Source organism: Mesorhizobium sp. USDA 3734 (assembly GCF_056279665.1).
The window spans coordinates 6,693,005-6,914,706 of sequence record NZ_JBWCCW010000001.1; the positions used below are offsets into that span (position 1 = coordinate 6,693,005).

The 221,702-nt window shown below is 63.7% G+C and carries 219 protein-coding genes, 2 tRNA genes and 3 pseudogenes (2 of these 224 running past the window's edge); 105 read left to right on the forward strand and 119 right to left on the reverse strand.

The window, feature by feature from the left end; all coding sequences use genetic code 11:
- Together ACZ89F_RS31980 and ACZ89F_RS31985 are read right to left on the reverse strand one after the other, a co-directional pair.
- A protein-coding gene (locus ACZ89F_RS31980; protein ID WP_476096147.1) for a pyridoxal phosphate-dependent decarboxylase family protein crosses the window boundary here: on the reverse strand, positions 1–308 show its 5' end (the start). Its footprint begins 1,180 nt before the window's first position; only the first 308 of its 1,488 coding nucleotides appear in the window; its start codon is at positions 306–308; its stop codon lies off the left edge, out of view.
- Positions 309–320: 12 nt separating this feature from the next.
- A complete protein-coding gene (locus ACZ89F_RS31985) occupies positions 321–1,409 on the reverse strand; it encodes a PLP-dependent cysteine synthase family protein (RefSeq protein WP_476096148.1) in 1,089 nt (362 codons plus the stop codon).
- 220 nt (positions 1,410–1,629) lie between these two features.
- Here ACZ89F_RS31985 and ACZ89F_RS31990 point away from each other — a divergent pair, with 220 nt between their 5' ends.
- The 3 genes from ACZ89F_RS31990 to ACZ89F_RS32000 all read left to right on the forward strand — a co-directional run bounded on the left by ACZ89F_RS31990 (position 1,630) and on the right by ACZ89F_RS32000 (position 4,220).
- The gene (locus ACZ89F_RS31990; protein WP_476096149.1) at positions 1,630–3,651 is read left to right on the forward strand and encodes a BTAD domain-containing putative transcriptional regulator; all 2,022 of its coding nucleotides are present in this window, start codon (positions 1,630–1,632) and stop codon (positions 3,649–3,651) included.
- 117 nt (positions 3,652–3,768) lie between these two features.
- A complete protein-coding gene (locus ACZ89F_RS31995; RefSeq protein WP_164548818.1) occupies positions 3,769–3,948 on the forward strand; it encodes a hypothetical protein in 180 nt (59 codons plus the stop codon).
- Between the two features lie 98 nt (positions 3,949–4,046).
- On the forward strand, positions 4,047–4,220 hold the full coding sequence (locus ACZ89F_RS32000; protein WP_476096150.1) for a hypothetical protein: 174 nt from the start codon (positions 4,047–4,049) through the stop codon (positions 4,218–4,220).
- A 94-nt stretch (positions 4,221–4,314) separates the two neighbouring features.
- Here ACZ89F_RS32000 and ACZ89F_RS32005 read toward each other — a convergent pair whose 3' ends face one another.
- The 14 genes from ACZ89F_RS32005 to ACZ89F_RS32070 all read right to left on the reverse strand — a co-directional run bounded on the left by ACZ89F_RS32005 (position 4,315) and on the right by ACZ89F_RS32070 (position 18,819).
- Positions 4,315–4,857, reverse strand: a complete 543-nt coding sequence (locus ACZ89F_RS32005) for a cytochrome b (RefSeq protein ID WP_476096151.1) — start codon at positions 4,855–4,857, stop codon at positions 4,315–4,317.
- 199 nt (positions 4,858–5,056) lie between these two features.
- The gene (locus tag ACZ89F_RS32010; RefSeq protein WP_476096152.1) at positions 5,057–5,365 is read right to left on the reverse strand and encodes a UBP-type zinc finger domain-containing protein; all 309 of its coding nucleotides are present in this window, start codon (positions 5,363–5,365) and stop codon (positions 5,057–5,059) included.
- Positions 5,362–7,041 carry an FAD-dependent oxidoreductase gene (locus ACZ89F_RS32015; protein ID WP_476096153.1) on the reverse strand — a complete coding sequence of 560 codons (1,680 nt, stop codon included), beginning with the start codon at positions 7,039–7,041 and terminating at the stop codon, positions 5,362–5,364. The genes ACZ89F_RS32010 and ACZ89F_RS32015 overlap by 4 nt, the downstream gene beginning before the upstream one ends.
- Positions 7,042–7,234: 193 nt before the next feature.
- Positions 7,235–8,380, reverse strand: a complete 1,146-nt coding sequence (locus tag ACZ89F_RS32020; protein WP_476097444.1) for a DUF1501 domain-containing protein — start codon at positions 8,378–8,380, stop codon at positions 7,235–7,237.
- A 44-nt stretch (positions 8,381–8,424) separates the two neighbouring features.
- Positions 8,425–9,786 (reverse strand): DUF1800 domain-containing protein, encoded by a 1,362-nt coding sequence (locus ACZ89F_RS32025; protein ID WP_476096154.1) that lies wholly within the window; start codon positions 9,784–9,786, stop codon positions 8,425–8,427.
- Positions 9,787–10,106: 320 nt separating this feature from the next.
- Positions 10,107–10,191: transfer RNA gene (locus tag ACZ89F_RS32030), tRNA-Leu, on the reverse strand.
- 85 nt (positions 10,192–10,276) lie between these two features.
- On the reverse strand, positions 10,277–10,897 hold the full coding sequence (locus ACZ89F_RS32035) for a 2,3-bisphosphoglycerate-dependent phosphoglycerate mutase (protein WP_476096155.1): 621 nt from the start codon (positions 10,895–10,897) through the stop codon (positions 10,277–10,279).
- Between the two features lie 33 nt (positions 10,898–10,930).
- The gene (dapB, locus tag ACZ89F_RS32040) at positions 10,931–11,773 is read right to left on the reverse strand and encodes a 4-hydroxy-tetrahydrodipicolinate reductase (protein WP_476096156.1); all 843 of its coding nucleotides are present in this window, start codon (positions 11,771–11,773) and stop codon (positions 10,931–10,933) included.
- On the reverse strand, positions 11,770–13,641 hold the full coding sequence (locus tag ACZ89F_RS32045) for an ABC transporter ATP-binding protein (RefSeq protein WP_476096157.1): 1,872 nt from the start codon (positions 13,639–13,641) through the stop codon (positions 11,770–11,772). The genes dapB and ACZ89F_RS32045 overlap by 4 nt, the downstream gene beginning before the upstream one ends.
- 78 nt (positions 13,642–13,719) lie before the next feature.
- The gene (locus tag ACZ89F_RS32050) at positions 13,720–14,766 is read right to left on the reverse strand and encodes a glucokinase (RefSeq protein ID WP_476096158.1); all 1,047 of its coding nucleotides are present in this window, start codon (positions 14,764–14,766) and stop codon (positions 13,720–13,722) included.
- 184 nt (positions 14,767–14,950) lie between these two features.
- Positions 14,951–16,039: a penicillin-insensitive murein endopeptidase gene (gene mepA / locus ACZ89F_RS32055; protein ID WP_476096159.1), complete on the reverse strand. Its 1,089-nt coding sequence runs from the start codon at positions 16,037–16,039 to the stop codon at positions 14,951–14,953.
- Positions 16,040–16,095: 56 nt separating this feature from the next.
- Positions 16,096–16,995, reverse strand: a complete 900-nt coding sequence (locus tag ACZ89F_RS32060; RefSeq protein WP_476096160.1) for an SDR family oxidoreductase — start codon at positions 16,993–16,995, stop codon at positions 16,096–16,098.
- A complete protein-coding gene (gene queG / locus ACZ89F_RS32065) occupies positions 16,992–18,146 on the reverse strand; it encodes a tRNA epoxyqueuosine(34) reductase QueG (RefSeq protein ID WP_476096161.1) in 1,155 nt (384 codons plus the stop codon). Before queG ends, ACZ89F_RS32060 begins: the two co-directional genes overlap by 4 nt.
- Entirely contained in the window at positions 18,127–18,819 is a 693-nt protein-coding gene (locus ACZ89F_RS32070) for a glutathione S-transferase family protein (RefSeq protein WP_111545347.1), read from the reverse strand. Before ACZ89F_RS32070 ends, queG begins: the two co-directional genes overlap by 20 nt.
- Before the next feature lie 160 nt (positions 18,820–18,979).
- Here ACZ89F_RS32070 and ACZ89F_RS32075 point away from each other — a divergent pair, with 160 nt between their 5' ends.
- Positions 18,980–19,786: an undecaprenyl-diphosphate phosphatase gene (locus ACZ89F_RS32075; protein WP_476096162.1), complete on the forward strand. Its 807-nt coding sequence runs from the start codon at positions 18,980–18,982 to the stop codon at positions 19,784–19,786.
- Positions 19,787–20,012: 226 nt separating this feature from the next.
- On the opposite strand, the gene ACZ89F_RS32080 is transcribed toward ACZ89F_RS32075, so the two are convergent.
- Positions 20,013–20,390: a YraN family protein gene (locus ACZ89F_RS32080; protein WP_476096163.1), complete on the reverse strand. Its 378-nt coding sequence runs from the start codon at positions 20,388–20,390 to the stop codon at positions 20,013–20,015.
- Positions 20,383–21,294, reverse strand: a complete 912-nt coding sequence (gene rsmI, locus ACZ89F_RS32085; protein ID WP_476096164.1) for a 16S rRNA (cytidine(1402)-2'-O)-methyltransferase — start codon at positions 21,292–21,294, stop codon at positions 20,383–20,385. The genes ACZ89F_RS32080 and rsmI overlap by 8 nt, the downstream gene beginning before the upstream one ends.
- 147 nt (positions 21,295–21,441) lie before the next feature.
- On the opposite strand from rsmI, the gene ACZ89F_RS32090 reads away from it, so the two are divergent.
- Positions 21,442–21,621, forward strand: coding sequence for a hypothetical protein (locus ACZ89F_RS32090; protein WP_476096165.1), 180 nt, complete (start codon positions 21,442–21,444; stop codon positions 21,619–21,621).
- 73 nt (positions 21,622–21,694) lie between these two features.
- Here the strand turns inward: ACZ89F_RS32090 and ACZ89F_RS32095 are convergent, their stop codons facing one another.
- The 5 genes from ACZ89F_RS32095 to rph all read right to left on the reverse strand — a co-directional run bounded on the left by ACZ89F_RS32095 (position 21,695) and on the right by rph (position 25,479).
- Entirely contained in the window at positions 21,695–22,132 is a 438-nt protein-coding gene (locus tag ACZ89F_RS32095) for an EamA family transporter (protein ID WP_476096166.1), read from the reverse strand.
- 402 nt (positions 22,133–22,534) lie between these two features.
- Positions 22,535–23,698 carry a radical SAM family heme chaperone HemW gene (hemW, locus tag ACZ89F_RS32100; RefSeq protein WP_476096167.1) on the reverse strand — a complete coding sequence of 388 codons (1,164 nt, stop codon included), beginning with the start codon at positions 23,696–23,698 and terminating at the stop codon, positions 22,535–22,537.
- Positions 23,695–24,342, reverse strand: a complete 648-nt coding sequence (rdgB, locus tag ACZ89F_RS32105; RefSeq protein ID WP_476096168.1) for an RdgB/HAM1 family non-canonical purine NTP pyrophosphatase — start codon at positions 24,340–24,342, stop codon at positions 23,695–23,697. The genes hemW and rdgB overlap by 4 nt, the downstream gene beginning before the upstream one ends.
- Positions 24,342–24,752: a VOC family protein gene (locus ACZ89F_RS32110; protein WP_476096169.1), complete on the reverse strand. Its 411-nt coding sequence runs from the start codon at positions 24,750–24,752 to the stop codon at positions 24,342–24,344. Before ACZ89F_RS32110 ends, rdgB begins: the two co-directional genes overlap by 1 nt.
- Before the next feature lie 10 nt (positions 24,753–24,762).
- Complete coding sequence (rph, locus tag ACZ89F_RS32115; protein ID WP_476096170.1) at positions 24,763–25,479, reverse strand: ribonuclease PH; 717 nt, start codon at positions 25,477–25,479, stop codon at positions 24,763–24,765.
- 198 nt (positions 25,480–25,677) lie between these two features.
- Between rph and hrcA the strand changes: the two genes are divergently transcribed.
- The 6 genes from hrcA (at position 25,678) to ACZ89F_RS32145 (ending at position 31,491) form a co-directional block, all read left to right on the forward strand.
- Positions 25,678–26,760: a heat-inducible transcriptional repressor HrcA gene (gene hrcA, locus ACZ89F_RS32120; RefSeq protein WP_476096171.1), complete on the forward strand. Its 1,083-nt coding sequence runs from the start codon at positions 25,678–25,680 to the stop codon at positions 26,758–26,760.
- 177 nt (positions 26,761–26,937) lie between these two features.
- The gene (locus ACZ89F_RS32125; RefSeq protein ID WP_013528634.1) at positions 26,938–27,135 is read left to right on the forward strand and encodes a hypothetical protein; all 198 of its coding nucleotides are present in this window, start codon (positions 26,938–26,940) and stop codon (positions 27,133–27,135) included.
- 97 nt (positions 27,136–27,232) lie between these two features.
- A complete protein-coding gene (locus ACZ89F_RS32130) occupies positions 27,233–28,585 on the forward strand; it encodes a PQQ-dependent sugar dehydrogenase (RefSeq protein WP_476096172.1) in 1,353 nt (450 codons plus the stop codon).
- Positions 28,586–28,700: 115 nt separating this feature from the next.
- Positions 28,701–29,318, forward strand: coding sequence for a LysE family translocator (locus tag ACZ89F_RS32135; protein WP_476096173.1), 618 nt, complete (start codon positions 28,701–28,703; stop codon positions 29,316–29,318).
- Between the two features lie 180 nt (positions 29,319–29,498).
- Positions 29,499–30,479: a cysteine synthase A gene (gene cysK / locus ACZ89F_RS32140; RefSeq protein WP_476096174.1), complete on the forward strand. Its 981-nt coding sequence runs from the start codon at positions 29,499–29,501 to the stop codon at positions 30,477–30,479.
- Positions 30,480–30,864: 385 nt separating this feature from the next.
- Complete coding sequence (locus tag ACZ89F_RS32145) at positions 30,865–31,491, forward strand: glutathione S-transferase family protein (RefSeq protein ID WP_476096175.1); 627 nt, start codon at positions 30,865–30,867, stop codon at positions 31,489–31,491.
- 21 nt (positions 31,492–31,512) lie between these two features.
- Here the strand turns inward: ACZ89F_RS32145 and ACZ89F_RS32150 are convergent, their stop codons facing one another.
- The 3 genes from ACZ89F_RS32150 to ACZ89F_RS32160 form a co-directional block, all read right to left on the reverse strand.
- The gene (locus ACZ89F_RS32150; protein WP_476097445.1) at positions 31,513–32,757 is read right to left on the reverse strand and encodes an RNA polymerase sigma factor; all 1,245 of its coding nucleotides are present in this window, start codon (positions 32,755–32,757) and stop codon (positions 31,513–31,515) included.
- Entirely contained in the window at positions 32,757–33,110 is a 354-nt protein-coding gene (locus ACZ89F_RS32155; RefSeq protein WP_056585399.1) for a YciI family protein, read from the reverse strand. Before ACZ89F_RS32155 ends, ACZ89F_RS32150 begins: the two co-directional genes overlap by 1 nt.
- Before the next feature lie 91 nt (positions 33,111–33,201).
- Positions 33,202–33,576, reverse strand: coding sequence for a YciI family protein (locus ACZ89F_RS32160; RefSeq protein ID WP_476096176.1), 375 nt, complete (start codon positions 33,574–33,576; stop codon positions 33,202–33,204).
- A 259-nt stretch (positions 33,577–33,835) separates the two neighbouring features.
- Between ACZ89F_RS32160 and ACZ89F_RS32165 the strand changes: the two genes are divergently transcribed.
- The 3 genes from ACZ89F_RS32165 to ACZ89F_RS32175 all read left to right on the forward strand — a co-directional run bounded on the left by ACZ89F_RS32165 (position 33,836) and on the right by ACZ89F_RS32175 (position 37,463).
- Positions 33,836–34,795: a TAXI family TRAP transporter solute-binding subunit gene (locus ACZ89F_RS32165; RefSeq protein ID WP_476096177.1), complete on the forward strand. Its 960-nt coding sequence runs from the start codon at positions 33,836–33,838 to the stop codon at positions 34,793–34,795.
- A gap of 194 nt (positions 34,796–34,989) precedes the next feature.
- Positions 34,990–37,083 (forward strand): TRAP transporter permease, encoded by a 2,094-nt coding sequence (locus ACZ89F_RS32170; RefSeq protein ID WP_476096178.1) that lies wholly within the window; start codon positions 34,990–34,992, stop codon positions 37,081–37,083.
- Positions 37,080–37,463: a DUF1850 domain-containing protein gene (locus ACZ89F_RS32175; RefSeq protein WP_476096179.1), complete on the forward strand. Its 384-nt coding sequence runs from the start codon at positions 37,080–37,082 to the stop codon at positions 37,461–37,463. Before ACZ89F_RS32170 ends, ACZ89F_RS32175 begins: the two co-directional genes overlap by 4 nt.
- A gap of 126 nt (positions 37,464–37,589) precedes the next feature.
- On the opposite strand, the gene ACZ89F_RS32180 is transcribed toward ACZ89F_RS32175, so the two are convergent.
- Both ACZ89F_RS32180 and ACZ89F_RS32185 read right to left on the reverse strand, forming a co-directional pair.
- Complete coding sequence (locus ACZ89F_RS32180; RefSeq protein ID WP_476096180.1) at positions 37,590–38,051, reverse strand: thiol-disulfide oxidoreductase DCC family protein; 462 nt, start codon at positions 38,049–38,051, stop codon at positions 37,590–37,592.
- Between the two features lie 180 nt (positions 38,052–38,231).
- Complete coding sequence (locus ACZ89F_RS32185) at positions 38,232–38,378, reverse strand: hypothetical protein (protein ID WP_082525385.1); 147 nt, start codon at positions 38,376–38,378, stop codon at positions 38,232–38,234.
- Between the two features lie 377 nt (positions 38,379–38,755).
- Here ACZ89F_RS32185 and ku point away from each other — a divergent pair, with 377 nt between their 5' ends.
- Entirely contained in the window at positions 38,756–39,613 is an 858-nt protein-coding gene (gene ku / locus ACZ89F_RS32190; RefSeq protein ID WP_476096181.1) for a non-homologous end joining protein Ku, read from the forward strand.
- Between the two features lie 11 nt (positions 39,614–39,624).
- Positions 39,625–42,132, forward strand: a complete 2,508-nt coding sequence (gene ligD, locus ACZ89F_RS32195) for a DNA ligase D (RefSeq protein ID WP_476096182.1) — start codon at positions 39,625–39,627, stop codon at positions 42,130–42,132.
- A gap of 255 nt (positions 42,133–42,387) precedes the next feature.
- On the opposite strand, the gene ACZ89F_RS32200 is transcribed toward ligD, so the two are convergent.
- On the reverse strand, positions 42,388–43,062 hold the full coding sequence (locus ACZ89F_RS32200; protein ID WP_476096183.1) for an ArsR/SmtB family transcription factor: 675 nt from the start codon (positions 43,060–43,062) through the stop codon (positions 42,388–42,390).
- Positions 43,063–43,130: 68 nt separating this feature from the next.
- Here ACZ89F_RS32200 and ACZ89F_RS32205 point away from each other — a divergent pair, with 68 nt between their 5' ends.
- The 3 genes from ACZ89F_RS32205 (at position 43,131) to ACZ89F_RS32215 (ending at position 44,086) form a co-directional block, all read left to right on the forward strand.
- Positions 43,131–43,346 carry a DUF1127 domain-containing protein gene (locus ACZ89F_RS32205; protein WP_476096184.1) on the forward strand — a complete coding sequence of 72 codons (216 nt, stop codon included), beginning with the start codon at positions 43,131–43,133 and terminating at the stop codon, positions 43,344–43,346.
- 66 nt (positions 43,347–43,412) lie between these two features.
- Positions 43,413–43,745, forward strand: coding sequence for an NIPSNAP family protein (locus ACZ89F_RS32210; protein ID WP_476096185.1), 333 nt, complete (start codon positions 43,413–43,415; stop codon positions 43,743–43,745).
- Complete coding sequence (locus ACZ89F_RS32215; RefSeq protein ID WP_476096186.1) at positions 43,742–44,086, forward strand: antibiotic biosynthesis monooxygenase family protein; 345 nt, start codon at positions 43,742–43,744, stop codon at positions 44,084–44,086. Before ACZ89F_RS32210 ends, ACZ89F_RS32215 begins: the two co-directional genes overlap by 4 nt.
- Before the next feature lie 38 nt (positions 44,087–44,124).
- On the opposite strand, the gene mbfA is transcribed toward ACZ89F_RS32215, so the two are convergent.
- The gene (gene mbfA / locus ACZ89F_RS32220) at positions 44,125–45,108 is read right to left on the reverse strand and encodes an iron exporter MbfA (RefSeq protein WP_476096187.1); all 984 of its coding nucleotides are present in this window, start codon (positions 45,106–45,108) and stop codon (positions 44,125–44,127) included.
- Positions 45,109–45,281: 173 nt separating this feature from the next.
- On the opposite strand from mbfA, the gene ACZ89F_RS32225 reads away from it, so the two are divergent.
- The 4 genes from ACZ89F_RS32225 to ACZ89F_RS32240 all read left to right on the forward strand — a co-directional run bounded on the left by ACZ89F_RS32225 (position 45,282) and on the right by ACZ89F_RS32240 (position 47,846).
- A complete protein-coding gene (locus ACZ89F_RS32225; RefSeq protein ID WP_024502197.1) occupies positions 45,282–45,605 on the forward strand; it encodes a hypothetical protein in 324 nt (107 codons plus the stop codon).
- Between the two features lie 220 nt (positions 45,606–45,825).
- Positions 45,826–46,800, forward strand: a complete 975-nt coding sequence (locus ACZ89F_RS32230; RefSeq protein WP_476096188.1) for a threonine/serine dehydratase — start codon at positions 45,826–45,828, stop codon at positions 46,798–46,800.
- A gap of 47 nt (positions 46,801–46,847) precedes the next feature.
- Entirely contained in the window at positions 46,848–47,228 is a 381-nt protein-coding gene (locus tag ACZ89F_RS32235) for a nuclear transport factor 2 family protein (protein WP_476096189.1), read from the forward strand.
- Positions 47,229–47,246: 18 nt separating this feature from the next.
- Positions 47,247–47,846: a DNA-3-methyladenine glycosylase gene (locus ACZ89F_RS32240; protein ID WP_476096190.1), complete on the forward strand. Its 600-nt coding sequence runs from the start codon at positions 47,247–47,249 to the stop codon at positions 47,844–47,846.
- Between the two features lie 3 nt (positions 47,847–47,849).
- On the opposite strand, the gene ACZ89F_RS32245 is transcribed toward ACZ89F_RS32240, so the two are convergent.
- Genes ACZ89F_RS32245 through ACZ89F_RS32260 form a run of 4 tightly spaced genes read right to left on the reverse strand, consistent with a single transcriptional unit; the run spans position 47,850 to position 51,554 of the window.
- Positions 47,850–48,986: an ABC transporter permease gene (locus tag ACZ89F_RS32245; protein WP_476096192.1), complete on the reverse strand. Its 1,137-nt coding sequence runs from the start codon at positions 48,984–48,986 to the stop codon at positions 47,850–47,852.
- Entirely contained in the window at positions 48,983–49,903 is a 921-nt protein-coding gene (locus ACZ89F_RS32250) for an ABC transporter ATP-binding protein (protein WP_476096194.1), read from the reverse strand. Before ACZ89F_RS32250 ends, ACZ89F_RS32245 begins: the two co-directional genes overlap by 4 nt.
- Positions 49,900–50,853, reverse strand: a complete 954-nt coding sequence (locus ACZ89F_RS32255; RefSeq protein WP_476096196.1) for an HlyD family secretion protein — start codon at positions 50,851–50,853, stop codon at positions 49,900–49,902. Before ACZ89F_RS32255 ends, ACZ89F_RS32250 begins: the two co-directional genes overlap by 4 nt.
- Positions 50,850–51,554, reverse strand: coding sequence for a CerR family C-terminal domain-containing protein (locus tag ACZ89F_RS32260; protein WP_476096198.1), 705 nt, complete (start codon positions 51,552–51,554; stop codon positions 50,850–50,852). The genes ACZ89F_RS32255 and ACZ89F_RS32260 overlap by 4 nt, the downstream gene beginning before the upstream one ends.
- A gap of 104 nt (positions 51,555–51,658) precedes the next feature.
- On the opposite strand from ACZ89F_RS32260, the gene ACZ89F_RS32265 reads away from it, so the two are divergent.
- Positions 51,659–52,132 carry a CYTH domain-containing protein gene (locus tag ACZ89F_RS32265; RefSeq protein ID WP_476096200.1) on the forward strand — a complete coding sequence of 158 codons (474 nt, stop codon included), beginning with the start codon at positions 51,659–51,661 and terminating at the stop codon, positions 52,130–52,132.
- On the forward strand, positions 52,129–53,067 hold the full coding sequence (locus tag ACZ89F_RS32270; protein WP_476096202.1) for a CHAD domain-containing protein: 939 nt from the start codon (positions 52,129–52,131) through the stop codon (positions 53,065–53,067). Before ACZ89F_RS32265 ends, ACZ89F_RS32270 begins: the two co-directional genes overlap by 4 nt.
- Before the next feature lie 34 nt (positions 53,068–53,101).
- Here the strand turns inward: ACZ89F_RS32270 and ACZ89F_RS32275 are convergent, their stop codons facing one another.
- Positions 53,102–54,172, reverse strand: a complete 1,071-nt coding sequence (locus ACZ89F_RS32275; RefSeq protein ID WP_476096203.1) for an ISAs1 family transposase — start codon at positions 54,170–54,172, stop codon at positions 53,102–53,104.
- Positions 54,173–54,388: 216 nt separating this feature from the next.
- On the opposite strand from ACZ89F_RS32275, the pseudogene ACZ89F_RS32280 reads away from it, so the two are divergent.
- Positions 54,389–55,338, forward strand: a pseudogene (locus tag ACZ89F_RS32280) (IS630 family transposase).
- Positions 55,339–55,463: 125 nt separating this feature from the next.
- Positions 55,464–56,264 (forward strand): C40 family peptidase, encoded by an 801-nt coding sequence (locus ACZ89F_RS32285; protein ID WP_476096204.1) that lies wholly within the window; start codon positions 55,464–55,466, stop codon positions 56,262–56,264.
- 6 nt (positions 56,265–56,270) lie between these two features.
- Here the strand turns inward: ACZ89F_RS32285 and ACZ89F_RS32290 are convergent, their stop codons facing one another.
- On the reverse strand, positions 56,271–57,077 hold the full coding sequence (locus ACZ89F_RS32290; RefSeq protein ID WP_476096206.1) for a helix-turn-helix domain-containing protein: 807 nt from the start codon (positions 57,075–57,077) through the stop codon (positions 56,271–56,273).
- A gap of 114 nt (positions 57,078–57,191) precedes the next feature.
- Between ACZ89F_RS32290 and ACZ89F_RS32295 the strand changes: the two genes are divergently transcribed.
- On the forward strand, positions 57,192–58,052 hold the full coding sequence (locus ACZ89F_RS32295; RefSeq protein ID WP_476096207.1) for an SMP-30/gluconolactonase/LRE family protein: 861 nt from the start codon (positions 57,192–57,194) through the stop codon (positions 58,050–58,052).
- A 285-nt stretch (positions 58,053–58,337) separates the two neighbouring features.
- On the opposite strand, the gene ACZ89F_RS32300 is transcribed toward ACZ89F_RS32295, so the two are convergent.
- The 5 genes and pseudogenes from ACZ89F_RS32300 to ACZ89F_RS32320 form a co-directional block, all read right to left on the reverse strand.
- Entirely contained in the window at positions 58,338–60,461 is a 2,124-nt protein-coding gene (locus ACZ89F_RS32300) for a putative bifunctional diguanylate cyclase/phosphodiesterase (protein WP_476096209.1), read from the reverse strand.
- A gap of 868 nt (positions 60,462–61,329) precedes the next feature.
- On the reverse strand, positions 61,330–63,039 hold the full coding sequence (locus tag ACZ89F_RS32305; protein WP_476096211.1) for a SulP family inorganic anion transporter: 1,710 nt from the start codon (positions 63,037–63,039) through the stop codon (positions 61,330–61,332).
- Between the two features lie 99 nt (positions 63,040–63,138).
- Positions 63,139–63,396 carry a helix-turn-helix domain-containing protein gene (locus ACZ89F_RS32310; protein ID WP_027040307.1) on the reverse strand — a complete coding sequence of 86 codons (258 nt, stop codon included), beginning with the start codon at positions 63,394–63,396 and terminating at the stop codon, positions 63,139–63,141.
- Between the two features lie 295 nt (positions 63,397–63,691).
- Positions 63,692–64,412, reverse strand: a pseudogene (locus ACZ89F_RS32315) (phosphatase PAP2 family protein).
- A gap of 14 nt (positions 64,413–64,426) precedes the next feature.
- Positions 64,427–64,768 (reverse strand): hypothetical protein, encoded by a 342-nt coding sequence (locus tag ACZ89F_RS32320; protein WP_056585458.1) that lies wholly within the window; start codon positions 64,766–64,768, stop codon positions 64,427–64,429.
- A gap of 171 nt (positions 64,769–64,939) precedes the next feature.
- On the opposite strand from ACZ89F_RS32320, the gene ACZ89F_RS32325 reads away from it, so the two are divergent.
- Positions 64,940–66,331, forward strand: coding sequence for a sensor histidine kinase (locus tag ACZ89F_RS32325; RefSeq protein ID WP_476096212.1), 1,392 nt, complete (start codon positions 64,940–64,942; stop codon positions 66,329–66,331).
- Positions 66,328–66,990 carry a LuxR C-terminal-related transcriptional regulator gene (locus tag ACZ89F_RS32330; protein ID WP_476096214.1) on the forward strand — a complete coding sequence of 221 codons (663 nt, stop codon included), beginning with the start codon at positions 66,328–66,330 and terminating at the stop codon, positions 66,988–66,990. The genes ACZ89F_RS32325 and ACZ89F_RS32330 overlap by 4 nt, the downstream gene beginning before the upstream one ends.
- A 236-nt stretch (positions 66,991–67,226) precedes the next feature.
- On the opposite strand, the gene ACZ89F_RS32335 is transcribed toward ACZ89F_RS32330, so the two are convergent.
- The gene (locus ACZ89F_RS32335) at positions 67,227–67,682 is read right to left on the reverse strand and encodes a hypothetical protein (RefSeq protein ID WP_476096215.1); all 456 of its coding nucleotides are present in this window, start codon (positions 67,680–67,682) and stop codon (positions 67,227–67,229) included.
- A 725-nt stretch (positions 67,683–68,407) separates the two neighbouring features.
- Here ACZ89F_RS32335 and ACZ89F_RS32340 point away from each other — a divergent pair.
- Complete coding sequence (locus tag ACZ89F_RS32340) at positions 68,408–70,411, forward strand: PhoX family protein (RefSeq protein ID WP_476096217.1); 2,004 nt, start codon at positions 68,408–68,410, stop codon at positions 70,409–70,411.
- Positions 70,412–70,610: 199 nt separating this feature from the next.
- Positions 70,611–70,835, forward strand: coding sequence for a hypothetical protein (locus ACZ89F_RS32345; protein ID WP_013528677.1), 225 nt, complete (start codon positions 70,611–70,613; stop codon positions 70,833–70,835).
- A 19-nt stretch (positions 70,836–70,854) separates the two neighbouring features.
- Here the strand turns inward: ACZ89F_RS32345 and ACZ89F_RS32350 are convergent, their stop codons facing one another.
- The 3 genes from ACZ89F_RS32350 to ACZ89F_RS32360 all read right to left on the reverse strand — a co-directional run bounded on the left by ACZ89F_RS32350 (position 70,855) and on the right by ACZ89F_RS32360 (position 73,298).
- Positions 70,855–71,535: a GNAT family N-acetyltransferase gene (locus tag ACZ89F_RS32350; protein WP_476096219.1), complete on the reverse strand. Its 681-nt coding sequence runs from the start codon at positions 71,533–71,535 to the stop codon at positions 70,855–70,857.
- On the reverse strand, positions 71,532–72,017 hold the full coding sequence (locus ACZ89F_RS32355) for a MarR family winged helix-turn-helix transcriptional regulator (protein WP_476096220.1): 486 nt from the start codon (positions 72,015–72,017) through the stop codon (positions 71,532–71,534). Before ACZ89F_RS32355 ends, ACZ89F_RS32350 begins: the two co-directional genes overlap by 4 nt.
- An 84-nt stretch (positions 72,018–72,101) precedes the next feature.
- Positions 72,102–73,298 (reverse strand): flavin-containing monooxygenase, encoded by a 1,197-nt coding sequence (locus tag ACZ89F_RS32360; protein ID WP_476096222.1) that lies wholly within the window; start codon positions 73,296–73,298, stop codon positions 72,102–72,104.
- Between the two features lie 354 nt (positions 73,299–73,652).
- Between ACZ89F_RS32360 and ACZ89F_RS32365 the strand changes: the two genes are divergently transcribed.
- The gene (locus tag ACZ89F_RS32365) at positions 73,653–74,690 is read left to right on the forward strand and encodes a phosphatidylglycerol lysyltransferase domain-containing protein (RefSeq protein WP_476096224.1); all 1,038 of its coding nucleotides are present in this window, start codon (positions 73,653–73,655) and stop codon (positions 74,688–74,690) included.
- Positions 74,691–74,823: 133 nt separating this feature from the next.
- Here the strand turns inward: ACZ89F_RS32365 and ACZ89F_RS32370 are convergent, their stop codons facing one another.
- From ACZ89F_RS32370 to ACZ89F_RS32380, 3 genes are all read right to left on the reverse strand, one after another.
- Positions 74,824–75,585 (reverse strand): ABC transporter permease, encoded by a 762-nt coding sequence (locus ACZ89F_RS32370; RefSeq protein WP_476096225.1) that lies wholly within the window; start codon positions 75,583–75,585, stop codon positions 74,824–74,826.
- Positions 75,582–76,508, reverse strand: a complete 927-nt coding sequence (locus ACZ89F_RS32375; protein ID WP_476096227.1) for an ABC transporter ATP-binding protein — start codon at positions 76,506–76,508, stop codon at positions 75,582–75,584. Before ACZ89F_RS32375 ends, ACZ89F_RS32370 begins: the two co-directional genes overlap by 4 nt.
- Before the next feature lie 177 nt (positions 76,509–76,685).
- Complete coding sequence (locus tag ACZ89F_RS32380) at positions 76,686–77,654, reverse strand: quinone oxidoreductase family protein (protein ID WP_476096229.1); 969 nt, start codon at positions 77,652–77,654, stop codon at positions 76,686–76,688.
- A gap of 59 nt (positions 77,655–77,713) precedes the next feature.
- Here ACZ89F_RS32380 and ACZ89F_RS32385 point away from each other — a divergent pair, with 59 nt between their 5' ends.
- From ACZ89F_RS32385 to ACZ89F_RS32400, 4 genes are all read left to right on the forward strand, one after another.
- The gene (locus ACZ89F_RS32385) at positions 77,714–78,202 is read left to right on the forward strand and encodes a MarR family winged helix-turn-helix transcriptional regulator (protein ID WP_476096230.1); all 489 of its coding nucleotides are present in this window, start codon (positions 77,714–77,716) and stop codon (positions 78,200–78,202) included.
- A 127-nt stretch (positions 78,203–78,329) separates the two neighbouring features.
- Positions 78,330–79,691 carry a cytochrome ubiquinol oxidase subunit I gene (locus ACZ89F_RS32390; RefSeq protein WP_476096232.1) on the forward strand — a complete coding sequence of 454 codons (1,362 nt, stop codon included), beginning with the start codon at positions 78,330–78,332 and terminating at the stop codon, positions 79,689–79,691.
- Between the two features lie 10 nt (positions 79,692–79,701).
- Complete coding sequence (locus tag ACZ89F_RS32395) at positions 79,702–80,706, forward strand: cytochrome d ubiquinol oxidase subunit II (protein WP_476096234.1); 1,005 nt, start codon at positions 79,702–79,704, stop codon at positions 80,704–80,706.
- A gap of 78 nt (positions 80,707–80,784) precedes the next feature.
- A complete protein-coding gene (locus ACZ89F_RS32400; protein ID WP_123150424.1) occupies positions 80,785–81,867 on the forward strand; it encodes a transposase in 1,083 nt (360 codons plus the stop codon).
- 348 nt (positions 81,868–82,215) lie between these two features.
- Here ACZ89F_RS32400 and msrA read toward each other — a convergent pair whose 3' ends face one another.
- The 4 genes from msrA to ACZ89F_RS32420 all read right to left on the reverse strand — a co-directional run bounded on the left by msrA (position 82,216) and on the right by ACZ89F_RS32420 (position 85,444).
- Positions 82,216–82,947: a peptide-methionine (S)-S-oxide reductase MsrA gene (msrA, locus tag ACZ89F_RS32405; RefSeq protein WP_476096235.1), complete on the reverse strand. Its 732-nt coding sequence runs from the start codon at positions 82,945–82,947 to the stop codon at positions 82,216–82,218.
- A gap of 111 nt (positions 82,948–83,058) precedes the next feature.
- Positions 83,059–83,379 (reverse strand): hypothetical protein, encoded by a 321-nt coding sequence (locus ACZ89F_RS32410; protein WP_476096237.1) that lies wholly within the window; start codon positions 83,377–83,379, stop codon positions 83,059–83,061.
- A gap of 104 nt (positions 83,380–83,483) precedes the next feature.
- Positions 83,484–84,176: a DUF1223 domain-containing protein gene (locus tag ACZ89F_RS32415; RefSeq protein WP_476096238.1), complete on the reverse strand. Its 693-nt coding sequence runs from the start codon at positions 84,174–84,176 to the stop codon at positions 83,484–83,486.
- Positions 84,177–84,322: 146 nt separating this feature from the next.
- The gene (locus tag ACZ89F_RS32420; RefSeq protein ID WP_476096239.1) at positions 84,323–85,444 is read right to left on the reverse strand and encodes a TadE/TadG family type IV pilus assembly protein; all 1,122 of its coding nucleotides are present in this window, start codon (positions 85,442–85,444) and stop codon (positions 84,323–84,325) included.
- A 236-nt stretch (positions 85,445–85,680) separates the two neighbouring features.
- On the opposite strand from ACZ89F_RS32420, the gene lepA reads away from it, so the two are divergent.
- The 5 genes from lepA (at position 85,681) to ACZ89F_RS32445 (ending at position 91,452) form a co-directional block, all read left to right on the forward strand.
- Positions 85,681–87,486 carry a translation elongation factor 4 gene (lepA, locus tag ACZ89F_RS32425; RefSeq protein ID WP_476096240.1) on the forward strand — a complete coding sequence of 602 codons (1,806 nt, stop codon included), beginning with the start codon at positions 85,681–85,683 and terminating at the stop codon, positions 87,484–87,486.
- Positions 87,487–88,629: 1,143 nt separating this feature from the next.
- Positions 88,630–89,202: an Nmad2 family putative nucleotide modification protein gene (locus ACZ89F_RS32430; RefSeq protein ID WP_476096242.1), complete on the forward strand. Its 573-nt coding sequence runs from the start codon at positions 88,630–88,632 to the stop codon at positions 89,200–89,202.
- A gap of 259 nt (positions 89,203–89,461) precedes the next feature.
- On the forward strand, positions 89,462–90,286 hold the full coding sequence (locus ACZ89F_RS32435; protein ID WP_476096244.1) for an ImmA/IrrE family metallo-endopeptidase: 825 nt from the start codon (positions 89,462–89,464) through the stop codon (positions 90,284–90,286).
- Positions 90,270–90,797, forward strand: a complete 528-nt coding sequence (locus tag ACZ89F_RS32440) for a PIN domain-containing protein (protein WP_476096246.1) — start codon at positions 90,270–90,272, stop codon at positions 90,795–90,797. The genes ACZ89F_RS32435 and ACZ89F_RS32440 overlap by 17 nt, the downstream gene beginning before the upstream one ends.
- A 142-nt stretch (positions 90,798–90,939) precedes the next feature.
- On the forward strand, positions 90,940–91,452 hold the full coding sequence (locus ACZ89F_RS32445; RefSeq protein WP_476096248.1) for a hypothetical protein: 513 nt from the start codon (positions 90,940–90,942) through the stop codon (positions 91,450–91,452).
- Between the two features lie 608 nt (positions 91,453–92,060).
- Here the strand turns inward: ACZ89F_RS32445 and ACZ89F_RS32450 are convergent.
- The 11 genes from ACZ89F_RS32450 to ACZ89F_RS32500 all read right to left on the reverse strand — a co-directional run bounded on the left by ACZ89F_RS32450 (position 92,061) and on the right by ACZ89F_RS32500 (position 105,878).
- Entirely contained in the window at positions 92,061–92,249 is a 189-nt protein-coding gene (locus tag ACZ89F_RS32450; RefSeq protein WP_476096250.1) for a hypothetical protein, read from the reverse strand.
- A 575-nt stretch (positions 92,250–92,824) separates the two neighbouring features.
- A complete protein-coding gene (locus ACZ89F_RS32455) occupies positions 92,825–94,015 on the reverse strand; it encodes an integrase core domain-containing protein (RefSeq protein ID WP_476096252.1) in 1,191 nt (396 codons plus the stop codon).
- Between the two features lie 305 nt (positions 94,016–94,320).
- Positions 94,321–95,961, reverse strand: a complete 1,641-nt coding sequence (locus tag ACZ89F_RS32460) for an ABC transporter substrate-binding protein (protein WP_476096253.1) — start codon at positions 95,959–95,961, stop codon at positions 94,321–94,323.
- A gap of 296 nt (positions 95,962–96,257) precedes the next feature.
- Positions 96,258–97,205 (reverse strand): alpha/beta hydrolase, encoded by a 948-nt coding sequence (locus ACZ89F_RS32465; RefSeq protein ID WP_476096255.1) that lies wholly within the window; start codon positions 97,203–97,205, stop codon positions 96,258–96,260.
- Complete coding sequence (locus ACZ89F_RS32470) at positions 97,202–97,882, reverse strand: isochorismatase family protein (RefSeq protein ID WP_476096257.1); 681 nt, start codon at positions 97,880–97,882, stop codon at positions 97,202–97,204. The genes ACZ89F_RS32465 and ACZ89F_RS32470 overlap by 4 nt, the downstream gene beginning before the upstream one ends.
- A gap of 265 nt (positions 97,883–98,147) precedes the next feature.
- Positions 98,148–99,452, reverse strand: a complete 1,305-nt coding sequence (locus ACZ89F_RS32475; protein ID WP_476096258.1) for a M24 family metallopeptidase — start codon at positions 99,450–99,452, stop codon at positions 98,148–98,150.
- 325 nt (positions 99,453–99,777) lie between these two features.
- A complete protein-coding gene (locus ACZ89F_RS32480; protein ID WP_476096260.1) occupies positions 99,778–100,749 on the reverse strand; it encodes a GlxA family transcriptional regulator in 972 nt (323 codons plus the stop codon).
- A 342-nt stretch (positions 100,750–101,091) separates the two neighbouring features.
- Positions 101,092–102,282, reverse strand: coding sequence for a trans-sulfuration enzyme family protein (locus tag ACZ89F_RS32485; RefSeq protein ID WP_476096261.1), 1,191 nt, complete (start codon positions 102,280–102,282; stop codon positions 101,092–101,094).
- Positions 102,279–103,700 (reverse strand): pyridoxal-phosphate dependent enzyme, encoded by a 1,422-nt coding sequence (locus tag ACZ89F_RS32490; RefSeq protein WP_476096263.1) that lies wholly within the window; start codon positions 103,698–103,700, stop codon positions 102,279–102,281. Before ACZ89F_RS32490 ends, ACZ89F_RS32485 begins: the two co-directional genes overlap by 4 nt.
- 365 nt (positions 103,701–104,065) lie before the next feature.
- A complete protein-coding gene (locus ACZ89F_RS32495) occupies positions 104,066–105,406 on the reverse strand; it encodes an FAD/NAD(P)-binding protein (RefSeq protein WP_476096265.1) in 1,341 nt (446 codons plus the stop codon).
- A gap of 22 nt (positions 105,407–105,428) precedes the next feature.
- Positions 105,429–105,878: an RrF2 family transcriptional regulator gene (locus ACZ89F_RS32500; protein ID WP_476096267.1), complete on the reverse strand. Its 450-nt coding sequence runs from the start codon at positions 105,876–105,878 to the stop codon at positions 105,429–105,431.
- 843 nt (positions 105,879–106,721) lie between these two features.
- Between ACZ89F_RS32500 and tauA the strand changes: the two genes are divergently transcribed.
- The 8 genes from tauA (at position 106,722) to ACZ89F_RS32540 (ending at position 113,819) form a co-directional block, all read left to right on the forward strand.
- Entirely contained in the window at positions 106,722–107,735 is a 1,014-nt protein-coding gene (gene tauA, locus ACZ89F_RS32505; protein WP_476096268.1) for a taurine ABC transporter substrate-binding protein, read from the forward strand.
- Positions 107,736–107,914: 179 nt separating this feature from the next.
- Positions 107,915–108,706, forward strand: coding sequence for a taurine ABC transporter ATP-binding protein (locus tag ACZ89F_RS32510; protein ID WP_476096270.1), 792 nt, complete (start codon positions 107,915–107,917; stop codon positions 108,704–108,706).
- Positions 108,703–109,563, forward strand: a complete 861-nt coding sequence (locus ACZ89F_RS32515) for an ABC transporter permease subunit (protein ID WP_476096272.1) — start codon at positions 108,703–108,705, stop codon at positions 109,561–109,563. Before ACZ89F_RS32510 ends, ACZ89F_RS32515 begins: the two co-directional genes overlap by 4 nt.
- 32 nt (positions 109,564–109,595) lie before the next feature.
- Complete coding sequence (locus tag ACZ89F_RS32520; RefSeq protein ID WP_476096274.1) at positions 109,596–109,781, forward strand: hypothetical protein; 186 nt, start codon at positions 109,596–109,598, stop codon at positions 109,779–109,781.
- Positions 109,782–110,048: 267 nt separating this feature from the next.
- Entirely contained in the window at positions 110,049–111,002 is a 954-nt protein-coding gene (locus ACZ89F_RS32525) for a sulfonate ABC transporter substrate-binding protein (protein ID WP_476096275.1), read from the forward strand.
- A 69-nt stretch (positions 111,003–111,071) separates the two neighbouring features.
- On the forward strand, positions 111,072–112,241 hold the full coding sequence (gene ssuD / locus ACZ89F_RS32530) for an FMNH2-dependent alkanesulfonate monooxygenase (protein WP_476096277.1): 1,170 nt from the start codon (positions 111,072–111,074) through the stop codon (positions 112,239–112,241).
- Positions 112,238–113,014, forward strand: coding sequence for an ABC transporter permease subunit (locus ACZ89F_RS32535; RefSeq protein ID WP_476096278.1), 777 nt, complete (start codon positions 112,238–112,240; stop codon positions 113,012–113,014). The genes ssuD and ACZ89F_RS32535 overlap by 4 nt, the downstream gene beginning before the upstream one ends.
- A 10-nt stretch (positions 113,015–113,024) precedes the next feature.
- A complete protein-coding gene (locus ACZ89F_RS32540; protein WP_476096279.1) occupies positions 113,025–113,819 on the forward strand; it encodes an ATP-binding cassette domain-containing protein in 795 nt (264 codons plus the stop codon).
- A 314-nt stretch (positions 113,820–114,133) separates the two neighbouring features.
- Here the strand turns inward: ACZ89F_RS32540 and ACZ89F_RS32545 are convergent, their stop codons facing one another.
- Positions 114,134–114,310: a hypothetical protein gene (locus ACZ89F_RS32545; RefSeq protein ID WP_476096281.1), complete on the reverse strand. Its 177-nt coding sequence runs from the start codon at positions 114,308–114,310 to the stop codon at positions 114,134–114,136.
- Between the two features lie 309 nt (positions 114,311–114,619).
- On the opposite strand from ACZ89F_RS32545, the gene ACZ89F_RS32550 reads away from it, so the two are divergent.
- The 3 genes from ACZ89F_RS32550 (at position 114,620) to ACZ89F_RS32560 (ending at position 117,355) form a co-directional block, all read left to right on the forward strand.
- Positions 114,620–114,979 carry a septal ring lytic transglycosylase RlpA family protein gene (locus ACZ89F_RS32550; RefSeq protein WP_352664036.1) on the forward strand — a complete coding sequence of 120 codons (360 nt, stop codon included), beginning with the start codon at positions 114,620–114,622 and terminating at the stop codon, positions 114,977–114,979.
- Positions 114,980–115,213: 234 nt separating this feature from the next.
- Positions 115,214–116,491, forward strand: coding sequence for a polyhydroxyalkanoate depolymerase (locus ACZ89F_RS32555; RefSeq protein ID WP_476096282.1), 1,278 nt, complete (start codon positions 115,214–115,216; stop codon positions 116,489–116,491).
- A gap of 246 nt (positions 116,492–116,737) precedes the next feature.
- Complete coding sequence (locus ACZ89F_RS32560) at positions 116,738–117,355, forward strand: transglutaminase-like cysteine peptidase (RefSeq protein ID WP_476096284.1); 618 nt, start codon at positions 116,738–116,740, stop codon at positions 117,353–117,355.
- 315 nt (positions 117,356–117,670) lie between these two features.
- Here the strand turns inward: ACZ89F_RS32560 and ACZ89F_RS32565 are convergent, their stop codons facing one another.
- The 5 genes from ACZ89F_RS32565 to ACZ89F_RS32585 all read right to left on the reverse strand — a co-directional run bounded on the left by ACZ89F_RS32565 (position 117,671) and on the right by ACZ89F_RS32585 (position 120,784).
- Positions 117,671–117,928: a hypothetical protein gene (locus ACZ89F_RS32565; RefSeq protein ID WP_476096285.1), complete on the reverse strand. Its 258-nt coding sequence runs from the start codon at positions 117,926–117,928 to the stop codon at positions 117,671–117,673.
- A gap of 83 nt (positions 117,929–118,011) precedes the next feature.
- A complete protein-coding gene (locus ACZ89F_RS32570) occupies positions 118,012–118,380 on the reverse strand; it encodes a helix-turn-helix domain-containing protein (RefSeq protein WP_476096286.1) in 369 nt (122 codons plus the stop codon).
- Entirely contained in the window at positions 118,377–118,907 is a 531-nt protein-coding gene (locus tag ACZ89F_RS32575; protein WP_476096288.1) for a Smr/MutS family protein, read from the reverse strand. Before ACZ89F_RS32575 ends, ACZ89F_RS32570 begins: the two co-directional genes overlap by 4 nt.
- A complete protein-coding gene (gene mltA / locus ACZ89F_RS32580; RefSeq protein WP_476096290.1) occupies positions 118,904–120,043 on the reverse strand; it encodes a murein transglycosylase A in 1,140 nt (379 codons plus the stop codon). The genes ACZ89F_RS32575 and mltA overlap by 4 nt, the downstream gene beginning before the upstream one ends.
- Before the next feature lie 24 nt (positions 120,044–120,067).
- Entirely contained in the window at positions 120,068–120,784 is a 717-nt protein-coding gene (locus ACZ89F_RS32585; RefSeq protein WP_476096291.1) for a Tim44/TimA family putative adaptor protein, read from the reverse strand.
- A gap of 217 nt (positions 120,785–121,001) precedes the next feature.
- Between ACZ89F_RS32585 and ACZ89F_RS32590 the strand changes: the two genes are divergently transcribed.
- Positions 121,002–121,502 (forward strand): FxsA family protein, encoded by a 501-nt coding sequence (locus ACZ89F_RS32590; protein ID WP_476096293.1) that lies wholly within the window; start codon positions 121,002–121,004, stop codon positions 121,500–121,502.
- A gap of 131 nt (positions 121,503–121,633) precedes the next feature.
- Positions 121,634–122,134 (forward strand): protein-export chaperone SecB, encoded by a 501-nt coding sequence (gene secB, locus ACZ89F_RS32595; protein WP_476096295.1) that lies wholly within the window; start codon positions 121,634–121,636, stop codon positions 122,132–122,134.
- Between the two features lie 124 nt (positions 122,135–122,258).
- Here secB and dnaQ read toward each other — a convergent pair whose 3' ends face one another.
- The 5 genes from dnaQ to ACZ89F_RS32620 all read right to left on the reverse strand — a co-directional run bounded on the left by dnaQ (position 122,259) and on the right by ACZ89F_RS32620 (position 126,209).
- The gene (dnaQ, locus tag ACZ89F_RS32600) at positions 122,259–122,963 is read right to left on the reverse strand and encodes a DNA polymerase III subunit epsilon (RefSeq protein WP_476096296.1); all 705 of its coding nucleotides are present in this window, start codon (positions 122,961–122,963) and stop codon (positions 122,259–122,261) included.
- A gap of 75 nt (positions 122,964–123,038) precedes the next feature.
- Positions 123,039–123,644, reverse strand: a complete 606-nt coding sequence (coaE, locus tag ACZ89F_RS32605; protein WP_476096297.1) for a dephospho-CoA kinase — start codon at positions 123,642–123,644, stop codon at positions 123,039–123,041.
- A complete protein-coding gene (locus tag ACZ89F_RS32610) occupies positions 123,641–124,477 on the reverse strand; it encodes a shikimate dehydrogenase (RefSeq protein WP_476096299.1) in 837 nt (278 codons plus the stop codon). The genes coaE and ACZ89F_RS32610 overlap by 4 nt, the downstream gene beginning before the upstream one ends.
- Positions 124,470–125,069, reverse strand: coding sequence for a Maf-like protein (locus tag ACZ89F_RS32615; RefSeq protein ID WP_476096301.1), 600 nt, complete (start codon positions 125,067–125,069; stop codon positions 124,470–124,472). Before ACZ89F_RS32615 ends, ACZ89F_RS32610 begins: the two co-directional genes overlap by 8 nt.
- Positions 125,070–125,387: 318 nt before the next feature.
- Entirely contained in the window at positions 125,388–126,209 is an 822-nt protein-coding gene (locus ACZ89F_RS32620; RefSeq protein ID WP_476096302.1) for a pyruvate, water dikinase regulatory protein, read from the reverse strand.
- A gap of 405 nt (positions 126,210–126,614) precedes the next feature.
- Here ACZ89F_RS32620 and hemE point away from each other — a divergent pair, with 405 nt between their 5' ends.
- From hemE to ACZ89F_RS32640, 4 genes and pseudogenes are all read left to right on the forward strand, one after another.
- Positions 126,615–127,646 carry a uroporphyrinogen decarboxylase gene (gene hemE, locus ACZ89F_RS32625; RefSeq protein ID WP_476096304.1) on the forward strand — a complete coding sequence of 344 codons (1,032 nt, stop codon included), beginning with the start codon at positions 126,615–126,617 and terminating at the stop codon, positions 127,644–127,646.
- The gene (gene hemJ, locus ACZ89F_RS32630) at positions 127,646–128,182 is read left to right on the forward strand and encodes a protoporphyrinogen oxidase HemJ (RefSeq protein WP_476096305.1); all 537 of its coding nucleotides are present in this window, start codon (positions 127,646–127,648) and stop codon (positions 128,180–128,182) included. Before hemE ends, hemJ begins: the two co-directional genes overlap by 1 nt.
- Positions 128,183–128,358: 176 nt before the next feature.
- On the forward strand, positions 128,359–129,624 hold the full coding sequence (rho, locus tag ACZ89F_RS32635) for a transcription termination factor Rho (RefSeq protein WP_109663581.1): 1,266 nt from the start codon (positions 128,359–128,361) through the stop codon (positions 129,622–129,624).
- A 280-nt stretch (positions 129,625–129,904) separates the two neighbouring features.
- Positions 129,905–130,854: pseudogene (locus ACZ89F_RS32640) on the forward strand (IS630 family transposase).
- Between the two features lie 6 nt (positions 130,855–130,860).
- On the opposite strand, the gene ACZ89F_RS32645 reads toward ACZ89F_RS32640, so the two are convergent.
- Positions 130,861–132,879 carry a thioredoxin domain-containing protein gene (locus ACZ89F_RS32645; RefSeq protein ID WP_476096307.1) on the reverse strand — a complete coding sequence of 673 codons (2,019 nt, stop codon included), beginning with the start codon at positions 132,877–132,879 and terminating at the stop codon, positions 130,861–130,863.
- Between the two features lie 60 nt (positions 132,880–132,939).
- Between ACZ89F_RS32645 and mnmE the strand changes: the two genes are divergently transcribed.
- The 5 genes from mnmE to ACZ89F_RS32670 all read left to right on the forward strand — a co-directional run bounded on the left by mnmE (position 132,940) and on the right by ACZ89F_RS32670 (position 139,017).
- Complete coding sequence (gene mnmE, locus ACZ89F_RS32650; RefSeq protein WP_476096308.1) at positions 132,940–134,271, forward strand: tRNA uridine-5-carboxymethylaminomethyl(34) synthesis GTPase MnmE; 1,332 nt, start codon at positions 132,940–132,942, stop codon at positions 134,269–134,271.
- A 427-nt stretch (positions 134,272–134,698) separates the two neighbouring features.
- Positions 134,699–136,579, forward strand: coding sequence for a tRNA uridine-5-carboxymethylaminomethyl(34) synthesis enzyme MnmG (gene mnmG, locus ACZ89F_RS32655; RefSeq protein WP_476096309.1), 1,881 nt, complete (start codon positions 134,699–134,701; stop codon positions 136,577–136,579).
- The gene (rsmG, locus tag ACZ89F_RS32660) at positions 136,576–137,208 is read left to right on the forward strand and encodes a 16S rRNA (guanine(527)-N(7))-methyltransferase RsmG (protein ID WP_476096311.1); all 633 of its coding nucleotides are present in this window, start codon (positions 136,576–136,578) and stop codon (positions 137,206–137,208) included. Before mnmG ends, rsmG begins: the two co-directional genes overlap by 4 nt.
- A gap of 54 nt (positions 137,209–137,262) precedes the next feature.
- Complete coding sequence (locus ACZ89F_RS32665; protein WP_127415161.1) at positions 137,263–138,063, forward strand: ParA family protein; 801 nt, start codon at positions 137,263–137,265, stop codon at positions 138,061–138,063.
- 63 nt (positions 138,064–138,126) lie between these two features.
- Positions 138,127–139,017, forward strand: coding sequence for a ParB/RepB/Spo0J family partition protein (locus ACZ89F_RS32670; RefSeq protein WP_476096312.1), 891 nt, complete (start codon positions 138,127–138,129; stop codon positions 139,015–139,017).
- A 269-nt stretch (positions 139,018–139,286) separates the two neighbouring features.
- On the opposite strand, the gene holA is transcribed toward ACZ89F_RS32670, so the two are convergent.
- Entirely contained in the window at positions 139,287–140,333 is a 1,047-nt protein-coding gene (gene holA / locus ACZ89F_RS32675; RefSeq protein WP_476096314.1) for a DNA polymerase III subunit delta, read from the reverse strand.
- Positions 140,334–140,898: 565 nt separating this feature from the next.
- Between holA and ACZ89F_RS32680 the strand changes: the two genes are divergently transcribed.
- The 4 genes from ACZ89F_RS32680 to lpdA all read left to right on the forward strand — a co-directional run bounded on the left by ACZ89F_RS32680 (position 140,899) and on the right by lpdA (position 146,204).
- The gene (locus ACZ89F_RS32680; protein WP_476096315.1) at positions 140,899–142,131 is read left to right on the forward strand and encodes a thiamine pyrophosphate-dependent enzyme; all 1,233 of its coding nucleotides are present in this window, start codon (positions 140,899–140,901) and stop codon (positions 142,129–142,131) included.
- A gap of 3 nt (positions 142,132–142,134) precedes the next feature.
- The gene (locus ACZ89F_RS32685; RefSeq protein ID WP_476096316.1) at positions 142,135–143,148 is read left to right on the forward strand and encodes an alpha-ketoacid dehydrogenase subunit beta; all 1,014 of its coding nucleotides are present in this window, start codon (positions 142,135–142,137) and stop codon (positions 143,146–143,148) included.
- Position 143,149: 1 nt separating this feature from the next.
- Entirely contained in the window at positions 143,150–144,469 is a 1,320-nt protein-coding gene (locus tag ACZ89F_RS32690; protein WP_476096318.1) for a dihydrolipoamide acetyltransferase family protein, read from the forward strand.
- A 337-nt stretch (positions 144,470–144,806) separates the two neighbouring features.
- Complete coding sequence (gene lpdA, locus ACZ89F_RS32695) at positions 144,807–146,204, forward strand: dihydrolipoyl dehydrogenase (RefSeq protein WP_476096319.1); 1,398 nt, start codon at positions 144,807–144,809, stop codon at positions 146,202–146,204.
- A gap of 289 nt (positions 146,205–146,493) precedes the next feature.
- Here lpdA and ACZ89F_RS32700 read toward each other — a convergent pair whose 3' ends face one another.
- On the reverse strand, positions 146,494–147,597 hold the full coding sequence (locus tag ACZ89F_RS32700) for a saccharopine dehydrogenase family protein (protein WP_476096321.1): 1,104 nt from the start codon (positions 147,595–147,597) through the stop codon (positions 146,494–146,496).
- A gap of 114 nt (positions 147,598–147,711) precedes the next feature.
- On the opposite strand from ACZ89F_RS32700, the gene ACZ89F_RS32705 reads away from it, so the two are divergent.
- The gene (locus ACZ89F_RS32705) at positions 147,712–148,140 is read left to right on the forward strand and encodes an Lrp/AsnC family transcriptional regulator (protein WP_476097446.1); all 429 of its coding nucleotides are present in this window, start codon (positions 147,712–147,714) and stop codon (positions 148,138–148,140) included.
- Between the two features lie 173 nt (positions 148,141–148,313).
- Here the strand turns inward: ACZ89F_RS32705 and ACZ89F_RS32710 are convergent, their stop codons facing one another.
- The 4 genes from ACZ89F_RS32710 to ACZ89F_RS32725 all read right to left on the reverse strand — a co-directional run bounded on the left by ACZ89F_RS32710 (position 148,314) and on the right by ACZ89F_RS32725 (position 151,559).
- The gene (locus tag ACZ89F_RS32710; protein ID WP_476096323.1) at positions 148,314–149,684 is read right to left on the reverse strand and encodes a HAMP domain-containing sensor histidine kinase; all 1,371 of its coding nucleotides are present in this window, start codon (positions 149,682–149,684) and stop codon (positions 148,314–148,316) included.
- Entirely contained in the window at positions 149,681–150,358 is a 678-nt protein-coding gene (locus ACZ89F_RS32715; RefSeq protein ID WP_476096324.1) for a winged helix-turn-helix domain-containing protein, read from the reverse strand. The genes ACZ89F_RS32710 and ACZ89F_RS32715 overlap by 4 nt, the downstream gene beginning before the upstream one ends.
- A gap of 113 nt (positions 150,359–150,471) precedes the next feature.
- Entirely contained in the window at positions 150,472–151,269 is a 798-nt protein-coding gene (locus tag ACZ89F_RS32720) for a COG4705 family protein (protein ID WP_476096325.1), read from the reverse strand.
- Between the two features lie 32 nt (positions 151,270–151,301).
- Positions 151,302–151,559, reverse strand: a complete 258-nt coding sequence (locus ACZ89F_RS32725; RefSeq protein ID WP_476096327.1) for a hypothetical protein — start codon at positions 151,557–151,559, stop codon at positions 151,302–151,304.
- Between the two features lie 18 nt (positions 151,560–151,577).
- On the opposite strand from ACZ89F_RS32725, the gene ACZ89F_RS32730 reads away from it, so the two are divergent.
- Entirely contained in the window at positions 151,578–151,838 is a 261-nt protein-coding gene (locus tag ACZ89F_RS32730; RefSeq protein ID WP_476096329.1) for a hypothetical protein, read from the forward strand.
- Entirely contained in the window at positions 151,835–152,470 is a 636-nt protein-coding gene (locus ACZ89F_RS32735; protein ID WP_476096330.1) for a methyltransferase family protein, read from the forward strand. The genes ACZ89F_RS32730 and ACZ89F_RS32735 overlap by 4 nt, the downstream gene beginning before the upstream one ends.
- Before the next feature lie 66 nt (positions 152,471–152,536).
- On the opposite strand, the gene ACZ89F_RS32740 is transcribed toward ACZ89F_RS32735, so the two are convergent.
- On the reverse strand, positions 152,537–153,022 hold the full coding sequence (locus ACZ89F_RS32740) for a hypothetical protein (protein WP_476096331.1): 486 nt from the start codon (positions 153,020–153,022) through the stop codon (positions 152,537–152,539).
- Positions 153,023–153,241: 219 nt separating this feature from the next.
- On the opposite strand from ACZ89F_RS32740, the gene ACZ89F_RS32745 reads away from it, so the two are divergent.
- Entirely contained in the window at positions 153,242–153,607 is a 366-nt protein-coding gene (locus tag ACZ89F_RS32745) for a RidA family protein (RefSeq protein WP_109665318.1), read from the forward strand.
- Between the two features lie 32 nt (positions 153,608–153,639).
- Entirely contained in the window at positions 153,640–154,875 is a 1,236-nt protein-coding gene (locus ACZ89F_RS32750; RefSeq protein WP_476096332.1) for an amidohydrolase/deacetylase family metallohydrolase, read from the forward strand.
- Between the two features lie 42 nt (positions 154,876–154,917).
- On the opposite strand, the gene ACZ89F_RS32755 is transcribed toward ACZ89F_RS32750, so the two are convergent.
- From ACZ89F_RS32755 to ACZ89F_RS32765, 3 genes are all read right to left on the reverse strand, one after another.
- Positions 154,918–155,499, reverse strand: a complete 582-nt coding sequence (locus tag ACZ89F_RS32755; RefSeq protein WP_476096333.1) for a CatB-related O-acetyltransferase — start codon at positions 155,497–155,499, stop codon at positions 154,918–154,920.
- Between the two features lie 159 nt (positions 155,500–155,658).
- Entirely contained in the window at positions 155,659–157,449 is a 1,791-nt protein-coding gene (locus tag ACZ89F_RS32760; protein ID WP_476096335.1) for a flavin-containing monooxygenase, read from the reverse strand.
- 119 nt (positions 157,450–157,568) lie between these two features.
- On the reverse strand, positions 157,569–158,513 hold the full coding sequence (locus tag ACZ89F_RS32765) for a MurR/RpiR family transcriptional regulator (RefSeq protein ID WP_476096336.1): 945 nt from the start codon (positions 158,511–158,513) through the stop codon (positions 157,569–157,571).
- Between the two features lie 337 nt (positions 158,514–158,850).
- On the opposite strand from ACZ89F_RS32765, the gene ACZ89F_RS32770 reads away from it, so the two are divergent.
- The 5 genes from ACZ89F_RS32770 to ACZ89F_RS32790 all read left to right on the forward strand — a co-directional run bounded on the left by ACZ89F_RS32770 (position 158,851) and on the right by ACZ89F_RS32790 (position 164,834).
- Positions 158,851–159,678 (forward strand): ABC transporter ATP-binding protein, encoded by an 828-nt coding sequence (locus ACZ89F_RS32770; protein WP_476096338.1) that lies wholly within the window; start codon positions 158,851–158,853, stop codon positions 159,676–159,678.
- Positions 159,675–160,523 carry an ABC transporter permease gene (locus ACZ89F_RS32775; RefSeq protein ID WP_476096340.1) on the forward strand — a complete coding sequence of 283 codons (849 nt, stop codon included), beginning with the start codon at positions 159,675–159,677 and terminating at the stop codon, positions 160,521–160,523. The genes ACZ89F_RS32770 and ACZ89F_RS32775 overlap by 4 nt, the downstream gene beginning before the upstream one ends.
- A 71-nt stretch (positions 160,524–160,594) precedes the next feature.
- Complete coding sequence (locus ACZ89F_RS32780; protein ID WP_476096342.1) at positions 160,595–161,758, forward strand: ABC transporter substrate-binding protein; 1,164 nt, start codon at positions 160,595–160,597, stop codon at positions 161,756–161,758.
- Between the two features lie 76 nt (positions 161,759–161,834).
- Positions 161,835–162,926 (forward strand): Gfo/Idh/MocA family protein, encoded by a 1,092-nt coding sequence (locus ACZ89F_RS32785; RefSeq protein WP_476096344.1) that lies wholly within the window; start codon positions 161,835–161,837, stop codon positions 162,924–162,926.
- A gap of 471 nt (positions 162,927–163,397) precedes the next feature.
- Positions 163,398–164,834, forward strand: coding sequence for an amidase (locus tag ACZ89F_RS32790; protein WP_476096345.1), 1,437 nt, complete (start codon positions 163,398–163,400; stop codon positions 164,832–164,834).
- Between the two features lie 153 nt (positions 164,835–164,987).
- Here ACZ89F_RS32790 and ACZ89F_RS32795 read toward each other — a convergent pair whose 3' ends face one another.
- A complete protein-coding gene (locus tag ACZ89F_RS32795) occupies positions 164,988–166,232 on the reverse strand; it encodes a M24 family metallopeptidase (RefSeq protein ID WP_476096346.1) in 1,245 nt (414 codons plus the stop codon).
- Positions 166,233–166,413: 181 nt separating this feature from the next.
- A tRNA-Gly gene (locus ACZ89F_RS32800) sits at positions 166,414–166,488 on the reverse strand.
- 190 nt (positions 166,489–166,678) lie between these two features.
- On the opposite strand from ACZ89F_RS32800, the gene ACZ89F_RS32805 reads away from it, so the two are divergent.
- From ACZ89F_RS32805 to ACZ89F_RS32820, 4 genes are all read left to right on the forward strand, one after another.
- Positions 166,679–167,176: a prolyl-tRNA synthetase associated domain-containing protein gene (locus tag ACZ89F_RS32805; RefSeq protein WP_476096347.1), complete on the forward strand. Its 498-nt coding sequence runs from the start codon at positions 166,679–166,681 to the stop codon at positions 167,174–167,176.
- A gap of 84 nt (positions 167,177–167,260) precedes the next feature.
- Complete coding sequence (trxA, locus tag ACZ89F_RS32810; RefSeq protein WP_476096349.1) at positions 167,261–168,262, forward strand: thioredoxin; 1,002 nt, start codon at positions 167,261–167,263, stop codon at positions 168,260–168,262.
- Between the two features lie 98 nt (positions 168,263–168,360).
- Positions 168,361–169,032 carry an LON peptidase substrate-binding domain-containing protein gene (locus ACZ89F_RS32815; RefSeq protein ID WP_476096351.1) on the forward strand — a complete coding sequence of 224 codons (672 nt, stop codon included), beginning with the start codon at positions 168,361–168,363 and terminating at the stop codon, positions 169,030–169,032.
- 9 nt (positions 169,033–169,041) lie between these two features.
- Positions 169,042–169,290: a Trm112 family protein gene (locus ACZ89F_RS32820; RefSeq protein WP_476096352.1), complete on the forward strand. Its 249-nt coding sequence runs from the start codon at positions 169,042–169,044 to the stop codon at positions 169,288–169,290.
- A gap of 109 nt (positions 169,291–169,399) precedes the next feature.
- On the opposite strand, the gene ACZ89F_RS32825 is transcribed toward ACZ89F_RS32820, so the two are convergent.
- Genes ACZ89F_RS32825 through ACZ89F_RS32835 form a run of 3 tightly spaced genes read right to left on the reverse strand, consistent with a single transcriptional unit; the run spans position 169,400 to position 175,192 of the window.
- Positions 169,400–172,753, reverse strand: coding sequence for an error-prone DNA polymerase (locus ACZ89F_RS32825; protein WP_476096354.1), 3,354 nt, complete (start codon positions 172,751–172,753; stop codon positions 169,400–169,402).
- Positions 172,750–174,228 carry a DUF6504 family protein gene (locus tag ACZ89F_RS32830; RefSeq protein ID WP_476096355.1) on the reverse strand — a complete coding sequence of 493 codons (1,479 nt, stop codon included), beginning with the start codon at positions 174,226–174,228 and terminating at the stop codon, positions 172,750–172,752. Before ACZ89F_RS32830 ends, ACZ89F_RS32825 begins: the two co-directional genes overlap by 4 nt.
- Positions 174,170–175,192, reverse strand: a complete 1,023-nt coding sequence (locus tag ACZ89F_RS32835) for an ImuA family protein (RefSeq protein WP_476096356.1) — start codon at positions 175,190–175,192, stop codon at positions 174,170–174,172. The genes ACZ89F_RS32830 and ACZ89F_RS32835 overlap by 59 nt, the downstream gene beginning before the upstream one ends.
- A gap of 181 nt (positions 175,193–175,373) precedes the next feature.
- On the opposite strand from ACZ89F_RS32835, the gene ACZ89F_RS32840 reads away from it, so the two are divergent.
- Positions 175,374–175,796 carry a metallopeptidase family protein gene (locus ACZ89F_RS32840; protein WP_023763026.1) on the forward strand — a complete coding sequence of 141 codons (423 nt, stop codon included), beginning with the start codon at positions 175,374–175,376 and terminating at the stop codon, positions 175,794–175,796.
- Between the two features lie 290 nt (positions 175,797–176,086).
- Here ACZ89F_RS32840 and ACZ89F_RS32845 read toward each other — a convergent pair whose 3' ends face one another.
- Positions 176,087–176,293, reverse strand: coding sequence for a DUF1737 domain-containing protein (locus tag ACZ89F_RS32845; RefSeq protein WP_027046018.1), 207 nt, complete (start codon positions 176,291–176,293; stop codon positions 176,087–176,089).
- A gap of 49 nt (positions 176,294–176,342) precedes the next feature.
- Positions 176,343–177,224 (reverse strand): HpcH/HpaI aldolase/citrate lyase family protein, encoded by an 882-nt coding sequence (locus tag ACZ89F_RS32850; RefSeq protein WP_476096358.1) that lies wholly within the window; start codon positions 177,222–177,224, stop codon positions 176,343–176,345.
- 482 nt (positions 177,225–177,706) lie between these two features.
- On the opposite strand from ACZ89F_RS32850, the gene ACZ89F_RS32855 reads away from it, so the two are divergent.
- Genes ACZ89F_RS32855 through ACZ89F_RS32875 form a run of 5 tightly spaced genes read left to right on the forward strand, consistent with a single transcriptional unit; the run spans position 177,707 to position 182,896 of the window.
- Positions 177,707–177,862 carry a hypothetical protein gene (locus ACZ89F_RS32855; RefSeq protein ID WP_476096359.1) on the forward strand — a complete coding sequence of 52 codons (156 nt, stop codon included), beginning with the start codon at positions 177,707–177,709 and terminating at the stop codon, positions 177,860–177,862.
- A complete protein-coding gene (locus ACZ89F_RS32860) occupies positions 177,859–179,409 on the forward strand; it encodes a DUF4153 domain-containing protein (protein WP_476096360.1) in 1,551 nt (516 codons plus the stop codon). Before ACZ89F_RS32855 ends, ACZ89F_RS32860 begins: the two co-directional genes overlap by 4 nt.
- Before the next feature lie 3 nt (positions 179,410–179,412).
- Positions 179,413–180,105: a response regulator transcription factor gene (locus tag ACZ89F_RS32865; RefSeq protein WP_476096361.1), complete on the forward strand. Its 693-nt coding sequence runs from the start codon at positions 179,413–179,415 to the stop codon at positions 180,103–180,105.
- Positions 180,096–181,691, forward strand: a complete 1,596-nt coding sequence (locus ACZ89F_RS32870) for an ATP-binding protein (RefSeq protein ID WP_476096363.1) — start codon at positions 180,096–180,098, stop codon at positions 181,689–181,691. Before ACZ89F_RS32865 ends, ACZ89F_RS32870 begins: the two co-directional genes overlap by 10 nt.
- Before the next feature lie 38 nt (positions 181,692–181,729).
- Entirely contained in the window at positions 181,730–182,896 is a 1,167-nt protein-coding gene (locus ACZ89F_RS32875) for an NAD(P)/FAD-dependent oxidoreductase (RefSeq protein ID WP_476096364.1), read from the forward strand.
- Here the strand turns inward: ACZ89F_RS32875 and ACZ89F_RS32880 are convergent.
- The 5 genes from ACZ89F_RS32880 to ACZ89F_RS32900 all read right to left on the reverse strand — a co-directional run bounded on the left by ACZ89F_RS32880 (position 182,893) and on the right by ACZ89F_RS32900 (position 185,501).
- Positions 182,893–183,624: a DUF72 domain-containing protein gene (locus tag ACZ89F_RS32880; protein WP_476096366.1), complete on the reverse strand. Its 732-nt coding sequence runs from the start codon at positions 183,622–183,624 to the stop codon at positions 182,893–182,895. The genes ACZ89F_RS32875 and ACZ89F_RS32880 overlap by 4 nt on opposite strands.
- Positions 183,625–183,700: 76 nt before the next feature.
- Entirely contained in the window at positions 183,701–184,165 is a 465-nt protein-coding gene (locus ACZ89F_RS32885) for an SRPBCC family protein (protein WP_476096367.1), read from the reverse strand.
- Between the two features lie 71 nt (positions 184,166–184,236).
- Positions 184,237–184,683: an SRPBCC family protein gene (locus tag ACZ89F_RS32890; protein ID WP_476096369.1), complete on the reverse strand. Its 447-nt coding sequence runs from the start codon at positions 184,681–184,683 to the stop codon at positions 184,237–184,239.
- Positions 184,683–185,000 (reverse strand): ArsR/SmtB family transcription factor, encoded by a 318-nt coding sequence (locus tag ACZ89F_RS32895; RefSeq protein ID WP_476096371.1) that lies wholly within the window; start codon positions 184,998–185,000, stop codon positions 184,683–184,685. Before ACZ89F_RS32895 ends, ACZ89F_RS32890 begins: the two co-directional genes overlap by 1 nt.
- Positions 185,001–185,075: 75 nt before the next feature.
- On the reverse strand, positions 185,076–185,501 hold the full coding sequence (locus tag ACZ89F_RS32900; protein ID WP_476096373.1) for a GNAT family N-acetyltransferase: 426 nt from the start codon (positions 185,499–185,501) through the stop codon (positions 185,076–185,078).
- A gap of 126 nt (positions 185,502–185,627) precedes the next feature.
- Between ACZ89F_RS32900 and leuD the strand changes: the two genes are divergently transcribed.
- From leuD to ACZ89F_RS32930, 6 genes are all read left to right on the forward strand, one after another.
- Positions 185,628–186,233, forward strand: coding sequence for a 3-isopropylmalate dehydratase small subunit (gene leuD / locus ACZ89F_RS32905; RefSeq protein WP_023810900.1), 606 nt, complete (start codon positions 185,628–185,630; stop codon positions 186,231–186,233).
- 74 nt (positions 186,234–186,307) lie between these two features.
- A complete protein-coding gene (locus ACZ89F_RS32910; protein ID WP_476096375.1) occupies positions 186,308–187,231 on the forward strand; it encodes a hypothetical protein in 924 nt (307 codons plus the stop codon).
- 343 nt (positions 187,232–187,574) lie between these two features.
- A complete protein-coding gene (locus tag ACZ89F_RS32915; protein WP_476096377.1) occupies positions 187,575–187,958 on the forward strand; it encodes a RidA family protein in 384 nt (127 codons plus the stop codon).
- Between the two features lie 14 nt (positions 187,959–187,972).
- The gene (locus ACZ89F_RS32920) at positions 187,973–188,323 is read left to right on the forward strand and encodes a VOC family protein (RefSeq protein WP_476096379.1); all 351 of its coding nucleotides are present in this window, start codon (positions 187,973–187,975) and stop codon (positions 188,321–188,323) included.
- Positions 188,324–188,461: 138 nt separating this feature from the next.
- On the forward strand, positions 188,462–189,565 hold the full coding sequence (gene leuB, locus ACZ89F_RS32925) for a 3-isopropylmalate dehydrogenase (protein ID WP_476096380.1): 1,104 nt from the start codon (positions 188,462–188,464) through the stop codon (positions 189,563–189,565).
- Between the two features lie 5 nt (positions 189,566–189,570).
- A complete protein-coding gene (locus tag ACZ89F_RS32930; protein ID WP_476096382.1) occupies positions 189,571–190,059 on the forward strand; it encodes an N-acetyltransferase family protein in 489 nt (162 codons plus the stop codon).
- Here ACZ89F_RS32930 and ACZ89F_RS32935 read toward each other — a convergent pair.
- Positions 190,049–190,762 (reverse strand): DUF805 domain-containing protein, encoded by a 714-nt coding sequence (locus tag ACZ89F_RS32935; RefSeq protein ID WP_476096384.1) that lies wholly within the window; start codon positions 190,760–190,762, stop codon positions 190,049–190,051. The genes ACZ89F_RS32930 and ACZ89F_RS32935 overlap by 11 nt on opposite strands.
- A 285-nt stretch (positions 190,763–191,047) precedes the next feature.
- On the opposite strand from ACZ89F_RS32935, the gene ACZ89F_RS32940 reads away from it, so the two are divergent.
- Positions 191,048–192,334, forward strand: coding sequence for a glycosyltransferase (locus tag ACZ89F_RS32940; protein ID WP_476096385.1), 1,287 nt, complete (start codon positions 191,048–191,050; stop codon positions 192,332–192,334).
- On the opposite strand, the gene ACZ89F_RS32945 is transcribed toward ACZ89F_RS32940, so the two are convergent.
- On the reverse strand, positions 192,331–194,202 hold the full coding sequence (locus ACZ89F_RS32945) for a DEAD/DEAH box helicase (protein WP_476096387.1): 1,872 nt from the start codon (positions 194,200–194,202) through the stop codon (positions 192,331–192,333). The two genes, ACZ89F_RS32940 and ACZ89F_RS32945, sit on opposite strands and share 4 nt — an antisense overlap.
- Positions 194,203–194,638: 436 nt before the next feature.
- Between ACZ89F_RS32945 and ACZ89F_RS32950 the strand changes: the two genes are divergently transcribed.
- Positions 194,639–195,673 (forward strand): aspartate-semialdehyde dehydrogenase, encoded by a 1,035-nt coding sequence (locus ACZ89F_RS32950; RefSeq protein ID WP_027059343.1) that lies wholly within the window; start codon positions 194,639–194,641, stop codon positions 195,671–195,673.
- Between the two features lie 272 nt (positions 195,674–195,945).
- Here ACZ89F_RS32950 and ACZ89F_RS32955 read toward each other — a convergent pair whose 3' ends face one another.
- The 3 genes from ACZ89F_RS32955 to ACZ89F_RS32965 form a co-directional block, all read right to left on the reverse strand.
- Positions 195,946–196,377: a type II toxin-antitoxin system PemK/MazF family toxin gene (locus ACZ89F_RS32955; RefSeq protein ID WP_476096389.1), complete on the reverse strand. Its 432-nt coding sequence runs from the start codon at positions 196,375–196,377 to the stop codon at positions 195,946–195,948.
- Between the two features lie 3 nt (positions 196,378–196,380).
- Positions 196,381–196,650 carry a type II toxin-antitoxin system prevent-host-death family antitoxin gene (locus ACZ89F_RS32960; RefSeq protein WP_476096390.1) on the reverse strand — a complete coding sequence of 90 codons (270 nt, stop codon included), beginning with the start codon at positions 196,648–196,650 and terminating at the stop codon, positions 196,381–196,383.
- Between the two features lie 72 nt (positions 196,651–196,722).
- Complete coding sequence (locus tag ACZ89F_RS32965; protein WP_476096392.1) at positions 196,723–197,130, reverse strand: ACT domain-containing protein; 408 nt, start codon at positions 197,128–197,130, stop codon at positions 196,723–196,725.
- A gap of 181 nt (positions 197,131–197,311) precedes the next feature.
- Here ACZ89F_RS32965 and ACZ89F_RS32970 point away from each other — a divergent pair, with 181 nt between their 5' ends.
- Together ACZ89F_RS32970 and ACZ89F_RS32975 are read left to right on the forward strand one after the other, a co-directional pair.
- Positions 197,312–198,217, forward strand: a complete 906-nt coding sequence (locus tag ACZ89F_RS32970; RefSeq protein ID WP_476096394.1) for a bestrophin family protein — start codon at positions 197,312–197,314, stop codon at positions 198,215–198,217.
- A gap of 285 nt (positions 198,218–198,502) precedes the next feature.
- A protein-coding gene (locus ACZ89F_RS32975) for an IS5 family transposase (RefSeq protein WP_476095896.1) occupies positions 198,503–199,269 on the forward strand; the annotation gives its coding sequence in 2 pieces (ribosomal slippage) (positions 198,503–198,827 and positions 198,827–199,269; 768 coding nt in all).
- Positions 199,270–199,275: 6 nt separating this feature from the next.
- Here the strand turns inward: ACZ89F_RS32975 and ACZ89F_RS32980 are convergent.
- Positions 199,276–200,224, reverse strand: a protein-coding gene (locus ACZ89F_RS32980) for an IS630 family transposase (RefSeq protein ID WP_476090555.1) whose coding sequence is annotated in 2 segments (ribosomal slippage) — positions 199,276–199,887 and positions 199,889–200,224 — 948 coding nt in all. Because the reading frame shifts where the segments join, the coding sequence is not laid out codon by codon here.
- 290 nt (positions 200,225–200,514) lie between these two features.
- Here ACZ89F_RS32980 and ACZ89F_RS32985 point away from each other — a divergent pair.
- From ACZ89F_RS32985 to ACZ89F_RS32995, 3 genes are all read left to right on the forward strand, one after another.
- A complete protein-coding gene (locus ACZ89F_RS32985) occupies positions 200,515–200,925 on the forward strand; it encodes a DoxX family protein (protein ID WP_476096395.1) in 411 nt (136 codons plus the stop codon).
- A 68-nt stretch (positions 200,926–200,993) separates the two neighbouring features.
- On the forward strand, positions 200,994–201,521 hold the full coding sequence (locus ACZ89F_RS32990; RefSeq protein ID WP_476096396.1) for an SRPBCC family protein: 528 nt from the start codon (positions 200,994–200,996) through the stop codon (positions 201,519–201,521).
- Positions 201,522–201,718: 197 nt separating this feature from the next.
- The gene (locus tag ACZ89F_RS32995) at positions 201,719–201,982 is read left to right on the forward strand and encodes a YMGG-like glycine zipper-containing protein (protein ID WP_024504033.1); all 264 of its coding nucleotides are present in this window, start codon (positions 201,719–201,721) and stop codon (positions 201,980–201,982) included.
- An 85-nt stretch (positions 201,983–202,067) separates the two neighbouring features.
- Here ACZ89F_RS32995 and rpsP read toward each other — a convergent pair whose 3' ends face one another.
- From rpsP to ACZ89F_RS33030, 7 genes are all read right to left on the reverse strand, one after another.
- A complete protein-coding gene (gene rpsP / locus ACZ89F_RS33000) occupies positions 202,068–202,469 on the reverse strand; it encodes a 30S ribosomal protein S16 (RefSeq protein ID WP_013528800.1) in 402 nt (133 codons plus the stop codon).
- Between the two features lie 39 nt (positions 202,470–202,508).
- Positions 202,509–202,841 carry a chorismate mutase gene (locus ACZ89F_RS33005; RefSeq protein WP_109663710.1) on the reverse strand — a complete coding sequence of 111 codons (333 nt, stop codon included), beginning with the start codon at positions 202,839–202,841 and terminating at the stop codon, positions 202,509–202,511.
- Between the two features lie 7 nt (positions 202,842–202,848).
- Positions 202,849–204,432, reverse strand: a complete 1,584-nt coding sequence (gene ffh / locus ACZ89F_RS33010) for a signal recognition particle protein (protein ID WP_476096398.1) — start codon at positions 204,430–204,432, stop codon at positions 202,849–202,851.
- A gap of 378 nt (positions 204,433–204,810) precedes the next feature.
- Entirely contained in the window at positions 204,811–205,773 is a 963-nt protein-coding gene (locus ACZ89F_RS33015) for a lysostaphin resistance A-like protein (RefSeq protein WP_476096399.1), read from the reverse strand.
- Between the two features lie 181 nt (positions 205,774–205,954).
- A complete protein-coding gene (locus ACZ89F_RS33020; protein WP_476096401.1) occupies positions 205,955–206,560 on the reverse strand; it encodes a DUF1236 domain-containing protein in 606 nt (201 codons plus the stop codon).
- Between the two features lie 63 nt (positions 206,561–206,623).
- Positions 206,624–207,721: a zinc-binding metallopeptidase family protein gene (locus ACZ89F_RS33025; protein WP_476096403.1), complete on the reverse strand. Its 1,098-nt coding sequence runs from the start codon at positions 207,719–207,721 to the stop codon at positions 206,624–206,626.
- Between the two features lie 86 nt (positions 207,722–207,807).
- Positions 207,808–209,055 carry a flavin monoamine oxidase family protein gene (locus tag ACZ89F_RS33030; protein WP_476096405.1) on the reverse strand — a complete coding sequence of 416 codons (1,248 nt, stop codon included), beginning with the start codon at positions 209,053–209,055 and terminating at the stop codon, positions 207,808–207,810.
- 145 nt (positions 209,056–209,200) lie between these two features.
- Between ACZ89F_RS33030 and ACZ89F_RS33035 the strand changes: the two genes are divergently transcribed.
- Positions 209,201–209,998 (forward strand): lytic murein transglycosylase, encoded by a 798-nt coding sequence (locus tag ACZ89F_RS33035; protein WP_476096407.1) that lies wholly within the window; start codon positions 209,201–209,203, stop codon positions 209,996–209,998.
- A gap of 389 nt (positions 209,999–210,387) precedes the next feature.
- On the opposite strand, the gene ACZ89F_RS33040 is transcribed toward ACZ89F_RS33035, so the two are convergent.
- Positions 210,388–210,909 carry a hypothetical protein gene (locus ACZ89F_RS33040; protein WP_476096409.1) on the reverse strand — a complete coding sequence of 174 codons (522 nt, stop codon included), beginning with the start codon at positions 210,907–210,909 and terminating at the stop codon, positions 210,388–210,390.
- Positions 210,910–210,914: 5 nt separating this feature from the next.
- On the reverse strand, positions 210,915–212,138 hold the full coding sequence (locus ACZ89F_RS33045) for an argininosuccinate synthase (protein WP_476096411.1): 1,224 nt from the start codon (positions 212,136–212,138) through the stop codon (positions 210,915–210,917).
- A 297-nt stretch (positions 212,139–212,435) separates the two neighbouring features.
- Here ACZ89F_RS33045 and ACZ89F_RS33050 point away from each other — a divergent pair, with 297 nt between their 5' ends.
- On the forward strand, positions 212,436–214,511 hold the full coding sequence (locus tag ACZ89F_RS33050; RefSeq protein ID WP_476096413.1) for a putative bifunctional diguanylate cyclase/phosphodiesterase: 2,076 nt from the start codon (positions 212,436–212,438) through the stop codon (positions 214,509–214,511).
- Between the two features lie 108 nt (positions 214,512–214,619).
- On the opposite strand, the gene ACZ89F_RS33055 is transcribed toward ACZ89F_RS33050, so the two are convergent.
- Positions 214,620–216,209 (reverse strand): hypothetical protein, encoded by a 1,590-nt coding sequence (locus ACZ89F_RS33055; protein ID WP_476096415.1) that lies wholly within the window; start codon positions 216,207–216,209, stop codon positions 214,620–214,622.
- A gap of 183 nt (positions 216,210–216,392) precedes the next feature.
- Between ACZ89F_RS33055 and ACZ89F_RS33060 the strand changes: the two genes are divergently transcribed.
- Complete coding sequence (locus ACZ89F_RS33060; protein WP_476096417.1) at positions 216,393–217,034, forward strand: LysE family translocator; 642 nt, start codon at positions 216,393–216,395, stop codon at positions 217,032–217,034.
- 6 nt (positions 217,035–217,040) lie between these two features.
- Here the strand turns inward: ACZ89F_RS33060 and ACZ89F_RS33065 are convergent, their stop codons facing one another.
- The 6 genes from ACZ89F_RS33065 to ACZ89F_RS33090 all read right to left on the reverse strand — a co-directional run bounded on the left by ACZ89F_RS33065 (position 217,041) and on the right by ACZ89F_RS33090 (position 221,292).
- Positions 217,041–217,520, reverse strand: coding sequence for a hypothetical protein (locus tag ACZ89F_RS33065; RefSeq protein ID WP_476096419.1), 480 nt, complete (start codon positions 217,518–217,520; stop codon positions 217,041–217,043).
- On the reverse strand, positions 217,517–217,972 hold the full coding sequence (locus tag ACZ89F_RS33070) for a hypothetical protein (protein WP_476096421.1): 456 nt from the start codon (positions 217,970–217,972) through the stop codon (positions 217,517–217,519). The genes ACZ89F_RS33065 and ACZ89F_RS33070 overlap by 4 nt, the downstream gene beginning before the upstream one ends.
- Positions 217,969–219,204, reverse strand: a complete 1,236-nt coding sequence (gene rlmN / locus ACZ89F_RS33075) for a dual-specificity RNA methyltransferase RlmN (RefSeq protein WP_476096422.1) — start codon at positions 219,202–219,204, stop codon at positions 217,969–217,971. Before rlmN ends, ACZ89F_RS33070 begins: the two co-directional genes overlap by 4 nt.
- Positions 219,205–219,701: 497 nt before the next feature.
- Positions 219,702–220,205 carry an invasion associated locus B family protein gene (locus tag ACZ89F_RS33080; RefSeq protein ID WP_056585679.1) on the reverse strand — a complete coding sequence of 168 codons (504 nt, stop codon included), beginning with the start codon at positions 220,203–220,205 and terminating at the stop codon, positions 219,702–219,704.
- Positions 220,206–220,473: 268 nt separating this feature from the next.
- On the reverse strand, positions 220,474–220,836 hold the full coding sequence (locus ACZ89F_RS33085; RefSeq protein ID WP_476096424.1) for a YkvA family protein: 363 nt from the start codon (positions 220,834–220,836) through the stop codon (positions 220,474–220,476).
- Positions 220,837–220,995: 159 nt separating this feature from the next.
- A complete protein-coding gene (locus ACZ89F_RS33090) occupies positions 220,996–221,292 on the reverse strand; it encodes a 4a-hydroxytetrahydrobiopterin dehydratase (RefSeq protein WP_476096426.1) in 297 nt (98 codons plus the stop codon).
- Between the two features lie 107 nt (positions 221,293–221,399).
- Between ACZ89F_RS33090 and ACZ89F_RS33095 the strand changes: the two genes are divergently transcribed.
- Positions 221,400–221,702, forward strand: the 5' portion of a protein-coding gene (locus ACZ89F_RS33095; protein WP_476097447.1) for a low molecular weight protein-tyrosine-phosphatase. The gene runs 216 nt beyond the window's last position; only the first 303 of its 519 coding nucleotides appear in the window; it begins with the start codon at positions 221,400–221,402; the stop codon falls past the right edge of the window.

Sequence of the window (221,702 nt, forward strand, 5' to 3'; positions counted from 1 at the left end):
AAGTTGCTCGACCCCATATACCAGGACCAGAAGCGCGGATGGATGTTGCCCATCGGATAGGACATCACCGTGCGCGAGACCTCGCCATAGACAGCGGCAAGTGGCGCCGGCGATCGCGGCAGCGGTGCCGCGAAGACCTCTCTCACATAGGGCGGCATCTCCCGCCAGACCGGACGGTCCCTGATATCGCGCAGATAATCGACGGCATCGTCGATGACCTGGTGCGACAGAGCCTGCACATCGGCCCAGTCCGGGGGATCGAGCGTTTCCTCGGCCACCAGGCCGAGGGGTTCCTGCACGGTATCCACGGCATCCTCCCGTCAAGCCGCCGGGAACTGGCAGCCGGGCGTCGAGCGCGACAGGGCGATCTCGTCGGCGTCCATCTCGGCCTCGATGCCGTCGAACAGCGGCGTCGACATGTAGCGTTCGCCGGTGTCGGGCAGCATGCACAGGATCACCGCCCCGGCCGGTGCCTGTTCGGCGACTTGCCGCGCCACGGCAAAAGTGGCGCCGCCGGAGATGCCGGTGAAGATGCCTTCTTTCTGTGCCAATGCTCTGGCCCATTTGATACCTTCCGGTCCGGCAATCGGCATCACCTCATCATAGAGGCTGCCATCGATCGCTTCCTGCAGCACATTGGGAATGAAATCCGGCGTCCAGCCCTGGATCGGGTGCGGCTCGAAGGCTGGGTGGCTGGCGGCGGGCGCGCCACCGGCACCGCGCTGCTGCACCTTGCCGCTGCCGATGAGCTGCGCGTTGGCCGGCTCGGAAAGCACGATGCGGGTTTCCGGCCGCTCGCGGCGCAGTACACGCGCCACACCGACGACGGTGCCGCCGGTGCCATAGCCGGTGACGAAGCAGTCGAGCCGCGAACCGGCGAAGTCATTGACGATCTCGCGCGCCGTCGTCGCCTCGTGGATGGCGGCGTTGGCGGCGGTCTCGAACTGGCGGGCGAGGAACCAGCCATTGGCCTCAGCCAGTTCCACCGCTTTCTTGTACATGCCGAAACCCTTTTCGGCGCGCGGCGTCAGCACCACCTTGGCGCCCAGCATGCGCATCAGCTTGCGGCGCTCGACGGAAAAACTGTCGGCCATGGTGACGACCAGCGGATAGCCCTTCTGCGCGCAGACCATGGCCAGGCCAATGCCGGTGTTGCCGCTGGTCGCCTCGACCACCGTCTGGCCCGGCTTCAGCGCGCCGCTGCGCTCGCCCTCCTCGATGATGTTGAGCGCCAGACGGTCCTTCACCGAAGCGCCGGGATTGAAGTACTCGGCCTTGACATAGATCGTCGCGTGGGCCGGTCCGAGATTGTTGATGCGGACCACCGGCGTGTCGCCGACGGTGTCGAGAATGCTGTCGAAAAGGCGACCGCGGCCGGCCGTGGTCCTGATTTTCCGCTGCTGCAACATGTTTGATCTCCTCGATCGTCGTTTCTTGTTATCACGGGCCGGTTACAAACCGGCGGGTTGGGCGGCGAGGTTTCGAGACCTTGCCGCGTTAGGACTGACATGCCGGGAATGCGGCAATGTCGGTACCCGGCGCGGAAATTCGCCGCCGGATGCGCCTTGTCGCTATCGGTGATACAAGAAAGGCCGACAGGCCAGCGTGGGAGCAGGCGTGGAAACCAACGTGGAATCCGCACGATCGAGGCTGGGCGGCGAGACGCCGGCGCTTTCCGTGCGCCTGCTCGGGGCGCTGGCGATTCTGCGCGACGGCGTGCCGTTGGCGCTGCCGGCGTCACGCAAGCTGCGAGCGCTGTTCGCCTACCTGGCGCTGGCACCGCATCCGGTCGGCCGCAGCCGCCTGTGCGAGCTGTTGTGGGACGTACCGAACGATCCACGGGGCGAGCTGCGCTGGTGCCTGAGCAAGTTGCGCGGCGTCCTCGACGAGCCGGATCGACACCGGGTCACGACACAGGGAGACACGGTCGCGCTCGATCTGAGCGATTGCCTTGTCGATGCGCTGGAGGTCAGCCAGGCCGCCACACAAGGGATCGGCACGCTTGATCTCGAGCGCTTGCGCGTGCTGGCCGGACTGTTTGCCGGCGATCTCCTCGACGGGCTGGAGCTCGAGCGCAGCCCTCATTTCAACAGCTGGCTGATCGCCCAGCGCCGCCGTTTCCACTCGTGCCACATCGCCGTTCTGGAACAGCTTGTCGCGAGCCTGCCGGCGGATAGCGACGAAGCAATCGCCCATCTCGACAAATGGGTGGAACTGGCGCCGTTCGACGGGCGTGCGCATGCAGCACTTCTGGCCAGTCTGGCCCGGCGAGGCGAGGTCGGCGCGGCCGAGCAGCACCTGGCTTCGGCGGAACGATTGTTCCAGTCGGAGGAACTGGATTTCGCACCGCTTCGCGCGGCGTGGCGGGCAATCCGTGACCAACAGTCGGGCACCCCGCTCCGGCCGCAGCCGGCCTGCCTGTCCACAATATCGCAGTTGGTCGCGGCGCCCTCAGATGTCGGCCCGGTCGGGCCCAGCCACGCTTCGCTGGCAGTGATGCCGTTTGTTGAAGAGACCGGCGCAGGCGGCGGATTGGCCGATGGTTTCACCCACGATATCATCACCCGCCTCGCCAAGCTCAGGGATTTCTTCGTCATCGCGCGCGGATCGGTATTTGCGCTGGCCGAGAAGGACATCGCGCCCGAGGATGCCGGCCGCCGGCTGAATGTCGACTATGTCGCCACCGGCACGGTGCGTAGCCCGGCCGGCCGCCTGATTGTCAGCGTCGAACTGATCGAGGTGCGCACTGCCAGGATCGTCTGGGCCGAAACGTTCGAGCGCAGGCCCGACGACATCTTTGCCGTGCTCGACGATATCGGCAACAGCATCGTCTCGTCGATCTCGGCCGAGATCGAAACGGTCGAGCGTAACCGCGCCATGCTGAAGGCGCCCAACTCGCTCAACGCCTGGGAGGCCTATCATCGCGGCCTCTGGCATATGTACCGCTTCACCCAGGCCGAGAACGAGCAGGCGCGGCATTTCTTTGATACGGCCCTGCAGCTCGACCCGACCTTTGCCCGTGCCTATGCCGGCCTGTCCTTCACCCATTGGCAGAATGCCTTCCAGCGCTGGGGCGACCGCGACCGCGAAAGCGCGCTGGCCTTCGAGAGCGCCGGCCGCAGCCTGCTGATCGACGACCACAATCCGGCAGCGCATTGGGCGATGGGCCGGGCGCTGTGGCTGCGCGGTGAGCAGGATGGGTCCTTGATCGAACTGGAACGGGCGGTGGATCTCAGTCCCAATTTCGCGCTTGGCCATTATGCGTTATCCTTCGTCCATTCGCAGTCGGGCGACCCGCAAACGGCGATAAGTTCTTCCGATCATTCGCGTCATCTCAGCCCGTTCGATCCCTTGCTGTTTGGCATGCTGGGGGCACGCGCCATGTCCCATGTGCGGCTTGGCCAGTTCGAGGAGGCGGCCGAATGGGCGCTGAAGGCGGCGGCGCGGCCGAACGCGCACGCCATCATCCTGGCGATCGCGGCTCACTGCCTGGCTCTGGCGGGACGGCTCGACGAGGCACGCGGCTTTGCCGCCGCCATCCGCAAGACGCGACCGGACTACCGCCTCGACGATTTCATCGGCACCTTCCACTTCGAGCCGGACGCCGTGGCGCTGTTCCGGCAAGGGGCAAGGCGGATCGGGCTGGGCTGAGGCCGGGGGATTATCTTGAGAATTTCGCCTCAATTCCGCCCGGTTAACACTATCGGAAGGGGTTGCTTAACCGTTCGCGGCTATGTCACGGCCGGGGGGCCTGACAAAGTGAGTGTGATGAGCAACAGCCCCGACAAGCGCAATGAATGGCGCGCCATCTTTTACGTGCAAGCCCGCGTTGCCATCCTGTTTGTCCCGGTGGTTGCCAGTCTGCTGATCATAGCGGCCCTTGCCGGCAACGAACGCAAATCCGTTCCCAGCACGATCGACCCGACCGTCACAGGCTCCGTGCGATAAGCGGCATCGGTCGGCGTTACCCCTCTCGGGGAGAGCGTTTTCTTTTGCCGGAACCCCATGCACCGTCGAACATTGTGTTTCCAGACATGGAGGACATGATGACCAGAGCCCTCGACGTGAATGAGAACACCGAGCAAAATCCGAAACGTTCGCCGCAGCAACAGACCGGCGACGACCTGAAGAAAAAGAAGGTCGAAGGAAAGGCCTTCCAGATCAACGAGAACAGCGTGGACAACCCTGAGCCCACCCCGGCGCCAGCACGGCAAGACTGATCGACGAAGCGCCTGGGGTGTCTCTCTCTGTTCACGCAATTGCCAAGGGAAAGCGCTATACGCTTTCTCAGGAAACAGTCTCACACTTTCCCGACTAAGAGCCCGTGCTTTCCGGCAGCATTCGCTTGAGCACGTCGTCCTTGCGGATGAAATGGTGCCACAGCGCCGCGGCCGCGTGCACTCCGGCGAGGATGAGGATCGAGTTGGCGCAGAGGCTGTGCAGTTCCCTGATGAACCGGGCCGTATCGCGGTCGGGCGAAACCGGAGCCGGGATGGTGAAGAGGCCAAAGAAACTCAGGGCGTCGCCCCTGTACCAGGTCAGCAGGATGCCGAGAACTGGAATGGCCACGAGCAGTGCATAAAGCAGCAGATGAGCGATCTTTGCCGCCCATCGTTCAAGCTCCGACATTTCCGTCGGCAGCCCCGGCGTTCCCAGCGTCAGGCGCAGGCCGACGCGGATGACGACCAGCGCAAACAGCAGCAGCCCGAACGAAATATGAAACCACCAGACGAGCGCGCGACCGGGATCGCCGCGCGGAAAAAGCTCCTCCACATAGGTCAAGCCATAAAGGCCGATGACCAGCAGAAACACCGCCCAGTGAATGGCCTTTTGCGTGGTTGTATAGGTGGGGTGCATGCGAGCCTTCCAGTTTTGAATATTTCTAAACTAGCTGCGATCATGTCAAAGCTTTGTCGGACTCTGGTGATCGAGAGCTGGCAGACACTGGAACGGGTAAGCTGTCAGTTCGCTGACAGCCGGGCATCGAGCGGCGATTATGCCTGGACAAAGAAAAGCCCGGGCGAACCGGGCTTTTTTCGGGTCTCTCGGGCGCACCTCAATAAAAGCGCGGGATCGGGCCGTTCTGTGGGGTCACGTCGTCGCCGAGGTCGACAAACACCTCGTCGACATAGCACCATGCCCAGCCTTCCGGCGGATCGTAGCCCTCGATGATCGGATGCCTGGTGGCGTGAAAGTGCTTGGTGGCGTGGCGGTTGGGTGAGTCGTCGCAGCAGCCGACATGGCCGCAGGTGCGGCACAGCCGCAGATGCACCCATTGCGACCCGCTCTTCAGGCATTCCTCGCAGCCGAGCGCGCTCGGCGTCACCTTCCTGATGTCGCGCGTATGTCTGCATTCATCCATCATGGTCTCCCTGCCGTTTGAGGTGCGTCGGCGTTGCCTCGCGCGAGATATGCATGCAATGCCGCGACCACCTGGGCGCCTTCGCCGACAGCCGCCGCGACGCGCTTGACCGAGCCGGCGCGGACGTCGCCGATGGCGAACACACCGCTGCGGCTCGTCTCCATCTGCGCCGATCCCAGGTCCGATCCGGTGCGCACGAAACCCTTGGCGTCCAGCGCCACATCGCAGTTCGCCAGCCAATCGGTGTTCGGGTCGGCGCCAATGAACAGGAAGAGATGGCGGATCGGGCGCGTCGTCTCCGCGCCGCTGGCCCGGTTGCGCCAGCGCACCGTGCCAAGATTACCCCCGTCGCCTTCCAGGGCCACGATTTCGGTCCCGGTCAGCACCTCGATGTTCGGTTGCGCCCTGATGCGCTCGACCAGATAGCGCGACATGCTGGCATCGAGGCTGCCGCCGCGCGCCAGCAGCGCCACTTTGCGAGCATGGCTGGCCAGATAGACGGCCGCCTGCCCGGCCGAATTGCCGGCGCCGACGAGCGCCACTTCCTGGCCCGCGCAAAGCCGGCCTTCGATGGGCGACGCCCAATAATGCACGGACGTTCCCTCGAACTGCGCCAGATTGGCAATGTCGAGGCGGCGATAGCGCGCGCCGCTGGCGATCACCACGCTGCGCGTCCGCACCGTCTCGCCGTCGCCGACATCGAGCCTGTAACGGGCGCCGTCGGTCGCGGCACTCAAAAGCTTCGCCTCGTCCGGGATCACCATTTCGACGCCGAATTTCTGCGCCTGGTTGTAGGCGCGCGCCATCAGCGCCATGCCGGAAATGCCGGTGGGGAAACCGAGATAGTTCTCGATGCGCGAGGAGGCGCCGGCCTGTCCGCCGAAGGCACGGCAATCGAGCACGATCGTCGACAGGCCTTCGGAGGCCGCATAGACGGCGGCCGCCAGCCCAGCCGGTCCGGCGCCGACAATGGCGACGTCGTACAGCCTGGAAGCATCGATCGGCCGCAGCAGGCCGATGCAGCGGGCGAGGTCCTTTTCGCCGGGGTTCATCAGCAGCCTGCCGTTCGGACACAGCACGATCGGCAGATGGTGAAGATCGACGTCGAAGCGCTCGACCAGGGTTTTGGCGCAAGGATCGCTATCGGAATCAAGCACGCGGTGCGGCTGGCCGCTGCGGGCCAGAAAACCCTGCAGCCGCAACACGTCGGCATTGTTTATGGGTCCGATGATGATCGGCCCGCCGGTGGCGCTTTCCAGCAGCCCGACACGGCGCAGGATCAGCGCCCGCATGATGCGCTCGCCGAGATTGGCCTCCTGCACCATCAGGTCGCGCAGCCTCCGCGAGGGGATGACGAACGCCTCGACCGGTTCGGCGGCCTGCGCATTCACCAGAGAGGGACGGGCCGAAAGCTGCGCCAGTTCGCCGACAAAACTGCCCGGACCGTGCGTGACGATCGTTTCGCGCCGGCCGAGCCCACCATCCTGGGTGATGTCGACCTTGCCCGACAGCACGACGATCAGACCGGGCGCCACATCGCCAGCCGTGACGATGTTCTCGCCGGCCACATAGGCGCGGGCCTCGCCGAACCGGCGCATACGATCGATGTCCGTCTCGGCCAGCGTCGGGAAGGCCTGATCGCGACGGGCGCCGAAGATCGGGTTGGTGGGTTGAGACATGGTTTTGAGCGTAGCGAAGCGGCCGCGGAGTTTGAAGCGCTTTGTTTGATGCCTAGCCGGGAAGCGAGGCTGGCGGCACGAGATGCCAACAGACGGCCGTCGAGCGTGTCGCGCGGTTGCGCCGAATCAAAAGGTCTCGTTTATGACAGCTATCAGCGCCGCGGATGTTCAACACGCCACGGCAATGAGCGCGCTACCCAATCAGCCCGTTCAAAGGCCTGACGGCGATGCTGGACGGGAATACACGCTGCGACAAGGCGAGCTCCGAGATGCCGAGATGGTCGCGCAAAAGGCCCTTCAGCACCGCCCGAAGATCGGTGGTCGGCATTAGGTCCCGGCCTTGATACAATTGGGGGGTTCCAAGTCCCGGCCAGTCCGCCACCACTCGTCCGCCCCTGACGGCACCACCCATCAGGAAGGCCGTCGTGGCGGTACCATGATCGGTCCCCTCATTGCCGTTGATCCGCGCCGTGCGCCCGAACTCGGTGATGACCACGATCACGGTATCGTGCCAGACGGACTTCAGGCCGCTGACCAAACCCTCCAAAGCGCCATCCAGGGCCGCCAGCAGCCTTGCCAGCTTCCCGTCTTTGGCGCCCTCTTTCGCGTGCGTGTCCCAGCCGTCAAAACTGAGTGCGGCAATGCGCGGGCCGGACTCGGCCGCAAGCAATTTCGCGGCGCCGTCCGCAGCCTCGCGAAAGGAAGGCCCTGCCATCTTGGTGTGCGGCACCGGATCGTCGCCATGACCTGACAGACTGTCTATCTCGCAGCCTTCGACGAAGGCACGCAAGAGCGCCGGATCGATTTCGCCATAGAGTCCCATGAGCCGATCTTGCGTGTCCGGGGAGGCTGACCGGAAATTTGGCGGCGTCCATGTCAATGTGGGTGCGGCACCGCGGAAAATCAGCGGAACAGTGGGGCTGACGGCCAGCCCCACCGGCCGGGCGACCTCGATCTCGTCTCCGACCGGAAGTTCCAACACCGCGCGATTGAGCCAGCCGGATGCGGTATCTCTCGGTCCAGGCATGCCGCTTTCCAGGACATCCTGGCCGTCGAAATGGGATCGATCCCTGTAAGGCGTGGCGGCGGCATGGACGATCAGGGTGTCGCCGGCCACGTAGTGCGCGTGCAATGTCCGCATCGCATCGTGCAAGCCGAAAAACCCGTCCAATGATAGGATACGGCCGATGCCGGCCACGCCAATCGCAAGCTCGCCCCGCAACCGCGCGTAATTCGGGTCCCCGATGGGTGGCACAACGGCCAGACCGTCCAACGCTCCGCGCAGGATCACGACCACCATCCGTGGATCGCGCGGCGCTGCGTGGGCCATACGTGGCATTCTCGACCAGGCGACGAAACTGCCCCTTGAGACACGCATAGGAGTCATCTTCGTTGGAACTCCGGGCTCATGAGCAACAAAGCCAGCGCCTGGGACCTGCTTCGGGCGTGGGCAATATGTTCCCGCGTGGTTGCGGAACAACTCGTGCCCAGCACCGCATCGATGAGGGCCAGCGGATCCAGGTCGACACGGACGCGCCCCGCCAGCTCTTCGGCGAAATCGAGGCGATCGGTCATCGCATTGCCGGCCAGCCAGCTATCGGCATGATCAGGAAAACCATTGGGGGCGTTCGGATTCCACAATGGCTGCCCAAGGGCACTCAGAACGCGTGCGACCTGCGCGACATCAATGCGGAGATCCAGTGTCCTGAGAGCCGACCACAGGAATTCGCTGGGGCTCTTGATCTTCACCGCCGGACCCCACGCCTTGTCGTGGAGAAGCAGCATTCGTACGCACGCTTTGAGATCCCCGGCACTCTCCAGGAAGATTGCTGCGATTCCTTCGGCAATGTCGGGCGCGGGATGATCGCTGATGAAGTGCCGGACGAGCTTCCAGGCGATTCGCCTTGCCGTTGCTTCATGGACCGCCAGAGTGGACAGAACCGCCTCGCCCTGATCCACGCCGGTTTGCGGATAGTCGACATCCATGACCATCTGGCTGCCAGGCTCGTGCGCATCCGCGGTGAAGCAAAAGCAGCCGTAGTCATCGGCATGCTCATCGTCCTCGCTAGCGCCACGGTAACTCCAGCCGGTCAACACTTTCGACAGCGCGGTGACATCTGCCTGCGAATAGCCCGCCTCGACCCCGACCGTGTGCAATTCCAGCAGCTCGCGCGCGTGGTTTTCATTGCACCCGCGCCTGGACCGGCGCCCGATCACCGAATTCGGTCCGACCGAATTTGCGCTGTTGAAATAGGAAAGCATTGCCGGATGCCGGGTTACGGCGACAAGCATGTCTTCGAACCGCCCGAGTACGAAAGGCCGGATGGCTTCCCGCTCGAATGCCGCAGCGGTGCGCCGGACAGTGCCATTGGCACTGGTCTCGACCACGAAATGGTTCATCCAGAACGTCACGAGCCGCTCGACGAGCCCTGTCCTGACGATCAAGGCGCGGTCTATCCTGGCCCGCACTTCCGCATCGAACACCCGCCGATCAATCGGCACGAAGAAGGTAAGGCGGCGGATCGCCGCCGCGAGATAGCCGCGCGGAAGCTGATCCTGGCGATGTCGTTCCGTGATGATCTCGGCTGCGGACAGGAGATCTCCGCCAGTAAGGAGGGCAATGTCCGGCTCATCCAGCTCATTTAGAAGAACACTGCGTGGATCTTCACCCAATAGAGACAAATCGCGGGATCGCGGCCCGAGGCCGAAACGATGATAACCAACCGATGCGGATGCGAAAACCACTCTTTCCCACCCCATCCATGGATGCAATATTCGTTTGCCGTGCAACATACATTGCGAATCAGCAAAAGAAATCGGCCGGTGGAGGTATGCAACTGTGCAATAGAGGTATCTCGGCCAGTATCTTTGATACTAGGCCGGTTTGTTCTTCAGCCTGCCTCCATCAAAGCGCATGTTTTAGCTGGATCTTCGCTCACGCGGCTGGCAAGCAGGATAAGAACCCACGGCCTCGAACGTCACTGACCGTTGGTAACAAAAAAGCCCGGACGAACCGGGCTTTTTCTTAGAGTTTCTGAACCATCGAATGGTTCGAAACAGTAATTTGGTGCCCAGAAGAGGACTCGAACCTCCACTCCTTGCGGAACACGGACCTGAACCGTGCGCGTCTACCAATTCCGCCATCTGGGCTGGTGCGGGCTCATGTAAGCGGGCAAGCGATGTGTGTCAACGCGCTTTTTTCAAAGCCGTTTGCCGCTTACCGGCTCAAGGACCGTCAGTCGTCCAGCACTTCCTTGGAAGCCACGGTCGAATCGGCGTTCAGCTCGTAGATGACCGGCACGCCGGTGCCGAGTTCCAGCTTGACGATCTCCTCGCCCGACTTGCCGTCCAGCGCCATGATCAGCGCGCGCAGCGAGTTGCCGTGGGCGGCGACCAGCACGGTGCCGCCGCGCAGCACGTGCGGCTGCAGATCGTGCAGGTAATAGGGCCAGACGCGGGCGCCGGTGTCCTTCAGGCTTTCGCCGGCGGGCGGCGGCACGTCATAGGAGCGGCGCCAGACATGCACCTGCTCCTCGCCCCACTTCTTGCGGGCATCGTCCTTGTTGAGGCCGGAGAGGTCGCCATAGTCGCGCTCGTTCAGCGCCTGATCGCGGATGGTCTTCAGATCGCTCTGGCCGACCGCATCGAGAATGTGCTGGCAGGTCTTCTGCGCCCGGACCAGCGCCGAGGTGAAGGCGATGTCGAACTTCAGGCCACGTGCCTTGAGTTTTTGCCCGGCGGCCTTAGCCTCGGCGTGGCCCTGCTCGGTCAAGTCGACGTCACGCCAGCCGGTGAACAGGTTCTTCAAATTCCATTCGCTCTGGCCGTGGCGCACGAGCACGAGGGTTCTCGACATATTTGCTCCATTCAAAGTTGGCAGTTTGGCCGCTCAGCTGAGGCCGAGCACGTCCCGCATCGAATACAGTCCTGGCTTCTTGCCGCGCGCCCACAAGGCGGCCTTGACGGCGCCGCGAGCGAAGATGGCGCGGTCCTCGGCGTGGTGCGACAGCGTAATGCGCTCGCCGGTCCCGGCCAGCAGCACGCTGTGATCGCCGACCACCGAGCCACCGCGCAGCGTGGCAAAGCCGATCGAGCCCGTCTTGCGCACGCCGGTGTGACCGTCGCGGACCCGCACATCATTGCCGGCCAGCGCGATACCGCGCCCGGCGGCGGCGGCCTCGCCGAGCAGCAAAGCGGTGCCGGACGGCGCGTCGACCTTGTGCCTGTGGTGCATCTCGAGGATCTCGATGTCGAAATCGTCGGCATCGAGTGCGCGCGCCGCCTGTTCGACCAGCACCGCCAAAAGATTGACGCCGAGGCTCATATTGCCCGACTTGACGATCGTCGCGTGGCGCGCCGCCGCCGCGATCCTGGCATTGTCGTCGGCCGTGCAGCCGGTCGTGCCGATGATGTGGACGATGCGCGCCTGCGCCGCGTAGCCGGCGAATTCGACTGATGAGGCAGGCGTGGTGAAATCGAGCACGCCGTCTGCCTTGGCGAAGACCGGCAACGGATCGTCACCGATCGCCACATCGATGCGGCCGACGCCGGCGAGCTCGCCTGCGTCCTTGCCCAGATAGGGCGACCCCACCCGCTCGACCGCGCCGATGACACGCGCGCCGGGGATGGTGTGGATCGCCCGGATCAGCGTCTGGCCCATGCGGCCGGCCGCGCCCACCACCACCAGGCCCATATCCCTTGCTGGCTTGTTGGTTGCGGGCGTCTCGCTCATGTCGTGCTCCCGGCGATGCTCTGCGTCTCGGTGTTGCGAATTGGGCCTTGGGCCGAAGTCTGGATCGGCGCGCTGTCGTCGACAAGCCCCAGGCCCTTGATGCCCTGGATGCGGTGGAAGCGGGCATAGACGCTGTGCGGATCGGCCATCAGCGAGGCATGCGTGCCCTCTTCGACCAGCCGGCCCTGTTCCATGACGATGATGTGGTCGGCGTTGACCACCGTCGACAGCCGGTGCGCGATGACGATGGTGGTGCGGCCTTCCATGACCTGGGTCAGCGCCTGCTGGACGCGGGCCTCGGCCTCGTTGTCGAGCGCCGATGTCGCTTCGTCGAGCAACAGGATCGGTGCCTGGCGCACGATGGCGCGCGCGATCGATACGCGCTGGCGCTGGCCGCCCGAAAGCGTCACACCGTTCTCGCCGACCGGCGTGTCATAGCCCTGCGGCTGCTGGCGGATGAAATCGTCGGCCGCGGCCTGCCTTGCAGCCTGTTCGATCTCGGCATCGGTGGCGCCCAGCCGGCCGTAGCGGATGTTGTCACGGATGGTGCCTTCGAACAGATAGGGCTGCTGCGAGACATAGGCGATGGAGCCGCGCAGCGATTGTTTGGTGACCTTGGAAATGTCCTGGCCGTCGATCTCGATCGTGCCCGCCTCGACGTCGTAGAAGCGCTGCAGCAGCGCCACCAGCGTCGTCTTGCCGGCGCCCGAAGCGCCGACGATCGCCGTCACCTTGCCGGCGGCCGCGACGAAGCTCAGATCGTGCAGAACCGGCGCCTCCTCGACATAGTGGAAGGAGACATTGTTGAAGCGCACTTCGCCGGAGGTGAATTTCGCCTCGGCGGCACCAGCAGCGTCGCTCTGCTGCGGCTCGATGTCGAGAAGCTCGTAGATCATGCGCGCATTGACCAGCGCGCGCTCCATGCCGACCTGCATGCGCGCCAGCCGGCGGGCCGGATCATAGGCGAGCGTCAGTGCTGTGATGAAGGAAAACACCGCGCCCGGCGGCTGGCCGAGAACGGTGGCCCGGTAGCCGGAATAGGCGATGACGCTGGCAAAGGCGATGCCGGCCAGCAGTTCGGAAACCGGCGTCAGCCGTTCCGAGACGCGGGCGATCTTGTTCGACCGCTGTTCCGCATCCTCGGCGAGCTTGCTGATGCGGCGCGACAGCTCATCCTCCATGGTGAAGGCCTTGACGATGGCGATGCCTTGCGTCGCCTCCTGCATGGCGCCGATCAGCCGCGAGTTGATCTGCACCGATTCGCGCGTGATGCGCCGCACCCGGCGCATCAGGTAGGTGACGGTCCAGATCAGCGGCGGTCCGATGAGCAGTGAGCTCAGCGAAAGGACCGGATCCTGGTAGATCATGACGCCCACCAGGCCGACCAGCGAAACGGCGTCGCGCGCCGTCGAGGTCACCGTCATCGACAGAAGGTCGCGAATGCCATTGACGTTCTCGTTGACCTGCGCCGCCAGCCGCCCGGACCTTGTGTCATTGAAGAAGGAGACGCCGAGCTTCATCAGATGGTTGAAGATGCGCTGCTGGTAGCGCGCCACCAGATTGTTGCCGATCCTGGCCATCGTCACCGCCTGGCCGTAGCCGGCAAGGCCGCGCAGGATGAAAGCGCCCAGCAGTGCGGCGCAGATCCATGGGATCAGGTCGCCGCGCCGTTCATAGAAGATCTGGTTGACGACCGGACTCATGATCCAGGCGGCAAGCGCCGTCGTCGCCGACACGGTCAGCAGGCAGAGGATCGTGAAAATATACGCGCCCCGATACTCGCGGCCGTTTTCCTGGAGAATGCGGCGGATGACCGCCACGATCTCGCCCGCACGGGGTTTCGACGGATTGGGGGGCTGAAATGTCAAATCGGAGCGCTTCGTAGGTTTCCGCTTCCCGCGGCCGGGCAATTCGGCACCCCTCTTAGCGCCAAGGAGCCGGCTTGCCTATGCCTTGGCGTGACTAACTTCGTCGCGCCAGCGGCGGCCGGAAGTCTGGACGCCGAACAGCGAGGGGTTACGGGCATAGGCGGCAAGGCCCAGAAGGGCCGCCAGCGGGTGGGTGATGACATAGACCGGCATGGTGCGCATCAGCGCGCTGTGCGGCGCCTTGTCCTCGAAGGCGGCGCGGAAATTGCCGGCTTTCAGCGCCGGCACGATCTTTTGCGCGATGCCGCCGGTGAGGAAGACGCCGCCACGGCTCATGAACACCAAAGCGAGGTCGCCGGCGGTGCGCCCGAGGCAGGTGACGAAGGTCTCCAGCGCTTCTTCCGCAACGAGATCGGTTTTCGCAAGCGCGGCGGCAGTGACTTCCGCCGGCGTGGTGAAGGGCGACGGCTTGCCGTCCGCCTTGGCCACCGCCCGGTAGACATTGACCAGACCGCGTCCGCACAGGATCTGCTCGCCCGAAATGCGGCCTTCGAGCTTCTCGATATGCGGGAAAACCTCGAAATCGCGCGGTGTGCGCGGGCCGATGTCCATATGGCCGCCCTCGCCGGGCACTGGTATCCAGTGGCGAAGCGCATAGACCAGCCCGGCGACGCCGAGCCCGGTTCCCGGACCCAGTACGACGCGCCCGGCATTGGGCTCCGGCGTGCCGCCGCCGATCTTTTCCATGTGCTCCTCGCCGAGCGCGACGACGGCGAGCGCCTGCGCCTCGAAATCGTTGAGCACGACGATGTCGCTCAAGCCAAGGCTGGCGAACATTTTTCTCGGCTTGACGATCCAAGGGCAGTTGGTGAGCTCGATCTCGTCGCCGTCGACCGGGCCGGCCACCGCCAGCACCGCCGAATTGGGGCGCACCGATGAGCGGTCGAGCACGGCCGCCTGGATCGCCTCGTCGATGGTGTTGTAATTGGCGGTCTGGACGATGGTCGGCTCGCCGGCCTCGGAATTGGCGTCGAGCACGATCGAAAAGCGCGCATTGGTGCCGCCGATGTCGCCGATCAGGATCGGAAACCGCAACAAAGTATCGTCGTCACCTGTGCCTGGCATGCTCTCGTCCGTCTCCGGCGCCCCGACGGCATCGACCGTTCTCCCGTTGACTAGCGCATGAGTTTGAAAAGGGAAACGGTTTTCGACCCCGGCGGCGTGCAGACACAGCTTCTGCGGCCAAATGGCCACTATTCACAAAAACGGCACGCTAAACCGATTGAGTCGCCGATGGGCGCCGCGACTGTCAGTTCCCCGGCGGCCGTGGCCGCGGCAGCGGGACGCCGATTTCGGGGGTCGCGGTGAAGGCGTTCACCGCGCTTGGCAATCCAGTCGCGGCCGCCGTGGCGGGTAGCGACGGCGCTTCGGGTTCGGGCGCGGCAACCGCAACCGGCACGCCGCCGCCATGATAGGTCGCGGCCTCGGCGGAGGCCGGCCCCGGCGCGTCGAGCACGGCGCGGCATTCGCTGGGCAGGTTCGCCATCGTCATCACGTCGCGCGCTTTGGGCGCATCCGGGTTCTTGTTGGGCCGCCACGGCTCCTCGGTAAACCACCAGGCCAGCGGCTTGCCGCAGCCATCATCGTCCGGCGTTGCTTCCTGCGCCTTGCAGCCGGGCGAACCCGGCTGACAGCCGATGCGCATGTGGAAATGATAGTCGTGGCCCCAGAACGGCCTGACCTTGCGCAGCCAGGTGCGGTCGCCCTTGACGGTGTCGCAGAGCTTTTTCTTGATGCCCGGATTGACCAGGATGCGCTCGACTTGGCTGTAGCTCGCCGCCCGCTTCAGAAGCCGGGTATGCGCCGGCGTCCACAGCGCGTCCTTCACCAGATGGGTCTTCTCGTCGACCATCAAGGTGGCGCTCTTGGTCTCACGCTGCGCCATCGACAGCGGGCGGCTGGGCATAGGCGTCAGCCAGATGTCGGCGTCGAGCCCGATCTGGTGCGAAGCATGGCCCGTCATCATCGGTCCGCCGCGCGGCTGCGAAATGTCGCCGATCAGCAAGCCTGGCCAACCATCGACTGCTGCATCGCGCGACAATTTCTCGATCACCGCGATCATCGCCGGATGGCCCCAGCGGCGGTTGCGCGATGGCCGCATCACCTCCCAGGTCGGACCATCCATGGGAATGGCAACGCCGCCGGCAAAACAGCCCTTCGAATAAAAGCCGATCGACTGCGCGGCGGTCGCGGCCGGCAGTTTCTTGGCGCCGAACAGGTCCTTTGCCCGTTCCTCGGCCGCAGCCGGTTGTACAGCTAGACCGGCAAGGACGAACAGGCCGAGAGCTGCCGCCAGCCGGAATTTTTTGCCGAGAAGTGGCCGTATCGCTGTTTTCATGAAACCGGATCCCCACCAGGCCGAATCATAGCACGCAAAGCACGACGCTTCGATCTTCAGCGCTTCATCGGGCTGCGCGCTGCACCGTCGCGCCAGTCGCCGCTTGCCCACATATGGTCGAAGGCGGCGCGGTAATCCGGAAAGCGCAGGGAATAGCCCGCCGCCTTGATCGCCGCATTGCCGACACGCTTGTTCTCGCCATAGAAGGACCGCGCCATGGGCGAAAGTTGGGCGGCGTCGAAGGGAATTTCGGGCGGCGGTTCGATACCCATCAATGAAGCGGCATAGGCGACGACATCCTGCGGCGGCGCCGGCAGATCATCGGTGACGTTGAAGATTCCGCCTGTATTGCTGTCGATGAGCTGCCACAGCGCGCCGGCAATATCGTCGCAATGGATCCGGTTGAACACCTGGTCCGGCTTGACCAGCCGCCTTGCGGTGCCGTTTTCCAGATTGACCAAGGCGTTGCGGCCCGGCCCGTAAATGCCGGAAAGCCGCAGGATCGCCACTGGCCGGCCGATATCCGTGCCCAATTGCAGCCAGTCCTGCTCGGCCGCCACGCGCATCGCCGAGCGCTTCGACACCGGGCGGCATTGCGCCGTTTCATCGACCCATGCGCCGTCATAATTGCCGTAGACGCCGACGGTGGAGAGATAGCCGATCCATTCCAGCACCGGCATTTGAGCGATGGCCGCTCGCGCGGCCTTCAAAACGGGATCGCCGGCCTCTTCCGGGGCAACCGAAATCAGCAGATGCGTCGTCTTTTTCAGCGCATCGCCGATTTCCTCGGTCAGCGCGCCATCGAACAGCAGTGGAGCGATGCTGGCCTGCCGCAGCGTCGCGAATTTGTCCGCGGAGCGCGTCGTGCCAAGGATGTGGACGGCACCTTTGCCGGCGCGGGCAAAAGCCTTGCCGGAATAGCCGGCGCCGAAGATGAGGATCTGTTTTTCGCTCATGCATGCGCCCTGGTTGACCGCGCCAGACGCCATTCGTCGCGCACGGCTTCATCGCTCTCGGTTTTCAGGCCGACAGCGGCCCGTTCGGAATATTCGGCATCCGGCACAAGCCGCGCCAGCGCCCATATTGCCGCGCCCCGCACCAGCGGCGAGGCGTCGTCCAGCAAGGCACGCACGGCGCCGGCAAGCGAGGCATCGCCGGAATTGCCGGCGGCGATCAGCACGTTGCGGACAAACCGGTCGCGGCCGATGCGTTTTATCGGCGAACCCGAGAAGAAGCTTCGGAAGGCCGCGTCGTCCAGTTGCAGCAGGTCGGCGAGCGGCGGCTCGCGCAATTCGTCGCGCGCGGCAAGCTTGGCCTCGGACGCGGCTCGCGCGAACTTGTTCCAGGGGCAGGCGGCGAGGCAGTCGTCGCAGCCATAGATGCGGTTGCCGATCTTTTCGCGGAATTCATGCGGAATCGGCCCCTTGTTCTCTATGGTGAGGTAGGAGATGCAGCGCCGCGCATCGAGCCGGTAGGGTGCCGGGAAGGCATCGGTCGGGCACGCGTCGAGGCAGGCGCGGCAGGAGCCGCAATGGTCGATCTCGGCGCGATCGGGCGCAAGCTCGGCCGTGGTGAAGATGGTGCCGAGGAACAGCCAGGAGCCGTGTTCACGGCTGACCAGGTTGGTGTGCTTGCCTTGCCAGCCAAGCCCGGCGGCCTCCGCCAGCGGCTTTTCCATGACCGGCGCGGTGTCGACGAACACCTTCACGTCGCCACCGGCGCGCGCCACGAGCTTGCCGGCGATCTCTTTCAGCCGGCCCTTCATCACCTCGTGATAGTCGCGGTTTTGCGCATAGACCGAGATGGCGCCACGGTCGCGCTTGGCCAACACGCCGCGCGGATCATGGTCGGGGCCGTAGTTCATCGCCAGCACGATGATCGAGCGCACCTGCGGCCATAGTGCCGTCGGTTCGGCACGGCGTTGCAGCGTCTCGGCGATCCAGCCCATCGAGCCGTGGAAGCCGTCGGCGACGAATTCGGCCAGCCGCGCCGGCGCCAGCGGGATTGCATCGGGGGTGGTGACGGCGACGGCATCGAAGCCGGCGCGATGCGCCTCCGCGTCGATCAACGCGCGCAGTTTTGCGGCGTCAGAAGTCGAGGTCCGCATAATGCGACACCGGCGAGAGGCCGCGCACGCGGTCGGTCAAAAGCGGCCGGAAGGAGGGCCGCGACTTGACCCGCGTGTACCATTCGCGCGCCGCGGCGTGTTCGCGCCAATCGATCTCGCCGAGATAATCGAGCACCGACAGCGTCGCCGCGGCCGCGAGATCGGCATAGGTGACCCTCGAGCCGGCCAGCCAATGGCGGGTGCCGGCCAGCCAATTGGTGTATTTCATATGCTGGCGGATGTTGGCGCGCGCCGCGCGGATAGCGCCTGAATCAGGCGAGCCGCCGCCCGCCGTTTCCGGCATGACCGGCTTCAGCACGCGCTCGCGCACCAGATGGCGGGTGACTTCGCTTTCGGCCTTGTTGAGGTACCAGTCGATCAGCCGGCGGATTTCTGCGCGCTGCATCGGATCCTCGGCGAACAGCCGCTTGTCGCGCTTCAGGACGCCGCGCGTTTCATCGAGATATTCGGCGATGACGGTCGCCCCGACGATCGGCACATCGCCTTCGGCCAGCAGGATCGGCAGCGTACCGGCCGGGTTCAGCGCCAGGAACTCCTTGCGCCGGGTCCACGGCTTTTCCTCGATCAAGGCCAGCTCCTCGCCATACTCGCCGAAAGCGAGGCGGACGAAGCGACAGGTGGCGAACATGGGATGGTGGAAAAGCGTCAGCATGGTTCCGCGATGATAAAGCGCACTGGCGAATCGCAGGGCGCACCGGTAAGTCTTGGCCGCCCGGTTAGCGGGCCGTCAGGGTGTTGCGACCTATAGGGGGACTTGCACGCCATGACAAGCAAGCCGTTCTGTCAGCCGTCACGCCAATGCCGAGGTAGCCATGGAAAGCCAGACCATCGTCGAAGCCCTGCTGCTCGGCCTGCTGGAGGGGCTGACCGAGTTCATCCCGGTGTCGTCGACCGGCCATATCCTGCTCGCCGGCCATTTCCTCGGCTTCCACTCGACCGGCAAGGCCTTCGAGATCCTGATCCAGCTCGGTGCGATCCTGGCGATCCTCAGCGTCTATTTCCGCCGGCTGTGGCAAATGCTGCTCGACCTGCCGCATGACCGGCTGACCCGGCATTTCGCCATCGGCATCCTGATCGCTTTCCTGCCGGCGGCGATCATCGGCGCGCTGGCGCACGATTTCATCAAGACGGTGCTGTTCGAATCGCCAAGGCTGATCTGCATCATGCTGATCATCGGCGGCGTCGTGCTGCTGGCGGTGGACCGCATGAACCTGAAGCCGGTCTACCGCGACGTCGAGCGGTTTCCGACCCGGCTTTACCTGCAGATCGGGCTTTTCCAGTGCCTGTCGCTCATTCCCGGCACGTCGCGTTCGGGTTCGACGATCGTCGGCGCGCTGCTTTTGGGCGTCGACAAGCGGGCGGCGGCGGAATTTTCTTTCTTCCTTGCGATCCCGACCATGGTCGGCGCCTTCGCCTTCGACCTGTTCAAGAACCGCAATGTTCTGAGCAGCGCCGACCTGCCGATCATCGCCGTCGGCTTCGTCGCCGCCTTCGTCACAGCGCTCATCGTCGTGCGCTTCCTGCTCGATTACGTCTCGCGCAACGGCTACTCGCTGTTCGGCTGGTGGCGGCTGGTGGTGGGTGGTGTCGGACTGGTTGGCTTGATGATCTGGGGGTGAGGAGTGGTCCGCGACCTCCGCGACTTCGTCATCCACGGGCGGAGCAAGGAGCGCAGCGACGCAGCGCAGACCCGAGGATCCATGCCGTGACGTCGACCGAAGAGCGCGGCGGTCGAGAATGGATTGCCGAGTTCTGCACCGCAGCAACGCCTATAGGTCGCGGCATGGATCCTCGGGTCTTCGCGACTGCTTCGCCCTAGGATGACGAAGAGAGGGCTCCTCCCCTCTAATTCCTTCCATAAAACGCGTTCTCGACATGCACCGGCCAGCGCCAGGGCAGCACCGCGACCATGTCGAAGCGCATCGACAGTTTGCCGTAATCCGACTGGCGCGACAGCCAGATGTCGGCGGCGGCCTCGATGCGGCGTTCCGATTCGTGGCCGATGGCCTGCATGGCTTCCATCAGCGTGCGGCGCGCCTTGACCTCGACGAACAGCACAAGGTCGCCGCGCCGCGCGATCAGGTCGATCTCGCCGAAGCGCGTGCGATGGCGACGCGCCAGAATCCGGTAGCCCTTCAGCATCAACGCTGCCGCCGCCAGCCATTCGCCGCGATGGCCGCGCCGGTAGGCTTTCTGGCGGCTGGCGCTCGGGCGCTCAGCCACCGCCCTCTCCGGAAGCATCCCTGAGTTCGAGCAGCCGCCGATAGAGCGCCTGTTTCTGGCCGCCGGTCATCTTCGCGGCTTCCGCCGCCGCCTTGGAGGCCGGCATCTCGGCGGCAAGCGACAGCAGCAGGCGGTCGATGTCTTCAGGCTCGTCGGCCTTGGCCTCGGCCGGACCGATGCAGACGACGATCTCGCCCTTCGGCGTATCGGCCGCTGCATAGTGGTCGGCCAGCGCCTGCAGCGTGCCGGTGCGCATCTCTTCGAAGGTTTTGGTCAGTTCCCTGCCGATCGCCGCTTTTCGCTCGCCGCCCAGCGCTTCGACCATGGCGACAAGCGAGTCGGCCAGCCGGCGCGGCGATTCGAAGAAGATCAATGTCGCCGGCACGGCCTTCAGTGCCTCCAGCCGCGTCAGCCGCTGTCCGACCTTCACCGGCAAAAATCCGGCGAACATGAAGGCATCGGAGGGCAGGCCGGATGCCGTCAGCGCGGCGAGCGGCGCCGACGGGCCGGGGATGGGTACGACGCGAATGCCGTGGTCGAGCGCCTCGCCGACCAGCCGGTAGCCGGGATCGGAGACCAGCGGCGTGCCGGCATCGGAGATCAGCGCCACGCTCTGTCCGGCCTGGAGCGCCGCGATCAGCTTCGGCCCGGCCTCGCCGGCATTGTGCTCGTGATAGGCCGTGGTGCGGCGACGGATGCCGTAGCGGTCGAGCAGCACGCGCGACACCCGCGTGTCCTCGCAAGCGACGATGTCGGCGGCGGCCAGCGTCTCCAGCGCGCGCAGCGTGATGTCGGCCAGATTGCCGATCGGCGTCGCCACCAGATAGAGCGCCGGCTCGAGCGGCCGGGCCGCGATCTCGGTCTGACCGACCACATAGCTGCGCTTGCCCGTCTCGCCGGTCACTGATGCCTTCTCCATTCAGAACCTGTTTGGCACGGCTGACGTCGGCTTGCAAAAGCTGACGTTACGTCTCCCCCGCCATTCCTTTGCCACAGTAGGGAACGAAACCGGCTACGGCAGATTTACCCCCTGATTCCCGAGGAGGACAGGATGGATAGCCTGAAGATACAGGACGCTTTCGAGCCCTATTATGCCGACCGCAACCGCGTTGCCGTACGCAGGGACAAGCGCTTGCCTGCCAAGACCGACGCCAGCCTGACCAAGCAGGCCGCCTTGCCTACGAATGTCAGGCTTTCCGACAACAAACCCGACAGCACGACGGAGCACTGACCGGACGATGCCCAATCGCTTCGATATCTTCATCACCCGTCTTGAAACAAAAAGCGCTGGCAATGCCGTGCCGCTACCCCCGATAGGCGACCAGCACCGCGCCCGCCGCGATAAGAGCGACGCCAAGCCAGTTCGCGCCGGTGAGCCGCTCGCCGAGAAAGACCGCGCCAAACACCGCCACAAGCACGACGCTTAGCTTGTCGATCGGCGCCACCTGCGCCGCATTGCCGATCTTCAGGGCGCGAAAATAGCAGAGCCATGAGGCGCCGGTGGCCAGGCCGGACAGGCCGAGGAAAGCCCAGGTCTTTCCCGTGATCGTAGCCGGCGACTGGAACTGGCCGCTGGCAAGCAGGATCGCACCAAGCACGATCAGGATGATGACCGTGCGGATGAATGTGGCGAAATCGGAATTGATGTTCTCGATGCCGACCTTGGCGAAAATCGCCGTCAACGCCGCGAATGCAGCCGACAGCAGTGCCCAGAATTGCCAGGAGGAGACGGTCAGGTTCATGCGGGTAGCCTTCGTGGATGGCGTCTCAACCGAGATACCGTGAAACGCGTGCCTTCAGAAGTGCAATCCTCAAGTTTGGAGATCGGGCGCGGCATTCCCACCTTCGTCATCCACGGGCGGAGCAGGAGCGAAGTGACGTCGCGAAGACCCGAGGATCCATTCCGTGACTTCTGAATTTCGCTGCGGTGCAGAATTTGGAAGGCTTGGGTAGAGAAGGTGCGCCGGCAACGAAATCAATTGTTTGAACGGGACAAGTGGCAGAGCAGGCATGCACATTCTGGACCGTGACTCCCCTCGGCAGCCGTCGCGGCATGGATCCTCGGGTCTGCGCTCCGCTTCGCGTCGCTCCGCCCGTGGATGACGAAAGCAGGGAGGCGTCTTGGAGCAGCAAGGTCCGCTTTGCTACCGCGCCAGATCGGCCACCACGGCGTCGAGCACGATCATGCCGGCGGGCGTGGCGCGCAGCCGGGTATTGCCGATCGGCGCTACCAGACCCTCGCCCTGCAGCATCGACAGCCGTGCGCTCGACAGACCGCGCCCGGAGAACGCTTCGTAACGGGAGAGGTCGATGCCTTCGGCCAGCCGCAGGCCCATCAGCAGGAACTCGTCAGCCTCTTCCGAGCGCGTCAGGATTTCGCCGCCGGTGACGCCATGACCCTTGGCCTCGACCAGGTTGGCCCAGGTTTCCGGCATCCGCTCGGCGATCGTCACCGTGCGACGGCCATTCTCGACGAAGCGGCCATGCGCGCCGGGGCCGACGCCGACATATTCGCCATATCGCCAGTAGGTCAGATTGTGCCGGCTCTCGGCGCCCGGCCTTGCGTGGTTGGAAATCTCATAGGCCGGCAGACCATGCGCCGATGTGATCTCTTGCGTCAGCGCATAGAGGTCGGCGGCGTGGTCATTGTCGGGAATGATGAATTTCTTCGCCGCATGCAGCGCATGGAAGGGCGTGCCTTCCTCGATGGTCAGCTGATAGAGCGACAGATGGTCGGCCGCATGGCCGATCGCCTGTTCCAGCTCCGATGCCCAAGCCTCCGGCGTCTGGCCTGGCCGGGCGTAGATGAGATCAAAGGAGAGCCTTGGGAATATTTCCCGCGCCAGCCCGATGGCGTGCAGTGCCTCTTCAACGTTGTGCAGCCGGCCGAGGAAGCGCAAATCCTTGTCGTTCAGCGCCTGCACGCCGAGCGACACGCGATTGACGCCGGCTGCCCGGTAGCCGCGAAAGCGTTCGGCCTCGACCGAGGACGGATTGGCCTCCAGCGTCACCTCTATGCCGTCAGGCACCATCCAGTTCTTCGCCACCGCGTCCAGAACCCTGGCCACCGTTTCCGGCTTCATCAGCGACGGCGTGCCGCCGCCGAGAAAAATGCTGGTCACCTCGCGCGGTCCGGTGCGCTCGCGCATCGTTGCAAGCTCCGCCTCGAAGGCGCTGGCGAAACGATCCTGGTCGACCGGCTGGTGGCGGACATGGCTGTTGAAGTCGCAATAGGGGCACTTGGCCGCGCAGAACGGCCAATGGACATAGACGCCGAAGCCAGGCGTCCGGTCGAGCAGCATGCTCATGTCGAGCCCAATCTCGCCTTGGCGAATTTCTGGAAGGCACGGGCGCGGTGCGACAGCGCCGTCGGCTGGCCGGGCTTCCAGCCATGCTTTTCCTCGGCGCTCATCTCGCCGAAGGTTTTTTCGAAGCCATCGGGCAAAAACACCGGATCATAGCCGAAGCCGAGCTCGCCGCGCGGCGGCCAGACCAGCGTGCCTTCGGCCTCGCCGCGATAATATTCCGCCTCGCCGTCAGGAAACGCCAGGCAGATGACGGCGACGAAGCGGCCCTTGCGCTGTTGTGGCAAGGCGGCGCCGACTTCCTGCAGCGCCACTTCGGTGCGCTGCATGGCCATGCCGAAGTCGCGCGTCCCCTCAGGGGTTTCGGCCCAGTTGGCGGTGTAGACGCCGGGCGCGCCATCAAGCGCGTCGACGCACAGGCCGGAATCGTCCGACAGCGCCGGCAGGCCGGTCGCCTTGCTGGCGGCGAGCGCCTTGATGTAGGCGTTCTCCTCGAAGGTGGTGCCGGTCTCATCCGGCTCCGGCAGGTCATACGCCTTGGCCGATTTCGCTTCGAAGCCGAACGGCCCCATCAGGTCGGCGAATTCACGCAGCTTGCCTTCATTGTGGCTGGCGACGACGATCTTCTTGCCATCAAGAGAATGCATCAAAGGCCCCAGATTCGTGGCTCGGCGAATTCGATCGAATTGCCCGAGGGGTCGCGTATATAGATCGAACGGCCGCCCTGCGGCCACTCGAATTCGCTTTCGATAGCGATCTTCTTCGCTTCGAGATGCGCTTTCCAGCCGGCGATTTCGTCGGCGCTGGCCGCAAAGCAGAGATGGCCCTCGCCGACAGCGCCGTGCGGCGGCACCGGCAGCCTGGCGTCGGGCGCCGGCGGTACTTTCGTCGCCTCGGCGTTGAAGACGAGCAGCACGCCCGGCCCGCAGCGGAAGAAGAGGTGCCGGCCGTCAACCTTGCCGAGCAGGTCGAGGCCGAGGATGCCGACATAGAATTCTTCCGCCGCCGCCAGATCGGTGACGTAGAGGGCCGATTCCAGGATGGCGGAGGGGATCACCAGAAAACCGTCAAGCCACAGCCATCTGCTGCAAGCTCACCAGCCTCTGGATGCCTTTCTTGGCCAGGCCCATCAATTCCGCGAACTGCTCTTCCGAAAAAGGCTCGCCCTCGGCGGTGCCCTGGATTTCGACGATGCCGCCCTTGCCGGTCATGACGAAGTTGGCGTCGGTGCCGGCCGCGGAATCCTCGACATAATCGAGATCGATGACCGGCTGGCCGTCATGGATGCCGCAGGAGATCGCCGCGACGTGGTCTTTCAGCACCTTGGCGACGCTGGCCATCTGGCGCGCTTCCATCCAGCGCAGGCAGTCATACAGCGCCACCCAGCCGCCGGTGATCGAGGCGGTGCGGGTGCCGCCATCGGCCTGGATGACGTCGCAGTCGACGGTGATCTGCTGCTCGCCCAGCGCCTGCAGGTCGACCACGGCGCGCAAGGAGCGACCGATCAGCCGCTGGATTTCCAGCGTGCGGCCGCCCTGCTTGCCGGCCGAAGCCTCGCGGCGCATGCGCTCGCCGGTCGAGCGCGGCAGCATGCCGTATTCCGCCGTCACCCAGCCTTTGCCGGAATTGCGCATCCAGCCCGGCACTTTTTCCTCAAGGCTGGCCGTGCACAGGACATGCGTGTCGCCGAACTTCACCAGGCATGAGCCTTCGGCATGCTTGGAGACGCCACGCTCGAAGGAGATGGCACGCATTTCGTCGAATTGACGTTTGGAGGGGCGCATTCTGGCTGCTTTCTTGTCATTTTTCGGAATCTTGGCCGGCTTGTAACCACATGGAGCGTGTGGCGCAAAGGAAAATGGCCGGGCGATCTAACACAGACACCGGGTGATCTCACAAAGACACCGGGTGATCTGGCACAGACACCGGGTTGCGCGGGCCGTAGTGAAGTCTATATCCTTGGGCCGGAGGTTTTTGGCCGTATGACCAAGGCAGTCGATCCGAGTTCGCAGTCGCCCGCGCTTCAGTCGCTCGACATGCGTTCCCGCGACATCTTCCGGCGCATCGTCGATTCCTACCTCAAGGATGGTGAACCGGTCGGTTCGCGCAGCCTGTCGCGCATCCTGCCGTCCTCGCTGTCGCCGGCGACCATCCGCAACGTGATGAGCGACCTCGAGCATCTCGGCCTGATCTACGCGCCGCACATCTCGGCCGGCCGGCTGCCGACGCAGGCCGGCCTGCGTTTCTTCGTCGATGCCTTCATGGAGCTAGGCGACCTTTCCGACGAGGAGCGCCGCGCCATCGAGGCACAGGTGCGGGCGTCGGGCTCCGGCGCGACGCTGGAACACATGCTCACCGAGGCCAGCCAGATGCTGTCGGGCATGTCGCGCGGCGCCGGCCTGGTGCTCGCCGCCAAGAACGAGGTAGCGTTGAAGCACATCGAATTCATCCAGCTTGAGCCGACCAAGGCGCTGGCGGTGCTGGTGTCGCAGAATGGCGACGTCGAAAACCGCGTCGTCGAACTGCCCGCCGGCATCACCGTCTCGCAACTGCACGAGGCCTCGAACTTCCTCAATGCCCATATTCGCGGCCGCACACTGGCCGAGGCGCGGATCGAGATCGCCCGCATCAAGGAAGAGACCAGGGCCGCGCTCGACACGCTGTCGCAGGACCTGGTCGAAAAGGGGCTGGCGGTGTGGGCCGGCGCCGACAGCGGCCTGCCGGCGCGGCTCATCGTGCGCGGCCGCGCCAATCTGCTCGAAAACGTCACCGCCCAGGCAGACATCGAACTGTTGCGCCATCTGTTCGAGGACATGGAGACGCAGGACGGGCTGATCCAGCTGCTCGACCTCGCCGAGGAAGGCTCGGGCGTGCGCATCTTCATCGGCTCGGAAAACAAGCTGTTCTCGCTGTCGGGCTCGTCGCTGGTGGTCGCCCCCTATCGCGACAAGGACGCCCGCGTCGTCGGCGCGCTCGGCGTCATCGGCCCCACACGGTTGAACTACGCGCGCATTGTGCCGATGGTGGATTACACCGCGCAGCTGATATCGCGCATGCTACGTTAGGTGCATTGATATTCAGGTGATGCCGGCCTGCAAATGGTGGCTTCTTGCGCTTCCGGTGCTCACGTACGAAAAGTACGCTCCGCTCCGGTTCTCGGAAACCACCCTTTTCGGCGCGGCCTGACATGAATCTCAACGCACCTGGTCCAAGTCCAACCTAGGCTGAGCAGGAGAAAAAGAATGGCGCTCGAAGAATTCAAGGCCCGGATCAGCCTGCTGCTGGAGGAGATGGTCAACCAGCCGGAAGACCAGCACGAAATCCAGGAACAGTTGCGCGAAAAGCTGCGGGAAATGCGCGCCATGGGCCTGCCGCTGCCGGCCGACCTCGTCGAGCTGGAAAAACGCCTCGACGACGATTTCTACGCCGCCGGAACCTGAACCCGGGAATCGGGGCCTTCCTTCAACTCATCGTGTGGCGCGGAACGATCGACGAAACCGCTCGTTCCTGTCTTCACGGCCAATATGGGAGGACAGGATGATCCGTTTCGCCGGTCTGGCTATTTCCGCCGCCCTGTTTGTCACCACAACGGCATTCGCCCAGCAGGCGGACGAGCCCGTGCTGAAGGGCGCGGCCGCCTTCGGTGACTGGCGCGCCGACAGGCCGGGGGTGCGCCGCGTGATCAGGCCGAACGATCTGCCGAAGCCCTATGTCACCAAATCCGCCTCGAACAGTGCCGGCTTGGCGGAACGGCCGGCGGATGCCAAGCCCAAGCTGCCGCAGGGCTTTTCGGCCGAATTGATCGCGTCGGGCATCGACAATCCGCGCGTCGTGCGCGTGGCGCCGAATGGCGACCTGTTCGTCGCCGACAGTGAGGCCAACCAGATTCGCGTCTACCGCCTCGCCGAGGACAGCGCGAAGCCGGCGCAGGACGGCATCTTTGCCGGCAACCTCAACCAGCCCTATGGCATCGCCTTCTATCCGCCGGGCAATGATCCGCAATGGGTCTATGTCGCCAACAGCGACAGCGTCGTGCGCTTTGCCTACCGCAAGGGTGACCTGAAGGCATCAGGCGATCCGGAAACCATCATCGACAACATCCCCGCCAGTCATCACTGGACGCGCGACATCGCTTTTTCGCCAGACGGCAAGACGCTTTATCTGTCGGTCGGCTCGGGATCGAATGTCGCCGAGGATATGAGCAAGGAACCGGAGGGCGGCCTCGACGCCTGGGCGAAGTCGAAGCCGCTCGGCGCCACATGGGGCCCTGAAGATGGCCGCGCCGACGTGCTGGCCTTCGACCCCGACGGCAAGAACGGACGCATCGTCGCCACCGGCCTGCGCAACTGCTCGGGCATGACCGTGCAACCGGCGACCGGCGCGCTATGGTGTGTCGTCAATGAGCGCGATGGGCTCGGCGACAACGTGCCGTCCGAATATGCAACAGTGGTCAAGGACGGCGCCTTCTATGGCTGGCCCTGGTACTATATCGGCAACAACGAGGATCCGCGCCACAAGGGCGAGCGCCCCGACCTTGCCGGCAAGATTGATATTCCCGATGTGCTGATGCAGGCGCATTCGGCGCCGCTCAACATCACCTTCTACGAGGGCAAGAGCTTTCCGGCCGAATACAACGGCGACGCCTTCGTCGCTCTGCATGGTTCATGGAATCGCGGCAACAGGACCGGCTACAAGGTGGTGAGATTGCTGTTCAAGGATGGCAAGCCGACCGGCGAATATGAGGATTTCATGACCGGCTTCGTCGTCTCCAACGGCGAGGTCTGGGGCCGACCGGTCGGCGTGGCGGTGGCGAACGACGGCGCGCTTGTTATCACCGAGGACGGCAACGGCACCATCTGGCGCGTCACCCATGGCAGCGGTCGCTCCTGAGCGCAAATCCGCGCATCGGCGTGGTGCAATCGAATCCGGCGCCAGGGAATTCACGCCTGGCGGACTTTGTGCGATAGGGGACTGTCACAACAGCGCCGGGCGCAAGGCCGCAACCATGACCCTCACCGGATTTCTCGCCTACAGTGCCGCTCTCGGCATTGCCGCCGCCATTCCTGGTCCCGGCATCACCGCGCTTGTCGCGCGTGCGCTCGGCTCCGGCTTCCGCTCGTCGCTGGCGATGTCGTTTGGCCTGATGGTTGGCGACATCACTTATCTGACCGCGGTGGTGCTTGGCCTCGCCTTCGTCGCGCAGAGTTTCGGCATGGTCTTTCTCGCCATCAAATGGCTTGGCGTCGCCTATCTTGCCTTTCTCGGCTGGCGGTTCTGGAACAGCGGCATCACGCCCGAGACCGTCGAGGCGAGGAAGGGCAAAGGCGGGCTGCTGTCGAGCTTCGCCGCCGGCCTCACCGTCACGCTCGGCAATCCGAAGACGATGATCTTCTACCTCGCGATCACGCCGACCATCGTCGACCTGAAGACCATCACGCTGGCCGACTATGGCATTCTCGTCGCGCTGACTGTCGTCGTGCTGTTGGTGGTGCTGGTGCCGTATCTGGCGCTGGCCGCCAAGGCGCGCTGGTTCCTGAAATCACCAAGCGCGCTCAAGGCACTCAACCGCACCGCCGCCGGCTTCATGGTCGGTGCTGCCGCAGCGATTGCCGCCCGCCAATAGAGGGCCCTCGGCCAAAGCATTTCGCAAACAGGCCTTTGCGGGAAATGCTTTTCCGGGAGGAAGGCGTTTTCGACACAGGCCCCACTCGGATATTTTCGGCCGACAGCTTATGTTGCGCGGCTGAAAGCCCTATCTTGCCGGCTGCAATTCCACTTGCCTGAAATTCTGGGAGCGAAACCAATGAACAAGCCTGTCACATCAGCCCGCGTGCCCGGTCGCGGCCGCGTCTACGATTCCATCACCGACACGATCGGCGACACGCCCTTGGTGCGGCTCGACAAATTCGCCAAGGAAAAGGGCATCGTCGCCAATCTCATCGCCAAGCTCGAATTCTTCAATCCGATCGCTTCGGTCAAGGACCGTATCGGCGTGGCGATGATCGAGGCGCTGGAGGCGTCCGGCAGGATTTCTCCCGGCAAGACCACGCTGATCGAACCGACGTCCGGCAACACCGGCATCGCGCTTGCCTTCGCCGCCGCCGCCAAGGGCTACAAGCTGATCCTGACGATGCCGGAAACGATGTCGATCGAGCGCCGGAAAATGCTGGCGCTGCTCGGTGCCGAGCTGGTGCTGACCGAGGGGCCGAAAGGCATGAAGGGTGCCATCGCCAAGGCCGACGAACTGGCAGCGACGATCCCCAATGCGATCATCCCGCAGCAGTTCGAGAATCCGGCCAACCCGGAAATCCACCGCACGACGACGGCCGAGGAAATCTGGAACGATACGCATGGCGAGGTCGATATCTTCGTCGCCGGCATCGGCACCGGCGGCACCATCACCGGCGTCGGCCAGGTGCTGAAGAAGCGCAAGCCTTCGGTGCATGTCGTCGCCGTCGAGCCGGAATCCTCACCGGTGCTGTCAGGCGGCCAGCCCGGCCCGCACAAGATCCAGGGCATCGGCGCCGGCTTTGCGCCCAAGATCCTCGACACGACGATCTATGACGAGATCGTCAAGGTCTCGAACGAGGATTCGGTCGCCAATGCCCGTCTGGTCGCCCGCCTCGAAGGCGTGCCGGTCGGCATCTCGTCGGGCGCCGCCCTGCAGGCAGCCATCGTCGTCGGCTCGCGGCCGGAGAACAAGGGCAAGAACCTGGTGGTGATCATCCCGTCCTTCGCCGAGCGCTATCTGTCGACCATCCTGTTCGAAGGGTTGGGGTCGTAGTCCTCTCCCTTCGTCATCCACGGGCGAAGCAGGAGCGAAGCTCCGTCGCGGAGACCCGAGGATCCATTCCGTGACGGCTGTCGGGGAATGCGGCGGATCAGAATTCTGAACCGCAGCAACGCTGAGAGGTCGCGGCATGGATCCTGGGGTCTGCTCTCGTCGCTCCGCTCCTCGCTGCGCCCAGGATGACGAAGGGACAGGTGTCCTGGCCAATTTCACATGTCCGCGATGCCGCCTGGGTTTTGGTTGAGGCCTCTTCACTGGACGGTCGCAGTTCGCTGGCCCGCTGAAAAAATCCCGGTGGCGTCAGCCACCGGCTTGAGCGCGACACCGCTTCCGGTTCATATCCCCACCGGCCTGCTTTCCGTGGGCCGGGGAGGATTTCATGTACAAGCTCTACACCCGTCCGGGCAGCGGCGGCTTCGTCGTCGAGGCTGCGCTGGCGCTGGCGAACGCACCGTTCGAGCACATCGACGTGCCGAAGACCGACCGGCCCGATCCGGCCTTTCTCGGCATCAGCCCGTTGAACCAGGTACCGGTGCTGACCTTGCCGGACGGAAGCTCGATGACCGAATCGGCGGCGATCTGCATCCTGCTTGCCGAGCGTCACCCCAATGCCGGCCTGGCGCCGGCTGTCGACGCGCCTGCCCGTGCCGACTTCCTGCGCTGGATGACCTTCATGTCGTCGGTGCTCTATCCGGCGGTGCTGCGTTTCTACTACGCGTATCGATACACGGCCGATCCCGACGGCACCAAGGCGGTCAAGCAGGCAGCCGTCGCCGAGATGGACCGCGGCTTTGCTGTTCTTGATGCCGCTCTCGAAGGACGCGACTGGCTGGTCGGCGACCAGCTGTCCCTGGCCGACATCTATCTCGTCATGCTGGTGGCCTGGCATCCCGACATCGAGAGGGCGCGCGCGGCCTGGCCTGATATCGAGCGTCTGTGGTCGAAACTGCGCGAGCACCCGCTGATGAGGACGCTCAACACATCGCATGAGATGTGGCCAGGCTGAACGGACAGCCGGTGGCCAGGCTCAATTTCTGAGCACTGCACGTTTTCCTTGCAGGAAGCGGCGCACCGCCGGGTCGCGCTCGAGGCCGATCGCCCGGTCATAGGCCTCGGTTGCCTGTGGCACCTGACCGAGCCTGGCCAGCAGACCGGCGCGGGCTGCCCAATAGGGCTGATAGTCATCAAGCCGCTTGTCGTCGCCCAGCACGTAAAGGGCCGCCAATCCGGCCACGGCGCCCTCGGCCTCGGCAATCGCCACCGCGCGGTTGATCGCCACCACCGGCGATCCTGCGATCGAAAGAAGCGCGTCGTAGAGTTCGCGGATCGCCGCCCAGTCGGTGCGGCCGGTCAGCCGTCGTGCCGCATGTGCGGACTGCACGGCCGCCTCGAGCTGGTAGCGGCCGATGACGCCCTTGGCCGCGGCGTGCGAAAGCAGCGCCTCCGCCTCATCGATGAGGGCGCGGTCCCATAGAAGGCAATCCTGTTCCGCCAGTGGCACGAAGTCGCCTGCGGCACTGCGCCGTGCGGCGCGGCGCGCTTCGGCGAACAGCATCAGCGACAAGAGGCCAAGCGCCTCGGGCTCTTCCGGCAACAGCGACGCCACCAGCCGGCCGAGCCAGATGCCTTCGGTCGCCAGATTGCGGCGGCGCGTTTCGGTGCCCGCCGGGTCGGACCAGCCTTCGGCGAAGGCGGCGTAGATCGCTTCCAGCACCGCATCCAGCCGTTCGCCGAGTTCCGCCCGCTCCGGCACGCGGAACGGAATGCCGGTTTCACGGATGCGGGTCTTGGCGCGCACCAGGCGCTGGCTCATCGTTGCCGGCGAGACCAGGAAGGCGGAAGCGATCGTCGCGGCGTCGAACCCCAGCACCGTCTGCAGGATGAGCGGCGAACGCACGCCCGATTCGATCGCCGGATGGGCGCAAGCGAACATCAGCCGCAACCGTTCGTCGGGTAGGTCTTCGTCGGTCATGCGCGCCTCCACTTCCTCGGCAATCAGCTTGAGATGCTCGCGGCCAGCCTCGCTGGTCAGCCGCCGCCGCACCGCATCGACGCGGCGCCGCCTTGCCACCGCCAGCAGCCAGGCTTCCGGCTTTTCCGGCACGCCGGTTCGTGGCCAGAGTTCGAGTGCCGCGGCAAAGGCGTCGGCCAGCGCGTCCTCGGCGGCGGTCACGTCGCGCGTGCGCGCCGCGAGCCAGGCGACAAGCTTGCCGTAGCTTTGCCGGGCGGCGACTTCCGCCGCCGCGCGGGCGATCTCCAGGCCACTCTCCATCACATGGTCTGTTCCCAGATCGGCCGCAGCTCGACCGTGCCGGCGCTGGCGGCGGGGCAGCGCGCCGCCCAAGCGATAGCGGCATCGGCGTCCTCAGCCTCGATCATGTAGAAACCGGCGAGTTGCTCCTTGGTGTCGGCATAGGGGCCGTCGAGCACGTTGGTCTTGCCGTTGGCCATCCGCACCGAAGTGGCGGCCTGGGTCGGCTTCAGCCGGTCGCCGGCCAGCCAGGCGCCGGATTTCTTCAACGCCTCGGTATAGGCGCCATAGGCTGCGCTGATCTCGTAGGTCTTATCGGTCGGCGCGGCCGCCATCGCGGCTTCGTTGACGTAGATCAAAAGCATGTATCGCATGGTCTTCTCCCGTTTTCTCGAAGGCCGCTTCGTTGCTGGCCGACCCTATGTCGCGTGGCCTGGACCGATTTCGACAGGCGCCGCGAAAAAATCATTCGGCGGCATCGGACAGGTACTCGGTCATTTCCCAGATCGGGCGCACCTCGACCGTGCCGGTGCTGGCTGCCGGACAGCGTCCAGCCCATTCCTTGGCCGTGTCGATGTCGGTCGCCTCGATCATGTAGAAGCCGGCAAGTTGCTCCTTGGTGTCGGCATAGGGGCCATCGAGCACGTTGGTGTTGCCGTTGGCCATCCGCACCGAGGCAGCCGCCTGGGTCGGGCGCAGCCGGTCCCCGGCCAGCCATGCGCCGGATTTCTTCAACGCCTCGGTATAGGCGCCATAGGCTGCGAGGACCTGCTCGGTCTTGTCGCGTGGCGCATTCGCCGTCGCGGCCTCGTCATTGTAGATCAAAAGCATGTATCGCATGGTCTTCTCCCGTTTTGACGAACGGCCGCTTCGTGCGGGCCGACCCTATGTCGTGCGGTCTCGGCCGATTTCGACAGGTGCTGGAAAAATCTTTCGGCCTTGGCCGCATCATGCGCAAGCCGGCGCCCGCCACGGCAGCACTCAGCCGTTCGTCTAATGGGTGCAATTGCGGGTTGGCATTTGCCGTCCGCCGTCTAAACTCGCGCCGCTCATGCCGAGGAGGGCAGTGCGGCGCCACTATTTCAGGGAGGAAATCACGATGCTCAATTTCAGAACGAAATTTGTTGCTGTCGGCGCAATGGCGCTTTCACTTGGCCTTGGCGTTGTTTCGGCAGGAGCGCAGGAATTCATCAATGTGCTGACCGGCGGCACGTCCGGCGTCTATTACCCGCTCGGCGTGGCATTGTCTGAAATCTACGGCAAGGGCATCGAAGGCGCCCGCACCCAGGTGCAGGCGACCAAGGCTTCGGTCGAAAACCTCAATCTGCTGCAGCAGGGCAAGGGCGAGGTCGCCTTTGCGCTGGGCGATTCCGTCAAGATGGCCGCCGAAGGCAACACCGAGGCCGGGTTCCCCGGCAAGCTCGACAAATTGCGCGGCATCGCTGCCATCTATCCCAACTACATCCAGATCGTCGCCAGCCAGGAGTCCGGCATCAAGACGCTGGCCGACCTCAAGGGCAAGAGCCTGTCGGTCGGCGCGCCCGCGTCCGGCACCGAGCTCAACGCGCGCGCCATCTTCGCCGCCGCCGGGCTCAAATACGAGGATCTCGGCCGGGTCGAATACCTGCCCTTCGCCGAATCGGTCGAGCTGATCAAGAACCGGCAGCTCGACGCCACGCTGCAATCGGCCGGGCTCGGCGTCGCCTCGATCCGCGACCTCGCCACCTCCGTGCCGATCAATGTCGTGGCCGTGTCGGCGGAAGACGTCGCCAAGATCGGCTCGCCCTATCTTTCGGTGGTCATTCCCAAGGGCACCTATGAGGGCCAGAGCGAGGATGTCGCGACCGCCGCCGTCGGCAATTTCCTCATCACCCGCGCCGACGTCTCCGACGAGACCGCCTACCAGATGACCAAGCTGATGTTCGACCATCTCGACCAGCTGGCCGCCGCGCATGCCGCCGCCAAGGCAATCGACCCGGCCAAGGCGCTCGACGGCATGCCGGTGCCGCTGCATCCCGGTGCCGAGCGGTACTACAAGGAGAAGGGGCTGCTGAAGTAAGGCGTTCCCTCCCCCTCGAGGCCCTCGAGGGGAGGGTGGACAGCCGCCGAAGGCGGATGGACGGGTGTGGGGTCCTCGGCGACGCGCTCGACCTCCTTGATCAAAGGTCGAGGCAGCTGAGGTGACCCCACCCGCCTCGCTTCGCTCGGCACCCTCCCCTCAAGGGGGAGGGGAAGCACCGCCAGGAGCCCGCCATGACTGACGTCCATCCGAAAATCCCGACTGTTCTTGCTCCGGCCGAAGAGCAGGTCGAAGGGCTGCCGCCTGGCTTCGGCGACGGCGTCGCCGGCAAGGTTGCCTTTCTCATCGCCGTCGCCTTTTCCGTGTTCCAGATCTATGTCGCAGCCTATGGCAGCATTCCGAGCCAGGTGGTGCGGGCCATGCATGTCGGCTTCCTGTTGCTGCTCGGCTTCGGCCTGATCGCCAATTTGCGCACCAAAAGCGTGCCGGCCAAGGCCATAGTCTGGACGCTCGGCGTGCTCGGCTTCGGCACCGGCCTGTACAATTGGGTTTTCTATGCCGATCTCATCCGGCGCTCGGGCTTTCTGACCACGCCGGACCTGATCGTCGGCGCGGTGCTGGTGGTGCTGGTCTTCGAGGCCGCGCGGCGGCTGATGGGCCTGCCGCTGGCGGTCATCGCCTTCATCTTCCTCGCCTATTGCTTTGTCGGCAATCATCTGCCGCCGCCGCTCATCCATCGCGGCTATGATTTCGCCCAGCTCGTCGACACTTTCGCCTACGGCACCGAAGGCATATACGGCACGCCGATCTATGTCTCGGCCGCCTACATCTTCATCTTCGTCGTCTTTGCCGCCTTTCTCGAACGCGCCGGCATGATCGCGCTGTTCAACGATTTCGCGCTTGGCCTGGTCGGCACATGGCGCGGTGGCCCGGCGCAGGTCTGCGTGCTGTCGTCGGCGTTGATGGGCACCATTTCCGGCTCGGGCGTGGCCAATGTGGTGGCCAGCGGGCAGTTCACCATCCCGCTGATGAAGCGCTTCGGCTTCCGCTCGGCTTTTGCCGGCGCCGTCGAGGCGACGTCCTCGATGGGCGGCCAGATCATGCCGCCGGTGATGGGCGCGGTCGCCTTCATCATGGCCGAAACGCTGAACGTGGCTTACGCCGAGGTGGTGAAGGCGGCGATCATCCCGGCGCTGCTCTATTTCGGCGCCTGCTTCTGGCAGGTGCATCTGGAAGCCGGCAAGGCCGGGCTGCACGGCATGGCCAAGGCGGACCTGCCCAACCCGTGGGACGCGGTACGGCAACACTGGCCGCTGGTGCTGCCGCTGGCAGCCCTGATCTACCTGCTGTTTGCCGGCTATACGCCAATCTTCGCCGGCACGATGGGCCTGGCGCTGACCATCGTGCTCATCCTCGGCACGCCGCTGGCGGCAGCGATCGGGCCGCTCGCCTTCCGCATCGTCTTCTGGATCGCGCTTGGGCTTGCCGCCGCCTCGTTCATGAAGTTCGGCGTCAACATTCTCGGCCTGGTCATCGCCGCGCTCATTGTCGCCTGCTTCACCTTCAAGGGTGGGCGCGAGACACTGCGAATTTGCGTCGATTCGCTTGCCGAAGGCGCCAAGAACGCGCTGCCGGTCGGCATTGCCTGCGCCATCGTCGGCATCGTCATCGGCACGCTGACGCTGACCGGTATCGCCTCGACCTTCATCGGCTGGATCATCTCGATCGGCGAGGACAATCTGTTCCTGTCGCTGGTGTTGACCATGGTCACCTGCCTGGTGCTCGGCATGGGCATCCCGACCATTCCCAACTACATCATCACCTCGTCGCTGGCCGGGCCGGCGCTGCTGGAGCTTGGGGTGCCGCTGCTGGTCAGCCACATGTTCGTCTTCTATTTCGGCATCATGGCCGACCTGACGCCGCCAGTGGCGCTGGCCGCGTTTGCCGCCGCACCCATGGCCAAGGAAAGCGGCCTGAAGATCGGCATCCAGGCGACCAAGCTTGCCATTGCCGGCTTCGTCGTGCCGTTCATGGCTGTCTACACCCCGGCGCTGATGTTGCAGGACGCCGGGCCGATCGCCGCCCAGTTCGGCTATCCCGTCGAGGTCGCCTACATCGTTGCCAAGGCGTGCATGGGCATCGTGCTGTGGGGTGCCGCCGCCGTTGGCTTTCTCGCCCGCCGCATGGCGTTGTGGGAACGCCTGCTTGCCTTCGCCGCCGGCGTGCTCCTGGTCGCCGCGGTGCCGCTCACCGACGAGGCCGGCTGGGCGCTGTCGCTTGCCTGGATCGGCTGGCACTGCTGGCGGGCGCGGCCAGCCACCGCATGAGCCTGTGCATCCTGGCCGCCGGCAAGACGGTGACGCTCTCCGTTGCCGCCTTCACGCTGTCCTGGACGCATTCGGTGGAGCGCACGCGCTGGGAGGAGGACTGGAAGGTCACGCCTACCGGCCTGCAGGTGATCGAGGCCCGGATCAAGGGCTCGGGCGCCGGCATGGAACCGCCGGAAAGCGCGGTGCTGCGCGACGGCTGGTGGATCTATGCGCCCAAGGTCGGCCCGCAGCGACGCGTCGTGCTTGCCGCCTCTGGCGCCACCAGCGACGGCTGGATGCTGTGCTCGGTTCAGGGCTGCCGCGAACTGGGCAAGGCGGCCGGTGACAGGATCGTGCTGGAGCCGTGTGGATCGGACGGCGCGAGCCAGCCGCGATAGCGCACGATCAGGCCGGTGACATGAGCGTTTGACCGGTTCGTTCTCCAGCAATTGGATGATGCGGCCGCCAAAAATTCCGTAGCCGCCGACGATGAGAAGCTTCATCCGCTGCTCCCCCTAGGGTCCCTAGCCAAGAAACCGCTCGCGCAGTTCGGCCGACGGGATGTCGCAGCTGTCCTTCCTGCCGAACAGGGCGTAGCGGTTCTTGGCGATGCGATCGTAGAGCCAGTCGCGCAGCGGGCGCGGCAGCAACAGCAGAGCCTTCATCGCCCGCCACGGCCAGCCGAGTTCCGCCATGACGGCAACGAAGCTGTCGAGCCGCGTGAAGGCTATGCCGTCGATCAGGACGAGATTGGTTTCGTAGCTGTCCGTGCGCAGCCCGTGCTTCCTGAACAGCGCCTCGCCGAACGGCGATTGCGCGGTGGCGAAGCGGAAGCGGCTTTGGCGGTCGAGCCTGACCACCATGCGCACGAAACCGGAGCACAGCACGCAGACGCCATCGAAGACGATCAGCGGATGGCGTGCATCGAAGGATGTTTCGGAGGGACGGCCTGACTTGCGACGGCTTGACTGGGGAAGGTCGGTCACGTTGGCCTCGGCTGCTTGTGCCCTTGGGACACTAAGCCAGCCGAAGGCGGTATCAAAGCCGTGGTGATGTCGCACGCCGCCTGTCGGCGAGAGCGGGACGCTCGGCGCGATAGGTGGTGGCGCGGGTAGAGGCGGCCGGCCTGCAGATCCGACTGTCGTGGCGATTTTCGAAAGCCATGATCAGTGCGCGCTCACGCCGAGCGAGTTGCCGCGACGGGCGCAAGCCGGGCCGGGGCCGCGCATGTAATAGCGCTCGGGCCGATAGGTCGGCGCGACGAATTCGCGGATGGCGGCGGCATAGCCGATGAGGTGCGCGAGGAAGTTCATTACCCTTGTCCCTGTCCCGATTTTCGGATGTCCCTTCCGAATTGCGGTCATCATAGCGTCGAGGCGTGAATAGTCGGTGAACGTGATGTTAATATCTGGTCGAAAATGCCTCGCTTCGTGGCCGGAATGCGGCTGATTCGGGGTCTTTCCGTGCAGTTGGTCGGCATTCCGCCCAATGTGACTTTTCCATCACATATGTTTCGTTTGAATGTCGCCTGCGTGCGGTTCTGTTTCAACTTTGACCGCCTCCGAGAAATTTCCGTGCCGGCGGCCAGAACGCCCCGGGCGCGCCTTGCATCCAGATCGGTGCGTGAGCGCGGAACTGGAGCGGGCTCTGTCCGTTCTCACCTTCATCGGGTTCTGGAAGGGAAGATGTCATGGCGCCGCGTCCAGCCTGGAAGGGCTATCTGAAACTGTCGCTGGTCACCTGCGCCGTCGAGCTGACCAATGTCGTCACCCAAACCGAGAAGGTCTCGTTCCGGGTGCTGAACCGCAAGACCGGCAACACGGTGAAGCGCATCTATGTCGATTCCGAAACCGGCAAGCCGCTCGGCGACGACGACCAGATCAAGGGCTACGAAGTCAGCGACGGCGATTTCGTCCATATCGAGGAAGACGAGATCGAGGCGGTGCAGATCGAATCCTCGCATACCATGGCGCTCGACGGGTTCGTCGACAAAGCCTCGATTCAGCAGATCTACCTCGACACGCCCTATTATGTCGCGCCGGCCGACAAGGTGTCGGAGGAGGCGTTCGCCGTCATCCGCGATGCGATGGCGGGCAAGAAGATGGCCGGGCTGGCCCGCATCGTGCTCTACAATCGCGAGCGCCCGGTGGTCATCGAGCCGCTGGGCAAAGGCATGGTGCTGACGACGCTGCGCTACGACAACACGGTGCGCCAGCCGGACACGGTGTTCGGCGACATCAAGGCGGTGAAGACCGACCAGGAGATGACCGATCTGGCCGAACTGATCATCGACAAGAAGAAGGCCAAGTTCGACCCCTCGAAGTTCGATGACAAATACGAGGATGCACTGCTGGAGCTGATCCGTGCCAAAAAGGCCGGCAAGAAGGCGCCTACGGCCAAGTCGGCGCCCAAGCCTTCCAACGTCGTCAATCTGTTCGATGCGCTGAAGAAGAGCCTGTCGTCGGATAGCGGCTCAACGAAGGCTTCATCGGCGAAAGCCCGAAGCGCCAAGCCGAAAGCCGCCGCGCCCAAGCGCAAATCGGCCTGAGGACATCAGGGATGGCCAGCCTCGAACAATATCACGCCAAGCGCGATTTCAAGAAGACCGCCGAGCCCTCCGGCAAGGTTTCTCGCGACAGGAAGGCCACGGCCGGCGGTATCTTCGTCATCCACAAGCATGCGGCGACGCGGTTGCATTACGACCTGCGGCTTGAGCATGACGGTGTGCTGTGGAGCTGGGCGGTGACGCGCGGCCCGAGCCTCGACCCGCATGAGAAGCGGCTGGCCGTGCATGTCGAGGACCACCCGATCGACTATGCGCCGTTCGAAGGCACCATCCCCAAGGGCGAATATGGCGGCGGCTCGGTCATCGTCTGGGACGAGGGCACCTGGACACCCGAGATCGATCCCGCCAAGGCGATGAAAAAAGGCCATATCAGCTTCGAGCTCAAAGGCCACAAGCTGCACGGTCTCTGGCATCTGGTCAGGCTGAAGCCGCGCGCGGGTGAAAAACGCGACAACTGGCTGCTGATCAAGTCGGACGATGCCGCGGCACGCCCCGGCGAGGACATTCTCAAGGAAGCGCCGGAATCGGTGAAGTCGGGCCTGACGATCGAGGAGGTCGGCGAAGGCAAGGCCGCCAAGGGCGAGAAGCCAAAGGTCTGGCATTCCAACAAGCCGGCGGCCGCCAAGGCGAAGGCCGGCAAGCGCCTCGACTTTGTCGAGCCTCAGCTCGCCACGCTGGAGCGCGATGCTCCGCCTGGCAAGGACTGGCTGCACGAGGTGAAGTTCGACGGCTATCGCATGCAGGCGCAGATCGCCGGGACCGAGGTGCGGCTGCTGACCCGCACCGGCCTCGACTGGACGGAGAAATTCGGCGGCGAGATCATGGCGGAACTGGCCGGACTGAAATGCAGCGACGCCATCATCGACGGCGAGATCGTCGTGCTGGCCGACAGCGGCGTTTCGTCCTTCTCGCTGCTGCAGCAGGATCTGTCTGCCAATCGAACCAACCGCTTCATCTATTACGTCTTCGACCTGATGCACCTCGACGGGAAGGATCTGCGCCGCGAGCCATTGGTCGAGCGCAAGCAGGCCTTGCAAGACTTGCTCGGCAAACAGCCGGAGAATGCGGCCGTCCGTTTCAGCGACCATTTTTCCGAACCCGGCAAGATCATGCTGGAGCATGCCTGCCGCATGGGCCTGGAAGGCGTCGTCTCAAAACGCGCCGATGCACCCTATCGCAGCGGCCGCGGCCCAACCTGGGTGAAATCGAAATGCACGGCGCGGCAGGAATTCGTCATCGGCGGCTATCTGCCGTCGGAGAAGACCGGGCGCGGACTGCGCTCGCTGCTGGTCGGCTATCATGAGGGCGGCAAGCTGCATTATGCCGGGCGTGTCGGCACCGGTTTCTCCGCCAAGGGCGCAACCGATTTGAAGACGAAGCTCGATGCGCTGAAGGCAAAGTCGTCGCCGTTCGCTGCCGCCGTGCCGAAGGGCAAGGGCGTGGTCTGGGTCAAGCCGGAACTTGTCGGCGAAGTGGAGTTTCGCAGCTGGACGTCGGACCGTATAATACGCCACGCCTCGTTCCAGGGATTGCGCGAGGACAAGCCGGCGGAGGAAGTCGTGCAGGAAAAGCCCAAAGCGTCGACGGCAGCGACAGGCAAGGCGAAGCCAGCGGCCAGCAGCATCGCCAAACCTGCCGGGTCGATGACGACCACGGTGAAACTTTCCCACCCCGACAAGCTGCTGTGGCCGGACGAAAAAATATCCAAGCAGGGCCTGCTCGACCACTACGCGTCGGTGTGGCCACGCATGGAACAGTTCGTCGTCAACCGGCCGCTCAGCCTGGTGCGCGCGCCGGACGGCGTCGGCGGCCCGCGCTTCTTCCAGAAGCACGCCTCCGCCGGCATGAGCGACAAGATCGCCCGCATGAAGGACCCAAACGATAGCGAGGAGATCCTGTTCATCAGGGATTTCGACGGCGTTGCGGCACTGGTCCAGTACGGCGTGGTCGAGATCCACATCTGGGGCTGTACCGTCGAGAAGCTTGAACAGCCGGACCAGATCATCTTCGACCTCGACCCCGATGAAGGCGTCGACGTGAAGGCGGTGCGCGAGGCGGCGCTCGATATCAGAGGCAAGCTCGACGAGCTGTCGCTGCCCAACTTTGTCAAGACGTCGGGCGGCAAGGGCTATCATGTGCTGGTGCCGCTGAAGCCATCGGCGGATTGGGACGCGGTGAAGACCTTCGCCCATGATTTCGCCAAGGCGCTCGAACAGGGCGCCCCGGACCGCTACACGGCAACGCTGTCGAAGAAGGCGCGCACAGGAAAGATCTTCGTCGACTATCTGCGCAATGGCAGGGGCTCGACGACGGTCGCGCCCTATTCGTCGCGCGCCAAGAAGGGCGCCACCGTGTCGATGCCGGTGACCTGGGCCGAGATCGAGGCTGGGCTGGCGCCGAACGCCTTTCCGATCGGCGACAAGACGACGCTGAAGCAGCTCGCGCAAGCCGATCCGTGGGCGGATTTTTTCGGGCGGGGCAAGGTGCTGAAGCGGGGGTGAGCCGAACGGCGGAAGCGATGCGGCTTGCGCAGAATGGTGAACGTAGCGTTCTGTCACACCCCCCTCTGTCCTGCCGGACATCTCCCCCGCAAGGGGGGAGATCGGCTGTTTCGAAGTATCGCTCATTCCTGCAACGTTGGAGATTGGCGAAAATGGAGGAGCGCCTAATCTCCCTCCTTGCGGGGGAGATGGCCGGCAGGCCAGAGGGGGGTGCTGTCCCGCCAACGACTGCCGGAGTAACGTCCCGCTGAATCGTCAGCTCAAAAACACCCTTTCAAACGCCTGCTTGCCCGGCGGCGAGAAAATGACCGCGCGGCTGTCCTTTTCGCGGCGCGCCCATTTCTCGGCAAGGATCTTGTCGAGGATGGCGGCGCCCAGCGTGCCGGCGAGGTGCGAGCGGCGCACGCTCCAGTCGAGGCAGGCGCGGCACACTGGCCGCCGCGGCTTGGTGTAGACATCGATGCCGATGGCCGCGAAATGCGAAGCCGCCGATGGCCCGAGCCTGATCTCCTTGTCGTCGCGGACCAACACGTTTTTGGCAACGAGGCGATCCAGCATCGCCACCGCCTGCTCACCGGCGAGATGATCATAGCAGACACGCGCCACGCGCATCGCCCCGTCGCGAGGGCCCGGCCGCACGCGCTTTGGACCGACGGCTTCCGCGACACCGGTGATGGCTTCGATCATGCCCGCCACCTGCGGCCCGGCGAGGCCGTAGTAGCGATGGCGGCCCTGGCTCGCCACCGTGAGCAGCCCGCCCTCCATCAATTTGCCCAGATGCGAGCTGGCGGTCGGCAGCGAGACGCCGGCCTCGAGCGCCAGTTCGCTCGCCGTCAGCGCCGTGCCGCCCATCAGGGCATTCAGCATGTTTGCCCGTGCCGGGTCGCCGACCAGGCTGGCGATGCGGGCGATGTCAGGGCCTTCACGCATAGTTCGTTCCTCATCGAAGCATTCTTGTCAGATAACCACTATTCTCCGATCAGATCAAGGAGACGACGATGACCGCACGAACCGCTTTCCCCTCGGCACCGCTCGCCAGCCGTCAATCGTTCCCGTTCGTCAGCTGGCTTCGCTCGCGGCTCCTGGCCCAATGGTATGACCGCCATTTGCAACGTCTCGACCTTGCCGAGATCGACGACCACCTGCTGCGCGACCTTGGCCTGACGCCCGAAGACGTGCGCCGCGAATGCGCGAAATCCTTCTGGCAGCCCTAGCAGACCGGGCGGCACGACGTTTCGACGCCGCTCGAACTATCGACGCGGAAACCCAAGGAGACCACAATGACCATCACCTGCTTCATCCGCTATAAGATCGACCCGTTCGGCAAGGCTGCCTTCGAGGAGTACGCCCGCAACTGGGGACAGGCCATCCCGCGCTGCGGTGCCGATCTGATCGGCTACTACGCGCCGCATGAGGGCTCGGCGACGACCGCCTACGCCGCCTACAACATCGACAGCCTGGCCGCCTATGAAGCCTATCGCGCCCGGCTTGCCGCCGATCCCGCCGGCAAGGCAAACTACGAATTCGCCCGCCGCGAGAGATTCATCCTGAAGGAGGACCGCATGTTCCTGAAACACGTCTCGGGCCCGCACGCGAAACTGGCGCTGCCGTGATTGCCGTCATTTTCGAGGTCGAGCCGGCGGCGGGCAGGCGCGACGCCTATCTGAGCATCGCCGCCGACTTGCGTCCGCTGCTCGACGGTATCGACGGCTTTGTCTCCATCGAACGCTTCCAGAGCCTGGTCGAGCCTAACCGCATCCTGTCCCTGTCGTTCTGGCGCGACGAGGAGGCGGTGAAGGCCTGGCGCAACACCGAGGAACACCGGCAAGCGCAAAAGGCCGGCCGCGACGGTATCTTTGCCGGCTACCGACTGCGCATCGCCCATGTCGTGCGTGATTATGGGCTGACCGAAAGGGCCGAGGCGCCTGGGGATAGCCGGGCGGTGAACGGGTAGCTCCTCTTCCTTCCCCCTTGTGGGGGAAGGAAGAGGAGCTACGCATTCCCGATCAGCACACCGGCCGCGAACACCAGGGCGCCGCCAAGCACCACCTGGAAGGCTGCACGCAGGAAGGGCGTCTGCATGTAGCGGTTCTGGACGAAGGCAATCGCCCACAATTCGAAGAAAACCACGACCGCGGCGACTGCTGTCGCAGTCCAGAAATGCGGGATGAGATAGGGCAATGCGTGGCCAAGGCCGCCCGCCGACGTCATGACGCCGGTGGTGATGCCGCGTTTTATCGGCGAACCACGGCCCGACAGCTTGCCGTCGTCGGAAGCCACTTCGGTGAAGCCCATCGAGATGCCGGCGCCGATCGAGGCGGCAAGCCCGACCAGAAAGGTCTGCCAGGTGTCATGCGTGGCAAACGCCGCGGCGAAGATCGGCGCCAGCGTCGACACCGATCCGTCCATCAATCCGGCAAGCCCCGGCTGCACATAGGTGAGGATGAACTGGCGCTGCTCGGCAGCGGCCTCTTCGTCCTTCACTTCGCCCGGCACGTGCTTCTGCTCCAGGCGTTGCGCCAGCGTTTCGTGCCCCTGTTCGGCCAGCGCCAGATCGTCGAGCAGTTTTCTGGTCGAGACATCCGTGGTGCGCTTGGCCGCCTCGACATAGAACAGATAGGCCTGCCGCTCCATCGCCTCGGCCTGGCTGCGCACGTGCTCGATGCCGAGCGGTCTCACCAGCCAGTCTGGCTTGCGCTCGTAATAACCCTTCACATGTTCGCGCCGGATCAGCGGGATGCGTTCGCCGAACCGATTGCGGAAAAGCTCGATCAGCGCATCGCGATGGCCATCCTCTTCCTCGGCCATCTCCTCGAACACTTTTGCCGATTGCGGAAAGGTGTCCGCCAGCCCGTCGGCATAGGCCCGGTAGATGCGTCCGTCATCCTCCTCGGACGAAATGGCCAGCGCCAGTATTTCCTGTTCGGTGAGCGATTCGAAGGGACGGCGGCCGAAGCCGAAGACGCGGGAAAGCATGAGGAATTCACCCTAGTTTAGAATAGTTCTAAACTAGGGTTTGAGTCGGCCTTGGTCAATTGCGTGCTTGGGTCGCGGTCAAGAAATGTTGAACCCACGTAGGCGGCAAGGTCTTCATTATCAGTGAAGGTTCACCTATATAGCTGGACCAAGCCAAGACAAGGAGCCAGCAGATGACGGCAAAACAGCCTCCGCATCCCTATGACCCAAAGCCCGTTCTCGATCTCATCGCCAGCATCGAGGCCGACTTGCAGCGCCTGAAAGGCCTGGTCGAGCAGCAGGTCGAGAAATTCGACCCCGCCAATCCGCACAACAAGGCCCCGGACGGCAAACTGACCGAGGAAGGCGTCGAGTGCTGCTACCGCATGTTCGACGAGGGCAAGTCGCGCTATTCGGTCGCCCAGCAGATGAAGATCTCCTTTGCCGCCGCCAGCCACCGGTTCAACAACTGGCGCAAGCTGGGTGGGAGCAAGAGGCAGAGGACGTTGCTTGGCTAGAATTGGGTGGCCAATTTGCTGATCTCGGCGCCGCCCCTCATTGCCCTGCCGGGCATTTCTCCCCGTCACTATACGGGGAGAGGATGCCGGCAGGCAGGTGAGGGGCGGCGCAGACGCCGATCATGACTCGCCAAACTTTGTAACGGTCACATTTTTCCCATGGTGCGCCACCTCCCTTTGCGGGCATCATGAAGGGCAACATGTTTCCACAGGACCCGCCATGACCACCCCTCCCGGCATTGCCGACATCCACGCCGCCGCCGCGCGTCTCTCCGGCCTGATCGTCGAAACCCCCTTGATCGAATCGCAGGAGCTGAACAAGCGCTTCGGCGCCCGCATCCTGTTCAAGCCGGAAACGCTGCAGCGCACCGGCTCGTTCAAATTCCGTGGCGCCTACAACAAGCTGTCGTCTCTGAGTGAAGAGGAGCGCAGCCGTGGCGTCGTTGCCTTCTCGTCGGGCAATCATGCGCAGGGCGTCGCGGCGTCGGCGGCGATGTTCGGCGTCAAGGCGGTCATCGCCATGCCGGCCGACGCCCCGGCGATGAAGATCGCCAATGTCCGCAAGATGGGCGCGGAAGTGGTGCCGTTCGACCGCTTTCGCGACGACCGCATGACCGTGGTTGGCCCTTACATCGAGAGAGGCATGGTGCTGGTGCCGCCCTTCGACGACCCGGCCATCATCGCTGGCCAGGGCACAATCGGCCTCGAATTGATGCGCCAGGCAAAAGCGCTTGGCGTCAGCCTCGACGCGGTCGTCATTCCCTGCGGCGGCGGCGGCCTGACCAGCGGCATCTCGGTTGCGGTCAAGGACGCCTCGCCCGGGACCGCGGTCTGGGCAGTGGAGCCCGAACATTTCGACGACACCCGCCGTTCGCTGGCCGCCGGCGCCAGGGTTTCGAACGAGCCCGGCCACGCTTCGATCTGCGACGCGATCCTGACCGCCGAGCCCGGCCTGATCACCTTCGAGATCAACCGCCGGAACCTTGCCGGCGGCATCGCCGTCTCCGACAAGGCGACGGCACAGGCGATGCGCGACGCCATGGCCTATCTCAAGCTGGTGGTCGAGCCCGGCGGCTGCGTGGCGCTGGCGGCACTGTCATCGGGCGAGATCGAACTGTCCGGCAAGTGCGTGGCCGTGGTGCTGTCCGGCGGCAATGTCGATTTCGGCACCTATGCCGAGATCATGGCGGCGTAGGGTAGCGAAAGGTCCGATCACGCGGTCGATGTCCGAGGAGATCCGGCATGGGAGACCAGGAGACAAGAGCGGCTCTGGATCGCCACTGGGCCGCCTCCGATGCCAGCGACTTCGAGGCGGAACACGAGATTTACCGCGAGGACGCGGTGCTCGACTATCCGCAGTCGGGCGAGCGCATAAGCGGGCGGCGAAACATCCAGTTGTCGCGCGCCGCACAGCCGAACCGCAAACGCTTCACAGTGCGGCGGATCATTGGCGGGGGCGATCTCTGGGTTACTGAATTTGTCCTCGCCTATGACGGGCGGCCGTCCTACACCGTGAGCATCATGGAGTTCCTCGATGGCAAGGTGGCCCGCGAGACCCAGTATTTCGCAGATCCGTTCGAGCCGGGACTTTCGCGCGCGCAATGGGTCGAGCGGATGCCGTGAAGCCTGGCCGCGCGGAGCATGACCATCCGCCGCCCGCTCGTGCGCTCGGAACTGCCTGATGATACGGCATCCCTTGCCCGCTACCTCATTGGCAAGATCGTGGTGCGGGAGCTGCCTGAAGGCATCGCCAGCGGCCGCATCGTCGAGACCGAGGCCTATGTGGTCGGCGACGCCGCCGGGCACGGCTACCGGGGAATGACTCCACGCAACCGTTCGCTGTTTCTCGAGCCTGGGCACGCCTATGTCTATCTCGCCTACGGCATCTCCTACATGCTCAACGTTTCGAGCGAGATGCCGGGGATTGGAACCGGTGTGCTGATCAGGGCGCTCGAACCGCTCGAAGGCATCGCGATCATGCGGCAGAACCGAGGCGTCGAGCCCCTGCGCGACCTGGCGCGAGGGCCGGGACGGCTTTCCCAGGCACTGCGGATCGACCGTTCGCTCGACGGGCTGGATCTTTGCCGGGAAGGCTCGCTATGGCTGGCAATTGATGATCAACAGGCCGGTGACATCGGGCAGGGCATCCGGATCGGCATTACGAAGGACGCGGATCGCCCGCTACGCTTCTATGTCCGAGGAAGTCCGTTCGTTAGCGGTACGAGATCACTCAACCCGTGAGAGCTAGTCGAGCGTCCGCCTGAACCGCACCAATGCGATGCCGGCAAACAACGCCACGAACACCACCAGCCAGCCGATCTCCGTTGCCACCGCCGGCAGTTCGGCGCCCTTCAGCATCACCGCGCGGGTGATGCGCAGGAAATGCGTCAGCGGGAAGATCTCGCCGAAGGTCTGCGCCCAGTCCGGCATGCCCCGATAGGGAAACATGAAACCCGACAGCATGATCGACGGCAGGAAGAAGAAGAAGGTGAGCTGGAGGGCCTGCATCTGCGTGCGGGCGACGGTCGAAATCGTATAGCCGAGCAGCACCAGCGCCAGCACGAAGATCAGCACGGCGGTCAACAGCAGCGACATCGATCCGGTGAAGGGTATGGCGAACAGAAGCTTGGCCGCCGCCAGCACCACCACCACCTGCACGCCGCCGACCGCCAGATAGGGCAGCACCTTGCCGAGCATGATCTCGAGCGGGCTGGACGGCATCGCCAGCAGGTTCTCCATCGTGCCGCGCTCGGTCTCGCGCGTCAGCGCGATCGAAGTCATCATCACCATGGTCATCTGCAGGATGACGCCGAGCAGGCCGGGCACGATGTTGTATTGCGAGATGCCTTCGGGATTGTAGCGCCGGTGTACGACGACATCGAGCTGACCCTTGGCGGCCTCGGCGGCGGCTTCCTGCGTGCCTTGCGCCCTCAGCAGCGCCTGGCTAGCGACGGTGCCGAGCGTCGAGATGGCGCCGCTGGCCACCGCCGGGTCGGTGGCGTCGGCCTCGATAAGGATCTGCGGGTTGTTGCCGCTCTCCACCCTCTTGGCGAAATCGGCGGGGATGGTGACGACGAAGGCGACGTCGCCGCGCGATATCAGGAACTCCGCCTCGGCAGCACTTTGCGCGACATGGTCGAAACGATAGTAGCCGGTGGTCTGCAGCGCCGCGACAATGGCACGCGTGTAGGGATCGTTGCTCGTCGCCACGAGTGCTGCAGGCAGGCTCTTCGGGTCGTTGTTGATGGCGTAGCCGAACAGAACAAGCTGTATCAGTGGCACGCCCAGCATCATGGCGAAGGTGATGCGGTCGCGCCGCATCTGGATGAATTCCTTGATCAGCAGCGCGCCAAGCCGGGCGAAGGAAAAGACGCTGTTCATGCCATGTTGTCCTTCGAGCCGGACATGAACTGGATGAAGACATCTTCCAGGCTGGTTTCGCCCGGCGAAACTTTCACGCCCTTGTGCTCTCTCTCGACATCGGCGAGTGCGGCTTCGAGCTTCTTCTTGTCGGAGCCGACGACATGCAGCGTCGCGCCGAACGGCGCCACCTGGTCGACGCCGGGGCGGCCCTGAAGCGCTTCGGCGACCTGGTCGAGGCGCGGGCCCTGCAGGACGAAGGTGGTCAGCCCGGCATTCCTGACCACTTCGGCGACGGTGCCGGTGGCCAGCATCTTGCCGTAGGAGATATAGCTGATGCGGTGACAGCGCTCGGCCTCGTCCATGTAGTGGGTGGAGACCAGCACGGTCAGCCCGCCGCTGGCGAGGCGATGGATCTCGTCCCAGAACTCGCGCCGCGCCTTCGGATCGACGCCGGCCGTCGGCTCGTCGAGCAGCAGCAATTTCGGCTTGTGCATGATGCAGGCGGCCAGCGCCAGCCGCTGCTTCCAGCCGCCCGACAAGGTGCCGGCCAATTGGTTGCGGCGCGTGGTCAGGCCAAGGTCTTCAAGCGTCCCGGCGACATATTCTTCAACCGGCTTCAGCCGGTAGAGCCGCGCCACGAATTCGAGATTCTCGCCGATCGTCAGATCCTCGTAGAACGAGAATTTCTGCGTCATGTAGCCGACTTCGCGCTTGATGCGCAGGCTGTCGGTGCGGATGTTGAAGCCGAGCACCGTGCCTTCGCCTTCGTCGGGCGTCAGCAAGCCGCACATGATGCGGATGGTGGTGGTCTTGCCCGAACCGTTGGGTCCGAGGAAGCCGACGATCTCGCCTTCGGCGACCGTCATCGTCACATGGTCGACGACGGTCTTTTCGCCAAAACGCTTGACCAGACCATGGACATCGATGGCGTTCATTTTGCGCCGTCCGCGAGATCGACATCGACGATCTGGCCCGGCTGCAGCGGGCCGGCATCGCCCTCCGGCCGTGCCTCGACCAGGTAGACCAGCTTCTGCCGGTTCTCGAGCGAATAGATCACCGGCGGGGTGAACTCGGGATCTGGCGAGACGTAGCTGACGCGTGCCTTCACATCCGGGCCGCAGCCGTCGCAATGGACGCCGAGCAAGGTGCCGACCTTGACCGAGGCGAAGGCGCTCTCCGGGATGTAGACGCTGAGCTTCACCGCGCCGTCGGGCAGGATCGAAATGACCGGCGCGGTCGGGCCGGCGGTGTCGCCCGGATTGCGGATGACGTCGTTGACGCGGCCGGGCGAAGGGGCTGCCAGCACGCGCTTCGACAGCCGCCACTGCGCCTGCTCCAGCGTCGCCTGCGCCTGCTTGACCTGATTGTCGGCCGCCTTGATGGTCTCCGGACGCGCCGGCAGGCCACCGACGGCGAGATTGGCGGTGGCCTGGCCGACCTGCGCGTTGGCCGTTTCCAATGTGGCCGACGCGGTGTCGAAATCGGCCTGCGTGCCGGCGCCGCGTTTGAACAGATCGGCGGCGCGGTCGAATTTGCGCTTGGCGTCGGCGGCCTGGGCGCTGGCCATGTCGACCTCGGCCTTCAGCACGGCGATCTCTTCCGGCCGTTTGCCGATCTGCAGGTCGGCCAATTGCGCCTGCGCCTGGGCAAGGCCGGCCTCGGCCTGCGCCACCGCGATTTTTGCATCGGCACTTTCCAGCGTCACCACGGTCGTGCCGGGCACCACACGGTCTCCACGTTTGACCATGACGGTCTCGACCTGCGCCACCTCGATCGGCGCCAGCAGCACATAGTCGCCTTCGACATAGCCGACGGCCAGCGGGGCTGCCGGGGCACAGGCGCTGAAAAGCTGCGCGGCGAGTGGCAGCGAACACAGAAAGCTCATGGTCTTTGCCCCTTCATCCCTGCCCCTTTTCTGGAAGCCAATATGGCCTTGAGATTGCCCGACGTGGCCGCCACCACCTTGGCGGCCTCGGCGGCGCCGATGTCGTGCCAGCCCATGCGGCGCATCACCGCCTCGCGGCCGATGCGGAAATAGATGACCTGGCCGATTAGCGTGAACACGGTCAGCCTTGTGGCCTCGCTTTCGGCCGGCTCGCCGGTCGCCTGTTCCCAGAGCTGGCACAGCCGGCGGTGCGTCGGCTCGAAGACGCCGTCATAGATGCGATCGAGGGCTGCCGTCGGATGCGAAAGCTCGCGCAACACGAACTGCACGATCTCGCCGGCCTGCGGGCTGGCCACGACGAAGCCGACCATCCGCTCCAGCGCCGCGAAGAGTTGTGCTTGCGCCGCCTCCGGACCACCCGGCATGGGCGCCTGCGCATTGCCGAGCGCCTGACCGGCGACCGTCTGGATGGTCTCGACGATAAAGTCGGCGGCAGCGGCGCGAAGGCCCTCCTTGCCGCCGAAATGATAGGCGATCGAGCCGATATTGGCTTGCGCCTCGGCAGCGATCTCGCGCGTCGAGGTGCCGTCGAAACCCTGCCGCCCAAACAGTTTCAGCGCCGCCCGGACGAGGGCGGCACGCGTCATCTCGGCGGGAGATGCTTCGCGGCGAAGGATTTTGGCGTCAGGCTGCTTGATCATACCAGGTATTTAATCAATCGATTGATTAAAGTCAATTCGTGAACGCCAATCTGTGTACGTCACCGTCTTGCCATGGGCGGCGGCAACCGCTTTAGTGCGCGGCCATGGGCAAGGAAGTCGAACGCAAATTCCTGGTCTCCAGTCCCGCGTGGCGGGATCTGGCCGAGGCGGATATCCGCATCCTCCAGTTCTATCTCGCCGCCGGTCCCGGGCGCACGGTGCGCATCCGCATCAGCGATGGCACTTCCGCCAAGCTGACGCTCAAGTTCGGCAGCAAGGCGCGCGAGCGCGACGAATTCGAATATCCGATCCCGCTGCCGGAGGCGGTGGAGATGATGGGCTTCGCCATTGGACGTGTCATCGAGAAGACACGTCACCATGTTAGGCACCGCGGCTATCTCTATGAAGTCGATGTCTTTGGCGGACCGCTTGCGGGACTTGTGGTCGCCGAACTTGAGACGCCGGAGGACGTTCCGGACGAAATGCTGCCTGACTGGCTCGGCCGTGAAGTCACCGGCGAGCAGAAATTCTACAACGCGTCGCTCGCCCTCGGGGGGACACCGGAGATCGCCGCATGAGCTTTCGCATCGATCCGCGCCTGCCGCTGACCGGCGAGGTCAGGCGTATCCTTGCCGAGGAAATCGGCAAGGCATTGGCCCATCTTGATGCCGCGCGCAGCCGGCCGGAACAGGCACTGCACAAATGCCGCAAGCGGCTGAAGAACGCTCGTGCCTTGTTGCGCCTGGTTCGTTCCGGTGACGAAACATTCTGTGAGACCGAAAACCAGTGCTATCGCAATGTGGCGGCCCTGCTTGCCGGTCCGCGCGAGGCGACGGCACTGATCGAGACCATCGACCGGCTGGCGGCAAGCTTTCCCAAGGAGAGCGCCGACGGCCGGCTAACTGCTGCGCGCGACAGGCTGATCGCGCGCCAGCATGAAATGCATGAGGGCAGCGGGCTCGAAGCGGCGATCGGTGCTGCGACCGCCGCTTGCGAAGAAGGCCTCAAGCGGATCGAAAGCCTTGCCTTGCCCGATCAGCCGGAGCAGGCGGCAGACGTCCTTGCCGAAGGCGCCCGCATCACCTTGCGCCGGGCCAGGAAGGCGCTGGACAAGGCCGGATCGCGCGGCGTCGCCAATGATTTTCACGACCTGCGCAAGGCGGCCAAGACCCACGGCATGCATCTGTCGCTGCTCGGCAGGCTGTGGCCGACGCCGATCAAGGCAAGGCGCAAGGCGGTCGACGAACTGGGCGAGCGGCTGGGCGACCTGCACGATGTGCTGGTGATGCGCGATCTGCTCGAGGCCGATGACCGTCCGCTCGGGCCGCCCGAAGACACGAAGCTTCTGGGCAAGCTGCTGAAACGGTCGGAGAAGCAGCTGAAGAAGAGCTGTCTTGCCGAGGCGGCCGAGCTGTTCGGCGACAGTCCCAAACGCTCGACACGCAAACTGGCCCGCAAGGCGCGCGACGATCTGGCTGCGTCGCCGGAAGAGGCAAACGGCATCGTAGGCTGACTTGGCGCCTTTCCTCTCCCTCCGGAGGGCAGGGCTATCGCATATGAGTGATGGCCTGGATGAGATAGTCGTCATTCCACGCGCATTTTTTGATACGGTGGCTGATGGGGACTTTGTCGATGTCGGCGGCCTGAAGGATATTTCTGGCGATGCGGTTTAGGAGCGCGGTGTTGGCAAGGGCGTTGTCCTTGCGGGCACGGCTGAGGTCCTCGCGCAGATGAACGTCGAGCATCCAATGCAGCCCGTTCTCGATCTGCCAATGGGCTCTGGTGAGATCGATCGCCTGCTGCGGGGACAGCAGCGTTGAGGCCATGAACAGGCGCGTCAGCGGCTTGGCCTGATCGCGCCGGCTGGTGATGCGGATGAAGGCCTTGTGCCCAGGCATCAGCGGGTCGGGCGCCGCCACGACTTCTGCCTGCCGCCATTCGTTGCGGCCATGGCTGGTCTCGGTCCGCTCAGTGACGGCGGGAGTGGTCTGGGCCAGTTGTTGTTTGGCCCGAGCCAACCAATGCCGGCGGTTTCCCTTGAGCGTGAGCAGATAGTCGCCGCCGCGCTGAATGATGGCCTTGGCCATGCGCGTGTGGCAATGAAGCGCATCGGCCGTGACCAATCGACCAGTAAGATCAATGAGTTCGACGACCTTGAGGGCAGCCTCGACCTCATTGTCTCCATCGCCGGGCGAGGCCGCCGCCAAACACAGCCGCGTCTGGCTGGCAAAGGCTGACACCGTCAGGGGCGGGCTGGCCGCAAGGCCTTTCTCATAGGCCCGTCGCAGCGCCTTGCCATCAAGTGCGACCACACCCTGGCGTGCCTGGGCAAAGCCCGCGGCAAAGGCGGCGAACGCACGTCCGAAGGCCTCCGGATCGAGCAGGCGCAACAGCCGCGAGAAGGTGTCGTGGCTGGGCGCCTCCTCATAGTCGATCAAGCGCGACAGCGCCTGTTTGCGCTCTTGCGCGAACAACGAAAACTCCGTTGCGCTGGTCGCGCCACACAGGCTCGCAGCGATCATCATCACGATCAGGTCGCCAAGCCGGTGCGTGGCGTTGGCCGCGCGCGGATCAGGGACCGCGCCGAAATAGCTCTCAAGGCTAGAAATGGCAGTCACTCCTCAGTGGACTGCCTTCCCAAAGAATCCCTTCTCAAACCAACTTCAAGCTCAAAATCGCCATATGCGATTCCCCTGCCCGCAAGGGGGAGAGGAAAGGCGCGCGTTCACCGGCTTCATTCCTCTAGAGCGTTTCCTACTTTGAGAGAATCGTAGGATTCCCAAATCAGGCTGTTTGTGATTCAAGATGCAGGCTGGGTTGGAGGCCAGCATCTAATGACGCGAGCGCTTTCAAACGATCTTCGTGAGCGTGTTGTTGAAGCAGTTGGCGCAGGCGAGAATTGCCGTACCGTGGCATCGCGCTTTGGCGTTGCAGTTTCCTCTGTCGTGAAGTGGTCGCAGCGCTATCGAGCGACCGGCTCGGTGGCGCCGGGCAAGATGGGCGGACATCGCAAGCGCATTCTTGAGCCGCATCGGGCCTTCATCGTGGAGCGGATCAATCAGACCTCTGAGCTGAGTTTGCATAGGCTGAAAGACGAGTTGGAAGCGCGCGGGGTCAAGGTCTCGCACAATACGATCTGGATGTTCCTGCGCCGCGAGGGCCTGAGGTTCAAAAAAAACACTGTTCGGCCTTGAGCAGGCCCGCGCTGATATTGCCCGCAGGCGTCAGCGATGGCGGTCCTGGCAGGCGGGTCTCGATCCACAGTGCCTGGTTCTTCATCGATGAGACCTGGATCAAGACCAACATGGCTCCGCTGCGCGGTTGGGGGCCGAAGGGCAAGCGGCTGCGCGGCCTGGCGCCGCACGGCCACTGGCGCACGCTGACCTTCCTTGGCGCGCTGCGCTGGGATCGGCTCGCAGCACCTTGTGTCTTCGACGGACCGATCAACGGCCAATGCTTCCGGGCCTATGTCGAGCAGCAGCTCGTCACCGTTCTGAAGCCCGGCGACATCGTCGTCATGGACAATCTGGGAAGTCATAAGTCGGCCGCCATCAGGCAGATGATCAAGGCTGCCGGCGCCAGGCTTTGGTACCTGCCGCCTTACTCTCCGGATCTCAATCCCATCGAGCAGGCCTTCGCCAAGATCAAACACTGGATGCGCCAGGCTCAGAAACGCACTGTCGAGGAAACTTGGCGCCACATCGGCCACCTCGTCGAAACCATCGAGGCAGCCGAATGCAAGAACTACTTCGTAAATGCGGGATACGCTTCCGTCAAAACGTGAAACGCTCTAGCGGAGAGAAGGTGGCCGCGAAGCGCGCAGAATGAGGGGCTGCGCCCTATCAGCAACCCTGTCGCTCCACCCGCGCGCTAGCCCTCATTACCCGCCTATGCTAATCGCCATGGGGCATGACCAAGCCCGGCGACACGCTTCTGGATCGACTTGGCCGCTGGCTTGCCGGCCGGCTGCAGGGAGAATCGTCCGGCTACGAGCCCTATACGCCCTCCGATGCGGAGACGCTGCGCCGCACGCTTGAACCCGGCGACATCCTGCTGATCGAGGGCAACCAGAAGATCTCGGCGGCGATCAAGTACCTGACCCAGTCGACCTGGTCGCATGCCGCCTTCTATGTTGGCGATGCCTTGGCCGAACCGGAAGATGGAACGGAACGGAGGCGGCTGATCGAGGTCACGCTCGGCGAAGGCTGCGTCGCCGTGCCCTTGTCGCGCTATCGCACCTACAACACCCGCATCTGCCGGGCGAGCGGGCTGGCGCCGGAGGACCGCGACAAGGTCGTCGCCTTCATGATCGGCAAGCTCGGCCTGAAATACGACCTCAAGAACATTTTCGACATGCTGCGTTTTTTCTTCCCGACGCCACCAGTGCCGGTGCGCTGGCGCCGCCGCATGCTGGCCTTCGGCTCCGGCGATCCGACACGGGCGATCTGCTCGACGCTGATCGCCGAGGCCTATGGCCAGATCCGCTATCCGATCCTGCCCGAGATCACCCGTGCGCCCGGCCGCGCTTCGGCGCAGTCGAATTATTCGCGCAAGGAAATCCTGCACATCCGCCACCACTCGCTCTACACACCGCGCGATTTCGACCTGTCGCCCTATTTCCGCATCGTCAAGCCGACGCTGGAATATGGTTTCGACTATCGGCAGATGGTCTGGGACGACAAGGTTGCCGATGCGAAGGCCACTGAATAGCAGGTGCTAAGTCGGCAAGGGGCGACGCCTTTTTGTCGGGGCGTTGGGGCTGTCGGGCACCCGTGCACCGGCATCTCGCGCGTGCGGCCCAATCGGCATGATCGCCGGGAATGGCGTCGCACCAAAGGCAAACGTCCATTTGTAGCCGACCAGCCCGTCCTCCGGCGTGGTGTGCTGGTCGTGATGGGCGAGCAGCTTGGCGCGATCGGCCAGCTCCTGCGCCTCGCGCCGCACCATCTCCGCCGTCTCCGGCCGCATCCGCCGGGAGAAGCTGACGAAGGTTGCTTCCTTGTCGATATGGGTGATCGCCCAGCCGATGAAATTCTTGTTGGTCATCTCGAACAGCGGCCTGAGCGGCCCTTCGAAATTCCACTGGATCGGCGTCTCGACCAGCAGTCTCGCCGAGAGACCGCGGCCGAGCGCGATCAAACCGAGTTCCTCGAGATCGCGCAGATAGAGGAACATCGAGGCCTCGCTCAGGCCTTGCGAACGCATGATGCCTTGCGGCGTGAACTTTTCCGACAGCATGACGAAGACGAACAGCAGCGCCGGCCGGCCGGCAAGCCTGCGCTCGATCTCCGGCCCGATGTGATTGACCGGTCCTGGCCCCCGGTTCATCGAGCCGAGCACGTTCTCCAGCTCGACGCCGGCGGCGGCGCATATTTCCATCAGCCGGTCGAGCTTGCAGTTGCGCTCGTGGAAGATACGCTTCACCGTCGGTTCGGAAACGCCCATGCGTTCGGCAAGCGCGCGATAGGTGACGCCCTTCGACTTCAGCGTCCGCTTCAACGCCTCGAAGATCAGACCGTTCATCGGATGCGCCTCTCGCTGGCAGTTTCGTATCGGTTTTCGATACTAGCGGTAATCGACCTTTCCAGAAAGTATCGAAAATCATAGCTGTCCCGCCGTCATCACAGGAGACCAGCCATGAACACCCTCATCACCTCGGCCTTGCTCACCGTCATCGGCATCGCGGCCGCGCCTGCCGCCGAGGCCGGCGAACTCTGGCGCGCCGCCGGCTTCGAGCAACCGGAATCGGCTTTGTTCGACGCCGCCAACAACCGCATCATCGTCTCCAACATATCAGGCAATCCCGGCGAGGCCGACGGCAACGGTTATCTCTCCGTCCTGTCCGTGGACGGCAAGACGGTCACCCGGCACTGGACCGGCGGCATGGACGCGCCCAAGGGCATGGCGATCTCGGGCGGCAAGCTCTATGTCGCCGACATCACGAAAGTCCGCGTCGTCGACCTCGCCAGCGGCAAGCTCGTCGCCAGCATCGCGGTGCCGAACGCGGTCTTCCTGAACGACATGACTTCGGACCAGTCCGGCAAGATCTATGTCACCGACATGCTGGCCGACGCCATCTACCGCATCGACGGCGACCGACCGGAGCTGTTCGTCAAGGACGCGGCGCTGGCCTCGCCCAACGGCGTCTTCGCCGATGGTAACAGGCTGATCGTCGCCTCCTGGGGCAAGGGCATCAAGCCCGACTTCAGCACGGCGGAGCCGGGTGGCCTGCTGTCGGTCGACATCGCCAACAAGGTGGTTGCGCCCTTGCCGGGCGCCCAGAAATTCGCCGACCTCGATGGCGTCATTGCTATTCGTGACAGCATCTACGCCACCGCCTACATGACCGGCACGCTCTACCGCTATCACGTGGGCGGCGCGCCGGAAGCGGTGGCGCATTTCAGGCCCGGCAGCGCCGACATCGGCACCGATGGGAAGTCGATCCTCTATGTGCCGCTGATGAACGAGGGCGAGGTGGCGGCCATGAAGCTCGATTGAGAGCCGGCCGGCGCGCAACGCCCAGGTGCGCAATACGCTTGGGCCGGTAACATGCAGGCTCGAGCGAAGCACTGCCACAACCCGCGACCAGTGCAGCGGTATGTAGCGCATGATAGCATGCGGGTTGTGGCAGCACGCCCTCAACCGGCAGACACATTGCATTCATGAACCACACGCCAGACATTGTATATTTCTAAATCGCCATAGCAGGTGGAAAGCAGCTGTTCGCGCCAGTCCGATCAATCGATCACCGCGATGAAGCAATGAGAGGCACGCCGTCCTTGGTCAGGCGATCTTGGACAACTCTGGCTTACCGCGCGGTTTCCTGACCAATTTCGAGGCCTCGGCTGCGGGCATTGCCTTGCCGAAGTGGTAGCCCTGCCCGATCTCGCAGCCCGCCTTGTTCAGGCGATCCACGATCTCGGAATCCTCGATCCCTTCCGCAGTTGTGGGTAGGGCAAGGCTCTTTGCCAAGCCGAGGATGCCATAGACGATCTTCGCACTTTCTGGATTGTCCTTCATCGATTGGATGAAGCTGCGATCGATCTTGATCTTGTCGAGTTTGAGCTCGCGCAGGTGATAGAGGCTGGAATAGCCAGTGCCAAAATCATCGAGCGCGATCTTGATTCCGACATTCTGAAGCGATCCAAGAATCGTTTTCGCAGTGTTCAGATCCGTCACGAGAGCATTTTCCGTGATTTCGATCTCGAGCCGATTCGGCGCGAAGCCTGTTTCGGAGAGCACGGCAAGCAGACGTATCGGGAACAGCAAATCTGTCAGTTCGTGCGGCGAGACGTTGAGCGAGAGCCTGAGATTGGCCGGCCACGCCTTTGCGTCAAGGCAAGCCCGCCGTAGCATGCCGAGGGTGAAGTCCGGCATCAGTCCGAGGCGCTCTATAGTCGAGATGAACACATCGGGCACGATCAGGCCTTTTTCTGGATGATGCCAACGCGCGAGGATTTCGAATCCGAGCAAGCGGCCGTCGGATAGCTCGATCAAGGGCTGGTAGTGCGGCTGGATCTCACCCGTTAACACTGCGCGCTGAATGTCGGCTTCCAGCGCGGCCTGTGCCTTCAGCTCCGTATCCATGCTCTGTTCGTAGAAGCGGAAGGTTCCGCGGCCGGCCTGCTTTGCCCGATACATGGCGACGTCGGCCGCATGCAGGAGCGAGTCGGCCTCCTGTCCGTCCGCTGGACAAAGAGCGATTCCGATGCTCGCGCCGATCCCAACGGTCCTTGCGCCGATGGAGACCGGAGCGGAAATCGCAGCAATGATACGCTCCGCCAGGAAAATGGGCGCTTTGGTAGGTTCCTGCCCCTCGCGGTCGAACTCGCAGATGATAACAAATTCATCACCGCCGATGCGGGCAAGCGTGTCCTGCTTGCGCACGATCGTCTTCAAGCGGGCCGTGATTTCACCCAGTACAAGGTCGCCGGCGCCGTGCCCGTGAATATCGTTGACGGCCTTGAACCTGTCGAGGTCGATCAACAGCACGGCGAAGGAACCCTCGCTGCGGTCGATGCGGCCGAGGGCCTTTTCTAGCTCATCCGACAACACGCGCCGGTTTGCCAGACCGGTGAGCGTGTCGTAGCGGGCCAGTGCCTCCGCGAGTGCCTGGGCTTCTTCCAGAGCGACGGCGTTGGTTCGGAAAACCTCGAAGGCCACAGCCATGCTGCCGATCTCATCGTGCCTGTCGACTTGTGGAATGACGACATCGCGATTTCCAGCGGCGAGTTCGGAGAGGGCCTTGGTGATGGAGGCGAGAGGCCGGGATATCCCGGCGTGGATGACCCATGTTACCCAGATCGCCAAGACAAGGGCGCAGGCTACGACGATAGCGAAAAGCACGTATGCGGTATCGACAATGCTGTCGGCACGCGTTCCGGCTTCGTCCGCTCCCGCCGAATTGACGGTAATGAGCGCATCAATGGCGTCGTCAGCGATCCGGTAGAGATTATCGGCACGAAGCTGAAAGGCCGGCGAGACTGTGAGCCTGCTATCATGAGGGAGCGCTATCCATGCGCGATGTTCGGCCGCCCAGGTGCTCCAATCCCGATCAAAGTTTCCCAGGAGGATTAGCTCGTCTTCTGTCTTGTGCAACAGGCCATAGGCGGCTCTCTGTTCGGCAATCGCTTTCATGTACTCATCGGCCGCGGCCAATGCCTGGTTGGTCTGTTCCTGATCCGTGGCGAGTGCGAGGCGCGTTTCAGCCAGACGGGTCTCGGAGAGGAGATCTGCCATCTCTCCAAGAACGCGGGTGCCCACCACCCATTTGCGATCAAGCGATTCCGTCAGTCGATCGAGCGCAAGCATCTGGACAAGCGCATACGCACTGACTCCAATCAGCAGCGCGACTGAAAGCAAATAATACGAGATTAATCTCGCGCGCACGGATGAGAATTGAGACATGCGTCATTCCCCTCTCGTCAGGCTTTACAGAGTCTTGCTTTTCAAGCGGGCGCGTCTGCAATTATTTGCGCGACGAATGTTTCTGATAATGTCGGCTAATGGTTGCGCGACCATTAAGGAGCCGAACAAATGTTGCAGCACCTGGCGGTCGCTGCGATTTCAAGAAAACTTGGCCCTGCTCGGGATCCCACCCGATCAGGCCGTTCCGGGACGGGGACTTGAAGGGGAGCAGAGGGTAAGGACTTCCCCCTCAATCTCCGCGCGGGAAGGTTCCCCGAAGGGTTTGACCTCGTCCGGCCGATGCCAAGCTCGTTCAGTGGACAGATGAGTTCGCCGTCCGCGAGCGTGAATTAATGGAGCACAACGTCCTGACATTGTGGCAGCGCCGGGGTTAATCGCCAAGGCTATTTGCCCCTACTGTGGCAAGCGCCTCGAACCTCCCGAATGCCTCAGCGACGCCCAGACAGCGTATGTCGAAGCCTGCTGCGCACTTCTCCATCAGGTGATTAGGGCGCGCGAGATGTAGTGCTCGCGGCTAAGCCCTCCACCGCAATCAGCCGATGCTGCCATGTAACACTCCGATTGGACCTCGCCGGTGATGGGTGCGGGCGGTATAAGCGATCCGACCACCATTGACGGCCGGGAATTTGCACCCAAGCAACAGCCGACGAATGAGGTTCCGCTCCCGCATGGGCACAATTTTTCGCGTAGCCAAGGGTATCCAAAGCTATCTCGGGGAGGTCGCGCTGTGGCTGAACAGGTAATCGAGCGCAACCCGGTCGAAGGCAAATTTGGTTCGCCAAACCGACCTCGATCCGGCGGCTCCGCGGTGCCGACAGAGTGCCCACCGGCCGGCAAATCCCGGCTGCTACTCCGTGTCCGGATTGCCTTTCAGCTGTGCCCGCGCATCACGGATCGAGGCGGCATAGGTCACCAGCGGACGCTTGACGCCGTGGTTGATCAGCATGCGCCGTATCTGCGGCGCGGCGCCTGATATGATGAAGCGGACACCGGCGCGCTTCGCCTTGTGGGCGGCGCCCTCGATGACATTGGCCGCCGTCGAATCGAAGAACGGCACGGCCGAACAGTCGAGGATGAAGTTCTTGCGCTGGTCGGCGATGCGGTCGAGCACGGTGCCGACGGTCGACGCGGCGCCGAAGAAGAAGGCGCCCGAGATGCGGTAGACGACAGTGTCGGCGTCGGTCGCATCGCTGGAATCGTAGGCGTTGCTGCTGTCGGCGACATCCTCCTGCACCAGCGGCTGATCGACCTCGACCGCAATGCTCTTGGACATGCGGTCGATGAACAGGATCGAGCCCAGCGCGAAGCCGACGACGATGCCTTCGGTGAGGTCGCGGAAGACGACGATCAGGAAGGTTGCCATCAGCACCAGCGCATCGCCGCGCGAAGCGCGCAACAGGGTGGCAAAGGCCTGTTTTTCGAACATGTTCCAGCAGACGACCGCCAGCACGCCGGCAAGGGCGGCGAGCGGGATGTAGCTGGCCAGCGGTGCCGCCACCAGCATGAAGACGAGCAGGAACAGCGAATGCAGCATGCCCGAGATCGGCCCATGTGCGCCGGCCCGCACATTGGTGGCGGTGCGGGCGATGGTACCGGTGGTGCAGATGCCGCCGAACAGCGCCGAGGCGATGTTGGCGAAGCCTTGCGCCACCAGTTCGCAATTTGAACGGTGCCGCCGGCCCGTCATGCCATCGGCGACCACCGCCGACAGCAGCGATTCGATCGCGCCGAGCAGCGCAAAGGCGATGGCGTCAGGCAGCACGGCGATCGCCTTGTCGAGGCTGAGCGCCGGCAGTGCCGGAAACGGCAGGCTGCGCGGAATGCCGCCGTAACGCGTGCCGATCGTTTCCGCCGGCAGCGCCAGCAGCGCCACCACCAGCGAGGCCAGGCCGACGGCGATCAGCATGCCCGGCCAGCCCGGCCGCCAGCGTTTCACTGTGACAATGGTAACGATGGTAAGCAACGCCACCAGCGTCGCCGAGATGTTGAGCGTGCCGGCCGCCTCACCGATTGCCATCAGCTTCGGCAGAAGCGGTCCGGGCTCGGTGCCTGCAAGCTTCAACCCGAACAGTTCGACGATCTGGCCGGAGAAGATGATGATCGAGATGCCGGCGGTGAAGCCGACCGTCACCGGATAGGGGATGAATTTGATGTAGGTGCCGAGACGGAGATAGCCGATCGCGAGCAGGAAGACGCCCGACATCATCGTTGCCAGCAGCAGCCCGTCGACACCTTCGCGCTGAACCGTTGCCGCCACCAACACGATGAAGGCGCCAGCGGGTCCGCCGATCTGGAAACGGCTGCCGCCAAGCGCCGAGACGATGAAGCCGCCGACGATGGCGGTGAACAGGCCGCGCTCCGGCGTCACCCCCGACGCGATGGCGATCGCCATCGACAGCGGCAGTGCGACGATGGCGACGGTCAGGCCGGCCATGAAGTCGGCCTTGAACTGCGGCAGGCGGTAACCTTCGCGCCAGACCGTCACCAGTTTCGGCGTGAACAATTCGTAAAATGTCGGCCTTGCCGGATGGTGGCTTGCCGGATGGCTCTGGTCCATGAATGTGCCTTCCGCTCCGTGAAGGCGGCGGGATCGTCGGCAGGATCGTCGGCGGTCGCGTCGCGACTTATGTGTGCCGACTCGGGTTGCGGGAGAGGCTTAGCGCGGCACAGTCTGCTTGAGGCGCACGCCCCTGCCACCGCGCTCGCTGGCCTGGTTCTCGCCGATCAATTCCACCCCGGCCTCGTCGAGTGCCTGGATGACCTTCATCAGCGTATCGACCACGCCCCTGACCACACCGTCGCTCGCTTCCATGCGTTGGATGGTCGGAAGCGAAACCCCGGCGCGCTCGGCGAGCGTCTTTTGATCGATGCCGGCCAGCGCCCTTGCGGCGCGCATCTGCGCGGCAGTGATCATCGGCCAAAACCCCCGTCTGAGTCTGCGGTATCAACGTATAGTACAGTCATGATGATGTTTCAACCATCATAATGCATATATGAAACATGTACCCTCTCGGGAAACCGGATGGCGGGGATCAAGACAGGCATGCTAGGCTGGTCATTGCCGGGAAGATATCGACGCAGCCTTCCCTTTTCAGCATCGACCGGGGTGAGCAGTTGAAGATTTCCAGGGCCTGGATGACATCGGCAGCCTTGCTGTCGGCGGTTTTGCTGTTGGCGGGTTGCGGGCACGGGCTGATCAACCGGCTGATCTAATCTCCAGTCTCGCTGTCGCCGTCCGGGCGCTGCCCGCGCCATCGCTGCCACGCCCGGGCAGTGAGCCAGCAGAGCATCGCCCAGACGAAGCCGGCGCACCAGCCGGCCAGCACATCCGACGGCCAGTGCACACCGAGATAGATGCGGCTGATGCCGACCAGCAGCGTCGTCAGCACCGCCAGCGACAGCACATAGATCTTCGTCGTCCGTCCCGGCAGGAAGCGCGCTGCCAGCGCGCCGAGCGTCAGATAGGTCACCGCCGACAGCATGGCGTGGCCGCTCGGAAAAGACAGCGTCGTTTCGTTGACGAGATGCGAGACGAGTTCGGGGCGCGGCCGGTCGATGCCGGCTTTCAGCAGGCTCGACAGCACCTGACCACCGGCCACCGCCACGAAGATGAAAAGGGCGGTCGCCGGCCTGCGGATAAGCAAGAGATAGAGGATTACCGCCGTTACGATCAGCACCAGCACGCTGCCGCTGCCCAGACTGGTGATATCGCGCATCGCCCCTTCCAGCCAGGGCGGGCCGATCGGGCTGTCGGGCTGGCCCGCCTTGCGGAAGGCGAGCAGGATTTCGGTGTCGAAGGCGTGCGGCGTGGTGGCGCGCGCCACCTCCATCAACTCCTCGAATCCCCACAAGCCGGCGGCGATGACCAGGCCGGCCAGCGAGCACCGGGAATTCGACCCGGTTGAGCAGAGCGTTCGCGGCGTTCTTCATCGGCAATTCGCCCGTTACAACCGGCCTTGCAGATAGGGTCCGAGCGTAATCAGCGCCACGGCGGCAATTGCCAGCATGATGCCGGTCGCCTGCAGCGCGTTGACGCGCTCGCCGAAGAACACCAGCGCGACGACATTCACCGAGACCAGCTGGATGACGGCCGAGAGGCTGAACGACACCGACATGCCGAATTCGCGGATCAGCCGCAGCATGATCAGATTGCCCAGCGAATAGAGCGCCAGCGTCAGCAGGATCTTGCCCAGGCTCGGCGCCAGGCCCCATTGCTTGGCCGCCGTCGCCGCCAACAGGAAAATGACCGTCGAAAAGCCAAGCTGCAGCAATCCCGAAAAACTCAACGTCCCGTCCCCTCTTGAAGCGGCTCCCGCCGCGTGTGTCGCGGACCTTGTTTCCGAAGCGCGCCGGGACGTCAAGCGACCTCGATCAAACGTAGCTCTTGGCAACGGCAAGAGGGAGGGTCAATGTGCAGATATCGCCCAGTCTGTCGATTCAAGGGCGGTCAGGGGCTCATGATACGCATTCTGCAAAACCTGGTGCGACGCTGGAGCGAACTTTCTCTTGCCCTGCAATTCGTCGTTGCCGGCGGCTTTGGCCTGCTGGCCGTCATGCTGGTGGTGGGCGCCTGGGTGACGGCGCAGATCCGGGACGGCGTCATCCGCAATTCGGCAGCCACCACGGCCCTCTATGTCGACAGCGTGATTGCGCCGCTGCTTCCCGACCTGCGCAAGGATCAGGAACTCAGCGACTCCGTCAAGCAGGCGCTCGACGAGACACTTGGCCAGGGCGCGCTCGGCAAGCGCCTCGTCTCGTTCAGGCTCTGGAGCCGCGACGGCACGGTTCTCTATGCGAAGGAGACGGCGCTGATAGGCCAACGTTTCGAACCGAGCAGCGGGCTGCGCTCTGCCTTCCAGGGCAATGTCGTCGCCCAGCTCGACACGTTCGACGAGACAGAAAGCAAGGAAGAGGCCACCGGCGTGCCTTTGCTGGAAATCTACAACCCCGTGCGCGAGCCCTGGTCCGGCGAAGTCGTGGCCGTCACCGAATTCTTCGAGATCGCCGACGAGTTCAAAGCCAGCCTGGCTTCCGCTCTGTGGTCTAGCTGGCTGATCGTGGCCAGCGCGACCCTGGCGGCATTCCTGCTCCTGTCGGGCATCGTCCTGCGCGGCAGCCGCACCATCGACGATCAGCGCGGGGCGCTTCGCCGCCAAGTGTCGGAGCTGCAGGGCCTGGTAACGCAAAACAGCGCCCTGCGAATGCGCGTGCAGCGGGCCTCCCGCCGCGCCACCGCGCTCAACGAAAGATATTTGCGCCGTATCGGCGCCGATCTCCATGACGGTCCGGCCCAGCTCGTGGCCCTGGCGGCGCTGCGCATGGACAGTCCGATATTCTCCGGCGACGGCCATTCGGGCGAAAGCCGCGCGACCGAGGTCGCGATGATCCGCAAGACGCTGGAAGATGCGCTGCGCGAAATACGCGGCATCTGCACCGGCCTCGTCCTGCCGCAGATAGAGACGGCAGCCGCACCGGACATTCTGCGGTTGGCGGTCAACGAACATGAGCTGAGGACGGGAACATCGGTGACACTCACGCTGGCCGGACAGTTGCCGGAGCCCGGCGCCTCCGAGAAGATCAGCATCTATCGTTTCGTGCAGGAAGGGCTAAACAATGCCTACCGTCACGGGCGAGGCAAGGATCAAGCGGTGAGTGCTGGGATGAAAGGTGGCAGGCTTTGTGTTGAAGTGTCGGACGCCGGGCCAGGCTTCGATCCGGCACGGGTCGAGGGCCTCGGGCTCGCCGGCCTCAGAGAACGGGTCGAAAGCATTGGTGGCCAGTTCGAAACCTTGACCGGGCCGCAAGGCACGCGATTGGTGATCCGTCTATCGGTTGAGGAGCAAGCATGACTGATGTCATTCGCATCGCCATTGTCGACGATCATCCCCTCTTTCGCGAAGGTGTGACGCGCAGCCTGTCGGAGATCGGAGGTTTCGAGATGGCTGGCGAGGGCGCCACGGCGCAGGATGCCGAACGCATCGCCTCGACGGTGCGGCCCGATATTTTGCTGCTCGATATCTCCATGCCGGGCGGCGGTCTGGCCGCGGTTGCAGGCATCCTCGCCAGCCATCCCGCCCAGAAGATCGTCATGCTGACCGTTTCGGAGGCCAATGCCGATGTGACCACGGCCCTTAACGCAGGGGTGCGCGGCTATGTCCTCAAAGGTATCGGATCGCGCGCGCTTGCCGACATCCTGCGCAACGTGGCGGCTGGCGAGAGCTATCTTTCGCCGACGCTGTCGGCCCGGCTGCTTTCGGATCTCCAGTCCCAGAAACCCACCAACGGCATAGCGGACCGGCTGCGGCAACTCACCGAACGGCAGACGGAAATCCTGCGGCTGGTGGCCGAGGGGCTGAGCAACAAGGAAGTCGCCTTGCGGCTGGAGCTTCAGGAGAAGACCGTCAAGCATCACATGACCGGCGTGCTGTCGAAACTCAATGTGCGAAACCGCACCGAAGCAGCCTTGATGATGCGTGAGGCACGCGACCGCGACAGGAACCATACTTAACAGTTCAGCGCTTCTAGAGTGGTTCGCCGTTTCACGGAAACGGCGAACCACTCTAACTCTTTGTTTTGACGCAATTCCGGACGGAAAATCGTTTCACACTTTCCTGGAATTGCTCTAGCAAACCTGAACCGCTCCAGGGACTTCGGTCATCGCGGCGCCGGCCCAGAAACGAGGTCACCTCCGCCGGGGGGCGGCGGAGGTGACATGTGAAGCCGGCCGTTGCCTGTTGGCAAGCTTCACAAGGCCATGAGGCGGCTGACATCGGCCGGCGTGGCCCGGCGGTCGATGATCGTGCGCCCGAGCGCATCCTCCATCCTGAAACGGCCGTTCTCGATCTTTTCCGTTATGCCGTCGGGATGCCGGACGGTGATCTTGTTGCCTGTCACGTCGACCTTGTCACCGGTCACGGCATTGACATGACTCGCGCTGTTGCCGCTCTTGCCCCTGTTGGATCCCGACTTGCCGGAATTGCCGTTCCCGTTGCTGTTGCCGCTATTACCACTGTTGCCGCCGCTGTTGCCAGAATTGCCGCCGCTGCTGTTTCCGCCACCGCCGTTACCGCCGTTACCGCCTCCACCACCACCGCCGTTGCCGCCGCCGTTACCGCCGCCGCCCTTGCCAGCCTGTGCGCTGGCAGCATCGATTCCGGGAACGGAGCCGTGGAGGGCAAAGTGATAGGGAGCGATGGTCAACGCCAGCGCGGCCGCCGATCTGAGCGCCAGCCGGCAACAACGGGTCGTGACCGATCTGTGCATCCTGATCTCCGTCGATTGAGCCGGCGCCCACCCTCAACGTCGCAGCAGCAACCAACATCGCCGAAAGACGTGGTTCCCGGAAGCGACCTCCGACCGTTGCGGTTGTCACCCAGGACCTTTGCAAGCGCAAGATTGGACTAAAGTCCCATGCCTGTGCTATATTAGCTTCGTATGAACGACGCCGCCATCGCCATCGCTGAACGGGAGACTTGTTTTCCCGATGCCTGACGACGGCAGACGCCGGACATCAAGTCACCTCCGCCGGGGGCGGCGGAGGTGACTTGTAACGCTGGCCTTTGCCTGGTTGACCTGTTTCACAAAGCCTGAAGACGACTGATATCGTCCGCCGGCGCCGGACGTTCGATGATAGCGCGGACGTTCTCGATCGCTTCCCTGGTGCTGTCTCTCCTATGCCGTCGGGATGCTCGATCTTGTTGCCGACCACTCCGATCGCCGGTTGTCCGCCGCCGTCACATCATGTCCACCATCTCTGGCAATGCGCGCTTGCGGCGGCAACTCCGGGAATGCTTGGCCAACGGTGCGCGGAATGCCTGTCGCGTCCAAAAGGTCTCTTGATGTCACGAAAATGTGATCCGGCGATTATAAGGGGGTCAAACAGGTACCCATGCTCCAGCCACCCACGCAGCCAGAGGCAAGCCACCATGACTGACCATCGCTCCCCCGACGCCCGATTCCGCACCAGCCTGCTCGAGGAAAACGACGGCCCGGCCACCAACCCCACCGACAACCGCACCATGGGCGAGATCATCGCCGCGCGGTTCTCGCGCCGCGGTTTCCTCAAGGGCTCGCTGGCCGTCTCGGCCATCGCCGCCACGGTCAGCCCGCTGGCGCTGATCAGCGCCGACGAGGCCCGGGCCGCGGAAGGCTCGGCCTTCGCGTTCGACGAACTGGAGGCCGGCATCGACGACAAGCATCATGTCGCGCCGGGCTACGACGCCGATGTGCTGTTGCGCTGGGGCGACCCGCTGTTTGCCGATTCGCCGGACTTCGACCCGACGAAACAGTCGGCGCAGGCGCAGTCCAGACAGTTCGGCTACAACAACGACTATGTCGGCTATCTCCCGATCGACGGTTCGGCCGAACACGGCCTGCTGGTGGTCAACCACGAATACACCAACCCGCATCTGATGTTCCCGGGCATCGTCAAGATCGTCGAGAAGGACGGCAAGAAGTCGGCCGAAGTCGCACCGCTCTCGAAGGAGCAGGTCGATGTCGAGATGGCGGCCCATGGCGGCACCATCGTCGAGATCCGCAAGCAAGCTGGCAAATGGCAGGTGGTGCGCGACGGCAAGCTCAATCGCCGCATCACCTCCAACACCGAAATGGTGCTGTCCGGCCCGGTCGCCGGCCATGACCGCGTCAAGACCAATGCCGATCCATCCGGCACCAAGGTGTTCGGCACGTTCAACAATTGCGCCGGCGGCGTTACGCCCTGGGGCACCTATGTGATGGCCGAGGAAAACATCCACGGCTATTTCTCCGGCGCCTTGCCGGAAGGCCACAAGGAAGCCGCCAACTACAAGCGCCTCGGCATTCCCGAAGGCGCCTATGAATGGGCGGCGCATTACGACCGTTTCGACCTCGCCAAGGAGCCCAACGAGGCCAACCGCTTCGGCTGGATCGTCGAGGTCGATGTCAACGATCCGACCTCGACGCCGAGGAAGCGCACCGCCATGGGCCGCTTCAAGCATGAAGGCGCCGAATCGATCGTCGCCAAGGACGGCCGCGTCGTCTTCTATCTCGGCGACGACGAGCGCTTCGACTATGTCTACAAGTTCGTCACCAAGGCCGCGTTCAATCCGAACGACCATGCCACCAACAAGGACCTGCTCGACGACGGCACGCTGCATGTCGCCAAGTTCGCCGAGGACGGCACGGTCGAATGGCTGCCGATCGTCTTCGGCCACGGGCCGCTGACGGCTGAAAACGGCTTCGCTGGCCAGGCCGACGTGCTGATCGAAACACGCCGCGCCGCCGACCTGCTCGGCGCCACCAAGATGGACCGCCCGGAAGACATCCAGCCAAATGCCGTCAACGGCAAGGTCTATGTCATGCTGACCAACAATTCGAAGCGCAAGGCCGACCAGGTCGACGCCGCCAACCCGCGCGCCGAAAACGCCTTCGGCCACATCATAGAAATATCGGAGGACGGCGGCGATTTCGCTGCCGCCAAGGGCAAGTGGGAAGTGCTTTTGAAATGCGGCGATCCCTCGGTGGCCGATGTCGGCGCCACCTTCTCGACGGCAACGACAGCCAATGGCTGGTTCGGCATGCCCGACAATTGCGCCGTCGATTCGGCCGGTCGCCTGTGGGTTGCCACCGACGGCCAGGGCCCGAAAGCCACCGGCCGTACCGACGGCCTGTGGGCGGTCGACACCGAAGGGTCGGCACGGGCGACCTCGAAACTGTTCTTCCGCGTGCCGATCGGGGCCGAGATGTGCGGTCCGCTGTTCGCGCCCGACGACCAGACCGCCTTCGTCGCCGTCCAGCATCCGGGCGACGGCGGCGAGGACTGGGAGGCGTTCGGCCGCCCGTCCTACTATGAAGACCTGTCGACACGCTGGCCCGACTTCAAGCCCGACATGCCGGTGCGGCCGTCGGTGGTCGCCATCACCAAACAGGGCGGCGGCAAGATCGCGGTCTGATATCCGGCGCTTGCAGCGGAGCAGAATTCTGCACCGCTGCACCGCTTTGAAGTCGCGGCATGGATCCTGGGGTCTGCACCGCGTCGCTTCGCTCCTTGCTCCGCCCCCAGGATGACGAAGCTATCGGTGAAATCATTCAAGCCTCGGGAAAGATTGGAAATTTAAACGTGGCGCCCTAGGTCTTTATCAGGAGATCGCCATGTCGAAGTCCGTCTATGACCGTGGCTTGCTCAAGCCAGCCGATATAGCCAAGCTGCAGCGCGTGTTCGATGAGGCCTGCCGGCGGCGCGAAGCGCATCCCGATTCCGCCGATGCGCGCGAAATCGCGCTGAACCTGCTTGCCCTGCACAATGCAGGGATGGTCGAAGAGGACATGCTGATGGAGGCCGTCGGGTTCCGGCGGCTCGAGCCGAAATCGGCATGATGCCAGGCGGCGGCTTCCGCTATTCGGCTCGCTGAACCAAAGCCACATTGATCATGCTTCTCAATCGGAAGCCGATGGATTCGTACAATCCTATGGCACCAGTGTTTGCGGCATAGGCGTGGAGGTACGGTATCTCGCCCCGTGCAAAAATCTGGTTTGCCACGAACAGCGACAGCAGCCGGCCGAGGCCGCCGCCACGGAATTCCGGGTGCGAACAGACGCCGCTGAGTTCGCTATAGCCGGGTTGCTTCATGCGCTCGCCGGCCATCGCCACCAGCCTGCCCTCGATTTTGACACCCCAGAAGTCGCCGAGACTCAACGCCCCTGATGTGAACGGGCCGGGCTTGGTGAGTGACGCCAGGGCCAGCATCTCGGCCGCATCCTCTTGCGTCAAACGTTGCACGCGCTCGTCCGACACGGTCCGCAACGGCGCCTCGGCAACCATCTGCACGGCAGCGGCAGTCGAGATCGCCGACAGGCCGACCGGCAGCGCAATGGCATCGGCCTGAGCCATGATCACGCTCTCGCCCGAGGACACAAGCTTGCCGAACGCCCGCAGGCTTTCGGCATCGTCGGTGGCGGTAGCGGCAAAGAGGGCGATTGACGGTGAATAGCGCCTGGCAAGCTTGCCACCTTGTGCGAAGGCCTGATGCCTCGTCTCCAGCGCACTCCAGACGGGACGGTCAAGAATGTGTTTCATTGCCTGGCGCCTTCCTTGACGCGACGATCGAGCGGGGCCGCGGCCAGACCGTCCTCAATGGCAGCGAGTTGATCGAGAAGCGGCCCCGAAAGATTCCGGCACAAATCCGCAACGGCGCTCTCTATGCGCGGCCACACGTCCCGCTTCGCGACATCGACCAAGCGTTGACCCTTCTTGGTCAGCGAGACCACCCGCCGCCGCTGGTCACCATCCGACTGGATGGCTTCGACCAGCCCCAGCTCGGCCAGAAGCGACACGCTTCTTGTCACACCCGGCTGTGTCAGCCCCAGCGATTGCGCCAGTTCGCCGACAGCCAACGGCCCCAGCTTGTCGAGAGCGGCAAGCAGTGGGTATTGGCTCGATTGAAGTGGAACTTCCAAGCCGTCGAGCAGACGCTGCGCGTCGGCCTGCAACTGCTCGCCAATGCGCTTCAACCTGCTGCCCAGGCAGAGGTAGCCAAGAGATCGTATGACGTCTTCCATGATCGACCTGTTTCATAACTGATAACATGTTATATAACATGGCAAATAACGGATCAAGCCGGCGTGCCGGCGTCTCCGATCAAGTCAGCGTGAAGCACCGGATTGGTGGGAGACGTCAGCGGAAGCTGCAATCCGTTTGGCGATCGCCTTGGCCAGGATGCCGGCATTGGCGAAGCAGCCGCGAATGCTTGGCCGCATGCCGGTGAACCACAGGCCGGGCAGTTTCGGATCGGCTTGCCCGCCGTTGAAGAGCGGAACGCCCTTGCTGTCGAGCACGCCGAGCTTGCCGACCATGGGCTCCAGCCCGGTGCGGTAGCCTGTCGCGGCAATGACGATATCGGGATCGATCAGGCTGCCATTGGCCAGCATCACGCCGTCGCGGGTGAATTCCCGTATGGCCGGCACGACGGTGATCTTGCCGGCCTTGATGGCGTCGACTGCACCGTCGTCGGCGGCGATCGCGGTATAGTCCGAGGTCAGGCGGCTGGCGCCGCCGCCGCGTGCTGGCGGCATGCCGAATTTGCTCAGGTCGCCGAAGACCAGGCGTTGCGTTGCGGCGATCGCCGCATCGGCGACTCGCAACGGCAAGCGCGCCATGAACGGCGAAAGCCGATGCACGGCGATCTTGCCGATCCGCTTGGGCAGCAGGGCGGGGCTGTTGCGGGCCGACAGCCAGATGGCGGCCGTGTCTATATCGGCCAGATGATTGAGCGCGTCGAAGCCCGAATTGCCGGCGCCGACGACCAGCACTTTCTGGCCCGCATAATCCTGCGCGTCGCCGAAATCCGCCGAATGGATGATGCGGCCGGCGAAATCCTTCATGCCTTTCCATTCCGGAGTGAACGGCTGCCTGTCGCGGCCGGTGGCGATGACGACATTGCGGGCGAGGCGCGGCCCCGCGCTGGTCCGCAGCGCCCAATGATCGCCGTTGAAGGCGATTTCTTCGACAGCGACGCCAAACTGCACCGGCAGCCGGTTCTCCTCCCTGAAATCATTCATATGGCGGACGACGACCATCCTTTCCGGAAAGGCAGGAGTACCCGGGGGATAGGCGAGACCAGGCAACGAAGAAAGATCGCGATGGGTGTTGAGACGCAGCTGCTTGTGCCGCCGGTGCCAGGGCTCGGCCAGCCGGCTTTCCTTTTCCAGGATCGCGGTCGGCACGCCGGCGTTCATCAAGGCGTGCGCGACGGCCAGTCCGGCAGCACCGGCGCCGACGACGATTGCCGGCTCGACCGTCACCGTCTGGTCCGCCACCCACCTGATTGTCGTATCAGCCATTCACTCTTGAATCCCATTCGACTGCCCTGCCGCAAGGCTCGCATGACGCTGTAACCGTTTGATCCCGTGCAGGACCCGACCCGCAAACCGCTGCCAATTTCGGGCCATACGATTTTCGAGCCATACGCTGGGCCGCGGTTGCGCACTATATGGCATATGCGCGATATCAACGGTAATCAGGTCGCGGCAATGTGATTGATTCGAGGCCCTGGGGGGCTGGCGGGTCTCTGTTATCCCCCACGCGCATGCCCGAAATCGAGTTCGATTTTCGAGGCCATGCGCAGAATCAAAGTGTACAGCACCTTTGCGTGTCTTGAACGCGCGGCGCTGTAGGCGGCACGCGGAATCTCGGCCATGGCCTCCTTGCGTATCTATGTCGACAGCATCCTTGAGGGCGCCGCGCCCAAGGTCGAGCGGCAGGCGCTGACCCATGTCGAACGACTGGCGCTTGTCCGGCGCCATGGCGACTTCTCGCTTGCCTACTCCACCGCCGTGCAGAACAAGCTTTCCTATTTCGGCGACGCCGACGGCTACATCGCCTTCGGCACCAAGATGAAGCATCATTTCGCGCTCGGCGATCCGGTGGCGGCTCCGACGCATCGACCCGACTATATCAGACGCTTCGTCGAGGCCGCCGGCAGCCCGTGGTTCGTGCAGATCGGCGAGGAGACCGCACGCGTGCTGGCCGGGCTCGGCTACAAGGTCAATCGTTTCGGTATCGACACCCGTCTCACCCTGCCTGGGCATGATTTCTCCGGAAAGCGCAACGAAACCGTGCGCTACTCCGAGCGCTGGCTGTTGAAGAAGGGCTTTTCGTTCGAAGAGGACAGGCGCACGATCCACCTCGACGAGATCGCCCGGCTTTCCCAAAACTGGCGCAGCGACCGCATCGTCAAGCGCTGGGAGATGGGCTTTCTCAACCGCCCGTTCGCCGACCATCTCGGCATCGACATGCGCCGTTTCGTGCTGCATGGCCCCGAGGGCGAACTGGTCGCCTTGCTTGATTTCGATCCACTGTTTGCCGACGGCAAGGTCATCGGCTACACCACCGCCTTCAAGCGCAAGCACATCGATGCCTCGCCGCACGCCGAGATCGGCCTGACCAAATTCGCCGTCGACCGTTTTCGCGAGCAAGGCATCTCGGTGGTCACGCTCGGCCTGTCGCCGCTCGTCGACATCGGCCCGAGCGGCTTTTCCGAAAGCGATTTCTGGCGCAGCACCTTCCAACGCGCCTATGACTCGCCCTGGGTCAACCGCCGCAGGTTCAACCTGCAGGGCCAGGCGGCGTTCAAGCGCCGCTTCCATGGTGTCGAGGAGCCGGTCTACATCGCCTTCCGCGAGGGGACGTATGTCGAGATGCTGGGGCTGCTGCGGCTGGTCAAGGCGATCTAGGCAGCCAACTATCGCAAACCCTGGAGATTGGCCGACGCCTTCCCAAACGTCGTCATCCTAGAGCGGAGCAGGAGCGAAGCGACGTCGCGGAGACCCTAGGATGACGAAGGAAGAGAGGTTCGCCCAGGACCCGTCAGTTCCTTAGCCGGTAGCCGGTCCTGAAGATCCAGGCGACGATGATTATGCAGACAGCCAAGAAGACGACGGTCATGCCCAGGCTGACCCCGACCGAGACGTCGGATTTGCCGTAGAAGCTCCAGCGGAAGCCGCTGATCAGATAGACGACCGGGTTGAACAGCGTCACCGTGCGCCAGATCTCGGGCAGCATGTTGATCGAATAGAAGCTGCCACCGAGGAAGGTCAGCGGCGTGATGATCAGCAGCGGCACCAGTTGCAACTGCTCGAAGCTCTTCGCCCAGATACCGATGATGAAGCCGAACAGGCTGAAGGTCACCGCCGTCAGCACCAAGAAGGCGAGCATCCAGAACGGATGCAGGATGGTCAGCGGCACGAACAGCGAGGCTGTCGCCAGGATGATCAGGCCGAGGATGATCGACTTGGTCGCCGCGCCGCCGACATAGGCGATGACGATCTCCAGATAGGAGACCGGCGCAGACAGAAGCTCGTAGATCGAACCGACGAATTTCGGAAAGTAGATGGCAAAGGAGGCGTTGGAGATCGACTGCGTCAAGAGCGACAGCATGATCAGGCCAGGCACAATGAAGGCACCGTAGCTGATGCCATCGATCTCGGTGATGCGCGAGCCGATGGCCGAGCCGAAGACAACGAAATACAGCGATGTCGAGATGACCGGCGAGACGATGCTCTGCAGCACGGTGCGAAAGGCCCGCGCCATTTCCATGCGGTAGATCGCCCAGACTGCGCGCAGGTTCATGGCTCTCTCCTCACCAGATTGACGAAGATCTCCTCGAGCGAGCTGTTTTGCGTGTCGATGTCGCGGAACTGGATGCCGCCGGCCTCGAGATCGCGGATGAGCGAGGCGACGCCCGGCCGCTCGGCCTGGTTGTCATAGGTGTAGGTCAGCTGCCCGCCATCCGGCGACAGCTCCAGCGCATAATGCGAGAACGCCTCCGGAATGGCCGTCAGCGGATTGCGCAGTTCCAGCACCAGCCGCTTGCGGCCGAGCTTGCGCATCAGTTCGGCCTTGTTCTCGACCAGGATGATCTCGCCGCGGTTGATGACGCCGACGCGGTCGGCCATCGCCTCGGCTTCCTCGATGTAATGCGTGGTGAGGATGATGGTGACGCCGTCCTCGCGCAGCCGGCGCACCATCGCCCACATGTCCTGGCGCAGCTCGACGTCGACGCCGGCGGTCGGCTCGTCGAGGAACAGGATGCGCGGCTCGTGCGACAGCGCCTTGGCGATCATCAGCCGGCGCTTCATGCCGCCGGAGAGCGTGATCGCCTTGGCGTCCTTCTTGTCCCACAGCGACAAGTCGCGCAGCACCTTCTCGACGAAAGCCGGGTTGGCCGGCTTGCCGAACAGGCCACGGCTGTAATTGACCGTCGCCCAGACGCTCTCGAAGGCATCGATGGTCAGTTCCTGCGGCACCAGGCCGATCAGGCTGCGCGCGGCGCGGTAGTCCTTGTTGATGTCGTGGCCGTCGACGGTGACGGTGCCCGACGAGCGGTTGACGATGCCGCAGACGATCGAAATCAGCGTCGTCTTGCCGGCGCCGTTGGGACCGAGCAGCGCAAAGATCTCGCCACGCTGGATGTCGAGATTGACCTCCTTGAGCGCGGCAAAGCCGGTAGCGTAGGTCTTGGAGACCCCGGAAATAGACAGGATGGAGGGCATGGCTGAAAACGGCTGCTTGAAAGAGGTCCCCTGATATAGGCCGAATGTCGGTGCATGCAACCGCAAGTCAATGCCGCTGCTGACAGTTGTCGACAATCGTTGCAGGCAGGTCGTTGCAGGTTCAGGGCCGATACGCTGAGCCCCAAACCTGAGCGCGCGTGGAAAGACGGGGCGAAATCAGGCTTGCCGCCTCTCCAGCGTGAACACGGTGCGCCTTGTGCTGTCGTCCTTGGCCCAGGCCTGTTCGATATCGGCCAGCGGCACCGGTGTGGTGGCGATTTCGAGGCCGGCCGGCACGGCAGCGCGCAGCAAGTCGCCGGCGCAGGCGATGAAGCGGTCGAGCGGGATGCTGCCGATGCCGCTGCCCATCAAGGCAATTGCCGACGACCGAAGCACGGCGCTCGGCAGATTTATGTCCGAACCGCTGACGGAGCCTATCTGGACGAAGCGGATCGGCACCGCGCCGGCGCCGGCCCTGGCGGCGGCGATCAGCAGGCGCTCGGCGCTGTTGCCCCAGAGGTAGTCGATGACGACGTCCACCCCCTCGGCGAACTGTCGCTTGAAGTTTTCCTCCAGAGCCGCCTCGTCCTCGACAAGCGGAATGGTCACATCCGCGCCGAGTGCGGCGACTGCGTCCAGGGCTGCGTCGTTGCGACCGGTGGCAATGATTTTGCCTGCGCCGAGATGCCTGGCTATCTGGACGGCGAGACGGCCCGCCGTGCCGGTGGCGCCATTGATCAGCACGGTTTCGCCGGACTTGAGTTTCGCCCGTTCGGTATAGGCCGCCCATGACGACATGCCGGGATTGGCGATGGCCGCGGCGGTGATGTCATCCAGTTCGTCGGGCAGCGCGACGCAGTGCGCCGTCGCAACAACCGTTCGTTCCGCCATGCTGCCATTGGGGCCCCTGGGTAGGGCGAAATAGACCCTTGAGCCGTCGTCGAGCCGGCCGACACCGTCGATGCCGACGACGAAGGGGAAATGGCCCGAAGAGCTGTAGTGCGCACCCGAGGCGCGGCTCTTGACGACGTGACTGATGGCGGCGGTGCTGACCGCGATGCGGCTCTCGCCTGCTGCGGGAACCGGTTCGGGGAAATCGCCATAGATTGGCGTTTGCCCGGCGCTTGAAACAATCGCGGCCTTCATGATGTTTCTCTTTCTGGTTTCTGAATTAAGTGTATAATGCACATATATGGAGTCGCCGCATGCCGTCAACAAATAAAGTGCAAAATACACATATCGCCACCCAACTGCGGCAGCTGCATGGGTCGGTGCTCGATATCGTCGGCCTGATGAACCGGCCACAGCGCGACGAGCTGCTGATCAAGGCGGCCGGCATTCCGCTCGACCGGGCGCTGTTTCCGCTGCTCGTCGGCATCGAGCGTTTCGGGCCGATCGGCGTCGTCGAAATGGCCGACCGCGTCGGGCGCGACTACACCACCGTCAGCCGGCAGGTCGCCAAGCTGGAGAGCCTGGGCCTTGTCCAGCGCCGGCCGAGTGCCGCCGACCGGCGCGTGCGCGAGGCGGTCATCAGTCCGAAGGGCAAGGCGATGACCGACCTCGTCGACGCGGCGCGCGAGAAGATCGGCCGCGCCATCTTCGAGACCTGGGACGCGCGGGAGATCGAGGAGCTGGTGCGCCTGATGCGCAAATTCGCGGACGCGCTCGGCGACATGCCGGACACCAGCACATAGGCTAAGCAACCACGTATGCGTCATATTGGCAGCGCGCTGCGGCGTTCCGCCTCGCGGCGGGACGCCGCTTTGACCGCCCGGCGCGACAGGCCTATTCTTGCCTCATTAGAAGCCGCCGGAGCCCACCATGGACCCGCTCATCCTGTCGCGCATGCAATTCGGCGCAAATATTTCGTTCCACATATTGTTTCCGACGATCACCATTGCGCTGGGCTGGGTGCTGCTGTTCTTCAAGCTGCGCTACAACGCGACAGGCGATTCAGCCTGGATACGTGCGTATTTCACCTGGGTGAAGGTGTTCGCACTGTCCTTCGCCATGGGTGTGGTTACCGGCGTCACCATGAGTTTCCAGTTCGGCACCAATTGGCCCGGCTACATGGAAAAGGTCGGCAACATTGCCGGGCCGCTGCTGGCCTACGAGATCCTCACCGCCTTCTTCCTCGAAGCGGCCTTCCTTGGCATCATGCTGTTCGGCTTCCGCCGCGTCTCCAACCGCATCCACACGCTGGCGACGGTGCTGGTGGCAGGCGGCACGACCGTCTCGGCCTTCTGGATCATCGCGCTCAATTCCTGGATGCAGACGCCGGCCGGCTTCGAGATCCGCGACGGCGTCGCGCACGCCGTCGACTGGTGGGCTGTTGTTTTCAACTCGTCGATGCCCTACCGGCTCACCCACATGCTGCTCGCATCCGGCCTGACGGTGTCGTTCCTGATCGCTGGCCTGTCGGCGCTGCGCTATCTCACCGGCGACCGCTCGGAATCGATGTGGAAGGCGCTGCGCACCGGCGTCTTCACCGCGGCGATCCTGATCCCGATCCAGATCTTTGCCGGCGACCAGCATGGGCTGAACACACTGGAGCATCAGCCGCAGAAGATCGCCGCCATGGAGGCCAACTGGAACACCGGCCCCAACGTGCCGCTGGTGCTCTTCGCCCTGCCCGACGAGGCGGCCAAGGAAAACAGGTTCGAGATCGCCATTCCCAACGGCGCCAGCCTGGTGCTGCGGCATTCGACCAGCGGCGTGGTGCCGGGGCTGAACGATTTTCCCGGCAACCATCCGCCGGTCTTCCCGGTGTTCTGGGGTTTCCGCATCATGGTCGGCACCGGCATATTGATGCTGATCGTCTCATGGTCGGCGGCCTATTTCCTCAAGCGCCGGCATAGCCTGCCGAAGCCGCTCGCCCTGCTGATGGTGCCGATGGCGCTGTCGGGCTGGCTGGCGACGCTGGCCGGCTGGTACACCACCGAGATCGGCCGCCAGCCCTGGCTGGTGACCGGCGTGCTGAAAACCGCCGATGCGGTCGGCCCGGTGGCCGGCAGCCATGTCGCGCTGACGCTGGCCATCTATCTCATTCTCTACGTGCTTTTGCTGATCGCCTATCTCGGCGTGCTGGTGCATCTGGCGCTGAAGGCGGCGAAGGACGGCGATTCATCGCCGCTGCCGGGCGTGATGAAGACGGCCATGTCGCAACCGGCAGCTGGCGAGTAGGAGAAGAAAAATGAGCTTCGACTGGCCAACCGCGCTTCCACTGATCTTTGCCGGCCTGATGGGCCTCGCCATCCTGATCTACGTCATTCTCGACGGTTTCGATCTCGGCATCGGCATCCTGTTCGCCGCCGCCGAAGACGCCGAGCAGGACACGATGATTGCCGCGATCGGTCCGTTCTGGGATGCCAACGAAACCTGGCTGGTGCTGGCCGTCGGCCTGCTGCTGGTCGCCTTCCCGCTGGCGCATGGCGTCATCCTGACCGCGCTCTACATTCCGGTGTTCGTGCTTTTGGTCGGGCTGATCCTGCGCGGCGTCGCCTTCGATTTCCGCGCCAAGGTGCCGACCGAGCGCAAGCACCGCTGGAACCGTATTTTCTTCCTCGGCTCGCTCATCGCCTCATTGGCGCAGGGCTACATGCTGGGCGTCTATGTGCTGGGCCTCGATGTTGGCTTCGGCGGCATGGCGTTCGGCGTGCTGGTGGCGTTCTGCCTGGCCGCGGCTTACGCGGCGATGGGCGCCGCGTGGGTGATCTACAAGACCGAAGGCGAGTTGCAGAAGAAGGCGGTGCGCTGGCTGCGCACGACGCTGGTGCTGACCGCGCTCGGCATGGCTGCCATCTCGCTGGCGACGCCGTTCGCCAGCCCGCGCATCTTCGACAAATGGTTCGTCTGGCCCGCGATGCTCTATTTGTCACCGCTGCCGATCCTGTCGGCAATATTGTTCCTGTGGTTGTGGCGGCAGACCTTCCACCTGCCGAAGCCCAACGACCGCCATTCGCTGACGCCGTTCCTGACGCTGGCCGCCATCTTCGCGCTCGGCTTTGCCGGCCTGGCCTGGTCGTTCTATCCGTTCGTGGTCCCGGATCGCCTGACCATCTGGCAGGCGGCCTCGGCACCGGAAAGCTTGGCCATCATCCTGGCCGGGACCGTGGTCGTGCTGCCGGTCATCATCTTCTATTCGTTCTATGCCTACCGGGTGTTTGGCGGGAAGGCGACGGATCTGACGTATGATTGAGAGATAATCTCCCCCCTCGAGGGCATATGCGCTAAGATAGGTGTTGCAGCGGGGAATCGGTTGTGATTCTACGCTGCGATGACTCACGAATCGCTTGTAGATGACGGCTGGGCCGAGACGATTGAACTCCTCGGCGGTGAAGAGTTGATCACAGGGAGTGCTCGCGAGACGAGGGCGTTCCTGCGGCCGCGGGGTGTCAGGTCGGCTACTGATCTGTTGCGCCTGACGCTGGCTTATTGCCTTGGCAAGGTGGGCATGCGGGGCGTCGTGGCCTGGGCGGCGGCAAGCGGGATCGCCGACATCTCGGATGTGGCGTTGCTCGGCCGGCTGCGCAATGCAGGGCCGTGGCTGCAGCAGTTGATTGGGTATCTTTTGAAGCGCGAGGAGAAAGGCCTGGCCAAAGGCCGGCTGATCCGCATCCTCGATGCGACGGCGGTTGCCAAGGCCGGTGTGCATGAGAAGAAGAACAATGGCCTTTGGCGGATGCACTGCGCCTTCGAGCTTGAGCGCGAGCAGTTCGATTTCATCGAGATCACCGACCAGAGCGAGGCCGAGCTGATCGACCGCGTGCCGGTGATACCGGGCGAGATCCGCATCGGCGACCGCGCCTATCTGCAGGCCGAGCGGATCGCAAAGGTCCTGGCGCAAGGCGGCGACGTTCTCGTGCGCGCGGCGTGGAAGAATGTGCGATGGCTCGACGCCAGCGGCACGGCGTTCGATCTCATCGGCCACCTGAAGAGCTGCCGCGAGGAGGTCATCGAAACGCCTGTCTGGCTGGGCCTCAAGAAGGGCGATCCCCTGAAGATGCGCCTGATCGCCTTGCGCAAATCCGAGGCCGCGGCACAAGAAGCACGACGCAAGATCAACAAGGAAGCCAAGGCCAAGGGCACGCAGGTTCGACAGGAGACGCTGATTGCTGCCGGCTTCGTGATCCTTGTGACCTCGCTCGACCAGGATGAGTTTGACGCCGACACAGTTCTCAAGCTCTATCGCATGCGCTGGCGCATCGAGCTCGCCTTCAAACGTCTGAAGAGCCTGATCGGACTGCGCGCTCCCCCCGCCAAAGACCCAAGGATCGCAAAGCCTTGGATTCTTGCCCACTTCCTCATCGCGCTTGTGACCGAACCCCTCTCGCAGGAGTTTGGTGTCTCTCCCCCTTGAGCGACGGGCGCCCGCTACTGTGGCGCGCCACCCGCCAGATCGTCGCCTCTCTGATCGCAGCGATCTTTGCTCAACCTCCCTTGGCAATCCTGCGCCAAAATCTCCCTGCCTTGCGACATCGATGGCGTGAGCCACCACGAAAGCGCAAATTTCAGTCCATGCCAAAACTATCTTAGCGCATATGCCCTCGAGGGGGAGATGTCGCCGTAGGCGACAGAGGGGGTCGCCGCGCGTGTGGCGCTAACCTCCATTCGCCGCAAGAGGCCGAGTCCGGTCGAGCCGACCCCCTCTGGCCGCTTCGCGGCCATCTCCCCCTCAAGGGGGGAGATTACGCGCAGCCACCAAACCTCAGTTGCTCGCCGCCAGCACCAGCACCGGCTTTTCGCTGTACAACGCCGGGAACAGCGCCTTCAAATTCGCCACCTTGGGCAGGTCGTTGTAGACGATGTAGGGATAGGTCGGGTTCAGCGTCAGGAAGTCCTGATGATAATTCTCGGCCGGATAGAAGGTCTTGCCGGTTTCCAGCGTGGTGACGATCGGCTCCGGAAACACCTTGGCCTGGTCGAGCTGGGCGATGTAGCTCTGCGCGATCTTTTTTTGCGCTTCGTTTTCGGCAAAGATCGTCGAGCGGTACTGCGTGCCGGAGTCCGGACCCTGGAAATTCAGCTGGGTCGGGTTGTGGGCGACCGAGAAATAAACCTGCAGCAGTTGGCCGTAGGTAATCTTGGACGGATCGTAGGTGATCTCGACGGATTCGGCATGCCCGGTGCGGCCTGAGCCGACCGTCTCGTAGACGGCGGTGTCCTTGTCGCCGCCGGTGTAGCCGGAGACGGCCTTGGTCACGCCCTTGACGTGCTGGAACACGCCCTGCACGCCCCAGAAGCAGCCGCCGGCGAAGATTGCCTTTTCACTGCCGGCAGCCGCCTTTTCGTCCAAAGCCGGCGGCGGGATCTTCACCGCATCCTCGGCCGAAACCGCCGGCGTCAGCCAGAAGGCGGCGCCCGCGGCGGCCAGCGCAAGCGCGGCGAGCGCGCCTTTGACAAAGCCGAGCGAACGGTTTGAAATCTTGATGTCGGTCATGGTTGCACTCCTCATGGCTTCCATTGGGATCAGTCTATTGCATCAGCTACGGCGGCGCGACGCGCGAGTTGCGGCGGGGGCTCACATTCGCGTGCGCCGCCGGCAGCCGGCCTAGTTGGCCGGCTTCATGGCATCGGTTGCCGGCTTCATCGCATCCGTTGCCGGTTTCATCGCGTCAGCCGCTGGCTTCATGGAATTGGTGGCCATGGGATCGGCAGGTTTCATCGCGTCGGTCGCAGGCTTCATCGCATCCGCGGCGGGTTTCATGGTATCGGCGGCGGGTTTCATCGCATTGGCAGCAGGCTTCATCGTGTTGGTCGCGTCATCGGCACGGGCGATGCCGCCGGCAAGCAGCGTCGTCGAGCACACAGCGAGTGCGAGTGCCGGCAGGGTCAGGCGGGCCAACAATGTCGGCCGGGACAGAATGGTCATGGTGATCTCCTTTGGGGTTGGTCGTTGAAGGCGCGCCCTCTTGGCGGCCGTGCTATGCGGCGCCGCGCGTGCGGCGTTTGCGCAATCTCTTGTTGAAGCGTGATCTAGTTTGTCGCGGCGGCCAGGATCGGCCCGCCGCCGGGCGATTGCACGAACACGGCCATGCTCAGGCCGTCCGAAGCTGGCGGCAGATCCAGCGCCGTGGCGTCGCCGGTCCAGCTGCCGAGTTTCTTGAGCGCATGCACGACATTGGCGTGCGGCAGGGTGCGGCCGCTGTTTTCGCCGCGCGCCACCGGCACCTCGACGACGCCCTTGGCATAGCGCACCAGCCAGACATCGGCCCGGCCGGCCGGCACCGCGCCGGCGCCGATGCTGATCTTGCCGCCATCGAGCGTCAGCGACGGGCCGCTGGTGCGGCCAGTGCTTGCGATCAGGTTCTGGATCTCGCCGGGTGCGGCGCCGACGACATCGGCATGGCCGTTGACCACCACTTGCGGCGTGAACGGGCCGTCATGGCCGAGCGGCGGCTCGTAAGTAACCTGGCGCTGGGTGAATTCCTGGCGGCCGAAAATATCCTTCCAGCCGAGATAGTCCCAGTAGGTGACGTTGAACGACAGCGCCAGCACGCCGGGCTGGTCCTTGACCTTGATCAGATTGGCGTTGGCCGGCGGGCAGGACGAGCAACCCTGGCTGGTGAACAGCTCGACCACGGTGAGCGGCTGGGCAGCCGCCGCGCCGAGCGACGCTGCCAGCGCAAGCGCGCAAAGGCCGGACAATGCGATAGGTTTGCGGGACATCGGCTTGCTCCGTGGGCGGCGGCGCCTGGATGCACCGCTCATGTCCCCACTTCGCCGCCGCTTGCTGCTTCGTTACAGCGCTCACCGGTTTGTGATCTGGCGTTCTTCCCTCCTCCCCCTGTGGGAGAAGGCAGGAAGCGCAGCATCTACTGCGTCAGCGTCGTCTCGGATGGCCGCTTGGTGAAGTCGCATTTACCGGTGACGTTGTAGAAGAAGTCGGCGTTGCTGACTGGCGCCGGCACCGCGTTGCCGCCGTCTTCCCACGCCTGATAACCTGTCTCGCCGCAAGGTATGTCGGAGAAGATGTCGACGGTCTTCCCGGTCTCGACCTCGGGCATAAGGGTCGGGCTTAGACCCATGTAGAGCCGGTTCGATGTCGTCGGATCGTTCGACGTCAGCGTGCTCGGCGAACCGGACGGAACGGACATCTGCAGAACCAGCTTGTTCATCGTGCTGACATCGATGACCGCACCGGATCCGGTCGGGGGAGTGTTGGTCGTCACGCAGGTGGTCGAGAAGTAGATCGTCTTGTTGTTGACGTCTTTTGCGGTGCCGGCGATTGAGCCTGCCGGCACGGCGGCCGCACTGGCGACGGTGGTTGTCGTGCATATCTGCTTCTGCACTTCCGTCTTGTTGCCCGATGCGTCCACCGTGGACACCGTGGTCGTGCCATAGCCCTTCGGTTCGCCAAGGCTGTAATTCTTGCCACCGGATTTATAAGTGTACTGGTAATTGCTGTAGACATAGTCGATCTGCATCAGGCTCTTGTCCTGCGTGCCGGTAAACGTCCTGCCGTACAGCTTCATGGTCTTGTTCCAGTAGCCCGACACCTTGTCGATCTTGAAGGTGGCCTGCACCAGGCCCGGCGCCTTGCTCACCGCCGACGCGACGCCGATCGGCACGGTGTCGATCCTGGCGATCTTCATGAACACGGTTGGCATGGCGAAACTCGCCGTGGCCTGCGCGGCGGCGGTGCCGTTGGCGGTGACGGTGAAGGTGCTCAGCGTCGCGGCGCCCTGTCCGCCATTGGCTACGTAGGAATCCTGCAGCACCACCTGGCGCTGCGCCTTCGTCGAGGCCGTATCCATCGTGGTGATCGCCAGGACCGCGGCATCGAGTGCCGCCTGCTCGGCCGACTTGGTCTGGACCGCCGAGGTGTAGTCGACCGAAAAGCCGACCGCGGTGATCAGCGGAATCATGATGACGATGAGAATCGGCGCAATTGAACCGCTCCTCGACTTGATAAACCTGCCAGCCAGCCCCCGCATGCCTTGATCCTTACAACGGAATATCACTACCGGCTAACATGGCACTCCCCAATTATGCTCTAACGGACTTGGTTAAAATTTATTGATTTTTCGCGAAAAGCGCGAAAGCCAGCGAAAAGTGTGGCGGCGCTTGCCCTGGCAGCGGCTGCACGGCCTTGCCTGCCAACGGGCCGCGCCATTTGTCCGGCGGCAGCCTGCCGCTTGCTCGGGCAAGCCGCCCCTGCTAAACGCGCGCCATGAGCACGCCCCTCGACCACATCCGCAATTTCTCCATCGTCGCGCATATCGACCATGGCAAATCCACGCTTGCCGACCGGCTGATCCAGCTGACCGGCGGGCTGGAGCTGCGCGACATGAAGGAGCAGGTGCTGGACTCGATGGACATCGAGCGCGAGCGCGGCATCACCATCAAGGCGCAGACGGTGCGGCTGAAGTACCACGCCAACAATGGCGAGGACTATATCCTCAACCTGATCGACACGCCCGGCCATGTCGACTTCGCCTATGAAGTGTCGCGGTCGCTGGCCGCCTGCGAAGGTTCGCTGCTGGTCGTCGACGCCTCTCAAGGCGTCGAAGCGCAGACATTGGCCAATGTCTACCAGGCCATCGACAACAACCACGAGATCGTCGTGGTGCTGAACAAGGTCGACCTGCCGGCCGCCGAGCCCGAGCGCATCCGCGAGCAGGTCGAGGAGGTGATCGGCATCGACGCCTCCAACGCCGTGCTGATCTCGGCCAAGACCGGGCTTGGCATTCCCGATGTCTTGGAGGCCATCGTCCACCAATTGCCGCCGCCGCGCGAAGGCGATGCCACGGCCCCCTTGAAGGCGATGCTGGTCGACAGCTGGTACGACGCCTATCTCGGCGTCATCGTGCTGGTGCGCGTCATCGACGGCGTGCTGAAGAAGGGCCAGACCATCCGCATGATGGGCACCGGCGCCAAGCACCTGGTCGAGCGCACCGGCGTGTTCACCCCGGCCCGCATCAATGTCGACGAGCTCGGCCCCGGTGAGTTCGGCTTCTTCACCGGCTCGATCAAGGAAGTGGCCGACACCCGCGTCGGCGACACCATCACCGAGGACAAGCGCTCGACGGCCAAGGCGCTGCCCGGCTTCAAGCCGGCGCAGCCGGTGGTGTTCTGCGGCCTGTTCCCGGTCGACGCCGCCGATTTCGAGGATCTGCGCGCCGCGGTCGGCAAATTGCGCCTCAACGACGCCAGCTTCTCTTTTGAGATGGAAACCAGTGCCGCGCTCGGCTTCGGCTATCGTTGCGGCTTCCTTGGCCTGCTGCATCTCGAAATCATCCAGGAGCGGCTGGAGCGCGAGTTCAACCTCGACCTGATCGCCACGGCACCCAGCGTCGTCTACCGGCTGCTGCTCACCGACGGCTCGATGAAGGAACTGCACAACCCGGCCGACATGCCCGACGTGGTGAAGATCTCGGCCATCGAGGAGCCGTGGATCCGCGCCACGATCCTGACCCCCGACGACTACCTCGGCGGGATTCTGAAGCTCTGCCAGGACCGGCGCGGCATCCAGGCCGACCTGTCCTACGTCGGCAAGCGCGCCATGCTGATCTACGATCTGCCGCTCAATGAAGTTGTGTTCGATTTCTACGACCGGCTGAAGTCGATCTCCAAGGGCTACGCCTCCTTCGACTATCACCTCACCGACTACAGGGAAGGCGACCTCGTCAAGATGTCGATCCTGGTCAATGAGGAGCCGGTGGACGCGCTGTCCATGCTGGTGCACCGCACGGCGGCGGAAAAGCGCGGAAGGCAGATGTGCGAGAAGCTGAAGGAGCTGATCCCGAACCATCTGTTCAAGATCCCGATCCAGGCCGCCATCGGCGGCAAGGTCATCGCCCGCGAAACCATCTCGGCGCTGCGCAAGGACGTGACCGCCAAATGCTACGGCGGCGACGTCTCGCGCAAGCGCAAGCTGCTGGACAAGCAGAAAGAGGGCAAGAAGCGGATGCGGCAGTTCGGCAAGGTCGATATCCCGCAGGAGGCGTTTATCCAGGCGCTGAAGATGGGGGATTGAGAAGCCGGTTGGTGCGCAAAGCGCGCCAAGTCATCGATCCGGTGGATCGATGACAGGCTTCGAAAGCGGGGGAGCTGCCGGAGGCAGCGGGCCCCCCGCCAGCGCGGCGCTGACGCTGCACGGTGGAGATTGGGCGCCAGCCGCTCAAACTTACGAATTCGCGTAGGTTTAGCTTTGAGTTTGTTTCCAACCCACATTCAGCGACTGAACGACAGCCGGTGTTGGATTTGCAATAATTGGACTAACAGACAACGTCACGTGTGCGCATCTCGAACATCCGTGGTCGTTGGAAGGTGTGCGAGCGCGAAGGCCTTGGTCACATATTGGCGTACCGCATTCTTCGCAATTTATTGACCTAACCGCCGCACGGAGTTGATGTATTTCACGCTGCGCCATCCAAAGCCGAGCAGCCGTAACGTTTATCTCGGTCGCTCCTATGGTCACGGTGTCGAATGTATCATCTCGTAGCATGATGCCGTCGCTTGCGTACCAGTGTATATGAAGGCCTTCCTCTTCGGGCCTGCAAGCGGTCCAGATTATCGCCTGATTGGACCCCCAAATATCTATTCCTCCGGGAAACTGGTCCCATCGAAGCGACAGCGGCCGTTGAGGCGAAACCACAGCCGGATCGATTTTGCTCGAATACCCTTCGCGCAAAGATATCAATGGGTTGGCTATAGCTTCGACATCGGTAGTATTAGTCATCGAACACGACGGGCATCTGTGGCTCGTCGATGGCCGAGCTGCAGACTGTCGCCCAAGAAAAATATCCCCTCCGCAATTCGCGCAAATAACATGCCTCATGCGCAAACCAAGAATCTGGGAGATCATGAAACCTACTGCCGCGTCTTGATCAATCCGTATGTCTCGTCCTGTGACTCGATCTCTGAAAGTGACTTCATCAAAGCTTTGATCTATGTCTTTGTCGGCTTCTGGTCTTTTGCGTGCGTGAACATGTATTCCTGCCTCTTCATTGGGCCTGTGCGCCGTCATGAAAATCGGCTCGACGCCCCCCCAGATGGCAATCCCTGCAGGGTACTCGAACGGGTCTAATAAAAGGTGGTCCATCAAGTTGCCAAGCTTGTTTCTATTATCATAAGATAAAGATCATAGCTTAACATGGTCTTTTCAAGAGGAATGAATATGAACGGCTATGTCTACATCACCGGTCAGGGAGCGGACCCCGGCGCAGGCCGTTTTTTAAAGGACCCTATGTTTGGACCGGTACCTACATTGGGCGCATGTATGCCAAATATTCGGCGTGCGGTCTCCATAGGAGATTGGATATTTGTCGTGAGCGGGAAGATCGAAAGGTTTCAACAGTACATAATCGGTGGAATGCAGGTCGCGGAAAAAATCAGTGCGTTGGAAGCACACGCGAGATTTCCTGGAAATCGACTGGCGTTGACTCCTGGAGGCCTCCTAGTCGGAAACGTGGTGGTGTCTGACACCGGTGACAAACATCCCTTAGATACTCATTCAGAGGATGGATTTGATCGCCGCGTTGAGAACTTTATCGTAGGCGGCAATTCCATAAACCTAGAAACTCCAGGGCAGGTTCAGCGCAGCCGAAATGAAACCCTGCCCATCTTACAAAAGGTCGTCGGCAAGGCCGGAAACAGGCCGATTGACGTGATCGGTCGCATGTCCAAATTAGATGGATTAGAGGTCGATACCATGCTTGCATGGCTGGGCGACATCAAGTCGGGAAAATGATCGCGTGAGAAGCAAAATTTCTCGCCTGGAACCACGATTCCCTACCATCTCTAAGCGAACTGGTATCGCGGTCGAGCGACTACAATCCATATCGCATGGATCAAGCCCAAATCTCAGCGAATTGCTTGCTCTAGGCAAATATCTGCGCATCCCCGTGGACGCGATCGGCGAGTTCGATGACAGTACCGGCATGGCAGACATGCGCCTTCGCTCGTCCAGCCATCCAGACATGTTTTACTCCTCCGAAATGCGGGTCCGGTTGATCACCGACTTCATACTGAAAGAGGCAGGGCCAGATCAAAGAAATATCCAGATAGAAATGAAGGCGAGTACCGACAGCCTCAGATCAATCGACGACACGTCATTGGTCGTAAGGAGCCTTTTCCGTCTTGGACAAGATATCGACCCAATCAGAGATATCTCTAAGGTTATTAGCGATTCTGGATTGGCTCACGTTATTAAATTGAGGGGCCTTGGAGTAGACGGAGCCTGCGTCAGTATAGATGGCATGAATTTTATATTTGTTTCAGCTCAATATCTCCCGAGAATGAGATTCACTATAGCTCACGAATTGGCTCACATAATTTTTGGACATTGTAGAAACAGGCCAATAATTGACGAAAATATATTCGACGATGAAGCGAGCATGGCGGATGATGAGAAATTAGCTAACGCCTTCGCATCATGCCTCCTGATACCCCTTCTTGGGGTTACGCGATTTATCAGCAGGTTCAAGGACTTATTTGATCAGAAGAATGACTCCATCTCGTCTGTCGAGATCGCATACATCGCCCGTTTTTTTGGCTCCAGCTTTGAAGCTGCCGGGAACAGATTAGAGCAGATTCGAGTCATAGACAGAGGGGTCACGGCTCGGATTTTGAGCGAAATTAGGAAGAATTTCGAGAGTGCGGAGGCTTATATGCGCAGCCTGCCGGTCAAAGATAATTATGACGAAATCCCGGTCTTGTCCCCCGCTATAAAGTCTTTCGTTAGATCAAAAATCGAAGATGGCCAGTATTCCGTCAGTCGTGTTGCCAACATATTCGGATATACGGTGAACGAAGTTTATGAATTTATCCGATAGCGTTAGATTCGATACCTGCAGCTGGGTTAATCTCGTTAATTGCGGGCTTCTACAAACCGTACTCGCCTTTCTCAATGGGCAAAAAGCAATTGTAAGGGCAGTTCAGATGGAGATGAGCGGCCCTTACCGGGAACTGTTCGATGCGCTTCAGTCGGACAGCGTATGCGGCCTGTGCGAGAGTGAGGTGGACCCGGATGAACTGCAAGAGTTCATTCGAACTGAGAATATCGGACAGGGGGAGGCGCATTCGATACTCGCATGTCGAAATCAAGATATCTACTTTGTTTGTGACGATCGGCGAGCAAGATTAGTTGCAGAAAGAATTATCGGACGAGAAAAAGTTATAGGTTCAATTGGCATCTTGTGCAGCCTGTTGGCGACCGGAATTTTGGATATCGAAAAAACACTCCTATGCGTGGATAGGATGATGGAATCGGGCGGATTTTTGCCGGCAATGAATGCCGATTACTGGCGCAGATGCGAAGCTGGTGAGGCTCGATTAACGCAATGAACTTGGCTTTCCTTGTGAACAATCCCCGCCGATCGTAGCCGACGCCGCTCTTTTCACTTCGTCCGATCTCGCCCTGATTTACGCCGTGTTGTTACTAGCCTCACCCTGAAGTATCCTCCGCCCGACTTGGGGGAGACATCACATGCGTTCCACCTCAGACACCGTCGCCGCGATCGGCCTCGCCATCGGCGGCGCTTTCGGTCTCGCCGGCACCTTCGTGGCCAGCGCTCCGCTGCGCGAAACGCTGTGGACGATCGACGGCGTGGCCCTGGTGGTGGCGACCGCGCTGCTGACCATGAAATATCAGCGGCTGGGCAATGACTGCATAGCTGCCGGCTTCCTGACCTTCCTTGCCGGCGAAAGCCTGCTGCTGGCCGGCAATGCGGCGGGGCTGGAGGCCAGCGTTCCTTCCTATGTCGGCGGCATCTCGCTTTGGGCGGCGGCACTGGTGATGATCAGCGCACCGAAGACCTTTGCGCTGTGGATGCGGCTCACCGCGCTCGTGGCCGCCGGGCTGTTTATCGTCTCGGCCGGCATGATCCTGTGGGGCGCGCCCTTGCTGCCGACCTCGGCGCCGCTGCCCGCCGCCGGCTATCCGTTCCTGGTGCTGACCTTTGCCGGCTGGATCTGGACACTGCTCAGGTCTGCGCGGTGAGCTGGTCAGGGCGCGCGCAACAGATTGACATCGCCCGGATACAGCGTCATTGGATTCCAGTCATTGCGGGCAAGGGGGACTATCCGTGAAAAAGACCTATCAAAAGCCGACGCTGAGCAAGCGCGAAAAGCTTTCGGCCGTCGTGGCACTTTGTCCTGCGTCACAGATCTGCGGCCAATAGGGTCCCAAGCCCGACCGGTGCCGGTTCCCTTCCGGTCGCTCGACACGAAGTGCGGCGCGCCGGCGCATTGACATTGCACGCGCGCAGGCGCCTTTGGGCGCCGGCCATTGGGGGCTAAAGGGGAACATCCATGAAGAAAATCTATCAGAAGCCGACGCTCAACAGGCGCGAGAAGCTTTCGGCCGTGACGGCAATAGCCTGTCCGATCTCGCAACCCTGCGGATAATAGCCGCCCCGCCGCTGTCGCCGGACGGCGCTTTTTTCAATGACGCAACGGGCATACCAGTGCGCAACCAACCCTGAGTTGGTTGATCGCGCAGACTCGGAGCGGTAGAAAACTCGGGCGGCGGACACTAATCAGTTCGCCAGGTGGCCGGCGCGGGCTCAGGCAACTGCCTCACCGGCATTCGCGCCGGCCATTTCTGCTTCACTTGCGAATGATCCAGGCGACGAGGCCGCTGTCGACATGCGCGCTGTGCGTGAGTTTGCGCACCAGGGCCTTGGCGTGGCTGGTCCATTGCGCCTCGGGGATGAGGCGTTCGGCGATGGATGTCTTGAATGCCCTTCGCAACGCATGGAAGGTAAGCGCGGGCACCGGGCCCGTGGGGTCTTCCATTGCATTGCTTCCCGACGGGGGCGGGAGCACGCTGACACTCCCCATCGCCCATACAGTGGCCAGCGACAGGGGAACCATGCGCCCTGTGGCGGCGGCGGTCCACCGCCTGGCACCGCACGTTTTGCGCCGTACATGAAATATAGGGCCTGGCGATGCGCGCGGGCGGCAGCTCTCTGCTCCTCACTCGCCGCCCAATCCCCGTTGGAATCCACCGGAAAGCCGTTTGCGGAGAGGGCTGGCATCGGTTGTGAGGGTGGGCGGTAGTGGGAGCAACCTGGTTCCTCGCCTCACGAAGTGGGGAGAGGTGGCCCGGCGAAGCCGGGACGGAGAGGGGCCTGCGCGGCATTGGGAGATTTGTTTCAGGGGTTCCTGATGGGGCTTCCTGTTATCTCAGCAAGCCCGTGACAGGATTTTGACTTGGCGAATGGCGTCCCCCACTCCGTCGCTGCTTCGCAGCGCCACCTCTCCCCCCTCCGGAGGGAGAGGAAGGGCGCCAAGGTTGGCGAACTCGCGCCTGTCCAGCCGATAGATGGGTAACAGTTTGAACCGGATACATAGGTAACAGTTTTCTCCCCTTATGATGGGTTCGGCGCAGCGCCGAGCGGTTGGGTTGGCGCGGCGCTGCGGCGAACCAGTTTCATGTGCTTGTGGTCGATGAGGCCGAGCGGATGGGCATAGAAGCGCATCGCCCATTCGCCGTTCTCGGTCTCTTCGATGGCAATCGGCTCGCCTGCCAGCGTGGCCGAGACATAGATCTCGGTGCCCTGCCATTTGACGGCGCCGTTCTGACGCACGCTGCGCACCGCCGCCTCGGCCGGATAGTCCGGCTCGGGGGTCGTCTTGGGCATGGGACGGGTCGAGGGACGGTAATGCTGCGCCGGGGTGCCCATGCCAAGGGCCTCGTGCGGGCGCTCCTCATTGTAGCTGCGCCGGAAGGCCTCGAAGACCTGGGCTTGAGCCGCCCTGTCAGCCTCCGGTGCCTTGGCCATCGGCAGCATGGTCAGGTGAAAACGCTCATGGCGCCCGTTCTGCTGCGGCTTGCCCGGCTGGATGCGCTCAAGGGCGATGCCGAGCTTGATGAAGCGCGCCGCAAGCGGCGTCAGCCCGGTGACGCCGGCCGACGCAAATGGGGAGCCATTGTCGCTTCTGAAGCGATCCGGCAGGCCGTTCTCCTCAAACAACCGCTCAAACACCGGCCAAGCCTCTTCATCCGACGTCGAGCTCGTTGCCTCGAGCCCCAACAGGTAGCGGCTCAACGCATCCATCACCGTCAGCGGTTCGCAGCGCCACCCGTCGCGGGTCCGGAACCAGCCCTTGTGGTCCCCCGTCCACACCGCGTTCGGCTCCGAAGCTTCCGGCCATGGGCCGTTGCCTGCCGCCCTCCAGCGCCTGCGCCTGCGCCCCACAAGTCCATGCCGCTTCAGAAGCTCACCGGCCGTCGAGACCGCGGGCCAGCCGCAGCAGGGCTCCGCAAGCTTGAGCCTGGCAATGATCTTCTTGGGTCCCCACAACGGATGCGCCTCCTTCATGGCCACGATCCGCTCCACCACATCCACGGCCGTCGCCCGACCGTGATTGAGCGGCGCACGCGGCAGATCATGCAAGCCTCCCGGTCCATACTCCCGGTAGCGTTCAAGCCATTTGTAGCCGGTCTTGCGAGAGATATCGAAGGCCGCACACACCTGCGTCATCGTCTCCTCGCCAGAAAGGCATTCCACAACAAACCGAAGCCGCTCATCCATGAGTGCAGTCTCTCGCCAAACCATCGCCGGTCCTCCCGGCGAGGCAGAAAACTGTCACCCATCTAATCGGTCCATTCTGTTACCTATCTATCCGGTTCGGACACGCCTTTCCTCTCCCCCGTCGATCGGGGGAGAGGTGGCGAGCGGAGCTCGACGGAGTGGGGGTCGATCTTTCTGATTGCCGCTTTGCCTAAGTTTTCGCGCTCGGCGGTTTGTGCCTATTTTTCGGCGACTGCGCGTTTCATGAATGGCTTCCCCCACTCCGTCGCTGCTTCGCAGCGCCACCTCTCCCCCCTCCGGAGGGCGAGGAACCCAAGACTGGCGAAACCTCAGCTTTCCAACCAAACCTTCTCAAAATGCTGCTCCAGCGCCTGGTGCTGTTCGCAGCCTTCGACGCCCTTGCGGTAGGTGCGGTAGACCGAGCGCCAGTAGGGTTGGATGATGATGCCGGAGTCGCGCAGATTCTGCTCGATCTTGCCCATGACCTCCTTGCGCGCCTTGGCGTCCGGTGTGGCCAGCGCCTTGTCGAGCAGCGTGTCGAACTCGGGATTGGCGTAGGCGCTTTCGTTCCAGGCAGCGCCCGATTTATACGCCAGGGCCAGCACCTGGACGCCGAGCGGGCGGCCGAGCCATTCGGTGCAGGAGAAGGGGTATTTGCTCCAGTCGTTCCAGAAGGTGGCGGCCGGAAGCACGGTGCGCTTGATCTTGAGACCCGCCTCGCGCATCTGCGCGCCGATGGCGTCGCCGGTGCTCTTTTGCCATTCGACATCGACGGAGATGAGCTCGAATTCGTGGTCGGCCTTGCCGGCTTCGGCAAGCAGCTTCTTCGACTGGTCGACGTCACGCCTGGCCGGACCGATATCGGCATATTCGGGGTGCATGGGGCCGACATGGTGGTTGTCGGCGGGCTTGCCGCGGCCACCGAGGCCGAGCGTCAGCACGGCGGCATTGTCGACGGCGAGCTGGGCGGCGCGGCGCACCTTGACGTCGTCATAGGGCGCGTTGCCGACATTGAAGCGGGCGACGATGGTGGAGCCGGTGGCGATCTCGGAATTTTTGAGCCCCATCTGCTCGGTCTGCGAGACGGCATCGGAGGCGGTTTCGTGGTCGGTGTCGATCTCGCCGGATTCGAACGCCGACAGCATGGCGTTGGGGTCGGAGCCGTAATCGACCCATTTGATGCCGTCGAGGTGGAATTCGCCCTTCCACCAGGGCTTTTCCTTGCGCTTCACCTCGGCGCCGGTTTCGGCATCCCAGCTCACCAGCTCGCAAGGGCCGGTGGTGATGGCCAGCGCCTTCATGGGATCGCCGTCGCCCTCGTAGGAGCGGTGCATGATCAGCGCCGGATAGTCGGCCATGCCGGCGATCAGCGAAATGTCGGGCTTGGGCAGATTGAGCTTGATGGTGAAGTCGTCGACCTTGGCGATGCCGCCGTCGACCAATTTCTTGGTGTCGGCATTGACCAGCGCGCCCATGCGCGCGGCGACCGAATTGCCGGGCACGGAAGCGTCGCACCAGCGGGTGAGGTTGTGGATGACATCGTCGGCGTTGAAGGCATCGCCATTCGACCAGGAAATGCCCTTGCGCACATGCAAGGTGAGCGTCCTGGCGTCGTCGCTCGCCTCCCAGCTTTCGAGCAGCCAGGGCTCGAAGGAGAAGTCGGTGTTCCAGCGCACCAGATATTCGTTGCAGTGGCGGGCGACATTGGACATCTCGACGCCGTCGAAGGTGCGCGGGTCCTTGAAACCCTTGACGTTCATGGCGACGCGCAAGACGCCGCCCTTCTTCGGTTCCGCCGCGCGGGCGGGGGTGGTGCTCAGACCGCCCAGCGCCAGCGCACCAGCGGCGCTGACGCCGAGGCCGGCCATCAGCGCCAGATATTCGCGGCGGTTGATGCCGCCGGTCTTGAAATCGTCGGCGACGGGCTTGGCTTGCGGGTGCAGTTTGCGGTCGGTCAGCATGAATTTCATCGTCGTTCCCCTGTTGTTGGGCGCCCCGGCGGACACATCCAACGCGGTGTGGCGCGGCCGCCGGGACGCCGTTGCCTGAGCAGGCGAATAGTAGAGCGGGGTGACGCTGCGGAGTGTTCGGTTTTCCGCAGTGATTGTGCGGTGCTCCGCAGGGCTAAGCTCCCCCCCTTGAGGGGAAGATGTCGCCGAAGGCGACAGAGGGGGTCGGTACGACGGGACGCGACCTCCTACCTTCAAAAGATGATGCTAGCGCCTTACGCGAGGCGACCCCCTCTGCCCTGCCGGGCATCTCCCCCTCAAGGGGGGAGATCACCTCTACCCAGCGCGCCAACCGCCGCCACGATCCGCGCAAACGCCTCCGCCGCCGCCGGCACAGTAGCCCGGGCGCGCAGGAAGCTGTGCACCAGCCTTGGCTCCTCGTGCCACCACGCCTTGCCGCCGGCGGCCAGAATGCGGTCGTGATAGGTTTCGCCATCCGACGACAGCGGGTCGCACTCGGCGGTGACGATCACCGTTGGCGGCAGGCCGGAAAAATCGCGGTCACGCAGCGGCGAGAAGGTCGGATCGTCCTGTGATTGCCGCTTGGCCGAGCGGACGTCGCGATAGAAGGCGACGTCGTGCAGCGACAGAAGCGGCGCCTCGGCGTGCTCGATGTAGGAGCCGGAGTTCTCGTCGCCGCCGAGGCCGGGATAGATCAGCACCTGGCCGATGGCGGCGCGGGCGTGCCTGCGCGTTGCCTGCGCCACGGCCGCGGCGAGATTGCCGCCCGCACTTTCGCCGCACAGCACCAGCGGCAGATCTGATGTCGCCGCCGCCCATTCGAAGGCGGTGACGGCATCGTCGAAGGCGGCCGGGTGGACATGCTCCGGCGCCAGCCGGTAGTCGACCGACAGCACGTCGAAGCCGGTGCCGACGCAGAGTTCGGCGCAGATGTCGTCATGGCTGTCGAGCCCGCCGAGGATGAAGCCGCCGCCGTGGTAGTAGACCACCATGGCGCGGGCGGCCTTGCCGGCGCGCTGGTAGCGGCGCACCGGGATGTCGCGGCCGGCGGCGGCGATCAGGCCGTCGCTGGCCTTGACGCCGGGTGGGCGGCCCTGGTGGAAGGCACGGCTCATCCTGTCATAGACGGCGCGCTGCTTGTCGATCGGCAGGCCGGTGACTTCAGGCGGATACCAGGCGTTGACCGCGTCGATATAGGCCCACAGGGCCGGGTCGAGCCTTGTTTCGTAGGGGCCGCGCGTCATAGATCGGCGTAGAGTGTGGCCGCGTTGTCGAAGCTGAAGCGCAGCGGCACAGAGCCCTCGACCTGCCAGGCGGTGACGGTTTCGCCGGCCAGCAGCCGGCAGGCGCCGTCGGTGTCGGTGACGGCGCCGCCATAGAGCCGGTTGGCGAGGTTGATTATGCCGGTCTGGTGCATGGCCGCACTGCCGCTGCCGCAGGCATCCTTGACCAAGAGCACGCGAAAGCCTTTCGCCACCGCATCCTTGACCGTGGCGTCGATGCAGGCCTCGGTCCAGACGCCCGACACAACCAGCCATTCGATGCCCGAAGACTTGATGTCGCGCGCCGCCGGCCCGGAGCGGAAGGCGCTGGCCTCGGCCTTGATCAGCAGCGCCTCGCCGTTGGCCGGCGCCACCTCATGACAGATCTCGGTCAGCGGATCGCTCTTGTCGGAAAAGGCCGACTTGCCGTCCTCACCGACCGGATGGAACGGCCGGTCCTGGCTGTCGAGATCGACGATGTAGGCCCAGTGGTAGAGCGGCACATGGTTCTGCCGCGCCGCCGCCTGCAGGCGCTGGACGTTGGCGAGGATCTCGGCAAAGCCCTCGACCAGATAGCGCTTGTCCTGCCGGTGCTCCTCCTGCAGGTCGATGAAGATCGCGGCCACGGTGCCACGCTTGATGGCGATGGGGGTTTTCATGTGGATGCGCCTTGGTCATGCACGGGCGGAGCGGTCCAAGACTTTTCCATATGCCGGCGGGACAGCACCCCCCTCTGCCCTGCCGGGCATCTCCCCCGCAAGGGGGGAGATCGATCGTCGCGAATGCCCTCACCAATCGCCAGAGTTGCAGGAAAAGGCGCTGCAGGCGACGCTGCCAATCTCCCCCCTTGCGGGGGAGATGTCCGGCAGGACAGAGGGGGGTGGGCGGGAATGAGGCGCTCGTTATAAGCCTTGGTTGCCACCCTCAAACCTGCGTCTCCAGAAACTCATCCTCATAGGGGAAGCGCGACAGGAGTTCGGTGCCGGTGTCGGTGATCAGGATCTCGTCCTCCAGCTTGACGCCCTCGCGGCCGCCCTTTTCGCCGATATAGCTTTCGACGCTCACCACCATGCCTGGCACGATATGGCCGTCGCGGCCATAGGTCTCGTAGTCCATGGCGTGCGCGATGAAGGGTGTTTCGCCATGCATGCCGACGCCGTGCATGACCGAGGTGTAGCGCTGGTCGACGAAACGGTCCGGGATCTTCCAGGCCTTTTCGGCGATCTCGCGAAAAGCCATGCCGGGCTTGACGATTCCGATGTTGTGCTGAACCTGGTCATGCGCCATGCGGTAGAGCGACTTCTGGTAAGGCGTCGGTTTGCCCGGCCCGCAGCGGAAGGTGCGCGAGAAATCCGAGTAATAGCCGTAGCAGCCGATCGTGTCGGTATCGAGCGCCAGCAGTTCGCCGGGCCGGATCTTGCGGCCGCTGGCCTCGTTGAACCACGGGTTGGTGCGCTGGCCGGAGGTGAGCAGCCGCGTCTCGATGAACTCGCCGCCCTGGCGGATGACCTCGCCATACATGATGGCGAACAGGTCGTTCTCGGAGACGCCGGGCTTGATCGCCTCACGCACCGCATAGACCGCGGCTTCGGCGCCGGCCATCGACACCTGCAGGCATTTGACTTCCTCCGGCGTCTTCACCGCGCGCACCGCCAGGATCTCGCCCTGGCAATCACGGACCTCGCAGCCGCGCTTTTCCAGGGCCAGCGCCTGCAGATGGCTGCAGCGGTCGAGGCCGAGCTTCATCGAGCCGCCGCCATGCTGCTTCAGGAGTTCGGCGATCTCGTCGGCGAAAGGGCCGGCGGTTTCGTCGTCGCGGCCGGAGACCGACGACCAGACGAGCTTGGACGGACGCGCCTCGTCGATCGTGTCGAGCACCATGGAGACATGGTAGCTCTGCGGGTATTCGAACAACACGATCGGCCCGTCGGTCGGGATGAAGAAGTAGCGGGTCGAGTTGCGCAGGAAATAGCCGAACATGTTGCGCGAGCCGGTGGCGTAGCGCTGGTTGTAGGGGTCGAACAGCACGACGCCGCCATAGCCCGCCTCGCGCATCCAGCCGCGCAGTTTTGCCAGCCGGCCCTTGCGCAAGGCATCCGCGTCGATGAAGGACGGCTCGGTGTCCGACAGCCACATGCCGCCGGCCGGATCGGCCGCCGCCGGATGGCGCATGCGATCCTTGAAGTCCACGTCCTCGGTGCTGTCGGGGTCGAAAACGACGATGCTCATGGGGGTACGGCCTTGGGTGGATTTTGCTCGGTCAGAGCATGGCGCAAGAGGGGCGGATGGATTGTGCGGAAAACCGCGTGTGTTGTGCGGGATGCCGCTGGGTTTAAGTCGGAACGCCGGCGGGACAGTACCCCCCTCTGTCCTGCCGGACATCTCCCCCGCAAGGAGGGAGATCGGCTCTCATCTCGGCTTTCGCTAATCTCCACCGTTGCAAGGAGAGCGGCTGCATCCAAACTGCTGATCTCCCCCCTTGCGGGGGAGATGTCCGGCAGGACAGAGGGGGGTGTGACGGAACTCGACAAGGCCGCGCCTAGCACCGAGCCCCCTAATGCCGTCTCGCCAGCTTCGGCGGATGCCCGTGCTCCTCGCGAAACGCCCGGGCAAAGCTCGACATCGAGGCAAAGCCGCAGGCCAGCGCCACGTCGCGCACGGCGAGCGTCGAATGCGCAAGGAGGTCGGCGGCGCGTTTCAGCCGTAGCCGCCGGTAGTAGCCATTGGGCGAGATGGCGAGTTCGGAGCGGAAGCTGCGCTCGAGCTTGTCGGACGACACGCCGAGCTTCGCGGTCAACTCGGCCATGCCGAGCCGTTCTTCGACCGCGTCCTCCATGATGGCGATGGCCGACAGCACCAGCTCGTTCTGAACGCCGGTGCGCAGCCGCAGCGGCATCATCTTGCGGTCGATGCTGGAGCGCAGCTGGCTGTGCACGAACCATTCGGCGACGCCGGCGGCAAGCTCAGCGCCGTAATCGCGGGTGATGATCTCCAGCATCATGTCGAGGCTGCCGACGCCGCCGGCCGAAGTGAAACGCTTGCGGTCGATGACATAGAGGTCGCGCCTCAGCTCGATGTTGGGGAAGGCTTCGGTGAAGGCCGCCTGGCTGGTCCAGTGCAAGGTGCAGGCATGGCCGTCGAGCAGGCCGGCCCGCGCCAGGAAGAAAGCCGCATCCGCCACCGCGCCGATATGGGCGCCATTGCGCAGGCTCTTGCGGATCCAGCTTGCCGCATCCTCGGCGACGAGATGATCGGCATCGCCGCCCGAACAGACGACGATGCGGTCGACCTTCGGCGCATCCTCGGCATAGAAACCCGGCTGGATGACGACGCCGTTCGAGGCCTCGACCGCACCTTTCGTGCCGCCGACGATGATCCAGCGATAGCATTCCCGCTTGGCCAGGACATTGGCGGCGCGCAGCGGCTCGATGACCGAGCTGAACGCCATCATCGGAAAGCCAGGGAACACCAGCACCGCGAAGGTGAGGGGGGTGTCGGTGGGTTTGGGTGCGGCGTGTGTGGCCATGGGGCGCTACATTTCGGGCAGATGCGGGGCGGGGTCAATTGGGGCGATGACCGGCGCAAGATTGCAGTTACCTTGACCGCCATCGTGGCGAAGAAGTTTGTGTAATGTCGGCGGGACAGCACCCCCCTCTGTCCTGCCGGACATCTCCCCCGCAAGGAGGGAGATTGGCAGCTTCGACGCCCCCGCTCGTCTTGCAACGTTCGATATTGGCGAAAGCGGAAGTGACATCTGATCTCCCCCCTTGCGGGGGAGATGTCCGGCAGGACGGAGGGGGGTGTGAAGGATCGCTACAGAACCAGTTACCCTACGCCGCCGCATCTTCCTCGCCGCGACATCAGCCCCTCAGCCCCCCAGCGCCTGATCCAGATCGGCGATCAGATCATCACCGTCCTCGATCCCCGCCGACAACCTTACCAGCGAATCCGATATGCCGATCTCGGCACGCTTCTCGGCGGGAATCGAGCCATGCGTCATCAGCGCCGGGTGTTCGATCAGGCTCTCCACCCCGCCGAGGCTTTCAGCCAAGGTGAACAGCTGCGTGCGTTCGAGGAAGCGTTTTGTGCCGGCGAGGTCGCGGTCGAGGACGGCCGTGATCATGCCGCCGAAGGCGTGCATCTGGCGCTTGGCGATGGCGTGCTGCGGATGGCTGGCGAGGCCGGGATAGATGACCCGACGCACGTCGGGGCGCGCTTCCAGCCACTGCGCGATCTTGAGGCCGTTGGTGGAATGGCGCTCCATCCTGAGCGCCAAAGTCTTGAGGCCGCGCAGCGCCAGAAAACTGTCGAACGGGCCCGAAATGGCGCCGATGGCGTTCTGCAGGAATTTGAGTTGGGCGGCCAGATCCTTGTTGTCGCCGACTATCGCCACGCCGCCGACCATGTCGGAATGGCCGTTGAGATATTTGGTCGTCGAGTGGACGACGATGTCGATGCCGAGTTCCAGCGGCCGCTGAATATAAGGGCTGCAGAAGGTGTTGTCGGCGACGGTGAGAACCCCCTTGCGCCTGGCAAGCGCGGCGACGCCTTCGAGGTCGACAATGCGCAGCAGCGGGTTGGTCGGCGTCTCGACCCAGAGCATTTTTGTCTCGGGCCGGATCGCGGCTTCCACGGCGGCGAGGTCAGTAAAATCGACGAAGCTGACCTGCAGATTGGCCGAGCGTTTGCGCACCCGCTCCATCAAGCGGAAGGAGCCGCCATAGATGTCGTCGGTGGCGACGATATGCGCGCCGGAGTCGAGCAGCTCCAGCACAGTGGCGATCGAGGCCAGGCCCGAGGCAAAAGCGAACGCATTGGTGCCGCTTTCCAGGTCGGCGACCGCGCGCTCGAAGGCAAACCGCGTCGGGTTCTGGCTGCGGGCATATTCGAAACCCTTGTGCACGCCGGGCGATTGCTGGGCAAAGGTCGAGGTGGCGTAGATCGGCACCATCACCGCGCCGGTCAGCGGGTCGTGGCTCTGGCCGCCATGGATGGTGCGCGTCGAAAAGGCCAGGCGGTTCTTGCCCGCCGACGATGGGCCGGATGTACTGTTGGTCATCGTGCGCGCCTCAAATGGTTGATCAGGTCGATGCGGGTTATCAGGCCGACGAACTCGTCGCCGTCGAAGATGATGGCGACCTCGTTGCGGTCGAAGACCGGCAGCAGCGCATCCAGCGTCTGGCTGGCCTGCAGGGTGTGCAGGTTGGAGGTCATCGCCGTGCGCACCGGGCCGTTGAAACGCTCCCAGCGGCCGTCATGCGGGCCTTCGACCTTGGCCAGGATGTCGCTTTCGTCCACGATGCCGATCAGCTTGCCGTTGTCGAGCACCGGCAGCTGCGAGACATCGGAGCGGCGCATGCGGCCATAGGCGTTGAGCAGGCTTTCGTCCGGGCCGACGGAGACCGTGTCGCCGGTGCGATGCGAGCGCATCACCAGATCGCGCAGATCGCCATGCTGTTCCTGCTCGGCCAGGCCCTGCTCAGCCAGCCAGAAATCATCGAAGACCTTCGACAGATATTTGTTGCCGCTGTCGCAGACAAAGGTGACGACGCGCTTGGCCGACGTCTGTTCGCGGCAATAGCGCAAGGCGGCCGACAGCAGCGTGCCCGACGACGAGCCGGCGAGGATGCCTTCCTTGGATAGCAGGTCGCGCACGGCCAGCATGCTCTGCTTGTCGGGGATGGAATAAGCCTTTTTCACCAGCGACAAATCGGCATTGGGCGGCACGAAATCCTCGCCGATGCCTTCCACCGTCCAGCTGCCGGCCTCTTCCATCTTGCCGGTCTTGATCAGCGGCGCCAGCACCGAGCCGACCGGGTCGGCCAGGATCATCTCGGTCTTCGGCGACACCTTGGCGAAGTAACGGCCAAGCCCAGTCAGCGTGCCGCCGGAGCCAACGCCGACGACCACCGCGTCGACATCGCCGTCGAGCTGCGAAAAGATTTCCGGGCCGGTGGTCGTTTCATGCGCCAGCGGGTTGGCCGGGTTGGCGAACTGGTTGGCATAGAAGGCGCCGGGCGTTTCCGCCGCGATCTTCTCGGCCATGTCCTGGTAATATTCGGCATGGCCCTTGCCGACATCGGAGCGGGTCATGCGCACCTCGGCGCCGAGCGCGCGCAGATGCTGGATCTTTTCGCGCGACATCTTGTCGGGCACGACCAGCACGATGCGGTAACCCTTGGGGATGCCGACCTGGGCGAGGCCGAGGCCGGTGTTGCCGGCCGTCGCCTCGACGATGGTGCCGCCACGCCGCAGTTTGCCCTCCCGCTCCGCCGCGGCAATCATCGACAGCGCGATGCGGTCCTTGATCGAGCCGCCGGGGTTCTGGCTTTCGAGCTTGATGAACAGCCGGCATTTGCCGGTGTCGAACCTGGTCAGTTCGACCACCGGCGTCTGGCCGATCAGGTCGAGAACCGATCTGTAGGGCGGACGCAGGCGGGACAACGCGTCGGGTGCGGCGATCTCGTGCTCGCTCATATCGATGCTCCATGACCAAGCGACCGCCTCGTGGCAGAGCGGCAGCGTATCCTCTTTTCCAGCCCTTTGCAGTCGGAAAGAAGATAGATCGTGCCAATGAACCGGCCAGATGAGGAATGAAATTCCGGGTTGTGGCTGCTGCCTTCGGCCTAATCGTCCTCCGCCGCGATCCTTCACACCCCCCTCTGTCCTACCGGACATCTCCCCCGCAAGGGGGGAGATTGGCGGCTTCGATGATAGCGCCCTTCCTGCAACGTTGGAGATTGGCGAAGGTCAAGGTGACATCCGATCTCCCCCCTTGCGGGGGAGATGGCCGGCAGGCCAGAGGGGGGTGCTGTCCCTCCAGCATCAAAAAGGTTCTGCCTCTACCCCAGCAGCTGCTTGCTCAGCCTTGCACACTGCACGCGAATATCGGGAATGGCGTCGATCTCGAAGAAGGTGCCGCGCGTCAGTGGGCCGACGGCGAGGATCTTGGCCGAAACGGTGCCGTCGCCGGCGATGATCTCGCAATTGGCCGACACGTCGAGGCCGATGCGCAGCGGGTCCGGCCGTGCCAGCCCGCGATCGACCAGCGAGCGCACGACGCTGTTCGACGAGGTCGAGATGTCCCTGACGATGCCCGAGCAATCGTAGATGCGGGCGACCTCGAAGGTCTCGAGGCGCTGTGTGTGGCGCGACTGGACCTGGACAGTGAATTCGCCGTTGCGTGCGATGTCGACGACGCGGCCGGCGACCAGGCGGATGCGGCCGGATTGCACGGCCTCGGTCACACGGGCGTAGACCTCGGGCGGCATGCGATGGCGGTGGATGTCCCACCAGGCCTTGGTGTGTTCGACAAAGCGGCGCTTGGCGGAAGCCGGCCAGTTCTGCCAGATCTTCTGGTTGAACGGCCGCAGGCCGTCGACGACGTCGCGCCAGTCGATGCCGGCCTTCTGGTTCTCCTTGATCAGGTCGCGGAACCAGCCGACGAAATAGGAAAGCTGGGTGCCCAATGGGATGTCGGCAACGTCGAGCTTGATCGGTTTGCCCTTGCGGTGCGGCGAGGGCAGCAGGCCGCGCCGCGACACCGCGATGATGTCGCCGCGATGACCGCGCTGTTCCAGCGCCAGGAAGGCGTCGACCATGCTCAAGCCGGTGCCCAGCACCATGACACTGCTGTCGGGATCGAGCGCGGTGTCGGCTTCCGAGCCCATCCTGATCGTGTGCCCTTGTCCCTTGGCCGGCTCCTCGTCATGGCCGGTGGCCAGCACCGCCAGATGGGCAACGACGCTGGTGCCATTGGCCAGCGCCACTTCGACGCCGGACGGGGTGGGCGAAATCGACAGGCTCTCTTCATGGATCAGCCGAAGCCGGCCGGTCTGCTTCTCACGCGCTTCGAGATCGTCCAGCAATTCGCCGAGGTAGCGGGCATAGATGCTTCGCGGCGCATAGAATGGCGTCTGCTCGGATGTCGCCAGGCCACGCTCCTGCAGCCAGCGCAGGAAATTGCCTGCATCGTCGGCATAGGCGCTCATGCCGGCGGCACTGACATTGAGCACATGCGCCGAGAGCAGCGTCGAATAGGCGATGCCCTGGCCGAAATGCGGGCGCCTTTCGATCAGCGTGACGCGCAGGTCGGGATTGGACGATTTCAAGAGATGCGCGGCCAGCACGACGCCGCTGGCGCCGCCGCCGACAATGATGATCGAGTTGGCGCGCCCGGTCATGCGCGCACCTGAAGTCGCAGGCTCAGGCCTGGACCTTCACCGCGACCGGCAGGTCGTCCGTGGCCATATCGCGCATTTCGGCGAGGCTGCGCTGATCGAGCACCTCGGCGATCGCCTGCCGGACCTCGAGCATCAGATGTCGGACTTGGCATGTCGCCTCGTTGCAATCTTCACAGCGCTGGTACTGAGTGCGGCTGGCGCAGGGAATAGGGGCCAGCGGCCCGTCGAGGACGCGCACGACATGGCCGACCTTGATTTCATCCGCCGGTCGGGCGAGGCGATAGCCGCCATCCTTGCCCTTGCGGCTCTGGACGAAGCCGGCATTGCGCAGCTCGCCCAGGATGGCGTCGAGAAATTTCTTCGGGATGTTGTTGCCGGTGGCAATGTCGTTGACGAAGGCGAGCTGTCCGATCGGCAATCGCGCGAGATGTACGAGCGCCTTGAGGCCGTACTTGCCCTTTTTCGTGAGCATGAGATCAAAATTTCTCTGTCATGCGACGGCATGGAACCATCGGTTGCAAAACGCCTGGCGTGCGTTGCCGCCGCTTCCAGGCCCGCATGACACATAAATTCTAGTGACATGATGTACAAGCCGAGAACTGTTGATTTTGCTTCGTTTTCAAGCCGCTGTAGCCATTTTGACCGATCTTTGTGCTCCTGAGAGCACAGAAATGCGTTTTAGCGGCAGCGGGATGGCAAATGGTCCCCCAGGAACAGAAGTGGTTTGAGCCGACTCAGGCGACGGCGAAAGCCGATCCATGCCGCGAGCGATCATGGTGATGTGGTGGCCACTCATCATCGACTGCAACTCCCTATGTCGATAAGAATACTATACTTACCCTCGAACACGCGAAACGTGTTTTTAAATCGTCGGTTGTTTGAGGCATGGATTTGCCGAATGAGGGCTGGAGGGGGAATTCTCGTTTACGGGTGGGGCGGGCACGGACAGTTGTCGAGGCAGCCGAGTCTTCGACTTCGTCATCCACGGGCGGAGCAGGAGCGAAGCGACGTCGCGAAGACCCGAGGATCCATTCATGAAATCGGAGCGCCGCGACGAGCGGAGCGTTGAAACTGCGATCTCCCTCCCTGCGGGGGAGATGGCCGGCAGGCCAGAGGGGGGTGCTGTCCCGCCGACATTAGAGGACTTCGGGCCGTGGTCGAGCCTTCACAGCCGCCCTATCCGCCTCACCACCCCACCACCGACAGCTTTTTTCTAATAAGCCGGCCTTCGTTGGAAGGATTTAACTCTACAAGAACGATAGAATTAGCGGACTATCATGAGGCATTCCGGTTTTCTCTTTTTCAGGAGCCCTTCATGTCCACCATTTCGCGACGCATTGTTCTGCTCTCGTCCGCGGCACTGGCCGGTGCTGCCTTCCTCGGTCCGGCCCATGCCGACGACCTCAAGATCACCATCGGCTATCAGACGGTGGTCGAACCCTCGAAAGTGCCGCAGGCCGACGGCGCCTATGAAAAGGCGACGAAGGCGGCGATCGACTGGCGGAAATTCGATTCCGGCGCCGATGTCATCGCCGCGGTCGCTTCGGGCTCGGTCGATATCGGTTATGTCGGGTCGAGCCCGCTGGCGGCGGCGGCGAGCCGCGATCTGCCGATCCAGACCATCTTCATCGTCGGCCTGATCGGCGAATCCGAGGCGCTGGTGGCCCGCAACGGCGCCGGCATCGAGAAGGTCGCCGACCTCGCCGGCAAGAAAGTCGCCGTGCCGTTCGTCTCGACGACGCATTACAGCCTGCTCGCCGCACTGAAGCACGAGGGCGTCGATCCGAAGTCGGTCGAGATCCTCAATCTCAGGCCACCGGAAATCGCGGCGGCCTTTTCGCGCGGCGACATCGACGCGGCTTACGTCTGGGATCCGGCGCTCGGCCAGATCAAGACGACGGGCAAGGTTGTGCTGGATTCCTCGCAGGTCGCGGCCTGGGGCGCGCCGACCTTCGACGCCTGGATCGTGCGCACCGACTTTGCCGAAAAGAACCCGGAAGCGGTGCGCGACTTCGTCAAGGTGACCGGCGAATCCTATGCCGAATTCCTGGCCAAGCCGGACGCCTGGTCTGTGTCGTCACCGCAGGCGGCCGCGATCGCCAAGCTCACCGGCGCCAAGCTGGAGGAAGTGCCGCAGCTGCTCAAGGGCTATGTCTTCCCAACGCTCGAAGAACAGGCGTCCGATAAATTCCTCGGCGGCGGCACGGTCAAGGCGGTGGAAGCGACATCCGCCTTCCTCAAGGAGCAAGGCAAGATCGACGCCGTGCTGCCCGACTATTCGAAATACGTGTCGTCGAAATACGTCACCGAGGCGCTGGCCTCGAACTGAGCGCCTGACTCACACTGAACGCGCGCGGATCTTTTCCCTGACGCCGCGTGCTGACTGCCCCGGAACCGCTGACGAGGAGCGGTTCCGGGGCAGTCGGATTATCCATTCGTTTGAGCATGATCTTTTCCAAAAACCGGACGCCACTTTTCGGGATCATGCTCCAGAACTGCGAGGCATCCATGCCGCATCTCGTGCTCGACCCCCATCTCGTACTGGACAAGGTCTCGATCCATTATGACGGCCAGCCGGCACCAGCCGTCGAACGGGTGTCGATCGATGTCGCCAAGGGCGACTTCGTCGTGCTTGTCGGCCGTTCTGGCTGCGGCAAGACCTCGCTGCTCAATGTCGCCGCCGGCCTGGTCGCGCCGGCGCGTGGGCGTGCCTCCATCAACGGCCAACCGATCACCGCGCCGGGCTCGGACCGGGCGGTGGTGTTCCAGAACGATGCGCTGTTTCCGTGGCTGACCGCGCGCGAAAACGTTGCCTTCGCGCTCAGGCTGCGTGGCATCCGGCCGGCCGAGCGGGCGCGCCGCGCCGACGAGCTGCTTGAGCTGGTGAAGCTCACCGATGCCGGCGACAAGCGCATCTGGGAGCTTTCCGGCGGCATGCGCCAGCGCGTCGGCCTGGCCAGGGCGCTCGCCGCCGAACCTGAATTCCTGCTGCTCGACGAGCCGCTTGGCGCACTCGACGCACTGACGCGCGAGCGCATGCAGACGACGCTGCTCGATTTGTGGACGGCGAGCGAGGTCGGCGTGCTGATGGTGACGCACGGCATCGAGGAGGCGCTGGTGCTCGCCACCCGCATCGTCGTGCTGGCACCCGGCCCGGGCCGCGTGGTGCGCACCTTCGAGCCTGGCTTCTCCAGGCGCTACGCGGCTGGCGAGGCCATTCGCACCATCAAGGCCGATCCGGCTTTTGCCGCGGCGCGCGGCGAGTTGACCGATGCGATCTTCGAAGGAGAAGCGGCATGACGGTTACTTCCTACACGGAGCGGCCGGGCTGCAAGATCGACGAGGCCGACGGCCTCTCGGTGCCGTGGTCGCGGCCAAGCCCGAAGCGCAAGGGCATCTCGGCACGCGCGGTCAGCGCCGTGACCATCCTGGTGGTGCTGGCGCTGTGGGCGCTGTCGGCCCGCCTGCAACTGGTGTCGCCGGTGTTCCTGCCGTCGCCGGTTGCGGTGTGGAACAAGTTCATCCTCGTCGCCCGTGACGGCTTCGTCGACGCGACGCTGCTCCAGCATGCGGTCGCCAGCCTGTGGCGGGTGTTCGCGGCGCTGATCGCGGCCATCCTCGTCGGCGTGCCGGTTGGTCTGGCCATCGGCATCAGCACCATCGGGCGCGGCATCTTCGATCCCCTGCTGGAATTCCTGCGGCCGATCCCGCCGCTGGCCTATCTGCCGCTGGTCATCATCTGGTTCGGCATCGGCGAGCCGTCGAAAATCCTGGTGATCACTATTTCCATGCTGGCGCCGGTGGCGCTGTCGACCGCGTCCGGCGTTCGCGGCGTCTCGCAGGAACGCATCAATGCGGCGCGCTCGCTTGGCGCCACGCGCGCGCAAGTGGTCCGCCACGTCATCCTGCCCAGCGCGCTGCCGTCGATCCTGACCGGCCTGCGCATCGCGCTCGGTGCCGGCTGGTCGACGCTTGTCGCCGCAGAACTGGTCGCAGCGACGCGCGGGCTCGGCTTCATGATCCAGTCGGCCGCCCAGTTCCTCGTCACCGACGTGGTGGTGATGGGCATATTGGTGATCGCGGCCATCGCCTTCGTACTCGAATTCACCATCCGCAGGATCGAGCGCGTGCTCGTCCCGTGGGCGGGACGCGAATGATTGGAAAACCAGAAGAGCAGGAGAGAATGACGATGACCCATTCCACCGCCGTGCTGTTCGCCCAGGCCGGCAACTGGCTTCTCGCCTGGACCAGGGAAAGCCAGCCGCTTGAACAGCAACCGAAGTCACCGACGCCGGTGCGCTTGGACGCCGAGCGCGACCGCCTGCCGCCGCGTGACGAAAGTTTTTACTGGGCCTGGCAGTATTGGTCGCAGTGAGGGGTGGGTGCACACTAACGCAGAGCGTTAACGATCCGTCGCGCCAACCCTAGCGTCTTCGTCCTCCTAGGGCGAAGCAAGGAGCGAAGTGACGCGCGCAGACCTTGGGATGACGAAGGGATGGTTGCCGCAGGAAAAATTTCCACGAGATGTTGCCAACTCGCAAAATCATTCCTCTACTAAGTTTATAGAAATACCTAGCCTGATCCATCTTCCAACCGGCGAGGCCATTTTCCCGGCGCCGTTCCGCATCGAAGGAGAGGGATCATGCTCAATCTTACCAGACGTGTTTTCGGCATCGGGCTGCTGGCGGCAAGCGTTGCCGTGTCGCTCAGTGCCGCGGCGCAGGAGCTGAAGCAGTTCAGCATCGGCTATCAGAAGACCGGCCTGCCGGTGATCGCCAGGCAGCAGCAGGTGATCGAAAAGGCGCTCAGCGACAAGGGCGTGTCGGTGAAGTGGGTCGAGTTCACCGCCGGGCCGCCGCTGGTCGAGGCGCTCAATGTCGGCGCCATCGATGTCGGCTGGACCGGCGATGCACCGCCGATCTTCGGCCAATCGGCCGGCGCCAACATCGTCTATGCTGCAGCACTGCCATCCAATGGCGACGGCGAGGCGATCTTCGTGAAGCCGGCGTCGCCGATCCAGTCGGTCGCCGATCTGAAAGGCAAGCGCGTCGGTGTCGGCAAGGGTACCAGCGCACACAATCTGCTCGTCGCCGCGCTGGAAAAGGCCGGCATTCCGTTCGACCAGATCACGCCGGTCTATCTCAGCCCGGCGGATGCGGCCGCCGCCTTCGCCAGCGATCAGATCGATGCCTGGACCGTCTGGGATCCGTTCTTCGCCATCGCCGAAACCCGCTACCAGCCGCGTGTGCTGGCCCGCTCCAGCGAGGTGCTCAAGGTCAACACCTATTTCCTCGCCAACAAGGATTTCGCCAAGGCGCACCCCGAAACCGTCACCACGACGATATCGGCCCTTGGCGAGGCGGCGAAATGGGCCGACCAGAACCGTGACAAGGTGGCCGCGGCGCTGCATGAGGTGACCGGCGTGCCGCTCGACGCGCAGATCATCGCAGCCAACCGCACCAAATTCGGCATCTTCCCGATCACCGACGAGATCATCGCCGGCCAGCAGGCGACCGCCAACCGCTTCTACAAACTCGGGCTGATCCCGAATGCGGTCCGCATCTCCGACGCGGTGTGGACCGCACCGGGCAATTGATTTTTGTCGCGCGGCGCCGGGCGGAAAACGCCCGGCGCCGTTTGTCGTTTCCGCTTCGAGGATTTCGCCATGACCGCTACAGCCAGTCCGCAAGCCAACCCGCTCGATTTCTTCTGGTTCATCCCGACGCATGGCGACGGTTCCTATCTCGGCTCCGAGGAACAGCAGCGGCCGCCCGAATTCGGCTACTTCAAGGAGATCGCGCAAGCGGTCGACCGGCTCGGCTTTCCCGGCGTGCTGTTGCCAACTGGTCAGAACTGCGAGGATTCCTGGATCACCGCGACAGGCCTTGCTACACTCACGGAAAAACTCAAATTCCTTGTCGCGCTGCGGCCCGGCGTGACGCTGCCGACTTTTGCCGCGCGCCAGACCGCCGCCCTCGACCGCTTGAGCAATGGCCGCCTGCTGCTCAATGTCGTGGTCGGCGGCAACCCGACCGAGCTCGCCGGTGACGGCGTCTTCCTGCCGCATGACGAGCGCTATGCCCAGGCGCATGAATTCCTGACCATCTGGCGCGGCCTGGTATCCGGCGAACGGGTCAATTTCGACGGCAAATATTACCGCGTCGAAAATGGCCGCCTCGACCTTCTGCCGCGCCAAGAGCGGCCGCCGCTCTATTTCGGCGGATCGTCGGAAGCCGGACAGGACCTCGCCGCCGACCTCGTCGACATGTATCTGACTTGGGGCGAGCCGCCGGCACAGGTGGCCGAGAAGCTCGCTGCGGCACGCAAGAAAGCAGCACTTCGTGGTCGCAAACTGCGCTTCGGCATCAGGCTGCATTTCATCGTGCGCGAGACCGAGGACGAAGCCTGGCGCGCCGCCGACCGGCTGATCAGCCACGTCACCGACGCCCAGATCGAAAACGCGCAGGCGCGCTTCCTCACCCAGATGGACTCGGTCGGCCAGCGCCGCATGGCCGAACTGCATGGCGGCCGCCGCGACAGGCTGGTCGTGTCGCCCAATCTATGGGCGGGCGTCGGATTGGTGCGCGGCGGCGCCGGCACGGCACTGGTCGGCACGCCGGAGCAGATCGCAGAGCGCATCCGCGAGTACCAGGCGATCGGCATCGATACCATCATCGGTTCGGGCTATCCGCATCTCGAGGAAGCCTACCGTGTCGCCGAGCTTCTGTTTCCAAAACTCGGGCTCGGCACCAAGCGGCAGCGGGCGCATGAGAACATCGCCAACGAATTCTCGGTCGGCTTCCACGGCGCCGCCCGCCTGCAGGCCTCGTCATGAGTCTGGCGCAACGCGTCGGCAAGAACGGCATCGGCTGGCTGCTGCCTGTGCTGGTGATCGCCGGTTGGGAAATTGCATCCCGCGCCGGCGTCATGCCGGCCAACGTGCTGCCGGCGCCAAGCGCGGTTGCCGAGGCCTTCTGGCGGCTGACGCTGTCGGGCGAGCTGATCCGCAACATCGGCGTCTCGACCGCGCGCGCCCTTGCCGGCTTTGCCGTCGGCGGCTCGATCGGCTTTGCGCTTGGGCTTGCCAACGGGCTGTCGACGCTCAGCCGCGGCCTGACCGACACGACGCTGCAGATGATCCGCAATATCCCGCATCTGGCGCTGATCCCGCTCGTCATCCTGTGGTTCGGCATCGACGAGGAAGCCAAACTGTTCCTGGTGGCGCTCGGCGTGTTCTTTCCGATCTATGTCAACACGCTGCTCGGCATCCAGAGCGTCGACCCGCAGCTGGTCGAGATGGGCCGCGTCTACGGCATGGACCGGCGCACGCTGTTCTTCCGCGTCATCCTGCCCGGCGCGCTGCCGGCGATCTTCGTCGGCCTGCGCTATGCCCTGGGCATCATGTGGCTGACGCTGATCGTTGCCGAAACGATCTCGGCCAGTTCCGGCCTCGGCTACATGGCCATGCAGGCGCGCGAATTCCTGCTGATCGATGTCGTCGTGCTGTCGATCCTGATCTATGCGCTGCTTGGCAAGCTGGCCGACAGCCTCGCCCGCCTGCTCGAACGCCTGTCGCTCGGCTGGCATCCGGCCTTCCAGAACGGATGAGATGTTGCCCATGACAGCCGCCAGCCTGACCGCCGTCCGCTCCTTCGTCGCCACGCCGCCGTCACGGCCGGTGGAACCTGTTGCAAGGCAGCGCGCCTTCGCCTTCAAGGGCGCGGAGAAACGCTTCGGCGACAAGACGGTGCTCGACGGCATCGATCTCGACGTGCCGGTCGGGCAGTTCCTTGCCGTCATCGGCAAGAGCGGCTGCGGCAAGAGCACGCTGCTCAGGCTGTTGGCCGGGCTCGACCGGCCGACATCGGGATCGCTGACATTCGGCGTGGAAGAGGAAGGACACAGCCGCACCCGCTTCATGTTCCAGGAGCCGCGGCTCCTGCCCTGGGCCAGCGTGGTGAAGAACGTCGAGGTCGGGCTGACCGGGATTGCTTCCGGCGCCGAGGCAACGCAACGCGCGCTCGACATTCTCGGCGAGGTCGGGCTTGCCGATCGTGCCGACGAATGGCCCTCGGTGCTATCCGGCGGCCAGAAGCAGCGCGTGGCGCTGGCCCGTGCGCTGGTCGGCCACCCGCAGATCCTGGCGCTCGACGAGCCGCTGGGCGCGCTCGACGCCCTGACCCGCATCGAGATGCAGCAATTGCTTGAACGCATCTGGCTCGCGCAGAAGTTCACCGCAGTGCTGGTCACGCATGATGTCGCCGAGGCGGTCGCGCTGGCCGATCGGGTCGTGGTGATCAGCGAAGGCCGGATCGCGCTCGATCTGGATGTCCCCGTGGAACGGCCGCGCCGTCGCGGGTCGGTGGAGCTGGCTCGGTTGGAGGGAAAGATGTTGGATCGGCTGTTCGGGTAGGTTTTTGGCGCGGAGTTTTGTCGGGCTGCTTGCGTTGACCGACGATAAGCCTTGAAGATTGGCGCAAACACCCATCGCTTCGTCATCCTATGGCGGAGTAAGGAGCGAAGCGACGCAGCGCAGACCATAGGATCCATGCCGTGACACATAAGCGCCGCCACGGTTCAGAATTCTGCACGGCTGCGCCCTTCGACCAAGGTCGCGGCATGGATCCCAGGGTCTCCGCGACGCCGCTTCGCGGCTGCTACGCCCAGGGATGACGAAGTTGGGAGGCTTCGGCCAATTGCGAAAGCGCTCGTCCTGCAGCTCACCCCCTACCGGTTCGCCCACACCACGCCAACCAGCCCGACCAGCGCGGTGACGATGCCGATATAGAGCCATTGCGACTGGCCGGTCATGAAGCTGCCGCCGATCACACCGACGCCCTGCAGCGACCACACAGCGCCGATGGCAAGCACAATCAACGCCAGCAGATTTTTGGTCAGTCTCATTGCCGGATCTCGCTTTCGAAGTCGATCGGTTGCAGCGCCATGGCCACGATGAAAGAGCCAAAGGAAGTGGCCCGATTGCGCCGACTTCTACTTGGATATCTATGCTCGATCTTGTCAAACAAATCCCTGAGATCAGCACGAAGATCATCATCAATTGATCTCTTCTCGTCGGAAAATCCCTGACAGACTGTTACCCAATGACTCCAAACGTGTGCCACTGCCACGGAACCGCCAGATCATTGCCGCATTTCCTGCCTTATTCGGCACCTAACGGCTGGGGTCTGTCAAAGAACGGAGCCATCCCTCAACATGAAGAACTCAAAACAGACCGCGCTTGTCGCGGTAACGATCGCTGCTGGCCTTATGGTCGGCGCTTCTTCGGCCACCGCCGCCAGCCAATGCGGCCGTGCCTCGTGGTATGCCCTGCACTCCAAGACCGCATCGGGCGAACGCATGAACCCGTCGGCGATGACCGCCGCCCACCGCACCTTGCCTTTCGGCACCAAGCTCAGGGTCACCAACAAGAACAACGGCCGCAGCGTCATCGTGCGCATCAATGATCGCGGCCCGTTCATCAGGGGTCGCGTGCTCGACCTGTCGAAGGGTGCGGCCGGCCAGCTCGGCTTCATCGGCTCCGGCCACACCGCCGTGTGCATGGCGCGCGTCTAAGGCTTCCTGTGTCCGGCGACATGGGCCGGACACATTACTTATACATTTCGCAGCCGCACACTGAGCCGGCTGGCGCCGTTCAGGGCCGATTCCCAGAGCTTTGAACCAAAGAAGCATTGGTCACGCCGCGTGACGTATTGCATCGCAGCAATTAGTTGTTAACTTCGCCGCGAGACATTCAAGGCTCGGCGCTGCTCGTCGTCCCTTCGGTCGCAGGCAGCAGCGGGGTTCTCGATGTTCTACCAGCTCTATGAAATGAACCACGCGGCCTTGCAGCCGGCGCGCCTTTATGCCGACGCGGTGCGGCTGTTCTACTCCAATCCACTCAATCCGTTTTCCCACACGCCCTGGGGCCGTTCGGTCGCGGCGACGGCCGAACTGTTCGAGCGCACCACGCGCCGCTACGGCAAGCCGACCTTCGGCCTCGACAAGACAGTGGTCGACTGGAAGAGCGTCGAGGTCACCGAGAAGACCGTCTGGTCGAAGCCGTTCTGTAAAGTCGTCCGCTTCGAACGCGCCATTCCCGCCGGGCGCCGGCCGGATCCCAAGCTTTTGATCGTGGCGCCGATGTCGGGCCACTATGCGACGCTGCTGCGCGGCACGGTGGAAGCCATGCTGCCCCACGCCGACGTACACATCACCGACTGGGTCGATGCCCGCATGGTGCCGCTGGCCGACGGCAGTTTCGATCTCGACGACTATATCGACTACATCGTCGACATGCTGCATGCGCTGGGGCCCGACACGCATGTGATGGCGGTGTGCCAGCCTTCGGTGCCGGTGCTGGCCGCCGTGGCGCTGATGGAAACGAAGGGCGATCCCTTCGTGCCCTCGACGATGACCTTGATGGGCGGGCCGATCGACACCCGCAGCAACCCGACCGCGGTCAATTTGCTGGCACAGGAAAAGGGCATCGACTGGTTCCGCGACAATGTCATCATGCAGGCGCCGTGGCCGGTGCCGGGCTTCGGCCGCGAGGTTTATCCAGGCTTCCTGCAGCTGTCCGGCTTCATGAGCATGAACCTCGACCGCCACATCATCGCCCACAAGGACTTCTTCATGCACCTGGTGAAGCATGACGGCGACAATGCCGTGAAGCACCGCGATTTCTACGACGAGTATCTGGCGGTCATGGACCTGACGGCGGAGTTCTACCTGCAGACCGTCGACACCGTCTTCGTGCGCCAGGCCTTGCCCAAGGGCGAGATGATGCATCGCGGCGCCAGGATCGATCCGTCAGCGATCCGCAATGTCGCGCTGTTCACGGTCGAAGGCGAGAACGACGACATCTCAGGCCTTGGCCAGACCAAGGCGGCGCATGATCTGTGCCCCAACATCCCCACAGAGCGGCACGCCCACTACATGCAGCCGGCGGTCGGCCATTACGGTGTGTTCAACGGCTCGCGTTTCCGTTCCGAAATCGTGCCGCGCATCGTCGACTTCATCACCAGCTATGGCCGCCAGGAGCGTGTCGCGGTGAAGCCGAAGCTGGTCCGCACCGCCAAAAGATAATGCGCATCGCCCAAAAGCATGGGGACGGACTGACCCGAGGGCGTAGCTATTTTGGGAAATGACGTGCCTGGAACAAAGCTTAACGGCGCCAATCCGGCAAAAACCGGCCGGCTGGCCGATTCTGTTGCACAATAGACGCGGTGCTGCCCCTCGGGTAACCATGCCGACAATCCGACCGTCGTCGTAATTGACACGGACTGTAAATCCCCCTTAACCTTTCGTTAATAACAAGGGTGAGCGGGGACAATGATATCCTCATCAATGGCGCGAAGGCTGCGCGTGTATGTGGCGGCCGGGCTGGCAGTAACGGGAGGCTGGGTGGCACCGGCTTTGGCGGCCGGAGCGATGGCGACCGGGGGGCTCACCTCGCAGCCGATCGGCCACTATGATTTCTGCAAGCTGCATCCGGGCGAATGCTCGATCCGTCCGACCAATCTCGCGCCGGCCCCGATGACCGACGGGTTGATGCGCAAGCTCCTCAATGTCACCGCCAGGGTCAACGCCGCCGTCAAGCCGATGAGCGACATGGACATCTACGGCAAGGACGAGGTCTGGGCCTATCCCGACAACGGCGTCGGCGATTGCGAGGACTATGTGCTGGAAAAGCGGCGCCAGCTTTCGCGCATGAGCATCTCGCTGGCCGATCTGCTGATCACCGTCGTGCGCAAGCCCGACGGCGAGGGCCACGCGGTGCTGACGGTGCGCACCGACAAGGGCGACTATGTGCTCGACAATCTGACCGACAAGGTCAAGCCATGGGACGCGACCGGCTACCGCTTCCTCAAGCGGCAGGCAATCGACAACACCGGCCGCTGGGTCTCGATCCGCGGTGGCCAGCAGGTGCTGGTCGGCGCGGTTCAGTAGGCACTGGCTGCGGCTGCCCTGGGGGCGGCATCCATCACTTCGTCATCCCAGGGCGGAGCAGGAGCGAAGCTCCGTCGCGAAGACCCTGGGATCCATGCCGTGAGGCAGATGAAGAACGTTGGGCGCGGGAACAGGCGCCATTTACACCGACATATCGCCAGATTTTGCACCGCCGCGACGCTCGCAACTCGCGGCATGGATCCTCGGGTCTACGCGTCCGCTTCGCTTCCGCTCCGCCCGTGGATGACGAAAGCGATATTTCTCCGTGAACCATTTCCTCCCGGCCGACGACACATGGCCGTAGACGGTAACCAATCATGGAGACTTCAGATGACTGCACTTTTGCGAAATGCCTTCCTCGCCGCCATCGCGGTATCGGCTTTGGCCGGACCCGCCCTGGCCGATCAGACCGTTACAAGCTGCGCCCAGACGCAAACCAACGATTTGTGGAGCGGCCGCTGTTGCGGTGCTGGCGACTCGAACTGCCTCGGCGGTGGAAACAATGGCCACGACCACAACGACAATGGCGGTCGGGGAAATAATGGCGGCGCGGCCGGCAAGAAATGATCTCATCACAGTTGCCTGCTGGCTGCCCGCCAGCGGGCGCTGTTTTGCGATCAGGCGGACGTTCGGCCGCAAAATCCGGGCAAGACCAGTTACGGCCGTCGGCCGAGCGCCGCTTGGATCGATGCGGTGATGTGGCGAAGCTCCGCTTCGTCGAGCTTTTCGATGTTCTCGGCCAGCAGATTGGCAAGCTCGGTGGCGGCGGGGTTCAGGCCCGACGTGTCGAGCTTGACGCGCGGATGCGAGGCTTCGGCCAGCCGCGCCAGCTCCTCGGCGTCGTCCCAGATAATGTTGAAATAGCCGATGATCTTCTGGATCAGCGTCCAGGTCGGCGCGCCGCGCCTGCCATGCTCGAGCGCCGACAGATAGGCGGCGCTGACGCCGATCGCCGCCGCCATGTCCTTCTGGCTGACACCGCGTTCGCCTCGTAGCGTCCGCAGCTTCTCGCCGAACGGGGTCATGAACGCACCCGCCGCAGCCGGATATAGAGCGCGCCCGAACCGCCATGGTTGCGGGCGGCATGGTCGTGGCTGGAGACCAGCGGCCGGAAGGCGGGCGTCGACAGCCAGGCGGGTACGGCGCGCCGGAGCACCCCGTCGCCGCCCGAGGACGATCCCTTGCCGGTGATGACCAGGACATAGCGGACGCCGCCGGCATGCGCCCGGTGCAGGAACGAAAACAGCAGCGAATAGGCCTCGTCCTGAGTCATGCCGTGCAGGTCGACGCGACCCTCGATCGGCAGCCGGCCCTTCGACAATTTGTCCAGCGTGGGCTCGTCGAGGCGGTGCGTGACATGCTGAGCCTTCGGCTTTGCGGCCCCTCCGGCGTTGGTAGCGGCCATCGCCGGCTGCGACGGCGTCGGCCTGGCCTCGGCAGCAATTTCGGGGATTTCGGCGGCGATCCTGCCCTTCAGCGGCTTGGCCGTGCGCGCCACCAGATTCCACAGAACCCGGTCGTCCTCGCTTAATTTGTCTGGGCGCCGGGTCATCGATTCGCACCCGGAACGAGCGCGCGCGGCACCAGCGCATAAAAATCGGCCGCATTGCGGACCACGCCGGCAATCTCGCCGGCGGCATCGCCGGAACCGGCGAAGAGATCACCCCGCGCCGGCCCGGTGATGGCGGAGCCGGTGTCCTGCGCGATCATCAGCCGCCGGAACGGTTTTGCATCGAAAGCGGTGAGCATCGGCGCGTCGATGTAGAACGGCGTGCCGAATGTGTGCAGCAGGCGGTCGACGGCGATGGAGCGGCCCGGCGTCAGCGGCACCTTGGCGGCGGCGATCGGACCAAGGGCCGCGTCCTCGACATCGGCCTCGCGGAAGAAGATGTAGGAGCGGTTCTGCCACAGGATCTCGTCGACACGATCCGGATGCGCCTTGAACCAGGCGCGGATCGACTGCATCGTCACCTCCGCCAGCGGGATCTCGCCGATCTCGCTCAGGATCTTGCCAGGCCCGGTAAAGCGCTGGCCGGATTTGGCGGCATAGGTGACGCGGGCAAGCCGGCCGTCGGTCATGTTCAGTCTGGCCGCGCCCTGCACGTGAATGAAAAAAGCATCGACCTTGTCGGCCAGCCAGGCGATCTCCAGGCCTTCGCCATCCAGCGCCCCGCGCTCGATCTCGCCGCGATCGGGATATTCGACCAGCCCGTCCGGCGTCTGGCGCGCGAAAGCGAGGTAGGGATCCAGGTCGGGCGGCCGATTGCTGTCGTCTATGTCGACGAGATCGGCCGGGCGCGACAAAAGCGGCACCGAAAAGCGGTCAGTCCGCACCGGCGATGCCTCGACTTGTGGTTCGTAGAAACCGGTGACGAGGCCGGCGGCGCCAGTCTCGGCGCGGACAAGCGCCGGGACAAAATGGCGCTCGAAGAAGGCCCGGGCTTCCTTCCGATCCAGAAACGGCCGATCCAGAAATGGCGACCGATTCGCCGGCGAAACGGAACGGGCCTCGGCGTAGGCTTCGGCAAAGGCGTCGAAGTCGACGCCGAGCGCACCGCTGCGATAGGGTTTGGTCAGGACATGAAAGGCCGAGCGGCGAAAGGCGGCGAAAGCCGCCAGATGGTCGTCCTCCTCCCAGCCAGGGAGGTCAGCGAAAGATTTTCCGACAAAGAGAGGCGATAGCGACACCGGAGCCTCGCCGCGTATCCGAACTCAGTCTTCTTCCTCGGTGGCGACGAGCTTCCAGTTCGGATCGCGCGAGCGCGTGTCGCGGGCGAAGGTCCAGACATCCTTGACCTCGGCGACGGTTTCCGGGTCGCCGTCGATGACCGCACCCGCCTTGTCGCGGGTCGCCGAGATCAGCTCGCTGATGATGCGCAGCGTGACATGCGCCTCACCACCCTTCATCTCGGCCGAGACGATGTCGGCCTTGTCGATGCCGACGAAGGAGGACTGGATTTTTTCCGCCTTGGCCTCGCGTTCGCCGATCGCGGCGACAAAGCCGTCAAAGACTTCGCGCGACAACAGGTTCTTCAGCGTTTTGCGGTCGCCGTCGGCATAGGCCATGACGATCATCTCGTAGGCCATCTTGGCGCCGTCGACGAAACCCTTCGGCTCGAAGGACGGATCGTTGTCCTTGATCGTGCGCAGCCCCTTGTTGAGGTCGGTGTCGGGCTTGGCGAAGGCGTCGATCGCCGCATAGGTGTCGGCGGCCGGCTCACCCGGCAGACGCTTGCGCGGCAACGAAACGACATTCTCGGATTTCTGCGCGGCATCCTTGTCGCCCTTGTCGCCGCTGCGGGCCGCCGTATAGGGGTCGAAGGGCGGCCGTTCGCTGCCGGTGCGACGGCCCAGCACATTGCGCAGCTGGAAAAAGATGACCACCGCCGCAATCAGGAAGAAAATCGTGCCGAAGTCGAAGAATCCCATATCTTCCGCCAATCAATCCCTGCCTTGTGGCCGGACCGTCAGGCCCAATGGCCGCGGTCGCATAGCGTTCAACATTCAAAGCATATAGAACGCAAGGCGCAATCATTCAAATCAAAGGCAGGCATACCTATCTAACAGCCTCAGTGCCAGCGGCGATTGCTCGCCGGCGGCCAAAACAATCGAAACGGCCAAAACGATCGAAAAAGGTTGGCAAGACTTGCGCATTTCGTTCCTCCCCCTTTTTCTCCTGGCACTTCCGCTGTTGGAAATCGCCGGCTTCGTGGTTGTCGGACGCCAGGTCGGCGCGCTGGCAACAGTCGGCCTGGTGCTGGCGTCTGGTATCGCCGGCGCGCTGCTGCTCCGGCATCAGGGTTTCAGCGTCATGACGCGGATCCGGACCGAAATGGACGCCGGCCGCGATCCGAGCCGCCAGCTGGCGCATGGTGCCATGATCGTGCTGGCGGCGATCCTGTTGATCATCCCCGGTTTCATCACGGACATTATCGGCCTGCTGCTGTTCCTGCCGCCGATCCGCGACCTCGCCTGGCGAGCCTTGAAAGGCCGCGTCGTGCTGGCCACCAATTTCTCGACCGGCGGCTTCCGCGGCCGGCAGCGCGACAAGACCATCGACCTCGACGATGGCGATTATTCGCGCAGCGACGACTATGCGCGCGGACCGGACCACAACTCCCCCTGGCGGCGTTTGAAGGACGAGTAGGGCGCCGGCCCTCCCACATCCCAAAGGCCGGGAAGCAAGGCGGCAAACCTTGTCTTGTCATCCCCGCCATGGTAGCGAACGCCCGATTTCAATTCGGTCAGCGACGCTGCCCAGGCAAGAGGACAAGGCTTATGGCCAGCAAAGATGAAGCGCCGGTCGGCGCAGCCAACGGAAACGGCAATGCGGCGCAGCCGTCGCTCAACGTGCTGGCGCAGTATGTGAAGGACCTTTCCTTTGAAAGCCCCGGCGCGCCGAATTCGCTGCGTGGCCGCGACAAGGCGCCCGGCATCGCCATCAACGTCAACGTCAACGCCAACCCGCTCTCCGACAAGCAGTTCGACGTCAATCTGACGCTGAACGCCAAGGCGTCCTTCGATCAGGAAGTGCTGTTCAATGTCGAGCTGGTCTATGGCGGCGTGTTCGCGATCGCAGGCTTCCCGCAGGAACACATGCTGCCGATCCTGTTCATCGAATGCCCGCGCCTTTTGTTCCCGTTCGCCCGGCAGATCATCGCCGAGGCAACCCGCAATGGCGGGTTCCCGCCGCTGATGCTCGACCCGATCGACTTCGCGCAGATGTTCCAGCAGAAGCTGGCCGAGGACCAGGCGGCGTCGAAGGTCAAGGTGAGCTGAGGCCTGCCTGCCACGGATTGTGAAAAGCCCGGCCTCGCGCCGGGTTTTTTGTTTGGGGTGCTGGCGGGACAGCGAATCCTAGCGGTTGGCCGAAGTCCTCGCGTTTTCGGCCAGCAGTTTGCGATCACCCCGTCGCAACCTTCAACCACAGCGCCTTTTCGCCAAGCGTGGCGACCATGCCGGCATGCGCGGCGCGTTCGGCTTCGGTGAGGCGCGGCGGTAAGGGTGCCGGCCGCTGGCTGATGACAATCTCGATCTGGCGAACATTCTCGCCGCCCCTGGCCGGCGCGCTGGCGCTGTCGAGGACGAGGGCTGCCTGCTTGCCGCCGATCAGCTCGATATAGACCTCGGCCAGCAATTCGGAATCGAGCAGGGCGCCGTGCTTGGTGCGCCTTGTGTTGTCGATGCCGTAGCGACGGCAGAGCGCGTCGAGTGAATTGGGGCCCATCGGGTGCTTGCGGCGCGCCAGCGCCAGCGTGTCGACGACGAGGCCGTTGTCGATGGCGGGGTGACCGAGCCGGCCAAACTCGACATTTAGGAAGCCGATGTCGAAGGTGGCGTTGTGGGCGACCAGCTTGGCGCCGTCGGTGAAGGCCAGCCACTCCTGCACAATCTCGGCAAAGGTCGGCTTGCCCGCGAGGTCCGCCGCGCTGATGCCGTGCACCGCCTGCGCCTCGGCGTGGATCGCGCGCCCTTGAGGGTTGATGTAGTGGTGGAAGGTCTTTCCGGTCGGGAAGCGATTGACCAGCTCGACGCCACCCAGCTCGATCACGCGGTCGTCGCGCGAATCGAGCCCGGTTGTTTCCGTGTCGAAGATGATCTCACGCATCGAATCAGTCGCTCCAAAGAAGCAGAATCGTGAGACCGGAACAAAATGGCAATGGCCAATGCTGACGGCCTGCCGTCAGGAGCCTGCCTTGCCGGACTTATCCCCGGAGAGTTCGGCGATGATGGCTTTGACCGCCGCGCGCGCAGCATCCAACCCCTGTCCGGTGTCGATAACGAAATCGGCCTGTCTGCGCTTTTCCGCATCCGGCACCTGCTTGGCCAGGATCGATGCCAGTTTTTCTTCCGTCATGCCCGGCCGCGCCAGCACGCGTTCTCGCTGGATCTCGGCCGGGGCGGTGACGACGACCACCTTGTCGACGCGGTTGCGCCCGCCGGTTTCGAACAGCAGGGGGATATCGAGAACAGCGATCGATTCGCCTGCGGTACGATGCCTGGCCAGGAAGGCATCGGCGTCGGCACGCACCAGCGGATGGATGATCGCCTCGAGCCGCTTCAGCGCGGCGGCATCGCCGAGCACGCGCGCGCCAAGTTTTGTTCGGTCGACCACGCCGGCAAATGTGGTGCCGGGAAAGGCCACTTCCACCAGCGGAGCTGCCTTGCCGGCATAGAGGCGATGCACCGCCTCGTCGGAATCATGAACCGGCACACCGGCGTCAGTGAACATCTTGGCCGTGGTCGACTTGCCCATGCCGATGGAGCCGGTGAGGCCAAGCACGATCATGGCTTCGGCACCAGATCGGCAACGATGATCGCACGGAGTTCAGCTGTAACTCGCGGCCTGACACCGAACCAGCGTTCGAAACCGGGCACGGCCTGATGCAGCAGCATGCCGAGGCCGTCGACCGTCTTCAGCTTTCGCGCGCGCGCCGCCGCTAGCAGCGGGGTCTCCAGCGGCACATAGACGATGTCGGTGACGATGGCATGGTCCGGCAGCAAGGCGGGGTCGGCCGACAGGCCTTCATTGCCATGCATGCCAAGTGCGGTGGTGTTGACCAGCAGGCCGGCATCGCCAAGCAGTTCGTCCGTCGCCGCCATGCCATGCGCCGACACGCCGGCGCCGAAACGATCGCGCAACTCTATAGCCCGGGCGAGCGTGCGGTTGACGATGCGGATGTCGGCAACGCCGCGTTCCTTCAGCGCATGGATGACGGCGCGCGACGCACCGCCGGCGCCAAGCACCACCGCCGCGCCCGTGCTCGCCCAGCCCGGCGCATGATCGTCGAGGTTGGCGGCAAAGCCGTGCGCGTCGGTATTGCCGCCCCACAGGATACCGTCCTCGAACCACAGCGTGTTGACGGCGCCGATCTCTTGCGCCGCCTGGTCGCGGCGCTCGGCCAGCGTGAAAGCCGCCTCCTTGTGCGGGATGGTGACATTGCCGCCGCGGTAGCCGTTTGCCCGCAGCGTCTTCACGAACGCGGCAAAATCTTCCGGCGCGATATCGATGGCCTGGTAGCTGCCATCGATGCCGTGTTTGGCCAGCCAGTGGCCGTGGATCTTCGGCGAGCGCGAATGCTTGACCGGATGGCCGGTGACGAAGGCTTTTTTCTTAGCCATCGATGGCTCCCAGCGTGCGCAGTTCGGCCAGCAGCGGCAGAAGCGGCAGGCCGACAATGGTGAAATGATCACCCTCGATCTTCTCGAACAGCTGAATGCCTTCTGCTTCGATCTGGTAGGCGCCGACGCTGGACAGCGCCTTGGCGCCGACGCGGGCGAGATGGCGGCCGATGAAGGTGGGGTCGAGCTTGCGCATAGTCATGCCAGCGATGCCGACATGTCGCCACAAAACCTTGCCGTCGCGAACCAGCACGGCGGCGCTGTTGAGCTGATGGGTCTTGCCCGACAGCGCCAGGAGGTGACGGCGCGCGCCTTCCCTATCGGCCGGCTTGTGGAACACCTCGTCGCCGAGCGACAGCGTCTGGTCGCAGCCGAGCACCAGGGCACCCGGCCTGCGCTCGCTGACTTCAGTGGCCTTCGCCTCGGCCAGCACCAGGGCGACGTCTTCGGGCGAGACACCGCTGTCCTGCAAAGGCGACTCGAGCGCCCGCTCATCGACATCGGCCGGCACCGCTTCGACATCGACGCCGGCATTGACGAGCATCGCCTTGCGGAACGGACTGCCTGAAGCGAGGATGATTTTCTCGGTCATGGTTTGTGCACCTGATTACCTGTCCAGTTGCCGTCGAGATGTTCACCCAAGTAGAAAACCGTTGCAATCGTCGGCCACTGTCGCGGCATGGATCCTAGGGTCTCCGCGACGTCGCTTCGCGACTGCTCCGCCCTAGGATGACGAAGGCGCGATGGTTCATCGACAATCACCAACGTTGGAGATTGGCAGAGACGACCCTCTCTTCGTCATCCTAGGGCAAAGCAAGGAGCGTAGCGACGCGGCGCAGACCCTAGGATCCATGCCGCGACCTTCGAGCTTCGCGGCGGTGGGTGTTGGCGACGCACAGTCCGGCTCCAATTATCTGTTCTTCCCTCGCAGGGCAACGATGGCCGCGGCCGTTTCTTCGATCGAGCGGCGGCTGACGTCGATCATCGGCCAGCCATGGCGCGTGCAGATCTTGCGGGCGTAGGCGAGCTCTTCGCTGATCGCGGCGCGGTCGACATAGTCTGATGCCTCGTAATCGCTGCTGTTGCCGAGGATGCGGTTTTGCCGGACATGCGAGATGCGCTCGGCGGTGGCGATCAGCCCGACGATCAGCGGCTTGCTGGCGTTGACCAGGCTTTCCGGCACCGGCACGCCGAGCACGATCGGGATGTTGGCGGTCTTGATGCCACGATTGGCGAGATAGATGCTGGTCGGCGTCTTCGACGTGCGCGAGATGCCGATCAGCACGACATCGGCATCGTCCATGTTGAGCGGCAGCTGGCCGTCATCATGGTCCATGGTGAAATTGAGCGCGTCGATGCGGCGAAAATATTCGGCATCGAGAACGTGCTGGGCGCCGACGCGTCGGCCGGCCGGCGTGCCGAGATAGGACTGGAACACGGTCAGCACCGGCTCCAGCACCGATACACAGGGCAGGCCCATGGTCGCGCAGCGCTCGTCGATGCCGCGCGCCAGCTTCTGGTCGACGACCGTATAGAGGATGATGCCGGGCTCCTCCTCGATGTCCTCGAACACTTTCGCTACCTGCTTTTCGGTGCGGATGAGCGGATAGATGTGCTCGATGGCGCGCGCATCCTTGTATTGCGCCGAAGCCGCCCGGCCGGCGGCGAGCAGCGTTTCGCCGGTCGCGTCGGAAATCAGGTGCAGGTGGAAGAAGCTCTGGGGTTTGTTCACAGGGGGACGCTCCAGGCTGTGGGCTTCTGTGGATAAAGCGGGATGAAAAGACGGGTCGGTCGGAGGCGACTGTATCAGATGGCAGTTTGTCCACAATTCGATGCGCTGTCAGCTTCGTCGAGCGGCTGGGGACAAGTTTGGGGACCGGTTTTCTTGCGCTGCTACTGTCCACAGGGCTGGTTTTTCCCGAAGCATCCTAAGGCTTTGACTCCAGTAGCGGATTCCAAACTATCCCCAGAGCCCTACATCCGGGAGAAAGAAGCGCGCGACAATATGCTTGCTGGTGTTTTTCGGGGCAAAGCGGGACAGGTGATAACCACCACAACCAACAGACTCTTAGAATCAGAAGAATCTTAGATATAAGAATCTTTAAGATTATAGAGGGCTGGGAGAGGCGAGCGTTCGATGCCCAAAAGCCGGATCATGCTGGACGTCCTCAAGGGCGAAGCGGTGTTTCCGCCTCCGCTCTGGATGATGCGTCAGGCCGGGCGCTATCTGCCGGAGTATCGTGAAACACGCAGACGAGCCGGGTCGTTCCTCGATCTCTGCTACGATCCGGACCTTGCCGTCGAAGTGACCTTGCAGCCGATCGAGCGCTTCGGCTTCGATGCCTCGATCCTGTTTTCCGATATCCTTGTCGTTCCGCACGCGCTTGGCCGTGACGTCCGCTTCGAAGAGGGGCGAGGGCCGCTGCTGACGCCGATCACCGCGCCGGAGATTCTGGCTCTGGAAAGCAAGGTGTTTCACGTGAATCTCGAACCGGTCTACGAGACGGTTCGCCGGTTGCGGGCCAAACTGCCCGACGAGACGACCCTGATCGGCTTTTGCGGCGCGCCGTGGACAGTGGCGACCTACATGATCGCCGGCCATGGCACGCCCGACCAGGCGCCGGCGCGGCTGTTTGCCTATCGTGAGCCGGCGGCGTTCCAGCACTTGCTGAAAGTGCTTGCCGATCATTCGGCAGCCTATCTCATCCGCCAGATCGAAGCGGGTGCGGATGTGGTGCAGATTTTCGATTCCTGGGCCGGCGTGCTCGACGATGCCTCTTTCGACCTGTTCTGCGTCGAGCCGGTGGCGGAGATCGTGCGTCAGGTTCGGGCCGTCCATCCCGATGTGCCGATCATCGGTTTTCCCAAGGGCGCCGGCGCGCGCTACCAGACCTATCGCCAGAAGACCGGTGTGACGGGTCTGGGGATCGACTGGACGGTGCCCCTGGAGGCGGCGAAGGATTTGCAGCGCTCAGGAGCGGTTCAGGGCAACCTCGATCCCTTGCGCCTCGTGGCTGGCGGCAAGGCACTGTCCGATGGCATCGAGGCGATCCTGAAAGCGCTGGGAGACGGGCCGCTGATTTTCAATCTCGGTCACGGCATCACGCCGGAGACGCCGATCGCCCATGTCGAGGCGATGGTGAAACAGGTACGGAGCGCGACACGCTGATGGCTGAGATGAACAACACGAACAGCACCGGGCAGGCGATGATGCGCATGATATCAGGTATCGTCGTGCTGGTCGTTCTCACCGCGCTTTTGTATTTCGCCGCACCCGACAGCTTTTATCCGTGGGCGAAGGCAATCCATATCCTCGCAGTCATCTCGTGGATGGCCGGCATGCTCTATCTGCCGCGGCTGCTGGTCTACCACGCCGATGCCGAAAAAGGCTCGGTGCAGTCGGAGACCTTCAAGGTGATGGAGCGGCGCCTGCTGCGTGGCATCATCAATCCGGCGATGATCGTCACCTGGGTGTTCGGCCTGTGGCTGGCCTGGAAAGGCTTTGGTTTCGAGGGTGGCTGGCTGCACGCCAAGATCGGTGCGGTGCTTTTGCTATCAGCCGTTCATGGCTATCTGGCCGGCGCGGTGCGCAAATTCGCCGAGGATCGCAATGAAAAGCCCGCGAAGCACTGGCGGATCGTCAATGAGATCCCTACATTGCTGATGATCGCAATCGTGATCCTGGTTGTCGTCAAGCCGTTCTAGGCCTTTATCGGTCCCGCAAAACGCAGCTTGCTCTTTCCCCTGACCGACGATAAAAGACGGGTCTTCCTTCCCGTCATGCGCCGCCCCTCATTGCTTTCGGCCGCGCCCGGCATTTGTCGCATCCCGCCGATATTTTCCCAAAGCTTACCCAGACTCCATCTATTCAAGGTCCGTCTATGCAAGAAATGAAACTCGCCGAGTTCAAAAACAAGAAACCACCAGAGCTGATCGCTTATGCCGAATCGCTCGAGGTCGAAAACGCCAGCGTCATGCGCAAGCAGGAACTGATGTTCGCGATCCTGAAGAAACTGGCCGCACAGGACGTCGAGATCATCGGCGACGGCGTGGTCGAGGTGCTGCAGGACGGTTTTGGTTTCCTGCGCTCAGCCAACGCCAACTATCTGCCAGGTCCCGACGACATCTACATTTCGCCGTCTCAGATCAGGCGCTTTTCGCTGAAGACCGGCGATACGGTCGAAGGACCGATCCGCAGCCCGAAAGAGGGCGAGCGCTATTTCGCGCTGCTCAAGGTCAACACGATCAATTTCGACGATCCCGAAAAGATCCGCCACAAGATCCACTTCGACAATCTGACACCGCTCTATCCGACCTCGCGGCTGAAGATGGAAATGGAGGTTCCAACCTCCAAGGACATCTCGGCCCGCGTCATCGACCTGGTGGCGCCGCTCGGCAAGGGCCAGCGCGCCCTGATCGTGGCGCAGCCGCGCACCGGCAAGACGGTGCTGTTGCAGAACATCGCCCACTCGATCACCACCAACCATCCCGAATGCTATCTGATCGTGCTTCTGATCGACGAGCGGCCGGAAGAAGTGACCGACATGCAGCGCTCGGTGAAGGGCGAGGTCGTGTCCTCGACCTTCGACGAGCCGGCGGTGCGCCACGTGCAGGTCGCCGAAATGGTCATCGAGAAGGCCAAGCGCCTGGTCGAACATGGCCGTGACGTCGTCATCCTGCTCGATTCGATCACCCGCCTCGGCCGCGCCTACAACACCGTGGTGCCGTCATCCGGCAAGGTGCTGACCGGCGGTGTCGACGCCAACGCGCTGCAGCGCCCGAAGCGCTTCTTCGGCGCCGCCCGTAACATCGAGGAAGGCGGCTCGCTGACCATCATCGCCACCGCGCTGATCGACACCGGCAGCCGCATGGACGAAGTCATTTTCGAAGAGTTCAAGGGCACCGGCAATTCGGAAATCGTGCTCGACCGCAAGGTCGCCGACAAGCGCATCTATCCGGCCATGGATATCCTGAAGTCCGGCACCCGCAAGGAAGACCTGCTGGTCGCCCGTCAGGACCTGCAGAAGATCTTCGTGCTGCGCCGCATCCTGGCGCCGATGGGAACCACCGACGCAATCGAGTTCCTGATCGACAAGCTGAAGCAGACCAAGACCAATGCGGACTTCTTCGATTCGATGAACACGTAAGGGGCGGGCGGGGATTACATCCTCGCCTTCGTCATCCTCGGGCTTGACCCGAGGATCCATGCCGTGAGGTCTGCCGGGGAAAGCAGCGAAGCAGAATCTGTGCCGTTGCAACGCTCGGAAGTAACGGCATGGATCCTATGGTCTGCGCCGCGTCGCTTCGCTCCTTGCTTCGCCATAGGATGACGAACCTAGAGCGTTTCCTACTTTGAGAGAATCGTAGGATTCCCAAATCAGGCTGTTTGTGATTCAAGATGCAGGCTGGGTTGGAGGCCAGCATCTAATGACGCGAGCGCTTTCAAACGATCTTCGTGAGCGTGTTGTTGAAGCAGTTGGCGCAAGCGAGAATTGCCGTACCGTGGCATCGCGCTTTGGCGTTGCAGTTTCCTCTGTCGTGAAGTGGTCGCAGCGCTATCGAGCGACCGGCTCGGTGGCGCCGGGCAAGATGGGCGGACATCGCAAGCGCATTCTTGAGCCGCATCGGGCCTTCATCGTGGAGCGGATCAATCAGACCTCTGAGCTGAGTTTGCATAGGCTGAAAGACGAGTTGGAAGCGCGCGGGGTCAAGGTCTCGCACAATACGATCTGGATGTTCCTGCGCCGCGAGGGCCTGAGGTTCAAAAAAAACACTGTTCGGCCTTGAGCAGGCCCGCGCTGATATTGCCCGCAGGCGTCAGCGATGGCGGTCCTGGCAGGCGGGTCTCGATCCACAGTGCCTGGTTCTTCATCGATGAGACCTGGATCAAGACCAACATGGCTCCGCTGCGCGGTTGGGGGCCGAAGGGCAAGCGGCTGCGCGGCCTGGCGCCGCACGGCCACTGGCGCACGCTGACCTTCCTTGGCGCGCTGCGCTGGGATCGGCTCGCAGCACCTTGTGTCTTCGACGGACCGATCAACGGCCAATGCTTCCGGGCCTATGTCGAGCAGCAGCTCGTCACCGTTCTGAAGCCCGGCGACATCGTCGTCATGGACAATCTGGGAAGTCATAAGTCGGCCGCCATCAGGCAGATGATCAAGGCTGCCGGCGCCAGGCTTTGGTACCTGCCGCCTTACTCTCCGGATCTCAATCCCATCGAGCAGGCCTTCGCCAAGATCAAACACTGGATGCGCCAGGCTCAGAAACGCACTGTCGAGGAAACTTGGCGCCACATCGGCCACCTCGTCGAAACCATCGAGGCAGCCGAATGCAAGAACTACTTCGTAAATGCGGGATACGCTTCCGTCAAAACGTGAAACGCTCTAGCTTCGCCTCAACAGCTTCTCCAACTCCTCAGCATCCGTGACCACCGGCAGGCAAACCTGCCCCGTGCACAACCATGCACCCGCTCTGTCGGTCGGCGGCAGGATTCCACCGGGCAGCAAGGGTCGATTCGCACCCGTACCGATTGGCACGACGATGTCGACGCGGCGCGGGTCCGGGCATCGATTCGCAACCGGAACGAGCTTTGGATCGTCCAGTGAATCGACGATGACCAGTTTGAGTGGTTCGATCGCCAGCGCGCAGGCGTTGACGATGCCGGCCTGGCCGTAGGCCTGGTGCGCCGCACGGCCGGCGGCATGTTCGGCGAGTTGCCAGGCTCTTTCCTGCAGCTCGAGGTCGCCGGTGACGGAGGCGAGCCGGACCAATGCCTCGATGATCTGGCCGGTGGCGGACGGAATGGCTTCGTCGACATCGCCCCTGATGCGGATCGGCACGTCGGCGCTGTCCGATGCGGTCAAATAATAACCGGTCTTCTCGGCGTCGGCGTGCCATTGGTCGAGCTGCCCGACGAAGTGGCCGGCCTGGTCGACATAGCTCCAATCCCCAGTGGCCTCGAACAGCGAGATCGCCGCATTGGCCATGGCGGCGTAGTCGCTGGACAAAGCGGGAAACAATCTTTTGGCGCCGAGCATGGAATGCGGCAAGCGGCCGCCGCGGCTGGCAGAGCAGATATGGGCGAAGGCTTTTGCCGCAGCGTCGATCCAGTCAGGCCGCGCCAGCGAGCGGCCGGCCTCGGCAAGGGCTGCAATCATCAGGCCGTTCCAGTCGGTGAGCGCCTTGTCGTCGCGCCCGGGCCTGACACGATGCTCTCTGACCGCCAGGAGCTTCGCTGTCAGCGGGACGAGCCGATCGCGGTCGATCACACTTTGCGATTGCTGGGACCTTGTTTGGTGGACGACCGGCTTGCCTTCCCAGCCATGCGGGCTTGAGAGCGTGAAGTGTTTGAAAAACAATGCAGAATCGTCGCCTAGAACAGCTTCGATCTCATCGCGGGTCCAGGTGTAGAACAGCCCTTCCTCGCCGTCGCTGTCGGCGTCGAGACTGGCGGCAAAGGCGCCGCCATCGACGCGCATTTCGCGCAGCAGCCAGTCGACCGTCTCTTCGATTCGGACCCGGAACAGTTCATTGCCGCTCGCGGCAAAAGCCCAGTTGCAGAAGCGGATGAGTTGGGCATTGTCGTTGAGCATTTTTTCGAAATGCGGCACCAGCCATTCGGCATCGGTCGAGTAGCGGCTGAGCCCGCCGCCGATATGATCGTAGATGCCGCCGCTCACCATCTGTTCAAGGCTGATGAGGACGTCGTCGCGATGGGCGGTGTTGCCGTCGCGCAGCCAGGACAGCCAGAGTGTGAGCATGAACGGCGCATTGGGGAATTTCGGCGCGCCGCGCAGGCCGCCGAGATCGCGGTCGACCATGCCGTCTACGCCCTTGGCAAGCTCCGCCAGCGTGTCGCGATCGAGCCCTGTTTTTGCATGCGAACCAGCGAGGCGCGCCTCGACATGGGTCGTCAGGCCGTCGGCGCTCTGGTTGAGGCTCGCGCGCTTCTCGCGCCAGGCCTTGTCCACCGCCTCCATCACCTGGATGAAACCGGGGCGCCCATAGCGCGGCTCGCGCGGGAAATAAGTGCCGCCCCAGAACGGCTTGCCGTCCGGCGTCAGGAACATGGTCAGCGGCCAGCCGCCCTGCTCGCCCATCGCGGAAAGTGCCGCCATGTAGATCTGGTCGATGTCCGGACGCTCCTCGCGGTCGACCTTGATATTGACGAACAGACGGTTCATGACGGCGGCGACAGCGTCGTTTTCGAAGCTTTCATGCGCCATGACATGGCACCAATGGCAGGCGGCATAGCCGACCGAAAGCAGGATCGGCCTGTCCAGCGTCTTTGCCTCCTCAAGCGAAGCCGGCGACCAGGCTCGCCAGTGGACGGGGTTGCCGCTGTGCTGCTGCAGATAGGGGCTGGCCTCTTGGGAAAGCAGGTTTTGCGCAGGCAATGTCACAATGAGGAACTCGGTTCACAGCGTTGGCGGAAAGCTAGGGCGGTTCGGTAGAGCGGGCAAATGAATTCAGGCAGTTCCATCGTTGCGTTGTCGAGCGGTCGGCTCCCCGCCGGCGTCGCCGTCATCCGCATCTCCGGCCCCCAGACTCGATTCGTAGTCGAAACGATTGCCGGTGGTATGGTTAAAGACCGCGCGACGGTTCTGCGCAGGCTGCGGGCGCCCGATGGAACCGTGCTCGACAACGGCCTGGTTCTTTTCTTTCCCGGTCCTGCGAGCTTTACCGGCGAGGATGTTGCCGAGTTCCATGTTCATGGCGGGCGTGCCGTGGTGGCTCGAATGCTGGAGACCATCGGTGGTTTTGATGGCGTCAGGCATGCTGAACCGGGCGAGTTCACTCGCCGCGCCTTTCTTAACGGCAAAATCGACCTCGTAGAGACGGAGGCGCTGGCTGATTTGGTCAATGCCGAGACCGAGGCGCAGCGGCGGTTTGCGGTCCAGAATGCCGAAGGCGTTCAGAGCGAACTTTATCTCGGCTGGCGCCGCAGGCTGATCCATGCCCGTGCCATGATCGAGGCCGAGATCGACTTTGCCGATGAGGACGATGTCCCCGGTTCCGTTTCGGATACGGTCTGGTCCGACGTTCGGGCAATGATCGGCGAGGTCGACCAACACATTGCCGGATTTCGCGCCGCCGAGATCATTCGCGATGGCTTCGAGGTCGTCATCCTCGGTGCGCCCAACGCTGGTAAGTCGAGTCTTTTCAACGCCCTGGCGCGGCGCGATGCCGCTATTGTAACGGATGAGCCTGGCACGACGCGGGACCTGCTTGAAGTGACACTTGATCTCCAGGGGATGCGGGTCAGGCTTACGGATACGGCCGGGTTGCGCGATGCGCCGGGCAAGGTCGAGGCGATCGGCATCGAGAAGGCGAAGGCCAAGGCGCATGGCGCCGATCTCCTGCTGCTGCTGCAGGACGTCGCGAATCCCAGGGATATCGGTCCGCTGGCGGCCTCGGCGCCGGCCTTGCGCGTCGGCACGAAGCTCGATCTGCTGGAAAGCCGAGCGGCAAGGGATGCGGCGGGGGACTATGACCGTGTCATCTCGGTGAAGAATGGTGCCGGCGTGGACGGACTGCTGGCGGAAATCGGCCGTCGCGCGGCGGACGCGGCCGGTAGTGCCGGCGATATCCTGCCGTCGCGCCTGCGCCATGTCGAATTGCTTGGCGAAGCCAACCGCCATCTGCGTCGCGCCACCGACGACCGGACTGTTGGGCAGGAATTGCGCGCCGAGGAGTTGCGGCTCGCTGCCGATCGCCTGGGGCGCATTGTCGGCGCCATCGATGTCGAGGACATGCTGGACGTGATTTTCTCGCAGTTCTGCATCGGGAAATGACTCACGTGAAACAATGGGTTGCTAGGCGGAACCACGACGTCGTCATCCTAGGGCGGAGCAAGGAGCGTAGCGACGCGGCGCAGACCCGAGGATCCATGCCGCGACATCAAAGCAGCCGCCACGGTGCAGAGTTCTGCCCCGCTGTCCCCTTTGGTCAAGGTCACGGCATGGATCCTCGGGTCTTCGTGACGGAGCTTCGCTCCTGCTCCGCCCGTGGATGACGAAGGCGGGGAGGCTCGTCCAAGCCACCGCGCTGCGCCGCCGGTGTGACTCACGTGAAACGTCGGTGCCCCCGATGACTCACGTGAAACACGCGCGATGGCAGGTGCAGGGTTGTTTCACGTGAAACGACTTGCGGAGTTTTCTTGACAGCGCTGCCTGGCAGGGACATGTGTCCCTCATTCATTTGAGTCTGGGACGTTTGGAAATGACCAATCACTATGATGTGGTTGTGGTGGGCGGCGGCCACGCCGGGTGCGAGGCGGCCAGCGCTGCCGCGCGCGCCGGTGCCAGGACCGCACTCGTGACGCTGCGCTTTGACACGATTGGGGTCATGTCCTGCAATCCGGCGATCGGTGGGCTCGGCAAGGGCCATCTGGTGCGCGAGATCGATGCCATGGACGGGCTGATGGGCCGCGTGGCGGATGCTGCCGGCATTCAGTTCCGTCTGCTCAACCGCCGCAAGGGTCCGGCGGTGCGCGGACCGCGCACGCAGGCCGACAGGAAGCTCTATCGCCTTGCCATGCAAGAAGCGATTCGGCAGCAGAACGATCTCGACGTGGTCGAAGGCGAGGTTTTGGACTTCGAGATCGTTGATGAGCAGATCGCGGCGGTTCTCCTGGCCGGCGGCAGGCGGCTTGCCTGTGGTGCGGTCGTTCTGACGACCGGGACCTTCCTGCGCGGGCTTATTCATATTGGCGAGAAGAAGATTGTCGCCGGCCGCATGAACGAGCAGGCCAGCCTCGGTCTCTCGGCGACGATGGACCGCGCGGGTTTCAAGCTCGGCCGGCTGAAGACCGGCACGCCGCCGCGGCTCGATGGCCGGACCATCGACTGGGCGTCGCTGGAAAAACAGGCCGCGGATGCGGATCCGGTGCCGTTCTCGCTGATGACCGATCGCATCGAGACTCCGCAGATCGACTGCGGCATCACGCGCACGACCACGGCCACGCACGAGCTGATCCGCGCCAATCTCGGCCGCTCCGCCATGTATTCCGGCTCGATCGAAGGCATCGGGCCGCGCTATTGCCCGTCGATCGAGGACAAGATCGTCAAGTTCGGCGATAGGGACGGACACCAGATCTTTCTTGAGCCGGAAGGGCTCGATGACGATACTGTTTATCCCAATGGTATTTCGACCTCGCTACCTGAGGATGTGCAGCTCGATATCCTGAAGACCATCCCCGGGCTCGAACGTGCAACCATGCTGCAGCCTGGCTATGCCATTGAATATGATCATGTCGATCCGCGCGAGTTGCATCAGACGCTGGAGACGAAGCGCGTTGGCGGCCTCTTCCTCGCCGGGCAGATCAACGGCACGACTGGCTACGAAGAGGCGGCCGGGCAAGGCCTGCTTGCCGGGCTCAATGCGGCACGGCGGGCGGCCGGCAGCGAGCAGATCGTGCTCAGCCGTACCGAGGCCTATATCGGCGTGATGGTCGACGATTTGACAAGCCGCGGCATCAGCGAGCCCTACCGGATGTTCACCTCTCGGGCCGAGTTCCGGCTGTCGCTGCGCGCCGACAATGCGGATGATCGGCTGACGCCCCTTGCTGCGAAACTGGGAATTGCCTCGACGCAGAGGATGCAGCGCTACGAGACTGTCATGCAGTACCTCGATGAAGCACGTCAGCTGGCAAAGTCACTCGCCCTGACGCCCAACGAGGCGGCGCGTCATGGGCTGGAAATCAACCGGGATGGCGTGCGCCGGTCTGGCTATGAATTGCTGTCTTATCCCGACGTCGATGTGGCCTGGCTGGCTCGTATCGATTCGCGCTTCGCGGACATCGACGGCAAGACAGCAGAGCGTCTCGAAACGGAAGCGAAATATTCGGTCTATCTCGACCGCCAGAAGACGGATGTGGCGCAAATCCGGCATGAAGAGAGCCGCTTGATTCCCGAGACGGTCGATTTTGCCGGCGTGCCGGGGCTGTCCAACGAGTTAAAGCAGAAGATGCAGGCGCGGCGGCCGCGCTCCATCGCCGATGCCCAGCGCATGGAAGGCATGACGCCGGCGGCGCTGGCGATCATTGTCGCGCATGTCCGCCATGCGGAGAGCGCCCAGCGCCCACAAAGGGATGTTGCGTGAGTTCACTATCCCTAGAGAGCCTGCAGGACGCGGCAGGCCCGGTTTCACGTGAAACATTCGATCGGTTGGTGGCATTCGAGCAGATGTTCCAGAAATGGAATCGCAGCATCAACCTCGTGGCGCAATCGACGTCCGGCGATGTCTGGCAGCGCCACATCCTGGACAGCGCGCAGCTCGCGCGCATAGAGCCTCAAGCCACACGCTGGGTGGATCTCGGCTCGGGCGGCGGATTTCCGGGGCTTGTCATGGCTTTCCTGCTTGCCGAGCGGGATGGCGCCAGCATTGATCTGGTTGAAAGCAATCGCAAAAAGGCATCCTTCCTGCAGACCGTGGTCGGGCAATTCAGCCTGCCGGCGCGGGTGGTGGCGCGCCGCATCGATGACAGCCATGCGCTTGTTTCGACACCGCAAATCGTCACGGCGCGGGCGCTGGCCTCGCTTTCGACCTTGCTGGACCTGTCGGCGCCCTGGCTGACGTCAGGCGCGCGCGGCCTGTTCCACAAAGGCCGGGATTATCGCGCCGAAGTGCAAGAAAGCGTTAACCGGTGGTCCTTCGATCTGGTAGAACATCCCAGTGTGACCGACCCTCAGGGCGTCATCCTTGAACTGTCCAACCTGCGACCTGTCTGATTCGCGACTGGTCAGACTCCTTGGCGACCCAAAATGAATTTCTGGCATAGACCCATGATGAAGAATGGCCCCCGAATCATCACCGTAGCCAACCAGAAGGGCGGTGTCGGCAAGACGACCACCGCCATCAACCTGGCCACGGCGCTCGCCGCGATCGGCGAAAAGGTGCTGATCGTCGATCTCGACCCGCAAGGCAATGCCAGCACCGGCCTCGGCATCGACCGCAAGGACCGCACTGTCTCGTCCTATGACGTGCTGACCGGCGAGCTGGAGCTGGAAGCGGCTGCTATTCCAACGGCAGTGCCTGGCCTGTCGATCGTGCCGTCGACGCTCGACCTGCTCGGCATCGAAATGGAGATCGCCTCCGCACCCGACCGTGTGCTCAAGCTGCGCAATGCGTTGCGCGCCGCGACCGCTCGCGGAGCGCCCTTCGGCTACGTGCTGATCGACTGCCCGCCGTCGCTCAATCTGTTGACCTTGAATTCCATGGCGGCAGCCGATTCTGTTCTTGTGCCGCTGCAATGCGAGTTCTTCGCGCTCGAAGGTCTGAGCCAATTGCTGGAAACGGTCGAGCAGGTGCGCCGTTCGATCAATCCGGATCTCACCATCCAGGGCATCGTGCTGACCATGTATGACGGCCGCAACAATCTGGCCAACCAGGTGGTGCAGGATGTGCGGGCGCATATGGGCGACAAGGTCTACGAGACCGTCATTCCGCGCAATGTGCGGGTGTCCGAGGCGCCGTCCTACGGCAAGCCCGCGATCCTCTATGACCTCAAGTGCTCGGGCAGCCAGGCGTATCTGCAACTGGCGTCGGAAGTGATCCGCCGCGAGCGCAAATTACGCGCCGCTTGATTAGGCTGGATGCATAGTTAAAAGCCGATTCGACACCGAAACGATCCGAGACTTGGAATAAAGATGAGCGAAGACCTTTCGAGAAAGAGACTGGGCCGTGGGCTGGCAGCGCTGATCGGCGAGATCGATCGCCCGGTAGCACCCGAAAAGCCGGGGATGAGCGCCGACGGCAAGGTGCCGATCGAGTTCCTTACCCCCAATCCGAAGAATCCGCGCCGGCATTTCGGCGATGCCGAACTGACCGACCTCGCCCAGTCCATCCGCGAACATGGCGTCGTCCAGCCCGTGGTGGCGCGGCCTTCGCCGACACAGGCCGGCCGCTACGAGATCATCGCTGGCGAGCGACGCTGGCGTGCGGCGCAGCGCGCCGGGCTGTCCGAGATCCCGGTCATCATCCGCGAAGTCAACGATCGCACCGCGCTCGAACTGGCGATCATCGAGAACGTCCAGCGCACCGATCTCAACGCGGTCGAGGAAGCGCTTGGCTACCAGCAGCTGATCGACGAACACGGCTACACCCAGGCCGATCTCGGCCAGGTGATCGGCAAGAGCCGCAGCCATGTCGCCAACACGCTGCGCCTGCTGAAGCTGCCGGATGTGATCCGCGACATGCTGGTCGACGGCGCACTGTCGGCCGGGCACGCTCGCACGCTGGTGACGGCCGAGGATCCGGCCGGCCTTGCCAAGCGCATCGTCGAAGAAGGACTCTCTGTACGCCAGGCCGAAGCGCTGGCGCAGATGCCGGCCGGCACCAGCACCTCCAAGGAAGCCAAGCCTGCGCCAAGTCCGGAGCAGAAGGACGCCGACACGCTGGCGCTGGAAAAGCTGCTGACCGACACGATCGGCATGATCGTGTCGGTGGACCACAAGGGCAAGGGCGGCACGCTTCGGGTGGCCTATCGGTCGCTCGAGCAGCTTGATGAGCTGTGCCGCAGGCTGAAGCAGGAGCGGTAGTTAGCCGGCGAATTATCTTCAAGCCGAAGATTGCGCGCATATGGAAAGGGGCTGGCCGTTGGGCCGGCCCTTTCTTTTGCAGCGCGGCAATTGGCGAAAACGCTGAGGCTGCTGATCTCCCTCCTTGAGGGGGAGATGGCCGGCAGGCCAGAGGGGGTCGTCTGACGCCAAGCGCCGACGCCCTTGCGGAAGCGAAGAAAAGGTGGACGCTTCACGCGCGGCGACCCCCTCTGTCGCCTTCGGCGACATCTCCCCCTCAAGGGGGGAGATCAGGCGCGCTGCGCCAGCCGGCTGCTCTCCACCGCAATCCCCAGCAGCGCCTGCCGTGCCAGCGCCACGGAAAGATCGGGCCGCCGTCGTGTCTGCAGCACCGCCGTCTGCAGCCGGGTCAGCGCGCGGCCGAGCGCCTCGGTGCTCCAGCGCTCCAGCGCTTTCTCGACCAGCTTGCGGCGCGAGAAAAACACCGGCGGCCGGGCCGCGGCAACGACCGAGGCGGCGTTGCGATTGCCGGATTCCATCTGGCCGCGCATGGCCTGGATCTGCTGCAATTGCCGCATTGCCGAGGACAGCACCAGGAAGGGCTGGCCGCCGGACTGGCAATGCCGGCTGAAGGCGGTGTCGAAGTCGCCGATCTTGCCTTCGAGAAGCGCATCCACGGCGTCATCGAAAGAGGCGCCGGACACGTCGCCCGACATCGCCTTGACCTCCTCCAGCCCGATCTCGTTCTGGCCATGCGCGTAGAGCACGAGCTTCTCGATCTCGCCGCGCGAGGCCAGCCGGTCGCCGCCGAGATTGCGGCGCAACGCCTGTCTCGCTTCCATGGTCATCGACATGCCGGCCTTGCTCAGTTCGTGGTCGATGACGGCGTCGATGTCGCGGGCTTCATCGGCGTAGCACGGCAGCGCCATGGCATTGTCCGCCGCCTCGACGATGGCGCGCAGGCCGACGCCCTTTTTGAGATCGCCGGCCTCGATGATAATGATCGCGTCCCGCGCGGGCTCTGCCGTCAGCGCCTTGACGTCGTCGGCCAACGCCTTCTGGCCGCTGGCATTGCGCACCCACAGCAGGCGCCGGTCGGAAAACATCGGCACGGTGCGGGCCTCGTCGAGCAGCCGGCCCTCGTCGCGATCGACCTCCGACCCCTCCAGCCTGACCACCGAGAACGGGTCGTCGAGCGGCAGGCCGGTCTTTTCGGCAAAGGCCTTCGCCCGCTCGGAGACGAGGCCGCGATCGGGGCCATAAAGCAGGACAATGGAGATGCGCTGGTCCGGCCGCGCCAGCCACCCATCGACCTCGTAAGCTTTCTTCTGTGCCATGGCGGGTTGGTTAGCATGACGCGGGGGCGAGGTGAACGGGGTGTGGTGGTTGAGGCAAAGGATGGTGCGTGATTTTGGAGAGGGGAAGATTGGCATAGTGTGGAAGATTGGTGAAAACGGCGGAGCGCATAATCTCCCTCCTTGAGGGGGAGATGGCCGGCAGGCCAGAGGGGGTCGGTTCGACTGGATGCGACCTCCTTGCGGCAGATGGAGGCTAGCGCTCCACGCGCGGCGACCCCCCTCTGTCGCCTTCGGCGACATCTCCCCCTCGAGGGGGGAGATTACCCGCTTCGTCGCTGTCGCCAACTATCAATGCCGCAAAGTGGGCATCCACCCGCCAATCACCTTATCTTCCGACAAACCCTTCCCAACCTTCTCCCAAATTGCGCGCCGGCCCCCAACATCGACAAGAAATTTCGCGGACATATCTTCATCTTGGCGCTGGGAGGCTGGATCGGCCGGCGCGGCCGGGACCGACGTCCGAAGGCTACCCGACGAATTCGCACTGGTCTGGCCGCGCAGATATGTAAATATCGGCACCAGGCAACATTGGAGGACAAAGGTCATGGCCGATGCTGGGATGTTGCGTTTCCACGTTCCGGAGCCGGAAGTGCGGCCGGGCGGCACGCCTGACTTTTCCAATGTGCCGATCCCCAAGGCCGGCTCGGTGCCGCGCCCCGAGATCGATGTCGATCCGCGCACCATCCGCGATCATGCCTTCTCGATCATCCGGGTGCTGAACCGCAATGGCGAAGCCGTCGGCCCTTGGGCCGGCCTGCTGTCCAGCGACGAACTGTTGGCCGGCCTGCGCCACATGGTGACGCTGCGGACCTTCGACGCCCGTATGCAGATGGCGCAACGGCAGGGCAAGACCTCCTTCTACATGCAGCATTTGGGCGAAGAGGCGGTGGCCTGCGCCTTCCGCAAGGCGCTCGAACCCGGCGACATGAACTTTCCGACCTATCGCCAGGCGGGGCTGCTCATCGCAGACGGCTACCCGATGGTCACGATGATGAACCAGATCTATTCGAACGAGGCAGACCCGCTGAAGGGCCGGCAATTGCCGATCATGTATTCGTCGAAGGAGCATGGCTTCTTTTCGATCTCCGGCAATCTGGCGACGCAGTATATCCAGGCGGTCGGCTGGGCGATGGCCTCGGCCATCAGCAATGATTCGAAGATCGCCGCGGCCTGGATCGGCGACGGCTCGACGGCCGAATCCGACTTCCATTCGGCGCTGGTGTTCGCCTCCACCTACAAGGCGCCGGTCGTGCTCAATGTCGTCAACAACCAGTGGGCGATCTCGACCTTTCAAGGCATCGCGCGCGGCGGCTCGGGCACGTTCGCTGCCCGCGGCCTTGGCTTCGGCATCCCGTCGCTGCGCGTCGACGGCAACGACTATCTCGCCGTCCATGCGGTGGCCAAATGGGCGGCGGAGCGGGCGCGCAGCAATCTCGGGCCGACGCTGGTCGAATATGTCACCTACCGCGCCGGCGCGCATTCGAGCTCGGACGACCCGTCCGCCTACCGGCCAAAGACCGAATCCGACGCCTGGCCGCTCGGCGACCCGATCGTGCGGCTGAAGAACCATCTGATAGGGCTCGGCGTCTGGTCGGACGAGCGGCACGCGCAGGCCGAGGCGGAAATCCTCGACACGGTGATCGCGGCGCAGAAGGAAGCCGAAAGCCACGGCACGCTGCATGCCGGCGGCAAGCCGTCGACGCGCGACATGTTCGAGGGGCTCTACGCCGAAATGCCGCCGCATCTGCGGCGCCAGCGCCAGCAGGCGGGAGTCTGAGCCATGCCGAGACGGACCATGATCGAGGCGATCCGCGACGCCATGGATGTGTCGATGGGGCGCGATAGCAAAGTTGTCGTGTTCGGCGAGGATGTCGGCTTCTTCGGCGGCGTCTTCCGCTGCACGCAGGGCCTGCAGGCCAAATACGGCAAGAGCCGCTGTTTCGACGCGCCGATCAATGAATCCGGTATTGTCGGTTCGGCCATCGGCATGGCGGCCTATGGCCTGAAGCCCTGCGTGGAGATTCAGTTTGCCGACTACATGTATCCGGCCTACGACCAGCTGACCCAGGAAGCAGCTAGACTGCGCTACCGCTCCAACGGTGATTTCACCTGCCCGATCGTGGTGCGCATGCCGACCGGCGGCGGCATCTTCGGCGGCCAGACGCACAGCCAGAGCCCGGAAGCGCTGTTCACCCATGTGTCGGGGCTGAAGACGGTGGTGCCGTCCAACCCTCATGACGCCAAGGGGCTGCTGATCGCGGCGATCGAGGATCCGGACCCGGTGATCTTCCTCGAGCCGAAGCGGCTCTATAACGGCCCGTTCGACGGCCATCACGACCGGCCGGTGACGCCATGGTCGAAACATGAGCTGGGCGAGGTCGCCGACGGCCATTACACAGTGCCGCTCGGCAAGGCGGCGATTCGCCGGGCGGGCTCGGCCGTTACCGTGTTGGCCTATGGCACCATGGTCTATGTCGCGCAGGCCGCCGTCGAGGAGACCGGCATCGACGCCGAGATCATCGATCTCAGAACCCTGCTGCCGCTCGACCTGGATACGATCGTCGCTTCGGTCAAGAAGACCGGGCGCTGCGTCATCGTGCACGAGGCGACGCTGACGTCGGGCTTCGGCGCAGAACTGTCGGCGCTGGTGCAGGAAAACTGTTTCTACCACCTGGAGGCGCCGGTGGCGCGTGTCGCCGGCTGGGACACGCCCTATCCGCATGCGCAGGAATGGGACTATTTCCCCGGCCCCGCCCGGGTCGGCCGCACTTTGCTCGAAACCATGGGAGCCTGAGATGGGCGAACACATCATCAAGCTGCCCGATGTCGGCGAAGGTGTCGCCGAGGCCGAGCTCGTCGAGTGGCATGTCAAGATCGGCGACATCGTGCGCGAGGACACCGTGCTTGCCGCCGTCATGACCGACAAGGCGACGGTCGAAATCCCGTCTCCGGTCGACGGCGAAATCCTGTGGCTGGGCGCCGAGATCGGCGACACGGTGGCGATCGGTTCGCCCATCGTGCGGCTGAAGGTGGCGGGTGAGGGCAATGTGAAGCCGCAAAGCGGCGAAGTGAAAACGGTCGCTGCCGAACCCCCGGCAGAACTTCCGACCCCGAAACCCGAGGCTGCCGCGCCGACCGCAAAGACCTCGCCAAAGGCCAGCGTGGCGGACGTGAAACCCGCCCCGGTCGTTTCGAAAAGTCTCGGGCAGACTTCCGTCTCCGGCGCGCCGCGCCCCGAGGGTGAAAAGCCGCTGGCTTCGCCGGCTGTCCGTCTGCGCGCAAAAGAGGCGGGCATCGATCTCAGGCAGGTTGCGGGATCCGGTCCGGCCGGCCGCATCGGCCACGAGGACATCGAGGCGTTCCTTTCGCGCGGACCGCAGGTCGCCAGGGCATCCGGCCTCGCCCGCAACGACACGACACAGGACATCAAGGTGGTGGGCTTGCGGCGCAAGATCGCCGAGAAGATGTCGCTGTCCAAGTCGCGCATCCCGCACATCACCTATGTCGAGGAGATCGACGTCACCGCGCTGGAGGATCTGCGCGCCGCGCTCAACAAGGAGAAGCGTCCGGGTGTGGAGCGGCCGAAGCTGACGCTGCTGCCGTTCCTGATGCGGGCGATGGTCAAGGCGATATCGGACCAGCCCAATCTCAATTCGCTGTTCGACGACGAGGCCGGAATCATCCACCAGCATGGCGGCATCCATATCGGCATTGCCGCGCAGACCCCGTCGGGGCTGGTGGTGCCGGTGGTCAAGCATGCCGAGGCGCGTGACATCTGGGATTGCGGCGCCGAGGTCATCAGGCTGGCCGAGGCGGCCAAGTCCGGCACCGCGACACGCGACGAGCTGTCCGGCTCGACCATCACCATCACTTCGCTCGGCGCCATGGGCGGCGTGGCGACGACGCCGGTCATCAACCATCCGGAAGTGGCGATCATCGGCGTCAACAAGATGATGGTGCGGCCGGTGTGGGACGGCACCCAGTTCATCCCGCGCAAGATGATGAACCTGTCCTCGAGCTTCGACCATCGCGTCATCGACGGCTGGGACGCGGCGGTGTTCATCCAGCGCATCAAGACGCTGCTGGAAACGCCGGCGCTGATTTTCGTGGATTGAGGGGGATGAGCGGAGAATCTTCTTCTTTGGCTGGACAGGCGCGACCGACAGGCTTTCAGCCGCTAATCGCCGACAGTTGCGATTGGCCGCAGGCCTCCACGCCTTCGTCATCCTCGGGCTTGACCCGAGGATCCATGCCGCGACCGATGTCGAAGGTTGCCGCGGAACAGAATTCTGCACCGATGCGGCGCTCCGATGTAACGGCATGGATCCTGGGGTCTTCGCGACATCGCTTCGCTCCTGCTTCGCCCCAGGATGACGAAGGCAGGAGCGTTTCGGCCAATCCCCGAGGTCGACGATTTGCAGGCCTGGTGCTGCAACGAACCAAGGTGCCAACATGAAAGAAATCTCCTGCAAGCTGCTCGTCATCGGCGCGGGTCCCGGTGGTTACGTCTGCGCCATCCGCGCCGGACAGCTCGGCGTCGATACGGTGATCGTGGAAGCCGGCAAACCGGGCGGCACCTGCCTCAATGTCGGCTGCATCCCGTCCAAAGCGCTGATCCATGCGGCGGAAGAGTTCGAGAAGGTGTCGCATATGGCAGGCGGCAACAGCCCGCTCGGCATTTCGGTCACCGCGCCCACGCTCGACCTCGCCCGGACCGTCGCCTGGAAGGACGGCATTGTCAGCCGGCTCAACAGCGGCGTCGCCGGCCTGCTCAAGAAGGCCGGGGTCAAGACGGTGCATGGCTGGGCGACGTTCCGCGATGGCAAGACGGTCGCGGTCGAGACAGAGACCGGGGTTCAGGTCATCCGGGCCGAGGCGATCGTCATCGCCACCGGTTCGGCGCCGGTCGACCTTTCGTTCCTGCCGTTTGGCGGTCCGGTGATTTCGTCCACGGAGGTGCTGGCGCTGAGCGAAGTGCCGAAGAAACTCGCGGTCGTTGGCGGCGGCTATATCGGGCTGGAACTCGGCATGGCCTTCGCCAAGATGGGTGCCAAAGTGACCCTGGTCGAGGCCTTGCCGCGCGTGCTGGCGCAGTATGATGCTGAGTTGACGCGGCCGGTGGTCAAGCGGCTCACTGCACTGGGCGTCGAGGTGATGCCGGGCGCCAAGGCCAAGGGGCTGTCGACCAAGGGTGACGCGCTGCTGGTCGAGACATCCGACGGCAAGAGCGCCAAGGTCGCCGCCGAAAAAATCCTGGTCACGGTCGGGCGCAAGCCGGTGACCGACGGTTGGGGGCTCGAGCAGATCGACCTTGATATGGCTGGAAAGTTCATCCGTATCGACGACCAGTGCCGTACCTCGATGCGCGGCATCTTTGCCATCGGCGACGTCACCGGCGAGCCGATGCTGGCGCATCGGGCGATGGCGCAAGGCGAGATGGTCGCCGAGATCGTCGCCGGCCACAAACGCAGCTGGGACAAGCGTTCGATACCCGCCGTCTGCTTCACCGATCCGGAACTCGTCACCGCCGGCCTGTCGCCGGAAGAGGCCAAGGCGCTCGGCGGCGAGATCAAGATCGGCATGTTCCCGTTCGCCGCCAATGGCCGGGCGATGACGAAGCTGGGCGAGGACGGCTTCGTCCGCGTCGTCGCGCGGGCCGACAACCATCTGGTGCTCGGCATCCAGGCGGTCGGGCAGGGCGTGTCGGAACTGGCGGCGGCTTTTGGACTGGCGCTTGAAATGGGCGCAAGGCTGGAGGACATCGCCGGTACGATCCATGCGCACCCGACGCAAGGCGAGGGGTTCCAGGAAGCAGCGCTGAAGGCGCTGGGCCACGCGCTGCATATTTGAGGGAGGTGATCTCCCTCCTTGAGGGGGAGATGGCCGGCAGGCCAGAGGGGGTCGGTTCGACCGGATGCGACCTCCTTGCGACAGATGGAGGTTGGCGCTTCACGCGCGGCGACCCCCTCTGTCGCCTTCGGCGACATCTCCCCCTCAAGGGCAGGGCAATCGCATATGGCCTCTTTCGAGGAATCGAACGGCGAACAAATCGGAATCGCGTCGAGAACAAACTTCGCAAGATTCCATCTTTGTTCCGCATATGCGATTCCCCTGCCCTCAAGGGGGAGACTACGCCTCATCAGCTCGCCAGCCGGCTCACCATCTCGTGCTGGGCGTAGGCGCGGCCGAAGCGGTTGGCCAGGAAGGTGTCGAGCGCGATGTCCTCCTGCTTGATGAAACCCGTCGCCGGCAGGCTGCCGTCGGCCAGCATGTCGAGCACGGCGCAGATGCCGGAGGCGGTGGTGATCTGGATGGCGCTGCGTACCGTCTGACCGATGCGCTGCGAGTAGACCTTGTTGGCGTAGGTCTCCTGCAGCAGGCGGCCGTTCTTGCGGCCCGACACGGTGACGAAGACGATGACCACATCCTGCAGCGTCGCCGGCAGGGCGCTCTCGAAAATGTCCTTCAGCACGTCGCGGCGGTGGCGCAGGCCGAGGTCGTTGAGCAGCGCCTTCATGATCGCGGCGTGGCCGGGATAGCGGATGGTGCGGTAGTTGAGCGTGCGCACCTTGCCCTTCAGCGTCTCGGCCAGCGTGCCCAGCCCACCGGAGGTGTTGAACGCTTCGTAGGTGACGCCGTCGAGCGAGAATTCCTCGCGCTCCTCCAGCGGCGGCACTTCGACCAGCTCGCCCTCGACGATCGCCTCGCAGGGTTCGCAATATTCGTTGATGACGCCGTCGGTGCTCCAGGTCAGATTGTAGTTCAGCGCATTGGACGGATATTGCGGCAGGGCGCCGACGCGCATGCGCACGCTCTCCAGCGAATCGAAGCGGCTGGCGAGATCGTTGGCGACGATCGAGATGAAGCCCGGCGCCAGGCCGCATTGCGGAATGAAGGCGCTCTTGCCCGAGCGGGCCAGTTCCTTGACCCGGCGGGTCGAGACGACGTCCTCGGTGAGGTCGAGATAGTGCACGCCGGCACTGGCCGCCGCCTCGGCGATGCGCGTGGTCAGATGGAAGGGGGCGGCGCTGAGCACCGCGAACTTGCCGGCGAGCGCGGCTTCCAGGATGCCGGCGGCTTCGATGTCGAGCTCCAGCGCTGCAACCGTGGCCGGCAGTTCGGCGGCAGTGAGTTGCGCCGCCGAGCGGTCGACGAGCGTGACCTGGTAATCCCCCGTGGCGGCGAGCATCTCGGCAATGGTCGAGCCGATCTTGCCAGCGCCGACAACAACAATTTTCTTCATGACCGATCCCTCACTGATTGTGAGCACAGAATCGCAGCTTGCCCGTCGAAAGGAAGCGTGGAATTGTTCGAAACGAAACTCTGATTGCGCACTACGCCGAAGGTAATCGTCGAAATGCTCAGTGAAGCCGAACAGGCCCTGCTTTCCCTGCTGCGCGAGAACGCGCGCGCCTCGACCGCCGAGCTGGCGCGGCGGCTTGGCGTCTCGCGGACCACCGTGCAGAGCCGCCTCGAAAGGCTGGAGCAGCGCGGTATCATCACCGGCTATGGTGTGCGGCTGGCGCCGGACTATGAGCAGGGGTTGGTGCGGGCGCATGTGCTGCTCACCGTGACGCCCAAGCTCGCCGACAAGGTGGTGCGCGGCCTGCGCGCGCTGGCGCCGGTCAGGACGCTGCATTCGGTCAGCGGCAATTTCGACATGATCGTCATCGTCGACGCGCCGTCGATCCGCGACCTTGACATGCTGCTCGACCAGATCGGCGCCATGGATGGGGTCGAGCGGACCTTGTCGTCGATCATCCTGTCGACGCGGATTGATCGGTGAGGGTTGACGCTGCCAATCTCCCCCCTTGCGGGGGAGATGGCCGGCAGGCCAGAGGGGGTCGGTTCGACCGGATGCGACCTCCTTTCGACAGATCGGGGGTTAGCGCTTCACGTGAGGCGACCCCCTCTGTCGCCTACGGCGACATCTCCCCCTCAAGGGGGGAGATCGGCCGGCTAATCCATCGTCACGGGAAAACTCACCACCACGGCCAGGCCGGGCCGGCAATCGTCCAGCGTGATGGATGCGCCATGCAGATCGGCGATGGCCCTGACAAGGCTGAGGCCGAGGCCGCTGCCCGGCGTCGACCGGCTGTGGTCCAGCCGGTAAAGCCGCTGGAACACTTTTTCACGCTCATCGGCCGGAATGCCGGGACCGTTGTCGGCAACGCCGGCGACAACGCGCTCGCCCTGGCGCGTCACCGACAGCTTGATGGATGTGCCTGATGGACAATGGCGCAGCGCGTTTTCGACCAGATTGGCGAACATCTGCGTCAGCAACTCGCGGTCGCCGTGGATCCGGTCGGCCGTTTCCTGCAGTTGCGCCAACGTCAGCGATTTTCCATCGTCCTCGGCAACATCTGTGTAGATCTCGCCGATGGTCTGCAGGATCTCGCCCAGATCGACATCGGTAAACCGCGCCTTGCGGGCGCCGGCCTCGATCTGCGCGATGCGCAACAGCGCGTCGAAGGTCTCGTTGATCTGCAGGCTCTCGGCATGCGCCTCCGCCAGTTCGCCGGCGACCTTCTGGCCCGACAGGTTCTTTTCCGATGCGGTGTCGAGGATCATCTGCAGCCGGTTGAGCGGTGTCTTCAGATCGTGGGCGATGTTGGCGCTGACCTGTTTCATGCCTTCGACCAGCGCCGACAGGCGGTCGAGCGCGGCATTGACCTGATTGGAGACGATGTCGATATCGTCGCCCTTACCGGTCAGCGGAATGCGGGTGTCCAGCCGTCCATGCGAGACATCCACCATGGTGGCGGCGATGCCGTCGAGACGGCGCTGGACGCGCGAGGCCAGCAGGGCGCCGCCGGCGACCGCCAGCCCGGTGATGATCAGCGTCCCCCAGCCGAAGCTCATCAGCACCACCTCTTCCAGCTCCTCCGTCTCGGAAAGGCTGAAGGCGACGGTCAGGGTGTTGCCACCGATCGAGCCGGAATAGGCGCGGTACTCGGCGCCGGGCGGCACGCCGGGCATCTCGGCATCGAACATCGAGAAGCCGTCGGGGAGCCCTGCCGCGGTGAAATTGCCGGCCAGGCGATTACCGGCCGCGTCGGTCAGCGAAAACAGCTGTTGCTTCTTGAGGCTGCGCATGGAGTGGCTGCCGACGGTCTCGACCAGCTCCTTGAGGTCATTGTCGGCATAGGTGGCGGCGACGACCGCGTAGGTTTCCTTGATGGTGTCGTCGAGCCGCTCGGCAAGATCGGCGCTCATCATCTGGTAGACGATGGCGCCCGACAGAACGAAGGCCAGCACAAACAGGAAGGCGAAGGTCAGGGCAAGCCGGAACGGCGTGCTGCGCAGCAGGCGGGACCATGTTCCGGTCATGGCGGCGCGTGCAGGCTGTAGCCGGTGTTGCGGACCGTGTGGATGAGCTGGGTTTCGAACGGTTTGTCGACCTTGGCCCGCAGCCGGCTGATATGGGTTTCGACGACGCTGGTCCGGGGATCGAAATGAAAATCCCAGACGCGTTCCAGCAGCATGGTGCGGGTGATGACGCGGCCTTCGCCGCGCATCAGCACCTCCAGCAGGCTGAACTCGCGCGGCTGCAGGTCGATCGGCTGGCCCCGCCGCGTGACGCGGCGCATGATCAGGTCCATCTCGAGATCGGCGACCCGCAGGACGGTCTTCTGCTCCTGCGCGGCCGGCCGCCGGCCAAGCGCGTTGATGCGGGCAAGAAGCTCGGAAAAGGCGAAGGGCTTGACCAGATAGTCGTCGCCGCCGGCCTCAAGCCCCTCGACGCGGTCGTCGATGCCGCCGACCGAGGTGAGGAAGATTGCCGGCGTCCGCACGCCCGCGGCGCGTATCGCCTTGACCATCGACAGGCCGTCGAGGCCCGGGATCATGCGATCGGCGATGATCACGTCATAGTTGCCGCTGGTCGCCGCGAAAAGCGCGTCATGCCCGTTGCGCAGCAAGTCGCAGACATGGCCGGCCTCGGTCAGTCCCCTGACGATATAGTCGGCCGTCCTGTGGTCGTCCTCGACAAGAAGCAGTCGCATGAAAGGTCCGGTCCGTTGCCGAGATCGACGACAGGCTAGCACTGGCACGGGCTTGTTCCTAGGATGTCACGAGGGCGCTGGCCTTCGGAGGGACCCCTGACGAAGCCAAGGCTTCAATCAGACTCCAGCAGAATCTCGTCGGCATCGTCTGCTGTTTTCTTCAACGTCATGTAGAGGACGAGGGCAAAGATGCAGCCGAGGAAGATCAGGCTGGTGAAGGTCGTGCCGAAGCCGAGACCGCCATATTCGACCGGCTGCGACAGCAGATCGCCGAACGAGGCGCCGAGCGGGCGCGTCAGGATATAGGCAAGCCAGAACGCCAGGATGCCGTCGAGATGCAGCAGCCAGTAGGCTAGCGCAATGAGCGCGATGACGCCGCCGAACAGCAGGCCTGATGTCAGATAGCCCATGTCGAAGCTTTCGGCGACCAGGTCGCCGGCGGCGGTGCCGAGCGAGAAGGTGAAGAGGATCGCCAGCCAGTAGAAGATCTCGCGCCGGGTGGTGAAGATGGTGTGGATCGACAGCGTTCTTTCGCTGGCGTACCAGACCGCGAATGTCGCGGCGAGCGCCACCGAGAAGGCCATGGTCGTCGTCTGCAGGCGCACGCCGAAACTGTCGACGAGGTTGTCCGTCACCAATGTGCCGACGATGCTGATCAGCACCACCGCCAGCCAGTAGGCCCAAGGCACGTAGCGTTTCTGCGCAAACTGCAGGACCAGGGCTGCGATCAGGATGCCGGTCATGATCGCCGACGTGACGGTCAGTCCAAGTCCCAGGTTGACGGCGAGATAGTCGGCCGCGGTCTCGCCCATGGTCACCGCCATCAGCTTGATCAGCCAGAAATCGAAGGTGACGTCGGGAACCCTGTTGTGGTCCGGTCCGATTTTCTTCTGCACATTGGGAGAGAGCATGGCTGATATCCTGAGGCTGATGGTTCGCGGAATTACTTGCCCATGACCTTCATGGCTTGAGCGAAGAAGTCGTCGGCGCGCTTGTCGTCGTCCGCATTGCAGCGCTCGATTCCCTTGGTCTCCAGCTCCGAGACCTTGGCCTTGTCGGCGGCGCTGAGCGTGGCCACTGCCTCGGCTGCGCGAGGGGTTTTCAACGTCTCCTCGCAAGGCGCGGTGGCGGCAAAGACGGTGGAAATCGCGCCGGAGACGGGGAGGGTGCCGACTGCGATGGCAAGCGCAAATCTTCTCATGAAACCATTCCTTGTTTGATGCCGGTGGTCCGGCTGGCGCAATTGAAGCCGGCCCTTAAATGGCAGGCCGGCATCCGAACGATAGGCAAGCGACTTCACCCCACCCTGTCCGGCGGCATACAAATTCGTAAGAAAGGGCGTGCGTCGCGCAAAATGCCTTTACGAATGGCGCGCGATGCGCTGATGGAATGCGGGTGCCTTGCATCCGCCATCAATGTGGTGGCCAGTGCCCCGAATGTGCCCGACGCCGCTGTCGAAGCCCAAGGAAAACAAGAATGACCTACGCTTCCCTCAAGCCGGTTTCACAGGCCTTCGACCAGCGCAAGCGGCTGATCTTCGTGCGGGCCGCGGCGGTGCTGGCGGTGCTGCTGCTGTTTCTCACCAAGCCTGCCCTGACCGAGGGCTCGGACGGGCACGAAACGCTCGAACTCCTCGGCTTCTGCCTGGTGCTCGTCTGCGTCGTCGGGCGGCTCTGGAGCATCCTCTATGTCGGCGGCAAGAAGAACGAGGAACTGGTGTCGACGGGACCGTTCTCGACAACGCAGAACCCGCTCTATTTCTTCTCGACGGTCGGCGCGGTCGGCGTTGGATTGCTCTACGGCTCGCTGATGGCGGCCGTGGCGCTGGGCCTTGCCAGCTTCTTCATCTTTCGCGTCACGGCACGCAAGGAAGCCGCATTCCTGCTCGGCAAGTTCGGCCCGGCCTATCTTGCCTACACCAGGAACACGCCCCGGTTCTGGCCAAATCCCTTCCTGTACCACGACCATGACGAGCTGCAGTTCTCGACGCGCGCGCTCAAGCGCACATTTTTCGACGGGCTCTATTTCCTCGCCATCTTCCCGGCCATCGAACTGGTCGAGCATTTCCGGGCAACCGGCCTGTTGTTCCCGGCCTTCGTCACGCTTTACTGATCAGCGGCTCCTGGCTTTCGGGCATGTCGTTCTCCCAAAACCGGGGCCACTTTTGGGCGACATGCATTAGCTGCCGAGCGGATGCGGCATGTAGCCGACAAAACCCGCGATCTTCCAGCGTCCACCGACCTTGGTGCAGAAATACAGCGTCTGCCATTTCAGCCTGTCGACGCTGCCATCGGCCTTGGCAACCGAGCCATCGAATTTCTTGTGCAGCACGGCGCGGTCCCCGTCGACATCGATGTCGCGCATGTTGGTGACGCGAAACAGCGCCTCGCGCAGCGGCTCGGCGAATTTGGTCGCCGCGGTCTCCCTGGCCTGGCGCAACCACTCGTCGCGATAGATTTCCAGCCGCGGAAACTGCAGCCGCCAGGCGTCGGCGTTGTGGAGGAAATGCGCGTGCATGCCGAAGAAGCTCTCGGCGACGAAATCATCCTCGACCATGGGCCAGTCCTGGCCGATGAAGGCGTCGATGTCGCGCCGCACCAGCATTTCCCAGAGCGCGTGGCGATCGGCATCGCCTGATGGAAACGGGTTCTTGTCGTAGGTCATGGCTGTTGTCTCCCGGTCCGGCAAATGCGTCTGTGCGTTGCGGCTGCAAGGCAGCCCGGCAGCGCGCACGATGCAAGCGCTTCTGTAATAAAGCAACATGAATTCCTGGGAATGTTGCTTTCCAACAAGGCCTCTATGACGATCGCCTCGATCGGGGTAAATGTCGACGCAGCGGGCGCTGCCACGGCATCCCGTCCTGTCATCAAAGGAGGCTGTCCCTTGCCCAAGCAATGTTTTGGAACGTCCCATGTACCGCTGTCGCCGGCCGTGCGGGCCGGTGATCTCGTCTATGTCTCGGGCCAGGTGCCCGTCGGCAGCGACGGCATCGTGGTCAAGGGCGGCATAACGGAACAGACCGAGCAGGTGCTCGCCAATATCAAGGCCGCGCTGGCGCTCGCCGGCTGCACTCTGGACGATGTCGTCAAGACAACGGTATGGCTGGAAGACGCGCGCGATTTCGGTGCCTTCAACGCCGTCTATGCCCGGCACTTCCCGAAGAACCCGCCGGCCCGCACCACGGTCGAATCGCGGCTGATGATCGACATCAAGATCGAGGTCGAGGCGGTCGCCTACCGGCCTCTCTGAGAAAGCAAAGCAACGAACCGGAGGTTATAGCAATGCAATTCGACCTCCTGCTGAAGGGCGGACGGCTGGTCGACCCGGCGTCCGGGATCGACGCGCCGCGCGATGTCGCCATTGCCAATGGCCGCGTTGCCGCGGTCGACGCCGATATACCGGCCGACCGCGCCGCGCAAATCGTCGATGCCGGCGGCTGCATCGTCACGCCGGGTCTCGTTGACCTGCACAGCCACGTCTATTGGGGCGGCACGTCGCTGGGCGTCGATGCCGATCGGCTGGCCGCCAAGAGCGGCACCACCACCTTCATCGATGCGGGCAGTGCGGGAGCCGGCAATTTCCTCGGCTTTCGCCGCCACGTCATGGAGCGTTCGAAGGTCCGCATCCTGGCTTATGTCAACATTTCCTTTGCCGGCATCTTCGGCTTCTCGCAGACGGTGTCGGTCGGCGAATGCAGCGATCTCAGGCTTTGCGAGCCGCGCGAGGTTGTCGCGGCCGTGCGCGAGCACCGCGATGTCGTGGTCGGTGTAAAAGTCCGCTCCGGCAAGCATGCCGGCGGCACCAGCGGCATCGCCCCGGTGGATCTGGCGCTGGAGGCCGCCGACCAGGTCGGCCTGCCGCTGATGGCGCATATCGACGAGCCGCCGCCCGGCCGCTCGGAAGTGCTGCCGCGCCTGCGCAAGGGCGATATACTCACCCATTGCTTCCGGCCGTTTCCCAACGCGCCGGTCTTCGCCTCCGGCGCGGTGCGGCCCGACATGCGGCTGGCGCGCGAGCGCGGCGTCATCTTCGACATCGGCCACGGCATGGGCTCGTTCGATTTCGCCGTCGCCAGGGCCATGCTCGAGGAAGGGCTGGCGCCGGACGTGATCTCGAGCGACGTGCATCTCTACTGCGTCGACGGGCCGGCCTTCGACATCCTGGTCTGCATGTCGAAGCTCTTGGCGCTCGGCATGCCGCTGGTCGAGGTCCTGCGCGCTGCGACGCAAGCGCCGGCGCAGGCGATCGCGAGGCCTGATCTCGGCACGCTGGCGGTCGGCACCGTCGGCGATGTCGCCGTGCTCCGGCAGCGCCCGGGCCGCTTCACCTTCGTCGACGCGGTCGGCGCCTCGCTGGTCGCCGACCAGAGGCTGGTGTCGGAAGGCATCGTCCTCGGCGGCACCTGGTGGCCAAACGAGGCGGTCAACGATGTCAGCGAGACCGAGCGTTTCGAGCCGCATGCGTCGCATACGCATGTCGAGGTTGCGGCGAGGCATTTTGGGCATCGGCACGAGTGAGGCTGCGCCTTTCCGCGGACGGGTCGTCGGATGTCAGGGCAGTTATGCCGGATCCAGCGTGGCTACGAAGCGATCGGCGTCTACCGCCGTCAGAAGCTCGATGCGCTCGCGGATCAGATCGTCGCTCCAGTTCCACCATTCCAGCGCCTGCAGGCGCTGGATGACTTCCGGCGAGAATCTGTGTCTGAGCACACGAGCGGGATTGCCGACCGCGATAGCGTAGGGTGCAATGTCCCTGGTGACGATGGCTCCCGCACCGATGACTGCACCGTTGCCGATCGTGACACCGCTGAGGATAGTGCAACGAGCACCAAACCACACGTCGTTGCCGACGGTGATCGGCCCTTTGCCGGTGGGCTCGATGCTGTTTCGAACCTTTCCGTTCATACGGTGAATCGGATAGGTGGTCGCAGCGCCGACGCCGTGTTCAGCCGCGCAGACGAAGAGAACTTCCGGGCCAACCGAACAGAACGACCCTATCCGCACCGGCACGTTTTCATGGGGCATATAGAACGATCTCTTGTTGAGACCGTAGGTATGCCGGCCTATCTCGACACCCGGCAGTGGCGGCAACGGGTCCTTCTTTAATCCGAGCTTTATGCGAAGGCCTCTCAGCAGTCCCATCGGCTTTCCTCCCAATTGCCAAGCATAGCCGAATCCATGGCATCGGATAGACTCGAGCGACTGGTTCTCGAAGCGGTCCGGCATGGAATCGCCGCCGCCCCACGCCCTCGCAATCCTGGGGTCGCGCCACGTTGCGACGCGACGCCAGCGGCGCTCTTCCTACCTTCTGGAATTGCTCGGTGCTCCGTAAACCGGTGTTTCGATTCCCTCCATCCGCGCCTTGATCTGCAGCGCCACATATTTCGAATAGAAGCGCGACAGCGCCAGATTGCCGCCGTGGAACCAGAGCGCTTCCTGCGCGGTCGGCTTCCACATGTTGCGCAGCTCGCCCTGCCATGGTCCGGGGTCACCTTTCACGCCCGAGCCAAGTCCCCAGCAAGGGCCGACCTTGTCGGCGACTTCACGCGAAACGATCGCCGCCACCGTCTCGTTCATCGATTGATAGCCGGTGCAGGCGATGATGGCGTCGGCGGCGAGCTCGCTGCCGTCCTCGAACAGAATGCCGCCCGCCATCAGCGACTTGATGGCGACGCCGCTGCGGACGCCGATCTCGCCGTCGATGATCAGGTCGGAGGCACCGACATCGATGTAGTAGCCGGAGCCGGTGCGGTAGGCCTTCATCAACAGGCCGGTTTCGTCGTCGCCGAAATCGATGGCGAAGCCGGCGGCGCGCAAGCGATCATAGAAGGCCGCGTCGCGCGCCTTGATCACCTCATAGAGGGCGCGCTGGCCCCTGGGCACCAGCGCGAACGGTGTCGAGGCGACGATCATGTCGGCCTTCTCGGTGGTGATGCCGCGTGCCAGTGCCGCCTCCGAAAAAATCTCGAAGCCGACTTCCATCAGCGTGTCCGACTTGACCACGGTCGTCGGTGAACGCTGAATCATGGTCACCTCGGCGCCGCTCTCCCAGAGATCGACGCAGACATCGTGCCCCGAGCTTGCCGCGCCGATGACGGCGACCTTCTTGCCGCGGAATCTCTCGCCGCTGGCATACTGGCTGGAGTGCAGCAGCTCGCCCTTGAACTGATCGGCGCCCGGCAGATCGATCCGCCGTGGCGGGCCATAGGCGCCGGTGGCGAAGACGATGTGCTTCGGCTTCAGCGTGATGTGCCGGCCGACGCGGTCGACCACTACGGTCCAGACTTTCTCCGCCTCGTCATAGCTGGCGCTAAGGCATTTCGTGGCGACCCAATAGTTGAGCTCCATGACGCGCGTGTACATTTCCAGCCAGTCGCCCATCTTGTCCTTGGGCGTGAACACCGGCCAGTTTTCGGGGAAGGGTATGTAGGGCAGATGATCGTACCAAACCGGGTCGTGCAGCACGAGCGTGCGGTAGCGGTTGCGCCAGGAATCGCCCGGCCTTGCGTTCTTCTCGATGACGATGGTGGGCACGCCGAGCTGGCGCAGCCGTGCACCCAGCATGATGCCGCCCTGGCCGCCGCCGATGACCAGGCAGTAGGGCTGCTCGTCAGCGCCAAGCTCGCGCGTCTCGCGCGCCCGCGCCTCGCCCCAAGTCTCGCGCCTGGGGTCGGCCTTGTGGCGCACGCCCAGCGGTCGCTCCGCCCCCTTGCGCTCCTCGAACCCTTTGAGGTCGGTCATCGCGGTGAACAATGTCCGGCAGCGGCCGTCGCGCAGCCGCATGATGCCTTCCCCTGACGCCACCGCGGTTTCGAAGCTGAACCAGGCCTCGATGGTGCCCTCGTCCGAAGTCGCCTCGCCGGTCAGCTGCCATGCCTTGGGCTTGGTCGTCGCCAGCGTCGCCGCCAGCATGTCGGCGATCGCCTCGCGGCCTTCCATGGTCGTCACGTTCCAGGTGAAGGTCAGCAGATCGCGCCAGTAGCAATCGTCGACGAACAGGTTGGTCGCAGCCGCAGCGTCGCCGGCTTCGAGCGCTTTGGCAAAGGACCCGAGCCATGCGGCTGCCTGTTTCGATGGCGCTATCTCGAGCATGTCTTCCCTCTTTGTGCATGTGCCCCAATCCAAGTTGGGACCGTCAATTGTTGAACTCGGCGCCGCCCCTCATCCGCCTGCCGGCACCTTCTCCCCGTATAGGGACGGGGAGAAGGGAGCTAGTCCCCGAGCGGCTCCATCTCCTTGCCGGTGCGGTGGATCTGGGCGTTGTATTTGATGCGGCGCACCGTCTCGCGGGCCGAGCCGTCGAGCTTGTAGGCCGAGGCCACCGCCAAAAGGTCGATCGCCGCCAGGAAGGCGAAGCGCGACGCCGTCGGCTTCAGCGTGTCGGGATATTCCGGCACCGCCACCGTCAGCCTGACGTCGCAGGCGCGGGCGAGCTCGGTGTCGGGCGCGGTCACCGCGATCGCATTGGCGCGATAATGCTTGGCGAGTTCGACGGCCTCGATCACCTCGCGGGTGCGTCCCGTCGCCGAAATGGCGATCACCAGATCGCCGGGCTTGAGCGTCGAGGCAGTCATGCGCATCAGATAGGGGTCGCACTGGGCGCTGACTGTGATGCCGTAGCGGAACAGCCGGTACTGGGTTTCCTGCGCCAGCGCCGAGGAGCTGCCGCCGAGGCCGAAGACCGTGACCTGGCGCGCCTTGGCGATCAGCTCGGCCGCCTTCTGCAACTGCGCCGGGTCGAGCTGCCGCTCGGCCTCCTGCAGCGCCCGGCGCGCCTCGCCGAACACGGCGTTCCAGAACGGCATGCCATTGTCGTTGCTGACGGAAGGTGACTTCGCCAGATAGAGCGCACCGACGACGAGGCTCTGCGCCAGCTTGAGCTTGAAATCGCGCACGCCTTCGCAGCCGATGGCGCGGCAGAACCGCGTCACCGTCGGCTCGCTGACCCCGGCGCGCTGGGCAAGGGCCGCGTTGGAGGCGTCGACGGCGTATTTGACATCGTCGAGCACGACATCGGCGACACGCCGTTCGGCCGGACGCAATTCGCTGTAGGAATCCTTGACCAGCGAGATGATGTCGGGGATGCGCCGGACAGGATCGCGCCCCTCGGTATCGTGGCCTGGAACAGGCTCGTCCTGGCTGCCAGCTTCGGTCATGGGGTCCTGGTCTTTCCCTGGGTTGCGAGGCTGCCGTCTTAGCATGTTTGGACGCCATGGCTCCACGTGCCTGACCGCATCGCAACCGTAGCGTGTCGTTGGGGAAACCTCACCTTCTCCGCTTCCTTCCAGTCCGCGTGAATTCGGAAGTATGTAGGAAAGCAACATGTATTTCAAGGCCATGAAAGTATCGCAAAAACAATATGATAGCTATGCGAGCCAATTTATGTGATACGGGTACCAGCACTCGTGCTTGACACGAAAGTAGGATAGTTACAGACTGATTTTCGCGGTCGGGTGAGCCAGTGGATCATCGCGCAGTCTTCCCGGGGGGCAGATGAACACGGGCGATGCAAAAAACCCGAAGCTTGGCGTGCAGGCAGCGACCAAGATCTATCACACGGCTTCCGGTGACCTGCTGGCGCTGGACCGCTGCAGCCTCGATGTCAGCGCCAATGAAATCGTTTCGATCGTCGGCCCTTCCGGCTGTGGCAAGACGACCCTCTTGTGGTCGATGTCGGGCCTGCACAGCCTGACCAGCGGCGAGATACGGCTCGACGGCAAGACCATCACCGGCCCGCATCCCGATATCGGCATCGTCTTCCAGGAAGCGAACCTTTTGCCGTGGCGCAATCTCGACGCCAACATCCGCTTCCCCTTCGAGATCAAGGGCGAGAAGCCGGACCGGGCGTGGATCGCGCATCTGCTCAACCGGGTCGGGCTCGACGGCTTCGGCGGCAAGTTTCCGCGCGAGCTGTCGGGCGGCATGCAGCAGCGCGCGGCGATCGTGCGGGCGCTGGCGCTGAAGCCGTCGGTGCTGCTGATGGACGAGCCATTCGGCGCGCTCGACAGTTTCACCCGCGAGGAGATGAACCGGCTGGTCGAGGAGATCTGGCTCGACACCAAGACCACCATCGTCTTCATCACCCACAGCATCGAGGAAGCGATCTTCCTCTCCGACCGGGTGGTGGTGCTGAGCGCCCGGCCGGGACGCGTCGCCAAGGAGTATCGCGTGCCGTTTGCGCGGCCACGCTCGCTGGAGATCATGGCGACGAAGGAGGTCTTCGACCTCACCAATCGGATCAAGATGGACATTGTCGGCGAACGCACGCGGCCAAAAGCGCCGGAGCGCGCGAGCGCCGAGATCGTGAGGATCAGACCGTGAGCGGAGGCGACGCCATTCCGGAATTCTCCAAGTCCAAGTCTGGCGACGGCCACGAGGTCAGCCTGACCAATCTGTCGGCCTTCGCCAGTGGTCCCGGCATCAAGTCGGGCAAGGAGGTTGCGGCCATCATCGCTGTCGCTGTGATCATCATCGGCGGCATCGAGCTGGCGCTGCGGCTGTTCCACGTGCCGCTCTACATCATGCCGCCGCCGAGCTCGATCGCCTATGCGCTGTTCGACGAGTTTCCGCTGATTGCGCCGCATCTCGGCTACACGCTGGTCGAGCTGGTGTCCGGCTTCACCATCGGCGCCATCATCGGCCTGGTGCTGGCCGCCGTCATCACCCAATTTCCTTTCGCCGAGAAGATCGTCGCGCCCTACATCCTGCTTTTGGTCACCACGCCGATGCTGGCCCTGGTGCCGCTTTTGATCCTGCGCTTCGGCTTCGGCTACACGCCGCGCATCATCGCGGTGGCGCTGGCCGCGGGGCCGATGGTGATGATCAATGCGGCGACCGGTTTCCGCCGCGTCGACAGCGCCAAGATCGCGCTGGCGCGCTCCTATGGCGCCAGCACCTTGCAGATCTTCTGGAAGATCCGCGCGCCGATGGCGCTGCCGATGATCCTGGTCGGGCTGATGATCGGCGCCATCTTCGGCCTGCTGACCGCGGTCGGCGCCGAAATGGTCGGCGGCGGCTTCGGCCTCGGCAACCGGCTGACCACCTATTCGTCGATGATCCAGATGCCGCAGTTCTTCGCCGTGGTGCTGATCCTGTCGACGCTCGGCATCCTGATCTACGTGCTGTTCTTCCTGATCGGCAAGAAATGGGCGAGCTGGGAGGCTTGAACACAAAGGGTAAGACGACGCCCGCGAGGCGGGCGGCAAGAGACTGACATCAAACAAAAAAGGGGAATGCCATGACCAAAGAGAACTCGATCAATCCGGCGGGGATCAGCCGCCGCTATTTCCTGCAGGTGACCGGCGCCGGACTGGTGACCGCGACGGCGCTCGGCGCCACCGGCCTCAAGGCCAGGGCCGAACCTTATGGGAAATTCACCTGGATCTCGCCGCGCGGCACGCTCGAAGTGCTCGACGACTATCCCTACTGGGCTGCCAAGAAGGCCGGCTATTTCGACGGGCTGGACACCGACATGCAGCCGGGACCGTCGGACGGCACCGCGACGGTGAAGTTCGTCGATGTCGGCCAGGCCGATATGGGCTTCCCGTCGCCCGGCGTGTTCTCCTTCGCCATCCAGAACGGCATGAAGCTGAAGTCGGTGTTCCACATGGGCGCGCGCGACACGTTCAGCTTCGCCTTCCGCAAGGGCGAGGGATCGAACGATCTGAAGAAGCTGGAAGGCAAGACCATCCTGCTCGGCTCCGCCGCCTGGCAGTCGATCACGGACCCGCTGCTGGCCGCGCAAGGCGTCGACATCAAGAAGGTCAAATATGTCGAGGCCGGCTGGCCGACCTGGGGCACGGCACTTGCCGGCGGCCAGGGCGACGCTGCCCTGTCGTGGGAGGGGCTCCGCGCCGAATGGATCGCCAAGGGGCTCGACTTCGAATATTGGCTCGGCGTGCAGAATTCCAAGCTGCCGGCCAACACCTTCGTCGTGCGCGCCGCCGATCTCGAGGATCCCGACCGCAAGGCGTTCCTGGAAAAGTATCTGCGCGGCTGGGCGATGGGCCTGGAGTTTGGGTATCAAAATCCCCGCGCGGCCGTCGAAGCAGTGTTCGAGCAGTTCCCGACGCTGGCCAAGAATCTGGGACCCGAACTCGGCACCACCTCGATCCTGCAGCAGATCAACGTCTTCCGCGGCGACATGGACAAGCGCGGCGGCTGGGGCTCGCACGACATGGCGAGCTGGCAGGGCTTCTTCGACGAGATCCACAAGATCGGCCAGATCACCGCTCCGGTGAAGGCCGAGGATGTCTGCACCAACGACCTGATCGGCCCGGCCAATGATTTCGACAAGGCCAAGGTCAAGGCCGACGCCGACGCATACAAGCTGTCGGAAGGCTTTGCCGCGCTCGATGTCGAGAAGATCAAGGCGCATCTGTTCGATTCGGCGATCAAGTAGGAACCGGCGACAACAAGGCCGGGCGGCGATACGATTGCCGCCCGCAGTCCATTGAATGAAAAGCGTGGAGGTAGCGGTGTCCGACAGAGTGAAAGTGCTGGTGGTGGGTCTCGGCAATATGGGTGCGTCGCATGCCAGCGCCTATCACCGCTCCGACGGCTTCGAGATCGTCGGCATCATGAGCCGCTCGATCAAGAGCAACTCAAAAATCCCGGCCGAACTGGCGGGCTATCCGCTCTATGAGGATTTCGACCAGGCGTTGAAGGAAACAAAACCGGACGCCGTCTCGATCAACAGCTGGCCGAACACCCACGCCGAGTACGCGCTGAAGGCAATCGCCGCCAACTGCCATGTGTTCATGGAAAAGCCGCTCGCCACCAACAATGAGGACGCCGAAAAGGTGGTCGCGGCGGCGCGGGCGAAGAACCGCAAGCTGGTGCTCGGCTATATCCTGCGCGTCCATCCCTCCTGGATCAAGTTCATCGAGGTCGGCAAGACGCTCGGCAAGCCGCTGGTGATGCGGCTCAACCTCAACCAGCAGAGCAGCGGCAGCGCCTGGCACTGGCACAAGAACCTGATCGATTCGCTGATCCCGATCGTCGATTGTGGCGTGCACTATGTCGATGTCATGTGCCAGCTGACCGGCGCCAAACCGGTGCGCGTGCACGGCATCGGCGCCAAATTGTGGGCGGAAGCCGACAAGCAGAATTACGGCCATCTGCACGTCACCTTCGATGACGGCTCGGTCGGCTGGTACGAGGCCGGATGGGGGCCGATGATGAGCGAGACGGCCTATTTCGTGAAGGACGTGGTCGGCCCCAAGGGCGCGGTGTCGATCGTCGCCGGCCAGCAGGCGAGCAGTGCTGCTGATACCGCCGAAGTGTCGAACTCCGCCGACATCGACCGTCACACCAAGACCGATGCGCTGAAGATCCACTATGCCGCGGTCGACGGCGACAAGAATTTCTCGAAGCCCGACGAGATCGTCAGCATGGAAGACGAGCCCGGCCATCAGGAACTCTGCGATCGCGAGCAGGCCTTCTTCCTGCGCGCCATCCGCGAGGATCTCGACCTCACCGAGCAGATGGATGCGGCGGTCAACAGCCTGCGCATCGTACTCGCCGCCGAGCAGAGCATCGCGCTGGGGCGGACCATCGACCTGGCCTGACGCAATCCGGCTGCTGGCAGGCAATCGTTCCAGGCCGGCGCTCACCCTTACCCTCTCCCGCGAGGAACGCTACGGGATGCACATTTCCAAGCGACTGGTCTTTGGCGATAGCGTGCACGTCGGCTTGGCGCATGCATCGTCTTACGCTGCGCTGGTCGACCCCCACTCCGTCCCGGCTTCGCCGTGCCACCTCTCCCCCGATCGACGGGGTAGAGGAAAGGCGCCAGGCTTTTTGCCGTCAACGCCCGTCCAACAACGCTTGTCCAGAAACGCTCCCTTCCTTTCCCTCCGGAGGGGGAAGGTGGCGCTGCGAAGCAGCGACGGATTGGGGGAACCACGTGGCAATCAGGCCTCGGGCCGTTCAGTCACGCAATCGCAGAAGATGTGTGCATAGCGTAGGTGAAGAACGGGGAGAGGGGGCGTCAGCGTTGGCAAGATCAACCAACGCCGTTGAAAAATCGGGAGCGAGACATGGTCACTGACAATCTGCTGAAAACCTATGCCGAGTCCGACGCACTCGACCTGGCCGGACTGGTGCGCAGCGGCCAGGTTTCGCCGGCGGAACTGGTCGAGGCGGCGATCACGCTGGTCGAGCGGCTCAACCCTGCGCTCAACGCGGTCATCCATCGCCTCTACGACATGGCGCGCGTGCAAGCCGAGACGGTCGACAAATCAGCGCCCTTCGCCGGCGTACCATTCCTGCTGAAGGAACTGGCCTCGTCCTGGACCGGGGCGCCGAACACCAATTCATCATTCTACCTGAAGGACGTCGTCGCCGACTTCGACACCGAAGTCGTTCGCCGCATGAAGGCGGCCGGGCTGGTGCTGGTCGGCAAGTCGAACGCGCCGGAGAATGGCTGGTCGATCACCACGGAACCAAAACTCTATGGCGTGACCAGGAACCCATGGAAGGAAGGCATCACGCCCGGCGGCTCGAGTGGCGGTGCTGCCGTGGCCATCGCGTCCCGCATGGTGCCGATCGCCGAGGCCAGCGATGGCGCCGGTTCGATCCGCATCCCGGCCTCCTGCTGCGGCATCGTCGGGCTGAAGCCGTCGCGCGGCCGTGTCAGCCTCGCGCCGTTCGGCGACTATTGGTATGGCGGCGCGTATTTCCTGTGCTGCTCGCGCACCGTGCGCGACACCGCGGCCTATCTCGATGCGGTGGCCGGCGCGCTGCCGGGCGATCCCTATACGCCGCCGGTGCCGGACGGTTCGTGGCTCAGCCTGTCGGGGCGGGCACCGAAGAAGCTGCACATCGGCTTTTCCGTCACGCCGCCCAACGGCACCGCGATCGATCCGGAGGTGAAGGCGGCGGTGCTGGCGACCGTCGCAGTGCTCGAGCGGCTCGGGCACGATGTCGAGGAGCATGACATGCCGCTCGACGCCAATGCGGTGTGGAAAACCTACACGAACATGACCTGCGTGCAGACGGCGGCGACGTTCGATTATCTTGAAACGGTCATCGGCCGGCCGGTGACGCCAAACGACGTGGAGGCGGTGACCTTTGCGATCATCGAACGCGGCCGCTCAACCAGCGGTACCAGGCACATCTCCGATGTCGAGCAATTGCGGCAGGTCGGCCGCGACATCGTCGGCGACCTCGGCGCCTACGATCTCTTCATAACCCCGACGCTCACCCAGCTGCCGCGCCCGCTCGGCTATTACGACATGTCGGAAACCGACATCGACCGCTACAACGCCAAATGGGCGGACTCGGTGTTTGCTTTTCCGTTCAACATTTCCGGCCAACCGGCGATCTCGCTGCCGCTCGGCTGGTCGAAAGGTGGCGTGCCGATCGGCGTCCAACTGGTCGGCCGCTACGGCGACGAGGCGACGGTGCTGGCCGCGTCGGCGCAGCTGGAGCAGGAGATGCCGTGGAAGGAGAGGCGGCCGCCGGTGAGCGCTTAGTTGCTCGGCACCGCGTGCGGCTTCGAGATTGGCCGAATCGCCTATCGCTTCGTCATCCTCGGGTCTGCGCGTCCGCTTCGCTCCCGCTCCGCCCGTGGATGACGAAGACGGGAATGCTCCGGCCAATCTCCGGCGTTGCAGACCTGAAGCCGGCTAACCAATCGTCTCCAGCCGCCTCGGCAGGCGGTTCATGGCAACAGGTCCGTCCGGGGTGATCAGGAACTGGTCCTCGAGATTGAAGCTGGCGAGGCCGTCGATGTAGAGCGGGATCTCGAAGGCCAGCACCATGCCGGCATCGATCACGACATCGCTGTCGGCAGCGATGAAGGGCCATTGTTCTGAGAAGACCGACTGGCCGACGCCATGGCCGAAATGACCGCGGCGGTAGGAGCGCAGCCCTTGCCGCGCCAGGCTTTCGGTGGCGACGCGATGCACATGGGCGAGCGTGTTGCCGGGGACAAGGGATGCCAGCCCGTCCTCGAAGGCCTGTTCGGCGATCGCATGCAGTTCGGCCTGCTCGGCGGATGGCGGTCCGAAGGTGAAGTTGCGCGACATGTCGGAGGCGTAGCCGCCGACCGTGCAGACCATGTCGCACTTCAGCGGATCGCCAGGCATGGCTTTCGCATCGGTGCTTTTGAGCCGGGCGCCGAGCGTCACATATTCGGCTGTGGAGACCGGATGGGACAGGCCTGACGCGGCCGTGGCGACGCCTTGCCGATAGAGGGCAATGAGATCGGCCTGACGCATGCCGGCCATCGCATCGACCTGCAGCCGCTCCAGCCCGGCTTCGGACAGGATGATGCCTTGCTGCAGCAGGTCGATCTCGCGCGGCGACTTGATGGCCCGCAACCCGTCGAGCACGGCCGAGCCGTCGACCATGGTGCAGGCCGGCAGCAGCGCCTGCATGGCAGAGAAATCAGCGGCTGGAATAAAATCGAGATCGACGCCGATCCTTGCGCGCTCGAGCCCGAACCCGGTCAGGATCTGCTTGAGCTCATGGACGGAATTGGCCAGCTCGAATGTCGCGGGCCGGGTAATGGCAGGCGTCCAGCCGGACGAGCCAAAGCCGGCCACGATGCGCCGCGCCAGCCCTTGCGCTGGCCTCGAGGCGTCAAAAGTGGCCGTTTCGATCCAGATCGGGTGGCTGCGGATGACGGCGTCGGACAGAGCCCGTTGCAGTTGTCCTGCATTGAAATCCGCCACCACGACGCCCATCGGGAGGTCTCGGCCAGCCGGGATGACGACGAAGCCGGCGCCGGCGCGCCGGAACAGTCCCGCCGGGCCGATCGAGGCGCCGGTCGCATAGTGAAAGGCCTCGGGTGCGCACAGCACCAGCGCCTCGATACCGGCGCGGTCCATCAGTTGGGCCGCACGCTGGCGGTCGACAAAGCCTGTCACCAATCTTCTCCGGACGTCAGAAGTGGTATCGGAGCATTCCGGGCATCGACGTTCAAGAGGGAAATACCGGGTAAGCGATCGACACGCCCATGGGTGCCTATCGCCAAACTTGTGCTGCCCAGAAAACGAAAAAGCCGCGGCGGACCGCGGCTTTTCGATGCTTGACTTCCCAGAAGGAAATTGGAGCGGGTGAAGCGATTCGAACGCTCGACCCCAACCTTGGCAAGGTTGTGCTCTACCCCTGAGCTACACCCGCTCGCACGGCATCTTGGCCGCAAGCCGGGCCTATATGGCTGAAGAGCGCGGCGATTGCAACAGGGAAATCGCAGGCTTTTTTGCGACGCGAAGGGCGGTGCCGCTCACCGTGATGTCGCATGACGGTCTTGTGTCGGCCGCCCCATTGGCCGTAAACGGCTTGGCTGAGAAACCGGACGAAGACGAAACCGATGCCGAAGACCGAAGCCGACCTTTTTGCCTTTCTCGCCGATCTCGGCATCGCCGTGTCGACGAAGCGCCATCCGCCGCTCTATACGGTCGCCGATTCGCAGGCGCTGCGTGGCGAAATCGCCGGCGGGCACACGAAAAACCTGTTCCTGAAGGACAAGAAGGACAATTTCTTCCTGGTCACCGTTGGCGAGGACGCGGTCGTCGACCTGAAGCAGATCCACCAGGTGATCGGCGCCGCCGGCCGCGTTTCCTTCGGCAAACCGGAGATGCTGATGGAGCTGCTCGGCGTCACGCCGGGCGCGGTCACGGTCTTCGGCGTCATCAATGATACGGCAAACCGGGTCAAGCTCGTGCTCGACAAGGATTTGATGGAGCATGCGGTGATCAATGGCCATCCGCTGACCAATGAGGCGACGACATCGATCGCAGCGAGCGACCTGATCAAATTCGTCGAGGCAACCGGGCACGATGCTGCTATCTTGAAAGTTTCCACGTGATCGCCACATGGATGGCTTGAGTCAGATGGTCTGAAGCATGTGGCGCCTGGCTGCCGGCCGGCCGCGCCACGGAAGGGTAAAGAAATGAGCGACAACAATCCGTTTGGCGGCCCCTTTGGCGGCAATGGTGGCCAGTACACCACATCCGTGCAGTATGGTGGAACCGCGCCGGCGCCGGCGAAAGTCGCGCTTGGCGATGCGCCCGCCGCCCCGGCCGATGTCATCAAGGACACGACGACCGCCGCCTTTGCCGCCGATGTCATCCAGGAATCGCGCCGCCAGCCGGTGCTGGTCGATTTCTGGGCGCCCTGGTGCGGACCTTGCAAGCAGTTGACGCCACAGCTGGAGAAGGCGGTCAAGGCCGCCGGCGGCAAGGTCAAGCTGGTCAAGATGAACATCGACGACCATCCCTCGATCGCCGGCCAGCTTGGCATCCAGTCGATTCCCGCGGTCATCGCCTTCAAGGACGGCCAGCCGGTCGACGGCTTCATGGGCGCCATCCCGGAGAGCCAGATCAACGAATTCATCACCAAGGTCGGCGGCAAGGGCGATGGCGCGCCGCCGGTGGCCGAGGCGCTTGCCGCAGCGACCGAGGCGCGCGACGCCGGCGACATGCAGACCGCGGCCGACATCTATGACGCCATCCTGGCGCAGGCGCCGGAGACGATCGAGGCAATCGCCGGGCTGGGCGAGCTGTTGTTCGAGGCCGGCGACACGGAAGGCGCCGAGGCGCTTTTGGCGACAGCCCCGGAAGCCAAGAAGGATGCGCCGCCGCTGGCCGCCTTGCGCGCCAGGATAGCGTTGGCCGCGCAAGCGGCAGCGCTTGGCAATCCGGCCGAGTTCGAGCGGCGGCTGGCGGAAAATCCTGCGGATCATCAGGCGCGTTTCGATCTGGCCATGATCCAGAACGCCAACGGCGACCGCACGGCGGCCGCCGACAATCTGCTGGCCATCATCAAGGCCGACCGCGCCTGGAACGAAGACGGCGCCAGGACGCAATTGCTGCAGCTGTTCGAGGCATGGGGCATGACCGACGAGGCGACGCTTGGCGCGCGCCGCAAATTGTCGGCGTTGCTGTTTTCCTGAGCCGGTTGTTTTGCCGCACGGGCTTGGCGTCGGCGATGACCGCGCCAGATAGAACAGGGAATTGACGCGCTTCCTTGTGGCGCGATCGGAGGAATGAGGTGCAAGCGGGAAACGCGCATTACCGGCTCGCCAAGGATTTTCCGTCGACGATCCCGATCTTTCCGCTCGAGGGTGCGCTGTTGCTGCCGGGAGGCCGCATGCCGCTCAACATCTTCGAGCCGCGCTATCTGCAGATGGTGGACGAGGCCATCGCCGGCTCGCGGCTCATCGGCATCATCCAGCCCAGTCTCGACGGCGCCTTGCGCGACGACGGCGAGCCGGAGCTCTGCAATGTCGGCTGCGCCGGGCGAATCATTGCCTTTTCCGAGACCGGCGACGGCCGCTATCTGATTTCGCTGCAGGGCGTGTGCCGGTTCCGCATTGCAAGCGAATTGACGGTCAAGACGCCGTTTCGCCAGTGCAAGCCAGCGGCTTTCCTTGCCGATCTCGATGAGGACCAGGCGGCCAACGAGATCGACCGGCCATCGCTGCTCAAGGCATTTCGCGCCTATCTGCAGGCCAACGACCTGGAGGCCGACTGGGAAAGCGTCAGCCGGGCCGAAAATGCCATGCTGGTCAATGCGCTGTCGATGATGGCGCCCTACGGGCCGGCCGAGAAACAGGCGCTGCTCGAAGCGGCCGACCTGAAGACCCGGGCCGAGACGCTGATCGCCATCACAGAAATGGCGCTGGCACGCGAGAATGAGGATTTTGGCTCGAGCCTGCAATAAGAGGGTGCGATGGCGGCGGATGGACGTGACGGGAAGAAGGCCAATGTCGATCCCAAGCTGCTGGAGCTGCTGGCCTGTCCGCTGACCAAGGGGCCGCTGGCCTGGGACCCGGAGCGCGGTGAACTGGTCTCGCGGGTCGCCAAGCTCGCCTATCCGGTGCGTGACGGCATCCCGATCATGCTGCCCTCGGAGGCGCGGACGCTCTCCGTGGAGGATGTGCTGGCGCCACCGCCGCCGCGCCTGAGCGGGCCGAGCTGAGGGGCAGAGCGCCCCCTCTTTCGTCATCCTCGGGTCTCCGCGACGTCGCTTCGCTCCTGCTCCGCCCGTGGATGACGAAAGTAAGGATGGCGCGGCCGTAGGGAGCTGCCTACTGAAAATTACGCCCCTTGGGCATGACCTGTTCCGCCTCTTCCGACAGCGTCGCGATGTCCTGCCGGATCGGCGTGTTCCCTATAGCGGGTCGATTGGAGCGATCGGGCCCCCTGGCAGCGCGTTCCGCAGGACCGGCAACCGCCGGTGCGGCCTCGCTGACCTTCTCCAGAAGCACGGTCAGCCAGGGCGTCAGATCCTCGATCTTCTCGGCGACGATGTGGACCACATCCGATTCCGACTGCAGTTTCCCGGTGACCTTCACGAACCGCGCGCCCATGATAACAGGCCGGTATCGGTCGAAGGTTCTTTGCCAGAAAATGACGTTGGCGACGGCCTTGTCGTCTTCCAGCGTCAGGAAGATCGCGTTGCCCTTGCCGGGGCGCTGCCGCACCAGCACGAGGCCGGCAACGGTGACACGCCTGCCGTCGCGCACGGAAGGCAGGTTCGCATTGGGCGTGACGCCGGCCCGGTCGAGCCGCTCGCGCAGGAAGGCGACCGGATGCGCCTTCAGCGACAGGCCGAGCGAGCGGTAATCGTGGATGACATGCTCGCCAAGCGGCATTTTCGGCAGCTTCGTCTCGGGCTCCAGCTCGCGCAGGCGGATATCCTTCTGGTCGAACAACGGCAGTCTTTCGGCGGCACTCTTGCCGTCGAGCGCACGCACCGCCCACAGCGCCTCGCGGCGGTCGAGGCCGAGCGAACGGAAGGCATCGGCCTGCGCCAGCCGCTCGATCTCGTCGACATCGAGGCCGGAGCGCAGCCAGACATCCCGGACGGTCGAGTAGCCTGAACCGCGCCGCTCGACGAAAGCCTCCATGCGTTCCTTCGACAGGCCCTTGATCTGCCTGAAGCCGAGCCGCAGCGCATGGTTCGTCTCGATGACGCCGCGCATTTCGGCATGGCGCGCGAGAATGCGAGCCGGATCGAACAGGGATTCCTCCAGCGTGCAGTCCCAGACCGAGAAATTGACGTCGACTTCGCGGATGTCGACACCATGGTCGCGCGCGTCGCGGACGAGCTGGGCCGGCTGGTAAAACCCCATCGGCTGCGAATTCAGGATCGCGGCGCAGAACACGTCGGGATAGAAGGTCTTGAACCAGCAGGAGGCATAGACGAGCAGGGCGAAGGAGGCAGCGTGGCTTTCGGGAAAGCCGTATTCGCCAAAACCCTCGATCTGCTTGAAGCAGCGCTCGGCGAAGTCCTTGGTGTAGCCCTTGCCGACCATGCCATTGATCATACGGTCGCGGTAATTGCCGATGGTGCCGGTACGCTTGAAGGTGGCCATGGCACGGCGTAATTCGTCGGCTTCGCCCGGTTTGAAACCACCGGCGACGATGGCGATATTCATAGCCTGTTCCTGAAACAGCGGCACACCCAGCGTCTTGCTGAGAATCGCCTCCAGCTCCGGTTTCTGATATTCGGGTTTTTCCTTGCCTTGCCGGCGGCGCAGATAGGGATGGACCATGTCGCCCTGGATCGGGCCCGGCCGCACGATCGCCACCTCGATGACGAGATCATAAAAATTGTCTGGCTTGAGACGCGGCAGCATCGACATCTGGGCGCGCGATTCGATCTGGAAGACGCCGAGCGTGTCGGCGCGGCAGATCATCTTGTAGACCTGCTTATCCTCCGGCGGCAGGGTGGCCAGCACATAGGGCTGCCCATACGGGTCCCTCGCCTTCGGATAATGCTCGGTGAGCAAGGTGAAGGCGCGTTGCAGGCAGGTCAGCATGCCGAGCGCCAGCACATCCACTTTCAGGATCTTCACCGCGTCGAGATCATCCTTGTCCCACTCCACCATCTTGCGCTGGTCCATCGCCGTCTTGACGATGGGCACGATCTCGTCGAGCCGGTCCCTGGTGATGACGAAACCGCCGACATGCTGGGACAGGTGGCGTGGAAAACCCATGATCTCGTTGGCACGCTCCATCACGTGCCTCGACACCGGGTCGGTGCGGTCGAGGCCGCCGGCCCGGGCTTCCTTCTCGCCAAGTTCCGATGTCGACCAACCCCAGATCGAGCCAGAAAGCGATGCCCTGACATCCTCGGACAGGCCCATCGCTTTCGACACTTCGCGCAGCGCCGAGCGGCCGCGATAGCTGATGACGGCGGCGGCAAGTGCTGTGCGCTTGCCGCTGTATTTCTCGTAGATGTACTGGATTACGGTTTCGCGCTTCTCGTGCTCGAAATCGACGTCGATGTCTGGCGGTTCGTTCCTTTCCTCGGAAATGAAGCGCTCGAAAAGAGAATCGATTTTTTCCGGCCCCACTTCGGTGATGCCGATGCAGAAGCAGACGACCGAATTGGCGGCTGACCCACGTCCCTGGCAGAGAATATCCTTGCTGCGCGCGAACTTGACGATGTCGTAGACGGTCAGGAAATAGCGGGCATAGTTGAGGCGCTCGATCAGAGCGAGCTCTTCCTCGATGCGCTTGGTCACGGAAGCCGGCACACCCGCCGGGTAGCGGTTCGCCGCCCCCTCACGAGCCAGCCTCGCCAGTTCGGCCTGTGGGCCAAGACCCGATTCCGTCGGCTCGTCCGGATAATTGTACTGGAGGTCGCCAAGCGAGAAGGTCAGTTCTTCCGCAAACCGCAGCGTCTCGGCCAGCGCCTGCGGATGCCTGCGGAACAGGCGCGCCATTTCCATCGGCGGCTTCAGATGGCGTTCGGCATTGGCGGTGAGTTGCAGCCCGACCTCGGCGACGGGGGTGTTGAGGCGGATCGCGGTCAGCACGTCCTGTAGCGGGCGCCGTTCGGCCGTGTGGTAGAGAACATCGTTGGTCGCCATCAGCGGAATGCCGGCGCTCTCGGCCATCGCCGCTGCCTGCTCGATCCGGAAACGGTCATTGCCGGCATAGTCGGGCGAAACGCCAAGCCACAGGTTCCGGCCGAAGCGGCCCTTGAGTTCTCGAAGCAAAGCGAGACCGTCTTGCGCTCCCACCGTCAGATCGGGCAGGACAGCCAGCGACATCAGGTCACCCCATTCGAGGAGGTCGCTGCGCTGGAGAAGGGTGGCGCCCTTTTCGTTCTCGTCGCGCAGATTGGCCTGGGTGAGCATGCGGCAGAGATGCCCCCAGCCCTTGCGGTCCTGGGGGTAGGCGAGAATGTCCGGCGTGCCGTCGCCAAAAACCAGCCGGCAGCCGGGATGATAGGACAGCTTTTCGACCTTGGCCTGCTGCCAGGCGCGCACCACGCCGGCCACCGTGTTGCGGTCGGCAAGTCCGATCGCGGAGAAGCCGAGAAGCTTGGCAGCGACCACCAGCTCCTCCGGCTTGGAGGCGCCGCGCAGGAAGGAGAAATTCGACTGGATGCCGAACTCGGCATAGGGAATGACGGTCAGCGCGTTCATGCAAAAACCCCATGCAGGAACCAGCGCGGCGGCACCTGCGAGGCGCCGCCGTAAAGGCCTTGCCTATAGAGCCAGTAACGGCGGCCGTCGGCATCCTCGATGCGGAAATAGTCGCGCGTCGATGCAGCTTCATCGCTCGCTGCCTCGCGCCACCATTCGGCGGCGATGCGTTCCGGCCCCTCGGCCCGCGTGACGCGGTAGAGCGCGCGCCGCCAGCGGAAGTTCAGCGGCGGGCCTTCAGGCATTTCAGTGGCCGGCACGTCGATGGGTTCGGGCGAGCGGAACAGCCGGATCGGCCGTTCCGGCGGAAAAATGGTCATCGGCGCCCGCAGCCTGTCCGGCTTCTTCGGCGGTGTGGTCCGGCGCGGGGGTTCGGTGAAGGGGATCGTGACGACGGCGCGCTCCGGCAGATGGCTTTCCACAGTGACCGGCTGCAGCACCGCGCCCTCGCCGAGCCGGGCGCGGATGCGGTCGGCGAACAGTGCGATATCGGCGCCGTCATCGGTCACCTCGCCGGCAAGGTCGGCCTGCTGCATGTCGAAAGCGGCTGATGTCAGCACCGAAAGCCGCACCAGATCGAAGCCGTAGCCGGCATCGATATCCTGTTCGAGGGCGGCCAGCCGCTCATGGAACAAGCGCTGGATCAGCCGGGGTTCGCGCATCGGCCGCGAGGTGCCGATGGCGATGCGGCTGACGGCGCCGTCGACGCGAAAGAGCAGCAGCGCCAGCGTCCTGGCGCCCTCGCCGCGGCGCTCGAGATCGGTTTTCAAGGTCGCCGCCAGCATGCCCACCAGCCGTTCGATGTCCTCGGTCAAGGTGACGGGCTCGGCGAGGTGGCGTTCGACCGAAAGCGGCGCGACGGGCAGGCGCGGCGACACCGCTTCGTCGAGGCGGCCAAGCGCCTGGTCGAGGCGCAGCAGCAGCAAGGCGCCGAAGCGGCGGGCGAGCGGCGCGCGCGGCGCCGCCATGACGGCGCCCGCCGTGCGCAGGCCGACGCTTTCCAGGCTGGTGCGGGTTGCCGGCTCGATGCGCAGTGCGGCGAGCGGCAAGGGCGCGAGCAGTGCTTCTTCCTCGCCGCAAGGCACGATGCGGTCGCCGGCAAAGCGTGCCGCCGCCCATGCAGCCCCCGGTGTCGCGGCAAGCCCGGCGCGGACATCGAATCCCTGGTGGAAGAAACGCGACAGGATGTCGTCCAGCATGGTGCGTTCGCCGCCGAACAGATGGGTGCAGCCGGTGACGTCGAGAAACAGGCCGTCCGCCCCGTCCAGCGCCACCAGCGGCGTGTAGCGGTCGCACCAGTCGGCTAGGCCTTCGAGCAGGCGGCGGTCGGCCTCCGGATCGGCCTCGACGACGTCGATCGACGGATGCATGGCGCGCGCATCGGCGATGCCCATGTCGCGCTTCAGGTGCAGCGCTTCAGCCCGCTCGTCGAGGGCCGAGATGCGCTGCGCGTTGCGGTCGCGATGGCTGATCACGAGCGGCGGGTGAGATGGGTGATCCGACGGCCGGGAACGCCAGGACCGCCCCAGACGCTGCCGCAGGATCCTTTCCACCGCCAGATAGGGAAACCAGAGGGACAGGATTCTTTGCCCGGTCTCTTTCCCCGCCTGTTCTTTCGTCAAATGCGCGTTCATCGGGGTTCCACTCCAGTGTGAATTGTCCAGGCAAGGCCGTGCGGCTCTTGCCGACGGTGAGGGTGAAGGCCGGGCGGCCGATCGAGCCGGCGAGCGGCCCGGCGATGGTGGCGCGCGGCGCCGCCGGCGCCGACGCGACGATGAGGCGGACGGGGGCGGCCGTTGGCTCGGGCTCGGCCGCCTGCCGCAGCAGGAACACCGGCCGGCCGGCACCTTGCGCCCTTGCATGCAGCCGGCGTGTCGCGGTCAGGTCCAGCCGCTGCGGATTGCCGCGAATTTCCAGGATGACCGCGGCGAGCGCCGTCATCCGGGCCGCCTCCTCGGCGACCCAAAGCGCATCGACAAGCCTTGGCGCCTCGGAAAACAGCAATTGCCCCGGCTCGATGCCGAAGGAGGCATGCAGCCCCCTGGCATAGGGAAAGCCAGCTTCGCGGAAGATTTCCGTGGTCCCGATCCACAGCACCGGCAACCCCGGCCTTTGCTTGAGGATCAGGCTGGTAAGCGACAAAGCGAAGCCGGCGACGGCCCCGGCATCGCGGGTTTCCAGCCCATGGATTTCGCTCAAGGCGGCCTTCGGCAGGCCACCGCTCAGGGCGGCATCGAGGCGCTCGACGCCGATGGGCAGGAACGCATCCGGCAACGCCACGGCAATGCCGCGCCGGACGATTGTGAGATCGGTGTTGACGTCAGCATCGGAGGTCGCGGCGGCCGGCGCAGCCAAGCGCTCGGGCAGCGTTCCCTCGATCTTCGCGATCTGGCGGCGCAGGGCAAAAACAGTCTCCCGCGCCACGGCGGTCATCGCCATGACGGTCAGCTTCCACTCACAATTGTTCCTGTTATGTTCTTATAGATTCCAGAGCGCATCCCAAGAGTCAAGCAGACTCATGGGGAATTTATTCCTCTCCACCTGGATGTGCAGGCGCATCGGCCCGTTCATTTGCCGATTACGGCGTGAAAGCCTATATGCCGGGATCAAAGGATAAAGCATGGCCCGCATCTACAAGACCCGCACCTGGCACGACGAACTCTCGCCCTCGATGGACGAAATGGAGTTCCTGGCGCTGGAGGCCTATGCCCATCTGCCGGAGGACTTTCGCAAGCTGACCGGCGAAATCGTCATCCAGATCGCCGAATTCCCGACCGACGAGATCATGGACGACCTGTCGCTGGAAACGCCCTTCGACCTGCTCGGCCTGTTCGAGGGGCGCGGCATCGCCGAACGCTGGAATCCGCAGACCGGCGAGGGCCCGAACCGCATCACGCTCTACCGCCGCGCCATCCTCGACTACTGGTCCGAGAATGAGGAAACGCTGGGCGACATCGTCACCCACGTGCTGATCCACGAGATCGGCCACCATTTCGGCCTGTCGGACGATGATATGGAGAAGATCGAAGAGGCGGCGGAGTAGCCCTGCACCTTCGTCATCCTAGGGCGGAGCAAGGAGCGAAGCGACGCGGCGCAGACCCTAGGATCCATACCGTGATGATAGTGTAGTGCACCCACGGCGCAGAATCGAACACTCACCATGCGGTTCCAGATAATGTGTCGGGCCGTGATCCCTAGGGCTTTGCCTATCCACTAATCCTCGTCCGCCGTGCTCTTCGACTGATGTAACGGCATGGATCCTAGGTCTGCGCGACGCCGCTTCGCGGCTGCTCCGCCCTAGGTGACGAAGGGTGGGGTGCTTCAGCGAAAAGCCTACCAGTCGCTGAGCTTGGTGTCCGGCCCGTATTCCTGACCATCGATATCCTTGACCACGGCCTGGCCGCAGCGCATCGTTTTGGCCTTCTTGTCGTAGGCATAGGTCGGCGAGCCGAACAGGTGCCAGCCCTTGTTCAGCGCCGCCGTCACCTTGTGGCAAAAGCTGGCGTCGTCCGGGGCGGTCAGGAAGCGGTAGAGTTTCATTTTTCAGTCCTGTCGTGAGTGCCCATAGCCCGCGAGCATAGGGTTGATATCATGCGCCGATGGCGGCCGCCTTCGCCAGCAGTTTTTCGGCCTGCGCCAGGTGAAGACGCTCGACCATCTTGCCATTCAGCGCGATCACGCCCTTGCCGGCATTTTCCGGCAGCGCGAAAGCTTGCCTGACCAGGCACGCATCGGCCACTGCTTCCTTGGACGGCGCGAAGGCGCGGTTCGCGGCTTCGACCTGGGCCGGATGGATGAGGCTCTTGCCGTCGAATCCCATGGCGGCCGCCTCGGTGCACTCATGGGCGAAGGCATCGAGGTCGCGAAAATCGTTGGAGACGCCGTCGACCATGTCGATGCCGCCGGCACGCGCGGCCAGCACCATCTGCATCAGCCATGGCACGAGGTAGCGCCGGTCGGGTGTCGCCAGCACGCCGGTTTCCTTGACCAGATCATTCGTTCCGGCAACGAAACAAGAGAGCCGAGAGGCCGGATCACGGCCAAGCTCGGCGATGGCGCCGATGTTGAGCAGCGCCTTGGGCGTCTCGATCATCGCCCACAGTTTCACGCTGTCGGGCGCAAAATTGTCGTCGAGCACATCGCCGGCCTCGAGCAGGTCGCGCGGCGTGTCGACCTTGGGCAGAAGGATGCCGTCGGCTTCGCAGCTTGCGGCGGCCAGCAGGTCGTCGGCACCCCATTCGCTGGCCAGCGCATTGATCCGCACGACCATATCGCAGCGGCCAATATGGGCTGGGCGGTTGGCAAAAATGCCGGCCAGTTTTTCGCGCGCGGCGATCTTGTCGGCTGGGGCGACGGCATCCTCCAGGTCGATGATGATCGCGTCGCAGGTGAGCTGCGCGATCTTGGCCAAGGCCTTGTCGTTGGAGGCCGGGATGTAGAGCACGGAGCGGCGGGGGCGATAGGTTTCCATGGATGATCTATGCCGCCTGTGGGGGATGGAGGCAAGCGGGCAGGGTTAGGCTTGTGAGACGAGCAATCGTCGAAGCTGGCGCCGCCCCTCATCTGCCTGCCCTCCCCCCAGCAGTTGCGGAAGAGGTCCTTCCTCTCCCCCGTCGATCGGGGGAGAGGTGTCGAGCGAAGCTCGACGGAGTGGGGGTCGACCCCCCTCCCTGTCGCGGTGCCGGAAGATTCTCGCGCCTAATGCCCTTCCTATGTCCGTTCGCGGCGATTGCCAGGTGGTTCCCCCACTCCGTCTCGGCTTTGCCGAGCCACCTCTCCCCCCTCCGGAGGGAGAGGAAAGGAGCCTGGCTGGGGCGGCGCCAACGTCCGGAAAGGATGGTGGGCAGCGCATCAGCCCTGAAGCGCAGCCTCTGCACGAAAACTGCACACGCCTGCCGAAAACCTCCTCGGATCCGCCGTATCGCTTCCCTGCCGGCCTGCGAGACAGGCGGCATGCAAAAGCGAGCCAAACTCCGTCTGCCTTATCGACTGCGCAACGAAGGCTGGTGGCTGGCCGATCCGCCGCGCGCGACGGCGATCCTCATTCCCTTTGTCCGCAAGAGCCCGCCGGCAATCCGCCGGGACGCCATCAGGAAAGCCAGGTCATGACAGCGTTGTTCTCCGCCGCGCCGAGCTATTGCAGCCGCTTCGGTGTCGCCATCCTGCTGGCTGCACTTGCGGATTTTCTCTTCTACGGCCAGCCCGCCGGCATTACGGTTTTCCTGTTCGCCCTGCTGATCGCCGCAGCTGTCGTGGCCGTGCACCCGGCAGCGTTCAGCGACGGCAGGGTCTGGCTCAAGCCCGCTGCCCTGCTTCTCGCGCTGCTGCCGCTGGCTGAAAATGTCAGCGCCCTGTCGGTCTCGATCGCGCTGGCGGCCCTGGTCGTCTTCGCGCTATCGCTGAGCGGGCGGCTGCGGCACAGCATCGCGCGCATTGCCGGCCAGATCGCGCTGTTCGGGCTGGCGGCGCCGTTCCGCTTCGCCAGTGATTTTATCCGCTGGCGCAAGACGGCGCGGCGCTTCGGCCGCCGCCGGGTCCGCCTGGCGGCGATCGCCGTCTGGGCGATGCCGCTGACCCTGGGCGCGGTCTTCCTGGCGCTGTTCGGCGCCGCCAATCCGGTCATCGACTACTGGTTGTCGCTGATCGACCTCGTGAGGCTGCTCGATCTCATCCAGCTTGCGCGGATTGCCTTCTGGCTGTTCGTGCTCGCCGGTGTCTGGGCTTTTCTGCGGCCACGCCTGCCGCGCCTGGTACGCCGCATTCCGCGCGTGGCGCCGGCGGCTGCCATCAGCGCTCAAGCCGAGAAAACCGTCACCACCATCGAGGACATCCTGTTCGGCAAGGCAGCCATCCTTCGCGCGCTTGTCGTCTTCAACATCCTGTTTGCGCTGCAGACCGGGCTCGACGCCGCCTATCTGTGGGGCGGGGCTGCGCTTCCCGACGGGCTGAGCTACGCCTCTTACGCGCATCGCGGCGCCTATCCCCTTGTTGCCACCGCGCTGCTTGCCGCCGGCTTCGTGCTGGCGGCGCTGCGGCCGGGCAGCGAGACATCGGCCGATCCGATCATCCGCCGGCTGGTCTATGCCTGGGTGGCGCAGAACATCATGCTGGTCGTCTCGTCGATCCTGCGGCTCGACCTCTATATCGGCATCTATGCGCTGACCTACTGGCGCGTTGCCGCCTTCGTCTGGATGGGGCTGGTGGCATCAGGCCTTGCCCTGATCATCGCCCGCATCGCGCTCGGAAAATCCAATGAATGGCTGCTGTCCGCCAATCTTCTGACGTTATCTCTGACGCTTTATGCCGGTTGTTTCATCAATTTCGCAGCAACGATCGCCAATTACAATGTCGACCACTCCTTCGAAATGACCGGCCAGGGCATTTCCCTCGACGCCTGGTATCTGCGCTCGCTCGGCCCGGGCGCGTTTCCGGCGCTCGACCGCTTCCTCGATCATCAAAGCCGGACGGCCGCCGCCAATGATCCGGTCTTGCGCCAACTCGTCGGGTTGCGCGGCAGCGACGAAGGCTGGTATCGCACCCAGCAGCAGAACTGGCGGGCCTGGAGCTTTCGCGACTGGCGGCTGCTCGGATATCTCGACACCAGGGGGCCGTTCGTGGTTCCTGACCGCATCGAACCTTCCATGCTGGGCCGCTGATCCATGCCGCATCACATCCTCGTCGCCGACGATGATCCGCATATCCGCGAAGTGATCTGCTTTGCGCTGGAAAAGGCCGGCATGAAAACGCTTGGGGTGGCCGACGGTGCGGCTGCCCTGCAAGCGATCGGACGGCGCACACCTGACCTGGTCGTGCTCGACATCGGCATGCCGGAGATGGACGGGCTGGAGGTCTGCCGGCGGCTCAGGCACACATCCGATGTGCCGGTGCTGTTCCTGTCCGCGCGCGACGAGGAGATCGACCGCATCCTCGGGCTCGAAATGGGCGGCGACGACTATGTGACGAAACCGTTCAGCCCGCGCGAGCTGGTCGCCCGCGTCAACGTCATCCTGCGGCGCGCCCGCCCGGCGGTGTCCGAACCGGCCGACGACAGGCAGTTCTCGCATGGCAAACTGGCTCTGGCGCCGGCCAGCCATGCCGCCAGCTTCGACGGCAGGCCGCTTGCCCTGACGGGGATAGAGTTCTCGATCCTGAAAGGGTTTCTGGCGCGGCCGGCGCATGTGCTCGACCGCGACGCGGTGATGGCCAGCGCCTATGCCGGCAACATCCATGTCGCCGGCCGCACCGTCGACAGCCATATCCGCAACATCCGCGCCAAGCTGGCGGCAGTGGGTTGCCCGGATGTTATCGAGACCGTGCATGGCGTCGGCTTCCGGCTTGGCCGATGCGGCTGACGAGCAAATGGATCGGCCGCAAATGGCGGCCTCGGCTCGCCACGGTCGTCGTTGCCATCCTGATCCTGGTGATGGCCTTGCCGCTGGTCGGCCTGTTCTTCTTTCGCCTCTACGAGAACCAGCTGATCCGCCAGACCGAAGCCGAGCTGATCGCGCAAGGAGCGGCCATCGCCGCCATCTATGCGCAGGATGTGCGCGACGCCGGCATCCCGCCGGAAAAACTCGGTGCGCCGATGCCGGGGCCAAGCGGGGAGTCAAGCCGAAGCGTCAATCCTGACCCGCTATACAGGCCGATCGAGCCGCAACTCGATCTCGCCTCCGACTATGTCCTGCCGACCCGGCCGTCGGCCATGCCAGGCACCGCCGATCCCGCCTTCGCCGCGATCGGCGCGCGCCTGTCCGGCATTCTCGACGCCACGCAGAAAACCACGCTGGCCGGCTTCCGGCTGCTCGATCCCACAGGCGTTGTCATTGCCGGGCGCGGCGAGGTCGGGCAGTCGCTTGGCGAGGTCGAGGAGGTGCGCGCAGCACTTGCCGGCCGCTATGCCAGCGCGCTCAGGCTGCGCATCCCCGACCAGCCGGCGCCACCGCTCTATTCGGTCAGCCGCGGCACCAAGGTGCGTGTCTTCGTCGCTTTGCCGGTGGCCGTCGACGGCAAGGTCGCCGGCGTGGTCTATGTGTCGCGGACGCCCAACAACATCATAAAACATCTCTATGGCGAGCGCGGCAAGGTGACCTTGGCGGCGATCGCCATAATCGGCGGCACGCTGCTCATCGGCCTGGTCTTCCTGCGCACCGTCAGCCGGCCGATCTATGCGCTGATCGACCGCACGGAGCGCATCGCCGCCGGCGATCGCGCGGCGATCCGGCCGCTCGACCACCATGGCACTCGAGAGATGGCGGAGCTTTCCGCCGCTTTCCTCGACATGGCCGAAAAGCTGCAGGCGCGATCGGACTCAATCCAGACTTTTGCCACCCATGTCTCGCACGAACTCAAATCGCCGCTGACGGCGATCCAGGGCGCGGCCGAGCTGCTGCGCGATTCAGGCAGCGCGATGGACGATACGGAGCGGCGGCGCTTTTCCAACAATATCGTCACCGATGCCGGGCGGCTCAATCTGCTGGTGCGCCGCCTGCTCGACCTGGCGCGCGCCGAAAACCTTGCGCCGAGCGGCGAAAGCACCTCGATCGGTGCGGCGTTAGCGCTGCTTCCCGTCGACACCAGACTGGCGGTCCGCGTCGAGGTCGGCGGCGAGATCGGGTTGCGCATATCGGCCGAGAACGCGGCAATCGTGCTGGCCAATCTCATCGACAATTCGGCGCGGCATGGCGCGACGCTGGTTTCAATCACTGCCGCAAGTGCCGGTGGCAAGGCGACGGTGCTGGTCAGCGACGACGGCGCCGGCATTTCGCCCAGCAACCGGTCGCGCATCTTCGAGCCGTTTTTCACCACGCGGCGCTCTACCGGCGGCACCGGCATGGGTCTCGGCATCGTGCTGGCCCTCCTGAAAGCGCATGATGGTATGATCGCGCTGGTTGACTCCGAACGCGGCACGCGCTTCGAGATCATTTTGCCAGCCGCGTGACCCCGATCAGCGGCTCGAATCGGAAAGGGCATAAAAGCGTGCGCTACGACATCGTCATCATCGGTGGGGCTATCGTCGGCTCCTCGGTCGCCTATTATCTGCGCGAGGAAGGGTTTTCCGGTTCGATCGCGCTGATCGAGCGCGATCCGCAATTCGCGCATGCGGCAACGACGCTGTCCCTGGCCTCGATCCGCCAGCAATTCTCGATCCCGGAAAACATCCGCCTGTCGCAGTTCACGCTAAAGCTGTTCCGGCGGCTGAAGGAAGAATTCGGCGCGGATGCCGATATCGGCTTTCGCGAGGGTGGCTATCTGATCCTTGCCGGCGAGAACGGGCTGCCGATCCTCAAGGCCAATCACGAGGCGCAGATGGCCGAGGGCGCCGACATCGTGCTGGAGGACGCGGAGCAGCTGGTGCGCCGCTTCCCGTGGCTGTCGGCCGAGGGCATCACCGCCGGCGCCTATGGCCGCAGCGGCGAGGGCTGGTTCGACGCGCATGCGATGCTGATGCTGTTCCGCAAGGCGCTGCGGCAGAAGAAGATCGATTTCATCACCGCCGGTGTCACCGGCATCGGGCGGCAAGGCGACCGTGTCACCAGCGTCAGCCTCGACAATGGCGACAGGCTGGAAGCCGGCATCGTCGTCAACGCCGCCGGGCCGAATGCCGGCAAGGTGGCGGCCCTTGCCGGGCTGGCGCTGCCGGTCGAGCCGCGCAAGCGCAACGTCTTCGTTTTCGAGGCGCGCGAGAAATATGCCGACATGCCGCTGCTGGTCGATCCCTCCGGCATCTATGTCAGGCCGGAAGGCTCGGTCTACCTCACGGGCGGCGCCGAACCGGAAGAGGGCGACGGCCCGGCGGCCCCCGGGGATTTCGAGGTCGATTGGCCGCTGTTCGAAGAGGTGATCTGGCCGGCGCTGGCGACCCGCATTCCGGCCTTCGAGGCGATCAAGCCGACCCGCGCCTGGGCCGGCCATTACGACTACAACACGTTGGACCAGAACGCGGTGATCGGTCCGCATCCCGAGGTCGGCAATTTCATCTTCGCCAACGGTTTTTCCGGCCACGGCCTGCAGCAGGCGCCGGCGGTCGGCAAGGCGTTGGCGGAACTCATCGTCCATGGCGGCTATCGCACGGTGGATTGCTCGGCGTTTGGCTATGGCCGCGTCGCGGAAGGGCGGGCATTTCGGGAATTGAATGTGATTTAGCGAAGCATCGCATCGATGGCGAGAGCGTTGCCGAGCGCGTGCCCCGATGCGGTGTTGTCGAAAATGCACCAGACCTCGGCGCTGGAAGCGGCCGCTGCTTTCACCTGCTGCCCGATCCGGTCGAGACTTTCGGCATCGTAGTCCGAATAATAGACGCGCGGCACGCCATGCCAGCGGAAATAGGCAAGGCCGGACCAGCCGCCCGGCATCGCCGCCGCAGGGACCGGAGCCGGGTCGGCGGCAACACGCGCAATCCTGCGGCTTGCCAGAAGCGCTTCTGCCTCCGCTTCGAACCAACTGGGATGGCGCGGCTCGCATACCAGCCTTGCCTGGGTTCGCTTTCCCAGCATGTCGAAGAAACCACCTGCGGCGCTTACCTCGAAGGGCAAACTCGGCGGCAGCTGCACCAGAAGCACGCTTAGCTTTTCGCCGAGACCTTCAACCTGTTCGAGAAAGGCGTCGACAAGCGTCTCGCAGCCGACGAGACGATGCTCATGGGTGATGGTCTTGGGCGTCTTGACGGCAAAGCGGAAATGCTCCGGGACGGAACCCGCCCAGCGCTCATAGGTCTCGCGGCGGTGCGGCTTGTAGAAGGAGGTGTCGATCTCGACGATTGGAAGGCGTCGGGCGTAGCGTTCGAGATGCGACCCAGGTTGCGGGAAGTCTTCCTTGTGTCGGGTTGGAATTCCCCAGCCGGCCGTGCCTATGAAATACCCCTGCTTTTCCATGCATGGGATGTGGACCAGATGAGGTGCGGGTCAAGGCGAGGGTGCGTGAAGGGCCGCTCTGCCACCGACCCGCTGCTCAAGCCGCCGCCAGTCTTCCAGCCTCGACATACGCCTGCAACCAGGCCAGCACGCGTCCCCAACCCTCGGCATGCTCGGTGGCCGCTTCGCTCAGCCCGGAAAAACCGCCATGGCATATGGTGAGGCGTGTGCCCTCGGCGATCGGCTCCAGCAGCCAGGCAATCGTCGTTTTCCGTCGGCCAAGTGTTGGATGGTCCCATGCATAGGCCCGAGTCTGCACGATCTGGCGTGGCGCCTCGATGTCGAGGAACTCGCCACTGGCCGGCAGGTCCCTGCCGCCAGCCGTCCGGACAACAACCGTCCAATGGCCGCCGACGCGAAGGTCGGCCGACCAGTCGACCATCCGGTAGGTAGCGGCAGACCCCCACCATTGCTCGACTTCCTTGCCTACCAGCGCCCTGAAGATGCGTTCCGGAGGCGCTTCGATCTCGGCGGATGCCATGATCGTTTCGCCATTGGTCATGCTGTGAACCCTGGCAATTTGCATCTTGGATGCCTCCACGTTAAATTTGTTTCGTTATCGAAACGAGGCCTTCATCCTTTTGATGGCGGACGCTCAAAACCCTTGCCGGTCTCGAGCAGGCTCTTCAAGTTGGCCAACACCAGCGGCCAGCCCTTGGCGACGTTCCCGATCAGGCTGTGCGGCCCGTCCGCTTCATGGGTGACGGCAAGCTTCATCAACTCGCCGTCCTGCTCGATGATGAAGGTGCAGCGCGTGTAGCCGTCGGCCTTCACCTCCGGCATCCATTCATTGCGCCATTTGATGACCAGGCGTCTGGGCGGGTCGATCTCGAGGATTTCGCCGCTGTCCGCAACGCGCCCGTCCGGGAACATCAGCTTCCAGCTGGAGCCCACTTTCCAATCGCTCTCCTGATAGGAGCAGAGAAAGAACTGCCGGTTGAACTCCGGCTCGGTCAGCGCCTCCCAGAGCTTTTCGGGCGTGGTGCGGATGTAGGTCACGTAGACGAACTTGTTGCTCATCAGTCTTCCCTTTCGAGGCGTTTCTTCAAGTCGCCGAGAGCGGTCAGCCGCCCCCGCTCGAATTTGCCGATCCAGCGGTCGGCGATCTCGTTGATGGGAACGGGATTGAGGTAATGCTCCTTCTCGCGCCCCTTGCGGACGGTGGTGACGAGGTTGGCCTCCTCCAGGATCGCCAAATGCTTGGTCACCGCCTGGCGCGTCATGTCCATCTCGGCGCACAGCGCGTTCAGCGTCTGCCCGTTCCTGGCATGGAGGCTGTCCAGCAACTGCCGGCGGGTCGGGTCGGCCAGGGCGCGAAAGACGGCATCCATGCTCATGGCTTAATATGCAACCAAATGGTTGCATGTCAAGTGACCGAGAGCATCAGGAATGTCACGGCTTTGTGAGGAGCGTCAGCCCTTGCGGGAGAACCAGAAGGCGTCGGCCATGCGCTTCATGCCGATGCGATCGTAGAAGCCGACGGCGTCGGGCATGGAGATCAGGCTGATGGCGACGGACGGACCGAGTTGCCGCCGCGCCTCGTCCATCAGGCCCTTGCCGATGCCGAGCCCCTGCGCCGACCGGGAAACGGCGAGTTCGGAGATGTAGCAGACCCAGGAAAAGTCGGTCATCGCCCTGATAACGCCAATCAGCGGCTTGCCCTCCACGTCGAGGCGCGCGGTCAGCACCAGATTGGCGCCCGCCAGCATCGCCTGCAACCGCACAGCTTCATCGACGGGGCGTGTCTCGCCGAGGCCGGATTCGATCAGAACGCGGCGAAATTCGCCGATATCGAGCGCGGCTTCGCGTGCATAGAGGACGTGCGAGTTTTCTGCCATGACACGCAGATTGCACCATCGGGCTGGCTTGTGCCACCGCGCACAAACAGTTGCCTTTTATTTGCCGTCGGCTTTGTGTAAACCGGCGTCAGCAAATCCTCCCGCAACGAAAACACGGGCAAAGCCATGGAAAAATTCACCAAGCTCACCGGCGTCGCCGCTCCAATGCCGATCGTCAATGTCGACACCGACATGATCATCCCCAAGGATTATCTGAAGACGATCAAGCGCACCGGGCTTGGCACCGGCCTGTTCGCCGAAATGCGCTACAAGGACGACGGTTCGGAAAATCCGGATTTCGTGCTCAACAAGCCGGCCTACCGCAAGGCGCAGATCCTGGTCGCCGGCGACAATTTCGGCTGCGGCTCGTCGCGTGAACACGCGCCGTGGGCGCTGCTCGACTTCGGCATTCGTTGCGTCATCTCGACATCGTTCGCCGACATTTTCTACAACAACTGCTTCAAGAACGGCATCCTGCCGATCACCGTCAGCCCCGAGGATCTCGAGAAGCTGATGGACGATGCCTCGCGCGGCTCCAACGCCACGGTGTCGGTCGACCTCGAGGCCAAGGAAATCCGCGGCCCGGATGGCGGCGTGGTCACCTTCGACCTCGACGACTTCAAGCGCCACTGCCTGCTCAACGGGCTCGACGACATCGGCCTGACCATGGAGAAGGCCGGCGCCATCGCTTCGTTCGAGAAGCGCAACGCCGAACAGCGCCCCTGGGCCTGAGCGGCACGCTCCCGGGTGGATTGGCCCCGGCCGCCTTCAGGCCGGGTTCGTGGCGACTGAGTGGAGGGACAGACATGACTCGTTCGCTTCTTGCCGGCACTTGCGGGCTGGCGTTTCTTCTGATGACCGCCGCTTTGAGCCATGCCCAGACGCAGACGCCCGCCGCGCCGCCTGCGGCCGAAAAGCCTGCCGCCGACCAGGGGACAGACGCCGCCGACGCTTCCGATGACGACAAGCAGGCGCCCGTACCGTTCGAAGGCGGCACGCTGACCATCACCCAACCGGAACAGGACGGTGAGAAGGTGCTTGCCTATGACGGCAAGCAGCTGGCCACCAACTATGACGTCTTCTTCGACAGAATAGTCGAGGTCGGCGGCGTCAAGGTGGCGCTGTTCGATGTCGGCGATGGCGGCAATCAATGCGGACCGGCGACGGTGATCGTCTGGAAGCCGGAAGGCGGCACCATCCAGAGCACCACGGTCGAGCAGGACGACTGCGGCGCGCCGCCCTCGGCGGTGTCCGACAACGCCATCTATTTCGTGCCCTATCTGTTGCCGGGAGATCAGAAGCCGGCTTTGCAATGGTCGCCGACCGACGGGCTGACGATTTCGGGCAATCTGAGCTACATGCCGGAACCCGGCACGGACTGGAAAGACATCGATCCGGAAAAGTACCAGAACATCATCGACGCCTTCCACAACGAGGCCGTCTACAAGGAAGCTGAAAAGCTTCTCGGCAAGGACATGCCCGACATGGCGACCAGCCTGCTGGTCGGCGGCGGCACGGAAAAGACCGCTTCGGGCGCCTTCTACGCCAGCGGCTGCGTGCCGCATGACTGCGGCGGCAATGACGGCTTCATGGCGGTCGACCCGGCCAAGCACAAGCTCTACTTCGCCCGTCGCGGCGACAATGGCCAGCCGAACGCCTGGCCGCCGGTGGCGACATGGCCGGCCGATGTGAAGGAGGCGCTGGATAAGGCGCTGGGGCAGGCGAATTAAAGCATTAGCGTTGCGCGGCGCCCCCCCGCGCTTTCGTCATCCACGGGCGGAGCGACGCGCAGCGGAGCGCAGACCCGAGGATCCATGCCGCGACCGTCATCGGAGGGTGCTACGGAGCAGAATTCTACACCGCTGCAACGCCTTGAAGTCGCGGCATGGATCCTATGGTCTGCGCCGCGTCGCTCCGCTCCTTGCTCCGCTCAGGGATGACGATGCGAGGGATGCTCGGGCTAATCTCCGAGGTTGCGTTTGCCACATCGTGACAACAGTCCGCCCGGTTTGGCCCATGGCCGGGTCACCTTCTCACCTGCTAGATGGCCGCACTGACTTGCGAGGGACACCCATGCGTAAACTCATCTCCACCGGCTCGCCGTTCGAAAAGACCGCCGGCTATTCGCGCGCCGTGGTGCAGGGCGACTGGTGTTTCGTGTCCGGCACCACCGGCTACGACTATGCGACGATGACGATGCCGGAGACGGTCGAGGCGCAGACGCGCAATTGCCTGGCGACGATCGGCAAGGCGCTTCATGACGGCGGCTTCGAAATGGCCGACGTCGTGCGGGCGCATTACTACATCACCGACCAGACCTTCGTGGACATCGTCTTCCCGATCCTCGGCGAGACGTTCGGCGACATCAGGCCAGCGGCGACGATGATCGTCTGCCAGCTCAACAGACCGGAAATGAAGATCGAGATCGAAGTCACGGCGCTGCGGCGCACGGCGTGAAAGGCAGGCCGACGATGAAAGTCCAACGCATCGTTGCCAACATCGAGACATCGGATGTCGCGGCGGCGAAGCGCTTCTACCAGGACGTGCTCGGCCTCGACGTGCTGATGGATCTCGGCTGGATCGCCACCTACGGCTCCGAGGAAACGATGCAGATGCAGGTCAGTTTCATGGCGCAAGGCGGCTCCGGCACGCCGGTGCCGGATCTTTCGATCGAGGTCGATGACGTCGATGCGGCGCTCGATGCCATGAAGGCGGCCGGCTTCGCCATCGAATACGGACCGGCCGACGAGCCTTGGGGCGTACGGCGCTTCTATGTCCGCGATCCGTTCGGCCGACTGGTCAACATTCTCTCGCATCGGTGATCATGGTTGCGACCTGCAGGCTTGCACGCCGGGCGCTTGGCGTTTAGCAAGGCGCGGTCGCACAGCGACGCACGCCTCCTTGGCGTGCAAAGGACGCTGGGCAAAATCGAAACGCATTCTTTCTGGGACGGTTTCTCCATGGCAACGAAGCATCTTTTCCTGCTCCCCGGCGACGGCATCGGTCCGGAGGCCATGGCCGAGGTCAAGAAACTCATATCAGCCATGAACGACAAGCTCGGCAGCGGTTTTACCACCGAGGACGGGCTGGTTGGCGGCTGCGCCTATGACGCGCATGGCGCGGCGATTTCCGATGCCGACATGGAAAAGGCGATGGCCGCCGACGCGGTGCTGTTCGGCGCCGTCGGCGGTCCGAAATGGGATGCGGTGCCCTACGAGGTGCGCCCTGAGGCCGGCCTGCTGCGGCTGCGCAAGGACATGGAGCTGTTCGCCAATCTGCGCCCGGCCATCTGCTATCCGGCGCTGGCGGCGTCCTCCTCGCTCAAGCAAGAGGTGGTCGAAGGCCTCGACATCCTCATCGTGCGCGAGCTGACCGGCGGCGTCTATTTCGGCGAGCCCAAGCAGATCATCGATCTCGGCAACGGCCAGAAGCGCGGCATCGACACGCAGGTCTACGACACGTTCGAGATCGAGCGCATTTCGGGCGTCGCCTTCGAGTTGGCGCGGACGCGCAAGAACCACGTCACTTCGATGGAAAAGCGCAATGTGATGAAGTCGGGCGTGCTGTGGAACGAGGTCGTCACCCAGACCCACAAGGCGCGCTATCCGGACGTCAAGCTCGACCACATGCTGGCCGATGCCGGCGGTATGCAGCTGGTGCGCTGGCCAAAACAATTCGACGTCATCGTCACCGACAATCTGTTCGGCGACATGCTGTCCGACATCGCCGCCATGCTGACCGGCTCCATCGGCATGCTGCCGTCGGCCTCGCTCGGCGCGCCTGACGTGAAGACCAAGAAGCGCAAGGCGCTCTACGAGCCGGTGCACGGCTCGGCGCCCGACATAGCCGGCAAGGGCATCGCCAACCCGATCGCCATGATCGCCTCCTTCGCCATGTGCCTGCGCTATTCCTTCGGCATGGTCGATGAAGCCGACCGTGTCGAAAGCGCGATCGCCGCCGTGCTCGATGCAGGCCTGCGAACGAAAGACATCATGTCCGATGGCATGACCGAAGTCGGTACGGTTCAGATGGGTGACGCGATCATCGCCAGGTTCCTGGGCTGATCCCCATGGCGGTCGACGTCCGCTGGGCGACGATCGAGGACGCCGCGGCACTCGCGGCAATGTTGTGCGAGATGGCGGAGCATTACCGGCAGCCGCCTCCCGGTGCCGACCGGGCCCTCTCTGCCGCATGCAAATGGCTTGGCGAGGAAAGCCCGGCCTATCCGCATTTCGCGCTCGCCTTCGTCGACGGCGAGGTCAGCGGCCTGGCGTCGGTGGCGATCGCGCATCCAGGCATCGATCTTGAGCGGCTGCTGTTCCTCAAGGACCTGTTCGTGCGCGACAACATCCGCAATGCCGGCGTCGGCCGGGCGCTGATCGGCTTTCTCGCCGACCATTGCCTCAACCACGGCATTGGCCGTATCGACCTGACCACCGAGGACTGGAACGAGGGCGCGCTGCGTTTTTACGCGCGGCTCGGCGCCGAACGCCACGGCCAGAAGGTCTTTCTCAGGCTTTCGGGCGACGCCTTGAAGGCCATCGCCCCTAGACCCTGACGCCTGCCGGCACCGGTCCCCACTGGTTTTCCCGGGCCTGCGTCGGGATTAGCGCGAAGACCAGGATGATCAGGCTGCCGATGGTCGGGATCAGGATCAGCAGGCAGAGCCAGCCCGACAGGCCGATGTCGTGCAGCCGGCGCACGATCATGCCGAGACTGGGAAGAATTGTCGCCAGCAGGAAGGTGCCGCACAGCCCGACCGTTATCGCGCCCGAGATATCGCTGTCGAAGCCGCCCATATCCATATCGGTGTACAGGCCGATGCCGCCGATGATCAGCAGGCAAACCATCCAGAACAGGCTGTAGCCCCAATATTCCTTGCGGCGGGCGCGCCCGGCGAAATTGAAATAGTTTTTCGTCACGCCACGCCAGAAATAGCCCCAGAGATCGCTGGGCTCGGCTGTCTCGGAAGACCGACCGAAACGCTGCGCAGGAGGTGGGGCCGCTGCAGGGGGAACGCCGGCCTGGGCCGGTGCGGCCTTGATACCGGGGTCGGCGGCGGCCGCAGCGGCGGTCTGGGCACCAATCGAAAAGACATCGCGCGCCTGGCCGCCGCCCGGCTGGAACTCGACGGCCGTGCCGTTGGGCATGGCGGTTTGCCGGCGCAGGTTCTCGCGGGTGAAGGTGTAGGGGTTGCCGTCGGCTCCGGTGATGAAGCCAAAGCCCTGGTCCTCGTCGTAATGAAGCACTTCGCCGCGCATTTGCCGCCCCCGCTCGCCACGTCCCGGTCAAGATGTGGCACAGGGCCGAGCCGGTGGGCAATACCGGGCGGCATGGCTACCGTCCTGGCGGCAAATGAAGCATAAGGCATCAAGTGCAACCGCCTTCGCCAAAAGCAGACCCAAAAGCAGACAATGACAGCCGAGCGTTCCGATACCAGCATCGCGATAGGGGACAGGGAGGTCGCAAGGCCTCCGAGGCTGGCCATCGACGCCACCGGCCTGATGTTCTGGCCGCGAGGTGAGGGCCTGGCCGGGATCCCACGAGTGGAAAGCTTTCTCATCAACGCGGCGTTGGCGGATCCCGACCCATGCGTGGAGGTGGTGGCGTTCAGAGCCAATGAAGGCCGGTTCCGCCCGCTTGCCCCCTACGAACAGGACCATGTCGCGGCAGGTGAGATTTCACCGCATCATGTCCAGAGGTGGCCGGGGAGACGCACGGCGCTGTCGCAGGCCTTCGCGGCAGTGCGGCAGCAGCCATGGGGCAAGCGCGACGCTGACCGCCATCTCGCCAAGACGGTGACCAATGGCCGCAAAGGGATTGCCTATCAGGCGACGAGGCTGCTGATCCGTGCCTATCGCCTGTACCAGCGGGCGAGGATTCGGTCGGGCCTGCGCCGGGACGTTCCAAGCCAACCGGCCGAGACGGAACGCGGCCTTGTGCTGATCAGCCATCACATCCTGACCGGGGAAGACCGGTCGGCCGTCTCGGGTGGGGCCGGTGACCTTGCCTTCCTTTGCCACGATCTTATCCCGACACTACGCCCCGACCTGCTTGGTGCGGGCACTGGCGAGGGGCGTTACGGGTCCTATCTCGAGCACCTCGTCGGCTCCGGCGCTCCGGCGTTTTGCGCCTCTGACGAGGTTGGCGCCACGCTCGCCGACCATATGCGCAAAGCCGGCATCGCCGCGCCGGTCGTGTATCGCTTTCCGATGCCCTCCATCCTGCACGAGACGGCTTCCCGCATGGGCACGACCTCGCGCATCGAGACCGGCGAGCCGTTCGTGCTCTATTGCTCGACCATCGAAGTGCGCAAGAACCACATCCTGTTGGCGCGGATCTGGCAGCAGGCGCTCGACGAGGGCGTCAAGCTGCCGCGGCTTGTCTGCGCCGGGCGCTGGGGTTGGATGATCGATCCGCTGCGGGCTTACTTGAAGGCGCATCCCGAGCTCCTCCAGTCGGTCACGTTCACCGGGCTGGTCAGCGACGAGGAACTCATCGGCTACTATCGCCGCGCTTCCTTCGGCGTCTTTCCCTCGCATATCGAGGGTTGGGGCTACGGCGCCTCGGAATGCCTCGATTTCGGGGTTCCGGTTATCGTCTCGACAGCGCCGTCGCTGATCGAGGCGACCGGCGGCCTGATGCCGGCGATCGATTCACAGGATCAGCAAGGCTGGTATGCGGCGATCCGCAGGATGGCGCAGGACCATGCGTGGCGCTCCTCGCTGGCGGAGCGCATCGCAGAGAAGCATCGGCCAACACCGGCGGCGGCAAGCTGGGCCGCCATCAAGGCCGGCCTGCAGGCCAGCGCGTCGAACCGATCAAAGTTCTAGGCGGGCCGCTTCTTCTCCTTCTTGTGCTTCGGCGCGGCGGTGTTGTCGAATTTCGGCTTGCCCGGCTTCGCCCACGGCTTTGCCTCATGCGCGGCTGCCGGGCGCTGATCGGCTGATGCCGGTGCGCGTTTTTCGAATTTGCGCTTCGGCGCGTTGGGGTCGAACGGCGCCTTGCCGCGATGCGGTTTCTTGTCGGGGCTCGGCGGCTGATAGCCGGCGCGCGACAAATCAGGCTGGCCGTCGAGCCGCTTCACAAGGATGTTGCCCTGCAGCTTGCGGTCGGGACCGATCGCGGCCAGGAAGCGGTCGGCCCAGTCGGCGGCGATCTGCACGAAGGTCTCCTCCGGCTGCATCTTGATGGCGCCGATCTCGCGCTTCGAGATGCTGCCGGTGCGGCACAGCATCGGGATCAGCCAGCGCGGCTCGGCATTCTGCCGGCGCCCGATCGAAAGCGAAAACCAGACGCTGTCGCCGAAATCGTCGCGGCGGCTGGGTGCCTCGTCGCGACGCGCGAAACCTTCGCCCGCCGGCCTTTCGCGCGACGGCGTGAACGGCGCGATTTCCATGAGGTCCTCGGGCGCCGAGCGGCTGGCCCGGCACTGGCGCACGAAGGCGGCGGCCACCTGTTCGGCGCCATGCCTGGCGAGCAGCGCGTCGATGAAACCGCGCTCGTCCTCCTTCACAGGTTCTTCGAAAGCCGGATCGGCAAGGATGCGATCGTCGTCGCGCCGCATCACGTCGTCGGCCGAGGGCGGGCTCGCCCATGTCGCCTTGAGGCCGGCGTTCTGCAGCAGCCGCTCGGTGCGCTTGCGGGCGCTGTTGGGCACGATCAGCGCGCTGACGCCCTTGCGCCCGGCACGGCCGGTGCGGCCGCTGCGGTGCAGCAGCGTTTCCGGATTGGTCGGCAGGTCGGCGTGGATCACCAGTTCGAGGTTGGGCAGGTCGATGCCGCGCGCCGCCACATCGGTGGCGATGCAGACCTTGGCGCGGCCGTCGCGCATCGCCTGCAAGGCATGGCTGCGCTCGTTCTGGCTGAGTTCGCCGGAGAGGGCGACAACGGAGAAGTTGCGGTTGTTGAAGCGTGCGGTGAGATGATTGACGGCTGCACGCGTGTTGCAGAACACCAGCGCGTTCTTGGCCTCGTAATAGCGCAGCACGTTGATGATGGCGTTTTCCCGGTCGGGCTGGGCAACGCTCAGCGCCCGGTATTCGATGTCGAGATGCTGCTTTTCCTCGCCGGCGGCCGAAATGCGCACGGCATCGCGCTGGTAGCCCTGCGCCAGCGTGGCGATCGAACGCGGCACGGTGGCCGAGAACATCAGCGTGCGGCGCTCGGCGGGGGCAGCATCGAGGATGAATTCGAGGTCCTCGCGAAAGCCGAGATCGAGCATCTCGTCGGCCTCGTCGAGCACCACCGCCTTGAGCGCCGACATGTCGAGCGAGCGCCGGGTGATATGGTCGCGCAGCCGGCCGGGCGTGCCGACGACGATGTGGGCGCCGCGCTCCAGCACACGCCGCTCCGAGCGCATGTCCATGCCGCCGACGCAGGACGCCACGGTGGCGCCGGTCAGCTCGTAGAGCCATTCCAGCTCGCGCGTCACCTGCAACGCCAGTTCGCGCGTCGGCGCCACCGCCAGCGCCAGTGGTGCCGCGGCGTGGCCAAAGCGCTCGGCGCCTCCGAGCAGGGTTGGCGCCAAGGCGAGGCCGAAGGCCACCGTCTTGCCGGAGCCGGTCTGCGCCGAAACCAGCGCATCGGCCTCACCGAGTTCGGGCGCCACAACCGCCTTCTGTACGGGGGTCAGTTCGGAATAGCCGCGTTTTTCCAGCGCCTTTGCCAGCGCGGGAACGAGTGCATCGAAGTTGGACATCTTACTCTTTCGGAATTCGGATTCTTATATGCCCAGCAACGGGCCTGTCTTCGGCGGGCGTCGGGACGCTCCATCAGCCGGATAGTCATGCCGTTCGTACTTCGTGCCGCTGCCATTGTACAGGGCAACAGGGCGCTCATCGCAATTGACTCTTGACGCAAACCGCGTAAAAGCCCGCTTCGAACGGGATCGTTTTTCGATGCGCGGCCTTTTGATGGCTCTTCTTGCATTCGATGCCCCCAGCCTCGATGCACATCATTGGGCCGGGCGCGTCGGCGCGTCTCCTCGTTCCAGCAAAACTATGGCCAAAACCACCACCAAAACGGTGTGATTCCCTTGGCCTAACCACCCTCTCCCGGGTTCGGCCCGGGGGACGGAACCCGCATCGGCCAGCGGGTTTCTCCAAAAACCAAGCGGAGAGGGACAGGAGATTTTTATGAGTTTCAAGGTTGCAGTCGTCGGCGCTACGGGCAATGTGGGCCGGGAAATGCTCAACATACTGGAAGAGCGTGGCTTTCCGGTGAGCGAAGTCGTGGCGCTGGCCTCGCGGCGCAGCCAGGGCACTGAAGTGTCGTTCGGCGACCGCACGCTGAAGGTCAGGACGCTCGACCAGTATGATTTTTCCGACACCGACATCTGCATCATGTCGGCCGGCGGCAACGTCTCCAAGGAATGGTCGCCGAAGATCGGCAAGCAGGGCTGCGTCGTCATCGATAATTCGTCGGCCTTCCGCTACGACCAGGACGTGCCGCTGATCGTGCCGGAAGTGAACCCGGATGCGATCTCGCTGTTCACGCGCAAGAACATCATCGCCAATCCGAACTGCTCGACGGCGCAACTGGTGGTGGCGCTGAAGCCGCTGCACGACTTCGCCACCATCAAGCGCGTCGTCGTCGCCACCTATCAATCGGTATCCGGCGCCGGCAAGGAAGGCATGGACGAGCTCTTTACCCAGACCCGCGCGGTGTTCGTCGCCGATGGCGTCGAGGTCAAGAAGTTCACCAAGCGCATCGCCTTCAACGTCATCCCGCACATCGACGTCTTCCTCGACGACGGCTCCACCAAGGAAGAGTGGAAGATGGTCGCCGAGACCAAGAAGATGCTCGACCCCAAGATCAAGCTGACGGCGACCTGCGTGCGCGTGCCGGTGTTCATCGGCCATTCGGAAGCGGTCAACATCGAGTTCGAAAAGCCGATCACCGCTGACGAGGCGCGCGATATCCTGCGCGAGGCGCCGGGCTGCCAGGTCTTGGACAAGCGCGAGGACGGCGGCTACATCACGCCGCTGGAATCGGCCGGCGAGGACGCAACCTTCATCTCGCGCATCCGCGAGGATTCGACCATCGACAACGGCCTGTCGATGTGGATCGTCTCCGACAATCTGCGCAAGGGCGCGGCGCTGAACGCGGTGCAGATCGCCGAGCTTTTGGTCGAGCGCGGCCTGATCCAGCCGAAGAAGAAGGCGGCCTGATTTTCGCTCACGGGCCGCACCGCCGCTAGCGCGGCTGGCCCTCCGCGTGGGCGCCGGACGACCGGCGGCCCGCGGTCGCGGGCTCGACCTTCGGCCGGGGTGCCTCTTGCTTTTCCCCTTGTCGGATACGGAGGACGGGCGAGACCGTGGCTCGCCCGCCCCGGGGTGGTGGATTGGCGCGAAGCGCCAAGACGGATAGGAGAGCTGGACGGGTGCTGCGGCGCCAAGTTGGGCTCTTCGACGTATCCTTCGGCGCGGCCATCCGCAAAGGGTCAGTCGCGCGGCACCTGACGGCCTTGCCCGGCTTCCCAGATCGTTCTGAGGCGCTCCACCAGCGATGAAAACAGCCGTGGCGGCAACAGGCCGTAGTCATAGCGGTCGGTAGAGCGCGGCACCGGACGAAGGTCGTAGCCTGGCCACGCAAAGCGATTGCCTTCGTGGAGCATCACCCATGAGCGCTCGCCGTCCAGCCCCAAATGACGCTTGACGGCCGGCGGCAGCTCGATCGCCAGCGATGGATCGGCCGGCGGTACATGCGTGACAGGCACCACCGTAACGATCAGACCATCGGCGCCGCGTTCGACGGCTAGCACGATCACGCAAGGGCGATCTTTCCGCCCTTCATCCTGCCCGGCTTGATGTTCATGATGCCACAGATACGCATAGGAGATGACGAGGCCGAGCTGTGGGTCGGGAAGCGGCATGCCCTACTTGGTATCCATCAAGGCATCGAGATGATCGTGTTCCGACGACATGCGGCCGCTGGCGATAGCTTCCACTTCCTCGCGCTGCAGATCCCTGGTCGCAAATGATTGCCGGGCCAGGTTCTTGTAGTGCTGCAGCTCTTCATACTCGACAGCTGAAACGAAATAGCCGGTTGGCCGCCCATGACTCATCACGGCGACAGGCTCACGCTGCACGATCTCTCGGTAACGCCCAAAATTACGGGTGAATTCTGTGGTGGGAACTTCACGCATGATGGCTCATCCTAAATCGCGTAATTTACGCATTTACCGTAATTTACGCGTTTTTTGATATCCTGTCAAAGTTCAGTCGGCGCTGTCCCGTGCCAGCTGACGCAACAGCTCCATTGCTTCCTCCGCGCGGTCGGCGGGGACGAACAGATGATCATGGTAGAAGGCCGAGACCGGGTTGACGCCCATGCCGGCGGCGGCGAGGCGCGTGGTGATGGCGGCGAGGAAGCCGACGGCTTCCAGCGACGAATGGATGTTCAGAGTCAGCATCCGGCAAGGGAACGACGCGGTCAGTGCCGCTGCACTCGCCGCCTCTTCGGTTACGATCAGCGTCACGCCTTCGCGCTCGCGAAACACCATCACCGGCTCGAGGCCTTCCGGCTGAGCGATGCCAGGCGCCAGCGTGGCGAAGACATAGGTTCCGGCGAGCAATTCCGGCGTCATCGATGCCAGCAATGTCTTCAGGTCGGTTTCGCCAGTCATTCGTCTTCTCTCGCCTGCAGAAACGGGCGCAGTCTGCTCTTCAATATCCGCGACCGAAGGGTACCGATAGTCCGCCGCTGCACAGACGACATGGCGATGTCGCTGGCGGCTGGGCTTGCAGACCTTTCGCGTCGCACAATAAAGGAGCTGAGGACCAGCGCCGGTCCGCGAAAGGCCTTTGATGATCGTCCGCCCGCGCCCACGCCTTCTGCACCTGTTCTTCATCATGCGCGGCTCGGTGGTGCCGCGCATCCTGCCGCAGATCCTTGGCTTTGCAGCCTATGGCGCGCTGGTGGTGGTGGTCGTGCGGGCGCTGAAGCTTGATTTCGGCAATGCCGGCACTGCACCCTTCGCGCTGCTCGGGGTGGCATTGTCGATCTATCTCGGCTTCCGCAACAACGCCGCCTACGACCGCTGGTGGGAGGCGCGCAAACTGTGGGGCCAGCTCGTCTTCGACATCCGCAATCTGGCGCGCGCCTCCGCCGGGCTGGTCGACGACCGGACGGAATTGCGCGGCCTGCTGATGGAAGCGGTCGCCTTCTGCCACTTTCTGCGCGGTCTGCTCAGACGGGTCGACGCGGCGCCGCAAGCCCGCGCTTTCATCGGTGACGAAACCGAGATCGTCGCCAAGGCGGCCAACGCACCCGACGCGATGGTGCGCGGCATGGGCCGCCGCATCGCCGCGCTGCGCAAGGCCGGCGCGATCGATACGATCGGCTACCGCATCCTCGACGAGCGCCTGTCGGAAATCGCCGCCGCGCAGGCCGGATGCGAGCGCATCATGGGAACACCCCTGCCGTTCGCCTACACGCTGCTTCTGCAGCGCACCGCCTATGTCTTCTGCCTGCTCTTGCCCTTCGGGCTGGTCTCCTCCGCCGGCTGGGCGACGCCGCTGTTCACGGCGCTGATCGCCTACACCTTCTTCGGCCTCGACGCGCTTTCGGAAGAACTCGAGGATCCGTTCGGCACCGAGGCCAACGACCTCGCGCTCGACGGTCTCTGCCGCGTTTGCGAGATCTCGGTGTTCGAGGCGCTGGGCGAGACGCCGCCGAAAATGCTGCCGGCCGAGAAGTTTTACTTTTCGTAGGTGCTGGATACGGATGGCTCTGTCTTCGGAGATTGGCCGACACGGCCCTCTCTTCGTCATCCACGGGCGTAGCAAGGAGCGAAGCGACGCGGCGCAGACCCGAGGATCCATGCCGGGGCGTCTGTTTCAGACGAAAGCGGCTCAGAACCGGCACTCTCGCGAGGCCGACACATCCTGGACCGCTGCATCCTTCGGCCGGCGTCGCGGCATGGATCCTAGGGCGCGTACTCAACCCTTGCATGGCCTTTGAAGCAGTGATTCAACGCCTTTGATTAGGAGGCGATGATGGCACGCTACGATCTAAGCGAAGCAGAATGGCAAATCGTGGAACCGCTTTTGCCGCCACATGGCTTGGGCAAGAAGCGGGTCGACGATCGGCGGGTGGTCAATGGCATATTTTATGTTCTGAGGACCGGATCGCCTTGGCGCGATCTGCCCGAGCGGTATGGCCCCTACACCACGGTCTACAACCGCTTCAACCGTTGGGCCAAAAGAGGTGTCTGGTTGGCGATGTTTGAAGCGCTGGCGGCTAAGTCACCACAGTCTTTGCACCTGATCGACAGTTCGATAATCCGCGCCCACCAGCATGCGGCGGGAGGTAAAAAGGGGGTCCGGATAACGCCATTGGCCGTTCTCATGGCGGACTGAGCACCAAGGTCCACGCGCTCTTCGATCAAGACGGCCTGCCGATCCGTCTCCTCATCTCGGAGGGAAAGGCATCCGACAAGACATTCGCCCCGCAATTGATCGAAGGGCTGGCGCCAGCAAAGGCGCTTGTCGCCGACAAAGGCTATGACAGTTGGCCGTTCGTCGCCCTTGTTGCCGAGACTGGCGGGTGCGCTCACATCCCGACCCGTCGGCACGTAAAGGCAAAGAGATTTGTCGCGCCAGACCTCTATCGCGAGCGAAACCGCATCGAGCGCTTCTTCTGCAAACTCAAGCAGTTCCGCAGGGCCGCTACCCGCTTCGACAAACTTGGTCGAAACTTCCTCGCAACTCTTACCCTCGCCTCCCTAAGGATTTGGCTGCGACACGTTGAGTCCACGCCCTAGAGCGTTTCACGTTTTGACGGAAGCGTATCCCGCATTTACGAAGTAGTTCTTGCATTCGGCTGCCTCGATGGTTTCGACGAGGTGGCCGATGTGGCGCCAAGTTTCCTCGACAGTGCGTTTCTGGGCCTGGCGCATCCAGTGTTTGATCTTGGCGAAGGCCTGCTCAATCGGATTGAGGTCCGGAGAGTAAGGCGGCAGGTACCAAAGCCTGGCGCCGGCAGCCTTGATCATCTGCCTGATGGCGGCCGACTTATGACTTCCCAGATTGTCCATGACGACGATGTCGCCGGGCTTCAGAACGGTGATGAGCTGTTGCTCGACATAGGCCCGGAAGCATTGGCCGTTGATCGGTCCGTCGAAGACACAAGGTGCCGCGAGCCGATCCCAGCGCAGCGCGCCAAGGAAGGTCAACGTGCGCCAATGGCCGTGCGGAGCCAATCCGCGCAGCCGCTTGCCCTTCGGCCCCCAACCGCGCAGCGGAGCCATGTTGGTCTTGATCCAGGTCTCATCGATGAAGACCAGGCACTGTGGATCGAGACCCGCCTGCCAGGACCGCCATCGCTGACGCCTGCGGGCAATATCAGCGCGGGCCTGCTCAAGGCCGAACAGTGTTTTTTTTGAAGCTCAGGCCCTCGCGGCGCAGGAACATCCAGATCGTATTGTGCGAGACCTTGACCCCGCGCGCTTCCAACTCGTCTTTCAGCCTATGCAAACTCAGCTCAGAGGTCTGATTGATCCGCTCCACGATGAAGGCCCGATGCGGCTCAAGAATGCGCTTGCGATGTCCGCCCATCTTGCCCGGCGCCACCGAGCCGGTCGCTCGATAGCGCTGCGACCACTTCACGACAGAGGAAACTGCAACGCCAAAGCGCGATGCCACGGTACGGCAATTCTCGCCTGCGCCAACTGCTTCAACAACACGCTCACGAAGATCGTTTGAAAGCGCTCGCGTCATTAGATGCTGGCCTCCAACCCAGCCTGCATCTTGAATCACAAACAGCCTGATTTGGGAATCCTACGATTCTCTCAAAGTAGGAAACGCTCTAGGGTCTGCGCCGCGTCGCTTCGCTCCTTGCTTCGCCCTAGGATGACGAAGGCATGATTATCTCGGCGCCAAGGTTGCCTTCGCCTCATTGTAGCGCCACCGGCGCCAAAAAGAATCCGCACCCTGTCGGATCTTCGCCTCATGCCGCGTCCTTGGTTCGACCCCAGCGAAAAGGGTTCGAACCATCAGGAGGGACCGCCATGAGCATTTCCGAAACCGCGCCCGTATCGCCGGGCGCTTTGTGGACCGGCCGCGCGCTCAGTGGCGTCATCGTGCTGTTCATGATCTTCGACGGTGTCATCAAGCTGCCGCCGCTCGACATCGTCACCCAGACGATGGTGCCGCTCGGCTGGTCGGCGGATGCGAATGTCGCACGCATGCTCGGCATCATCGGCCTGATCTCGACGGCGCTCTACGCCTTGCCGCGCACCGCGGTGCTCGGCGCCATCCTGCTCACCGCCTATATGGGCGGCGCCATCGCAACCAATCTCCGCGTCGATAATCCGCTGTTCTCGCACACGCTGTTTGGCGTCTATCTCGGCATCATCCTGTGGGGTGGCCTGTATCTGCGCGACCCACGCGTGCGCGCGCTGATCCCGTTCAGCCGATAGTCTCATCATTTTGAAGCAATTCAGGACGGAAAACCGCTTTTTCCTGGAAATTGCCTTAGGGAGAAAAAATGTTCAGCACCATCCTCATCATCCTGCTCGTCATCATCGCCGTCGTGCTCCTCTATGCCGCAACGCGACCGAACGATTTCGTCGTCACCCGCACAGCCAGCATCAAGGCTCCGCCGGAAGCGATCTTCCCGCTGATCAATGATTTCAGCCGCTGGCCGACATGGTCGCCCTACGAAAAGCTCGACCCGCGGATGAAGCGCACGCTCTCCGGCACTGAGAGCGGCAAGGGCGCGGCCTATGCCTGGGAGGGCAATGGCAAGGCCGGCAAGGGGCGCATGGAGATCGTCAATTCGGTGCCGTCCTCGCTGGTGTCGTTGAAACTCGATTTCGAGAAGCCGTTCAGGGCCAACAACAGCGTCGATTTCACCCTGATGCCGTCGGGCGGCAACACTGCCGTCACCTGGGCGATGCGCGGCGGCCGGCCCTTTATCGCCAAGCTGATGGGCCTGTTCATGAACTTCGACACGCTGATCGGCAAGGATTTCGAGGTCGGCCTCGCCAATCTGAAAAGTCTCAGCGAAAAGTGACGTGCATGAGCCCTGTCAGAATTTGCCGCTCCAAAGGAAGGGCGGCATAACGTCCACATCGTGAGACGGTCGCGATCAAAGCACCCTGTTGGACGCCTGAAATTCCTTTGTCGGCATCTCTTTTGGATCAAATCGCCGAGTCGCAAGTTAGGGATTCGCTTGGCGGCGGAGGCATTTCCTATCAGAGAGGAACGACAATGAAGAAAACGATGCTTTTGATGGCCCTGCTGGTGCCGCTCGCCGCTTGTTCACAAACGGAAAAAGGCGCTGCTGTCGGCGGGCTGGGCGGGGCGGCTGTCGGCGCTGCCGTCGCCGGCGATCCGGTTGAAGGTGCCGTCGTTGGTGGCGCTGTCGGCGCTGTTGCCGGTGCGCTCATCGGCCGGGCGAGCGAGCGTGGCGAATGCCGCTACCGTGATAGCCGTGGCCGCGTCTACATCGACCGCTGCCCAAGCGGCTATTGATCGGGCCGCATTCGAGAATGAAGTCGACATAGCAAAACGGCGGGCACCATGGCCCGCCGTTTTCCTGGAAGCGATAGAGCAATATCTATTCGGCGGTAGCGGCTTCGGCCTCGGCCGGTGCTGCTGCAGCGGCGGCAACAGCGGCTGCGGCGTCTTCCTGCGCCTTCTTCAGAAGGGCAGCGCGTTCCTGCGCCTTCTTGCCCGGCTCGGCCTTCTTCGGGTTGGAGCGGGCGTCGCGCTTGACGAGGCCGGCCTCGTCGAGGAAGCGCAGCACGCGGTCGGTCGGCTGGGCGCCATGCGCCAGCCAATGCTTGACGCGGTCGGCGTCGACCTTGACGCGTTCGCCGTCCTTGGGCAGCAGCGGGTTCCACGAGCCGATCGACTCGATGAACCGGCCGTCGCGCGGCGAACGGGCGTCGGCGATGACGACGTGGTAGTAAGGACGCTTCTTCGAGCCCGCACGGGCCAGTCGGATCTTCAAGGGCATTTCTTTTCTCCTAAAAACTCTAAGTTCGTTGATTGGGTTTCAGTTGGTTTTCGTCACGCCGTTGGAAGTGGAAGCGGCGATCTGTTCGTGGTGGCGGATCACTTCGCGGACGACGAAGTTGAGGAATTTTTCCGCGAAATCCGGGTCCAGATGAGCATCCTTCGCCAGCTGGCGAAGCCGGGCGATCTGCTGCTGCTCGCGCGCCGGGTCGGCCGGCGGCAGGCCATGCGTCGCCTTCAGCACGCCAACCGCCTTGGTGCAGCGGAAGCGCTCGGCCAGCATGTGGATGAGGGCTGCGTCGATGTTGTCGATCGAAGCGCGGTAATCGGCCAGGATGGTGCGGGCGTCGGCCATATCTTTCTCTTCGTTCATGGCGTGCTCACTTCTTCTTGCCAAGGCCGGGCAGCCCGCCGCCGCCGAGGCCGGGAAGCCCCGGAAGTTTCATGCCACCAGGCAGACCGGGCAGGCCACCGCCGCCGGGAAGGCCTTTCATGCCGCCGCCGAGACCGGCTGCCTGTGCCTGCTTCTGCAAGGCTTCGAGCTGCTTGGGGTCCATCTTCGACAGGTCAGGCATGCCGCCGCCCATCATGCCACCCATGCCGCCTAGGCCCATCTTGGAGGCAAGGCCGCCCATCATGCCGCGCATCAGGCCGCCGCCTTTGCCCTTGCCACCCATCGCCTTCATCATGTCGGCCATGCCGCGATGCATCTTGAGCAGCTTGTTGATTTCGGCCGCGTCGGTGCCGGAACCGGCGGCGATACGCTTCTTGCGCGAATGCTTGAGAAGATCCGGGTTGGCGCGCTCGGCCTTGGTCATCGACGAGATGATGGCGAGCTGGCGGCCGAACATCTTGTCGTCGAGACCGGCGGCGGCCATCTGGTCCTTCATCTTGCCCATGCCGGGCATCATGCCCATGATGCCGCCCATACCGCCCATCTTCGACATCTGCTGAAGCTGGCTGGCGAGGTCGTTCAGGTCGAACTTGCCCGACTGCATCTTCTTGGCCATCGCCGCCGCCTGTTCGGCGTCGATGTTCTCGGCGGCCTTTTCGACGAGCGAGACAATGTCGCCCATGCCGAGGATGCGGTCGGCGATGCGCTTGGGGTGGAATTCCTCCAGCCCATCCATCTTTTCGCCGGTGCCGATCAGCTTGATCGGCTTGCCGGTGACGGCACGCATCGAAAGGGCAGCACCGCCGCGGCCGTCGCCATCCATGCGGGTCAGCACCAGACCGGTGATGCCGACGCGCTCGTCGAAGCTCTTGGCCAGGTTGACGGCGTCCTGGCCGGTCAGCGAGTCGGCGACCAGCAGGATTTCGTGTGGGTTCGACACCTTCTTGATGTCGGCCATCTCGACCATCAGCGGCTCGTCGATATGGGTGCGGCCGGCGGTGTCGAGGATGACGACGTCATGGCCGCCGAGCTTGGCCGCCTGCACGGCGCGGCGCGCGATGTCGACCGGCGACTGGCCGTCGATGATCGGCAGCGTGGCGACCTTGACCTGTTCGCCGAGCTGGCGAAGCTGCTCCTGCGCGGCGGGGCGGCGCGTGTCGAGCGAGGCCATCAGAACCTTCTTGTTCTGACGCTCGGAAAGGCGCTTGGCGATCTTGGCCGAAGTGGTCGTCTTGCCGGAACCCTGCAGGCCGACCATCATGATGACGACCGGGGCCGGGGCATTGAGATCGATGGCGACGCCCTCGGCGCCGAGCATGTCGACCAGTTCGTCATGGACGATCTTGACGACCATCTGGCCGGGCTTGATCGACTTGACCACGGCAGCGCCGACGGCCTTCTCGCGCACCTTGTCGGTGAAGGAACGCACCACTTCCAGCGCCACGTCGGCTTCGAGCAGCGCACGGCGCACCTCGCGCAGTGCCGCCGAGACATCAGCCTCCGACAGGGCACCGCGGCCGGTCAGGCCGTTCAGGATGGAGCCAAGGCGCTCTTGCAGGGACTCAAACATTGGTCAACCCGCCACGCGACGGCGCCTTGGACTCATAGTGGTCCCTGTCGGGCCGATGGCCCTCCACGTCTCTTGCGCGCTCCTGAAGCGATTCAAACATTCTTTTTCCTTTTCCCGAGCACCGGATGGTGCCGGAGAAATAATGCGTTCGCGCCAAGTGTCCAAGCAAAAGCCCAAAACCAAAAAGCACCCGGGGGCGCTCAGCGCTGCCGGGTGTTGGCCTCCAGGATCGATTTACAGCACTTCACCTCAAGGAGGTTTCGGCGTCCTGGTCGGCTTGCTCGGAGGGATACTCGTCGCGGAATTCGGGGCGTGTAGACAGGAAATCGGCCACGGAGTCAAGACAAGGCCCTTATCGCGCCGTTCTCCAGGCTGCATTCAGGCCGCGCTCGCCTGATCCGGGAGATCGGCGGCAACCCTGAGCGGCGAGCGCGGATGTAAAAGCAGCACGATCGTCAGCAGGCTGCAGGCGATGCCGATGAAGGCGATGAGAACCGCATCATATGTCGTCCAGCCCGGTCCTTCCAGCGGCCTGGCGGTGAACAAGGCGAAGGAATTGTAGCTCTGCTGATGCGAGATCAGCAGAAACCCGGTCAGGTTGTTGCCGAGATGAGCGCCCAGGGCGGCGCCGAGATTGCCGGTGGCATAGACGACAAGCGTCAGCAGCAGCGCGAAAGCGGCGATCGAGGCGAGCACGCAGGCGTTGATGGCGGGCGACGCGCTTGCACTCCAGTGCAGCGAGGTGAACAGCAGGGCCGGCAGCAGTGCCCAGATGAACGGGCTCCTGAACCGGTTGGCGAGACCCCGCAGCAGGTAGCCGCGAAACAGCACCTCTTCCGACGAGGTCTGCAACAGAGTGAGCACGGAGATCGGGATCGCGAACAGCAACCAGGACGACAGGCTGATCGGGCCGCGCGCGATCTCAGGCTGCAAGAGATAGAGCAGGATCTCGGATAGGAACGATGTGATCAGCACCGCGATCAGCCCCTTGAGGAAGCCCGACCATGAAATACGACGGCTGATGCCGATCAGCGCCGACAGCTTCTCGCCATGCACCCAGCGCATGGCGACCCACAGGCCGATCCAGATGCCGGCGAACGAGACAAGCGCGGTGAGGACGCCGATGGGCGATGCGAGGAACCCCTGCATCACGCCCTCGGGCGGCGCAGCCGCTGGTGCCTGCCAGGCGAAGAAGACATAGGTGCCGCCGAACAGCACGGCCGCGGTCGTGGCGGCCCAGAACAGCAACACGATCGCCGTTCCAAGGAACAGGCGCGGCAAGGTCTTCCTGGCGTTCGGCGAATGCCGGTAGCGTTCGAATGCGGCCGAATCGATGGTCACGCTGGCTCCTTTGCCGAATTCATCGCCTTTTGATCTAGCCGATGGTCCGGAAAATCGGAATCGATTTTCGCAAAGGATTCACGCACGGATGAGCGCCGCCGCACGTCCAGCGGATGCAGCACTGCCGCCTGCCTGTTACCGGGCGGCCGCTGCTGTCGCGGCCGCCTGGCTAAAATCCAGGTCAGCGCACGACGTACATGATGCGCCGCGTCTGCGGATCGATCAGCGCCGGCTGGCCGTTCACATAGACATAGCGGTAGTTGTAGTCCGGAATTTCGCGCAACTCGACGGTGTCGGGCAAGGTGGCGCCGGTCACCACCTCGCCGTCGAGATAGACGGGGTCGAGGCGATGGGTGTCGACATAGGTTCTGATTTCGGGCGGCGGTGGCGGAAACGCGTCTTCGATCGGCTCGCCGGCAACGATCGCGCCGGTATAGTCGGTCGAGTAGTTACCGATGTCGTCCGGCGGCGAGACGACCGCGATGCTGGAACCGTGCGGCCGCTGCGTCAGAACCACCCGGGTGCCGCTGAAATCGGCCGTCACATAGTCGGAATAGACCCAGCCCTGGCCGCCAGCCTCGGCGATGGTGCACCATTTGCTGTTTTCGATGCAGCCATTGAGCGTCGCCGACTGGCCCGCGGCGAGCACGCCGATGACAGGATATTGCGGGCCCGGCCCGGCGCGGACGTTGAGATCGGTGACGGCGGAGACGGCGGTGTCGGCAAAGGCGGCGCCCGACATCACGGTCAGCATTCCGGCGACCGCCGGAAACAACAGGGATTTCATGTTTTCTCTCCGTTTTCATGGGCCCTCGCCAGCAAAAACGGGTCAGTGGCGTATGCGTTCCCGCTAAAACGCCTGCGCCAACTCACGATTTGTTCCCGGTTCTCCAGGCAAACCGGTCAGAAGTTCGTGAACGAAGGCCAATTTTCGCGCGGTGACGTCCGAAATGACGAAGGGGTAGAGGTCGGGCAGGCCCATGCAGCGGTTGATCGAATTGGAGGCTTCAGACAGCACCAGCCAGCGGGCAAGGATCTTTTCGAAAGGCTCGGGCGCGGTCGCCGGCTCCGAGGGTGCGGCCTGCGGCCCGCCGCCGGTGTCTCCCCGCGGCAACTCGTTGGTCTCCACCGTCTCCAGCCGGCCGAGCGGAAAATTCAGGGCGTGGACCATTTCCAGCGTGTCGGTGATGTGCAGATGGTGGGCCCAGGTCTCGGCCCAGTCCTCCCACGGATGCGAGGTGGCATAGGCCGAGATGTGGCCTTGCTGCCAGTCGGGCGCGGCGCCATTGGCGTAATAGGTCTTCAACGCCTGTTCGTAGTCGGCGCGGTCGTCGCCGAACAGCGCGCGGAAAGCTTCCAGCCTTTGAGGATCGTCGCGGATCAGGCGGTCCCAGTAATAATGGCCGAGCTCGTGGCGGAAATGGCCGAGCAAGGTGCGATAATTCTCGCCCATCTCGACACGCCGCTTCTCGCGCTCGGCCGAGTCCGCCTCGGCGACGTTGAGCGTGATCAGGCCATTGTCATGGCCGGTCAGGATGCGTTCGCCGCCGGGGCCGCCGCCGATCGGATCGGCGAGGAAGTCGAAGGCCAGGCCGATCTCGTCGGCAGGGCTCTGCTTGGGCGCCACCGGCAGCCCGAAGGCCAGCAGCGAATAGATGGCCCGCTTCTTCGCCGCCTCGACGCGGATCCAGCGGCGGCGGTTGCCGTCGACGGAAAGGTCGGGGATCAGCTGGTTCAGCACGCAGGCGCGGCAAAAACCCTGTCCCTGCTCGGCCATCCAGTTGCAGGCGCATTCATCGGCGTTGGTGCACTGGAAGATGCCGTTGACGCCGGCCAGCGCAAAGCGGGCGTCCTGGGGATCGTAGAGCACGAGACTGCTGCAGTTCAGGCACTGGGCGTTCTCGAAATAGATGCGGTGGCTGCAATGTGGGCAGTCGAAGAGTTTCATGTCGGTCTCTAACCTTCAGAGCCAGCATATGTGGGGCGGCAGGTGCCCAACGCCAACCGCCCAACGGCGTTCCGCATCTCTCGAAGCTATTTCGCCGCCAGCTGGGCGACGACCTGCCTTGCAACCGCTTCGCCCGACAGCCTGGCGCCGCCGCAGGTCTGGATCAGCGGTCCGGCGAGATGCTCGCCGGCGAAGAAGATCTTGTCGGCCACCGGCTGCATCAGCGCCGCACGCGCCTGCGAACGGCCGGGGCGGGCGGCGGCATAGGCGCCACGCACGAAGCGCTCGCCGCCCCAATTGGTCATCATGGCGCGCCCGACATGCTTGCGCGTATCGCCGCCGAAAATGCCGCACAGCCGGTCAACGACGAAGTCGATGCCGGCCGCTTCGCCGGCCGCCGACATCTCCCAGGCGAAATCGCCGCCGACGAAACCGACCATCAGGTCGAGATCGAACGGAAAGCACAGGAAATAGATGTCGTGCCTGGCCATCCGTTCGATCAGCAGGTCGTCGAAGGGCTGCAACCCGAGCCTTGTGCCAGATATTTCAACCGGCAATTTGGTCAGCATGCCCATCGGCAGGTCGAAGAACGCGCCGAAATGCGTGTCCGGCAGGACCGGCGAGAACGCGATCTCCTCGAAGGCGAGCACCGCCGGCGAAGCGGTGACGATCACCGCCCTGGCGCGGATGGTGCCGCGATCGGTGACACAGGCGACGCCGGGCACATCCCAGAGGATCTTGCGCACCGGCGTCGACAGTTCGACCGGCACGCCGGCGCCGAAACGCGCGACCAGCGCACCAAAGCCCTCCTTGCTGAAATAGTTGGGGTCGAGATCGGCCGCGGCCTGAAAGTCGCGGATCGAGATTTCGTCCTCGTCGGCGCCGAAATCCATCGGCCCGGCGAATGTAGCCGCCGCGCGTGGCGCATGGCCTTTTGCCAACAGCGCCGACAGGCGATCGTCATCCCCGTCCTTCACCTCATGCCTGGCCAGCAGTTCGAACAGCTTTGCATCGGCCGCCTTCATGTCGGCTTCTTCCGCTTCGCTCGCCTTGCGCTCTCGGTAGTAGAGATGGTCGACATTCATGTCATGATGGTGCAGCGCCCAGCCGGCCGCCTGGGCTTCGGGAAAATAGGGGTTGCGGTCGGCGGCATGCAGCCAGGCGCAGCCGATGTCGAAGGGCACGCCGAAATGCTGGTCGCTGGTCCAGGCGCGCCCGCCGATGCGGTCCATCGCTTCCAGCAGCGTGAAGGAAAGGCCTGCCGCCTGCAGGGTTCTGGCGGCGGCTAGACCCGCCGAGCCGGCGCCGATGATGACGACATCAACGTCTTGCATGGAGCACCCCTGCCACAATAATCACTTGATCGTAGGCAAATTCCCCTTCATTGGCCAGCGTAGCGCCGGGGGACGGTGACAATTGCGCGTTTCACTGGCAAATTCGCAACCGGGACGTGATTCAGGCAAATCAGGAGAGAAAAGCATGGCATTACTTGCCAAGGGAAAGATGTTTGCATCGGCCGTGGTGGCGGTGCTTGCGCTGGCGACGGGCGCGCAGGCGGCGGCCAGCTGCGGCAAGACCGGCGCCGGATTCGAGGCTTGGAAGCCGGAGTTCGCCGCCGAGGCCAAGTCCGAAGGTGTAGGCCCCAAGGGTCTGGCCGCCCTGGCCGGCGCGAGCTACGCAACAAAGACGATCTCCGTCGACCGCGGCATTCACAAGGCTTTCAGCGGCTCGGTGGATGATTTCATGAAGCGCCGTGGCGGGGCCGCGATCATTTCCAAGGGCCGGTCGCTGAAGAAGTCGAACGCGGCACTGTTTTCCAAGATCGAAGCGAACTACGGCGTGTCGCCGGGTGTGTTGCTCGCCATCTGGGGTATGGAAACCGGCTTCGGTTCCGCCATGGGCAACCAGAATACGGTCTCCGCCATTTTGACGCTTGCCTATGATTGCCGCCGCCCGGGATTCTTTTACCCGCATGCCATTGCGGCCCTTAAGCTGGTTGATCGCGGGGCGTTGACATCCTCGTCGGTCGGCGCCGCGCATGGCGAGATAGGTCACACGCAGTTCCTGCCCGGAAATGTCTTGAAGTATGGCGTCGGCAGCGGAAACCTGCGCGACAAGGGCACTGCCCTGGCTTCCACCGCCAACTTCCTCAAGGGTCATGGCTGGCGTGCCGGTGCGAGCGCGAGTGCGAATATGGGCGCTATTGCCGGCTGGAATTCCGCCAGCGTCTATCAGCAGGCCATCGCCCGCATCGCCACGGCGATCGACGGCGACTGATAGAAATCTCCAGACCATTCGACGGGAAGCCCGGCCATGCGCCGGGCTTTCTCGTTCTGACATTCGGGATTGGCCGAGGTCTCCCAACGTCGTCATCCCTGGGCGGAGCAGGAGCGAAGCTCCGTCGCGGAGACCCTGGGATCCATGCCGTGACCTTTGCCACGGAGTGCAGCGGAGCAGAAATCTGCACCGCTGCAGCGCTTTGAAGTCGCGGCATGGATCCTCGGGTCTGCGCCGCGTCGCTGCGCTCCTTGCTCCGCCCGTGGATGACGAAGCGATGGGCGTTCCCTGCTAATTGCTCAAGATGTTCGGGTTCGCCAACGCACCGATCAAACTCTTGCGCCGGGCGCATTTCACTGGCTCAATAGAACCCGGCGCCGCGCCGCGTTCTATTTCACATCAAGCACGTAGGAGCAGCCAGCCAGCGTCTTGCCAGGATGTGACTCGACGGTCGAGACGTTGAGCTTGATGTCCGTGGAGAAGGTCAATCCATCTGTCTCTTCAGTGCTTTTGACAACGACCTTCTCGCCAAGGAATTTTTCCGGCGTCGAAAAAACGGCTGTGACATTGAGCTCTCTGGCCAGCTCTGGCGCGGCAATGCCATCGAGCACGGCCATCGGCCCGGCAGCGGTGAAGACGATTGATCCTGTCTCGCGGCTGAACGCACGAATTTTGGCCGGTAGTTCGTATTGGCTGAGAAACGGATTGCCCGAGGCAACTTCCTTCCAGCCAAGCGTTTCAACGGCACCTGGTGCGCTGGAAAGCCAAAGGGCAAAGTCGTTATAGGCCGGCACATCCGCCCGGCATTCGATCAGGGCAGCCAGGTCAAGCGAGGCCGGGTCGAACTCCTGGCCGGCCGCCGGCGTCGCCAGAAGAACCAGCGGCGCCAGGCGGCGACCGAGACCGCGCATCCGCGTTACTTGTTGCGGTTGCGCGCGGCCAATGTGCGCAGCCTGAGCGCGTTGAGGCGGATGAAGCCGGCGGCGTCCTTCTGGTCGTAGGCGCCGCGGTCATCCTCGAAGGTGACCAGCGCGTCGGAATAGAGCGTCTTCTTCGACTTGCGGCCGGTGACCATGACGTTGCCCTTGTAGAGCTTGAGGCGCACCGTGCCTTCGACGTCTTCCTGGCTCTTGTCGATCATCGCCTGCAGCATCAGCCGCTCGGGCGCGAACCAGAAGCCGTTGTAGATCAGCTCGGCATAGCGCGGCATGAACTCGTCCTTGAGGTGGGCGGCACCGCGGTCGAGCGTGATCGATTCGATCGCTCGGTGCGCGGCGATCAGGATCGTGCCGCCGGGCGTCTCGTAGACGCCGCGTGATTTCATGCCGACGAAACGGTTCTCGACCAGGTCGAGCCGGCCGATGCCATTGTCGCGGCCGAGATCGTTGAGCGCGGCCAGCATCGTTGCCGGCGACAGCTTCTTGCCATTGAGCGCGATCGGATCGCCCTTGAGGAACTCAATCTCGATCTCGGTGACGGTATCAGGCGCATCCATCGGCGAAACTGTGCGCTGGTGGACGAATTCCGGCGGCTCGCTCCACGGGTCTTCCAGCACCTTGCCCTCGGAAGAGGAATGCAGGAGGTTGGCATCGACCGAGAACGGCGCGTCGCCCTTCTTGTCCTTCGGCACCGGGATCTGGTGCTGCTCGGCAAAATTGATCAGGTCGGTACGCGACTTGAACGACCAGTCGCGCCACGGCGCGATGACCTTGATGTCGGGGTTGAGCGCGTAAGCCGAAAGCTCGAAGCGAACCTGGTCGTTGCCCTTGCCGGTGGCGCCATGCGCAATCGCGTCGGCGCCCGTCTCTTTGGCAATCTCGACCAGGTGCTTGGAGATCAGCGGCCGCGCGATCGAGGTGCCGAGCAGATACGTGCCTTCGTAGACGGCATTGGCACGGAACATCGGGAAGACGAAGTCGGAGACGAATTCCTCGCGCACATCGACGACACGGATGTCCTTGATGCCCATCATCTCGGCCTTGCGGCGCGCCGGCTCGAGTTCGCCGCCCTGGCCGAGATCGGCGGTGAAGGTCACGACTTCGGCGCCGAGCTCGGTCTGCAGCCATTTCAGGATGATGGATGTGTCGAGGCCGCCGGAATAGGCGAGCACGACTTTCTTGACGTCTTTGGCCTTGGACATTTTTACCCCGTCGATGGCGGACGCCCCAGCCGAGGCGTCACGGATTGTCGGAGGGCCTTTTAGCAGGAACGGCAAAGCGAGCAAGCACGCGCGCGTGCAAGGCTTCTGGTCCAGCGCATGGCGAGGGCTAGCGCCGGCAGGGGAAACAACCTGCTGCAATCAAGGGCTGCATTTGCTGGAGGGATTTAATCAAGTTTTCACGCCCCGCAGCTAACACTGAGGCAAAGCCGCCTTGGTATGTGCCGGGCGGCTCCTGTCTGCTTCGCCGTGGGCATCCTCGGGCTTGGGCCGTTCTTGATGCGCGTTATATCATGTATCGCCACGGAGCATAATCTGTGGCTCGTTCTGCTGGCGGCGCTGATGTGCGTCACCGGCTGCTGGGTGACGATCGGCCTCTTCGACCGTGCCAGGAAAACCGCCGGCGTGCAGATGCGCGGCTGGCTGTTCCTGACCGCGGTCGCCGCTGGCTCCTCGATCTGGTGCACGCATTTCATCGCCATGCTGGCCTATCAGCCCGGCGCGCCCATCACCTTCGATCCGGTCCTGACCATGGTGTCGCTGGTCATCGCCATCGCCGGCACCGGAGCGGGCTTCACCCTTGCCTCCGACAAGAGCCGGCGTCTCGCTCCGGAATGGGGCGGATGTGTCGTCGGGCTGGCGATCTCGGCCATGCACTACACCGGCATGATGGCCTATCACGTTGCCGGCATCGTCGAATGGGACAGCTCCTATGTTGCCGCTTCACTGGTGATTTCGGCGGCGTTTTCCGCCGTAGCCGTTGGCCATGCCGTGCGCCGGCCGTACCGCTGGTCGCACTATGTCGCCATCGGGCTTTTGGTGCTGGCGATCGTCGGCCTGCATTTCACCGCGATGGCGGCGGTGGCGGTGACGCCGCTGTCCTTCATCACCACAGGCACCAATCCCGACATTCTGGTAGCCATGGCGGTCGCCGTTGCCGTCGTCGGCCTGATCGTCGCGGCCACCGGCTTCGCCAGCCACCTGATCGACGAACGCGGCCGCCTGGAAAGCTTCGAGCGGCTTCAGCATCTTGCCCTCAACGACGCCCTTACCGGTCTTCCCAACCGGGTCTCCTTCAACGACCGCCTCGACCATGAGATCGACCAGGCGCGCGAGGGCGAGGGAACGATGACGGCGGTCATCGTCATCGATCTCGACCGCTTCAAGGAGATCAACGACCTCAGGGGGCACGCCGCCGGCGACCAGGCGCTCAAGATCGTCGCCCGCAGGTTGGCGAAACTCACCGGCGAGGGTGAATTCGTCGCAAGGCTCGGCGGTGACGAGTTCGCCGCGATCAAGCGCTTCAAGGATCAGAACGACCTTCTCGGCCTGGTCTCGCGGCTGGAGAAATCCCTGTTCGAGCCATTGCGGCTCGACGATTTCGAAATTGCCGCCGGCGCCAGCATCGGCGTCGCCGTCTTCCCACGCGACGGGGCCGATCGGGAGCGGCTGGTCAGCAATGCCGACCTTGCCATGTACCGGGCAAAGAACGATGTGACGCGGGCCGTCTGCTTCTACGAATCCGCCATGGACGAGACGGCGCGGGCGCGCCGCGCGCTGGCCACCGACCTTCGGCAGGCAATCGAGCGCGGCGAGCTTTCGCTCCATTATCAGGTGCAGACCTCGGTCCCGACCGGCGCCACCTGCGGCTACGAGGCGTTGCTGCGCTGGACGCATCCCGTGCATGGCATGATCCCGCCGGTCGAATTCATCCCGATTGCCGAGGAGAACGGCTCGATCATGGCGATCGGCGAATGGGTGCTGCGGACCGCGTGCCGTCAGGCGGCCTTGTGGGACAATGGCCACAAGATCGCGGTCAATCTGTCGCCGGTGCAGTTCGCCCATGCCGATCTCGCCAAGCTCGTCCACCAGATCCTGCTCGAGACCGGGCTGTCGCCGAAACGCCTGGAGCTCGAACTGACCGAATCGACGATCGTCGCCGACAAGGTGCGCACGCTGCATGTCCTGCGCCAGATCAAGGCGCTGGGGGTGACGATCGCGATCGACGATTTCGGCACCGGCTATTCGTCGCTCGACACGCTGCGCTCGTTTCCCTTCGACAAGATCAAGCTCGATCGTTCGTTCATGGCCGATGTCGAGCGAAGCCCGCAAGCCAAGGCGATCATCCGGGCGGTGCTGACGCTGGGCCGCAGCCTCGACATTCCGGTGCTCGCCGAAGGCGTCGAGACGCATGTCCAGCTCACCATCCTGCAAGTCGAAGGCTGCAACGAGGCGCAAGGCTATTTCCTCGGCCGGCCCAAGCCGATCGACCAGATCACCGGGGGCGCCGATGTCCGCAACGATCAGCTCGTCGCGGAGGAGTCCGCCAGGATGCGGCTGAGCAGGCAGGCATAGGATTTGCGGCGAGCCGGCCCGGGTCCGGCAACCATCTCGGGATGTGTCGAGGCAGCCGCTTGTCGGTTCCGCGCGATGGGGTTGCCGGCAACGAGTCAGCGCAAATCGTTATGTCCCCGATTTGGCCAGCACAAGCTCGAGGAACATGCGCACGAAGCGTGTCTGCACGAATGCGTTGTGAACGGCCACGCTGGTCTTCTTGTCGCATCCGTCCCGATCAGCATTTTTTGGCAGGCAATCATTGGTCGCGTTGGAGGCGTCGATGCCCACCTTGTCGGCGCGGATGTTCCACATCCATGTCGGCACGCCGGGATAGTGCAGCTTCGGCGCAACGGACTTCAGGTCAACGAAATAGAACCGGGAATCGCATTGGGTGTCTCGGTTGAGATAGAATAGCCGGGACAGCTTTTCCTTTTTGCCGGTATCGATCCGATACCATTGCGTCTGCCGGGGAATTTCATCAGCCGTGTTGAAAAATCCCTGCCATTTCTTATCGGTGTTCGGGATGAAGCAGCCCTGAAATTCGAAACAGCCGCCAGCATCGGTGCATTTCTTGCTGGCTGGCACATACGGCATCTCAAGGACGTGCGTCAGGTACCGGCCGTAGTGGCCTATCGATCTGTAGGCACTTGCCGAGAGGACCTTGTCGGTAATGCCAATCCCAAGTCCAACCGCCCGGCCAAGCGATGCGGCGACGGGAAGCAGGCCACCCGTGGCCCAGTCGTCCGCCGATGTGACGTTGATCCAATAGGGCAACCGGGAATCGTCAGGGTATCCAGCTCGCATGAGGTCATCAAAGGCATCGGCGCCAATCGCCGCATTGATTGTCGCAACCAGGCTCCTGGGGCCGAAAGGCTGAACCAGGCCCTTTGCTCCCGCAACCTGTTTCAGCATGTAGCGCGACAACAGCCGGCCTCCAAACGAATGGCCGATCACCAGCACAGGGGTGATGACGCCATGTGTTGGATCGACCGCCATTTTGATGCGGTGCATGTCGATTGCGAACTCTTCCGATTTGCCGATCCTGTCGGCGGCGCGGGCGATACTGGCGGGGTTCAGGTAATTGTTCGCCGAGCCGCCATTCCAACCGATATAGATTCCGAAAACTGTCCGCTTGCCTTCGCCCTGCACGCCAAGCTCGTATTTGGTTTTCGCCAGAATGTGCTTGAAAGCCAGCAGGTTCAGATTCTGGTTGTAGGGCCGATCCCCTGTTGCCTCGATGCTGTCAGGTTTGCCTGGGGCGTGGTTCTCGAATGCGTTGTGGTGCCAGCCATGCGCGAAGATGACCAGCATGATCGGCTTGTGCCGTGCCACCAGTTCATCAAGTCGCCCGACAATCGCATCCAATTGTCTGGGATCGAAAAGCTTGCCGGCTTGCGGGCCGTTGGAGCGATACTCGAGCGTTGCGTATTCGAATGACTGCGGCACAAGGCTGCTGTTGTTTCGCCAGGCATCCATGCGAAGAGTGTCCCAGCCGTCATTGCCGACGCCAAAACATCGATCCCTCTCAGGGCCATCGCATTTGTCCCTGTGCTGCACATAGGCCGCAAAGGGGACGCAACCGGCTTTATCCACCGCGCCGCATATCGGGTGATAATTGATATCCGGATCGGAATAGGATGCATTCGGAAACAGGATTAGAAAGAGCAGCAAGATCCAGGCGGCAGAAATAAGCAACCTCTTCTGCCTGTTCTTCATGGAATTTCCCCCGAAACCCGATTTCCAAACTAAATTATATAGAACGGTGGTCGAAAGACAAGCTTAGAGGGCCGTTTCCTCTTGAATAGAATTGCCTTCGTTCGGGCGGGAAGAAGTTTCGCGGGGCCTTGACGAACGACAAGAATGGCAGAAAGGTCCGGCTCTCCCGACCAGGAACCGCCCATGTCGTTCATTCCAGACACCACCACGCTGATCCAGTTCGCCATCGCCACCGTGATCCTGGCGATCACGCCGGGGCCGGACATGACCTTGTTCGTCTCGCGCACGCTGAGCCAGGGCCGCGCCACCGGCTTTGCCTCGATGGCCGGCGCGCTGTGCGGCACGCTGATCCACACCACGCTGGTGGTGGTCGGTGTCTCGGCGCTGATCGTCGCTTCGCCGATGGCCTTCTTCGTGCTGAAGATTTTTGGCGCCGGTTATCTCGTCTTCCTGGCCTGGCAGGCGATCACCAGGGGCTCAGCCTTTTCGCCGGAGAAGAAAACGGGACCTGAGATTTCGCTGTTGCGCAGCTGGGCGGCGGGCCTCGGCGTCAATCTGCTCAACCCGAAGATTATCCTGTTCTTCATGACCTTCCTGCCGCAGTTCGTGTCCGCGCATGATCCGAGCGCTCCGGGAAAGCTGTTTTTCCTTGGGCTCATGTTCATCGTGCTGTCGATCCCGGTGACCGTGCCGATGGTGCTGGCGGCGGAAAAGTTCTCGGCGGCAATGAAGGCCAGCCCGCGCGTGACGCGGGTGGTCGACTATCTCTTTGCCGGCGTGTTCTCGGCCTTCGCGCTCAAGATCCTGACGGCGCATGCGAAGTAGGGGCCGTCATCCTGTTCGACCATCCTCTTCGGATCCTGGCTCGCCCTGCCACCAGCTTCCGGCCCAGCGCCCGGCGCTGAGCCAGTAGAAGATGCCGCCGACCATGCCGCTGCCGATCACCGCCATGATGGCGCTGGTGTCCCTGACCGCGAAGGTGGTGTCACCGTTGTGGTCGACAAGGCCGAGGAAGACGGCCGCGACCACCGCGCCCGCCAGCGCATAGAACAGCCAGTCGCGCCGGCCGAGGATTTCGGCAACCAGGATGACAACAGAGGCCGGCACCAGGGCGAAATAGGCGACGAACAGGGCGACGAAGGGAATTGAGAAATAGAGCGAAGCCGTCGCCGTCGGGTGCGCCTGCTCCGGCGCGTAGCCCAGCGATGCCAGGAACAGGACATTGAGGAAGGCGCTCGCTGCCAATGAGGCGACGGCATAGCCGAACAGGATGACGGTGAAACGGACTAGGTAGCCGACGAGACGGGTCATCCCAGATCTCGGCCCAAATCCCGGCGCATGCCAGATTTGCGTCCGGCCAGAAGCCAGTAGACCGAACCGGCGGCAATGCCGGCCGTGGCCAGAAAACCGAGATAGCCCGGATTGAAAACAAAGCTGCCGGCGGAGCGCGGGAGGGACACGCCAAACGCCGTCGAGGTGATCGCACCCGTGGCGGCAAAGTAGAACCATCCCCGAAGCGAAAACCATTCAGCGACAAGGAGCGCGGGGCCGACGATCAACAGCGCGCCGATCATCACGGTCAACACGGCGAGCGGGAAGGAGCCCAACCAGTCGAAGGCGAAGATGATGGACCAGTTCCCGTCCTCGATGCCTTCCAGAAGCGCGATCAGCAGCACAGGGACCAGGATCGAGGTCAGCACACCGGCGATATAACCGACGGCCATCACGGCGAGGCGCTTCAGCCAGGCGACGCGGCGGCTCACGCCTCGCCGTGCCCCGCGATCATCATGGCCTCCAGGGCCAGCCGGTCGACCTTGCGCATGCGCTCGGAATCCGACTTGAGCTGGCCGCAGGCGGCGAGGATGTCGCGGCCGCGCGGCGTGCGGATCGGCGAGGCATAGCCGGCATTGTTGATGTAGTCGGCGAATTTCTCGATCGTCTCCCAGTCCGAGCACTGGTAGTTGGTGCCCGGCCATGGGTTGAACGGGATCAAATTGATCTTGGCCGGAATGCCCTTGAGCAGCTTGATCAGGCCCTTGGCGTCCTCGATGGAATCGTTGACGTCCTTCAGCATCACATATTCGAAGGTGATGCGCTTGGCGTTCGACAGGCCGGGATAGGCACGGCAGGCGGCGATCAGCTCTTTCAGCGGATACTTCTTGTTGATCGGCACCAGAAGGTCGCGCAGATCATCATTGGTGGCGTGCAGCGAGATCGCCAGCATGACGCCGATCTCCTCGCCGGTGCGGAAGATTTCCGGCACGACACCGGAGGTCGACAGCGTGATGCGCCTCTTCGACAAGGAAAGACCATCGCCGTCGGAGGCTATCAGCAGCGCCTTCTTCACCGCCTCGAAATTGTAGAGCGGCTCGCCCATGCCCATCATGACGATGTTGGACACTTTGCGGCCCTCGGCCGGCACGATGGCGCCGTCCGGCGTGTCGCGGTCGGGGAAATCGCCGAGCCGGTCGCGGGCGGTGAGCAGCTGGGCAAGGATCTCCTCGGCCGTCAGGTTGCGGACCAGCTTCTGCGTGCCGGTGTGGCAGAACGAGCAGGTCAGGGTGCAGCCAACCTGCGAGGAGATGCACAGCGTGCCGCGGCCTTCCTCGGGAATATAGACGGTCTCGATCTCCACCGGCCGGCCGGCGCCGCGCGGCGGAAAGCGGAACAGCCATTTGCGCGTGCCGTCGGAGGAGATCTGCTCCTCGACGATTTCGGGCCTGGCAACGGTGAAATGCTTGTCGAGTTCGGCGCGCAGATCCTTGGAGATGTTGAACATGCCGGCGAAGTCGGAGACGCCGCGCACATACATCCAGTGCCAGAGTTGCTGGGCACGCATCTTGGCCTGGCGCTCGGGCACGGTGCCTGATGCAACCAGAGCCTCGGCGAGTTCGACCCGCGTCAGGCCGATCAGCGACGGCTTTTCGGCCTGTGCCGCGCGGGCGCGCAACGCATCACGGGCGCCGTCAATGGTAAGATCGAATGAAAGGGTCATGGTTGCACTGATATAAGCGGTTTGCGGCCGATTTCACGCATCGTGCCGGAAAGGAAGCGCGGCGCATAGCACAGGTTGAGGGCAGAGTCATGCGGGGGCGACTTTACGATCTACGATCGCCGTGGAACGTCGGCGCCGCCCCTCATCGCCCTGCCGGGCATTTCTCCCCCTCTGCAGGTTTGTGCCTGTCCTGCGGCGGCGGCGCGATTGACGAGCGGCTTCCCCCACTCCGTCGCTGCTTCGCAGCGCCACCTCTCCCCCCTCCGGAGGGAGAGGAAGGGAGCCAAGGTCGGTGAACTCGCGCCTTTCCTCTCCCCCGTCGATCGGGGGAGAGGTGTCGAGCGAAGCTCGACGGAGTGGGGGTCGACCTTTCGCCGAAGCCATGCTTCCGCCCTGATTGCCGCTTGGCTGAGTTTTCATGCTCGCAGATCGAGCCAAGGCTGAAAAGCAAAGGCCGGGCTTTGTGGCCCGGCCAGTTCCTCAAAACGAAGCTTTGCCTATTTGCACTTGGCGATCGATGTCAGCGCCGCCGAAATGCCCTTCAGCGAGAACACATAGCTGGTCGGGTTGCCGCGGCCGGACTTCGCCGTCACCTTCATGTCGGTGCCGGTCTTCATGGCGGCGATCAGCACCGGCTCCTCGGCGGCATTCTCGACCCAGGCCGACTTGCCGCGCGTGAACATCGAGAAGGTCTTCTTGTCGATGGTGACGGTGGCCTTGGAGCCTTCCTGGAAATTGTAGCCGGCGATGAATTGCGGCTCGTAGGACACTTGTTGGCCGGGCCGCTGGCTGACGAAGAAGAACATGTCGCCATGATCGAGCGTCGGCGGCTGCTTGTCGGTCGGCACGGTCAGGACATAGCAGACCTTGCCGCCCGATGCCTGGTAGCTGTAGGTGCCCCAGGCATTGTGCTGGCCGATCTTGGTCGCCGACTGCGCCAGTGCCGGCGCCGCCACGGCCACCAGGACCAGGCTCGAAACTAGTGCAATCAATCCGCGCATCGCTTTTCCCGTATTCCAACTGGTGCGAAGGCAGGCCGGCTTGGCGTCCTGCCCGTCGCTTCATTTTGATTTAATCTGGGTTACCAAACGGTGAATTTCCTTTGAGAAAAGGACCCTCACCCGAGGAAACCGCCGCCATTCCCGCGCCGCCGCCCTCTCAGCGGGTGGCGCGACGTCCCTTTGGCGACTTGGAGGCCACGAAAGCGGCAAGAGTTTGACTTTTTGCGCTGCCGCCGAAAGCCGGCTTCAACGGCGTTCGCGGGCGTGTTCAGCCCTTGTCGGCGATGGCGTCCTTGGCGGCCTGCCGGTGCGCCGGGGTGATGTGGGCGCTGACGGCGGTGATCGCGGCGGTGAGCACGGCGATATCGTCGGTGAAGCCAAGTCCGAAGACGAAGTCGGGGATGACATCCACCGGCAGCACGAAATAGCCGAGCGCGGCCAGCAGGATGCCCTTGGCGCGTATCGGCGTTTTCTTGTCCATGGCGCAGTAATAGGCGGCCACGACCTCTTCCATGAAGGGGATCTGCCGCGCGGCCTTCTTTGCCGTGCGCCAGAATTTCTCGCGCACTTCGTTCTCGTCGCCGAGCTTGCCGCCAAAGCCGAAGAAATCAAAACCGGATTGTTGCGCCATCAGTTTCTCCTTGCAGGGCCCATGCGCATCCCGGCGCATGCCCGCGAGCGAAAATGTGGTGAAACCGGACCCCGGCTACAAGATGCCGGCGCCGATTTGGGTCTGCTGCCCTATCGTGGACGTCGCAACACCCGGGGCGATGCCTGGTCGGTACCGGCGTCAGCCGCCGGCAAAGCGGTTCATCTTCTTCGCCAGATCGATATCGAGCGCGGTGACGCCGCCGGCATCGTGGGTGTTCAGCGTCACGTCGACGGTCTTGTAGACATTCGACCAGTCGGGATGGTGGTCCATCTTCTCGGCGGCAAGCGCGACGCGAGTCATGAAGGCGAAAGCCTCGGGGAAATTCGCGAAGGTGAATGTGCGCTTGATGGACGCGCCGTCGGCCGCCGGTGCCCAGCCTTCGAGCCCGACCAGTGCTGCGGCGATTGCGTCCTTGCCCAGTTTCTCTCTCGTCATGTCAGCTTCCCGTGCTATTTCCAAAATGACTCTCACCATAGTGCATGTCGCCCAAAAGTGCGTTGCGGTTTTGGGATAACGACATGCACAAAAACAAATCCGGATCGATGAGCGCGAAGCGCATAAATTCCATTCTCTTCGTCTGCCTCGGCAACATCTGCCGGTCGCCATTGGCGGAAGGCGTCCTTCGGGCCGTCCTGGCGGAGCGCGGGACGGGCCGGAATATCCTGCTCGATTCTGCGGCAACCAGTGGCTGGGAGGTCGGCTCCGCCCCCGATCCGCGCTCGATCGCGGTGGCGGTGCGCCACGGCGTCGACATTTCCGGGCAGAAGGCGCGCAAGGTCACGCCGCAGGATTTCTCCCGTTTTGACCTGATCCTCGGCATGGACCGGTCGAATGTCGCCGACCTG

Bases quoted from the DNA above. Each gene is read 5' to 3' on its own strand.
- ACZ89F_RS32705 (WP_476097446.1), top strand. From the start codon at position 147,712: ATGCTCAGTGAAGCCGAACAGGCCCTGCTTTCCCTGCTGCGCGAGAAC.
- ACZ89F_RS33060 (WP_476096417.1), top strand. From the start codon at position 216,393: ATGTCGTTCATTCCAGACACCACCACGCTGATCCAGTTCGCCATCGCC.
- ACZ89F_RS33035 (WP_476096407.1), top strand. From the start codon at position 209,201: ATGGCATTACTTGCCAAGGGAAAGATGTTTGCATCGGCCGTGGTGGCG.
- ACZ89F_RS32000 (WP_476096150.1), top strand. From the start codon at position 4,047: ATGACCAGAGCCCTCGACGTGAATGAGAACACCGAGCAAAATCCGAAA.
- ACZ89F_RS32560 (WP_476096284.1), top strand. From the start codon at position 116,738: ATGATATCCTCATCAATGGCGCGAAGGCTGCGCGTGTATGTGGCGGCC.
- dnaQ (WP_476096296.1), bottom strand. From the start codon at position 122,963: ATGCGTGAGATCATCTTCGACACGGAAACAACCGGGCTCGATTCGCGC.
- ACZ89F_RS32970 (WP_476096394.1), top strand. From the start codon at position 197,312: ATGATCGTCCGCCCGCGCCCACGCCTTCTGCACCTGTTCTTCATCATG.
- ACZ89F_RS32400 (WP_123150424.1), top strand. From the start codon at position 80,785: ATGACTCACGAATCGCTTGTAGATGACGGCTGGGCCGAGACGATTGAA.
- ACZ89F_RS32375 (WP_476096227.1), bottom strand. From the start codon at position 76,508: ATGCCCTCCATCCTGTCTATTTCCGGGGTCTCCAAGACCTACGCTACC.
- ACZ89F_RS32965 (WP_476096392.1), bottom strand. From the start codon at position 197,130: ATGACTGGCGAAACCGACCTGAAGACATTGCTGGCATCGATGACGCCG.
- ACZ89F_RS32525 (WP_476096275.1), top strand. From the start codon at position 110,049: ATGCTCAATCTTACCAGACGTGTTTTCGGCATCGGGCTGCTGGCGGCA.
- ACZ89F_RS32550 (WP_352664036.1), top strand. From the start codon at position 114,620: ATGAAGAACTCAAAACAGACCGCGCTTGTCGCGGTAACGATCGCTGCT.
- ACZ89F_RS32555 (WP_476096282.1), top strand. From the start codon at position 115,214: ATGTTCTACCAGCTCTATGAAATGAACCACGCGGCCTTGCAGCCGGCG.
- ACZ89F_RS32160 (WP_476096176.1), bottom strand. From the start codon at position 33,576: ATGCGATACATGCTTTTGATCTACAATGACGAGGCCGCGACGGCGAAT.
- ACZ89F_RS32515 (WP_476096272.1), top strand. From the start codon at position 108,703: ATGACGGTTACTTCCTACACGGAGCGGCCGGGCTGCAAGATCGACGAG.
- ACZ89F_RS32350 (WP_476096219.1), bottom strand. From the start codon at position 71,535: ATGAAACACATTCTTGACCGTCCCGTCTGGAGTGCGCTGGAGACGAGG.
- ACZ89F_RS32285 (WP_476096204.1), top strand. From the start codon at position 55,464: ATGACCAAGCCCGGCGACACGCTTCTGGATCGACTTGGCCGCTGGCTT.
- ACZ89F_RS32740 (WP_476096331.1), bottom strand. From the start codon at position 153,022: ATGACCTACGACAAGAACCCGTTTCCATCAGGCGATGCCGATCGCCAC.
- ACZ89F_RS32255 (WP_476096196.1), bottom strand. From the start codon at position 50,853: ATGAGCTTTCTGTGTTCGCTGCCACTCGCCGCGCAGCTTTTCAGCGCC.
- ACZ89F_RS32075 (WP_476096162.1), top strand. From the start codon at position 18,980: ATGGAAAGCCAGACCATCGTCGAAGCCCTGCTGCTCGGCCTGCTGGAG.
- ACZ89F_RS32950 (WP_027059343.1), top strand. From the start codon at position 194,639: ATGAGTTTCAAGGTTGCAGTCGTCGGCGCTACGGGCAATGTGGGCCGG.
- ACZ89F_RS31985 (WP_476096148.1), bottom strand. From the start codon at position 1,409: ATGTTGCAGCAGCGGAAAATCAGGACCACGGCCGGCCGCGGTCGCCTT.
- leuD (WP_023810900.1), top strand. From the start codon at position 185,628: ATGGAAAAATTCACCAAGCTCACCGGCGTCGCCGCTCCAATGCCGATC.
- tauA (WP_476096268.1), top strand. From the start codon at position 106,722: ATGTCCACCATTTCGCGACGCATTGTTCTGCTCTCGTCCGCGGCACTG.
- ACZ89F_RS32340 (WP_476096217.1), top strand. From the start codon at position 68,408: ATGACTGACCATCGCTCCCCCGACGCCCGATTCCGCACCAGCCTGCTC.
- ACZ89F_RS32125 (WP_013528634.1), top strand. From the start codon at position 26,938: ATGGCGCTCGAAGAATTCAAGGCCCGGATCAGCCTGCTGCTGGAGGAG.
- ACZ89F_RS32410 (WP_476096237.1), bottom strand. From the start codon at position 83,379: ATGACCATTCTGTCCCGGCCGACATTGTTGGCCCGCCTGACCCTGCCG.
- ACZ89F_RS32450 (WP_476096250.1), bottom strand. From the start codon at position 92,249: ATGGAAGACCCCACGGGCCCGGTGCCCGCGCTTACCTTCCATGCGTTG.
- ACZ89F_RS32205 (WP_476096184.1), top strand. From the start codon at position 43,131: ATGACCGCACGAACCGCTTTCCCCTCGGCACCGCTCGCCAGCCGTCAA.
- ACZ89F_RS32730 (WP_476096329.1), top strand. From the start codon at position 151,578: ATGCCGGTGGTCCGGCTGGCGCAATTGAAGCCGGCCCTTAAATGGCAG.
- ACZ89F_RS32715 (WP_476096324.1), bottom strand. From the start codon at position 150,358: ATGCGACTGCTTCTTGTCGAGGACGACCACAGGACGGCCGACTATATC.
- mnmE (WP_476096308.1), top strand. From the start codon at position 132,940: ATGAATTCAGGCAGTTCCATCGTTGCGTTGTCGAGCGGTCGGCTCCCC.
- ACZ89F_RS32360 (WP_476096222.1), bottom strand. From the start codon at position 73,298: ATGGCTGATACGACAATCAGGTGGGTGGCGGACCAGACGGTGACGGTC.
- ACZ89F_RS32445 (WP_476096248.1), top strand. From the start codon at position 90,940: ATGCGTTCCACCTCAGACACCGTCGCCGCGATCGGCCTCGCCATCGGC.
- ACZ89F_RS33090 (WP_476096426.1), bottom strand. From the start codon at position 221,292: ATGACGAGAGAGAAACTGGGCAAGGACGCAATCGCCGCAGCACTGGTC.
- ACZ89F_RS32480 (WP_476096260.1), bottom strand. From the start codon at position 100,749: ATGGCCACACACGCCGCACCCAAACCCACCGACACCCCCCTCACCTTC.
- mbfA (WP_476096187.1), bottom strand. From the start codon at position 45,108: ATGCTTTCCCGCGTCTTCGGCTTCGGCCGCCGTCCCTTCGAATCGCTC.
- ACZ89F_RS32050 (WP_476096158.1), bottom strand. From the start codon at position 14,766: ATGCCAGGCACAGGTGACGACGATACTTTGTTGCGGTTTCCGATCCTG.
- ACZ89F_RS32840 (WP_023763026.1), top strand. From the start codon at position 175,374: ATGGCCCGCATCTACAAGACCCGCACCTGGCACGACGAACTCTCGCCC.
- ACZ89F_RS32135 (WP_476096173.1), top strand. From the start codon at position 28,701: ATGACCCTCACCGGATTTCTCGCCTACAGTGCCGCTCTCGGCATTGCC.
- ligD (WP_476096182.1), top strand. From the start codon at position 39,625: ATGGCCAGCCTCGAACAATATCACGCCAAGCGCGATTTCAAGAAGACC.
- ACZ89F_RS32200 (WP_476096183.1), bottom strand. From the start codon at position 43,062: ATGCGTGAAGGCCCTGACATCGCCCGCATCGCCAGCCTGGTCGGCGAC.
- ACZ89F_RS32060 (WP_476096160.1), bottom strand. From the start codon at position 16,995: ATGAGCGAAAAACAGATCCTCATCTTCGGCGCCGGCTATTCCGGCAAG.
- rlmN (WP_476096422.1), bottom strand. From the start codon at position 219,204: ATGACCCTTTCATTCGATCTTACCATTGACGGCGCCCGTGATGCGTTG.
- ACZ89F_RS32500 (WP_476096267.1), bottom strand. From the start codon at position 105,878: ATGCTCACGAAAAAGGGCAAGTACGGCCTCAAGGCGCTCGTACATCTC.
- ACZ89F_RS32510 (WP_476096270.1), top strand. From the start codon at position 107,915: ATGCCGCATCTCGTGCTCGACCCCCATCTCGTACTGGACAAGGTCTCG.
- ACZ89F_RS32305 (WP_476096211.1), bottom strand. From the start codon at position 63,039: ATGGACCAGAGCCATCCGGCAAGCCACCATCCGGCAAGGCCGACATTT.
- ACZ89F_RS32945 (WP_476096387.1), bottom strand. From the start codon at position 194,202: ATGTCCAACTTCGATGCACTCGTTCCCGCGCTGGCAAAGGCGCTGGAA.
- ACZ89F_RS32490 (WP_476096263.1), bottom strand. From the start codon at position 103,700: ATGAGCGAGCACGAGATCGCCGCACCCGACGCGTTGTCCCGCCTGCGT.
- ACZ89F_RS32355 (WP_476096220.1), bottom strand. From the start codon at position 72,017: ATGGAAGACGTCATACGATCTCTTGGCTACCTCTGCCTGGGCAGCAGG.
- ACZ89F_RS32420 (WP_476096239.1), bottom strand. From the start codon at position 85,444: ATGCGGGGGCTGGCTGGCAGGTTTATCAAGTCGAGGAGCGGTTCAATT.
- ACZ89F_RS32835 (WP_476096356.1), bottom strand. From the start codon at position 175,192: ATGGCGATGACCGCCGTGGCGCGGGAGACTGTTTTTGCCCTGCGCCGC.
- ACZ89F_RS32885 (WP_476096367.1), bottom strand. From the start codon at position 184,165: ATGACCAATGGCGAAACGATCATGGCATCCGCCGAGATCGAAGCGCCT.
- ACZ89F_RS32860 (WP_476096360.1), top strand. From the start codon at position 177,859: ATGACAGCGTTGTTCTCCGCCGCGCCGAGCTATTGCAGCCGCTTCGGT.
- ACZ89F_RS32535 (WP_476096278.1), top strand. From the start codon at position 112,238: ATGAGTCTGGCGCAACGCGTCGGCAAGAACGGCATCGGCTGGCTGCTG.
- ACZ89F_RS32910 (WP_476096375.1), top strand. From the start codon at position 186,308: ATGACTCGTTCGCTTCTTGCCGGCACTTGCGGGCTGGCGTTTCTTCTG.
- ACZ89F_RS32095 (WP_476096166.1), bottom strand. From the start codon at position 22,132: ATGAACCTGACCGTCTCCTCCTGGCAATTCTGGGCACTGCTGTCGGCT.
- ACZ89F_RS32150 (WP_476097445.1), bottom strand. From the start codon at position 32,757: ATGGAGAGTGGCCTGGAGATCGCCCGCGCGGCGGCGGAAGTCGCCGCC.
- ACZ89F_RS32145 (WP_476096175.1), top strand. From the start codon at position 30,865: ATGTACAAGCTCTACACCCGTCCGGGCAGCGGCGGCTTCGTCGTCGAG.
- ACZ89F_RS33055 (WP_476096415.1), bottom strand. From the start codon at position 216,209: ATGAAGAACAGGCAGAAGAGGTTGCTTATTTCTGCCGCCTGGATCTTG.
- ACZ89F_RS32245 (WP_476096192.1), bottom strand. From the start codon at position 48,986: ATGAACAGCGTCTTTTCCTTCGCCCGGCTTGGCGCGCTGCTGATCAAG.
- ACZ89F_RS32985 (WP_476096395.1), top strand. From the start codon at position 200,515: ATGAGCATTTCCGAAACCGCGCCCGTATCGCCGGGCGCTTTGTGGACC.
- ACZ89F_RS33040 (WP_476096409.1), bottom strand. From the start codon at position 210,909: ATGCGCGGTCTCGGTCGCCGCCTGGCGCCGCTGGTTCTTCTGGCGACG.
- ACZ89F_RS32855 (WP_476096359.1), top strand. From the start codon at position 177,707: ATGCAAAAGCGAGCCAAACTCCGTCTGCCTTATCGACTGCGCAACGAA.
- ACZ89F_RS32260 (WP_476096198.1), bottom strand. From the start codon at position 51,554: ATGATCAAGCAGCCTGACGCCAAAATCCTTCGCCGCGAAGCATCTCCC.
- ACZ89F_RS32955 (WP_476096389.1), bottom strand. From the start codon at position 196,377: ATGCCGCTTCCCGACCCACAGCTCGGCCTCGTCATCTCCTATGCGTAT.
- rpsP (WP_013528800.1), bottom strand. From the start codon at position 202,469: ATGCCCTTGAAGATCCGACTGGCCCGTGCGGGCTCGAAGAAGCGTCCT.
- msrA (WP_476096235.1), bottom strand. From the start codon at position 82,947: ATGACCGACATCAAGATTTCAAACCGTTCGCTCGGCTTTGTCAAAGGC.
- ACZ89F_RS32090 (WP_476096165.1), top strand. From the start codon at position 21,442: ATGGATAGCCTGAAGATACAGGACGCTTTCGAGCCCTATTATGCCGAC.
- ACZ89F_RS32250 (WP_476096194.1), bottom strand. From the start codon at position 49,903: ATGAACGCCATCGATGTCCATGGTCTGGTCAAGCGTTTTGGCGAAAAG.
- ssuD (WP_476096277.1), top strand. From the start codon at position 111,072: ATGACCGCTACAGCCAGTCCGCAAGCCAACCCGCTCGATTTCTTCTGG.
- secB (WP_476096295.1), top strand. From the start codon at position 121,634: ATGGCCAGCAAAGATGAAGCGCCGGTCGGCGCAGCCAACGGAAACGGC.
- ACZ89F_RS32005 (WP_476096151.1), bottom strand. From the start codon at position 4,857: ATGCACCCCACCTATACAACCACGCAAAAGGCCATTCACTGGGCGGTG.
- lepA (WP_476096240.1), top strand. From the start codon at position 85,681: ATGAGCACGCCCCTCGACCACATCCGCAATTTCTCCATCGTCGCGCAT.
- ACZ89F_RS32465 (WP_476096255.1), bottom strand. From the start codon at position 97,205: ATGACGCGCGGCCCCTACGAAACAAGGCTCGACCCGGCCCTGTGGGCC.
- ACZ89F_RS32415 (WP_476096238.1), bottom strand. From the start codon at position 84,176: ATGTCCCGCAAACCTATCGCATTGTCCGGCCTTTGCGCGCTTGCGCTG.
- ACZ89F_RS32545 (WP_476096281.1), bottom strand. From the start codon at position 114,310: ATGAGACTGACCAAAAATCTGCTGGCGTTGATTGTGCTTGCCATCGGC.
- holA (WP_476096314.1), bottom strand. From the start codon at position 140,333: ATGGCACAGAAGAAAGCTTACGAGGTCGATGGGTGGCTGGCGCGGCCG.
- ACZ89F_RS32710 (WP_476096323.1), bottom strand. From the start codon at position 149,684: ATGACCGGAACATGGTCCCGCCTGCTGCGCAGCACGCCGTTCCGGCTT.
- ACZ89F_RS32920 (WP_476096379.1), top strand. From the start codon at position 187,973: ATGAAAGTCCAACGCATCGTTGCCAACATCGAGACATCGGATGTCGCG.
- ACZ89F_RS32325 (WP_476096212.1), top strand. From the start codon at position 64,940: ATGATACGCATTCTGCAAAACCTGGTGCGACGCTGGAGCGAACTTTCT.
- ACZ89F_RS32035 (WP_476096155.1), bottom strand. From the start codon at position 10,897: ATGTCGAGAACCCTCGTGCTCGTGCGCCACGGCCAGAGCGAATGGAAT.
- ACZ89F_RS32935 (WP_476096384.1), bottom strand. From the start codon at position 190,762: ATGCGCGGCGAAGTGCTTCATTACGACGAGGACCAGGGCTTTGGCTTC.
- ACZ89F_RS32365 (WP_476096224.1), top strand. From the start codon at position 73,653: ATGGCCTCCTTGCGTATCTATGTCGACAGCATCCTTGAGGGCGCCGCG.
- ACZ89F_RS32690 (WP_476096318.1), top strand. From the start codon at position 143,150: ATGGGCGAACACATCATCAAGCTGCCCGATGTCGGCGAAGGTGTCGCC.
- ACZ89F_RS32565 (WP_476096285.1), bottom strand. From the start codon at position 117,928: ATGAGATCATTTCTTGCCGGCCGCGCCGCCATTATTTCCCCGACCGCC.
- ACZ89F_RS32540 (WP_476096279.1), top strand. From the start codon at position 113,025: ATGACAGCCGCCAGCCTGACCGCCGTCCGCTCCTTCGTCGCCACGCCG.
- ACZ89F_RS32780 (WP_476096342.1), top strand. From the start codon at position 160,595: ATGACCAAAGAGAACTCGATCAATCCGGCGGGGATCAGCCGCCGCTAT.
- ACZ89F_RS32185 (WP_082525385.1), bottom strand. From the start codon at position 38,378: ATGAACTTCCTCGCGCACCTCATCGGCTATGCCGCCGCCATCCGCGAA.
- ACZ89F_RS32235 (WP_476096189.1), top strand. From the start codon at position 46,848: ATGGGAGACCAGGAGACAAGAGCGGCTCTGGATCGCCACTGGGCCGCC.
- ACZ89F_RS32175 (WP_476096179.1), top strand. From the start codon at position 37,080: ATGAGCCTGTGCATCCTGGCCGCCGGCAAGACGGTGACGCTCTCCGTT.
- ACZ89F_RS32300 (WP_476096209.1), bottom strand. From the start codon at position 60,461: ATGTCTCAATTCTCATCCGTGCGCGCGAGATTAATCTCGTATTATTTG.
- ACZ89F_RS33065 (WP_476096419.1), bottom strand. From the start codon at position 217,520: ATGACCCGTCTCGTCGGCTACCTAGTCCGTTTCACCGTCATCCTGTTC.
- ACZ89F_RS32015 (WP_476096153.1), bottom strand. From the start codon at position 7,041: ATGTCTCAACCCACCAACCCGATCTTCGGCGCCCGTCGCGATCAGGCC.
- ACZ89F_RS32870 (WP_476096363.1), top strand. From the start codon at position 180,096: ATGCGGCTGACGAGCAAATGGATCGGCCGCAAATGGCGGCCTCGGCTC.
- ACZ89F_RS32230 (WP_476096188.1), top strand. From the start codon at position 45,826: ATGACCACCCCTCCCGGCATTGCCGACATCCACGCCGCCGCCGCGCGT.
- mnmG (WP_476096309.1), top strand. From the start codon at position 134,699: ATGACCAATCACTATGATGTGGTTGTGGTGGGCGGCGGCCACGCCGGG.
- ACZ89F_RS32010 (WP_476096152.1), bottom strand. From the start codon at position 5,365: ATGATGGATGAATGCAGACATACGCGCGACATCAGGAAGGTGACGCCG.
- ACZ89F_RS32475 (WP_476096258.1), bottom strand. From the start codon at position 99,452: ATGAGCATCGTCGTTTTCGACCCCGACAGCACCGAGGACGTGGACTTC.
- hrcA (WP_476096171.1), top strand. From the start codon at position 25,678: ATGACCAAGGCAGTCGATCCGAGTTCGCAGTCGCCCGCGCTTCAGTCG.
- ACZ89F_RS32225 (WP_024502197.1), top strand. From the start codon at position 45,282: ATGACGGCAAAACAGCCTCCGCATCCCTATGACCCAAAGCCCGTTCTC.
- ACZ89F_RS32720 (WP_476096325.1), bottom strand. From the start codon at position 151,269: ATGCTCTCTCCCAATGTGCAGAAGAAAATCGGACCGGACCACAACAGG.
- hemE (WP_476096304.1), top strand. From the start codon at position 126,615: ATGCCCAAAAGCCGGATCATGCTGGACGTCCTCAAGGGCGAAGCGGTG.
- coaE (WP_476096297.1), bottom strand. From the start codon at position 123,644: ATGATCGTGCTTGGCCTCACCGGCTCCATCGGCATGGGCAAGTCGACC.
- ACZ89F_RS32345 (WP_013528677.1), top strand. From the start codon at position 70,611: ATGTCGAAGTCCGTCTATGACCGTGGCTTGCTCAAGCCAGCCGATATA.
- ACZ89F_RS32070 (WP_111545347.1), bottom strand. From the start codon at position 18,819: ATGCTGACGCTTTTCCACCATCCCATGTTCGCCACCTGTCGCTTCGTC.
- ACZ89F_RS32165 (WP_476096177.1), top strand. From the start codon at position 33,836: ATGCTCAATTTCAGAACGAAATTTGTTGCTGTCGGCGCAATGGCGCTT.
- ACZ89F_RS32825 (WP_476096354.1), bottom strand. From the start codon at position 172,753: ATGAACGCGCTGACCGTCATTCCCTATGCCGAGTTCGGCATCCAGTCG.
- ACZ89F_RS32685 (WP_476096316.1), top strand. From the start codon at position 142,135: ATGCCGAGACGGACCATGATCGAGGCGATCCGCGACGCCATGGATGTG.
- ACZ89F_RS33030 (WP_476096405.1), bottom strand. From the start codon at position 209,055: ATGCAAGACGTTGATGTCGTCATCATCGGCGCCGGCTCGGCGGGTCTA.
- ACZ89F_RS33050 (WP_476096413.1), top strand. From the start codon at position 212,436: ATGCGCGTTATATCATGTATCGCCACGGAGCATAATCTGTGGCTCGTT.
- dapB (WP_476096156.1), bottom strand. From the start codon at position 11,773: ATGAGCGAGACGCCCGCAACCAACAAGCCAGCAAGGGATATGGGCCTG.
- ACZ89F_RS32295 (WP_476096207.1), top strand. From the start codon at position 57,192: ATGAACACCCTCATCACCTCGGCCTTGCTCACCGTCATCGGCATCGCG.
- ACZ89F_RS32020 (WP_476097444.1), bottom strand. From the start codon at position 8,380: ATGCCACGTATGGCCCACGCAGCGCCGCGCGATCCACGGATGGTGGTC.
- ACZ89F_RS32330 (WP_476096214.1), top strand. From the start codon at position 66,328: ATGACTGATGTCATTCGCATCGCCATTGTCGACGATCATCCCCTCTTT.
- ACZ89F_RS32750 (WP_476096332.1), top strand. From the start codon at position 153,640: ATGCAATTCGACCTCCTGCTGAAGGGCGGACGGCTGGTCGACCCGGCG.
- ACZ89F_RS32310 (WP_027040307.1), bottom strand. From the start codon at position 63,396: ATGATCACTGCCGCGCAGATGCGCGCCGCAAGGGCGCTGGCCGGCATC.
- ACZ89F_RS32440 (WP_476096246.1), top strand. From the start codon at position 90,270: ATGAATTTATCCGATAGCGTTAGATTCGATACCTGCAGCTGGGTTAAT.
- ACZ89F_RS32485 (WP_476096261.1), bottom strand. From the start codon at position 102,282: ATGACCAACAGTACATCCGGCCCATCGTCGGCGGGCAAGAACCGCCTG.
- ACZ89F_RS32995 (WP_024504033.1), top strand. From the start codon at position 201,719: ATGAAGAAAACGATGCTTTTGATGGCCCTGCTGGTGCCGCTCGCCGCT.
- ACZ89F_RS32755 (WP_476096333.1), bottom strand. From the start codon at position 155,499: ATGGGACTGCTGAGAGGCCTTCGCATAAAGCTCGGATTAAAGAAGGAC.
- ACZ89F_RS32610 (WP_476096299.1), bottom strand. From the start codon at position 124,477: ATGGCTAAGAAAAAAGCCTTCGTCACCGGCCATCCGGTCAAGCATTCG.
- ACZ89F_RS32895 (WP_476096371.1), bottom strand. From the start codon at position 185,000: ATGAGCATGGATGCCGTCTTTCGCGCCCTGGCCGACCCGACCCGCCGG.
- hemW (WP_476096167.1), bottom strand. From the start codon at position 23,698: ATGAGCATGCTGCTCGACCGGACGCCTGGCTTCGGCGTCTATGTCCAT.
- ACZ89F_RS32865 (WP_476096361.1), top strand. From the start codon at position 179,413: ATGCCGCATCACATCCTCGTCGCCGACGATGATCCGCATATCCGCGAA.
- ACZ89F_RS32880 (WP_476096366.1), bottom strand. From the start codon at position 183,624: ATGGAAAAGCAGGGGTATTTCATAGGCACGGCCGGCTGGGGAATTCCA.
- ACZ89F_RS32670 (WP_476096312.1), top strand. From the start codon at position 138,127: ATGAGCGAAGACCTTTCGAGAAAGAGACTGGGCCGTGGGCTGGCAGCG.
- mepA (WP_476096159.1), bottom strand. From the start codon at position 16,039: ATGAAAACAGCGATACGGCCACTTCTCGGCAAAAAATTCCGGCTGGCG.
- ACZ89F_RS32470 (WP_476096257.1), bottom strand. From the start codon at position 97,882: ATGAAAACCCCCATCGCCATCAAGCGTGGCACCGTGGCCGCGATCTTC.
- ACZ89F_RS32495 (WP_476096265.1), bottom strand. From the start codon at position 105,406: ATGACCGGGCGCGCCAACTCGATCATCATTGTCGGCGGCGGCGCCAGC.
- ACZ89F_RS32265 (WP_476096200.1), top strand. From the start codon at position 51,659: ATGGGCAAGGAAGTCGAACGCAAATTCCTGGTCTCCAGTCCCGCGTGG.
- ACZ89F_RS32725 (WP_476096327.1), bottom strand. From the start codon at position 151,559: ATGAGAAGATTTGCGCTTGCCATCGCAGTCGGCACCCTCCCCGTCTCC.
- ACZ89F_RS32170 (WP_476096178.1), top strand. From the start codon at position 34,990: ATGACTGACGTCCATCCGAAAATCCCGACTGTTCTTGCTCCGGCCGAA.
- ACZ89F_RS32575 (WP_476096288.1), bottom strand. From the start codon at position 118,907: ATGACCCGGCGCCCAGACAAATTAAGCGAGGACGACCGGGTTCTGTGG.
- ACZ89F_RS32890 (WP_476096369.1), bottom strand. From the start codon at position 184,683: ATGAGCAACAAGTTCGTCTACGTGACCTACATCCGCACCACGCCCGAA.
- ACZ89F_RS32770 (WP_476096338.1), top strand. From the start codon at position 158,851: ATGAACACGGGCGATGCAAAAAACCCGAAGCTTGGCGTGCAGGCAGCG.
- ACZ89F_RS32390 (WP_476096232.1), top strand. From the start codon at position 78,330: ATGGACCCGCTCATCCTGTCGCGCATGCAATTCGGCGCAAATATTTCG.
- ACZ89F_RS32805 (WP_476096347.1), top strand. From the start codon at position 166,679: ATGCCGAAGACCGAAGCCGACCTTTTTGCCTTTCTCGCCGATCTCGGC.
- ACZ89F_RS32570 (WP_476096286.1), bottom strand. From the start codon at position 118,380: ATGACCCCGTTCGGCGAGAAGCTGCGGACGCTACGAGGCGAACGCGGT.
- ACZ89F_RS32290 (WP_476096206.1), bottom strand. From the start codon at position 57,077: ATGAACGGTCTGATCTTCGAGGCGTTGAAGCGGACGCTGAAGTCGAAG.
- ACZ89F_RS32960 (WP_476096390.1), bottom strand. From the start codon at position 196,650: ATGCGTGAAGTTCCCACCACAGAATTCACCCGTAATTTTGGGCGTTAC.
- ACZ89F_RS32735 (WP_476096330.1), top strand. From the start codon at position 151,835: ATGACCTACGCTTCCCTCAAGCCGGTTTCACAGGCCTTCGACCAGCGC.
- ACZ89F_RS32155 (WP_056585399.1), bottom strand. From the start codon at position 33,110: ATGCGATACATGCTTTTGATCTACGTCAACGAAGCCGCGATGGCGGCC.
- ACZ89F_RS32765 (WP_476096336.1), bottom strand. From the start codon at position 158,513: ATGACCGAAGCTGGCAGCCAGGACGAGCCTGTTCCAGGCCACGATACC.
- ACZ89F_RS32380 (WP_476096229.1), bottom strand. From the start codon at position 77,654: ATGAAGGCCGCGATTGTTTCAAGCGCCGGGCAAACGCCAATCTATGGC.
- cysK (WP_476096174.1), top strand. From the start codon at position 29,499: ATGAACAAGCCTGTCACATCAGCCCGCGTGCCCGGTCGCGGCCGCGTC.
- ACZ89F_RS32585 (WP_476096291.1), bottom strand. From the start codon at position 120,784: ATGGGATTCTTCGACTTCGGCACGATTTTCTTCCTGATTGCGGCGGTG.
- ACZ89F_RS32915 (WP_476096377.1), top strand. From the start codon at position 187,575: ATGCGTAAACTCATCTCCACCGGCTCGCCGTTCGAAAAGACCGCCGGC.
- ACZ89F_RS32455 (WP_476096252.1), bottom strand. From the start codon at position 94,015: ATGGTTTGGCGAGAGACTGCACTCATGGATGAGCGGCTTCGGTTTGTT.
- ACZ89F_RS33005 (WP_109663710.1), bottom strand. From the start codon at position 202,841: ATGAACGAAGAGAAAGATATGGCCGACGCCCGCACCATCCTGGCCGAT.
- ACZ89F_RS32460 (WP_476096253.1), bottom strand. From the start codon at position 95,961: ATGAAATTCATGCTGACCGACCGCAAACTGCACCCGCAAGCCAAGCCC.
- ACZ89F_RS32820 (WP_476096352.1), top strand. From the start codon at position 169,042: ATGGCGGCGGATGGACGTGACGGGAAGAAGGCCAATGTCGATCCCAAG.
- ACZ89F_RS32700 (WP_476096321.1), bottom strand. From the start codon at position 147,597: ATGAAGAAAATTGTTGTTGTCGGCGCTGGCAAGATCGGCTCGACCATT.
- ACZ89F_RS32930 (WP_476096382.1), top strand. From the start codon at position 189,571: ATGGCGGTCGACGTCCGCTGGGCGACGATCGAGGACGCCGCGGCACTC.
- ACZ89F_RS32615 (WP_476096301.1), bottom strand. From the start codon at position 125,069: ATGACCGAGAAAATCATCCTCGCTTCAGGCAGTCCGTTCCGCAAGGCG.
- ACZ89F_RS33025 (WP_476096403.1), bottom strand. From the start codon at position 207,721: ATGAAACTCTTCGACTGCCCACATTGCAGCCACCGCATCTATTTCGAG.
- ACZ89F_RS32665 (WP_127415161.1), top strand. From the start codon at position 137,263: ATGATGAAGAATGGCCCCCGAATCATCACCGTAGCCAACCAGAAGGGC.
- ACZ89F_RS33080 (WP_056585679.1), bottom strand. From the start codon at position 220,205: ATGCGCGGATTGATTGCACTAGTTTCGAGCCTGGTCCTGGTGGCCGTG.
- ACZ89F_RS32240 (WP_476096190.1), top strand. From the start codon at position 47,247: ATGACCATCCGCCGCCCGCTCGTGCGCTCGGAACTGCCTGATGATACG.
- ACZ89F_RS32990 (WP_476096396.1), top strand. From the start codon at position 200,994: ATGTTCAGCACCATCCTCATCATCCTGCTCGTCATCATCGCCGTCGTG.
- ACZ89F_RS32845 (WP_027046018.1), bottom strand. From the start codon at position 176,293: ATGAAACTCTACCGCTTCCTGACCGCCCCGGACGACGCCAGCTTTTGC.
- ACZ89F_RS32790 (WP_476096345.1), top strand. From the start codon at position 163,398: ATGGTCACTGACAATCTGCTGAAAACCTATGCCGAGTCCGACGCACTC.
- rph (WP_476096170.1), bottom strand. From the start codon at position 25,479: ATGCGCCCCTCCAAACGTCAATTCGACGAAATGCGTGCCATCTCCTTC.
- ACZ89F_RS32520 (WP_476096274.1), top strand. From the start codon at position 109,596: ATGACCCATTCCACCGCCGTGCTGTTCGCCCAGGCCGGCAACTGGCTT.
- rho (WP_109663581.1), top strand. From the start codon at position 128,359: ATGCAAGAAATGAAACTCGCCGAGTTCAAAAACAAGAAACCACCAGAG.
- trxA (WP_476096349.1), top strand. From the start codon at position 167,261: ATGAGCGACAACAATCCGTTTGGCGGCCCCTTTGGCGGCAATGGTGGC.
- ku (WP_476096181.1), top strand. From the start codon at position 38,756: ATGGCGCCGCGTCCAGCCTGGAAGGGCTATCTGAAACTGTCGCTGGTC.
- ACZ89F_RS32760 (WP_476096335.1), bottom strand. From the start codon at position 157,449: ATGCTCGAGATAGCGCCATCGAAACAGGCAGCCGCATGGCTCGGGTCC.
- rdgB (WP_476096168.1), bottom strand. From the start codon at position 24,342: ATGCATTCTCTTGATGGCAAGAAGATCGTCGTCGCCAGCCACAATGAA.
- ACZ89F_RS32680 (WP_476096315.1), top strand. From the start codon at position 140,899: ATGGCCGATGCTGGGATGTTGCGTTTCCACGTTCCGGAGCCGGAAGTG.
- leuB (WP_476096380.1), top strand. From the start codon at position 188,462: ATGGCAACGAAGCATCTTTTCCTGCTCCCCGGCGACGGCATCGGTCCG.
- ACZ89F_RS32850 (WP_476096358.1), bottom strand. From the start codon at position 177,224: ATGGAAACCTATCGCCCCCGCCGCTCCGTGCTCTACATCCCGGCCTCC.
- ACZ89F_RS33085 (WP_476096424.1), bottom strand. From the start codon at position 220,836: ATGGCGCAACAATCCGGTTTTGATTTCTTCGGCTTTGGCGGCAAGCTC.
- ACZ89F_RS32430 (WP_476096242.1), top strand. From the start codon at position 88,630: ATGAACGGCTATGTCTACATCACCGGTCAGGGAGCGGACCCCGGCGCA.
- hemJ (WP_476096305.1), top strand. From the start codon at position 127,646: ATGGCTGAGATGAACAACACGAACAGCACCGGGCAGGCGATGATGCGC.
- ACZ89F_RS31995 (WP_164548818.1), top strand. From the start codon at position 3,769: ATGAGCAACAGCCCCGACAAGCGCAATGAATGGCGCGCCATCTTTTAC.
- ACZ89F_RS32385 (WP_476096230.1), top strand. From the start codon at position 77,714: ATGCCGTCAACAAATAAAGTGCAAAATACACATATCGCCACCCAACTG.
- ACZ89F_RS32900 (WP_476096373.1), bottom strand. From the start codon at position 185,501: ATGGCAGAAAACTCGCACGTCCTCTATGCACGCGAAGCCGCGCTCGAT.
- ACZ89F_RS32395 (WP_476096234.1), top strand. From the start codon at position 79,702: ATGAGCTTCGACTGGCCAACCGCGCTTCCACTGATCTTTGCCGGCCTG.
- lpdA (WP_476096319.1), top strand. From the start codon at position 144,807: ATGAAAGAAATCTCCTGCAAGCTGCTCGTCATCGGCGCGGGTCCCGGT.
- ACZ89F_RS32270 (WP_476096202.1), top strand. From the start codon at position 52,129: ATGAGCTTTCGCATCGATCCGCGCCTGCCGCTGACCGGCGAGGTCAGG.
- ACZ89F_RS33020 (WP_476096401.1), bottom strand. From the start codon at position 206,560: ATGAAATCCCTGTTGTTTCCGGCGGTCGCCGGAATGCTGACCGTGATG.
- ACZ89F_RS32370 (WP_476096225.1), bottom strand. From the start codon at position 75,585: ATGAACCTGCGCGCAGTCTGGGCGATCTACCGCATGGAAATGGCGCGG.
- ACZ89F_RS32130 (WP_476096172.1), top strand. From the start codon at position 27,233: ATGATCCGTTTCGCCGGTCTGGCTATTTCCGCCGCCCTGTTTGTCACC.
- ACZ89F_RS32210 (WP_476096185.1), top strand. From the start codon at position 43,413: ATGACCATCACCTGCTTCATCCGCTATAAGATCGACCCGTTCGGCAAG.
- ffh (WP_476096398.1), bottom strand. From the start codon at position 204,432: ATGTTTGAGTCCCTGCAAGAGCGCCTTGGCTCCATCCTGAACGGCCTG.
- ACZ89F_RS33045 (WP_476096411.1), bottom strand. From the start codon at position 212,138: ATGTCCAAGGCCAAAGACGTCAAGAAAGTCGTGCTCGCCTATTCCGGC.
- queG (WP_476096161.1), bottom strand. From the start codon at position 18,146: ATGCGGACCTCGACTTCTGACGCCGCAAAACTGCGCGCGTTGATCGAC.